The sequence below is a fragment of the Rhodococcus sp. NPDC060090 genome (assembly GCF_042729855.1).
GTDB lineage: Bacteria > Actinomycetota > Actinomycetes > Mycobacteriales > Mycobacteriaceae > Rhodococcus.
The window spans coordinates 1-218,498 of the sequence record NZ_JBHWXB010000011.1 but is presented as its reverse complement, the minus strand read 5'-3'; the positions used below and the strand labels follow the sequence as shown (position 1 = coordinate 218,498).

General features: G+C 65.8%; 218 protein-coding genes, 4 tRNA genes and 2 pseudogenes. 149 read left to right on the top strand and 75 right to left on the bottom strand.

Translation table 11 applies throughout. The features are described from left to right. Positions 1 to 77 precede the first annotated feature (77 nt). Both ACFWCF_RS17080 and ACFWCF_RS17075 read left to right on the top strand, forming a co-directional pair. Positions 78 to 1,064: an NAD-dependent epimerase/dehydratase family protein gene (locus ACFWCF_RS17080; protein ID WP_378563570.1), complete on the top strand. Its 987-nt coding sequence runs from the start codon at positions 78 to 80 to the stop codon at positions 1,062 to 1,064. A 60-nt stretch (positions 1,065 to 1,124) separates the two neighbouring features. Continuing rightward, complete coding sequence (locus ACFWCF_RS17075; protein ID WP_378563523.1) at positions 1,125 to 1,385, top strand: hypothetical protein; 261 nt, start codon at positions 1,125 to 1,127, stop codon at positions 1,383 to 1,385. 31 nt (positions 1,386 to 1,416) lie between these two features. On the opposite strand, the gene ACFWCF_RS17070 is transcribed toward ACFWCF_RS17075, so the two are convergent. From ACFWCF_RS17070 to ACFWCF_RS17060, 3 genes are read right to left on the bottom strand one after another with little or no spacing between them, the layout of a single operon-like run. Then, positions 1,417 to 2,439, bottom strand: coding sequence for an iron-containing redox enzyme family protein (locus tag ACFWCF_RS17070; RefSeq protein WP_378563520.1), 1,023 nt, complete (start codon positions 2,437 to 2,439; stop codon positions 1,417 to 1,419). Next, positions 2,436 to 3,605, bottom strand: coding sequence for an aromatic acid exporter family protein (locus tag ACFWCF_RS17065; protein ID WP_378563517.1), 1,170 nt, complete (start codon positions 3,603 to 3,605; stop codon positions 2,436 to 2,438). The genes ACFWCF_RS17070 and ACFWCF_RS17065 overlap by 4 nt, the downstream gene beginning before the upstream one ends. A 26-nt stretch (positions 3,606 to 3,631) precedes the next feature. Continuing rightward, the gene (locus ACFWCF_RS17060) at positions 3,632 to 4,246 is read right to left on the bottom strand and encodes a flavodoxin family protein (protein WP_378563514.1); all 615 of its coding nucleotides are present in this window, start codon (positions 4,244 to 4,246) and stop codon (positions 3,632 to 3,634) included. Positions 4,247 to 4,396: 150 nt separating this feature from the next. Here ACFWCF_RS17060 and ACFWCF_RS17055 point away from each other — a divergent pair, with 150 nt between their 5' ends. The 4 genes from ACFWCF_RS17055 to ACFWCF_RS17040 all read left to right on the top strand — a co-directional run bounded on the left by ACFWCF_RS17055 (position 4,397) and on the right by ACFWCF_RS17040 (position 6,691). Further along, positions 4,397 to 4,810, top strand: a complete 414-nt coding sequence (locus ACFWCF_RS17055) for a ChaB family protein (protein WP_378563511.1) — start codon at positions 4,397 to 4,399, stop codon at positions 4,808 to 4,810. 48 nt (positions 4,811 to 4,858) lie between these two features. After that, complete coding sequence (locus ACFWCF_RS17050; RefSeq protein WP_378563508.1) at positions 4,859 to 5,836, top strand: helix-turn-helix domain-containing protein; 978 nt, start codon at positions 4,859 to 4,861, stop codon at positions 5,834 to 5,836. Further along, positions 5,833 to 6,396, top strand: coding sequence for a dihydrofolate reductase family protein (locus ACFWCF_RS17045; protein ID WP_378563505.1), 564 nt, complete (start codon positions 5,833 to 5,835; stop codon positions 6,394 to 6,396). The genes ACFWCF_RS17050 and ACFWCF_RS17045 overlap by 4 nt, the downstream gene beginning before the upstream one ends. A 73-nt stretch (positions 6,397 to 6,469) precedes the next feature. After that, complete coding sequence (locus ACFWCF_RS17040) at positions 6,470 to 6,691, top strand: hypothetical protein (protein WP_378492365.1); 222 nt, start codon at positions 6,470 to 6,472, stop codon at positions 6,689 to 6,691. Positions 6,692 to 6,694: 3 nt separating this feature from the next. Here the strand turns inward: ACFWCF_RS17040 and ACFWCF_RS17035 are convergent, their stop codons facing one another. Genes ACFWCF_RS17035 through ACFWCF_RS17025 form a run of 3 tightly spaced genes read right to left on the bottom strand, consistent with a single transcriptional unit; the run spans position 6,695 to position 8,693 of the window. Next, positions 6,695 to 7,552, bottom strand: coding sequence for a polyphosphate kinase 2 family protein (locus ACFWCF_RS17035; protein ID WP_378563502.1), 858 nt, complete (start codon positions 7,550 to 7,552; stop codon positions 6,695 to 6,697). A 28-nt stretch (positions 7,553 to 7,580) separates the two neighbouring features. Next, on the bottom strand, positions 7,581 to 7,946 hold the full coding sequence (locus ACFWCF_RS17030; protein ID WP_378563499.1) for a DUF4873 domain-containing protein: 366 nt from the start codon (positions 7,944 to 7,946) through the stop codon (positions 7,581 to 7,583). A 39-nt stretch (positions 7,947 to 7,985) separates the two neighbouring features. Next, positions 7,986 to 8,693, bottom strand: a complete 708-nt coding sequence (locus ACFWCF_RS17025; protein WP_378563496.1) for a TetR/AcrR family transcriptional regulator — start codon at positions 8,691 to 8,693, stop codon at positions 7,986 to 7,988. 144 nt (positions 8,694 to 8,837) lie between these two features. Here ACFWCF_RS17025 and ACFWCF_RS17020 point away from each other — a divergent pair, with 144 nt between their 5' ends. Together ACFWCF_RS17020 and ACFWCF_RS17015 are read left to right on the top strand one after the other, a co-directional pair. After that, the gene (locus ACFWCF_RS17020; RefSeq protein ID WP_378563567.1) at positions 8,838 to 10,091 is read left to right on the top strand and encodes a DUF445 domain-containing protein; all 1,254 of its coding nucleotides are present in this window, start codon (positions 8,838 to 8,840) and stop codon (positions 10,089 to 10,091) included. A gap of 61 nt (positions 10,092 to 10,152) precedes the next feature. Further along, positions 10,153 to 10,662 (top strand): helix-turn-helix domain-containing protein, encoded by a 510-nt coding sequence (locus tag ACFWCF_RS17015; RefSeq protein WP_378563493.1) that lies wholly within the window; start codon positions 10,153 to 10,155, stop codon positions 10,660 to 10,662. Between the two features lie 615 nt (positions 10,663 to 11,277). On the opposite strand, the gene ACFWCF_RS17010 is transcribed toward ACFWCF_RS17015, so the two are convergent. Continuing rightward, the gene (locus tag ACFWCF_RS17010; protein ID WP_378563564.1) at positions 11,278 to 11,475 is read right to left on the bottom strand and encodes a hypothetical protein; all 198 of its coding nucleotides are present in this window, start codon (positions 11,473 to 11,475) and stop codon (positions 11,278 to 11,280) included. A gap of 198 nt (positions 11,476 to 11,673) precedes the next feature. Between ACFWCF_RS17010 and ACFWCF_RS17005 the strand changes: the two genes are divergently transcribed. The 3 genes from ACFWCF_RS17005 to ACFWCF_RS16995 all read left to right on the top strand — a co-directional run bounded on the left by ACFWCF_RS17005 (position 11,674) and on the right by ACFWCF_RS16995 (position 14,155). Continuing rightward, complete coding sequence (locus ACFWCF_RS17005) at positions 11,674 to 11,964, top strand: DUF2516 family protein (protein WP_378563490.1); 291 nt, start codon at positions 11,674 to 11,676, stop codon at positions 11,962 to 11,964. Positions 11,965 to 12,071: 107 nt separating this feature from the next. Next, a complete protein-coding gene (locus ACFWCF_RS17000) occupies positions 12,072 to 13,016 on the top strand; it encodes a diiron oxygenase (RefSeq protein WP_378563487.1) in 945 nt (314 codons plus the stop codon). A gap of 95 nt (positions 13,017 to 13,111) precedes the next feature. Further along, positions 13,112 to 14,155: an alpha/beta fold hydrolase gene (locus ACFWCF_RS16995; protein WP_378563484.1), complete on the top strand. Its 1,044-nt coding sequence runs from the start codon at positions 13,112 to 13,114 to the stop codon at positions 14,153 to 14,155. Here the strand turns inward: ACFWCF_RS16995 and purU are convergent. Both purU and ACFWCF_RS16985 read right to left on the bottom strand, forming a co-directional pair. Beyond that, the gene (gene purU, locus ACFWCF_RS16990; RefSeq protein WP_378492356.1) at positions 14,152 to 15,039 is read right to left on the bottom strand and encodes a formyltetrahydrofolate deformylase; all 888 of its coding nucleotides are present in this window, start codon (positions 15,037 to 15,039) and stop codon (positions 14,152 to 14,154) included. The genes ACFWCF_RS16995 and purU overlap by 4 nt on opposite strands. Further along, positions 15,036 to 15,914 (bottom strand): class I SAM-dependent methyltransferase, encoded by an 879-nt coding sequence (locus tag ACFWCF_RS16985; RefSeq protein ID WP_378563481.1) that lies wholly within the window; start codon positions 15,912 to 15,914, stop codon positions 15,036 to 15,038. The genes purU and ACFWCF_RS16985 overlap by 4 nt, the downstream gene beginning before the upstream one ends. A 206-nt stretch (positions 15,915 to 16,120) precedes the next feature. On the opposite strand from ACFWCF_RS16985, the gene ACFWCF_RS16980 reads away from it, so the two are divergent. Next, positions 16,121 to 16,975, top strand: coding sequence for a TetR/AcrR family transcriptional regulator (locus ACFWCF_RS16980; RefSeq protein ID WP_378563478.1), 855 nt, complete (start codon positions 16,121 to 16,123; stop codon positions 16,973 to 16,975). A 10-nt stretch (positions 16,976 to 16,985) separates the two neighbouring features. On the opposite strand, the gene ACFWCF_RS16975 is transcribed toward ACFWCF_RS16980, so the two are convergent. Next, positions 16,986 to 17,513, bottom strand: a complete 528-nt coding sequence (locus ACFWCF_RS16975; protein WP_378563475.1) for a GNAT family N-acetyltransferase — start codon at positions 17,511 to 17,513, stop codon at positions 16,986 to 16,988. A gap of 65 nt (positions 17,514 to 17,578) precedes the next feature. Between ACFWCF_RS16975 and deoC the strand changes: the two genes are divergently transcribed. Then, positions 17,579 to 18,262, top strand: coding sequence for a deoxyribose-phosphate aldolase (gene deoC / locus ACFWCF_RS16970; RefSeq protein ID WP_378563472.1), 684 nt, complete (start codon positions 17,579 to 17,581; stop codon positions 18,260 to 18,262). On the opposite strand, the gene ACFWCF_RS16965 is transcribed toward deoC, so the two are convergent. The 15 genes and pseudogenes from ACFWCF_RS16965 to ACFWCF_RS16895 all read right to left on the bottom strand — a co-directional run bounded on the left by ACFWCF_RS16965 (position 18,255) and on the right by ACFWCF_RS16895 (position 32,804). Continuing rightward, on the bottom strand, positions 18,255 to 19,775 hold the full coding sequence (locus tag ACFWCF_RS16965; RefSeq protein ID WP_378563469.1) for an ABC transporter substrate-binding protein: 1,521 nt from the start codon (positions 19,773 to 19,775) through the stop codon (positions 18,255 to 18,257). The two genes, deoC and ACFWCF_RS16965, sit on opposite strands and share 8 nt — an antisense overlap. A gap of 262 nt (positions 19,776 to 20,037) precedes the next feature. Further along, on the bottom strand, positions 20,038 to 20,637 hold the full coding sequence (locus tag ACFWCF_RS16960) for a TetR/AcrR family transcriptional regulator (protein ID WP_378492535.1): 600 nt from the start codon (positions 20,635 to 20,637) through the stop codon (positions 20,038 to 20,040). 63 nt (positions 20,638 to 20,700) lie between these two features. Next, on the bottom strand, positions 20,701 to 21,135 hold the full coding sequence (locus ACFWCF_RS16955) for a nitroreductase family deazaflavin-dependent oxidoreductase (protein ID WP_378563466.1): 435 nt from the start codon (positions 21,133 to 21,135) through the stop codon (positions 20,701 to 20,703). Between the two features lie 7 nt (positions 21,136 to 21,142). Further along, positions 21,143 to 22,399, bottom strand: a complete 1,257-nt coding sequence (locus ACFWCF_RS16950; RefSeq protein ID WP_378563463.1) for a cytochrome P450 — start codon at positions 22,397 to 22,399, stop codon at positions 21,143 to 21,145. Further along, positions 22,396 to 23,181, bottom strand: a complete 786-nt coding sequence (locus tag ACFWCF_RS16945; RefSeq protein ID WP_378563460.1) for an SDR family NAD(P)-dependent oxidoreductase — start codon at positions 23,179 to 23,181, stop codon at positions 22,396 to 22,398. Before ACFWCF_RS16945 ends, ACFWCF_RS16950 begins: the two co-directional genes overlap by 4 nt. 28 nt (positions 23,182 to 23,209) lie before the next feature. Further along, complete coding sequence (locus ACFWCF_RS16940) at positions 23,210 to 24,436, bottom strand: amidohydrolase family protein (protein WP_378563457.1); 1,227 nt, start codon at positions 24,434 to 24,436, stop codon at positions 23,210 to 23,212. Continuing rightward, positions 24,433 to 25,902 carry an aldehyde dehydrogenase family protein gene (locus ACFWCF_RS16935; RefSeq protein ID WP_378563454.1) on the bottom strand — a complete coding sequence of 490 codons (1,470 nt, stop codon included), beginning with the start codon at positions 25,900 to 25,902 and terminating at the stop codon, positions 24,433 to 24,435. The genes ACFWCF_RS16940 and ACFWCF_RS16935 overlap by 4 nt, the downstream gene beginning before the upstream one ends. Before the next feature lie 83 nt (positions 25,903 to 25,985). Then, positions 25,986 to 27,236, bottom strand: coding sequence for a thiolase family protein (locus ACFWCF_RS16930; protein ID WP_378563451.1), 1,251 nt, complete (start codon positions 27,234 to 27,236; stop codon positions 25,986 to 25,988). Beyond that, on the bottom strand, positions 27,233 to 27,475 hold the full coding sequence (locus ACFWCF_RS16925; protein WP_378492536.1) for a Zn-ribbon domain-containing OB-fold protein: 243 nt from the start codon (positions 27,473 to 27,475) through the stop codon (positions 27,233 to 27,235). Before ACFWCF_RS16925 ends, ACFWCF_RS16930 begins: the two co-directional genes overlap by 4 nt. 33 nt (positions 27,476 to 27,508) lie before the next feature. Further along, a pseudogene (locus tag ACFWCF_RS16920) lies at positions 27,509 to 27,664 on the bottom strand (zinc ribbon domain-containing protein); the annotation flags it as partial. Then, positions 27,664 to 28,893, bottom strand: coding sequence for a CaiB/BaiF CoA transferase family protein (locus ACFWCF_RS16915; protein WP_378563448.1), 1,230 nt, complete (start codon positions 28,891 to 28,893; stop codon positions 27,664 to 27,666). The gene ACFWCF_RS16915 and the pseudogene ACFWCF_RS16920, both read right to left, overlap by 1 nt. Beyond that, positions 28,883 to 29,113, bottom strand: a complete 231-nt coding sequence (locus ACFWCF_RS16910) for a ferredoxin (protein WP_378563445.1) — start codon at positions 29,111 to 29,113, stop codon at positions 28,883 to 28,885. The genes ACFWCF_RS16915 and ACFWCF_RS16910 overlap by 11 nt, the downstream gene beginning before the upstream one ends. Then, positions 29,106 to 30,707, bottom strand: a complete 1,602-nt coding sequence (locus ACFWCF_RS16905; protein WP_378563442.1) for an AMP-binding protein — start codon at positions 30,705 to 30,707, stop codon at positions 29,106 to 29,108. The genes ACFWCF_RS16910 and ACFWCF_RS16905 overlap by 8 nt, the downstream gene beginning before the upstream one ends. A 150-nt stretch (positions 30,708 to 30,857) precedes the next feature. Continuing rightward, complete coding sequence (locus ACFWCF_RS16900) at positions 30,858 to 31,937, bottom strand: phosphotransferase (protein ID WP_378563439.1); 1,080 nt, start codon at positions 31,935 to 31,937, stop codon at positions 30,858 to 30,860. A gap of 117 nt (positions 31,938 to 32,054) precedes the next feature. Then, positions 32,055 to 32,804, bottom strand: coding sequence for a DUF2993 domain-containing protein (locus tag ACFWCF_RS16895; RefSeq protein WP_378563436.1), 750 nt, complete (start codon positions 32,802 to 32,804; stop codon positions 32,055 to 32,057). Positions 32,805 to 32,907: 103 nt separating this feature from the next. Here ACFWCF_RS16895 and ACFWCF_RS16890 point away from each other — a divergent pair, with 103 nt between their 5' ends. Beyond that, entirely contained in the window at positions 32,908 to 33,525 is a 618-nt protein-coding gene (locus ACFWCF_RS16890; protein WP_378563433.1) for a hypothetical protein, read from the top strand. A 62-nt stretch (positions 33,526 to 33,587) separates the two neighbouring features. Here the strand turns inward: ACFWCF_RS16890 and ACFWCF_RS16885 are convergent, their stop codons facing one another. Genes ACFWCF_RS16885 through ACFWCF_RS16875 form a run of 3 tightly spaced genes read right to left on the bottom strand, consistent with a single transcriptional unit; the run spans position 33,588 to position 35,454 of the window. Beyond that, positions 33,588 to 34,388, bottom strand: a complete 801-nt coding sequence (locus tag ACFWCF_RS16885; RefSeq protein ID WP_378563430.1) for a class I SAM-dependent methyltransferase — start codon at positions 34,386 to 34,388, stop codon at positions 33,588 to 33,590. 4 nt (positions 34,389 to 34,392) lie between these two features. Then, positions 34,393 to 34,893, bottom strand: coding sequence for a DUF2505 domain-containing protein (locus tag ACFWCF_RS16880; protein WP_378563427.1), 501 nt, complete (start codon positions 34,891 to 34,893; stop codon positions 34,393 to 34,395). A 51-nt stretch (positions 34,894 to 34,944) separates the two neighbouring features. Further along, on the bottom strand, positions 34,945 to 35,454 hold the full coding sequence (locus tag ACFWCF_RS16875) for a DUF2505 domain-containing protein (protein ID WP_378563424.1): 510 nt from the start codon (positions 35,452 to 35,454) through the stop codon (positions 34,945 to 34,947). Between the two features lie 23 nt (positions 35,455 to 35,477). Between ACFWCF_RS16875 and ACFWCF_RS16870 the strand changes: the two genes are divergently transcribed. Beyond that, entirely contained in the window at positions 35,478 to 36,572 is a 1,095-nt protein-coding gene (locus ACFWCF_RS16870; protein ID WP_378563421.1) for a UDP-N-acetylmuramate dehydrogenase, read from the top strand. Positions 36,573 to 36,662: 90 nt separating this feature from the next. Here the strand turns inward: ACFWCF_RS16870 and ACFWCF_RS16865 are convergent, their stop codons facing one another. Together ACFWCF_RS16865 and ACFWCF_RS16860 are read right to left on the bottom strand one after the other, a co-directional pair. Further along, positions 36,663 to 37,697, bottom strand: a complete 1,035-nt coding sequence (locus ACFWCF_RS16865; protein WP_378563418.1) for a DUF2804 domain-containing protein — start codon at positions 37,695 to 37,697, stop codon at positions 36,663 to 36,665. Positions 37,698 to 37,728: 31 nt separating this feature from the next. Continuing rightward, positions 37,729 to 38,478 (bottom strand): SDR family NAD(P)-dependent oxidoreductase, encoded by a 750-nt coding sequence (locus tag ACFWCF_RS16860; RefSeq protein ID WP_378563415.1) that lies wholly within the window; start codon positions 38,476 to 38,478, stop codon positions 37,729 to 37,731. 113 nt (positions 38,479 to 38,591) lie between these two features. Here ACFWCF_RS16860 and ACFWCF_RS16855 point away from each other — a divergent pair, with 113 nt between their 5' ends. Both ACFWCF_RS16855 and ACFWCF_RS16850 read left to right on the top strand, forming a co-directional pair. Further along, positions 38,592 to 39,239 (top strand): TetR/AcrR family transcriptional regulator, encoded by a 648-nt coding sequence (locus ACFWCF_RS16855; protein WP_378563412.1) that lies wholly within the window; start codon positions 38,592 to 38,594, stop codon positions 39,237 to 39,239. Positions 39,240 to 39,614: 375 nt separating this feature from the next. Further along, positions 39,615 to 40,898, top strand: a complete 1,284-nt coding sequence (locus ACFWCF_RS16850) for an ROK family protein (RefSeq protein ID WP_378563409.1) — start codon at positions 39,615 to 39,617, stop codon at positions 40,896 to 40,898. A gap of 18 nt (positions 40,899 to 40,916) precedes the next feature. On the opposite strand, the gene ACFWCF_RS16845 is transcribed toward ACFWCF_RS16850, so the two are convergent. The 4 genes from ACFWCF_RS16845 to ACFWCF_RS16830 form a co-directional block, all read right to left on the bottom strand. Further along, the gene (locus ACFWCF_RS16845) at positions 40,917 to 41,543 is read right to left on the bottom strand and encodes an LppP/LprE family lipoprotein (RefSeq protein WP_378563406.1); all 627 of its coding nucleotides are present in this window, start codon (positions 41,541 to 41,543) and stop codon (positions 40,917 to 40,919) included. A gap of 89 nt (positions 41,544 to 41,632) precedes the next feature. Continuing rightward, positions 41,633 to 42,664: a tocopherol cyclase family protein gene (locus ACFWCF_RS16840; protein ID WP_378563403.1), complete on the bottom strand. Its 1,032-nt coding sequence runs from the start codon at positions 42,662 to 42,664 to the stop codon at positions 41,633 to 41,635. Positions 42,665 to 42,667: 3 nt separating this feature from the next. Then, positions 42,668 to 43,132 (bottom strand): SRPBCC family protein, encoded by a 465-nt coding sequence (locus ACFWCF_RS16835; protein ID WP_378563400.1) that lies wholly within the window; start codon positions 43,130 to 43,132, stop codon positions 42,668 to 42,670. Between the two features lie 41 nt (positions 43,133 to 43,173). Next, positions 43,174 to 43,947, bottom strand: coding sequence for a PIG-L deacetylase family protein (locus ACFWCF_RS16830; RefSeq protein ID WP_378563397.1), 774 nt, complete (start codon positions 43,945 to 43,947; stop codon positions 43,174 to 43,176). A 60-nt stretch (positions 43,948 to 44,007) separates the two neighbouring features. On the opposite strand from ACFWCF_RS16830, the gene ACFWCF_RS16825 reads away from it, so the two are divergent. The 5 genes and pseudogenes from ACFWCF_RS16825 to ACFWCF_RS16805 all read left to right on the top strand — a co-directional run. Beyond that, positions 44,008 to 45,201 carry an MFS transporter gene (locus ACFWCF_RS16825; protein ID WP_378563394.1) on the top strand — a complete coding sequence of 398 codons (1,194 nt, stop codon included), beginning with the start codon at positions 44,008 to 44,010 and terminating at the stop codon, positions 45,199 to 45,201. Between the two features lie 5 nt (positions 45,202 to 45,206). Further along, complete coding sequence (locus tag ACFWCF_RS16820) at positions 45,207 to 46,034, top strand: alpha/beta fold hydrolase (RefSeq protein ID WP_378563391.1); 828 nt, start codon at positions 45,207 to 45,209, stop codon at positions 46,032 to 46,034. Positions 46,035 to 46,098: 64 nt separating this feature from the next. Beyond that, a complete protein-coding gene (gene mshA, locus ACFWCF_RS16815; RefSeq protein ID WP_378563388.1) occupies positions 46,099 to 47,433 on the top strand; it encodes a D-inositol-3-phosphate glycosyltransferase in 1,335 nt (444 codons plus the stop codon). Beyond that, positions 47,430 to 47,957 (top strand): YbjN domain-containing protein, encoded by a 528-nt coding sequence (locus tag ACFWCF_RS16810; RefSeq protein ID WP_378563386.1) that lies wholly within the window; start codon positions 47,430 to 47,432, stop codon positions 47,955 to 47,957. The genes mshA and ACFWCF_RS16810 overlap by 4 nt, the downstream gene beginning before the upstream one ends. A 418-nt stretch (positions 47,958 to 48,375) precedes the next feature. After that, positions 48,376 to 48,702: pseudogene (locus tag ACFWCF_RS16805) on the top strand (transglycosylase family protein); the annotation flags it as partial. A gap of 90 nt (positions 48,703 to 48,792) precedes the next feature. Here the strand turns inward: ACFWCF_RS16805 and ACFWCF_RS16800 are convergent. Continuing rightward, the gene (locus ACFWCF_RS16800; RefSeq protein WP_378563383.1) at positions 48,793 to 50,562 is read right to left on the bottom strand and encodes an FAD-dependent oxidoreductase; all 1,770 of its coding nucleotides are present in this window, start codon (positions 50,560 to 50,562) and stop codon (positions 48,793 to 48,795) included. A 153-nt stretch (positions 50,563 to 50,715) separates the two neighbouring features. On the opposite strand from ACFWCF_RS16800, the gene ACFWCF_RS16795 reads away from it, so the two are divergent. The 3 genes from ACFWCF_RS16795 (at position 50,716) to ACFWCF_RS16785 (ending at position 53,550) form a co-directional block, all read left to right on the top strand. After that, complete coding sequence (locus ACFWCF_RS16795) at positions 50,716 to 51,462, top strand: phosphoglyceromutase (RefSeq protein WP_378563380.1); 747 nt, start codon at positions 50,716 to 50,718, stop codon at positions 51,460 to 51,462. Positions 51,463 to 51,622: 160 nt separating this feature from the next. Continuing rightward, positions 51,623 to 52,795, top strand: coding sequence for a sensor histidine kinase (locus ACFWCF_RS16790; RefSeq protein ID WP_378563377.1), 1,173 nt, complete (start codon positions 51,623 to 51,625; stop codon positions 52,793 to 52,795). Positions 52,796 to 52,860: 65 nt separating this feature from the next. Continuing rightward, positions 52,861 to 53,550, top strand: a complete 690-nt coding sequence (locus ACFWCF_RS16785; protein WP_378490345.1) for a winged helix-turn-helix domain-containing protein — start codon at positions 52,861 to 52,863, stop codon at positions 53,548 to 53,550. 84 nt (positions 53,551 to 53,634) lie between these two features. On the opposite strand, the gene ACFWCF_RS16780 is transcribed toward ACFWCF_RS16785, so the two are convergent. Next, the gene (locus ACFWCF_RS16780) at positions 53,635 to 54,435 is read right to left on the bottom strand and encodes a hypothetical protein (protein ID WP_378563562.1); all 801 of its coding nucleotides are present in this window, start codon (positions 54,433 to 54,435) and stop codon (positions 53,635 to 53,637) included. A 45-nt stretch (positions 54,436 to 54,480) separates the two neighbouring features. Here ACFWCF_RS16780 and ACFWCF_RS16775 point away from each other — a divergent pair, with 45 nt between their 5' ends. From ACFWCF_RS16775 to ACFWCF_RS16765, 3 genes are read left to right on the top strand one after another with little or no spacing between them, the layout of a single operon-like run. After that, positions 54,481 to 55,434, top strand: coding sequence for a hypothetical protein (locus tag ACFWCF_RS16775; RefSeq protein WP_378563374.1), 954 nt, complete (start codon positions 54,481 to 54,483; stop codon positions 55,432 to 55,434). After that, on the top strand, positions 55,431 to 56,726 hold the full coding sequence (locus ACFWCF_RS16770; protein WP_378563371.1) for a hypothetical protein: 1,296 nt from the start codon (positions 55,431 to 55,433) through the stop codon (positions 56,724 to 56,726). Before ACFWCF_RS16775 ends, ACFWCF_RS16770 begins: the two co-directional genes overlap by 4 nt. A 10-nt stretch (positions 56,727 to 56,736) precedes the next feature. Beyond that, positions 56,737 to 57,717, top strand: coding sequence for a sugar phosphate isomerase/epimerase family protein (locus ACFWCF_RS16765; protein WP_378563368.1), 981 nt, complete (start codon positions 56,737 to 56,739; stop codon positions 57,715 to 57,717). Here the strand turns inward: ACFWCF_RS16765 and ACFWCF_RS16760 are convergent. Next, entirely contained in the window at positions 57,676 to 58,092 is a 417-nt protein-coding gene (locus ACFWCF_RS16760; protein WP_378563365.1) for a hypothetical protein, read from the bottom strand. The genes ACFWCF_RS16765 and ACFWCF_RS16760 overlap by 42 nt on opposite strands. A gap of 89 nt (positions 58,093 to 58,181) precedes the next feature. Here ACFWCF_RS16760 and ACFWCF_RS16755 point away from each other — a divergent pair, with 89 nt between their 5' ends. The 7 genes from ACFWCF_RS16755 (at position 58,182) to ACFWCF_RS16725 (ending at position 63,739) form a co-directional block, all read left to right on the top strand. Beyond that, positions 58,182 to 58,868 carry a MerR family transcriptional regulator gene (locus ACFWCF_RS16755; RefSeq protein WP_378563362.1) on the top strand — a complete coding sequence of 229 codons (687 nt, stop codon included), beginning with the start codon at positions 58,182 to 58,184 and terminating at the stop codon, positions 58,866 to 58,868. Then, on the top strand, positions 58,865 to 59,701 hold the full coding sequence (locus ACFWCF_RS16750) for a thioesterase family protein (RefSeq protein ID WP_378563359.1): 837 nt from the start codon (positions 58,865 to 58,867) through the stop codon (positions 59,699 to 59,701). Before ACFWCF_RS16755 ends, ACFWCF_RS16750 begins: the two co-directional genes overlap by 4 nt. Before the next feature lie 145 nt (positions 59,702 to 59,846). Further along, positions 59,847 to 60,665: a pyrroline-5-carboxylate reductase gene (proC, locus tag ACFWCF_RS16745; protein ID WP_378563356.1), complete on the top strand. Its 819-nt coding sequence runs from the start codon at positions 59,847 to 59,849 to the stop codon at positions 60,663 to 60,665. 172 nt (positions 60,666 to 60,837) lie between these two features. Further along, the gene (locus ACFWCF_RS16740) at positions 60,838 to 61,074 is read left to right on the top strand and encodes a helix-turn-helix domain-containing protein (protein ID WP_054719598.1); all 237 of its coding nucleotides are present in this window, start codon (positions 60,838 to 60,840) and stop codon (positions 61,072 to 61,074) included. Positions 61,075 to 61,277: 203 nt separating this feature from the next. Beyond that, a complete protein-coding gene (locus ACFWCF_RS16735) occupies positions 61,278 to 61,379 on the top strand; it encodes a 30S ribosomal protein bS22 (RefSeq protein WP_003402602.1) in 102 nt (33 codons plus the stop codon). A gap of 246 nt (positions 61,380 to 61,625) precedes the next feature. Then, positions 61,626 to 62,720 (top strand): NAD-dependent epimerase/dehydratase family protein, encoded by a 1,095-nt coding sequence (locus tag ACFWCF_RS16730; protein ID WP_378563559.1) that lies wholly within the window; start codon positions 61,626 to 61,628, stop codon positions 62,718 to 62,720. Next, complete coding sequence (locus ACFWCF_RS16725) at positions 62,717 to 63,739, top strand: lysophospholipid acyltransferase family protein (protein ID WP_378563353.1); 1,023 nt, start codon at positions 62,717 to 62,719, stop codon at positions 63,737 to 63,739. Before ACFWCF_RS16730 ends, ACFWCF_RS16725 begins: the two co-directional genes overlap by 4 nt. Positions 63,740 to 63,778: 39 nt before the next feature. On the opposite strand, the gene ACFWCF_RS16720 is transcribed toward ACFWCF_RS16725, so the two are convergent. After that, entirely contained in the window at positions 63,779 to 64,744 is a 966-nt protein-coding gene (locus ACFWCF_RS16720) for an HAD family hydrolase (RefSeq protein ID WP_378563350.1), read from the bottom strand. A 196-nt stretch (positions 64,745 to 64,940) separates the two neighbouring features. Between ACFWCF_RS16720 and ACFWCF_RS16715 the strand changes: the two genes are divergently transcribed. From ACFWCF_RS16715 to ACFWCF_RS16680, 8 genes are all read left to right on the top strand, one after another. Next, on the top strand, positions 64,941 to 65,231 hold the full coding sequence (locus ACFWCF_RS16715; protein WP_378563347.1) for a glutaredoxin family protein: 291 nt from the start codon (positions 64,941 to 64,943) through the stop codon (positions 65,229 to 65,231). A gap of 156 nt (positions 65,232 to 65,387) precedes the next feature. Next, positions 65,388 to 66,278 carry a redox-sensing transcriptional repressor Rex gene (locus ACFWCF_RS16710; RefSeq protein WP_378563344.1) on the top strand — a complete coding sequence of 297 codons (891 nt, stop codon included), beginning with the start codon at positions 65,388 to 65,390 and terminating at the stop codon, positions 66,276 to 66,278. Then, a complete protein-coding gene (locus ACFWCF_RS16705) occupies positions 66,275 to 67,699 on the top strand; it encodes a glutamyl-tRNA reductase (protein ID WP_378490259.1) in 1,425 nt (474 codons plus the stop codon). The genes ACFWCF_RS16710 and ACFWCF_RS16705 overlap by 4 nt, the downstream gene beginning before the upstream one ends. Then, positions 67,696 to 68,685: a hydroxymethylbilane synthase gene (hemC, locus tag ACFWCF_RS16700; RefSeq protein ID WP_378490260.1), complete on the top strand. Its 990-nt coding sequence runs from the start codon at positions 67,696 to 67,698 to the stop codon at positions 68,683 to 68,685. The genes ACFWCF_RS16705 and hemC overlap by 4 nt, the downstream gene beginning before the upstream one ends. Before the next feature lie 60 nt (positions 68,686 to 68,745). After that, a complete protein-coding gene (locus tag ACFWCF_RS16695; RefSeq protein WP_378563341.1) occupies positions 68,746 to 70,311 on the top strand; it encodes a uroporphyrinogen-III synthase in 1,566 nt (521 codons plus the stop codon). Positions 70,312 to 70,392: 81 nt separating this feature from the next. Beyond that, a complete protein-coding gene (gene hemB, locus ACFWCF_RS16690) occupies positions 70,393 to 71,370 on the top strand; it encodes a porphobilinogen synthase (RefSeq protein ID WP_378490262.1) in 978 nt (325 codons plus the stop codon). Beyond that, on the top strand, positions 71,367 to 71,903 hold the full coding sequence (locus tag ACFWCF_RS16685; RefSeq protein ID WP_378563338.1) for a hypothetical protein: 537 nt from the start codon (positions 71,367 to 71,369) through the stop codon (positions 71,901 to 71,903). The genes hemB and ACFWCF_RS16685 overlap by 4 nt, the downstream gene beginning before the upstream one ends. A gap of 215 nt (positions 71,904 to 72,118) precedes the next feature. After that, positions 72,119 to 72,601, top strand: coding sequence for a hypothetical protein (locus ACFWCF_RS16680; RefSeq protein WP_378563335.1), 483 nt, complete (start codon positions 72,119 to 72,121; stop codon positions 72,599 to 72,601). 8 nt (positions 72,602 to 72,609) lie between these two features. On the opposite strand, the gene ACFWCF_RS16675 is transcribed toward ACFWCF_RS16680, so the two are convergent. Next, complete coding sequence (locus tag ACFWCF_RS16675) at positions 72,610 to 74,544, bottom strand: acyl-CoA dehydrogenase (protein ID WP_378563332.1); 1,935 nt, start codon at positions 74,542 to 74,544, stop codon at positions 72,610 to 72,612. 150 nt (positions 74,545 to 74,694) lie between these two features. Here ACFWCF_RS16675 and hemL point away from each other — a divergent pair, with 150 nt between their 5' ends. The 7 genes from hemL to ACFWCF_RS16640 all read left to right on the top strand — a co-directional run bounded on the left by hemL (position 74,695) and on the right by ACFWCF_RS16640 (position 82,065). Next, positions 74,695 to 76,020, top strand: a complete 1,326-nt coding sequence (gene hemL / locus ACFWCF_RS16670) for a glutamate-1-semialdehyde 2,1-aminomutase (protein WP_378563329.1) — start codon at positions 74,695 to 74,697, stop codon at positions 76,018 to 76,020. 52 nt (positions 76,021 to 76,072) lie between these two features. Continuing rightward, positions 76,073 to 76,723, top strand: a complete 651-nt coding sequence (locus tag ACFWCF_RS16665) for a histidine phosphatase family protein (RefSeq protein WP_378563326.1) — start codon at positions 76,073 to 76,075, stop codon at positions 76,721 to 76,723. After that, the gene (locus tag ACFWCF_RS16660) at positions 76,720 to 77,325 is read left to right on the top strand and encodes a TlpA disulfide reductase family protein (RefSeq protein WP_378563323.1); all 606 of its coding nucleotides are present in this window, start codon (positions 76,720 to 76,722) and stop codon (positions 77,323 to 77,325) included. The genes ACFWCF_RS16665 and ACFWCF_RS16660 overlap by 4 nt, the downstream gene beginning before the upstream one ends. A gap of 2 nt (positions 77,326 to 77,327) precedes the next feature. Next, positions 77,328 to 78,149, top strand: coding sequence for a cytochrome c biogenesis CcdA family protein (locus ACFWCF_RS16655; RefSeq protein WP_378490269.1), 822 nt, complete (start codon positions 77,328 to 77,330; stop codon positions 78,147 to 78,149). A gap of 211 nt (positions 78,150 to 78,360) precedes the next feature. Then, the gene (locus tag ACFWCF_RS16650; protein ID WP_378563320.1) at positions 78,361 to 80,058 is read left to right on the top strand and encodes a cytochrome c biogenesis protein ResB; all 1,698 of its coding nucleotides are present in this window, start codon (positions 78,361 to 78,363) and stop codon (positions 80,056 to 80,058) included. Next, positions 80,055 to 81,023, top strand: coding sequence for a c-type cytochrome biogenesis protein CcsB (gene ccsB / locus ACFWCF_RS16645; RefSeq protein WP_378490271.1), 969 nt, complete (start codon positions 80,055 to 80,057; stop codon positions 81,021 to 81,023). Before ACFWCF_RS16650 ends, ccsB begins: the two co-directional genes overlap by 4 nt. A 52-nt stretch (positions 81,024 to 81,075) precedes the next feature. Continuing rightward, the gene (locus tag ACFWCF_RS16640; protein ID WP_378490272.1) at positions 81,076 to 82,065 is read left to right on the top strand and encodes a MinD/ParA family protein; all 990 of its coding nucleotides are present in this window, start codon (positions 81,076 to 81,078) and stop codon (positions 82,063 to 82,065) included. 2 nt (positions 82,066 to 82,067) lie between these two features. Here the strand turns inward: ACFWCF_RS16640 and ACFWCF_RS16635 are convergent, their stop codons facing one another. Together ACFWCF_RS16635 and ACFWCF_RS16630 are read right to left on the bottom strand one after the other, a co-directional pair. Further along, positions 82,068 to 82,277 (bottom strand): hypothetical protein, encoded by a 210-nt coding sequence (locus ACFWCF_RS16635; protein ID WP_378490273.1) that lies wholly within the window; start codon positions 82,275 to 82,277, stop codon positions 82,068 to 82,070. Positions 82,278 to 82,480: 203 nt separating this feature from the next. Next, positions 82,481 to 82,690: a BldC family transcriptional regulator gene (locus tag ACFWCF_RS16630; RefSeq protein ID WP_378490274.1), complete on the bottom strand. Its 210-nt coding sequence runs from the start codon at positions 82,688 to 82,690 to the stop codon at positions 82,481 to 82,483. A 248-nt stretch (positions 82,691 to 82,938) separates the two neighbouring features. Here ACFWCF_RS16630 and ACFWCF_RS16625 point away from each other — a divergent pair, with 248 nt between their 5' ends. The 5 genes from ACFWCF_RS16625 to ACFWCF_RS16605 all read left to right on the top strand — a co-directional run bounded on the left by ACFWCF_RS16625 (position 82,939) and on the right by ACFWCF_RS16605 (position 85,740). Further along, on the top strand, positions 82,939 to 83,247 hold the full coding sequence (locus ACFWCF_RS16625; protein ID WP_378563556.1) for a DUF4229 domain-containing protein: 309 nt from the start codon (positions 82,939 to 82,941) through the stop codon (positions 83,245 to 83,247). Positions 83,248 to 83,342: 95 nt separating this feature from the next. Further along, positions 83,343 to 84,434 carry a PLP-dependent cysteine synthase family protein gene (locus ACFWCF_RS16620; protein ID WP_378563553.1) on the top strand — a complete coding sequence of 364 codons (1,092 nt, stop codon included), beginning with the start codon at positions 83,343 to 83,345 and terminating at the stop codon, positions 84,432 to 84,434. A gap of 78 nt (positions 84,435 to 84,512) precedes the next feature. Continuing rightward, positions 84,513 to 84,731, top strand: coding sequence for a helix-turn-helix domain-containing protein (locus ACFWCF_RS16615; RefSeq protein WP_378563317.1), 219 nt, complete (start codon positions 84,513 to 84,515; stop codon positions 84,729 to 84,731). 4 nt (positions 84,732 to 84,735) lie between these two features. Next, on the top strand, positions 84,736 to 85,308 hold the full coding sequence (locus ACFWCF_RS16610; protein ID WP_378563314.1) for a Clp protease N-terminal domain-containing protein: 573 nt from the start codon (positions 84,736 to 84,738) through the stop codon (positions 85,306 to 85,308). 42 nt (positions 85,309 to 85,350) lie between these two features. Continuing rightward, positions 85,351 to 85,740, top strand: coding sequence for a phage holin family protein (locus ACFWCF_RS16605; RefSeq protein WP_378563311.1), 390 nt, complete (start codon positions 85,351 to 85,353; stop codon positions 85,738 to 85,740). A 46-nt stretch (positions 85,741 to 85,786) separates the two neighbouring features. On the opposite strand, the gene ACFWCF_RS16600 is transcribed toward ACFWCF_RS16605, so the two are convergent. From ACFWCF_RS16600 to ACFWCF_RS16565, 8 genes are all read right to left on the bottom strand, one after another. Beyond that, entirely contained in the window at positions 85,787 to 86,656 is an 870-nt protein-coding gene (locus ACFWCF_RS16600; protein WP_378563308.1) for a 1,4-dihydroxy-2-naphthoate polyprenyltransferase, read from the bottom strand. A gap of 56 nt (positions 86,657 to 86,712) precedes the next feature. After that, positions 86,713 to 87,885: an o-succinylbenzoate--CoA ligase gene (gene menE / locus ACFWCF_RS16595; RefSeq protein WP_378563305.1), complete on the bottom strand. Its 1,173-nt coding sequence runs from the start codon at positions 87,883 to 87,885 to the stop codon at positions 86,713 to 86,715. Continuing rightward, positions 87,858 to 88,154, bottom strand: a complete 297-nt coding sequence (locus ACFWCF_RS16590; RefSeq protein ID WP_378563302.1) for a DUF3349 domain-containing protein — start codon at positions 88,152 to 88,154, stop codon at positions 87,858 to 87,860. Before ACFWCF_RS16590 ends, menE begins: the two co-directional genes overlap by 28 nt. A gap of 11 nt (positions 88,155 to 88,165) precedes the next feature. Continuing rightward, positions 88,166 to 88,534, bottom strand: a complete 369-nt coding sequence (locus ACFWCF_RS16585) for a DUF3349 domain-containing protein (protein WP_378563299.1) — start codon at positions 88,532 to 88,534, stop codon at positions 88,166 to 88,168. Between the two features lie 46 nt (positions 88,535 to 88,580). Further along, complete coding sequence (locus ACFWCF_RS16580) at positions 88,581 to 88,853, bottom strand: hypothetical protein (RefSeq protein WP_378490282.1); 273 nt, start codon at positions 88,851 to 88,853, stop codon at positions 88,581 to 88,583. Then, entirely contained in the window at positions 88,850 to 90,031 is a 1,182-nt protein-coding gene (locus ACFWCF_RS16575) for an anion permease (RefSeq protein WP_378563297.1), read from the bottom strand. Before ACFWCF_RS16575 ends, ACFWCF_RS16580 begins: the two co-directional genes overlap by 4 nt. Before the next feature lie 133 nt (positions 90,032 to 90,164). Beyond that, entirely contained in the window at positions 90,165 to 90,545 is a 381-nt protein-coding gene (locus ACFWCF_RS16570) for a VOC family protein (protein WP_378563295.1), read from the bottom strand. Positions 90,546 to 90,628: 83 nt separating this feature from the next. Beyond that, complete coding sequence (locus ACFWCF_RS16565) at positions 90,629 to 91,828, bottom strand: DUF418 domain-containing protein (RefSeq protein ID WP_378563293.1); 1,200 nt, start codon at positions 91,826 to 91,828, stop codon at positions 90,629 to 90,631. 72 nt (positions 91,829 to 91,900) lie between these two features. Between ACFWCF_RS16565 and ACFWCF_RS16560 the strand changes: the two genes are divergently transcribed. Then, entirely contained in the window at positions 91,901 to 92,083 is a 183-nt protein-coding gene (locus tag ACFWCF_RS16560) for a hypothetical protein (protein ID WP_378563291.1), read from the top strand. Positions 92,084 to 92,222: 139 nt separating this feature from the next. After that, entirely contained in the window at positions 92,223 to 92,507 is a 285-nt protein-coding gene (locus ACFWCF_RS16555; protein WP_378563289.1) for a DUF4193 domain-containing protein, read from the top strand. A 36-nt stretch (positions 92,508 to 92,543) separates the two neighbouring features. Here ACFWCF_RS16555 and ACFWCF_RS16550 read toward each other — a convergent pair whose 3' ends face one another. Then, the gene (locus tag ACFWCF_RS16550; RefSeq protein ID WP_378490288.1) at positions 92,544 to 93,437 is read right to left on the bottom strand and encodes a 1,4-dihydroxy-2-naphthoyl-CoA synthase; all 894 of its coding nucleotides are present in this window, start codon (positions 93,435 to 93,437) and stop codon (positions 92,544 to 92,546) included. A gap of 62 nt (positions 93,438 to 93,499) precedes the next feature. Between ACFWCF_RS16550 and ACFWCF_RS16545 the strand changes: the two genes are divergently transcribed. The 3 genes from ACFWCF_RS16545 to ACFWCF_RS16535 all read left to right on the top strand — a co-directional run bounded on the left by ACFWCF_RS16545 (position 93,500) and on the right by ACFWCF_RS16535 (position 95,666). After that, a complete protein-coding gene (locus ACFWCF_RS16545) occupies positions 93,500 to 94,138 on the top strand; it encodes a PaaI family thioesterase (RefSeq protein ID WP_378490289.1) in 639 nt (212 codons plus the stop codon). Then, positions 94,135 to 95,142 carry an o-succinylbenzoate synthase gene (locus tag ACFWCF_RS16540; protein WP_378490290.1) on the top strand — a complete coding sequence of 336 codons (1,008 nt, stop codon included), beginning with the start codon at positions 94,135 to 94,137 and terminating at the stop codon, positions 95,140 to 95,142. Before ACFWCF_RS16545 ends, ACFWCF_RS16540 begins: the two co-directional genes overlap by 4 nt. An 83-nt stretch (positions 95,143 to 95,225) precedes the next feature. Further along, complete coding sequence (locus tag ACFWCF_RS16535) at positions 95,226 to 95,666, top strand: DUF6918 family protein (protein WP_378490350.1); 441 nt, start codon at positions 95,226 to 95,228, stop codon at positions 95,664 to 95,666. A gap of 101 nt (positions 95,667 to 95,767) precedes the next feature. Here the strand turns inward: ACFWCF_RS16535 and ACFWCF_RS16530 are convergent, their stop codons facing one another. After that, positions 95,768 to 96,358 carry a flavin reductase family protein gene (locus ACFWCF_RS16530; protein ID WP_378563285.1) on the bottom strand — a complete coding sequence of 197 codons (591 nt, stop codon included), beginning with the start codon at positions 96,356 to 96,358 and terminating at the stop codon, positions 95,768 to 95,770. Between the two features lie 96 nt (positions 96,359 to 96,454). On the opposite strand from ACFWCF_RS16530, the gene menD reads away from it, so the two are divergent. The 4 genes from menD (at position 96,455) to ACFWCF_RS16510 (ending at position 100,660) form a co-directional block, all read left to right on the top strand. Then, positions 96,455 to 98,074: a 2-succinyl-5-enolpyruvyl-6-hydroxy-3-cyclohexene-1-carboxylic-acid synthase gene (menD, locus tag ACFWCF_RS16525; protein ID WP_378563283.1), complete on the top strand. Its 1,620-nt coding sequence runs from the start codon at positions 96,455 to 96,457 to the stop codon at positions 98,072 to 98,074. 149 nt (positions 98,075 to 98,223) lie between these two features. Continuing rightward, positions 98,224 to 98,667, top strand: coding sequence for a DUF3592 domain-containing protein (locus ACFWCF_RS16520; protein WP_378563280.1), 444 nt, complete (start codon positions 98,224 to 98,226; stop codon positions 98,665 to 98,667). A gap of 98 nt (positions 98,668 to 98,765) precedes the next feature. Then, entirely contained in the window at positions 98,766 to 99,908 is a 1,143-nt protein-coding gene (locus ACFWCF_RS16515) for a glycosyltransferase family 4 protein (protein WP_378563550.1), read from the top strand. Between the two features lie 53 nt (positions 99,909 to 99,961). Beyond that, the gene (locus tag ACFWCF_RS16510; protein WP_378563278.1) at positions 99,962 to 100,660 is read left to right on the top strand and encodes a demethylmenaquinone methyltransferase; all 699 of its coding nucleotides are present in this window, start codon (positions 99,962 to 99,964) and stop codon (positions 100,658 to 100,660) included. 11 nt (positions 100,661 to 100,671) lie between these two features. Here the strand turns inward: ACFWCF_RS16510 and ACFWCF_RS16505 are convergent, their stop codons facing one another. Continuing rightward, a complete protein-coding gene (locus ACFWCF_RS16505; protein ID WP_378563275.1) occupies positions 100,672 to 101,895 on the bottom strand; it encodes a geranylgeranyl reductase family protein in 1,224 nt (407 codons plus the stop codon). Positions 101,896 to 102,039: 144 nt separating this feature from the next. Here ACFWCF_RS16505 and ACFWCF_RS16500 point away from each other — a divergent pair, with 144 nt between their 5' ends. Both ACFWCF_RS16500 and htpX read left to right on the top strand, forming a co-directional pair. After that, positions 102,040 to 103,089: a polyprenyl synthetase family protein gene (locus ACFWCF_RS16500; protein WP_378563273.1), complete on the top strand. Its 1,050-nt coding sequence runs from the start codon at positions 102,040 to 102,042 to the stop codon at positions 103,087 to 103,089. Positions 103,090 to 103,211: 122 nt separating this feature from the next. Continuing rightward, the gene (htpX, locus tag ACFWCF_RS16495) at positions 103,212 to 104,075 is read left to right on the top strand and encodes a zinc metalloprotease HtpX (RefSeq protein ID WP_378563270.1); all 864 of its coding nucleotides are present in this window, start codon (positions 103,212 to 103,214) and stop codon (positions 104,073 to 104,075) included. A 91-nt stretch (positions 104,076 to 104,166) separates the two neighbouring features. Here the strand turns inward: htpX and ACFWCF_RS16490 are convergent, their stop codons facing one another. Then, positions 104,167 to 104,658: a YajQ family cyclic di-GMP-binding protein gene (locus ACFWCF_RS16490; RefSeq protein WP_378490299.1), complete on the bottom strand. Its 492-nt coding sequence runs from the start codon at positions 104,656 to 104,658 to the stop codon at positions 104,167 to 104,169. Between the two features lie 151 nt (positions 104,659 to 104,809). Here ACFWCF_RS16490 and ACFWCF_RS16485 point away from each other — a divergent pair. The 26 genes from ACFWCF_RS16485 to ACFWCF_RS16360 all read left to right on the top strand — a co-directional run bounded on the left by ACFWCF_RS16485 (position 104,810) and on the right by ACFWCF_RS16360 (position 130,900). After that, positions 104,810 to 104,892: transfer RNA gene (locus ACFWCF_RS16485), tRNA-Tyr, on the top strand. A gap of 180 nt (positions 104,893 to 105,072) precedes the next feature. Continuing rightward, positions 105,073 to 105,145, top strand: a tRNA-Thr gene (locus ACFWCF_RS16480). Between the two features lie 45 nt (positions 105,146 to 105,190). Beyond that, positions 105,191 to 105,263: transfer RNA gene (locus ACFWCF_RS16475), tRNA-Met, on the top strand. Between the two features lie 61 nt (positions 105,264 to 105,324). Next, a complete protein-coding gene (gene rpmG / locus ACFWCF_RS16470) occupies positions 105,325 to 105,492 on the top strand; it encodes a 50S ribosomal protein L33 (RefSeq protein ID WP_003941903.1) in 168 nt (55 codons plus the stop codon). Positions 105,493 to 105,579: 87 nt separating this feature from the next. Beyond that, positions 105,580 to 106,152, top strand: a complete 573-nt coding sequence (gene hadA, locus ACFWCF_RS16465) for a (3R)-hydroxyacyl-ACP dehydratase subunit HadA (protein ID WP_378563267.1) — start codon at positions 105,580 to 105,582, stop codon at positions 106,150 to 106,152. Beyond that, positions 106,139 to 106,564 (top strand): (3R)-hydroxyacyl-ACP dehydratase subunit HadB, encoded by a 426-nt coding sequence (gene hadB / locus ACFWCF_RS16460; protein WP_378563264.1) that lies wholly within the window; start codon positions 106,139 to 106,141, stop codon positions 106,562 to 106,564. Before hadA ends, hadB begins: the two co-directional genes overlap by 14 nt. A 178-nt stretch (positions 106,565 to 106,742) precedes the next feature. Next, a tRNA-Trp gene (locus tag ACFWCF_RS16455) sits at positions 106,743 to 106,815 on the top strand. Between the two features lie 33 nt (positions 106,816 to 106,848). Continuing rightward, positions 106,849 to 107,271 carry a preprotein translocase subunit SecE gene (gene secE, locus ACFWCF_RS16450; protein WP_378563261.1) on the top strand — a complete coding sequence of 141 codons (423 nt, stop codon included), beginning with the start codon at positions 106,849 to 106,851 and terminating at the stop codon, positions 107,269 to 107,271. Between the two features lie 48 nt (positions 107,272 to 107,319). Continuing rightward, on the top strand, positions 107,320 to 108,102 hold the full coding sequence (nusG, locus tag ACFWCF_RS16445; protein WP_378563258.1) for a transcription termination/antitermination protein NusG: 783 nt from the start codon (positions 107,320 to 107,322) through the stop codon (positions 108,100 to 108,102). Between the two features lie 79 nt (positions 108,103 to 108,181). After that, entirely contained in the window at positions 108,182 to 108,616 is a 435-nt protein-coding gene (rplK, locus tag ACFWCF_RS16440; protein ID WP_330151368.1) for a 50S ribosomal protein L11, read from the top strand. An 85-nt stretch (positions 108,617 to 108,701) separates the two neighbouring features. After that, positions 108,702 to 109,415, top strand: coding sequence for a 50S ribosomal protein L1 (gene rplA, locus ACFWCF_RS16435; protein WP_378563254.1), 714 nt, complete (start codon positions 108,702 to 108,704; stop codon positions 109,413 to 109,415). Between the two features lie 421 nt (positions 109,416 to 109,836). Beyond that, on the top strand, positions 109,837 to 110,364 hold the full coding sequence (gene rplJ / locus ACFWCF_RS16430) for a 50S ribosomal protein L10 (protein ID WP_378490305.1): 528 nt from the start codon (positions 109,837 to 109,839) through the stop codon (positions 110,362 to 110,364). A 126-nt stretch (positions 110,365 to 110,490) separates the two neighbouring features. After that, positions 110,491 to 110,877, top strand: a complete 387-nt coding sequence (rplL, locus tag ACFWCF_RS16425) for a 50S ribosomal protein L7/L12 (RefSeq protein ID WP_378563251.1) — start codon at positions 110,491 to 110,493, stop codon at positions 110,875 to 110,877. 334 nt (positions 110,878 to 111,211) lie between these two features. Beyond that, complete coding sequence (locus ACFWCF_RS16420) at positions 111,212 to 112,300, top strand: ABC transporter ATP-binding protein (protein WP_378563547.1); 1,089 nt, start codon at positions 111,212 to 111,214, stop codon at positions 112,298 to 112,300. Positions 112,301 to 112,312: 12 nt separating this feature from the next. After that, positions 112,313 to 113,104: an ABC transporter permease gene (locus ACFWCF_RS16415; RefSeq protein ID WP_132471730.1), complete on the top strand. Its 792-nt coding sequence runs from the start codon at positions 112,313 to 112,315 to the stop codon at positions 113,102 to 113,104. Positions 113,105 to 113,108: 4 nt separating this feature from the next. After that, complete coding sequence (locus tag ACFWCF_RS16410) at positions 113,109 to 113,969, top strand: MlaE family ABC transporter permease (protein WP_378563248.1); 861 nt, start codon at positions 113,109 to 113,111, stop codon at positions 113,967 to 113,969. Then, positions 113,966 to 115,336 (top strand): MCE family protein, encoded by a 1,371-nt coding sequence (locus ACFWCF_RS16405; RefSeq protein ID WP_378563245.1) that lies wholly within the window; start codon positions 113,966 to 113,968, stop codon positions 115,334 to 115,336. Before ACFWCF_RS16410 ends, ACFWCF_RS16405 begins: the two co-directional genes overlap by 4 nt. Then, complete coding sequence (locus tag ACFWCF_RS16400) at positions 115,333 to 116,412, top strand: MCE family protein (protein ID WP_378563242.1); 1,080 nt, start codon at positions 115,333 to 115,335, stop codon at positions 116,410 to 116,412. Before ACFWCF_RS16405 ends, ACFWCF_RS16400 begins: the two co-directional genes overlap by 4 nt. After that, entirely contained in the window at positions 116,409 to 117,407 is a 999-nt protein-coding gene (locus ACFWCF_RS16395) for an MCE family protein (RefSeq protein ID WP_378563239.1), read from the top strand. The genes ACFWCF_RS16400 and ACFWCF_RS16395 overlap by 4 nt, the downstream gene beginning before the upstream one ends. Then, on the top strand, positions 117,407 to 118,666 hold the full coding sequence (locus ACFWCF_RS16390) for an MCE family protein (RefSeq protein ID WP_378563236.1): 1,260 nt from the start codon (positions 117,407 to 117,409) through the stop codon (positions 118,664 to 118,666). Before ACFWCF_RS16395 ends, ACFWCF_RS16390 begins: the two co-directional genes overlap by 1 nt. A 74-nt stretch (positions 118,667 to 118,740) precedes the next feature. Next, the gene (locus tag ACFWCF_RS16385; protein ID WP_378563544.1) at positions 118,741 to 119,994 is read left to right on the top strand and encodes an MCE family protein; all 1,254 of its coding nucleotides are present in this window, start codon (positions 118,741 to 118,743) and stop codon (positions 119,992 to 119,994) included. After that, positions 119,991 to 121,238, top strand: a complete 1,248-nt coding sequence (locus ACFWCF_RS16380; RefSeq protein ID WP_378563233.1) for an MCE family protein — start codon at positions 119,991 to 119,993, stop codon at positions 121,236 to 121,238. The genes ACFWCF_RS16385 and ACFWCF_RS16380 overlap by 4 nt, the downstream gene beginning before the upstream one ends. 47 nt (positions 121,239 to 121,285) lie before the next feature. Next, positions 121,286 to 121,888 (top strand): hypothetical protein, encoded by a 603-nt coding sequence (locus ACFWCF_RS16375; RefSeq protein WP_378563541.1) that lies wholly within the window; start codon positions 121,286 to 121,288, stop codon positions 121,886 to 121,888. Between the two features lie 94 nt (positions 121,889 to 121,982). Continuing rightward, complete coding sequence (locus tag ACFWCF_RS16370; RefSeq protein ID WP_378563231.1) at positions 121,983 to 122,948, top strand: hypothetical protein; 966 nt, start codon at positions 121,983 to 121,985, stop codon at positions 122,946 to 122,948. Between the two features lie 358 nt (positions 122,949 to 123,306). Further along, the gene (gene rpoB, locus ACFWCF_RS16365) at positions 123,307 to 126,813 is read left to right on the top strand and encodes a DNA-directed RNA polymerase subunit beta (protein ID WP_378563228.1); all 3,507 of its coding nucleotides are present in this window, start codon (positions 123,307 to 123,309) and stop codon (positions 126,811 to 126,813) included. A 115-nt stretch (positions 126,814 to 126,928) separates the two neighbouring features. Then, positions 126,929 to 130,900 (top strand): DNA-directed RNA polymerase subunit beta', encoded by a 3,972-nt coding sequence (locus ACFWCF_RS16360; RefSeq protein WP_378563225.1) that lies wholly within the window; start codon positions 126,929 to 126,931, stop codon positions 130,898 to 130,900. A gap of 107 nt (positions 130,901 to 131,007) precedes the next feature. Here ACFWCF_RS16360 and ACFWCF_RS16355 read toward each other — a convergent pair whose 3' ends face one another. Then, positions 131,008 to 131,499 (bottom strand): SixA phosphatase family protein, encoded by a 492-nt coding sequence (locus tag ACFWCF_RS16355; RefSeq protein WP_378563222.1) that lies wholly within the window; start codon positions 131,497 to 131,499, stop codon positions 131,008 to 131,010. A 176-nt stretch (positions 131,500 to 131,675) separates the two neighbouring features. Between ACFWCF_RS16355 and ACFWCF_RS16350 the strand changes: the two genes are divergently transcribed. The 5 genes from ACFWCF_RS16350 to ACFWCF_RS16330 all read left to right on the top strand — a co-directional run bounded on the left by ACFWCF_RS16350 (position 131,676) and on the right by ACFWCF_RS16330 (position 136,335). Further along, positions 131,676 to 133,355, top strand: coding sequence for an FAD-dependent oxidoreductase (locus tag ACFWCF_RS16350; protein ID WP_378563219.1), 1,680 nt, complete (start codon positions 131,676 to 131,678; stop codon positions 133,353 to 133,355). Between the two features lie 154 nt (positions 133,356 to 133,509). Then, positions 133,510 to 135,033, top strand: coding sequence for a DHA2 family efflux MFS transporter permease subunit (locus ACFWCF_RS16345; RefSeq protein WP_378563216.1), 1,524 nt, complete (start codon positions 133,510 to 133,512; stop codon positions 135,031 to 135,033). 116 nt (positions 135,034 to 135,149) lie between these two features. After that, positions 135,150 to 135,590 (top strand): ubiquinol-cytochrome c reductase iron-sulfur subunit, encoded by a 441-nt coding sequence (locus ACFWCF_RS16340; RefSeq protein ID WP_378563213.1) that lies wholly within the window; start codon positions 135,150 to 135,152, stop codon positions 135,588 to 135,590. Between the two features lie 52 nt (positions 135,591 to 135,642). Further along, positions 135,643 to 136,011: a YidH family protein gene (locus tag ACFWCF_RS16335; RefSeq protein ID WP_378563211.1), complete on the top strand. Its 369-nt coding sequence runs from the start codon at positions 135,643 to 135,645 to the stop codon at positions 136,009 to 136,011. A gap of 6 nt (positions 136,012 to 136,017) precedes the next feature. Continuing rightward, a complete protein-coding gene (locus ACFWCF_RS16330; RefSeq protein ID WP_378563209.1) occupies positions 136,018 to 136,335 on the top strand; it encodes a DUF202 domain-containing protein in 318 nt (105 codons plus the stop codon). Here the strand turns inward: ACFWCF_RS16330 and ACFWCF_RS16325 are convergent. Next, positions 136,327 to 136,749, bottom strand: a complete 423-nt coding sequence (locus tag ACFWCF_RS16325; RefSeq protein ID WP_378563206.1) for a PaaI family thioesterase — start codon at positions 136,747 to 136,749, stop codon at positions 136,327 to 136,329. The genes ACFWCF_RS16330 and ACFWCF_RS16325 overlap by 9 nt on opposite strands. Positions 136,750 to 136,795: 46 nt before the next feature. On the opposite strand from ACFWCF_RS16325, the gene ACFWCF_RS16320 reads away from it, so the two are divergent. The 8 genes from ACFWCF_RS16320 (at position 136,796) to ACFWCF_RS16285 (ending at position 147,090) form a co-directional block, all read left to right on the top strand. Beyond that, the gene (locus tag ACFWCF_RS16320) at positions 136,796 to 137,689 is read left to right on the top strand and encodes a LysR family transcriptional regulator (RefSeq protein WP_378563204.1); all 894 of its coding nucleotides are present in this window, start codon (positions 136,796 to 136,798) and stop codon (positions 137,687 to 137,689) included. A 90-nt stretch (positions 137,690 to 137,779) separates the two neighbouring features. Then, on the top strand, positions 137,780 to 138,571 hold the full coding sequence (locus ACFWCF_RS16315) for a TIGR03084 family metal-binding protein (protein ID WP_378563202.1): 792 nt from the start codon (positions 137,780 to 137,782) through the stop codon (positions 138,569 to 138,571). Continuing rightward, the gene (locus ACFWCF_RS16310) at positions 138,568 to 140,295 is read left to right on the top strand and encodes an acyclic terpene utilization AtuA family protein (protein WP_378563199.1); all 1,728 of its coding nucleotides are present in this window, start codon (positions 138,568 to 138,570) and stop codon (positions 140,293 to 140,295) included. The genes ACFWCF_RS16315 and ACFWCF_RS16310 overlap by 4 nt, the downstream gene beginning before the upstream one ends. Then, positions 140,292 to 141,440, top strand: coding sequence for an acyl-CoA dehydrogenase family protein (locus ACFWCF_RS16305; protein WP_378563197.1), 1,149 nt, complete (start codon positions 140,292 to 140,294; stop codon positions 141,438 to 141,440). Before ACFWCF_RS16310 ends, ACFWCF_RS16305 begins: the two co-directional genes overlap by 4 nt. After that, positions 141,437 to 143,035 (top strand): acyl-CoA carboxylase subunit beta, encoded by a 1,599-nt coding sequence (locus ACFWCF_RS16300; protein WP_378563195.1) that lies wholly within the window; start codon positions 141,437 to 141,439, stop codon positions 143,033 to 143,035. Before ACFWCF_RS16305 ends, ACFWCF_RS16300 begins: the two co-directional genes overlap by 4 nt. Positions 143,036 to 143,043: 8 nt before the next feature. Next, entirely contained in the window at positions 143,044 to 145,119 is a 2,076-nt protein-coding gene (locus ACFWCF_RS16295) for a biotin carboxylase N-terminal domain-containing protein (RefSeq protein ID WP_378490327.1), read from the top strand. Next, positions 145,116 to 146,276: an acyl-CoA dehydrogenase family protein gene (locus ACFWCF_RS16290; RefSeq protein ID WP_378563191.1), complete on the top strand. Its 1,161-nt coding sequence runs from the start codon at positions 145,116 to 145,118 to the stop codon at positions 146,274 to 146,276. The genes ACFWCF_RS16295 and ACFWCF_RS16290 overlap by 4 nt, the downstream gene beginning before the upstream one ends. 13 nt (positions 146,277 to 146,289) lie before the next feature. After that, the gene (locus ACFWCF_RS16285) at positions 146,290 to 147,090 is read left to right on the top strand and encodes an enoyl-CoA hydratase family protein (RefSeq protein ID WP_378490329.1); all 801 of its coding nucleotides are present in this window, start codon (positions 146,290 to 146,292) and stop codon (positions 147,088 to 147,090) included. A 32-nt stretch (positions 147,091 to 147,122) separates the two neighbouring features. Here ACFWCF_RS16285 and ACFWCF_RS16280 read toward each other — a convergent pair whose 3' ends face one another. Beyond that, the gene (locus ACFWCF_RS16280) at positions 147,123 to 147,659 is read right to left on the bottom strand and encodes a TetR/AcrR family transcriptional regulator (protein WP_378563538.1); all 537 of its coding nucleotides are present in this window, start codon (positions 147,657 to 147,659) and stop codon (positions 147,123 to 147,125) included. 101 nt (positions 147,660 to 147,760) lie between these two features. On the opposite strand from ACFWCF_RS16280, the gene ACFWCF_RS16275 reads away from it, so the two are divergent. The 7 genes from ACFWCF_RS16275 to tuf all read left to right on the top strand — a co-directional run bounded on the left by ACFWCF_RS16275 (position 147,761) and on the right by tuf (position 154,240). Beyond that, on the top strand, positions 147,761 to 148,390 hold the full coding sequence (locus ACFWCF_RS16275) for a TetR/AcrR family transcriptional regulator (protein ID WP_378490330.1): 630 nt from the start codon (positions 147,761 to 147,763) through the stop codon (positions 148,388 to 148,390). 11 nt (positions 148,391 to 148,401) lie between these two features. Next, entirely contained in the window at positions 148,402 to 148,968 is a 567-nt protein-coding gene (locus tag ACFWCF_RS16270; protein ID WP_378563189.1) for a DUF3558 domain-containing protein, read from the top strand. Between the two features lie 83 nt (positions 148,969 to 149,051). Then, positions 149,052 to 149,537 (top strand): DUF3558 domain-containing protein, encoded by a 486-nt coding sequence (locus ACFWCF_RS16265; RefSeq protein ID WP_378563535.1) that lies wholly within the window; start codon positions 149,052 to 149,054, stop codon positions 149,535 to 149,537. 332 nt (positions 149,538 to 149,869) lie between these two features. Further along, a complete protein-coding gene (gene rpsL / locus ACFWCF_RS16260; RefSeq protein ID WP_378490332.1) occupies positions 149,870 to 150,244 on the top strand; it encodes a 30S ribosomal protein S12 in 375 nt (124 codons plus the stop codon). After that, positions 150,244 to 150,714: a 30S ribosomal protein S7 gene (rpsG, locus tag ACFWCF_RS16255; RefSeq protein ID WP_378490333.1), complete on the top strand. Its 471-nt coding sequence runs from the start codon at positions 150,244 to 150,246 to the stop codon at positions 150,712 to 150,714. Before rpsL ends, rpsG begins: the two co-directional genes overlap by 1 nt. A 140-nt stretch (positions 150,715 to 150,854) precedes the next feature. Further along, positions 150,855 to 152,957, top strand: coding sequence for an elongation factor G (fusA, locus tag ACFWCF_RS16250; protein WP_378490334.1), 2,103 nt, complete (start codon positions 150,855 to 150,857; stop codon positions 152,955 to 152,957). 92 nt (positions 152,958 to 153,049) lie between these two features. Further along, complete coding sequence (gene tuf / locus ACFWCF_RS16245; RefSeq protein ID WP_378490335.1) at positions 153,050 to 154,240, top strand: elongation factor Tu; 1,191 nt, start codon at positions 153,050 to 153,052, stop codon at positions 154,238 to 154,240. 112 nt (positions 154,241 to 154,352) lie between these two features. Here the strand turns inward: tuf and ACFWCF_RS16240 are convergent, their stop codons facing one another. Genes ACFWCF_RS16240 through ACFWCF_RS16220 form a run of 5 tightly spaced genes read right to left on the bottom strand, consistent with a single transcriptional unit; the run spans position 154,353 to position 156,954 of the window. Then, positions 154,353 to 154,916 carry a hypothetical protein gene (locus ACFWCF_RS16240; protein ID WP_378490336.1) on the bottom strand — a complete coding sequence of 188 codons (564 nt, stop codon included), beginning with the start codon at positions 154,914 to 154,916 and terminating at the stop codon, positions 154,353 to 154,355. Next, complete coding sequence (locus ACFWCF_RS16235) at positions 154,913 to 155,962, bottom strand: DUF6286 domain-containing Asp23/Gls24 family envelope stress response protein (protein ID WP_378490337.1); 1,050 nt, start codon at positions 155,960 to 155,962, stop codon at positions 154,913 to 154,915. Before ACFWCF_RS16235 ends, ACFWCF_RS16240 begins: the two co-directional genes overlap by 4 nt. Next, positions 155,955 to 156,149: a DUF2273 domain-containing protein gene (locus ACFWCF_RS16230; RefSeq protein ID WP_378490338.1), complete on the bottom strand. Its 195-nt coding sequence runs from the start codon at positions 156,147 to 156,149 to the stop codon at positions 155,955 to 155,957. The genes ACFWCF_RS16235 and ACFWCF_RS16230 overlap by 8 nt, the downstream gene beginning before the upstream one ends. Continuing rightward, positions 156,146 to 156,496, bottom strand: a complete 351-nt coding sequence (locus ACFWCF_RS16225; RefSeq protein WP_378490339.1) for a hypothetical protein — start codon at positions 156,494 to 156,496, stop codon at positions 156,146 to 156,148. The genes ACFWCF_RS16230 and ACFWCF_RS16225 overlap by 4 nt, the downstream gene beginning before the upstream one ends. After that, positions 156,493 to 156,954: an Asp23/Gls24 family envelope stress response protein gene (locus ACFWCF_RS16220; RefSeq protein WP_378490340.1), complete on the bottom strand. Its 462-nt coding sequence runs from the start codon at positions 156,952 to 156,954 to the stop codon at positions 156,493 to 156,495. The genes ACFWCF_RS16225 and ACFWCF_RS16220 overlap by 4 nt, the downstream gene beginning before the upstream one ends. Before the next feature lie 205 nt (positions 156,955 to 157,159). Between ACFWCF_RS16220 and ACFWCF_RS16215 the strand changes: the two genes are divergently transcribed. Together ACFWCF_RS16215 and ACFWCF_RS16210 are read left to right on the top strand one after the other, a co-directional pair. Beyond that, entirely contained in the window at positions 157,160 to 158,341 is a 1,182-nt protein-coding gene (locus ACFWCF_RS16215) for an NAD(P)/FAD-dependent oxidoreductase (protein WP_378563185.1), read from the top strand. Positions 158,342 to 158,373: 32 nt separating this feature from the next. After that, complete coding sequence (locus ACFWCF_RS16210; protein WP_378490342.1) at positions 158,374 to 159,150, top strand: glutamate racemase; 777 nt, start codon at positions 158,374 to 158,376, stop codon at positions 159,148 to 159,150. Positions 159,151 to 159,165: 15 nt separating this feature from the next. On the opposite strand, the gene ACFWCF_RS16205 is transcribed toward ACFWCF_RS16210, so the two are convergent. Together ACFWCF_RS16205 and ACFWCF_RS16200 are read right to left on the bottom strand one after the other, a co-directional pair. Continuing rightward, positions 159,166 to 159,831, bottom strand: a complete 666-nt coding sequence (locus ACFWCF_RS16205) for a TetR/AcrR family transcriptional regulator (protein WP_378490343.1) — start codon at positions 159,829 to 159,831, stop codon at positions 159,166 to 159,168. Between the two features lie 82 nt (positions 159,832 to 159,913). After that, on the bottom strand, positions 159,914 to 160,276 hold the full coding sequence (locus tag ACFWCF_RS16200; protein ID WP_378490344.1) for an SPW repeat protein: 363 nt from the start codon (positions 160,274 to 160,276) through the stop codon (positions 159,914 to 159,916). 264 nt (positions 160,277 to 160,540) lie between these two features. Here ACFWCF_RS16200 and ACFWCF_RS16195 point away from each other — a divergent pair, with 264 nt between their 5' ends. Continuing rightward, entirely contained in the window at positions 160,541 to 161,827 is a 1,287-nt protein-coding gene (locus tag ACFWCF_RS16195; protein ID WP_378563183.1) for an MFS transporter, read from the top strand. On the opposite strand, the gene ACFWCF_RS16190 is transcribed toward ACFWCF_RS16195, so the two are convergent. Further along, positions 161,811 to 162,866, bottom strand: a complete 1,056-nt coding sequence (locus tag ACFWCF_RS16190; protein ID WP_378492884.1) for a 2Fe-2S iron-sulfur cluster-binding protein — start codon at positions 162,864 to 162,866, stop codon at positions 161,811 to 161,813. The two genes, ACFWCF_RS16195 and ACFWCF_RS16190, sit on opposite strands and share 17 nt — an antisense overlap. A gap of 312 nt (positions 162,867 to 163,178) precedes the next feature. On the opposite strand from ACFWCF_RS16190, the gene mdo reads away from it, so the two are divergent. From mdo to ACFWCF_RS16175, 3 genes are all read left to right on the top strand, one after another. Next, positions 163,179 to 164,450, top strand: a complete 1,272-nt coding sequence (gene mdo / locus ACFWCF_RS16185; RefSeq protein ID WP_378563180.1) for an NDMA-dependent methanol dehydrogenase — start codon at positions 163,179 to 163,181, stop codon at positions 164,448 to 164,450. Positions 164,451 to 164,528: 78 nt separating this feature from the next. Continuing rightward, positions 164,529 to 165,587, top strand: a complete 1,059-nt coding sequence (locus ACFWCF_RS16180) for an AAA family ATPase (protein WP_378563177.1) — start codon at positions 164,529 to 164,531, stop codon at positions 165,585 to 165,587. Between the two features lie 16 nt (positions 165,588 to 165,603). Continuing rightward, positions 165,604 to 167,139 carry a VWA domain-containing protein gene (locus ACFWCF_RS16175; protein WP_378563532.1) on the top strand — a complete coding sequence of 512 codons (1,536 nt, stop codon included), beginning with the start codon at positions 165,604 to 165,606 and terminating at the stop codon, positions 167,137 to 167,139. A gap of 25 nt (positions 167,140 to 167,164) precedes the next feature. Here ACFWCF_RS16175 and ACFWCF_RS16170 read toward each other — a convergent pair whose 3' ends face one another. Further along, complete coding sequence (locus ACFWCF_RS16170; RefSeq protein WP_378563175.1) at positions 167,165 to 167,647, bottom strand: SRPBCC family protein; 483 nt, start codon at positions 167,645 to 167,647, stop codon at positions 167,165 to 167,167. 35 nt (positions 167,648 to 167,682) lie between these two features. Next, on the bottom strand, positions 167,683 to 168,024 hold the full coding sequence (locus ACFWCF_RS16165) for an ArsR/SmtB family transcription factor (RefSeq protein WP_378492880.1): 342 nt from the start codon (positions 168,022 to 168,024) through the stop codon (positions 167,683 to 167,685). A 136-nt stretch (positions 168,025 to 168,160) separates the two neighbouring features. Between ACFWCF_RS16165 and ggt the strand changes: the two genes are divergently transcribed. From ggt to ACFWCF_RS16145, 4 genes are all read left to right on the top strand, one after another. Next, complete coding sequence (gene ggt / locus ACFWCF_RS16160) at positions 168,161 to 170,140, top strand: gamma-glutamyltransferase (protein ID WP_378563172.1); 1,980 nt, start codon at positions 168,161 to 168,163, stop codon at positions 170,138 to 170,140. A gap of 142 nt (positions 170,141 to 170,282) precedes the next feature. Continuing rightward, positions 170,283 to 171,485: an iron-containing alcohol dehydrogenase gene (locus ACFWCF_RS16155; RefSeq protein ID WP_378563529.1), complete on the top strand. Its 1,203-nt coding sequence runs from the start codon at positions 170,283 to 170,285 to the stop codon at positions 171,483 to 171,485. Further along, positions 171,482 to 172,858, top strand: a complete 1,377-nt coding sequence (locus tag ACFWCF_RS16150) for a histidine kinase (RefSeq protein ID WP_378563170.1) — start codon at positions 171,482 to 171,484, stop codon at positions 172,856 to 172,858. Before ACFWCF_RS16155 ends, ACFWCF_RS16150 begins: the two co-directional genes overlap by 4 nt. Further along, entirely contained in the window at positions 172,855 to 173,529 is a 675-nt protein-coding gene (locus tag ACFWCF_RS16145) for a response regulator (protein WP_378563167.1), read from the top strand. Before ACFWCF_RS16150 ends, ACFWCF_RS16145 begins: the two co-directional genes overlap by 4 nt. A gap of 20 nt (positions 173,530 to 173,549) precedes the next feature. On the opposite strand, the gene mftM is transcribed toward ACFWCF_RS16145, so the two are convergent. Beyond that, entirely contained in the window at positions 173,550 to 174,359 is an 810-nt protein-coding gene (gene mftM, locus ACFWCF_RS16140; RefSeq protein ID WP_378563165.1) for a mycofactocin oligosaccharide methyltransferase MftM, read from the bottom strand. Then, positions 174,356 to 175,015: a mycofactocin system transcriptional regulator gene (gene mftR / locus ACFWCF_RS16135; RefSeq protein WP_378563162.1), complete on the bottom strand. Its 660-nt coding sequence runs from the start codon at positions 175,013 to 175,015 to the stop codon at positions 174,356 to 174,358. Before mftR ends, mftM begins: the two co-directional genes overlap by 4 nt. 133 nt (positions 175,016 to 175,148) lie before the next feature. Here mftR and mftA point away from each other — a divergent pair, with 133 nt between their 5' ends. From mftA to ACFWCF_RS16100, 7 genes are read left to right on the top strand one after another with little or no spacing between them, the layout of a single operon-like run. After that, a complete protein-coding gene (gene mftA / locus ACFWCF_RS16130; protein WP_006553546.1) occupies positions 175,149 to 175,244 on the top strand; it encodes a mycofactocin precursor MftA in 96 nt (31 codons plus the stop codon). A 40-nt stretch (positions 175,245 to 175,284) separates the two neighbouring features. Then, on the top strand, positions 175,285 to 175,560 hold the full coding sequence (gene mftB, locus ACFWCF_RS16125; protein ID WP_378563159.1) for a mycofactocin biosynthesis chaperone MftB: 276 nt from the start codon (positions 175,285 to 175,287) through the stop codon (positions 175,558 to 175,560). A 27-nt stretch (positions 175,561 to 175,587) separates the two neighbouring features. Further along, positions 175,588 to 176,832, top strand: coding sequence for a mycofactocin radical SAM maturase (mftC, locus tag ACFWCF_RS16120; protein ID WP_378563156.1), 1,245 nt, complete (start codon positions 175,588 to 175,590; stop codon positions 176,830 to 176,832). A gap of 21 nt (positions 176,833 to 176,853) precedes the next feature. Next, positions 176,854 to 178,062: a pre-mycofactocin synthase MftD gene (mftD, locus tag ACFWCF_RS16115; RefSeq protein WP_378492872.1), complete on the top strand. Its 1,209-nt coding sequence runs from the start codon at positions 176,854 to 176,856 to the stop codon at positions 178,060 to 178,062. A 22-nt stretch (positions 178,063 to 178,084) separates the two neighbouring features. Then, positions 178,085 to 179,986 carry a mycofactocin system FadH/OYE family oxidoreductase 1 gene (locus ACFWCF_RS16110; protein WP_378563526.1) on the top strand — a complete coding sequence of 634 codons (1,902 nt, stop codon included), beginning with the start codon at positions 178,085 to 178,087 and terminating at the stop codon, positions 179,984 to 179,986. A gap of 51 nt (positions 179,987 to 180,037) precedes the next feature. Next, positions 180,038 to 180,850: a mycofactocin-coupled SDR family oxidoreductase gene (locus ACFWCF_RS16105; RefSeq protein ID WP_378492871.1), complete on the top strand. Its 813-nt coding sequence runs from the start codon at positions 180,038 to 180,040 to the stop codon at positions 180,848 to 180,850. Positions 180,851 to 180,853: 3 nt separating this feature from the next. Then, positions 180,854 to 182,821 (top strand): mycofactocin system FadH/OYE family oxidoreductase 2, encoded by a 1,968-nt coding sequence (locus ACFWCF_RS16100; RefSeq protein ID WP_378563153.1) that lies wholly within the window; start codon positions 180,854 to 180,856, stop codon positions 182,819 to 182,821. 125 nt (positions 182,822 to 182,946) lie between these two features. Here the strand turns inward: ACFWCF_RS16100 and ACFWCF_RS16095 are convergent, their stop codons facing one another. From ACFWCF_RS16095 to ACFWCF_RS16070, 6 genes are all read right to left on the bottom strand, one after another. Further along, positions 182,947 to 184,569: a dipeptide ABC transporter ATP-binding protein gene (locus tag ACFWCF_RS16095; protein WP_378563150.1), complete on the bottom strand. Its 1,623-nt coding sequence runs from the start codon at positions 184,567 to 184,569 to the stop codon at positions 182,947 to 182,949. A 32-nt stretch (positions 184,570 to 184,601) separates the two neighbouring features. Then, positions 184,602 to 185,459 (bottom strand): ABC transporter permease, encoded by an 858-nt coding sequence (locus ACFWCF_RS16090; protein WP_378563147.1) that lies wholly within the window; start codon positions 185,457 to 185,459, stop codon positions 184,602 to 184,604. Between the two features lie 5 nt (positions 185,460 to 185,464). Then, a complete protein-coding gene (locus tag ACFWCF_RS16085; protein ID WP_378563144.1) occupies positions 185,465 to 186,424 on the bottom strand; it encodes an ABC transporter permease in 960 nt (319 codons plus the stop codon). 6 nt (positions 186,425 to 186,430) lie between these two features. Further along, a complete protein-coding gene (locus ACFWCF_RS16080) occupies positions 186,431 to 188,008 on the bottom strand; it encodes an ABC transporter substrate-binding protein (protein ID WP_378563141.1) in 1,578 nt (525 codons plus the stop codon). Between the two features lie 73 nt (positions 188,009 to 188,081). Next, on the bottom strand, positions 188,082 to 189,047 hold the full coding sequence (locus ACFWCF_RS16075) for a TauD/TfdA dioxygenase family protein (protein WP_378563138.1): 966 nt from the start codon (positions 189,045 to 189,047) through the stop codon (positions 188,082 to 188,084). Positions 189,048 to 189,073: 26 nt separating this feature from the next. Then, positions 189,074 to 189,880 (bottom strand): TauD/TfdA dioxygenase family protein, encoded by an 807-nt coding sequence (locus tag ACFWCF_RS16070; protein WP_378491385.1) that lies wholly within the window; start codon positions 189,878 to 189,880, stop codon positions 189,074 to 189,076. A 187-nt stretch (positions 189,881 to 190,067) separates the two neighbouring features. Between ACFWCF_RS16070 and ACFWCF_RS16065 the strand changes: the two genes are divergently transcribed. Next, positions 190,068 to 190,733 carry a TetR/AcrR family transcriptional regulator gene (locus ACFWCF_RS16065; protein WP_378563135.1) on the top strand — a complete coding sequence of 222 codons (666 nt, stop codon included), beginning with the start codon at positions 190,068 to 190,070 and terminating at the stop codon, positions 190,731 to 190,733. A 6-nt stretch (positions 190,734 to 190,739) separates the two neighbouring features. Here the strand turns inward: ACFWCF_RS16065 and ACFWCF_RS16060 are convergent, their stop codons facing one another. After that, positions 190,740 to 191,720: a GNAT family N-acetyltransferase gene (locus ACFWCF_RS16060; protein ID WP_378563132.1), complete on the bottom strand. Its 981-nt coding sequence runs from the start codon at positions 191,718 to 191,720 to the stop codon at positions 190,740 to 190,742. Positions 191,721 to 191,790: 70 nt separating this feature from the next. On the opposite strand from ACFWCF_RS16060, the gene ACFWCF_RS16055 reads away from it, so the two are divergent. The 19 genes from ACFWCF_RS16055 to ACFWCF_RS15965 all read left to right on the top strand — a co-directional run. Continuing rightward, positions 191,791 to 193,080, top strand: coding sequence for an acetyl-CoA carboxylase biotin carboxylase subunit family protein (locus tag ACFWCF_RS16055; RefSeq protein ID WP_378563129.1), 1,290 nt, complete (start codon positions 191,791 to 191,793; stop codon positions 193,078 to 193,080). Positions 193,081 to 193,091: 11 nt separating this feature from the next. Next, entirely contained in the window at positions 193,092 to 195,140 is a 2,049-nt protein-coding gene (locus ACFWCF_RS16050) for a CocE/NonD family hydrolase (protein WP_378563126.1), read from the top strand. Positions 195,141 to 195,238: 98 nt separating this feature from the next. Next, the gene (mftE, locus tag ACFWCF_RS16045) at positions 195,239 to 195,925 is read left to right on the top strand and encodes a mycofactocin biosynthesis peptidyl-dipeptidase MftE (RefSeq protein ID WP_378563123.1); all 687 of its coding nucleotides are present in this window, start codon (positions 195,239 to 195,241) and stop codon (positions 195,923 to 195,925) included. Then, positions 195,922 to 197,340, top strand: a complete 1,419-nt coding sequence (gene mftF, locus ACFWCF_RS16040) for a mycofactocin biosynthesis glycosyltransferase MftF (RefSeq protein ID WP_378491379.1) — start codon at positions 195,922 to 195,924, stop codon at positions 197,338 to 197,340. The genes mftE and mftF overlap by 4 nt, the downstream gene beginning before the upstream one ends. Position 197,341: 1 nt before the next feature. After that, on the top strand, positions 197,342 to 198,841 hold the full coding sequence (mftG, locus tag ACFWCF_RS16035; RefSeq protein ID WP_378563120.1) for a mycofactocin system GMC family oxidoreductase MftG: 1,500 nt from the start codon (positions 197,342 to 197,344) through the stop codon (positions 198,839 to 198,841). Between the two features lie 36 nt (positions 198,842 to 198,877). After that, on the top strand, positions 198,878 to 200,176 hold the full coding sequence (locus ACFWCF_RS16030; protein WP_378563118.1) for a GAF domain-containing protein: 1,299 nt from the start codon (positions 198,878 to 198,880) through the stop codon (positions 200,174 to 200,176). Between the two features lie 71 nt (positions 200,177 to 200,247). Further along, entirely contained in the window at positions 200,248 to 201,771 is a 1,524-nt protein-coding gene (gene adh / locus ACFWCF_RS16025) for an aldehyde dehydrogenase (protein WP_378563115.1), read from the top strand. Between the two features lie 104 nt (positions 201,772 to 201,875). Then, on the top strand, positions 201,876 to 202,409 hold the full coding sequence (locus tag ACFWCF_RS16020; RefSeq protein WP_378563113.1) for a DUF779 domain-containing protein: 534 nt from the start codon (positions 201,876 to 201,878) through the stop codon (positions 202,407 to 202,409). A gap of 94 nt (positions 202,410 to 202,503) precedes the next feature. Then, a complete protein-coding gene (locus ACFWCF_RS16015; protein WP_378563110.1) occupies positions 202,504 to 203,919 on the top strand; it encodes an ethanolamine ammonia-lyase subunit EutB in 1,416 nt (471 codons plus the stop codon). Further along, positions 203,916 to 204,701: an ethanolamine ammonia-lyase subunit EutC gene (gene eutC, locus ACFWCF_RS16010; protein WP_378563108.1), complete on the top strand. Its 786-nt coding sequence runs from the start codon at positions 203,916 to 203,918 to the stop codon at positions 204,699 to 204,701. Before ACFWCF_RS16015 ends, eutC begins: the two co-directional genes overlap by 4 nt. A gap of 88 nt (positions 204,702 to 204,789) precedes the next feature. Then, positions 204,790 to 205,338, top strand: coding sequence for a hypothetical protein (locus tag ACFWCF_RS16005; protein WP_378491372.1), 549 nt, complete (start codon positions 204,790 to 204,792; stop codon positions 205,336 to 205,338). Positions 205,339 to 205,491: 153 nt separating this feature from the next. After that, on the top strand, positions 205,492 to 206,874 hold the full coding sequence (locus tag ACFWCF_RS16000) for an MFS transporter (RefSeq protein ID WP_378563106.1): 1,383 nt from the start codon (positions 205,492 to 205,494) through the stop codon (positions 206,872 to 206,874). Between the two features lie 141 nt (positions 206,875 to 207,015). Beyond that, positions 207,016 to 208,674: an AMP-binding protein gene (locus tag ACFWCF_RS15995; RefSeq protein WP_378491370.1), complete on the top strand. Its 1,659-nt coding sequence runs from the start codon at positions 207,016 to 207,018 to the stop codon at positions 208,672 to 208,674. A 51-nt stretch (positions 208,675 to 208,725) separates the two neighbouring features. Further along, positions 208,726 to 209,838 carry an NDMA-dependent alcohol dehydrogenase gene (locus ACFWCF_RS15990; RefSeq protein ID WP_378491369.1) on the top strand — a complete coding sequence of 371 codons (1,113 nt, stop codon included), beginning with the start codon at positions 208,726 to 208,728 and terminating at the stop codon, positions 209,836 to 209,838. Positions 209,839 to 209,960: 122 nt separating this feature from the next. After that, positions 209,961 to 210,233, top strand: a complete 273-nt coding sequence (locus ACFWCF_RS15985) for a GlsB/YeaQ/YmgE family stress response membrane protein (RefSeq protein ID WP_378491368.1) — start codon at positions 209,961 to 209,963, stop codon at positions 210,231 to 210,233. A gap of 174 nt (positions 210,234 to 210,407) precedes the next feature. Continuing rightward, a complete protein-coding gene (locus tag ACFWCF_RS15980) occupies positions 210,408 to 211,268 on the top strand; it encodes an HpcH/HpaI aldolase/citrate lyase family protein (RefSeq protein WP_378563103.1) in 861 nt (286 codons plus the stop codon). A gap of 2 nt (positions 211,269 to 211,270) precedes the next feature. Then, complete coding sequence (locus ACFWCF_RS15975; protein ID WP_378563101.1) at positions 211,271 to 213,220, top strand: acetoacetate--CoA ligase; 1,950 nt, start codon at positions 211,271 to 211,273, stop codon at positions 213,218 to 213,220. Between the two features lie 65 nt (positions 213,221 to 213,285). Next, a complete protein-coding gene (locus ACFWCF_RS15970; RefSeq protein WP_378563099.1) occupies positions 213,286 to 213,633 on the top strand; it encodes a hypothetical protein in 348 nt (115 codons plus the stop codon). A 309-nt stretch (positions 213,634 to 213,942) separates the two neighbouring features. Beyond that, a partial coding sequence (locus tag ACFWCF_RS15965) for an amino acid adenylation domain-containing protein (protein ID WP_378563096.1) occupies positions 213,943 to 218,498 on the top strand: 4,556 nt, incomplete at its 3' end.

The window sequence follows — 218,498 nt, the reverse complement described above, 5'->3', positions numbered from 1 at the left end:
GCTCCCCGGGGGGGCCGCGTCTATGGGCGGCCCCGGGGGCCCCCCCCCGCTCCGCCCCCGGGTCGGCCCCCCCGTATCTGGTCCCCCCCCCCCGCCCCCCCCCCCCGCCCCGCGACGTGTATGCGACGGCTCGTTGGCACAGCCTCGATCTCGCAGAACCGGACTGCTATGACGAACTGCAGTCACTCGTTCGCGGTGCCGATGCGGTGGTGCATCTCGCATGGGGATTCCAGCCGTCGCACCGCCGCGACTACCTTCGTCGCACAGCGCTGAACGGCACCCGTGCGGTGTTCACCGCGGCCGCCGAAGCCGGGGTTCCCCACGTGGTGCACATGTCGTCGGGAGCGGTGTACGAGGCAGGAGCGAACGAACGCTTCGTCGACGAATCGTGGCCTGCGAACGGCGTGACGAACTGCGACTACAGCGCCGACAAAGTTCAGGTGGAGCGGTTGCTCGACGATCTGTCCGCCCGTGCCGATGCCCCGGCCCTCACACGTTTCAGGCCGGGATTCATCGGCCAATACGATGCGGGTACGGCGTTGCGACGGTACGTGTTTCCCGATTTCCTCCCGGGATGGGTCGTCCGGCATCTGCCCTTCATTCCCATCGACCGCAGTCTCCGAATTCCCGCGGTCCACGCGGACGATGTGGCAGCGGCAATCGAATCTGCACTCGAACGTCATGTCCCGGGGGTCTTCAACCTGGGCTCGCCGACCCCGGCGAACGCTGCAGACTTTCTCGCCCCTTTCGGAAGCCGAGCGCTGCCCGTCCCGAGGCATGTACTGGCAGCAGTCGCCGACGTCACTTGGAGGTTGCGCCTGCAACCGGTCCAAGGTGGGTGGATCGACCTCGCCTATGCGACCCCGATGCTGGACTGCCGCCGGGCGGCCACCATGCTGGATTGGGTTCCCCGTCACGCCGGTCCGCAGGTGTGGCGCGACACCGTGAACGGCATGCGGGCGGGCGCCGGAACATCGAGCCCGGTGCTGTGTGCGCGCACCGCCCGGCAGGTGGCGGCGGTCGTGCTCGAACGCGGGCCCATCGATCGGCGTATCCCTCCGTAGACGACTCCCTCTGGAAACACCGGGTTTTGCATACGTCGTGCGATGGGTATGTACGCAGGCATGACGAATACACCCGAAGACAAGCAACCCACCACGGTCAGCCGCCTCGCGGGGTGGGTCGGGTACGCCTGCGCCCTCGTCGGAGTCGTGATCATCGCGCTGGTACTCGTTGCTGCGGGTGGCGGATTCGAAGGCTGGGCGACACTCGGAATCGTTGCAGGTGTGATCGTGTTCCTGCTGGGAGCGGTGTTGATCACCATCAACTTCCGGGGCGGCAGACTGCGCGGTTCCGCCGGCACCCCGTCACACGAGCCGCGCTGATCTCGGCCGTTCTTCACTGCTCGGCCGTTCTTCACTGCATCGGCGGTACGGCCGGTGCAGTGAGGGACGACCGGTTCTCCGCCCACGCGGTCAGCAGATGTTGTGCAAGACGGCCGTCGAGAAATTCGGAGGCGTTCGCACCGAACGCGATGTCCGCAGCACAGCCCGGATCCTTTGCGAGCAGATCGCCGACAACATCATGCCGCAGGACCAGTTCGTGTACGGCGTCCGCCTCGACGTGCTCCGCATAGAAGGTGATGCATGCAGGCGGTGCGTCGAGACGCTCCAGAGCGGAGACCATCCGGCGGGAACCCGGTGACGAGGTGATCTCGACTGCCGCGAACATACCGACCAGCATCGGTATACGCGCCCTGTGCAGCCCGCACAGCGACATGAAGTTCACGGTCGCGAGGGTGTCCGCAGGCACGTATTCGAGATAGCCGAGATAGTCGTCGCGTAGACCGGCTGCGACCAGGAGATTCGCGAAGAGCCGAGAGTGCAGTCGCTCGGCATGTCCGCCGCCGTACTCGTCGAACTCGACCGCGACGAGTGCAGCTTTCGAACGTCCCGTGAGTCGTGGAATCGCCCACGCGTTCGGATCGGCTTCCTTGAGGTGGTAGATGGAACGGTGCACGAAGTACTCGCGGACCTGTTCCCACGTTCCGTAGGCAGCCAGCTGGTGCGAAAGCCCCCACGCGTCGCGTGCTTCATGGCACAGATCGTCGAGGACCGCGTCGGGATCGTCACATTCGGGGACATCGTGCCGCAACGCGCGCAGGAAGAGTTGTTCCAACTGGGCGCGCACGCCGAGCGGTCCGGGCATCCATTCCCACTCGGCGTCGACGCCGTCGAATCCGCGGTAGTGCATCTCGTACAACACAGCAAGCGCGAGCTGTACGTCCTCGCCGTAAGGTTCGCCGGACGCTACTTGGATCGGCCACGGCCCGATGTCGGCGGGTGAACGTAACCGCGAGATCACCTCGGCGGATATCGGCCCTCGCGATCGGGGCAGAGGTGCTGTGTGCACGTCAGAAGAACGGAGCTGCGAAGTCATGGAGTTCGAGTACCCGTTTCTGGCTGGGTGGAACCGTCGTCCGGATGTGATTCGTAGGTGTCCAGGGCGGCGAGTGCGCTCCACAGGCCTTCTCCCGCCACAGCGATCACAGACCACGACCCGGGCAACGGCCGACTGCTGCGGGCTGTCTTCTTGAATGACTCGAGACGAGCGCGTGCCTCGGGAAGTGCGTTGTTCACGACATGAAGGTAGGGCTGCCGATGGTGGGCCGGGTCCCAGGTGAGTTCGTCGAACGCAGTCGAGTACGTCTCGAGCAGTTCGGCTGCATTCTCACGTAGTTGTTCTGAGCCGGGCGTAGCGGGCTCTCCCGCCGGATCATCGGAGGCGGCAATCGTTTCGATCGCGACCTCCATCATCGAAACATGCAGCAGCGACTGGTCGAGGATCGTGGCGATCGGCTGGTACACCTGTGAGCCGCCGACCTTGGCCCACCTCGCGCTGCGAATGTTGCCTCGCAGGCTTTCTCGGCCTTCGCGTAGCGCAGCTCGGGCACCGGTCGACTTGTACAGCTCCCACACCCACTGCTGGTCGCGGTCGCCGTCGTGAGAGCCGTCCCGCAGCCCGTGCGCAAGCTCTGCAAGGAGAGTGGACAGTTCATAGGCACGCGCAAGGAGGAGGTCCCGGGCGGTGGACAGTCGATCGGGAGGCAGGATGAGAGCATTGACCAGGACACCGACGAGCACCCCCAGCGTGACATCGAGGACCCGATGGAACACCACGGTGGCATTGGTGGCCGTGCCGTACAGCAAGACCAGCAGTGCGGTGATTGCCACCCACATTCCATCCGGCGCCAACCATCGGCTTCGGCCCAGGACGGTGCCGGTCGCGACGGCAGCTGCCAGCGCCGCGAGTTCGGGCAGAGTGCTTGCCGCCAGCGCCGCTACGAGCACCCCCAGCACGACGACGGTGACCTGTCGTACGGCAGCGGTCACCGAGCTGCGGACCGTGGTGCCGATGATGAACAGGGCGGCGTAGGGGGCGAGGAAGGCTTCCGGGCTGTGCAGCCCTCGATCTGCCAGCAACCACGCGATCAGCACCGCGACAGTGCATTTGACGACGGACACCACGGCGGGGTGCAGGAGCATGCTGCGCAGCCGCACGTCGCGACCCGCAGCACGCAGTCGGCGTGGCACTTCGACACGCATCGGTGAGTTGTTCCTAGTGCGTACGGTCATTCCTGAACAGCGGGGTACGGCTGTGCTCGTAGTGTGCGGGCCAGATGTGCGGCTGTGCGGGCGACGGTGGCGTTGGTGGAGGCGACGGCGTCGGGTATGCCGTCGAGGTCGTTGTAGTCACCCGGTGTCATTGCCTCACCGTTCCAGTAGGTACATCCCTGTGCAGGAATGGTGAATCCGCAGTCGTTGAGCGCCTGGAACAGGGATGCAACGATGGCGTGCGCACCGTCTTCGTTACCGACAACCGCGGCGATCGCCACTTTGTCGAACAGGACAGGACGCCCGCGGTCGTCGGTTTCCGACAATTCGGCGTCGAGCCGTTCGAGGGCGCGTTTGGCGACGCTGGACATCTGACCGAGCCAGGTCGGGGTCGAGATCAGGAGGATGTCGGCTTCCGAGATGCGCGCACGGATCTGCGGCCATTGGTCGCCGTTGCCCATATCGGGTTCGACTCCGGGTCGGATGTCGAAGTCGACGAGGCGAATCTTGTCGCCGGTGACGTCATGTGTACGGAGTTCGGTGAGTACCTGGTCGGCGATCAGGTCGCTGCTCGAAGGAGCAGGCGATGGCTTGAGCGAGCAGGTCAGGGCCAGTGCAGTCAAGGATGTCATGCCGAATCGGATACCCGTCCTGTGCTCTCCCAATCCGTCGGCTACGCGTGTGCCTCGCCTTCGGACCGGGTACGCGGCCGTACACAGCGAGCAACACCCGGAGCATCGGGCCAGCGAATGCCGGACCCGGCCCGAGCGAAAGGAGCCGAGATGCCCAAAACCACGAAATCCGGAGCAGCGAAGCAGAGTGAATTGCCCAGCACACTGAGGCGTTCCCCCGCGAAAGCTCAGCGGACCTTCGCGGAAGCTCACGATGCAGCGCTCGAGCAGTACGACAGCGAGGAACGCGCACACCGAGTCGCGTACGCGGCCCTCAAACACAGCTACGAGAAGGTGGGTGACCACTGGGAGGCGAAGGACAAGCGAGGGCCCTCCGATCAACGCGCGAAAAGCGGTGGTCCCGACGCCCGCGGCGAAACCCACGAGGGGGTCAACGCGAACGCGACGAAGGAGCACCTTCTGGACGTTGCCCGTCGGCTCGACATCCCCGGGCGGTCCACCATGACCAAGCAGGAATTGATCGAGGCCCTGGAGAAGGAGAACCGGCGCGTCAGCAGGAGCTGAGCAAGAACGGTCAAGTATGTTTCCCGTCCACTGCGCGACACTGGATTCATGACCGGATCCGGACGTGACCGACTGCGCGAACTGCTCGACGCCGTCCTCGACGAGGACCATGCGAATCTCGACGACATGGCACGCGGCGCATTCTCGTCGCCGTGGCATTTCAGTCGTCAATTCTCGCTCGGTACAGGAGAATCCCCGGTTGCACTGCGGCGCCGGGTGATGCTCGAGCGTGCTGCGTGGCAATTGCGCGACGGCCGCGCTGTCACGGAGACGGCCTTCGCTGCGGGATACAGCTCGGTGGAAGGATTCAGTCGCGCGTTCTCCCGGGCGTACGGTTATCCACCGAGCACGACCGGGAGTCGGGCACTCGCACCGTCCGGATGCTCGCACTGGCTCCCTGCTCCCAACGGAGTACATTTCCATCCGCCCGTGCACCTGTGGGTGGAGGGTGACACCGGCGGATACGGTCGCGGCGCCGGAGCCGGCCAGGTGACCGCGCAGATGGTCCACCACGATCTCGACGACACCCGGGTCCTTATGGATGTCGCATCGGATCTGGACATCGGCGACTACGAGCGCGTCAGATTTCCGGGACTCGTGGTGCTCGAGTGGGACGGACCCGAAGGATCGATTGCGCAGGTGCTCGGCAATCTTGTGTGGTCGAAACAGATTTGGCTCGCATCGATGGTCGGCGCCGACGAACCTGTGCGTGCGGGTAGTGACGTGGCATCGCTGTGTAAGCAGTTCGACGTGATCGCACCGCAGTGGGCCGAAGCCGTACGCGATATCGATCGACGCAACGCCTGGGGTGATCGCCTGATCGACGCGTTGTGCGACCCACCCGAGAGCTTCGTGCTCGGCGGCGTCGTCTCGCATGTGCTCACATTCGCGGCGCACCGGCGACAGCTCGTGCGCCACATGCTGCGCTCCGCCGGCCGCAGCGTCGACAACGGGGACCCGCTCGAATGGCAGCGCGGCGCCTCGTCCCACATGCTCGGAGACGAGCCGGAAGGAAACCCGATATGAGCCGGATGATCTTCTTCACCGCGAGCACGCTCGACGGGTTCATCGCGACGGAGGACCACAGCCTGGACTGGTTGTTGTCGCGCGACATCGACCACGACGGACCCGGCGGGGGCGCAGCATTCATGTCCCGGATCGGCGCGGCCGCGATGGGCGCCTCGACGTATCAGTGGGTCCTGGACTATGCCGGGGCCGACAAGTGGGAGTACGAATTCCCGTGCTGGGTCTTCACACACCGCGACGGCATGCCGGTGGCGCATGGGCCGGACGGACCGGGTGATATCCGGTTCACGCAGGACGACGTACGCACTGTCTACGACGAGATGGCAGCCGCCGCCGGTGATCGAGACCTGTGGATGATCGGCGGGGGAGATCTCGCAGGGCAGTTCGCCGACGCGGGCCTCCTCGACGAGATGATCGTGTCGTTCGCCCCCGTCACGATCGGTGCGGGCAAGCCGCTGCTGCCGAGACACGTAGAGCTGGAACTCACCGACCTGGCGCGCAACGGGGAATTCGCGATCGCAACCTATCGGGTGAAACCGTCTGGTGCGCCAGAGCGCTGAGCTTGTGACGGGCATCACTCGCGGGTACCGTCGGGGTCAACCGAAACGCAGTCCTCGGGAAGGAGTCAAGGCTATGAAGCTCAACCTCTTCGTCGCGTGGTCGGCATTCGCACTCGCGCTCATCGGAGTGATCACGATTGCATTCACCCTGGTTGCCGCCGGATCCGGGCATGGTGGATTCGCGCTCGCCAGCGGGGTCGCCGCAGCCGTGGCCGTCATGCTCGCCTTCGGCATGGTGGCGGGTACCGTCCGGCGCGATCATCGCCGACATTTCGATACACCGCACCTGTTCTGACGATCAGGATTCCGCCAGCCGCTTCTTCTCGGCCTCGATGTCGAAATCGGGTTCCGGCCAGTCGAGGTCGAGACGTTCGAATGCGTCGATGAGTAGTTCCATCACGGCGAGGCGGCTGTACCACTTTCGGTCGCACGGTATGACGTACCACGGCGCGTGGTCAGTGTTCGTCTTGTCGAGCATGTCCTGATATGCCTGCTGGTACTCGGGCCACAGAGCGCGCTCGGAGACATCGCTCGGGTTGTATTTCCAGTGCTTGTCACGGCGCTCGAGCCGCTCGGCGAGACGCTCCTTCTGTTCGTCGAGGGAGACGAACATCGCGACCTTGACGATGGTCGTGCCGTTGTCGGCGAGGTCGCGTTCGAAACGGTTGATCTCGTCGTAGCGACGACGCCAGACGGAGTCGGGGACGAGCTTGCGCACGCGGGCGACCAGGACGTCCTCGTAGTGGGATCGGTCGAACACTCCGAGCTGGCCGTCGCGGGGCAGGGCCTTCTGGATGCGCCACAGGTAGTGGTGGCGCTTCTCTTCCGCTGTGGGCACGCCGAACGCCCTGTGGTCGACCCCCTGGGGATCCACGTGTCCGATGACGTTACGGACCATCCCGCCCTTACCTGCGGTGTCCATGCCCTGAAGGACCAGCAGCACCGATCGCTCGTCGCCGAGGCGGCCGTTGGCGAAGAGCATCTCCTGCAGGTCCGACAGCACAGCGCCGCGTTCCTCGATCAGCTTCGTCCCGAGTTCCTTGCCACCCTCGAATCCGGGCGTACCGCTCGCGTCGAGGTCGGCGACCATGTTGTGCGGCCCGGCCCGCAGAATCCGGACTGCCGGGGTGTGCCATCCGTCGCCGTCGTATTCCATGGAAGCGAGCGTGCCACACTGCGTCCGCTCAGTCGGTTTCTTCGGTCTGTGTCCGGTAGGTCTGTGTCCAGTAGGGCGGTGGCGAGGTGCCGTCGATCATATGGCTGCCCCACAGGTCGACCTCGGTGATGCGTCCGGTGGCAGTGGCGGTGCTTCCGCCACTCACGGGAATCCGGATCGTCACCTCGGTGCCTGCGCCCAGGGGTGTATCGGGCGCGAGCGCGACGCCGAGCCCGCGTAGCCGACCGCGCCACACGTGCCGACCCACGATCGGATCGAAGTGTCCGGACAGTTCGATGTCGACGGTGGCGGTTTGCGTTCCGACGGCGACCTCGGCCGGGCCCCTGTAGCCCTCGGGGTCTTCGTCGTGGTGTGGCGGCATCGCATCGGACATGCCCCGAGATTACACGTAACTCCGGGTTACGTGAATGGGTCAGGATTCGTCAGCGGGGAGCAATGGGTGCGGCTGCGACTTGAAACGTCCGGGCGACCCCCCGGCCTTGGCGATTCCGGCGATCCCGCCCCACACCATCATCGTCAGGTAGTCGACGAGGTCTTCCGCGGTCATGGACTTGTTCGAGATCCACCAGTGCGTCGCAAGCTGGATCGCGCCGACGATGCCGTACGCCCACGGCACCGACCCGCCGGAATCCATTTCGAGCAACCGCAGCCGCTCGCCGAGTACTGCCGACACCAATTCGGCGATCATCCGCTCGGAATCGGCGACGACGTCGCGGCTCGCCGACGAGCTGTTCGACATGATGTAGAGGTACACCTCGGGATCCTCGGCGACCGTCTCGACATACGTCGTGATCGCGACCCGGGTGAGGTCGTATTCGTCGAGATCCTCGGACACCGCCGAGTAGATGCGCGGCGCGAGAACCGTCTCGATGTATCGCATCATGGTCGCGGTCGTCAGATCGTTCTTGTCGGTGAAGTACCGGTACAACACGGTCTTGGACACGCCGATCTCGGCGGCGATCTCGTCCATCCCGATCTCGTGCCCGCGGGCGCGGATTGCCTTGATGGTGCCTTCGATGAGTTCTTCGCGGCGCGCGATCTTGTGCTCGTGCCAGCGACGTTTCCGGCCGTCCTGCTTCGTGGGCGGGGCGTCCGTCGCGTCGGGTGTAGAAGAAGGCATCTGTTCGGCACATCCATTCGGTCTCGATCGTCCGCTCAGTCTACGGGCGCCGGTTCCTCACACGATTCGGTGGTGTACCAGGTGGTGTCTACGCAGCGCTCGGTGGCGGCGGTCGAATTTCGGCACAATGGTCCGGTGCAGTACATGAATATCGAGGACGAGGCCAAGCGCCGGGATCTACGCCGGATGAAGGCCGTCGCGACAGGCTTTCTGATCGTGGCCGCCGTGGTGTACCTGTTCTGCAGGTGGCAGGAAACCCAGGGTGCGGGCGCGTGGGTCGGATACGTTCGTGCCGCGTCCGAGGCAGGCATGGTCGGCGCCCTCGCCGACTGGTTCGCCGTGACTGCGCTCTTCCGTCACCCGATGGGAATTCCGGTGCCCCACACCGCGATCATCAAGCGGAAGAAGGACCAGCTCGGCGCGAGTCTGAGCTCCTTCGTCGGAACCAACTTCCTCGCACCCGAGGTGGTGTCGGCGAAAGTCGAATCGGCACAGATTCCGCTGAGGCTGGGCGGCTGGATGGCGCAGCCGCGGAACGCCGAGCGGGTGGCGAAGGAAACCTCGACGATCCTGCGCGGTGTGGTGAGCATTCTCCGCGAGGACGACATCGCGCAGATCATCGACCAGACCATCGTCAAGCGGATTGCTGAACCAGAGTGGGGGCCGCCTCTCGGGCGCATTCTCGGTGAACTCCTCGCAGAGGGAAGGCAGCGGCCGCTGATCGACATGCTTGCCGAACGTGCACATCAGTGGGCGCTGGGAAGTCAGGAGACCATCGACCGAATCATCACGAAGGATTCGCCCTCGTGGTCTCCGAAGTTCGTCGACCTCCTGTTGGGCGAGAGGATCCATCGGGAGCTGGTCGACTTCACCTGGAAGGTCCGCTCCAACCCCGAGCACGAGGTTCGGCTCGCCGTGGAGAAATTCCTCGTCGACTACGCGCGGGATCTCCAGTACGACCCGGTGACCATCGCGAAGGCCGAGAAACTCAAGGCCGAGATCATGGGGCGTGAAGAGATCACGCAGTTGGCTTCCGCGACCTGGAGGGTCGCCAAACGCATGATCCTCGAGTCCGTCGACGACCCGGACAGCACGCTGCGCAGGAAGGTGGCCGAGAACGTCGAGCGCTTCGGTATCCGGCTGCGCGAGGACACCGAGATGCGCGGCAAGGTCGACGGATGGCTGCTCGCCGGTGTCCGGTTCATCGCCGCGAACTATGCGGACGAGATCACTTCGGTGATCCGGGAAACCGTCGAACGCTGGGATGCGGAGGAGGCCAGCCGCAAGATCGAGCTCGCCGTGGGGCGTGATCTGCAGTTCATTCGCATCAACGGCACGGTCGTGGGTGCCCTCGCCGGCCTTGCCATCTACACGGTCTCCGAGCTGTTGTTCGCATGATCTGCGTCACGCGCTAGCTGAGTGCTTGCTGTAGCTAGCACCCCTCCGTACGCTTGGTGTCGTGTCCACGAATCGAGAATCGGCCGAACCGGCCGGCGACCACCAGAGCGACAACGCTGGGCCCACCGATATCGCTGCACGGGTGGTGGGCAACGCCGCCCAGGACATCGGAAGCTTCATTCGGTCTCAGCGTGAAGCCGCTCAGGTCTCGCTGCGGCAGCTGTCGCAACTGGCAGGGGTGAGCAACCCGTACCTCAGTCAGATCGAGCGCGGACTGCGCAAGCCGTCCGCGGAAGTGCTTGCGCAGATTGCCAAAGGGCTGCGGCTGTCCGCCGAAGTCCTCTATGTGCGAGCCGGAATTCTCGAGGAACGGCCCCACAGCGCGCTTCGCGACGCGTTGCTTGCCGATACCGCACTGTCGGAACGGCAGAAGCAGGTCCTGCTCGACATCTACGACTCGTTCTGTCGCGAGAACGAGACGGTTCCGGCGGCATCGACGCCCGGAAGCGTCGCCGACCGCGTGATTCCAGCAGATCGCGTGAATCCCACAGACTCAGACGAGGAGAACTGACATGACCGATCCCAACGCTGCACTCCGAACATCCCTCTACGCAGCTGTCGGTGCGGGCGACGCCGTCGTCCAGGCCGTCGCCGACGTCGTCGTCCAGGTGCGTGAGCGCGCCGAGAATACCCAGTTCGACGTGAACGACCGCGTCGAGACTGCACGCGAGCGCATCGCGGCGGTCCCGGCCGATCTGACCGAGACCATCGAGTCCCTGCGGGCCCGCCTGGGTGATCTGCCCGCCGAGCTTCCCGAGGAGCTCGCTGAACTGCGGGAACGCTTCAGTGCCGAGGAGTTGCGTAAGGTCGCCGAGGCCTACCTGAAGGTCGCATCCGACCTCTACGCCGCATTCGCCGAGCGCGGCGAAGAGACCATCGACCGTTTGCGTCAGCAGCCGGCCGTCGAGGAACGCCTCGGTCGGGCCGAGGCCGCCTTCGGCGACGTCGTCGACCTCACCGAAGACGCGCTCGGTACCGTCGCTCGCCAGACGCGCGCTGTCGGTGAGCAGGCCGCCAAGTTCGCCGGACTGACTGCGGACCGCATCACCGACACGGCCACCGAGGTCGGCGATGCTATTGCCGAAGCCGGCGACGACGCTGCTCTTCGCGTCCTCGAACTCGGCGATCAGGCCGAGGAAGTCAGTGGTGAGGCGGCAACTCGCGTCGAGTCCGTCAAGGGCGATGTGGACGACGCTGCGCAGACTGTGACGGCGAAGGCCGACGCTGTGGTGGCTGCGACCCCTGAAGCCAAGGCTGTGACTCCTGAAGCCAAGGCTGTGACTCCTGAAGCCAAGGCTGCGACCCCTGAGGTCAAGACTTCCACCACTGTTGCGAAGCCGGCACCGGCCAAGGCTCCTGCGAAGAAGGCACCGGCCAAGACCGCTGCGAAGGCTCCCGCCAAGAAGGCTGCGCCCCGCAAGACTACCGGCGCCTGACCGAAGTCCCCGGTTCCGACCGGGGTGAACTCGATCGGCTCCCGCGCGCGAAGTTGCGCGGGAGCCGATTCTCGTAGACTGGTGCTGTGCCGAATGTTGATTCTCTTGCCGGTCTGATCATGCTCGCCCTACAGGTCATTGCGCTTGTAGGAGCGGGCTTCGCGTTGTTCCATGCGGTTCGTCAACCCGCCGAGGCATTTCCCGCGGTCGACAAGCTCACGAAACCCGTATGGCTCGGAATTCTCGCGGCCGCGTTGATCGTCCTTCTGCTCTTCGGGGCAGTGGGGATGCTCGGCATCATCGCCGTGGTTGCGGTCTGCGTGTACTTGGTGGATGTGCGCCCGCGCGTCGAGGAGGTCCAGAAACCGCGCTGGTAGCGCCGGCCTGCACCGATCGGCGATCGTCTCGGCCGGCCACTTGACAAGTGTGATCCAGATAATGACACTTCGAGTAACGGGTATCAATCGAGGCGAGGTGGTTCGCGATGTCCATCACTCGAGCCGACGGGTCGATCGAGAGTGCGCCCGGTCGAGTACGCGGGTCGTCCGCGATCGAGGGAAAAGAGGGCACAGCACAACGACTCCTCGACTCCTCGGCGCGTAAATCCTACGATCCCGCCTTCGAGATCGACTGGGATGCTCCGATCCCCGACGACAAATACGGCATGACTCCCGAGTGGTCCAGTCTGTACGGCACAGACCTGTGGGAACGGATGTCGGAACAGCAGCGGATCACGCTCACCACGCACGAAGCGGCGAGTATCGCGGGGACGGGCATCTGGTTCGAGATGATCCTCATGCAGATGCTCATCCGCGACCTCTACCAGCAAGATCCTTCCAGTGCGTACGTCCAGTTCGGTCTCACCGAGATCGCGGACGAATGCAGGCATTCGATCATGTTCGCGCGCTCGGCGAAGCGACTCGGTGTGCCGTCGTATCGGCCGAAGCGGTGGATCCGCCTGAGTGGACGAGGGTTCAAGGCGGTCGCGTCGGGGGCACTCGCGTTCGGTGCCACGCTGTTCGCCGAAGAGATCTTGGACATGATGCAGCGCGATTTCATGCGCGACGAGCGCGTCCAGCCGCTCACCCGGACGGTCAGTCACATTCACGTAGTCGAAGAGTCGCGACACATTCGGTACGCGCGCGAAGAAACCGAACGCAGGATGCGTAGGGCCACGCGGACTCAGCGCGCGTACATCCGTATGCACCTGGGTGTGTCCGGCTACCTGATAGTGACGAACCTGATCAACGACCAGGTGTATGCGGCGGCCGGCCTCGACGTCGCCGAAGCGAAGGCCGCAGCGCGTGCGAATACGCACTACCACGATAAATTGCGGCAGGGCACGCGGCGGACGGTCGAGTTTCTCGACTCGGTGGGACTGATCGGCGGTCCGTCGGCGCACCTGCTCCGCAGAGCGCACGTGCTGTGAGTCGTGCCCACAGCCAGAACTGATCCGGCTGCGAAGCCTGTCACCGACCGACAACCGATCGCCGGATGCACCGGCGTGCACTCAGGAGAACACACGTGAAGAAGCCCACCCGTCGTCAGACCGTGCTGCTCGCCGCAGGGGTGACCGCGTTCGCCTGCGCCATGGCGAGCGCGTTCGCCGCGCGTCGCGCCCGGTCCACGGTGGTGCGCACCAAGGATGTGGCTCCCCACGCACTGCTCTCCACTCCGAGCCTGGAGGCCGAGGAGATCGAGGTCCGGACCGCCGACGGCGCCAGGCTCCATGTGCTCGCCTACGGTGATCCGGATGCGCAGCCGCTCGTGTTCAGCCACGGGTGGACGTGCAGCGGGATGTACTGGACTCCGCAGATCAACGCGTTCGCCGACCGATACCGCGTCGTCGTCTACGACCAGCGCGGACACGGCGCCAGCGAGGTGGGGACACGTCGGCTGGGTCCTGACGTCCTCGCCGGCGACCTTGCCGCGGTCCTGGATGCAGTGGTCCCGGCCGGACGCAAGGCGGTGCTCGCCGGGCACAGCATGGGCGGGATGAGCATCATCGCGTGGGCCGAGAGGTACCCGGAGCAGGTCTCTGAGAAGGTCGCGGGTGTCCTCCTCGCCAGTACCGGAATGGACAACCTCATCGCGGACGCGGCATTGATCGCACTTCCCGAGCGGTTCCCGCGGGTGCCGGTGAAGGTGGCGCGTCCGCTTCTCGGTGCGAGGGTGCCGTTGGTCGAATCGAAGTTCACCACCAGGGCTCTCAAATACGTGGCGCTGTCACCGGCGGCGACCGCGGCCGAGGTCGATTTCTGTCAGAAGATCGTGCTCGGGTGCCCGCCGCGTACGCGCGGGGGCTGGGGCTTCGCGCTGAGCACTCTCGACATCCACGAGGGCCTCGAGAACCTCACCGTGCCCACGACAGTGCTCGTCGGCGCGGCCGACCGGCTCACACCTCCGGTACACGCGCGACGGCTCGCAGCCGGACTCGAGAAGGCCGGAAATCTCGAACGCCTGGTGGTGCTCGACGGCGTCGGACACATGAGCTCTGTCGAAGCCATCGACGCGTTCGACGACGAGCTTCTGCATCTCGTCGAGCGCGCGGGAGCGACCGTCTCCTAGTTGAAGACGACGGTCTTCTTACCGTGCACCAGCACCCGATCCTCGAGGTGCCACCGGAGACCGCGCGACAGGACGAGCTTCTCCACATCGCGACCCTGCCGCACCATGTCCGCGACGCTGTCGTTGTGGCTCACACGGATGACGTCCTGTTCGATGATCGGGCCCGCGTCGAGTTCCGCTGTCACGTAGTGGCAGGTCGCGCCGATGAGCTTCACGCCGCGGGTGAACGCCTGGTGGTACGGGCGGGCGCCGATGAACGACGGCAGGAAACTGTGGTGGATGTTGATGGCCCGCCCGGCCCAGTGCTCGCACAGCTCCGCGGGCAGGACCTGCATGAACCGTGCGAGCACCACGGCGTGCGGATCGTGTGCGTCGACGATCTTGCGGACCTGTTCGAACGCAGGTCCGCGTTCGGCGGGATCTGACGGGAACGAGACGTAGTGGTAGTCGATCCCGTGCCTGCGTGCGACCTGCTCGAGTTCGCGGTGATTGCCGACGACGGCGCACACATCGGCTTCGAGCTCGCCGGCGGCCACGCGGCCGAGAAGGTCGTGCAGGCAGTGGGCTTCCTTGCTGACGAGCAGCACCACGCGCTTGCGCTGACCGGTGTCGGAGAGTGTCCATTCCGTTTCCGCGCCGATCTCGTCCGCCACCACGGCGAACCTGTCCCGCAACTCGTCGATGCCGAACGGAATGGACGACGCCCGGACCGCCTGCCGGGTGAAGAACCAGCCGCCGTCCGGGTCGGCGTGATACGCGGCCTCGACTATCGAGCCGCCGACCTCCGCGAGAAACGTGGAGATCTTCGCGACGATCCCGGTGCTGTCGGGGCAGCCCAGGGTCAACACGTAACGGCGGTCGTCGGTCGAGGTGGAACGAGTCATGCCCGCGATTGTCTCAGGTGGCCGGAAGCTGCGGTCGGGGGCCGTCGCACGGTAGCGGTGCCCACGAGCGTGCTGAAGTCGATCGTGTGGATACCGCGCGCGGTCACCTCGTCGGCGATGCCACGTCGCACTGCTGCGATCTGCTCGTCGTCGAGGCCGTTCAACGCAGCCCGGTATCCGGTGCCGGTGACGAGATTCCAGCACAGATCGTCGGTCGCGGGAAGCCGGTTCGACAGGACACGCACATCGACGGAATGAGTGCCTGCGCCGGCGAGCCATGCCTCGAGCGTGTGTGGGGTGTCGATCTCGTGGAGGGGAGTCCGCGCACGCAGCGACCCGCGCTCGGCGAGTTCCGGATCGAAGCGCGACGCGACGTCGAACACGACCTGTCCGTATTCCTCCAGCGCTCCTCGCCTCCATACCGTCACACCGACCCGGCCGCCGTGTCGTACGAGGCCGACGAGCCGCGCGAACGCCCGATGCATATCGGGAAGGAAGAACACTCCGTAGGAGATCGCGAGTGCGTCGTATCCGTCGGCAGGAATATCCGAGGGCGCTTCCCATGCGGTTGCGTCGGCGCACACGAAGTCGACGTTCTGCAACGCTCGGTTCTCGGCGATCAGGCGGGCCTTCTCGAGGAGGTCGGCGGAGAGGTCGACGCCGTGCACACGCCCGGACGGACCCACCGCTGCCGCGGCCGGAAACGCTGATGCACCCGCGCCGCAGCACACGTCCAGGACCGTGTCGCCGGGGCCGAGTCCGAGTTGGAACGCCAGTGCCGTCCCGGCGGGGCCCCACACCGTGTCGGTGAGCAGATCGAAGGTGACGCTCGCGTCGTCGAAAGTGCGGGCGGTGTCTGCTGGGTTGTCGCTCATTTCGGTCAATCTACTGACTCGTGGGTCGATTTCGGCCGGGTCGAACGGTGTGCGAAACCCGCATCCGGAGATTGCGGCCCGGTACCGCCATGATATTTATATGACGACATGTCATCACAAAGGAGGATTCATGGAGCCGGTGGCAACACCGCCTGAAGGCGACGCCGATCGCGCCCGCCGTCTCGCCGACGCTGCTGTGCGCTGACGTGTACGCGAGCCCACCGGAGATCGTCCACCTCGTACAGCGAGAAGTGCGACGGACGATCACGGTCGAACTCGAGCGTCTCGCCCGACGCGCACAGCTCGGTGTTGCCGAGGTCGACACGGTTGCCGAATCCCTCGCCCGGTTGTCATCGGTGCTGGTCCTCGACCGTATTGCTGCGTGGCAAGGTGATTGCCGGGTGGTGGTCGATCTGTTCGACCTGCAGACGACGAGTGAGTGTGAGGTTGGTGCAATGCCGAAGTTGACCGGTGGTGCCACGGTGGCGGAACACAAGGCCGCTACGCGGGATGCGATGCTCGATGCATTCGCAGTCGAGTTCCACGGGAACGGCTGGGAAGGAGTCAAGTTGCAGACCATCGCCGAGAAGGCCGGTGTGGCACGGACTGCGGTGTACAACTACTTTCCCGACAAGACCGCACTGCTGATGGCCTGGTCCGAGCGGGAGATGACGCGGTTCATCGCGCTGGCACAGCGGGAACTGGCCGACCGCAGGGAGCCCCTCGATCGGTTGCAGGTGTTGATCAAACTGGTGCTCATCGAGTTCTCGCTGCAACGCGGTGTCGGCGAGTCGGTTGCGTCGGCATTATCGCCGAAGGATCGCGAACAGTTCTTCACCCACATCGCGCCACTGGTCGAGTTGGTGGAGGAACTTCTCCGTGACGGTATGGAGCACGGAGTGTTCGCCGAGGCCGACCCGGCCGATACGGGCCGCCTCGTCATGGCATGTCTGGAAGCGCAGCGCTCGGGGCTGATCGCAGGCGGTCGATCGGATGCTGCCGTGGCCCGTACCCTTCCGTTCATCCTCCGAGCTCTCGGGGCGGCGCCGGAGGATCGATGATCCACCAGCGCTAATCGAGCTCGTAGAACGGCGCGGGATATCGGAACGTGCCCGTCGTGGCCGGATCGTAGGAACTCAGTGGGCGTGCCTGGAAATGTGGTGTGGCCCAAGCCTCGACATCGGGCGTGATGCCGAGGTCGGTGGCGGGGACGAAGCCGAATCGAGGGTAGTAGTCGAGGTGGCCGAGCAGGACTACGACGCTCTCGCCGAGCGCGTCGGCCGCACCGAGGACCGCGTGCATCAGCGCGCCGCCCGCACCCGTGCCCTGCCGGTCCGGTCGTACCCCGATCGGGCCGAGCGCGAGTGCGGCGGCTCCGCTGATCTGTGCGCGGGTCACGCACACATGCCCGATGACGGTTCCGGTGGACTCTTCGGCGACAAGTGACAACTGTGGAATCCAGGCCGGGTCGGCGCGCAGTGCCGCAACCAGACCGGGTTCGACGGGCTCGTGACCTTCCGGCGTGGACGCCAGGAAGGCGTCGCGGTGGATCGCCTCGATGCTCTCGGCGTCGGATGGGCGTTCTCTACGGATCAGCACGCCCGTAGCGTGCGCCGCTGTCGCCGGGCCAGGCAAATGATTTTCACCTGTGGAAAGCTGACGGCATGCCGGATACCACCTTCTCCCGCTCACACGTCGCGTCGATGATCGACCACACCCTGCTCAAGCCCGAAGCGTCCGCGGTGGATGTGCAGGCACTCGTCGACGAAGCCCGGGAGCTCGGTGTGTACGCGGTGTGTGTCTCACCGTCGATGATGCCGTTGCGGGCGGAAGGCGTGGCCGTCGCGACGGTGGTGGGCTTCCCCTCGGGCAAGCATCATTCGCTCATCAAGGGTGCCGAGGCGCGCCTCGCCGTCGAGCAGGGTGCCCGTGAGGTGGACATGGTCATCGACGTCGGAGCTGCGGTGGCGGGGGACTACAACGCGGTGCTCGCCGACATCCTCACGGTCCGCGAGGCGATCGGGTTCGATGTGGTGCTCAAGGTGATCATCGAATCGGCTGTGCTCTCGGACGAGGCGATCGTCGAGGTGTGCCGGGTCGCGGAGAAGGCGGGCGCGAACTTCGTCAAGACCTCCACCGGGTTCCATCCTGCCGGAGGTGCCTCGGAACACGCGGTGCGGATCATGGCGGAAACGGTCGGCGGCAGGCTCGGGGTCAAGGCGAGCGGCGGCATCCGCACCGCGGAGGACGCGGCGCGGATGCTCGAGGCAGGAGCGACCCGGCTCGGTCTGTCCGGTAGTCGGGCGGTTCTCGACGGATTCCCGGACAGACCTTCTCGGATCAGTTGATCCAGATTTCCTCCACCAGAGGTGAACCGAGAGTGTAGAGCTCGACGCCGTGGACGTCCTTGCCATAGATGATGGCGGGTGTCGCTCTGGTGTAGAAAACGCCGACGGAAAGGTCCGCGAGCCGACTCTCGACTGTGTTGTAGGCCTCGACGCGTTCGTCATGTGACGTGGACTCGCGTCCACGGTCGAGCGCCTCGTCGAGTCCCGGGTCGCTGACGCCCATGAAGTTTCCGGGCGACGTGGAGTGGAAGGCCGACCAGAGGCCGTAGTCGGGATCCTGGACGATCGCGGACGTGATCGACATGTCGAAGTCGCGTGCTGCGGTGCGCGCCTGTGCGTTGGCGATGTCGTGGATCTCGACCTTCACGTCGACATTGTCGTAGGCACTGAGCTGTGCTTGGACGGCTTCGGCGAGCGTCTTGCTCTCACTGGCCGGGTAGGACATGAACGTGAACGACACGGGCTTGCCCTCGGCGGCCAGCTCGTCGAACAGCTTCTGCGCTTCCTCGGAGTTGGTGTCGGGGAAGGGCATGTCCTGGTAGTACGGGGATTCTTCGGAGAACAGGGTTTCCGGCACGTCGCCCTCGCCGTTGTAGACGATGAGGTTCAGGTTGTCGGTGTCCAACGCGAGCTGCACGGCTTGTCGGGCACGGATGTCATCGAACGGTGCCCGACGATGATTCATTGCGATGATCTGACCGCCGCCGGTCGGAACGACCTCGGTGTTCAGTCCCTGTGCCTCGGCCGCGATGATGTTGTTGGGGCTGGACTCGGACGCGAGATCCGCTGCGCCGGTGGTCATTGCGTTCATTCGTTGAGTGGCTTCGTGCGCCGTGCGGATGGTCAGGGTGTCGAGATGCGGCTTGGGTGCGTCCCAGTAGTCGGGGTTCTTCTCCATCTCGATCTCACCCTGGCGCGTCCAGCGCACCACCTTGAACGGTCCGGCCCCGGCCGGATTGTCGTCGAATGCTGTGGTGCCCTGCTCCAATGCGGTGGGGGAGGCGATCCAGTTCAACGACGTCGCAGCGATGCCCTGTGCGAATTGGGGATTCGGCGCCACCAGGGTGACACGGAGGGTCTCGGCATCGACTGCGTCGGTGTTCGCGATCGAACTGGCGACCCGGATCGCGGTGGAACCGGTCGCCGGGTCCTTCAAGCGGTCCCAGTTGTACTTCACGGCTGCGGCATCGAGGGGTGTGCCGTCCGTGAAGGTCAGCCCGGGCTGCAGCTTCAAATCGAAAGTGGTTCCGACGTCGGTCGTGGAGAAATCGGTGGCCATCTTGTATTCGATCTCGAAGTCTTCGGTACTGTTGATCATGAGCGTGCCGTAGAGGGCATTTCCCAAGGGCGCCATGTGGGCCCATGTGTTCGACAGCTTCGCCGGGTCGAGTGTAGGTGGTTCTGCGACTTCCAGGATCGTGGCGGAGCCGCCGGCCACGGGCTCACCGCCGTTGGCGGAGGAACCCGAGTCGGAGGTATCGCCGCCGCCGCACGCGGCGACGAAGGCGAACAAGGTGAGGGACAGTAATGCGGCCGGTAGCTTCCGTATTCGTCTGCGGCGGATCATCGACGACCTCTCGATCTGGTTGTGGGGTTGGGGAGTTCGGCGAGCGATGCTCGAGGGCCCTCGTGGCGACACGGCAGTGACACAGGCGAACTGCAGTGCCATGCTGTGGACGTGCGTGACGAGACGGTTCGAGCCAGAAAGGGTATGGCACGTGATGGGCCGAATCGGACTGGGCATCAGCCCTATCGAATTCGGTGAAGTAGTGAGGTCAGCGCACCGTGCTACCGAGAGCACGTAGGCAGAACTGCCACAGCTGCTCCTGGACCTCCGCGACGGTGCCTGCCGCGTACGCATAGTGGTGGTACACCGAGCGAGTGAGCTCGACGATGAACCAGGCGTCCTGCTCCGTGTCGGTGGACGTCACGAGACCCGCAGCTGCGGCGGCCCGGATCTCGGTGTGGATGAGGTCGACCAGAGGTCGGTCGGCCTCGGCCAGCTCCTTCGGGAAGACACGATGCAACCTCCAATGGGTCGCCACGATGAACTGGGCCAGCGTGTAGCGCTCGGGGTCCCTCGACCGGCCTCCCAGCGACGCGGTGATGAAGAACCGGAGCCGTTGCAGAGGGTCGACGAGATCGTCGGCAGCGGCGACCATCTGTCGGCACGCGTCGGTGAGCCCGTCGCTGATGACAGCGAGGAGCAATTCGTCCTTGCTCGCGAAATAGCGATAGAAGGTCTGGAGGGCCACCCCGGCTTCCTTCGCGAGTTCCTGAGTGGTGAACGCGTCGCCCTTTGCCTCGACGAGGCGGTGGGCCGCGTCGAGAATCGCACGGATCTGATTCTCGACGCGCGACCGCGACCGCTGCACGGCCACCGATCGTTCGACCGCTCGTTCTTCAGCCCGGGACATGGTGTCTGATTCTAGACATCGTCACGTCGGTGAGAGGACCACGACCGGGATGTCCCGGTCGGTTCGGGACTGGTAGAGGTCGTAGTTCGGCCACGCGTCCGTGACGATCCTCCAGAGCCGCGGCTTCTCCTCTGCGCTGGCAGTTCGCGCCACCACCGACATCGTCGTGTCCAGTACCTGCACCTCGGCGTGCGGATCGGCCTGCAGGTTCTCGTACCAGAGCGGATGCTTCGGTGCGCCACCCTTCGACGCAACGACGAGATAGTCCTCACCGTCCTGGGTGAAGATCAGCGCGGATGTCTTCGGCTCGCCCGAACGCCGGCCGGTCACGGTGAGGAGGAGTGTCGGCACACCGTTCCAGATGTATCCCTCCTTCCCCCCGCTTTCCCGATAGACGCGGATGTGCTCGTCGCCGCGGAGGCTGATGTCCGTCTGTGTGTACTCGGTTTCTGCCATGGTCACCTCACTTCGTATCGAAGAGGACGGGAATCGCGGTGGCTCCGCGCTCGTACATCCCGACGAGCCGCGGTGGCTCGGCGGCCGGATCGAGCCGAAGCCCGGGGAGTCGGTCGAGCAGGGCGTTGATGCCCACGGTCATCTCACCGCGTGCTACGTGCATGCCCAGGCAGATGTGAGCTCCCTGGCCGAATGCGAGCGTCGACTTCGTAGACCGGGTGATGTCGTACTCGTCGGGTCGTTCCCATCGCTCGGGATCACGGTTCGCGGCAGCGACGCACAGGTGAACGACCGAACCCTTCGGAATGTTCTGACCGTAGAACTCGATATCTTCGGTGACCCACCGCGAGAACATCGGGTCGGTGGGCATCCAGCGCAGGGTCTCCTCGATTGCCGCGCGCAACAGGGACCGGTCCTCGCGTACCTTGTCGAGCACATCCGGACGCTGAAGCAGTGCGGTGATCGTGGTTCCCATCTGCTTCCAGGTGGTGCCCGATCCCGCGGCGAGCAGCAACAGCGAGAAGGTGTAGATCTCCTCATCCGAAAGGCGCTGTGTGGTACCGGATTCGTCGGTCCGCTCGGCCTGCACCAGAACACTGATCAGGTCGTCCTGCGGTTCCTCTCGCCGTGCCGCGACGATCGGAGCGAGGATGTCGATGATCTTCTGTTTGTCGCGGATCAAGGCCTCACGAATGTCGAGCGCCTGCTCGATCGGCACACCGAAACTTCCTGTGATGGTGAGAATCGGTATGGCAGCGCAGAAGTCGACGTTGAGTTCGGCATGTCCGTCGTCGACGAACCCGTCGATCAGGAGGTGGACCGCTTCCTCGATCCAGTTCTGGATCCACCACTGTGCGTTCGACGGAAGGAACGACGGCTGGACCAGACTGCGGTACTGCCGGTGCTGCACTCCGCCCATCGACAACATGCTGTTGTGGACGAGTGAACCCGATTCGGGGTCGATGTCCACGGCTTCGGGAGACGACGCGAACACCCTCGGATTCCGGAAGGCTTCGTTGCAGGCCTCGAAACTGAACACCGAGAAGTGCTCGCGGTCGGGATACGGGAGCCCCTGGAACATCAGCGGCTCCGATATTCCGGTGAGCTCGTGCACCGTGCCCGGATGCACCGGCTTCTCACTGCGGAGCCGATGCCAGATCGGATACGGATCGTCCGAGTAGCCGCCGCCGGTCGCCACGTTGTACGAGCCGCGCAGATCGAACAGCTCCCGTACCCGCTCTCGATCGAGCGATGTCGTTTTCATCGTGCGACGTACCCTCCGTCGACGGGCAGGACCACACCGGTCACGTTCTTCGACATGTCGGATGCCAGGTACAGGATCGCTTCCGCGCAGTCCTCGGCCGTGATGAAACGGCCGAGGGGATGCTGGGTGGCGATGCGATCGGTGACTTCGGGTCGTGCACCCATCTCCGGATCCAGCCCGCCGGCGGTCATGAACCCGGTCAACGGCATCCCTGCGGGAGCGATGGCGTTGACCCGGATGCCGTGCGGTGCGCCCTCGATCGCCACCGCGCGTGTCAACTGGTGTACGGCACCCTTGGTGGCGCCGTACACCGAGCCGCCCCACGCGACGAGCCCCGCGACCGACCCGGTGTTGACGATCGCACCGCCCGAACCCTGCTTTTTGAACTGCAGGACGGCATGCTTGCTCCCGAAGAAGACGCCGCCCAGGTTCACCCCGACCAGCCGTTCGAAGTCTTCGCGGGTGTGTTCCTCGAAGGTTGCTCCCAATCGCGGGGTGGGGATTCCGACATTGTTGACGAGGATGTCGAGCTTGCCGTACTGCGCGACCGCCGCGTTCACCATCGCTTCGACCTGGTCTTCGTCGGACACATCCGTTGCGGCGGCCGTTGCGGCGCCACCGGCGGCCTCGACGAGGCGCACGGTCTCTTTCGCCTGATCCACATCAATGTCGGCGCACACGACCTGTGCACCTTCTTCGGCGAGGCGCAGGGCGGTCGCGCGGCCCACTCCTGAGCCCGCGCCCGTCACGATGGCGGACTTGTCTTCGAGCAATCGATTCATGACATATTCCTGTTCGGCCGCAGCAACGTCAGACACCGGCCAGGACCGGGGGCTGTGCCGGAGTGAAGCGGTACAGACGCTCGGCGTTGCCGCGCAGGATCTTGTACTGCTGTTCGGTCGTCAGGTGCTCGATCTGCTTCTTGACCACCGAGATGCAGTTGGGCCAGGTGGAATCCGAGTGCGGGTAGTCGGTCTCGCACATGATGTTGTCCTCGCCGATCTCGTCGATGCTGGCGATACCGTGGTGGTCCTCGATGAAGCAACCGAAGATGTGCTTGCGGAACACTTCCCGAACATCCAGTTCACCCAGATCCAGGTCGTTGTTGCCGTGGTCGCTCCACTGCGCACCGCGCTGGATCCAGTAGCGCTGCTTGTCGAGCACCTGCTCGGCACGTTCGAGGAAGTACGGCACCCAGCCGATCTCACCCTCGGACAATGCAATCTTGAGGTTGGGGTAGCGCTGGAACATGCTGCTGAACAGCCACGTCAGCATCGCCCCTGAGGTGCGTGTCGCGCCCCAGGCCAAGTTGGCCAAGAACGGCGAATCCTTCGAGATCCGCGGCACCGTCGACGACGAGCCGACGTGCATCGACACGACCATCTCGAGATCGTTCGCGGCGGCCATGACCGGATCCCAGTAGCGATCCTTGTCGTGGATGGTCGGCAGACCCAGCGGTTCGGGATTCTCCGAGAAGGCGAACGTCGTGGCGCCCTTCGCTGCGCAGCGTTCCATCTCCTTCGCCGCAAGGGCGGGATCCCACAGCGGGATGAGGATCAGCGGAATGAAGCGGCCCGGAGCGGCGCCCGCCCACTCTTCGAGATGCCAGTCGTTGTAGGCCTGCAGACAGGTGAATCCGAACTCGCGGTCGCTGGCCTCCATGAACATCTGTCCGCAGAAGCGAGTCACTGTCGGAAACGACAGTGAAGCAAGGATCCCGGCCTGGTTCATGTCTTCCACGCGAGCGAGCGGATCGTAGCAACCGGGGCGCATCTCGTCGTAGTTGAGGGGTTCGGGGCTGAACTCCTCCTTGGACTTGCCTGCGACGGCGCTCAGACCGCTGCTCGGGAACTTCTTGCCGTCGTAGACCCAGACGTCCATCCCGGTCTTGTCGTCCTTGATCATGTGGGGTGCACGATCTCGGTCCTTCTTCGCAACCCGATCGACCCACAGGTTGGGCGGTTCGAGGATGTGGTCGTCGACCGAGACGAGCCAGTCCAGGTCGAGGTTCGTGGTGTCGTTCGATGCAGCTGTCATTTCGGGAGTTCTCCAATCGACATGTGCTTGACTTCCTGGAATTCGCGGATGCCCTCGGGGCCGCGTTCGCGTCCGAGTCCGCTCTGCTTGTAGCCCCCGCTGGGTGCGAGTGCGCTGAACACGGTGGTGTTGACGTTGACGGCGCCCGCACGGATCCGGCGGGCCACCGCGACTGCAGCCGCGGCGTCGGCGCCGTAGACCTGCCCGGACAGCCCGTAGACGCTGTCGTTGGCGATCCGCACCGCATCGTCGACGTCGCGGTAGCCGATCACCCCGAGAACCGGTCCGAAGATCTCCTCCTGCGCGGCCGGGTTGGAGTTGTTCGGCAGATCGAGGACGGTCGGCTCGAAGTAGTAACCCCGATCGAGGCCTTCCGGACGCTTACCGCCGGCCCGGACCTTGGCGCCCTGCTCCTCCGCGAGTTGCACGAACCGCTCGCACTTGGATCGCTGTGCCGCGCTGATCACCGGACCCATCAGCGCGGTCGGATCGGTGGGAGACCCCACCTTGATCGAGTTGTACGCGGCGGCAACGCGTTCGAGTACCTCTTCCTTGTGCTCCTCAGGAACGAGCATGCGTGTCGCGGCGACGCAGGCCTGTCCTGCGGTGCGGGCCACGACGCCCATTGCGCCGATGCCGACCCGCTCGAGCGCGTCGGGCAGGTAGATCTGCGCCGATTTGCCGCCGAGCTCGAGAGACAGTCGTTTTACCGTCGGGGCCGCTTGCGCGATGATGTTGCGTCCGGCGACGGTGGATCCGGTGAACGAGACCATGTCGACCGCGGGATGGGTCGTCAGCAGCTGCGCGCCCTCGGTGCCTTCCTCGGCGACCACGCTCAGTACACCGGGCGGCAGGCCTGCGGCGTCGGCTGCATGCCCGAAGATCAACGATGACAGCGGGGTCAACGGACTCGGCCGCAGGATCACCGAGTTGCCCGCCATGAGTGCCGGAATCAGCTTCTGCAAGGCCATGATCAGAGCAGCGTTGTACGGAGTGATGGCGGTGACCACTCCGACCGGTTCATGTCGCAGGATGCTGAGCGCGACCCGCCCCCGTGTCAGATCGTCGACCGGGACCGGTGTGGCCTCCTCGTGTCGCATCGACAGGTAGAGGTCGATCGTCTGCCGGGCAATGGATATTCCCGTACGGCACTGGGTTTCGTCGGCGAACCGCACGGGCTGCCCGGCCTCGGCGACCAGGGTGTCGACCAGCGTCTCGTGATTCGCCTCGAGGTGGTCGATCAGTGTGTGGACCGCCTCGGCCCGGTCGCGGGGTGTGCGCTGCGCCCATATTCCGTCGTCGAAGGCGGTCCGAGCGGCGAGGATAGCGCGCTCGACTTCGGCAACGGGTGTCGCGCTGACGTCGGCCACGTGAGTTTCGTCGGCCGGGTTCTCGACTGCGATGACCTGGTCGCCGGTGACCCATTCGCCGGCCACATAGGTACGACGTTCGGTGAGGATACTCAAGACGCCCCCTTTTCCCTGCTAGTAGTAGAACATAGTTCTCGTTAGGGCAATAGTGAGATTGCGAGTTTCTGAAAAATGATGCGTCAGAAGCGATTGGCGGAGTACACCACGGCGCCGCCGTAGTGTGGCGACGAGTGACACGCCACCGCGGTGGTCAGGCCGGCACGCCCCCGGGTACCTGCGCGTCCGGAGAGTTGGAGATAACACTCGAGCATTTGTGGAACACCGTGCATCCGGCCGTTTCCGAGCGCGCCACCTCCGGACAGCGCCGGAATCGCCCCGGGCCGGTCGCTGTCGATTCCGCCTTCTTCGACGAACCGGTGCGCCTCGCCCGGTGGACACAGACCCAGGGATTCGAGCCAGAACCACACGAACGGGGAGAAACCGTCGTAGACCTGGGGGAGATCGATCTCGCGCATACCGATTCCGGAGGATTCCTCGAGTCGGCGAACCAGATCACCACCGGCTCCGAGGATGTCGTCGAGCGGCCAGTGCAGGGGGAGTCGTCGTCGCGTCGGTGTCGCGTTCGCGTACCCGGCGATGTACACCGGCGGGTGGGGGAGATCCTTCGCGCGCTCGGCGCTCGTGAGCACGAACGCGGCGACGCCGTCGACCGGGATATCGCAGTCGAACCTGCGCACTGGATCGAACAGTGCTGGTGCGGAAAGGTATTCGTCTCGATTCAGCGGGCGGTCGTACCAGAACGACCACGGGATCCGTGCACCGTTCTTACGGGCCTCGGTCACCACGGCCGCCATGGACTCGGGTTTGGCACCGTACCGCTGCAGGTACTCGTTGTACGGCAGGGCGATCATGGCCAGTGGACCGAAGAAACCCTGCGGCGCGGTCCACTGCTGTGGGCCGTGTACGGCTTGCATCGGATTACCGTGGTAGCTCCCCGTGGGATTGTGCAGCGCTCGATGCACGATGACGTAGTCGGCGGCGCCACTGGCAATCGCGTTGACCGCCATCGACACCGAGCCGGTCAGCTGGCCGATCCCGTCGAATCCTGCGACATAGCGCGGGGTACCGCCCAGTCGCCCGGCCAGCCACGCGGACGACACGGTGCTGACGCCGTCCTCCACGACCCGACCGCTCGCGCTCGGCATCAGGCTCGAACTGACGTAGCCGTCCACCTGCTCGAGTTCGAGGCCGGCGTCTGCGGCGGCTGCGCGGGCGACGTCGACGGTGAGGGCGCCGAGCGTGCGACCGGCAGTGCGTCGGATATCGCTCTGCGCGTAGCCCACGATCGCCACCTTGTTGCGAGCGAAGCTGCTGGTGTCACTGTTGCGAGCGAAGCTGCTGGTGTCACTGTTGCGAGCGAAGCTGCTCATGATGCGATCTCGAATGCCGGAACCGACAACTCGGAAGATAGCTGCTCGAACGCGGTGACGACCGGCGTACCGATCCGGAGTTCTGCGTCGGGCCCGTCGAGCAACCGGCCGATCAACCGCAGTTCGGACTGCTCGGCGAGTTCGACGTCGACCAGGACGAACGGAAGGAGGTCGTCGAATCCGGGGAGGAAGGATTGGCGGACGATCGTCCACGATCGCACGGTACCGCGCCCGCTCACGGGAACGAATTCGAAAGCGGGGTCGGTGGATCCACAGTTCGGGCACACGCTGTCGGGTGGGTGCGCGAAAGCGCTGCACTCTCGGCAGCGCGCCAATTCGAGTCGATGTGCCGCTGCCGCAGCCCAGTACGGTGCCGACGTCGTGTCGGGCACCGGCAGGGGTCGGTGTGTCGTCGTTTCGTGTGCCATCACGGGATGACGCCCTTGTCGGCGAGCGATCCGATCCGTTCCCAGTCGTAGCCGAGTTCGAGCAGCACGGCTTCGGTGTGCTCACCGTGCTCGGGGGCGCGTCGCAGGACGGGAGGTTCCTGATCCAATTGGACCGGTACGGCGGGCAGCCGGTAGGTGTGCCCGTCGTCGAGCCGGACCTCGCCGACGTACCCGTTGGCTGCGACCTGCGGGTCGTCGATCACATCGTGCACAGACTGCACCGGGGCCCAGGGCGCGTCGAGCTCCGCGAGGATCTGCTTCCACTCGTCCAACGTGTGCTTCGCGAAGATTCCGTCGAGTTCCTCGACGCACGCCACACTGTTCTCCCGACGAGCGGCCATATCCACGAACCGGGGGTCGTCGACGAGGTCGTCGCGCCCGATGAGGCGAGCGAAGGCGGGCCAGTAGCGATCCCCCTGCAGGAACATCAGCTGGATGTGCCGAAGATCGCGGGTCCGGTATGTGCCGGTGAGCGGATTGACCTGCGGCCCACGGCCCGTCACCGAGGCCACGTCGCCGCCGTTGAGTGCGACGAGTAGGTCGGACGACAGCATCCACATCGCGGTGGCGAGCAGCGACACGTCGACGACGGTTCCCGACCCGGTCTTCTCTCGTTCGAGGAGCGCGGTCGAGATTCCGAATGCCAGGGCCATCGCGCCGTTGCGGTCGCCCATCGCGCCGCGCTGACTGATGGGGTAGTCGCGTTCGGTGGGGGTGAGTGTGTGACCGACACCGCCGCGTGCCCAGAACGCTGAGCTGTCGTATCCGGGCTTGTCGGAGTCGGGTCCGCGGACACCGAACCCGTGTCCGCGCGCGTAGATCAGGCGCGGATAGCGCAGGCGCAGCGTCTCGGCGTCCAGGCCGAGTCTCTCGAGGGCACCCGGACGGAGGCTGGTGATGAACACGTCCGCAGAGGCGAGGAGTTCGTGCAGCACAGCGAGACCCTCGTCGCTCCGGACATCGAGCGCGATCGAACGTTTACCGCGGTTGGCCAGGGCCATCGAGAGGTTTGGGCCACCACGATCGGCGCCGATGCCCTGCGTCGCGAGGCCGCGATATGGATCACCCTCGGGCGGTTCGATGCGGACTACGTCGGCGCCCCAGTCGGCAAGGAGGGCTGCGGCGACGGGCACGAACACCCATTGCGCGAGTTCGACGACGCGTACCCCGCCGAACGCCTGCGGCTTCGTCGGCGGTTCACCGCTCATCTCGGTCGGCTCCTTCGACACTCCGCATCAGAGTGATGGCGCCCGTGGGGCATCCGGATGCTGCGACTTCGACGTCCGACATTTCCGTGACGATCGGCGTTCTCACCTCGGCTGTGGCGTCGCTTCCCATCGCGAAGGTGTCGGCGGCATACGAAACGCAGACGCCTGCGCCCATGCAGATCTCACGATCGAGTTCGACCAGGTACTGTTCGTCAGACATGCGATGCCTCCGGTGTGCGTTGTTGCGCTGCGTCGGCGACGAACTTCCGGATCCGATTCTTCTGCACCTTTCCTGATGCGGTGCGCGGGAAGTCGTCGACCTCGTGCACTTCCTCCGGCCACTTCTGCCTGGCCACTCCGGCCGCGGCGAAGTGGTCCCTGACTTCGGCCAGCGTGGGCATGGAGTGCCCTTCCACGAGTCGCAGTACCGCAGCCACGCGTTCGCCCAGTCGCGAGTCGGGCGCTGCGACGACGATGGCTTCCGCGACCGGTTCCATGGTGAGCAGCGTGTCTTCGACGGCTGCGGCGCCGATGTTCTCGCCGCCGCGGATGATGAGGTCGGACATTCGATCGGTGATGGTGAGATACCCGTCGTCGTCGATGGTCCCGACGTCGCCGGTGTGATACCAGCCGGCGTCGTCGAATGCGCGTGCGGTCAGGGCTTCGTCGGTGTAGCCGAGACACAGATCGGGCCCGCGGCTGACGATCTCGCCGTCCTCGGTCAGGCGGATCTCGACACCCGGCCGTGGGTAGCCGTCGGTGAGCAGCCGCTTGTCTTCGGGGGCAGTGGTGGCGGATCCGGTGATGGAAGGATGTTCGGTGCTCCCGTACGAGCGGGTGACGACGAGACCGAGATCGGCCAGCCTCCGCGGAACGGAGGCAGGCACGGTGGATCCACCGAGACCGATCGGCCCGAAGAAGCGCAGGTGCTCGGGTTCGAAATCGGGATGGTCGAGCAAGCTGGTGACGAAATACGGTGGTCCACCGCCGATCGCGACGCCGTCGGAGTCCATGAGCGCGATGACGCGGGTGGGATTCCACTCGTCGCACATGTCGGCGGGGATCGCGTCGAGGACGGGGAACAGGACCGCGCCCAGCATCCCGATGAAGTGCCCGACCGGCAGGGCGGTGAGCTGACGCCCGCGACCGGGTTCGTAGTTCGACATCAATTGCCGCGTCTCGCAGATGAGCGTTTGGTGGGTGTGGATGACGCCCTTCGGGTTTCGGGTAGTTCCCGAGGTGTATGCGACGATCGCGGGAGCGGCAGCGTCCACCTCGACGAGGCTGTGCAACGGCTCGTCGGCGAGTAGATCGTCGAAATCTTGTCCGACCACGCCGACGATCGGCACATGTGCACTCGCTTCCGGCGTGTACGTCATGCGGCCGAACTGTGCGGCCGTGATGAACACGTGCGGCTCGGAATCCTCGAGTATGAAGCCGAGTTCCTTCGGACCGTAGAAATGGACGATCGGAACCGTCACTGCGCCGAGAAGGGCGGATGCCCAGAAGGTTGCGGCGGCTTCCATCCAGTTCGGCAATTGCAGTGCGATGACATCGCCGGGGCCGACTCCCCGGGCTTTCAGGCCTGCGGCGAGTCTGCGTGCGACAAGTTCGACCTCGGCGAAGGTCCCCCTGTACGGGCGAACTGCGGAATGCACGTGAAATCCCATGCCGGGGTGTTTCTTCAGTCCGTCTGCGAGGATTTCCCCGAGTGTTTCGCGGGTCCACCACCCCTGCTCTTCGTAGTGGCTGCGCAGGGATGGGGGGACTTCGCGGACAATCGAGCTCAGTCGATTCGTAACCAACGTTTTCACAACACCTTTCGCAGATGCAAGTCGAGATCAGCGCGCGGCGTAGGGAAGGGCTGTTGCCGAGTGTGCGCAATAACTGCATGTCGAGGTAGAACGTGATTCTCGACCAGCCTGCCATGATTCCCGTACGGATTCAATACCCGGATCGGTGGGTCAGCAGGGGGCCGAGAACAACTCGGCGGAGAGGGCATCGTGATCGGCGACCGCGGTGCTGAGCCGGTGCAGCAGGATCTCGATCAGGCGCGGCTCCACTTTGACGGTGATGCCCCAGAGGTAGAGGCCGCGCACCATGCCGCGTCGAAGTGCGCGCCGTGCCGGGTCGATCTGCGGTGGCTCGATGCCGTGTGAGGCAAGGCAATCGAGATAGTGCGCGAGCAGGTCGTCCTCGGTGCGACGCCGTTCCTCGGGCGGCAACGCGGTCGCGATGTGGGTACCCACGTCCATGTACCACATGCCGCGTTGGACGAGTTGCCAATCGACGAGGCTCGGGCGGCCGTGGCCGTCGAGGTAGATGTTGCCGACGTGGGCGTCTCCGTGGATCACGCACCAGTCGGACGTCTCGTACTCGGACGCGAGGGCCTCGACCAGGCCCAGATAGGCGGAGACCAGCCGGGGTGCGTCCTTCAGTTCGTCGGGTACCCGTATGCCGTTCGGTCCGTGGAAGTTACGGTCGATACGTGCGGTGATCTCCTCGATGCCCATCGCGCGTATGGCGCCGGTGAGCCGCGGTGCCAGCCACCGCTGGTGATCCCACCGGGAATTACCCCACGTGGCGGCGTGCAGTTTCGCGTACTCGGCGAGACTCACCGCCACCTGGTCGGGGGTGTAGTCGCTGCCGGCGTCCAGGAAAGTGCAGTTCTGGGGGACGACGTCCTCGGTGATCACGACACCGTGGTGAGTGTCCGGATCGAAATCGGCGTACACGCTCCGGAGGGTCCGCGCTCCGATGTGGTCGCGGAGGTCGCGGTAGAACAGCGCTTCGGGCTCACCGGCGGCGCGGGTCGTCCGGCCTTCTTCGTTGAAGTAGCCCTTGATACAAAGGTCGGGGGACAGGCCCTCGGGAATGTCGCCTGCGCACTCGATCGTGAAGCGTGCATTGGTGGACACGCGGTCCACGACCGGTCCGAGCGTCGCTGCCGTCACGTCGATTCCGGGGAACCGGGGTTGCAGAGCAGACGTGAGCCATCCGGGCGATAGGGCTTCATTCAGGGTGTCCGGGACGGCCGCGGTCATGAAGCGCACCTCGGGCCATAGTCCCTGCAAAAGGTAGAATGTGATTTCACCATGGCAAGAATGTAGTACTTCTTATGGTGAGAGTCACACTCTTTTTTGAAATCCCAGCTCTGGGGGCTAGGCGAGCAGGCCGCAGCTTCCCTGCTGCTGCTGTTGCTGACCTTCCGGCGCCTCCGGCATCACGAAATGCCCGCCTTCGAGCGCCAACTGCACGCCGGACTCGGACACGCCCACCTCGGTGGCCTGCATGCCCAGCGGGTACTGCTGCAGACCGGACGTGAGGATCTCGACCACACCGTCGACGAGTGCGCTCGGCAGCCCGATCCCGAAGAGCGAGGCGTTGGTGGTCTCCACCGTCACCATGCCGTTGTTCACCACCGGCCGCGCGGTGAACTCGGCAAGTCCTTGTCCGCCGACCGTGAAGGTCAGCGTTCCTGTAGACGCGTCGGTGGTGACATCGGTGACGAGCGCGCCCACCGACTGGCTCTGAACCGTCGCGAGGATCCCGCTCGTGGGCCAGTCGATCTCGGCGCGCGAGCTGCCGATCGTCCCGGAGCCCTCGGCGGAGTCGCGCAGATCGACGTCCTGGACCTCTGCGTGCACCTGCATCTGCTGCGCGGGACCGAATGCGGTGTCGTCGCTGTCGAAGGTCACCGACGGTACCTGGCGATCGAGAAGTTGCAGCAGCACCGGCTTCCAGCTCAGGTCGACGTCGACTCCGGTGCCGAGTTCGCTTTCGAAGGACTGGGCGAGGCACGTCGTTGCGCGATTGCGAACGTAGGCCTCGGCGCCCACGAGGACCGCGACAAGCGCCGCGATGACGATGACGGCGATTGTGGTGAGGCGACTGCGCTTTGGTTGCGTCATGTGGCCGATTGTTCCGGACGAGTCTGAAAATCACATGAGCAGACACGTACCAAGTGGATGAATTATGTGAGCTTTGACACATTCTTTGGGTACTGTGGGCGCCATGACTGGGTGGACGGATTCAGAGTACGGAGCATCCGGGCGCGCGGATGCAGACGAGCTGCTTCGGCGCCTGGCGGTGACGCAGGCCGGCTTCTTCACCGCCCGCCAAGCCCTGGGGCACGGCATCACGAGCGAGCAGTTCCCCACACGGATCGAGTCAGGGCAGTGGCTGCGGGTGGAGAACGAACTGTTCCGGCTCTGCGACAGCCCGCCGACCAAGTTCGACGAGTTCGCGCAATGGTGCGCCTGGTACGAGGGGACCGCGGTGGTCTCGCACCAGAGCGCCGCCGACCTCCACGGAATGGGACACCTACAGCCCCGATTCCTGCACTTGTCGACGGTCGATCAGCGGACGGTTCCGAGCAATCGGCTGGCCTTGCATCACCGCGAACTCGCCGCTGTCGACTGCGAGTTGGTGGGGTGTTTCCGGGTCACCACGCCCGCCCGCACCGCAGTCGATCTCGCCGCGGGTGGAGTCTCGCAGGAAGTCCTCGACGAACTCATCGGAGATGCGATCGCACTCGGCCGGGCAGACGCAGATGGGCTGCACGCCGCGGTCGCGGGGCAGCCCACTGCCGTCGCCGATCGTATCGAACTGGCGTTGCTCTCGGCAGGTTGACGGAAACTCCGCTCACCGCGGTGCGACAGTGCTCCGCTCATCGCGGTGCGACAGTGCTCCGCTCATCGCGGTGCGACAGTGCTCCCTCGTCGCGGTGCGACAGTGCTCCACGGAACGGTGAGAATGCAGTCGCGCATACGTCGTCGCTGGCCCTGCACCTCGAACCCCTGACCCCGGAGTAGATCCAGGGTCGCGCGCCATCGGAGCCGGGGACCGAACGTCGAGTGCGGTGCCGAGGTCGCCCAGGCGCGATCTGCAGCCGTCAGCAATTCGTGGATCGGCTCACCAGGCACATTGTGGTGGATCAGCGCTTTGGGGAGCCGCTCCGCGAGATCCGACGGCCGGTCGGCGTGGAAGGGACTCCATGCCAGAGTCAGGGTGCGCGGACCGTGCTCGTCGAGCAGTACCCACGCGCAGCGGCGACCCAGTTCGTCACACGTGCCGTCGATGATCAATCCGCCCGGAGCCAACCCCGAACGTAGACGCTCCCACGCCGGTGCGACCGCTTCTTCCGGATACTGGCGCAGAACGTTGAACGCACGGATCAGCGTCGGCCGCAGGCCTGCCAGTTCGAAGCCGCCGCGGGCGAACTCCACCCGGTCGCGCCCCGGAACGACACGACCGGGGTCGATCTCGAGGCCGACCACCCGAAGATCCGGCCGTACCGTGCGCAGACGCGCAGCCCATTCGAGAGTGGTGACGGGCATCGCGCCGTAACCGAGGTCGACGGCCAGCGGGCTCGAGGTCTGCGTCAGTACACGTGTCGCGACGGGCTCGTGGACCGTCCAGCGGTCACTGCGGCGCAATCGGTTGATTCCGGTGGTGCCGCGGGTGGCGACGCCTTCCGGGTGCTGTCCACGCACCGCCCTACTGCCGTGCGAGCCAGTCGGCGGTGATCGCCGCCTCGGTGCGGAACACTTCGACGAGGTTGCTGAGGATCAGCTCTTCGAGCTTTCCGCCGATGAACGGCAGATTGACCTTCGCCTCCGACGAGGTCCGCAACGTACATCCGGGGGTGCTCGCGAACAGCTCCATGGTGCCGGAGAGACCTCCCGGACCAGCGGGTATCGATGCGTTGAAGCGGCCCGTCGTCGTGGAGCCGAACGGGCCGTACGACTCCGTGCGGGTGATGATCATGTCTTTCTTGATCACGGTCTGGGCGATCTCCGGCAATTCCGAGCGAGGAATCACATGGTGGAGGACGAGGTCGATACCGCTGTCGGTGACGGTGAATTCCTCGACGTGGTTCTCCGAGTACTTGCGCATCTCCGACATGCGGGCTTCCCAATGATCGGGGTCGGACAGCGCCGAATACACCCGCTCCGTTGAATACGGAAAGCGGGCGGAGAAGTTGCTACGCCGTGCCACGGCGGGCCAGCGTACCGGCCCGCATGCGGTCCGGAAAAATCGTCCGCTACCTCAGGAGGGGTTTGCGGCGGCCAGCCAGTCGGCGGTGAAGGTCTTCTCCGAGTCGAACAGCCCCACGAGCTCGTTGACGATCATGCCCTCGATCTTCGCGCCGAGAAACGGGATCTTCACTTCGACCGTGCCCTCGATGAGTACCAGCGATCCCGCATCGTCCGGGAGGAGCGCGAGGGTTCCTTCGACGGTGCCGGGCATCCCTTCGACACCGGCGGAGAACCGGCCCTGAGCGCGGTCACCGTCCAGGCGTTCCCACGCTTCATGGCGTCGGATGACGAGATCGCCCGGACGGATGTTCGTCACCATGACGGGGAGATGCTCGGCGGGAATCGATTGACGGAGGTCGAGCTCGATCGTGTTGTCACCGGTCTGGATGTTCTCGACCTCAGCGCCCGGACCACCGACCTCCGCGAGGCGGCTGTTCCAATACTGCGGGTCGACGAATGCCGCGTGCACTGCCGCAGGCGGAAACGAGTAGTGCGTCGAGTGGTCGATAGGGCTGCCCATATCCGGCACGCTACCGTTTGTAGGTGCTTGATCCACATATCAGGGCCCGGCTCGTCGACGCGGGAGCCGCAGTCACCGAATCCGTGCCGCTGTCGACGCTGACGACCTTGCGGCTCGGCGGCCCCGCCCACTACCTTGCCGACTGCGCCTCCACCGACACGTTGATCGAGGTCATGCGGTGTCTTGACGCCGAGAACATCCCCGTCCTCGTGCTCGCGGGCGGCTCGAATCTGGTGATCGGCGACGACGGATTCGACGGGGTCGTCGTCAAGGTCTCGAATACACGGGTCGACGTCGGCAGCGAAGTCGTCCGCGCCGAGGCGGGTGCGGAGTGGGACGACGTCGTGGCACGCACCGTTGCGGCCGGACTCGGCGGTCTCGAATGCATGTCCGGCATCCCCGGCTCTGCCGGTGCGACCCCCGTGCAGAACGTCGGAGCGTACGGCGTGGAGGTCGGGTCGGTGTTGCGGCGAGTGAGGCTGCTCGATCGCGGCAGCGGCGTCGATGAGTGGGTCGGCCCGGAGGCGCTCGGGCTCGGATACCGCACGAGTGTCCTCAAACATTCCGACGACGCGCTCGTCCTCGAGATCGAACTCGATGTGCGTGCAGACGGGGCCAGCGCAGCTCTCGGTTATCGCGAACTCGCGACCTCGCTCGGCGCGGAAGAAGGAGAGCGACTCCCCACTGCACGCGTGCGCGACAAGGTGCTCGCGCTGCGGCGGAGCAAGGGCATGGTGCTCGACCCCGTCGACCACGACACGTGGAGCGCCGGCTCGTTCTTCACCAACCCAGTGGTGCCCGACGACCGGGTGCCGGGCGTCCTCGCGGCGATCACGGAGCGTGTCGGCGTGGACGTGCGTATACCCCGGTACGACGCCGTCGGCGGGACGAAGCTGTCGGCGGGATGGCTCATCGAACGCGCAGGATTCGTCAAGGGATTCCCGGGAGACGAGGCGGCCGCGCGTCTGTCGACGAAACACACCTTGGCGTTGACCAACCGGGGGTCGGCGACGACCGCGGATCTCGTCGCGCTCGCCCGCGAGGTACGCGACGGTGTCGAGGACATGTTCGGTGTGCGACTGCATCCCGAACCCGTGACCGTCAACTGCGTGATCTGACCGCCGAACCCACCCCCCAGCTGAGCGAATGGCACACCCGGTAGGCCTGAGGAGACGAAGGATACATTCGCTCGGGGAGGGGGGTGGGCATCACCAGCGGTTGCGGACCTCTTCGGCGAATCCGAGAAGGTTCTCGACCTCGATGCGCGTGCCGTCGTCGAGCAACACGAATCCCGTGTAGCGGCCGAACACCTGATGCTGCGTCGAGCGGAGCGCAAGGGCGTTGACATCGGCGGCGCGGTCGAGGAGGGGATCGAATTCCATCTCCAGGCGATCGTCGCTGCTCGTGAACCGCCACGGTGCGCCGTCATAGGTGTCGGCGGGCCGATGGAAATGGACGCGGTCGAGCTTGTGGGCGACGCCGTCGTGGAACACCATGTTCTCGCTCGCCGCGGTGGTGTCACCGAAGCCGTAACCGAGGTTGAACCCGAACGGAACTGCGTCGACGAGTCCGGAGGCAGAACCCCAGTACCAGGTGTTGTCGTACGTCCACACCCCGCGACCCCAGTCGAAGACCCCGAATGCGCTGGTCGCGTCGAACTCGCGAGTGACGCCGTCGACCCTGATCGAACCCCACGCAGGCAGACAGTTGATCTTCTGGTTGTAGTAGAACGCCTTCGGCGCGTGCGGGAACGGCGTGGCGATCGCCACGCGGTCCATCGGCGGCTGCGACAACAACAACTCGCCCGACAGTCCGCGACCGCCGTCGAAGCCGGGGTGGTCGACGATCAGACGTCGTGCCTGCCCCTCGTTCCGGAACTCGATCCGCATCGCGCCGCGGTGGATCACGACATCGCCGGCGTCGGCGCTGCTCGGCATGCCCATGCGTCCGAGGGGGAACGGGACGAGCTTGTTCTCGGTGATCTCCGTGCGGCTCGCGAGATCGAGCCAGCTGATGCCGAGTAGGCCCATGTATCCGTTGTCGGCGACGGTCAATGCGATGCCGTAGGGGCCGGCATCGCCATCGGCCAGGACGCAGTAGTAGTCCCATTCCTTGATCCGCAGCTTCGACGCCGCGACACGTTTCCGGTCGTACGAGCGGACCTCGCTCGCAGCCCAACCGGCTTGTGCGAGGGTGCCGTTCTCGTTGAGTAGGGGACCGGGCGACAGGCGTTGTTGCTGCATACCTCGCGAGACTACTGCGGCGACGCGACCGTCAGTCTGCGGTGCGGTTGAACCGTCCCGCGCTTGCCTGATCGCGAGGCTTGACGATGATCTGGTCGAGGTTCACGTGCGACGGACGCGATGCGACGAACCCGATGATCTCCGCGATGTCCCGGGCAATGAGCGGGGTGATGCCGTCGTACACCTTGCCGGCGCGATCCTGATCGCCTTCGAAACGGACCAGCGAGAACTCCGTCTCGACCGCGCCGGGCGCGATCTCCGTCAAGCGGACGGGCTGGCCGAGCAGTTCCCCGCGCAGTGTGCGGTGCAGGACCGCCTGCGCATGCTTGGCCGTCGTGTACCCGGAGCCGTTGTCGTATGCCTCGAACGCGGCGACCGAGGTGATCGTGATGATCAGTCCGTCGCCCGAATCGATGAGCTTCGGCAGCAGAGCCTTGGTGACACGCAGGGTACCGATGACATTGGTCTCCCACATCCAGCGCCAGTCGTCTTCGACGGCGTCGAGCACCGTGGCGAGGCCCTTCGCGCCACCGGCGTTGTTGACCAGCACGTCCACACGCGGGATGACCGTCGTGAACGCGTCCACGGAATCCTCGTCGGTGACGTCCAATTCGAGGGCCGAGCCGCCGATCTCGTCGGCCAGTGTCTGCAGACGATCGAGGCGCCGCGCACCGACGACGACGTGGTATCCCTGCGCCGCGAGGGTGCGTGCAGCGGCTTCTCCGATGCCGGAGGAAGCTCCGGTGACGACGGCGATGCGAGACTCGACGGAAATGGTCATACGTCGAATCGTAGTGGCGACGGTGCTGACGCGCTCGGCCGATTCTCCGGTTGCCCGGCACGGAGGTGCGCTCGTCCTGCAGATCGCTGTCACCGGCGCTAACGTCGGCTTTCATGACGATGAATCGCGGGCGTTACAGCTCAGGAGAGCGCACCCGCATCCGTCTGATCGAAGTCGCCGAGAAACTGTTCGCGCGGCGCGGTTACGACGGTGTCACCCTCGCAGACATCCGGAAGGCAGCCGGTCAGCACAATTCCTCGGTCATCGGCTACTACTTCGGTACCAAGGACGGCTTGCTCGACGCGGTGGCCGATCATCGCTTCCCTGCGGTCGACGCCGAGCGTGGCGCACTCGTTCGACGGTTCCTCGAGGACGGGCATGCATTGTCCACCCGCGATGCCCTGTGGGCAGTCGCGGAGCCTCTCGCGAACACCCTCGGTCGCAGCAATCACTACGTTGCCATGCTCCACCGGCTCCTCGACGACGGTCGGCTCTCCGAACACGCTGCCGCTGCGATGTCGACGTCGAACGGCCGCGTCGCCGACCTGGCGTTGCGGGAATCCGCCGCGCATCTCCCACTCGATGTGGTCGATCAGCGTCTCGAGCTCGTGTACGAAAGCATCGTTCGAGCGCTGTCGCGGTGTGATGCCCAGGGCAGACATCCGTCGCATGCCGAGCTGTCCGCCTTGGTCGATGCGTGGGAAGCTGCGCTGGTGGCGCCGTTGTCCGCGGAGACGGAGGCGGCCCGAGCCGCGCGCTGACCGAGCCGCGCGCCAGGTGGGTCGTCCGTCCGGTCACGGGCGCATTTCCCTTCCAGTTGTGGAGAATCCGAACCGTGACATACCCTTCGTGGCATGTCGCCCGGTCGAGTCTCCGCCCCGCGCGTCACCTATGTGACCGCCGCACTGGGCTCCCGGCTTCCCCTGGCTCGCGAACTCTGTTGTCGCTGCTGCGGTAGGTAGATCCGCGCCGACCATCCCCGGGTTCTGCTCAGGAATCCTTCATCTGCGTGCCGTGTGCACGTCGAGGTCAGGCGCGTCGATGTCCGTATCGTGCCACTCCGGGTCAGTCCACTCGCGTTCGAGCATCGCGCTCTCGTCGAGACGCCCGGGACCGAGTCGCAAGGAACCTCGAACGTGTCAGCTCCCACCCTGCCCCGTCCTGCTACATCCCGCACCGATGTCTCCCGTCCGGCGTCGCTCGCTGCGACGTCCCGTCGCAGCCAGGCGCATGTGCGGATCGTCGTCCCCCACCTGCGGATCGCCGATGGCGCCGCGGGGTCGGTGCTCCGTGTCGCGGCCGATCGCGGCCCCGCTTCGCGTGACCTGATCGCCAAGGCCACCGGCCTGAGCATCGCCACCGTGAATCGGCAGGTGACCGCACTGCTTGCCGCAGGATTGCTGCGCGAACGCGCCGACCTCACCGAATCCGGCGCCATCGGCCGTCCGCGGATCCCGGTGGAGGTCGACCACGAGCAGTTCCTCACCGTCGGAATCCACATCGGCGCCGTCACCACCGGGATCGTCGCCGCAGACCTTCGCGGCCGAATCATCGGTGCGGTCGAGATTCCCACGCCCAGTGGAGACCAGGACAGCGCACTCGCCTCGATCACTGCCAGCGCGAAGGCCTTCGTTTCGCGGTGGCACCGTCGAACTGCGCTGTGGGCGGGTATCGCGATCGGTGGGCGTGTCGACTCCACGACCGGAATCGTCGACCATCCGAGGCTCGGCTGGTCGCAGGCTCGTGTGGGGGAGGCCGTGGGGCTCGGCCTGCGTTTGCCGGTGTCGGTGTCCGCGCACGTCGAGGCGATGGCCGCCGCAGAACTCCTTTTGACCCCGAACAAGAGTTCTGTCGGCACGACGGGTGCCGGTCTCTACATCTACGCACGCGAAACAGTCGGTATCGCCATCACATTCGACGGCAAGGTCCATACACCGACGACCGGACCCGGGTCGATCTCGCACCTGCCCACCGGTTCGTCGGCGCGGTGCGCCTGCGGTGGAACCGGGTGCCTCGAAGCGACGATCAGCGACCAGGCCGTGCTCGAACGTGCCCGCAGTGAAGGACTACTCACAGGCAGCGACCGGTCGATCCGCGCGCTGTACGGACTTGCGCGTGAAGGGTCGGAAGCGGCACGCACCATTCTCGTGGATCGGGCATCTGCCCTCGGCCGGACTGTCGCGATCCTCCGCGACCTGTTCAATCCCGACCGCGTGATTCTCGGCGGGCAGGCCTTCACCGAGTATCCCGAAGGGATCGCGTACGTGGCGAAAGCATTCGAGCGCGCATCCTCGTTGCCGCGAAAGGACGTTCACATCACCGGGTTCGGCAACGGGGTGCAGGCCCACGCTGCGGGGGTGGTGTCGCTGAGCGTGCTGTATTCCGATCCGCTCGGTGTCATGCGACGCGCAGCGGCCTGAGGACCGGCGCGGTGTCGGCTATCGCGGACCGTAGGAATCGAGCATCTGCTGCGGCAGCGGTGGCTGCATCACCACCTGCGACCCGTCCCACGTGTAGTCGATGACGGCGGGCCCGCCCGACGGGCAGCAGTTCGCGTCCTCCGGGTCAAGCCAGCGATACTGCACCGACACCGTCGAACCGTCGGCGCCCACCACCTGGGTGTACGAGTAGGAATCCGAGGTGGCGGTACCGAGGTAGGTGCCGTCGCGGAAGAACAGCACGTGCGACGGTGAACTTGCCGTCCCACCCGGTGTTTCCGCCATCAGCCACAGCAACTCCCCGCAGGAACCCGTGACGTCCGAGTAGGCGCCCGCGATCCAGGGGCTCCCGCCCGGCGCTGTAGTGCCCAGCGAGGCAAGCGCGTCCGTGACCATGGGCGAAGCCGGGTCGACGCAGGGGCCCGTGCTCTCTTGCGGCGCCGATGTTTCCGGGGCCGGTGTTCGCTCGGCGGGTTCGGGTTTCTGCAGTTGGTCGGCGCCGGCCGGGGTGGTGATCGGCGCGGCAGATGTCGTAGGAGTGGTCGCGGTGTCGCTGTCACCGCACGCGGTGAGCAGGGCTGCGGCGGCAACGAGCGCGATCGATGCGCTGATCCGGTGGTTCGTCATGGTCTCAACTTCCCTCGCAGTACGGCGCCGTGAACTCACGTGGATCGTCGTCGTCGGGCGTGTACCCGTTAGCAGCAGTTACGGATTCGTTACTGCCGAGAAGGAGATGCGTCTGTTGCGTCCGGTGCCGACCCGCGGCGACGGAGCTCGGTCTCCGCCCGGTCGAGCCCGCCGTGCTCGAGTGCGGCAAGCGAAGATTCGTCCTCCCACACCACGGTGCCCCGTTCCCGGACGGTCACCCGCAGCGCTCCGGCCAGGTGCTCGATCGAACCGGCCACATTGCGGCGCTGCGCGGGAAGCGGCACCGGCAGCACGTGCGCACGCCCGATCGGGGAGCTCCCTTCGATCTCGACGTTCCACCGCCGGTTGCCGCCGCGCAGCGACCACGATTCGTCGGTGACGTGGGCGCGGATCGGGGACACCACCGGATTGCCGAGTCGGATGACGCGCCCACCCGGCAGTGCCACCACGACCGCGGTCACGGTCGTGCGCAGGGGCCCGGTGTGGATCTCGCCACCGGCGAATGCGACGCACGCCGACGGATCCCGGAACCCCTGTGCTTGCCCCCACCACCAGGAATCGGGGAAACCGCCTCGACCCCAATTCTTCTCGCAGTAGACCTGCGCGCCGTCGAGTTCCCACACCTCGCCGCCCAGTACGGCGCGACCTTCCGCACGTCCGCCCAGTAACCACGGATGCCAGTACTGATTCAACGCGGGCACCGACTGGAACACGCTCGACCCGCCGAAGCGGCGCCGCGGCCACGGCAGGGTCGGGGCGACACGGACGTCGAGCTGTGCGTCGGGCCCGAGATCCATGCGGACACGATCGCTGCCTGCGCTGAACGCCGTCCCGGCGAGGGCACCGAGCCTGCTCGGATGCGCGGTGCCGTCCGGGTGGGCCTCGGTGCGCAGGAAGCCACCCGGATGCGCGGCCAGCCCGAGCGTCGCCCAGTTCCCGTCGGCCGCACGGTTGATACCGCACAATGCGATGACCACCCGCCCGGTGCCGGGTTGGGTGAATCGCCAGAAATAGCCTTCCATCGCGACGTCGTGCGCGCTGAGAAGATCGCCGAACGGCAGCGTCGCACCGCCTTCGCGGTACCGCGTGAGCAGAGACATCGCTTATTCCCTTCGTTCCGCCGCAGCGGCGATGTCGTCGAGATCCTGACGTAGCGCCTTCGTGGTCGCACGTTTCGCAAGTGGAGCGGCGAGCGTCATCAGCAGTTGCGCGGCAGCGCCGAGTGGACCGGAGTCGCCCGAGAACTCCATCGTCAGATCCGTCCCCGTCGAGGTCGGTGCCAGCTCGAAGACCGTCCGATAACGCGCGCGGCCGGATTGGGCTGTGACGACGGTGCGTTGTTCGGGCACGGCCTCCGTCACCTGCATCTCCTCGGTTGCGGATTTGCCGAACATCACCCGCGTCTCGCGCCACCGGGTGCCGATCCGGTACTCGCCTCCACCATCGAGGCGTTCGACGGCAGTGACGCCGCTGAGAGTGTCCGGAGCGGAGTCGAGGTCTGTCAGGACCGCCCACACCGCGCCCGGTGGCGCAGCGATCGATCGCGTGACGGCGATTCGTTGTTCCACAGGCACTCGCCTTTCCTAGGGAGCTCGGGGATGATCTCCGGTCACAATCGCAGCGAGGTCTCCTGCAGTCCCGGTGCGCCACCGCGCCGCCGGAACCATTCGATTCCGAATGCGGCCCGCAACTGTTCGTCGGTCATGCCGAGCATCGGGCCGAAGTCACCGATCTGAGATTCGTGTGCGCGCATGGCCGCGACCTTCGCGGCGATGGTGCCGGTGACGTCGACGGCAGTGGTCAGCTCGGACTCGGGTAAGCCGAACGTGTCGAGGTCGGGTGGGTGCGCATCGCTCGTCACCTCGGGGTTCGCGGCGAGTAGCCGTCTGAGATGATCGCGGTTCATCGCCGATTCGTACACCGCGTCGTGGCCGGTCGATTCTGCTGCGCGTACCCCGACGCGGTGGACCTGCACGTGATCGGGGTGTCCGTATCCGCCGTGGGCGTCGTAGATGGTGACCGCGTCGGCGCGTTCGGATTCGACGATGGCGGCCAACCGGGCGGCTGCAGAGTCCACGTCGACTCTCGCGAACGCCGCGGGGTTGTCGTTCTCCGGTGTTCCGGCCATTCCGGAATCGGGGTATCCGAGCGGCACGAGCCGCGCCACGCCGAGCGCTTCGGCGGATCGTTCGAGCTCCCGCATCCGTCGATCTGCGAGTGATTCACCTGGGCCGAGCAGCCCGGCCGGGTGTTCGCCGGCGGCGCCATCCGTTGCGACGACGAGCACCACCCGGTGCCCCGCGTCGGCAGCGAGGCGCATGACTCCGCCGGTCGCGAAGACCTCGTCGTCGGGGTGCGCGTGAAAGCAGACCAGAACGCCCATACGCTGCATGCTGGCACACGTACGGCCGTGCGCGGTGCCGAGAGAGGAAATCCCACCGAGGTGTCCCAGCAACCGGGCGGTTCTTACCGCGCTCTGTTCACCGCGCCGGGCTCCGTCGCGTTCTGCGCGGCGGGGTTCGTCGCGCGCCTGCCGATCGCCATGATCGGCATCGGCATCGTCACGATGTTCTCCCAGCTACGGGGCGACTACGCGCTCGGCGGTGCGCTGTCCGCAGTGTTCGCGCTGTCGTACGCAGTGATGACACCCCTGGTGTCGCGGGCCGTCGACCGGCTCGGTCAGCAGCGAGTCCTGCCCGCGGCCGCCGCGATCAGTGCAGCAGCCACACTCACGATGCTCCTGGGCGTACGGTTCGAATGGCCCGTGCCGCTGTTGTTCCTGTGCGCGATCCCCGCCGGCCTGATGCCGACGATCGGGGCGATGGTGCGGGCGCGCTGGACGGAGCTGTACGGCGGAACACCGCAACTACGCACCGCTTTCGCACTCGAAGCCGTGATCGACGAGATGTGCTTCATCGTCGGACCGGTGCTGTCCGTCGGACTCAGCATCGCCCTGTTCCCCGAGGCCGGACCCTTGCTGGGCGCGATTCTGCTTCTCGTGGGCACCCTCGTACTTGCCGGGCTACGCGGAACGCAGCCGGCGGTGCGGTCCCGCACGGCAGAGACGCCGAACGCCAACCTGTTGCGCTTGCCGGTGCTCGTCGCGCTGATCGCCGTCATGTTCGCGATGGGCGTGATCTTCGGGGTCATCGACGTCGTCGGGGTCGCGTTCACCGCAGAACACGGAGTTCCCGGCGCCGCGACGGTAGTGGTGGCGCTGTTCGCTTTCGCCTCGGCGATCAGCGGCATCCTCTTCGGTGCACGGGTGACGACGTCGTCGTTGACCCGACAGTTGCTGATCGCAACGGCCCTGGTCGCGATCATGCTGTGGCCGCTGCTGCTCGCCGGATCGGTGCCCATGCTTGCAGGGCTGTATCTGCTCGCCGGTCTGGCGATCTCGCCGACGATGATCGTCGCGACCTCGCTCACACAGCAGATCGTGCCGTCCGGTCAGCTCACGGAGGCCATCACCTGGACCGTCGCAGGTCTCGGCGTGGGCGTGGCCGCAGGGTCCGCCCTGGTCGGGCAGGTCATCGACCGGGTCGATGCAGGCGCGGGATACGGAGTGGGTGTCGCCGCAGGCGTGATCGCGGTGGCGTGCGCCGCCGGGATCCACCTCCGCGCGCGGCTACAGTGACCGCCATGACAGTGCGTGAGGTAGTCAGCAGCGACGGCACCCCGATCGTGTACCGCACATTCGGGCACGAATCCGCCCGTCCGCTCGTCCTCCTGCACGGCTGGGCACAGTCGTCGCGGTGCTGGGGCGACCGAGTCCTGGGCGATCTCGCTCGCACCTTCCGTGTGATTGCCGTGGACCTGCGCGGACACGGATACAGCGGGGCTCCGCAGGGCGGCTACGACAATTCGCAGAACTGGGCGGCCGACGTGCACGCGGTGCTGGACGCCGAACACGCCGACAACGCGGTACTGCTCGGATGGTCCTACGGCGGCCTGGTGATCTGCGACTATCTCGCGGTGCACGGGTCGGCGAAGGTGGCCGGTGTCGTGCTGGTCGGTGCCATCACGAGCATCGGACGCGGCGAGAAGGGCGGGAAGGTCGGTGCTGCGATGCGCGCCGCGATTCCCGCGGCCATGTCGGAGAAGCCGCGCGAGGCGATCGCGGCGCTCAGCTCGTTCGGTGCCGCATTGACCGGGCCGCCGGAAGGGAAGGGGGCAGTATCGCAGGCGCTGTTCGGGGCGTCCCTGAGCACTGCTCCGCACGTGCGGAGCGCCCTGTTCGACCGTGCTGCAGGCAACGACGACCTGCTTCGCGGCCTCGAGATCCCGGTCCTGCTCCTACACGGCACCGCGGATTCGGTGGTCGACATCTCCGCCGCGCGACACGCGGAGTCGCTGCTGCCCCACGCGTCGACTTCCTATTGGGACGGCGTCGACCACGGCCCGTTCGTCGAGGACCCTGCGCGGTTCGTTGCCGAGGTGACCGAGTTCGTCGAGTCGGTGGACACATAGGCGGTCGGGGCATAGGCGGGAGGTCGATTCCTCGCGAGAGGAACAGGCAAGGCAGTATGGAGGGGTGACGTCCCAGCCCAGCCGCCCACACCGCGTGGCCGTGATATCGGTCCACACCTCACCGCTGGCGCAGCCAGGCACGGGTGACGCCGGTGGCATGAATGTGTACGTCCTGCAGACCGCGATCCAACTGGCACGTCGCGGCGTGGAAGTGGAGATCTTCACGCGCGCGACCTCGTCGGCCGATCCGGCCGTGCAACACGCCGTTCCCGGCGTGCTGGTACGCAACATCGAAGCGGGACCGTTCGAAGGGCTCGACAAACACGACCTGCCCACGCAGCTGTGCGCCTTCGCGGCGGGTGTGCTGCGTGAGGAAGCTCGGCATCCGCAGGGTTACTACGACCTCGTGCACTCGCACTATTGGCTGTCGGGCCAGGTCGGGTGGCTTGCGCGCGACCGGTGGGGGGTGCCGCTGGTCCACACCGCGCACACGCTTGCCGCGGTGAAGAATGCGTCGCTCGCAGCAGGCGACAAGCCCGAACCCGCCGCGCGGCAGATCGGCGAACAACAGGTGGTCGCGGAGGCCGACCGGATGGTCGCGAACACCACCGATGAGGCTGCCGCGCTCGAACGTATCTACGGCGCCGATCCGTCACGGATCGACGTCGTCGCTCCGGGGGCCGATCTGTCGCGTTACCACCCGGGCGACCGGGACGCTGCGCGGGCCGAGCTGGGGCTCGATCCCCGAGAGACGATCGTGACGTTCGTCGGCCGGATCCAACCGTTGAAAGCGCCCGATGTGCTGCTGCGCGCTGCAGCGAAGGCGATTGCCGATGCACCCGACGTTCCGCTTCGGGTGCTCGTCGTCGGGGGTCCGTCGGGGAGCGGTCTCGAACGGCCGGATTCGCTGATCGAACTCACCCGTGAACTCGGGATCGCAGCACGGGTGACATTCATGCCCCCGCAGCCGTCCGACCGTCTCGCCCGAGTCTACCGAGCGTCGGATCTTGTTGCAGTGCCGAGCTATTCGGAGTCCTTCGGGCTCGTGGCGATCGAGGCGCAGGCATGCGGGACGCCGGTCATCGCGGCCGATGTCGGCGGGCTCGGCGTCGCGGTGCGCAGCGGTGAGACCGGAGTGCTCGTCGCCGGGCACCGCATCGATGATTGGGCCGCCGCATTGGGGTCGCTCGTCTCGGATCCGGGCAGGCTTTCCGCGTATGCGGAAGCTGCGCCCAAGCACGCCGAGAACTTCTCGTGGGAGCACACCGCGGAGGGGCTGCTCGAGAGCTATCGACGGGCGGGAATGCGCCGGAACCGCGCGTTCGGTTCGACAGAATATTCGCTGCGGAGGCAGCGTGGACTGTGGAAACTGCGTCGGACGAGTGGAGTGAAGGCGTGAGCGAACGGCTGAGCGAACTGATCGAGGCGACACTGCGCGATCGGGAGTTGGAGTTCTCACGCAAGGAGGGCGGCCACTTCGTGGTCGAACTGCCCGGCGAGAACAAGCTGAAGACCACCACACTGCTGACGGTCGGTACGCACGGCCTGCGCGTCGAAGCGTTCGTGTGCCGCAAGCCCGACGAAAACTTCGAGGGCGTCTACAAGTACCTGCTGCGGCGTAATCGCCGACTGTACGGAGTGGCGTACACACTCGACAAGGTCGGCGACATCTATCTCGTCGGCCGGATATCGGAGCAGTCCGTCACCGCCGACGAACTCGACGTCGTGCTCGGCCAAGTTCTCGAAGCCGCCGACTACGATTTCAACATCATCCTCGGAATCGGATTCATCACGTCGATCAAGCGTGAGTGGGAGTGGCGCGTGTCGCGCGGCGAATCGTTGCGCAATCTCGAGCCTTTCCGGCACCTCATCGAGCAGGAGAGCGGACTCGATTTCGAATCGTCGAGTGACGACGATCAATAACGTCACACTTCGGATTCGGCGCGATTCGGACGCATTTCTCTTGTCCGATTTGCGCGCCCTCTACCAGCTTGTTCTGTGACCCTCGGCACATTACATGCGTGTGATCCCACGTGCCGCCGAGTTCGATTTCCCTCTCGTCACCTGGCGAAATCCTTGTTGATCAAGGTTATTTCAGCACGAATGTGCCAATAACTCGGTCCGTGACCTTTTCGTGATTGGCCTTTAACGTTGTTATCGACCGACAACGAACAGGTCATTACCCCGGACCCGCAGCCGCTGAATCTGCCCCGCGGACAATCCGATAAACCACCCCCGAGGGGCAGTGCGAGACAAACGAGTCGCCGACTTTCCGGCGCTCGACATCCGACCGACATTCGGTCCCGGGTCCCGCAGAAGCAGCCGAGAGGATTCACCAGACATGGCACAGTTCAACATCAAGCGCACCCTGGGCACCGTCGCCACCGCGGCAGCCCTCGTCGTCACTCCCTTCGCCCTGGGCTCCGGCACCGCGAGCGCAGCATCCGGCAACTGGGATGCCGTCGCGCAGTGCGAGAGCGGCGGAAACTGGGCGATCAACACCGGTAACGGCTACTACGGTGGCCTCCAGTTCAGCCAGAGCACCTGGGAGGCGTACGGCGGTACCGGTGTCGCCAGCAATGCTTCCAAGGCCGAGCAGATTCGCGTCGCCGAGAATGTCCTTGCCGGCCAGGGTGTCGGTGCGTGGCCGACCTGCGGTCAGTACCTCTGACCCGACCGCGCCTGCGGAAGTCGTGACGTGTCCCGCGTGCACATCTGTGCACGCGGGACACGCGCATCGTGACGGTCTTCCGCCCGGCTACGCCAGCATGTGCGGTAGACCGGAACGAAATCGATCGGCGTCGATCTGCCTCAGCGGCTGCAACTCGGGTGGTTCGTGCAGGGTGAACATCGACGGAGCCGGCTCGGGGGAGTCGGCGGCCTCGAGCACTGCACTCACCGCTGCGCGGGCGGACTCGTTCGCCGACTCCATGGTCGCGAGATCGATGTCGGTCCGCACATAGTCTCCCGCCAGGAACAGGTTCGGGATCGAGGTGCGGGCATCGGGCCGATTCGCGTGTGATCCCATCGTGTTGATCAGCAGCGGAGTGTCGTTGGTGTTGCGACCTGTCGCGGCATTCCAGCGCACCCCGGGATCGAGGAACCACGACACGAGATCCTCCTCGCGGAGATTCTGATCGCCGGTGTCGTCGAGACACGCTTTCATCTGGGCCCACGTCTCGCGAGCGATCTCCGCAGCCGTGCAGTCCTTCGCGGTCTTGCCGTAGAGGATTCCGGGGGTGTCCCAATCGGAGATATCGACCGAGAGACAGTCGACCGCGCTGCCGTCGCCGTACCGGTCGGCGAACGATCCGCGCCAGAACTGTGCCTGGCTGATCGACGTGAGTGCCCACGGTGTTCCGAGATATGCCACGTGCCCGGCGGCGATTTCGGTGGGCCTGCGCATGAAGTACTGGATGCCCACCATCCAATCGGTGACGAGGTTGCGCATGAGATCCAAGCGTGGTTCGGCGTCGAGCATCTCGCGCGACCACAACGGCACTGCACGTTCGGCGGGCATCGCGGCGACGAACCAGTCGGCGTCGACCTGCGCGCGGTTGCCGGCCGTATCCACGACGCGGACGCCACTGATCTTCCCGCCGGACATATCGAAGGATTCTGCAGCCCAACCCATTTCGAATCGAACACCACGATCCCTCAGTAGCTGCGCCCACGGATCGATCCACGCTTCGTTGGTCGGTGCCGACAGCAGTCGATCGAGGTGTCCGTAGGACGGCACGACGCCCATCGCATTCCAGACGAAGGCCTGGCCCATGATGCCGATCGTGCGGGTCGAGACCCTGTCGGGACGTGCGGCGACGAGCTGCCGGGTCAATGCCGAGACCAGAATGTCGTGATATCCCTTGGACTTTCCGTCGGCTTCCAATGTTTGTGACCAGGTCTGATGTTCCCACTCGTTGTCTCGGCGCTCGATGCTGCTGGTCAGGAACATCGTGAGCTTCCGAAGAAAGACGGACAGTTCGTGAGGTGGGATGGCGCCTCCGAGAGAGAAAGCGGCGGCGAGCGATCGTTGCAGTGACTCGGCGTCGTACACGTCGAGTCGGTCGATCGAGCTCGGTGCCGTCAGGTCCGGTCCGTCCGGGATCGACATGCGGAACGCGGGCCCGGCAACCAGATTGTCGAACACTCCGTTCGGGTTGTGCGGGAAGGGGATTCGGCGCATCGTGTCCGGAATGTGCTGATAGAAGCCGGGGAAGAAGCGAAATCCGTGCTCGCCGGGAAGGTCGAGGCGACCACCGGCCGCGGTACCGGGCGACGGCATGCTGCGGGCCTTGCCGCCGAGTGCGGTCGGTTCGTACACCGTCACGTCGAACCCACGCTCGATGAGCTCGTGGGCAGCGGTGAGGCCGGCCATCCCGCCGCCGAGGACCGCGACGCTGCGGCCGTTCGAGCGCAGTGCCGGGGATCGCGGCGCCGAGTGGGGGTGTGGTCGGGCTCCGGCACTGCCGGGTAGTGCGGCTGCCGCACCGAGGGCGCCGAACGCGGTCAGGACGGTACGTCGGGTCATGCGGAATTCGGTCACTTCGTCCCCCGGTTCGCGATGGTTTCTTCGTGATGCCGGGCGACGCCCGGAATATATGGCAACACGTGTTGTCAGATATAGCGGACATTCGACGCGCCCGTGGGGGAATCGGCGACGCGATCGTGTCAGGATTGGAGCATGAGTATCGGAACACTGGTTCTGCTCCGCCACGGCGAGAGCGAATGGAACGCGATGAATCTGTTCACCGGCTGGGTGGACGTGCACCTCACCGACAAGGGCGTCGCCGAGGGCAAGCGCGCAGGCACCCTGCTCGCAGAGCAGAACGTCCTTCCCGATGTTCTCTACACCTCGCTGCTGCGGCGTGCGATCAGCACCGCGAACTTCGCCCTCGACGCCGCCGACCGCCACTGGATCCCGGTCGTGCGCGACTGGCGACTCAACGAACGTCACTACGGTGCCCTGCAAGGTAAGAACAAGGCCGAGATCAAAGACGAGTTCGGCGAGGAGCAGTTCATGCTCTGGCGTCGTAGCTACGACACCCCGCCGCCCCGGATCGAGGCAGGCACGAAGTACAGCCAGGATCAGGACGTGCGCTACGCGGACGTCGACGAGGTCCCGCTGACCGAGTGCCTGAAGGACGTCGTCGATCGCCTGATCCCGTATTGGGAAGACACCATCTCGAAGGATCTGTTGGCGGGTAAGACCGTGCTGGTCACCGCGCACGGCAACTCGCTGCGCGCGCTGGTCAAGCATCTCGACGGAATCTCCGACGACGATATCGCCGGCCTGAACATTCCGACGGGCATCCCGCTGCGGTACGACCTCGACGAGAACCTGCGCCCGCTGAACCCCGGCGGCACCTACCTCGACCCCGAGGCCGCTGCGGCAGGCGCCGCGGCCGTCGCGAACCAGGGCGCCAAGTAGCACGATCGGACAAACCGGACCCCGCGCGACAACTCGTCGCGCGGGGTTCGGCAAATTTCAGGTGAACACCGGGCCAACCACTGAAAAATGGCCCGTGACGTGCAGAGAGCGTTGGCCACCCGCTGTTGCTGCACGGCCAGGTGTCATTACGATTCGAATTGTGAATGTTCTGCAGGTCGTCCTGGTGGCCGTGGTCGCCGCAATCCTGGGCGCACTGCTCGCCGCCTCACTTTTGTGGTCGCGTCGTCGTCGAGACCGTCATGACGACGACGAACTCACGATGGCCGTCGTGCTGGATCGCGTCGTGTACGGCTCGTCCACCGGCATCGCCGTCGTCGACAAGTTCCACGACGTCATCCTCTTCAACCCGCGCGCCGAGGAGCTGGGCCTTGTCAGCCGCAGACTTCTCGACGACCGCGCATGGATCGCAGCAGGCCGGGTCCTCGAGGACGGGGACACCGTCGAACTCGACCTGAGCCGGAAGAACCCGCACGGCCGCGACCGTGTCGCGGTGCGCTGCGTCGCCAAGAAACTGCTCGACGACGATCCCCGGTTCGTGGTGCTCTACGCCTTCGACGACTCCGAACAGGTCCGGATGGAAGCGACCCGCCGCGACTTCGTCGCCAATGTCAGCCACGAACTGAAGACACCGGTCGGAGCGATGGCGTTGCTCGCGGAGGCCCTGCTCGAATCCATCGACGATCCCGAGAGTGTTCGGCACTTCGGGCAACGGGTCCAGAGCGAAGCAACGCGGCTCGGCAACATGGTGACCGAGTTGATCGCGTTGTCGCGGCTCCAGGGTGCGGAGAAGCTTCCGGATCTCGAGGAAGTCGACGTCGACACGGTGATCGAGGATGCTCTCGACCGCACTCGGCTCACCGCCGAGAACGCAAACATCGAGATCAACACCGATCGCGCGACCGGATACCAGATGCTCGGGGATCACCTCCTGCTGGTCACCGCGCTGACCAATCTCATCGAGAATGCGATCGCCTACTCCCCGCCGGGCAGCCCGGTGACGGTGAGCAGATCGCTTCGTGACGGGTGTGTCGCGGTCGCGGTCACCGATCGGGGAATCGGGATCGAGCGACAGGACCAGGAGCGTGTGTTCGAACGTTTCTTCCGCGTCGACAAGGCCCGGTCGCGGGCAACGGGAGGCACCGGTCTGGGTCTGGCGATCGTCAAGCACGTCGCCGCCAACCACTACGGCGACATCGTGCTGTGGAGCAAGCCGGGAACCGGCTCGACGTTCACCCTGCTCATCCCGGCTCATTTCGAGAAGGGCGACGATGAGCCCGCCGCATCGCGGCACGATACTGCGGTCGGACAATGAGTCCGACCGGAACCGCACCCGCACTCGGGTGGAATTCGATCCAGAAAGCAACGGAGGACGCAACGGTGACGCGTGTGCTGATCGTGGAGGACGAGGAGTCGCTGGCGGATCCGCTCGCATTCCTGCTACGCAAGGAGGGATTCGAGACCACCATCGCGGGCGACGGACCCACAGCGTTGGCAGAGTTCGACCGGGGCGGGGCGGACATCGTCCTCCTCGACCTGATGCTGCCGGGAATGAGCGGCACCGACGTGTGCAAACAGCTGCGGAGCCGTTCGGGGGTGCCGGTCATCATGGTGACCGCCCGCGACAGCGAGATCGACAAGGTCGTGGGACTCGAACTCGGTGCCGACGACTACGTCACCAAGCCGTACTCGGCGCGAGAACTCATCGCCCGGATCCGCGCGGTCCTGCGGCGCGGCGCCGACCCGGACGTCGAGATCGGTCAGGACGACGCCGTCCTCGCCGCCGGTCCGGTGCGCATGGATGTCGACCGGCACGTCGTGCAGGTCGACGGCGAGGATGTGGCACTACCGCTCAAGGAGTTCGATCTGCTCGAGTACCTGCTGCGCAACTCGGGCCGCGTGCTGACCCGAGGGCAGCTCATCGATCGAGTGTGGGGCGCCGACTATGTGGGCGACACGAAGACACTCGACGTCCATGTCAAGCGGCTGAGGTCGAAGATCGAGGCAGATCCGGCGAAGCCTCAGCACCTGGTGACGGTGCGGGGCCTGGGATACAAGCTGGAGGGCTGAGACAAGCTGGAGGGCTGAGACAAGCCGGAGGGACGACGCCCGGTGCGTGGTTCCGGTAGCGCACGCTACCGAAACCACGCACGGTCAGTGGTGGTGCTCGGCCGCTGTGGTCGCGGGATGGATGGCGATCAATCCCAGCCCCTCGCGACGCCTGCACAGGCGAGCGAGTTCGTCGTATGCGGGTTTCCCGAGGAGCTCGCGGAGTTCTGGCGCGTACGACTGCCACACCGGCTTCGCGCCGACATGCGCATCGGGGGAACCGGAGCAGTACCAGTCGAGGTCGTGACCGCCTTCACCCCAGCCGCGCCGGTCGTACTCGGTGACCGTGGTGCGCAGGATCTCGGTGCCGTCCGGTCGTTCCACCCAATCCTGGGTACGGCGGATCGGGAGTTGCCAGCACACGTCCGGCTTCATCTCGAGAGGCTCGATACCGCGACGCAACGCCATCTTGTGCAGCGCGCACCCCACACCGCCCTCGAAGCCGGGACGGTTCAGGAAGATGCATGCACCCTTGTATCGGCGGGTGCGCAGTGCGGGCTCGTCCTCGAGTTCGTCCTCCTCGAGAAACCCCTTCTTGCCGAGCCCCTTCTCCATGAATTGCCAGTCGTCGGAAGTGAGATGCTTCACTGCACCGGCCAGCTTCTTCCGGTCGTCGCTGTCGGTCAGGAAGGCACCGTGCGAGCAGCATCCGTCGTCGGGTCGCTCGGCGATGATGCCTTGGCACGCGGGTGTCCCGAACACGCAAGTCCACCGGGAGAGCAGCCAAGTCATGTCTGCGGCGATGATGTGTTCGTTGTTGTCGGGGTCGGTGAACTCGACCCACTCGCGTGGAAAGTCGAGAGGAACTTCTGGGGCCGGAACGATCTTGGGCTGAGCTCCGGACATACCTGCTGTCACAATCCTCGACGGTAGACCCAGTACCGTATCCATGTGCGCCTAGGGGTACTCGACGTCGGAAGCAACACAGTTCATCTGCTGGTGGTGGACGCCCATCGTGGCGGTCACCCCACACCCATGAGCTCGACCAAGGCAACGTTGCGGTTGTCCGAGAACATCGACGACGACGGCAACCTCACGGTGGCCGGTGCCGATCGACTCGTGGAGACGGCAGGGGAGTTCGCCGCCATCGCCTCGACCTCCGGGTGCGGTGAGCTCATGGCTTTCGCAACCTCGGCGGTCCGCGACGCCGGGAACTCGGAGGCGGTGCTCGCCCGGGTCAGGAACGAAGCCCGCGTGAACCTCGATGTTCTGTCGGGGGTCGACGAAGCGCGCCTGACCTTCCTGGCGGTGCGCCGCTGGTACGGGTGGAGCGCCGGACGCATCCTCAACGTCGACATCGGTGGTGGCTCGCTCGAGCTGACCTTCGGCGGCGACGAAGACCCCGACGTGGCGTACTCGCTGCAGCTCGGCGCAGGTCGCCTGACCCGCGACTGGTTCCGGGAGGACCCGCCCGGCAAGCGTCGTATCTCGGCGTTGCGCGACTGGCTCGATGCCGAACTGGTGGAGCCGACCAAGCATCTGCGTCGCGCCGGAGACCCGGATCTGTCCGTCGCTACTTCCAAGACTTTCCGCACACTGGCACGATTGACAGGTGCAGCACCGTCGTCCGCGGGAATCCGTGTACGACGCACCTTGACCGCGAGCGGCCTACGACAGCTGATCGCGTTCATCTCGCGGATGACGACATCGGACCGTGCGGAGCTCGAGGGCGTGAGCTCGGACCGGTCCCAGCAGCTCGTCGCGGGCGCATTGGTGGCCGAAGCGAGCATGCGGGCGCTCGGGGCGGAGACCCTGGAGATCTGCCCGTGGGCGCTGCGTGAGGGTTTGATTCTTCGGAAGCTCGACACTGAGATGGGCGGGGAATTGGTGGTGGCATCCAAGTGACCGACAGTAAGAGCACGGATACCGGACAGATTTCGGTAGCAGAACTGCTCGCGCGGAACGGCAAGAAGGTGGGGTCGCGCAGCAGCGGCGGTGGCCGCCGTCGCCGCGGCACTGCCGGCGGCATCTCCGTTGCCGAATTGACCGGCGAGATTCCGATCACCCGTGTGCCTGCAGACCCTGAGCCTGCCGTGGAGTCGGGGGCCGGCGAGGACATCAGTCCGCAGGTGCCCGCGGTGGCCACACCGAAGACGCCGAAGGTGGAGCCTGCTGTTCCCGAGACCCCCCGGGTCGAACCGGTCGTGCCGGAGACCCCGAAGGTCGCTGGGCCGACGCTGTCGACCCCTGCATCACCGTCGAGGACTGCATCACCGTCGAGGACTGCATCACCGTCGAGAACTGCGCCACCGTCTGCCGACGAACTGACCACGATCACTCCGCGAGCGGCCATCGTCGACGCGACGACAGTGACACCCGCGGTGCGAAAGCCCGCCGGCGGAAAATCGGCCATCGGCAAGGCTGCATTCGGTAAAGCTCCCGTGGAGGACCATCCCACCACGATCTCGGACGGCGCCAAGGTCGAGTCGCCTACCGAGATCATCCGTCCGGAGGCTCTGCCGCGTCGTGCGCGCGCACACCTGGACACTGTTGGCGTGCCGGTGACTGCGGCACCGTCACCGTCACCGCCGCCGCGGGCCTCCGGCGCTCCGGAGCCACGGTTGCTCTCGGGCCCCGCAAGTGACCTTCAGGGAACCGGCGCCGACGACGATGGCGACGACACCGACACCATCGGTGTGGCGAAGGGCGATGACGGCGGTAACGCGACGGGCAAGACATCGTCGAAGAGCAAGGCCACTTCGAAGAGCAAGGCCACCTCGAAGAGCAAGGCCGCGTCGAGTGGTAAAACCACCTCGAGAGGTAAGGCTGCGTCGAAGGATGATCCCGAGTCGTCGCGTGCATCCTCGGCGAAGAGTGAGCCCGGCAGGAGCAAGCCCGGCGCCACTGCGGACGACGGCGTCGACAAAGCCGACGGCGGCGTCAAACAGTGGGCTCTGCTCATCGGCGAGAGCATCGCCGCGATCGTCGTCGGCGGGCTGTTGTTCAAGGGCTTCGAGAAGCTGTGGGACATGATGCCGTGGGTGGCGTTCGGTCTTGCATTGTTGGTGATCGTCGGCCTCGTGGCTCTGGTGCGGGTCCTGCGCCGCACCGACGACATCACCAGCCAGCTCATCGCAGTCGGGGTGGGTGCGTTCGTGGCATTCGGTCCGCTGCTGTTCCTACTACCCAACAGATGAGGCCGCGTTCATGGTGACGGCGCGGCGCATTCCGGTGGGGCTGTCGACGGCCTCGGTGTATCCGGAGAACACCGAGGCGGCCTTCAGGTTCGCCGCAGACCTCGACTACGACGGGGTCGAACTCATGGTGTGGGGCGACCCGGTGAGCCAGGACCCCGGGGCGGTACAGCGGCTCGTGCGCAAGTACGGGGTTCCCGTGCTCGCGGTACACGTGCCGTGTCTGCTCATCTCTCAGCGCGTCTGGGGCGCGGATCCCGCGGTGAAGCTCCGACGGTCGGTCGAGGCAGCCGAGATCTTCGGTGCGTCGACGGTGGTCGTGCACCCGCCGTTCCGCTGGCAACGCCGATACGCCGAGGGCTTCGTCGATCAGGTGAAGACTCTCGAGCAGGGCAGCCACGTGTCGGTGTCGGTCGAGAACATGTATCCGATGCGTGCGGACGTGCTGTTCCGCGGCCGCGGCGCGAACCGTCTGCGTCGTCGAGGGGGCCCCGGTCCCGCAGTGTCGGCGTACAGTCCGTCGCTCGATCCCACCGACACCGGATTCGATCACTACACGCTGGACCTGTCGCACACCGCCACCGCCGGAATGGATGCACTCGCGCTCGCCGCACGGATGGGGGAGGGTCTCAACCATCTGCATCTCGCGGACGGTCGAGGGTCGTCGGTGGACGAACACATGATCCCGGGTGCAGGTGACCAGCCGTGCGCCGAGGTGTGCCGGCAACTCGCCGACAGTGATTTCTCCGGCCAGGTGGTGCTCGAAGTGAGTACGCAGAGCGCGCGTACCCGGGCCGAGCGGTCGGTGATGCTCGGCCGGGCGCTTTCGTTCGCCCGAAAGCATCTCGATCGTCCGGCGCAGAGCGCGATCACCACGCGTCCCGCGCATCCGCGCGCAGCGGAAGTTGCCCGGATTCCCGGCGCTGAGACGCCTGCAGTCGATGCGCCCGGATCAGATGGCGCTGATGCCGGCAGCGAGGACCGCGACACCTGAGATCACGACGCCGGCGGTCAGTGATGCGGCGCCGAGCCACACCGAGTGCATCATCCGGCCCGGCCGTGTGGGATTCGCGCCCAGTACCGAGAGGAAGAACCCGGCCGGGACGAGGATTGCGGAGGCCAGCACGGCGATGGAGCCGGTGGCCGACCATCCCGGTGATGCGCCGGTGACGTGGGTGACGACGGCCACGACAATCCCGAGCGTGACGAGGACTCCGGCGTGGGCATGTCCGGCCCGGAAGAAGGACTTCTGGAGGTCGTTGGTGGCTACGCCGCCGTTTGCGATGCGGAGCAGGAAAGTTCCCCCGAATGCGATACCTGCAACGGTCAGCAGGGTCGCTCCGAGAACGATGACGAGCAAGGGATGCATGGGGTGTCTCTGTCCCTAGATTGGATAGTTGGAATACCCAATACTGGATAGCTGTAGTATCCGATGTCAAGAGGAAATCGGAGGCGATCATGCGGATCTCGGAATTGGCGGCGCGCACCGGCGTGCCGCTGGCCACCGTGAAGTACTACCTGCGCGAAGAACTCCTGATGCCCGGGCGCGCAACGAGCGCGACGCAGGCGCAATACGACGACGCGCACGTACGACGACTCGGTCTGGTCCGTGCGCTCGCCGGTCAGGGGCTCCCGCTCGACAAGATCAAGGTGGTCGTCGCACTCGTCGAGGATCCGGGCGAGGATCTGTTCGTCGCACTCGGCAAGGCGGTCATGGCGCTCCCGCCGTACCCGGGCAGCCTTTCCGGGGCCGACGACTCGGCAGACGCCGAGTACCCGCGTACGCGCGCACTGCTCGAGCGACTCGGACAGTTGTACGACCCGAGATTCACTGCTGTCGCCCAACTCGAACGCGCGCTCGCGGCGCTCGACTCGGCCGGCCTGACCATGTCCGATCGACGCATCGACGTCTACGGCGAGCACATCCGTGGGATCGCGGACCTCGACGTGGATCTCCTTCCGACGACCTCTCGTCAGGAGACCGTCGAAGCCGCAGTCCTCGGCACAGCGCTGTACGAACCGGTGCTCGCGGCGATGCGTCGCCTCGCGCACCAGCATCGAGCCGCCCGGACTTTCTCTACAGCAGCCGACCCAGGCAGTTCCGGCTGCACCCAGCCCGATCGACACCCGCAGGAGACACAGTGACCCCCGACCATCCTTTCCGTGATCTGACCGCACTCACGGCCACCGGCGAGGGCGCGTGGTCGGCACACATCGCGCCCACCTGGACCATCGGACCCAAGGTTCACGGTGGATGCATGCTCGCGGTGAGCGCCGCCGCGGCCCGCCGCGCCGGAATCGAGGCCGGAGCCGACCCGGCGGCACAGCCCCTCGCGGTGAGCGCGTCCTTCATGTCCGCACCCGACCCCGGCGACGTCGAGATCACCACCGTGGTCCGCAAGCTGGGGAAGCAGGTCTCCGTGGTGGAGACCGAACTCGGGCAGGGCGGCCGGATCGCGGTGCGAGCAAACGTCACGTTGGGCGTTCCCGACAGTGGCCAACCGCGGTACGCCGTGCCGCATCCGGCAACCGCATTGCCCGCGCTGCCGACCGAGGACGCGGTGGTGATCACCCCCGATCACCCGATGGGGCAGATCGTGAACCTGTGCGGCTCCGTCGACATGCGCGTCGACGTGTCGACCGCAGGATTCCTGCGCGGCGACCAGAGCGATCCGCGCATCGCGATGTGGACCAAGCTCCGTCCCGCAGACGAGGCGCACCTCGACACGGTGGCACTGTTCGCCCTCATGGCGGGCGACATCTCGGCGCCCGTGACGATGAACCGCGGCATGTTCGGGTGGGCGCCCACCGTGCAGCTGACGGCGTACCTGCGCGCGCTTCCCGCACCGGGCTGGCTGCGCTTGACGAACGAGAGCATCGTGCTCGGGCAGACGTGGTTCGAGTCGGATCACACCGTGGTCGATTCGACGGGCACGGTCGTGGTGCAGTCCCGCCAGCTCGCGATGATTCCGCGTTGACGAGCCGGTCGGCCGACGTTGACGAGCCGGTCGGCCGACGTTGACGAGCCGGTCGGCCGACGCCGACGAGCCGGTCGGTCGACCGAAGATCGACTACGGGACTGCGATGCGTGCCACACAGGGGACCCGTGGCACGCTGTCACCCATGACGAGAATTGCGGTGATCGGTGGCGGCAGGATCGGTGAGGCACTGATCTCGGGGCTGTTGCAGAACAGCTACGCCACCAAGGACCTCGTGGTGGCCGAGAAGCTGTCCGAGCGAGCAGACGAACTGGCTCGCGCGTATGCGATTCGTGTCACCGACAGCACTGCCGATGCCGCCGAGGGCGCCGACGTCATCGTCGTCGCGGTCAAGCCGGGCGATGTCGATGCCGTGATCGCGGACGTGGCCTCGGCCGACCTCGACAGTGATTCCGAGCAGATCGTCGTCTCGCTCGTCGCGGGCATCGCGACCGCGCACTACGAGAACAAGCTCCCCGCGGGGTCTCCCGTCGTCCGAGTGATGCCCAACACCCCGATGCTCGTCGGGCAGGGCGCGAGCGTGCTTGCCGCAGGGCGTCACGCGAAGGGCGAGCACCTCGACATCGTGCGCGAGATGCTGGGGTCGGTGGGAGCCGTCTCTGTGGTCGCCGAATCGCAGATGGATGCGGTCACCGCGGTCTCGGGTTCCGGGCCCGCGTACTTCTTCCTCGTCGCTGAGGCGATGATCGACGCCGGTGTCGCGCTCGGGCTCGGCCGCACCGTCGCGACGGACCTCGTAGTGCAGACCATGACCGGATCGGCGGCGATGCTTGCGCAGTCCGGGGAGAACGCTGCGGATCTGCGTGCGGCCGTGACGTCGCCCGGGGGCACGACGGCCGCCGCGATCAAGGAACTCGAGCGGGGTGGGGTGCGGACTGCGTTCTACAACGCTCTCGAGGCTGCACGGCAGCGATCGGTGCAGCTCGGCGCCCGTTCCGAATAGTCGAACATGCCGGCGTTGCGCCCCGCGACACGCCGCAGTTGTGTGGCAGAAGTGAAATTGGTGACCGTCATCGTCGCACAGGAACCATTCGTCACGCTAAGCTCGAATGAGCACGTGCGTGTCTGTTCCGCCGGAGGGGAAGCCGGCGGCGCGGACGTGCCGGAGGTGTGTAATGGTTTCAGGAAATACACCGTCGAAGGGTCAACCCCAAGACGGACAGTCGGTCCTCGCAGGTACCCAATTCCTGACGGTCGCCGAAGTGGCGTCGTTGATGAGGGTGTCGAAGATGACCGTGTACAGGCTTGTACACAGCGGTGAACTGCCCGCTGTGCGCGTCGGACGTTCGTTCCGCGTGCACGCAAAGGCAGTTCACGACTATCTCGAGACATCATATTTCGACGTCGGATAAGCCGGCTCGGAAGGCTGTGGAAGCACGGAGCGGACCTCGATTTCATCCGGTCGTTCCTGCACCGGTACGATTGCAATTCGTCGTACCGGTCAGCCGGTGTCGTGAGGCACTGACCTCGTCACCACGAGGCCCAGCGTCCGACAGAAGAAGGCGTACGTCACCGGCGTGCGCAGGAACGCTATAAGAACGCGAGGGATGCCCACATGGGGTCTGTGATCAAGAAGCGCCGCAAGCGCATGTCGAAGAAGAAGCACCGCAAGCTGCTCCGCCGCACTCGCGTGCAGCGTAGGAAACTCGGCAAGTAGGCCACTGCCGGTTACGGCAATTGAGTCACTGCCGGTCACGGTAAGTGAGTCACTGCCGGTAGCAGTAAGTGAGTCACTGCCGGTAGCAGTACTGCCGAGCGAATGCCCGTCACTCATGGTGGCGGGCATTCGCCGTATCTGCACTAGCAACTCGACGGTTACCCAGGTGTCATGCGGTGTCGCCGATGTCACCGTATTGTTGGACCGCATACCGTCCTCGTGGCCGAGGTGGGGCCGACGACGGAGATGTTCTGCAAAGCAGGGGGTGCTGTGACTTCACGTGGCCGACAGGCCGAACCGCCGAGTGTCGTATTGGTGACGGGCGCGAGCCGGTTCCTCGGCGGCTACCTCGTCACGAGACTGGCGCAGAACCCCGACATCGAACGCGTCATCGCCGTCGACAACCAGTCGCCCACCAAAGACATGCACCGCCGCATGGGACGCGCCGAATTCGTCCTCGCCGACATCAGGAACCCGCTGATCGGCAAGGTCATCAGAAACATGAACGTCGATACCGTCGTGCACGCGTCGGCGGTCACCAAGGCGCCGAAATCCGGCGCGCGCGCCGCAATGAAGGACATGAATGTTCTCGGCGCGATGCAACTGTTCGCGGTGTGTCAGAAAGCGCCCTCGGTGCGCAGTGTGGTGTTGCGGTCGTCGTCGGTCGTCTACGGGTCGAGCGCCAAGGATCCCGCCAAATTCACGGAGGAGATGAGCGCTCGACGCCGTCCCACCGGGGCGTTCGCCCGCGACATGATCGAGATCGAGGGCTACCTGCGAGGTCTGGCACGGCGACGCAGCGACATCGCCACCACGATCCTGCGGCTCGCACCCACGGTCGGCAATCGCCTGCCCGGGTCGGTGTCGAACTATCTCACTTCCCCGCTGGTCCCCAATGTCCTCGGGCGTGATGCACGACTGCAGTTGCTGCACGAGGAGGACGCACTCGGCGCGCTCGAATGCGCGACGCTCGGCGGGCCGTCCGGCACCTACAACGTGGCAGGCGACGGCATCGTGATGATGTCGCAGGCGGTGCGTCGTGCCGGTGGTCTGACCGTGCCGATGCCCTACGGCCTGTTCCGAAATCTGGGCCATGCCCTCGTGGGATCGGTCATGAAGTCGTTCACGAAGGAAGAACTCGACTACTTCCACTTCGGTTGCGGACTCGACACGAGACGTATGCGTGAAGAACTCGTATTCGAACCGCGCTGGACCACCAAGGAAGCCCTCGACGACTTCGCGCGCGGAATCGGGATGTCCCGCATCGTGAAGTCCGAATGGGTCGACAAGGCCGAATCGATGTTGCTTTCCGCACTCGGGGAGCGGACGGAGGTGCGATGACTCAGGTTGCCAAGGTCATACCGCTGCATGCGGGGAGTCGACATGCAGGGGCTCGGCGTCCGGCTCATGGGCGGTCCGAGGAGTCCTTCGCCGCGCACCCGTCGCAGGGATCTGCGACCGGGAGTGCCGAACAGCTACCACCGCAGCACACGGCTGTCGACGGTCTCCTCGACGACCTGCGCACCGCCCTGATCGGGCACATCACGGGCGGAGCCGAATTCCTCAGGCGGCGGATCACCGGTGATTACGATGTCGACGACTTCGGCTTCGACCCGCATTTCAACGACAACATCCTCATCCCTGCGCTGCGTCCCCTGTTCGACAAGTGGTTCCGCGTCGAGGTCCGAGGGATCGAGAACATTCCGGCCGACGGTCGTGCACTCATCGTCGCGAATCACGCGGGCACCTTGCCCGTCGATGCCCTGATGACCTCGGTCGCCGTGCACGACCGCGCGCACCGGCCGCTGCGGATGCTCGCAGCCGATCTCGCGTTCGACATGCCGGTCGTCGGCACGGTGGCTCGCAAGGCAGGGCACACCCTGGCGTGCCATCCCGATGCCGAACGACTCCTTGCCCACGATCAGGTCGTCGCCGTCTTCCCGGAGGGGTACAAGGGGCTCGGTAAGCCGTTCAAGGAGCGCTACAAGCTGCAGCGTTTCGGACGCGGCGGGTTCGTCTCCGCGGCTCTGAAGACCCACGCACCGATCATTCCGTGCTCGATCGTCGGCTCAGAGGAGATCTATCCGAACATCGCCGACCTCACGTCGCTCGCGCGGTTGCTCGGTCTGCCCTACTTCCCGATCACGCCACTCTTTCCGGTGCTCGGCCCGCTCGGTGCGGTGCCGCTGCCGTCCAAGTGGTACATCGAGTTCGGTACGCCCATCGCCACGGATGTCCACGACGAGGCAGCGGCCGACGATCCGATGGTGTTGTTCGAGGTCACCGACCACGTCCGTGAAGTGATCCAGCAGACCCTCTACAAGCTGCTCACCCATCGCCGCAACGTGTTCCTCGGGTAGGAGAGCATCTCGAACCTGCGCGTTCAGGCCGGGGTGTGGTCAGGCAGCCCTGTCGCGGCGTCGCCCGAGGACGAAGGCGACCGCGCCGCCCGCCGCGCCGAGGCCGAGTGCCGTCGGCACACCGACCTTCGCGGCCTTGCGTGCCGTGCGGAAGTCCCGTACTTCCCAACCCCGGGTGCGCGCTACCTGTCGTAGATCGGGGTCGGGATTGATCGCGACCGGCGTGCCCACCAGCGACAACATCGGCACGTCGTTGTGGCTGTCGGAATACGCGGTGCAACGTTTGAGATTCAGACCCTCGCGGATCGCGAGGGCGCGCACGGCGTGGGCCTTGCCGAGTCCGTGCAGGATGTCGCCGACGAGACGGCCGGTGAACACACCGTCCTCGGACTCCGCAACGGTGCCCAATGCGCCCGTCAGACCCAGGCGTTTGGCAATGACGTCGGCGAGTTCGACTGGGGTCGCCGTGACGAGCCACACCTGCTGACCTGCGTCGAGATGCATCTGCGCGAGCATGCGGGTGCCCGGCCAGATCTTGTCGGCGATGATGTCGTCGTAGACCTCCTCGCCGAGCCGCCGGAGTTCCTCGGTGGATCTGCCCTGCACGAAGGAGAGGGCCTTGTCGCGGCCGCTCGCGACGTCGTCGCTGTTCTCCTTGCCGGTGGCCCGGAATTTCACCTGCTGCCACGCGAACTCGAAGAGGTCGGTCTTACGGAAGTAGTTTCGCGCGACGAGGCCGCGGGCGAAGTGGATGATCGACGCGCCTTGCACCATCGTGTTGTCGACGTCGAAGAACGCTGCTGCGGTCAGGTCGGTTGCGCCGCGGGTCTCGGTGTCGGAACGGGTGTCGATCGCGGGTTCGCTTCGGGCGCCGTGCAGGGCCAGAGCGGCGTCGGCGCTCGCCTCGCCGGCGAGATTCGCACGTACCTCTTCTTCGCTCGGGCCGAATTTTCGGGACAGAAGACGCCTGCCGGGGCGAATGATGCGCGCCCACGTCTCACCCATACCCCGCCCGTATGGAAACGAACGTTCAGGCACCCGCACCTCCCGTGTCGTGACGGTCGTGCAACCGCATCGTCACAGCCCAATGCACGACCCGCCGCAAGAGTAGCCCGTGGTGGATGCGTTATCAGGGTTCGACGTTCGGGCGATCCGTGGGTGTGACCTTCGTCTCCGGGGTCGATGTCGCAGAGTGGAGGCCATGACAGATCGACACTCCGGCGCGGCCGGGACCCCTGCATCCGCTCATGAGGTGACGCTCCTGGTTCGTGCCGGGTGCGGTAGTTGTGGGCCTGCGCGCACTCTCCTCGAGGCGTTGTGTGCCGAGTACGGGCTGCAGGTCACCTGCATCGATGTGGACGAAGCTGCTGCCACCGACCCTGAATTGCGGGCCGAGTTCGGAGACCGGCTACCCGTGGTGCTCCTCGACGGCAGGGAGCACAGCTACTGGGAGGTCGACGAGCCACGATTGCGCGCCGATCTCGCCCGATGACCCCGTAATACTCGGCCGTGACGCAGGTGGGAAGCACATTCGAGGGCCTTCGAGCAACTTTGTGCATGGCTTCACAAGCGGTTACCGTGGTGAGGACGAAATCCCGGATCACCGTGAGGCCGGACGTGTCCACCGGCCGGACGAGGAGCCACGAACGTGACGCAACCGCACCCACCGCAGGGCGACAATGCCCGCGGCACCGCCGGGACCGGCGAGGGTGCCACTCCCAGTGGCGAGCGTGTCGCTCCCAGTTCTCAATATCGGGATATTCCACAGGCTACTGTGACGCGTCTCGCGAACTATCTGCGGGTCCTCGGAAGCCTCTCCGAGGCCGGCACGCTCATCGTTTCGAGTGAGGAACTGGCGAGGGCGGCAGGAGTGGGTTCGGCGAAGCTCCGTAAGGACCTCTCCTTTCTCGGACCCAACGGAGTGCGCGGTGTCGGATACGACGTCCTGCGCCTCCAGACACGCATCGAGAATGCGCTCGGACTCGATCGCGGCCACCGCGTCGTCCTCGTCGGGGTGGGAAATCTCGGTCGCGCACTCGCCTGCTATCCGGGATTCGATCGCCGTGGCTTCACTCTCGCGGGGTTGTTCGACGCCGACCCTGCCCTGGTGGGGGAAACGGTGGGCGATCTCGTGGTCCGGGGCGTGGACCGGCTCGAATCCGACGCTCGTGAACTGGGCGCCACGATCGGGGTCGTGGCCACACCGGAGGATGCTGCACAGTCCGTCTGCGATCTTCTGGTGAGCTCCGGTGTTCGCAGTGTCCTGAGCTTCGCGCCGATCGAACTCGACGTGCCCGAGCAGGTAGAGGTGCGCCGCGTCGACCTCGCGGTCGAGATGCAGGTGCTCTCGTTCAACAGCGCACGAAACGACGAACTTCTCCGGGCAGCCGGGGGAGCACACGCGGCGGGTGTCCCGTCACCCTGCGGCCCACTCGGGTCCGCGGTGTCCACGCCGAGTCCGACTCGGCGATCCAGAACAGGCAAGGCGAACCCGCTGGGTTCGGCCGTGGCCAGAAACGGATCGGTGATTGCCCCGTGAGTGTTCTCCTCGTCGGCATTTCGCATCGAAGTGCCCCGGTGTCGATTCTCGAGAAGGTGGCCGTCGCCGACACCGACCGGCCGAAGCTGACCGACAAAATGATGGCGTCGGATCACATCTCCGAGGCGATGATCGTCTCGACCTGCAATCGCGTCGAGATCTACGCTGTTGTCGATGCCTTCCACGGTGCGCTCGCCGAAGTCAGCGAACTGCTGTCCGAACACGCCGGACTGAACCTCGCCGATCTGCACAAGCACGCGTACGTGCGCTACAGCGAAGCCGCTGCGGAACATCTCTTCTCGGTTGCCAGCGGCCTCGACTCCATGGTCGTCGGTGAGCAGCAGATCCTCGGGCAGATCCGCACGGCCTACGCGACCGCCGACGCCCAGCAGGCCGCAGGACGTGCGCTGCACGAACTCGCCCAGCAGGCGTTGCGCGTCGGTAAGCGGGTGCACTCGGAAACCGGGATCGATTCGGCCGGTGCGTCCGTCGTGTCGGTTGCACTCGACAAGGCCGGTGCACTGTTCGGTGGTGAAGGACTGCGCGGGCGAACTGCCGCGGTGATCGGTGCGGGCGCGATGGGCGGTCTTGCCGTGGCACACCTGACCAGGTCGGGCATCTCCAAGATCATCCTCACGAACCGCACCCGCGACCGTGCCGAGCGTCTCGCCGCGACGGCCCACGGAAACGGTGTCGACGCCGAGGTCGTCGATTTCGACGACCTGTCCGTAGCGCTGGCTCAGGCCGATGTCGCCGTCACCTGTACCGGAGCGGTCGGTACGGTCGTCACCCTCGCCGACGCCCACCGCGCCCTCGCGCAGTCGGATCGTGGCGAACGCCCGCTGGCGATCTGCGATCTCGGACTGCCGCGAGACGTCGAACCCGCGGTTGCAGGACTTCCCGGCGTGACCGTGTTCGACATGGAGGCACTGCAGAACGACCCGGCTGCCGGTGCCGCCTCCGACGATGCCGAGGCCGCCCGCGCGATCGTGGCATCGGAACTCGCCGGATACCTCACCACACAGCGGCTCGCGGAGGTGACACCCACCGTGACGGCGCTGCGTCAGCGTGCAGCGGAGGTCGTCGAGGGAGAACTCCTGCGTCTCGATTCGCGGCTGCCCGATCTCGAAGACGCTCAGCGCGACGAGGTCGCACGTACCGTGCGGCGGGTCGTCGACAAGTTGCTGCACGCACCGACCGTGCGGGTGAAGCAGCTCGCGTCGACGCCGGGTGGCGACCAGTACGCCGAGGCGTTGCGGGAATTGTTCGAACTGCGACCGGGGGCAGTCGAGGCTGTTGCGACCCCGACGAAAGAACTGGGGTCACTGACCGACCCGACCACGGCGGTGGATCTGTCCGCCGCACTGGATTCGGTCATCACGACGGAGCTTCGTGCTCCACGAAAGGACGGCAAGGTATGAGCGCCGAAGCCACCCGGATCGACGCACCGCGCGAGCAGCGCACATTGCGCATCGGTACTCGCGGCAGTGTGCTCGCCACCACCCAGGCAGGCACTGTTCGCGACGCCCTGATCTCGGCCGGACATCCGGCAGAACTCGTGATCATCACGACCAAGGGCGACGTCACGCCCGGGCCCGTACAGCGCATCGGTGTCGGTGTGTTCACCGCGGAACTACGCGAGGCCTTATTGGCCGGCGAAGTGGACCTGGCGGTGCATTCGTACAAGGACCTGCCCACGCAGCAGGATCCGCGCATGGTCATCGCGGCCGTTCCTCCTCGCGAGGATCCACGCGATGCCCTCGTCGCTCGCGACGGACTGGTACTCGGGGAACTGCCCCCCGGTTCGAAGGTCGGCACGTCCGCGCCACGTCGCCGCGCACAGCTGGCAGCGCTCGGCCTCGGTTTGCAGCTCGAGCCGCTGCGCGGCAACATCGACACCCGTATCGGCAAGGTCGATTCCGGTGAGCTCGACGCGATCGTCATCGCCCGCGCAGGGCTGTCGCGGATCGGGCGGCTCGATCGGGTCACCGAAGCCCTCGAACCGGTGCAGATGCTGCCGGCGCCGTCCCAGGGCGCACTCGCAGTCGAGTGCCGCGCCGAGGACACCGCCCTGATCGAGGTCCTCGCAGAACTCGACGATCCGTCGAGCCGCGCGGCGGTCGTCGCGGAGCGTGCCTTGCTCGCCGAACTCGAAGCCGGATGCACCGCGCCGGTCGGCGCGATCGCCGAGATCGTCGAGTCGCTCGACGACGACGGCCGTGTCTTCGAGGAGCTGTCCGTACGCGGGTGCGCGGCCGCACACGACGGGTCGGATGTGCTCCGCGCGAGCATCGTCGGCCCACCCGACCGCGCAGAGGAGCTCGGCAGGGCACTGGCCCGGGAACTCCTCGACCTCGGTGCGAAAGAACTGATCGTGGACAACGAACAGTGGGCCGCCGATGATTGACCATTTTGTTCAGCCCCGAATTTCCCTTACCGCAGATTTGATTGCACTGGAGAACAACCGATGAGCCGAGTCCGTAAGAACACTCCCGGACGGATCCTGTTCGTAGGGTCGGGTCCAGGCGACCCGGCGTTGCTCACCGTCCGAGCGCGCGACGTCCTGACGGGTGCCACGATCGCCTTCACCGATCCCGACGTCGACAGGGACGTCGTCGCTCTGGTCGGTACCGACCTCGGCACACACCCGGAGACGGGCGAGCCGATCGCCGACGTGCGCCCCGCACTGGGTGAACCCGCAGAAGTGGCCAGGACCCTGGTCGCGGAGGCGAAGAACGGCCACGACGTGGTTCGTCTCGTCGCGGGCGATCCACTGACCACCGATTCCGTGATCGCCGAGGTCAACGCTGTGGCGCGGACCCAGGTGGTGTTCGAGGTGCTGCCCGGGCTGCCTTCCGGTTCTGCGGTTCCCAGCTACGCGGGTATGGCGCTCGGTTCGTCCCACACCGAGGCCGACGTCCGCGGTGAGGTCGACTGGGCGGCGCTGGCTGCGGCCCCCGGCCCGCTGGTGCTGCACGCGACGTCCGGGCATCTCGCCGAGACCGCGAGCGCACTCGTCGAGCACGGCGTTGCTCCGCAGACCCCCGCCGCCATCACGGTGCGCGGCACGACGCGTCAGCAACGCACCGTCGAAGCGACCCTGGCGACCCTCAACGACGCCGGCTCCGAGTTCGTCGGACCGCTGGTCGTGACGGTAGGCAAGGTCGTAGCGCAGCGCAACAAGATGTCGTGGTGGGAATCGCGTGCCCTGTACGGCTGGACCGTGCTGGTGCCGCGGACGAAGGAGCAGGCGGGTGAGATGAGCGACCGTCTCGTCTCGCACGGAGCCATCCCGATGGAGGTGCCGACCATCTCCGTCGAGCCTCCGCGCAGCCCCGCCCAGATGGAGCGGGCCGTCAAGGGCCTGGTCGACGGTCGCTACCAGTGGGTGGTGTTCACCTCGACCAACGCGGTGCGCGCCGTGTGGGAGAAGTTCGAGGAGTTCGGTCTCGACGCTCGCGCATTCTCCGGCGTGAAGATCGCATGCGTCGGTCAGGCGACCGCCGAGAAGGTGCGCTCGTTCGGTATCACCCCCGAACTCGTTCCGACCGGTGAACAGTCGTCGGAGGGCCTGCTCGCCGAGTTCGCGCCGTACGACGATGTGTTCGATCCGGTCAACCGGGTGCTGTTGCCCCGCGCGGACATCGCGACCGAGACCCTCGCCGAAGGGTTGCGTGAGCGCGGCTGGGAGATCGACGACGTCACCGCCTACCGCACCGTCCGGGCCGCGCCGCCGCCGGCGGAGACCCGCGAGATGATCAAGACCGGTGGTTTCGACGCGGTGTGCTTCACCTCGTCGTCGACGGTCCGAAATCTCGTCGGTATCGCAGGCAAGCCGCATGCGCGCACCATCGTCGCGTGCATCGGTCCGAAGACCGCGGAGACCGCGATCGAATTCGGACTGCGGGTGGACGTGCGACCCGAGACCGCGCAGGTCGGGCCGCTGGTCGAGGCCCTCGCCGAGCACGCTGCGCGACTGCGTGCCGAGGGTGCTCTGCCCCCGCCGCGCAAGAAGTCCCGCGCCCGCCGCTGACCCACTCGTGCGCGGTTCCGGTAGTAGCCGCTACTGGAACCGCGCACGACCTGTATCCAGCTTCGAAAGGGTCCTGACGACATGTTCCCCGATATCCGTCCCCGCCGATTGCGTACCACTGCGGCGATGCGTCGCCTGGTCGGGGAGACCTCGCTCGAGCCTCGGCACCTGGTGCTTCCGATGTTCGTCGCCGACGGCCGCAGTGAGCCGTGGGAGATCCCGTCGATGCCCGGGGTGTACCAGCACACCGACGACTCATTGCTCGCCGCCGCGACCGCTGCCGTCGAGTCCGGTGTCGGTGGCCTCATGCTGTTCGGTGTCCCACGACCCGAAGACAAGGACGCGCGTGGTTCGGGCGCAACGGATCCCGACGGAGTGCTCAACCGTTCGCTCGCTGCTCTGCGCAGCGAACTCGGTGACTCGACGGTGATCATGGCCGATACGTGTCTCGACGAGTTCACCGATCACGGGCACTGCGGGGTGCTCGCGGCATCAGGCGTGGTCGACAACGATGCGACCCTCGAGCGGTACGCGGAAATGGCTGTGGCGCAGGCGGAAGCGGGCGCTCATGTGCTCGGCCCCAGCGGCATGATGGACGGGCAGGTCGCATCGATCCGGGCGGCGCTCGACGCAGCCGGTCACGTCGACGTCTCACAGATCGCGTACACCGCAAAGTACTCGTCCGCGTTCTACGGACCCTTCCGGGAGGCGGTCGGCTCGTCGCTCGAAGGCGATCGCCGCACATACCAACAGGATCCGGCGAATCGACGCGAGGCGCTGTACGAACTCGATCTCGATCTCGCCGAGGGTGCCGACATGGTGATGGTCAAGCCGGCCATGTCGTATCTGGACATTCTGCGGGAGGTTGCGGATCGGTCTCCGGTTCCTGTTGCCGCGTATCAGATTTCGGGTGAGTACTCGATGATCACGGCGGCGGCAGCGAACGGCTGGATCGATCGCGACGCCGCGATCGTCGAATCGCTGCTCGGAATCCGGCGTGCGGGTGCCGACATCGTGCTCACCTACTGGGCTGCCGAAGTGGCGGGGACGTTGTCGTGAGCTTTCCGTTGCCGCCGACCCCCGACCCGTCCACTCCTGTCGACCGGCCGACCCCGCAGGACATCGTCACCGCCTACCAATTGTGGTGCGGAGTCCTGCTTCTCACCGTGGTCACCCTGCTGTTCGGAGCTTTCGATCTCTGGAGCGGGCGGAGCGAACTCGTCGACATGATGGTCGAGATGACGGCAGACACGGGTACGCAGGAACTCTCCCGCGCGGATCTCGACGCCGTGGTGCCGATGGTGGTGATCCTCACGGTCGTGTTCGGGATGGCGATCGTCGGGTTGCTCTATCTCGCCGTCCGGAAGATGTGCAAGGGGAAGAACTGGGCCCGCATGGCATTGACCATGATCGGTGTGTTCATGACCCTCTCGACGCTACCGACGGTGTTCGGCGTGGGCGCAGGTGCCGGCGGATCGGGGCTCGCGCTCGGCATCATCTCCATCGTTCAGGCCGTGCTGACGGTGGGTGCGATCGTGCTCATGCATCGGCGCGAGTCCAACGCGTATTTTCTACGGCTGCCGGAGAACTGATCCCCACGCCACCCGGGTTTGCGCACCGGGGCGCACGGAGTACGGTGGGCTCACCCAGCGGCCGCGGCATCGGTCGTGCCCGTCGAGTGTGAGGACGTCATGCAGGTGGAACCCCGGCCCTATGGCCGTCGTCGCGAACTTGTGCTGATCGGTCTGATTGCCGTACTCGGTGTGGTGACGACGCTGCTGATCGTGATTCCCGGGGCGCTCACCGCTTGACCGAGGCAACCGAACCACGAGACGCGTCCGAGTTGCTGTTCCACGAGCCGGGTGCGAGGTGGCGCACGGTTGCGATCGGGCCCGTGTTCTGTGCAGTGGCGCTGATCGTCGAACTCGTGACGGGCCCAGTCGTGCACTGGATCGCGCTGCCTGTGCTCGCGATCGTGCTCGCAGGATTCGCCTATGTCATGGTAATTGCGGCGCGTCGCCACGTCAGTGTCGAACTCACCCGCACCGTGCTGCGCCAGGGCACCGAGGAACTCGACGTCAGCGATATCGAGGCGGTGCTTCCGCCGGCGATGGACACGTGGGACGAACCGCAACGCTGGGAGACCGCCCGCGTACTCGGAGAGCTGGCCAACACCCCGCGTGGGCGGACCGACATCGGGTTGCGGCTTCGTGGTGGGACGTTCGTGCGGGCGTGGGCCAAGGACGCCGACCGGCTCCGCACGAATCTCGGCGAGCTGGTCGGCGCCTGAAGCCCTGATCACACGGCCGGTTCAGCGGCTCCCTCGCGGTCGAGCATGGCCGATCCGAGCAGATACTCGGGCACACCGAGCCCCTCGACGAGAGTCGTCACGTGCGGCCGCAACGTACGGCAGCGCTCGTTGATCCCGCGCAGCACCGCCTTGGAGCGCTCGACCGACAGGTGCCGATGCTCCATGAACCACGCCTTGTCCTCGTCGATGACGGTCAGCGCGAACAGGTCGCACAGGTCGGAGAGCAGATCGCACGCGCTCTCGTCCCCACAGTCGTCGATGGCCGCGACGAACGCTTCCAGGACGACCCGGTCGATGTGTGCCCGTGCCGCGTGCAGCACGTGGTCCTGCACGAAGTTGAACGCGTCGAACGGATCGTCCTCGCGCTTGTTGGCGGCCTGCAGTCGCCGCGCGGCAGTCGAGAGCAGGTACTGCTCGCGGTCCTCGAACATCGTCAACTGGGTGCCGCGGTTGAAGAGGCTGCCGTCCTCCTCGTTGTCCTGGCGGGTGTCGAGGATCGTCTGGATGATCTGCTGTGCCGCGGTGCGCTTCTTCACGACATCGGAGATCGTGTCGGCGGCGAAGCGCATCCACTCCACCGGACTCATCCCTTGTACCTCGTCGGCATACGCCGTGAGAAGCTCCTTCGCGACGAGCTGCGTGAGCACGTGGTTGTCGCCCTCGAACGTCGTGAACACGTCGACATCGGCACGTAGCGCCGTCAGCCTGTTCTCGGCCATGTAGCCGGCGCCTCCGCATGCCTCGCGACACTCCTGGATCGCGCGCGCCGCGTGCCACGTGTTGACCACTTTGAGACCGGCAGCGCGCCCTTCGAGCTCGCGCTGCTCCTGCGGATCGACCTCTGTCGACGGCATCGACTGGATACGGTCCATGACGGAGATCAGCTCGTTCTGAGCGAACCCCAGCGCGTACGACTTCGCGATGTGCGGCAGCAGCCGTCGCTGGTGGACGAGGTAGTCCATCAGAAGCACCTCGTCGTCGCTGCCCGGGGCATCGAACTGACGACGCAGCAGCGCGTACCGCGTCGCGATCGACAGCGCGACGCGGGCAGCAGCGCCTGCCGATCCACCGACGGTGACCCGGCCACGAACGAGAGTGCCCACCATGGTGAAGAACCGGCGGCTCGAGCTCTCGATGTCGGAGGCGTAGGTGCCGTCGGCCTCGACGTCCGCGTACCGGTTGAGCAGGTTCTCGCGCGGGACCCGCACGTTGTCGAAGACGATCCGGCCGTTGTCGACCCCCGGCAGCCCGCCCTTGTGGCCGCAGTCGGAGGTGGTCACGCCGGGAAGGTCTCTGCCGTCGTCGTCGCGGATGGGAACGACGAAGCAGTGCACGCCGTACGACTCGCCCTTCGTCACGAGCTGAGCGAAGACCGCGGCGATCTTCGCGTGCTGCGCGGCGCCGCCGATGTAGTCCTTGCGCGCCGACACCGTGGGTGAGTGGATGACGAACTCGTCGGTGGCCGGGTCGAACGTCGCGGTCGTCTCGAGGGCCTGCACATCGCTGCCGTGACCGGTCTCCGTCATGGCGAAACAGCCGAGCAGATCCAGGTTGATCAGGGGCGAGATGTACTTGTCGTGGTGACGCTTCGTGCCGAGGTTCTCGATGGCTCCGCCGAACAACCCCCATTGCACACCGGCCTTGACCATCAAGGACAGGTCGGACATCGCCAGCATCTCGATCGAGGCGACGGCGCCGCCTACATCGCCGGTGCCACCGGACTCGACGGAGAAACCGGACGCGGCGTACCCGTGCTCTGCGAGCAGCCGCATCTGCCTCAGGGTGATCTCGCGGGCCTGTTCCAGGTCAGGGGTGTAGTGCGGTGCAAAAGCCGGATCGGCCATGTTCGTCCGGGCGCGGTCGCGTGCGCTGTGCCATGCACCGTCGAGGGCCTTGCTCAGATGTTCACCTGTAGTCGCCATGCTTTCGACCCTATGGCCGCGACGCCGTCCTGTGTGGCTTCATGACCGCTCGGTAAGGGCGGAATTTCGCCGTGAGACGCGCATCACAGCGGCTCATCGCACACCGATCGGCTTTTTGGCAAATCCGGGGAAACTGGGACACTGGACGTCGTGACTGCGACTCCCGCTGCTTCCTCCGTCCACGACGCCGCTTCGGCGGCATTGTTCACCCGGGCGTCGAAGGTGACACCCGGCGGGGTCAATTCCCCGGTCCGCGCGTTCGGTTCGGTCGGCGGAACGCCGCGCTTCATCGCCTCCGGATCCGGCTGCACCCTCACCGATGTCGACGGAAATTCCTACGTTGACCTGGTGTGTTCGTGGGGTCCGTTGATTCTCGGACATGCGCATCCTGCCGTCGTCGAGGCCGTACGCACCACCGCGACATCGGGTCTGTCCTTCGGTGCCCCGACCGCCGGTGAGGTCGAACTGGCCGAGGAGATCGTCGCCCGCATCGCCCCGGTCGAGCAGGTCCGGCTGGTCAACTCCGGCACCGAGGCCACGATGAGTGCGGTGCGCCTCGCGCGCGGATTCACCGGACGCACGAAGATCATCAAGTTCGCGGGTTGTTATCACGGTCACGTCGACGCGTTGCTCGCCGACGCCGGTTCCGGACTCGCGACATTCGGATTGCCCACCTCGCCCGGCGTGACCGGGGCACAGGCCGAGGACACCTTGGTCGTGCCCTACAACGATCTCGATGCCGTACGTGCCGCGTTCGACGCGCACCCCGGCGCGATCGCCGCGGTCATCACCGAAGCCGCCGCCGGCAATATGGGAACCGTCCCGCCGGCACCCGGATTCAACGAGGGCCTGCGTGCGCTGACCCGCGACCACGGCGCGCTGCTGATCATGGACGAGGTCATGACGGGTTTCCGTGCGAGCGCTACCGGTTGGCACGGCATCGACGGTGTCGCGGGCGACCTCATGACATTCGGAAAGGTCATGAGCGGTGGTCTGCCCGCTGCCGCGTTCGGTGGCCGCGCCGACGTCATGGCGCACCTCGCGCCGTCCGGTGCGGTCTACCAGGCCGGCACGTTGTCCGGTAACCCCGTCGCTGTCGCGGCCGGTCTCGCGAGTCTGCGCGCTGCCGACGCCGATGTGTACGCCGCGCTCGAGCGCAACGCCGCGACCCTCGGCGGGCTCCTCGGCGACGCACTGACCGCCGAGGGCGTCCCGAACCGCATCCAGAACGCAGGAACCATGCTCAGCGTGTTCTTCACCGAGGACCCCGTCACGAACTACGACGAGGCGAAGGCCGCACAGACATGGCGATTCCCCTCGTTCTTCCACGCCCTGCTCGAACACGGCGTCTACGCGCCTCCGAGCGCATTCGAGACGTGGTTCGTCTCAGCAGTTCTGGACGACACCGCGTTCTCCCGAATCGCCGATGCCCTCCCGCACGCAGCGAAGGCGGCTGCGGCCGCCACTGCACCCTGACCTGCGAGAGACACCGCCACCCACCCGCCTTCATCGACCTGAGGACACGCACGTGACCGAAGCCGCCCCGTCCGAGATCCGCACCATCGTGCACGTGCTGCGGCACGGTGAGGTGCACAACCCGTCCGGTGTCCTCTACGGCCGCCTGCCCGGTTTCCGGTTGTCGGTCACCGGCGAAGCACAGGCACGGGCCGTTGCGGCCGCACTCGCCGACCACGACATCGCGCACGTCGTCGCCTCGCCGCTCGAGCGTGCCCAGCAGACCGCGTCGCCGATCGCGCAGAAGCACGGCCTCGAGATCCGGACCGATGAGAACCTCATCGAGGCGGGCAACGATTTCGAGGGGCTCAAGGTCGCTGTCGGCGACGGTGCGCTCGGCCGCCCGCGTCACTGGTGGAAGCTGCGCGACCCGTTCACCCCGTCCTGGGGCGAGCCGTACCTGCAGATCGCGCATCGCATGCTGGCCGCAGTCAATACCGCGCGTGTCGCTGCGGCCGGTCGCGAGGCCGTGTGCGTGAGTCACCAGCTGCCGGTGTGGACGCTGCGCCGATTCCTAGAGGGCGAACGCCTGTGGCACGACCCGCGTCACCGGCAGTGCAGCCTCGCCTCTCTCACGTCGCTCGTCTACGAGGGCGACACCCTCGTCGACCTGGTCTACTCCGAGCCCGCCGGCGCGTCCGACCCGAACGTCCACGGCGCATGAAAAGAGCGGTCCACACGATCGTCGCACTGCTGTGCGGCGTCGTACTCCTGTCCTCCTGCGCGACGGGCACCGACGCGGTCGCGACCGGCGGCACCTTCGATTTCGTCTCACCCGGCGGCGAGACCCGTATCTTCTACGATCCGCCCGCGGACCGCGGCACCCTCGGCACGCTCACGGGTGAGGACCTCATGAACGAAGGGCAGACGATCTCCCTCGACGACTTCGAGGGCGAGGTCGTGGTGGTCAACGTGTGGGGTGCGTGGTGTGCGCCGTGCCGTAACGAGGCCGACGACCTCGAAGAGGTCTATCAGTCGACCAAGGACCTCGGGGTCGCGTTCCTGGGGATCAACGTCCGCGACAACCACCGCGACAAGGCACAGGACTTCGTGGTCGACCAGCAGGTCGGCTATCCGTCGATCTACGACCCGTCCATGCGATCATTGCTCGCCCTCGGTCGCAACTATCCGACATCGGTTGTGCCGACCACCGTTGTCCTCGATCGTGAGCACCGGGTCGCGGCGGTCTACCTGACCGAGCTCCTCGCGAGCGACCTGCAACCGGTCGTCGAGCGCCTCGCGGCCGAGCCGAGGCAGGAACAGTAGCAATGACACTCCTTGCATCGGGGGTCGGCGAGACCTTCCAGAACGTCGCAGCGTCCGGCCCGTTGCTTCTCGCGGTGGGTGTGTGCGTGCTCGCCGGCCTGGTGTCGTTCGCTTCGCCGTGCGTGGTTCCGCTCGTGCCCGGCTACCTGTCGTATCTGGCGGGTGTGGTCGGGGCAGAGACACCCGCGGTCACTGCCGCGCAGGCCGGCACGCGTACCACCAAGGTGCGCGACGACGGACGACTGCGTGTCGCGGGGGCGGCCGGGCTGTTCGTCGCGGGATTCACCGTGGTGTTCGTCCTGGCCACCGCGTCGGTGTTCGGTGCGATTTCCCTGTTGTCGGTCAACCGTGAGTTGCTGATGCGGATCGGCGGGGTGGTCACCATCGTCATGGGCATGGTGTTCATCGGCCTGATTCCTGCGTTGCAACGCGACACCCGCACGGCTCCGAAGCAGATCTCGAGTCTGGCCGGTGCGCCGCTGCTCGGTGCGGTGTTCGCGCTCGGCTGGACGCCGTGTCTCGGACCGACTCTCGCGGGTGTGATCTCGCTCGCTGCCGGCACAGAAGGGGCCACTGCAGCCCGAGGCGTGACGCTCATCGTGGCGTACTGCATCGGGCTCGGCCTCCCGTTCGTCGTCCTCGCGTTCGGCTCGGCACGGGCGCTGCGGGGTGTGGGATGGCTGAGGAACCATGCTCGGACCATCCAGTTGTTCGGCGGCATCATGCTGATCGCCGTCGGTATCGCTCTCGTCACCGGCGCGTGGGACCTGTTCGTGTCCTGGGTGCGTGACTCGTTCATCTCGGACGTGACTTTGCCGGTTTAACGTCTCCCCCTGCCTGAAGGGCAGGAGTTCCCAGTTCAGACGGCATCCGAACCACTCCCGAAGGAGGCGGACCCCAAGTGATCTACGTATCCGCACCTACCGACAGGTGTGCTCGGGCCGTTTCGGCTGCTCGGCGCAGCCCCACCCCTTCGGAAGGAGGTCGGCGTTTCCTCTCCCTCGTGAAGGAGGGAGTATCCGCGCCGAACAACAGATGACGGCCACCGACACGCAGACCTCCGCGCCACCGCCCGGCGCCCCGAAACAGAGCCCGGTCGGACGCGCCGTGGCGTTCGTACGCAACACGTGGCGCGGCCTGACATCGATGCGCACGGCGCTCGTGCTGCTGTTCCTCCTGGCGCTCGCCGCGATTCCCGGTGCACTGCTGCCGCAGCGCAACCTCAATGTCGGAAAGGTCGACGAATACATCGCCGCCCGACCGACTCTCGGACAGTTCATGGACCGGCTCGAGCTGTTCGACGTGTTCGGCAGCTTCTGGTTCACCGCGATCTACGCCTTGCTGTTCATCTCGCTCATCGGATGCATTCTGCCGCGCTGCGCCGAGTACTACCGCGCGTTGCGGGCCCGACCGGTCAAGGCGCCGCGCAACCTCTCCCGTCTGCCGCATCACGTCGAGACCACGGTCGACGACGAACCCGATGCGGTGATCGCGCGCGTGCGAGGCGAACTGCGCGGGTGGCGCGTCGAGCGTCGCGAGGGGGCCACGAAGGGCCGGGATGACGAGCTGACACTGTCGGCGGAGAAGGGATATCTTCGCGAGGCAGGGAACCTGGTCTTCCACATCTCGCTGGTCGCGTTGCTCGCCACCGTCGCCCTCGGCAAGCTCTTCGGCTACGAAGGTCAGCGCATCCTCGTCGCGAACGGTGAAGAGTTCTGCACCACATCGCCAGCCTCGTTCGACTCGTTCATTGCGGGTATCGAACTCGACGGCACGGGACTGACACCGATCTGTGTGCGGGTGAAAGACTTCACCGCCGACTATCTCGACAACGGTCAGGCCGAGATGTTCACCTCCAACATCGAATATCAGTACGGGAGCGACGTTGCGGCGAACATCTGGAGCGACGAGCAGTTGAAGGTCAACCATCCCCTCCGCGTGGGCGGCGACCGCGTCTACCTGCAGGGCCACGGATACGCGCCCACCTTCACGGTCACCTGGCCGAACGGCGAGACGCGTACCGAGACGTTGCAGTGGGCACCCGAGGACGCCACGAGCTTCCTGAGCAGCGGCGCGATGCGGTTCGATCCGCCCGGCGGGATGTTCCCCGACGCCGACGAACGGCGAAAGAACCAGATCGCGCTCGAAGGGCTCTTCGCGCCGACCGCGGCGTTCCACGGCACATTGTTGTCGTCGGCGTTCCCCGCGATGCTGGACCCGGCCGTCGCCATCGACATCTACAAGGGTGACTCCGGTCTCGACACCGGGAGCCCGCAGTCGTTGTTCTCGCTCAACACAGAACTCATCAACCAGGGCCGGCTGGTCAAGCAGGAGCGCGTCAACCTGAAGCCGGGGGAGAGCGTCTCGCTGGCGGACGGCACCGAGGTGCGGTTCGACGGCGCGGTCGATTTCGTCAATCTGCAGGTCTCGCACGACCCGTTCCAGTCGTGGGTGCTGGTGTCCGCGGTCGCGATGATGGCGGGCCTGCTGCTGTCCCTCCTGGTCAAACGACGAAGGGTATGGGTGCGCGTCTATCGGGCGGGTACAGTATCGGACGGTGAACGACGAACTGTAGTAGAACTCGGTGGCCTAGCTCGCACTGATCAGGCCGGGTGGGGCGACGAGTTCGACCGGTTGGTCTCCCGGCTTCTCGGTGAGAACCCAGTGCTTCTCGGTGGGAACACAGAAGGCAACCGTGTGCCCGGCACCGGGGCACAGGAGGAGAAGGCATGACGTTGAACGACACCCTCGCGAAGTACAGCGACTGGAGCTTCGAAGCGGCGTTCGCCGTGGTGGTGCTGGCCATGCTCCTGATCGTGACCGAGTATGCGAGCTACCGCTCGAAGGTCGTCGCCGAACGTGAGCTCGTCTCGGCCGGTGGCGCCGGATCGTCCGTCCGGTCGGGGCCGGGGCGCGTGCAGAACACCACCGGGCGAACGCTCTCGGAGCGACTCGGCAACATGGGCCGGGCCCTCGTCGTGGTGGCCGCGGGGTTGATGATCGCGTCGATCGTGCTCCGCGGCGTGGCGACCGAACGGTTCCCGCTCGGCAACATGTACGAGTTCGTGGCGATGGCGTGTGCGGCCGCGACCGTGTTCGGTCTGGTGATGCTGCGCAAGCCCGCCTACCGCATGCTGTGGGTGTACGTGCTCGCCCCCGTGGCGGTGCTGATGTTCCTGGCCGCGACCGTGCTCTACGCGGATGCCGCGCCTGTCGTGCCTGCCCTGCGTTCGTTCTGGCTGCCGATCCACGTGACGATCATCAGCGTGGGTAGCGGCATCTTCCTGCTCGCCGGTGCGGCGAGCCTGCTGTTCCTGCTGCGGATCCGGCATCCGGAGGGCTCCGAGAAGGGCGTGCTGGGCGCGATCGCAGCGCGGCTGCCCGACGCCCAGATCCTCGACCGTCTCGCCTACCGGAGCACGATCATCGGCTTCCCGCTGTTCGGCATCGGCATCATTCTCGGCGCCATCTGGGCGGAGGCCGCCTGGGGGCGATTCTGGGGATGGGATCCCAAGGAAACGGTCTCGTTCATCACCTGGGTGATCTACGCCGCGTATCTCCACGCCCGCGCGACGTCGGGATGGCGCAATACGCGCGCTGCATGGATCAACATCGCGGGTTTTGTGGCGATGCTGTTCAACCTGTTCATCATCAACATGGTGGTGTCCGGACTGCACTCGTACGCCGGTCTGAACTGACCACTGCTATCGTCCTCGGCGATGTGAGGAACTGCGATCGGGGGGAACGCGGATGGTGGAAGGATCCGGCCGGACAGCTGAGACGAGCCTGTCGGACCGAGATACCGGGAGTCTGTCGGCCCGGGATCTCGACTCGTCGCTACTCGTCCGCAGGGCCACGCCCGCGCCCGAACGAGGATGGCGTCGGGCGCTCTTCCACGCGTCCGGTGGACGGATCGACGTGGGCGACAGCGCGCGAGACCAACGGCGCAGGGAACTCGCCGACCAGGTCTCGCAACCACTGCGCGGGTGCTATCGCATCGCGTTGCTCAGCCTCAAGGGTGGTGTCGGCAAGACGACCACGACGGTGACCCTGGGTTCGACGTTCGCGGAATTGCGGGGCGATCGGGTGGTCGCGGTGGATGCGAATCCCGACCGCGGCACGCTGAGCCAGAAGGTGCCGACAGAGACGGCTGCCACCGTGCGGACTCTCCTGCGCGACGAGGCGCATATCGAGCGATACAGCGACGCCAGGGCTTATACCTCGCAGAATGTGCATCGTCTCGAAGTGTTGGCTTCCGACAGCGACCCTGCGGTCTCCGAAGCCTTCAGCGCGCAGGACTACGAACGGACACTGGCGCTGCTCGAGCGCTACTACAGCATCGTGCTCACCGATTGCGGCACAGGACTCATGCATTCTGCGATGCGCGCGATCCTGGAGAACACCGATGCATTGGTGGTGATCAGTTCGGGTTCGGTGGACGGTGCGCGTAGTGCGTCGGCGACCCTCGACTGGCTCGACGCACACGGCTACCGCGATCTGGTGAGTGGGTCGGTCGCGGTGGTCAATTCTGTTCGCCCGAAATCGGGCAAGGTCGACCTCGACCGTGTGGTGGGGCATTTCGAGCAGCGGTGCCGTGCGGTGCACCTGTTGCCGTTCGACCCACATCTGGAAGAGGGCGCCGAAGTGGACCTCGAGCGATTGCTACCCGGTACGCGCCGCGCTCTACTCCGGCTCGCCGCCGAAGTGGCATCGGGTTTCGGACGGCCGGCAGGGGCCTGACCTCAGTCGTTGCCTTCCTGAGGGTTGCCATCGGCCCGACCGGTTTCGTCGGTGTGCCGTCGGCGGACCTCGCGATCGACCTTCCAGAGGAATTCCGGATCATCGTCCGGGCCGAGGCCCCGCGACGGGGTGTGGGTCAGATCCGGTCCGAAGGCTTTCCACAACAGGAAGGCGAGCGTCACCGCACCTATGAGTGCCAGCAGGTAGAGCACGATGCACCTCCTTGCGTGGTTCGACGCCGCGCTGCCTCCGGCGTCGTACTGTCCGATTCACACCAGTCTATGCCGCTCGACCGAGTGCGGCATCGGCGCGGGTACATAGACGTAACGATCGTGATTGTCGTGTTCGTCCGAATATCGCACACATGCAGAATCGGAGACCGCCCGGCCTCGCGCGCGAAGCCGGGCGGTCTCCGTCAGCGGGTGGCTTCGGTGGTGAGGGACCGCAGCAGTGCAAGGACCTCGGATTCGCGGAATCGGCGATGGCCACCGGGCGTGCGCAGTGAGCCGAGTCGGCCGGCGTGTGCCCAGCGGGTCACGGTCTTGGGGTCCACATGGAAGAGGCCGGCGACCTGGCCGGGGGTCAGCAGGGATTCTTTGGCGCCATTGAAGGTGGGTGCGCTCATTGCGAATGTCCTCCCGGTTGTTTTGTCTTGATCGGGTTGTTCGATCGGGTTGTCCCAAGCCATGTTGACACCGAGACCCCTGGTTGCTCGAACGGTCAGTGGTTGGTAAAGCGGAAGTAATGGACAAAACGGACGCATGTCCGACTTCAGTCATGGCTTCCGGAAGCGGCTGGATCGATACCGACGGCTACCCTGGTGGCGTGACCGACGAAGACCGCACCGACTCAGCGAATACCCCGAACGACCCCATCCGAAACACACCGAATGCGAGTAATTCGGGCACCGGCTCCCTAGTGCGCGATATTGCACTGTATTCGCTGGCCAGGCTTGCGCTCGTCGTGGTTCTCGCGGCGGTCATCGTCTACGTCCCTCAGGCGTTCGGTGTGGAAATTCCCCTGCTCGTCGCGGCATTGTTCGCGGTGCTCATCGCGTTGCCGCTGTCCCTGGTCCTGTTCGCGCGCCTGCGTCGCCGGGTGAACGAGGGCATCGCCGCAGTGGACGAGCGTCGTCGCACCACCCGCGCCGACCTCGAGAATCGTCTGCGCGGCGAGGGCTAGACGTGACGGATGTCGCTCCGGGTGCCGGCGATCGCCGTGAGTCTCGCATCGTCGATCAGCATGCGTCTCGCATCGTCGATCAGAATGCGTCTCGCATCGTCGATCACAGCGCGTCCCGCATCTGGGTGGACAACGCGATCCGGTTGATCGAGGCCGACGCGCAGCGCAGCGCCGATACGCACCTCCTGAGATATCCGCTGCCTGCGGAGTGGGGGATCGACCTCTACATCAAGGACGAATCGACGCACGTCACCGGCAGTCTCAAGCATCGGCTCGCCCGGTCGCTGTTCCTGTACGGACTGTGCAACGGGTCGATCGGTGAGGACACGCCCATCATCGAGGCGTCCTCCGGTTCGACGGCGGTGAGTGAGGCGTACTTCGCGCAACTGCTGGGACTCGACTTCGTCGCGGTGGTACCGCGGCGGACCTCACCGGCCAAAGTTGCCTTGATCGAGGCGCAGGGCGGGCGGTGTCACTACGTCGACCGTCCCCCGGAGATCTACACCGAGGCCCAACGGCTGGCCGACGAGCTCGATGGTTGTTATCTCGATCAGTTCACCAATGCGGAGCGGGCCACGGATTGGCGTGGCAACAACAACATCGCCGAATCGATCTTCGAGCAGATGCAGCTCGAACGGCATCCGGTACCGGACTGGATCGTCGTGGGTGCCGGTACCGGTGGAACCAGCGCGACGATCGGCCGCTACATCCGGTATCGCCGCCACCGCACCCGGCTCGCGGTCGTCGATCCGGAGAACTCGGCGTTCTTCGGCGCGTACGAGACCGGTGTCGCCGGCTATGCGACGGGCATGCCGTCGCGCATCGAGGGAATCGGCCGGCCGCGCGTCGAACCCTCGTTCGTGCCGCAGGTCGTCGATCGGATGGCCAGGGTGCCCGATGCCGCCTCGATCGCGGCGATGCGCCACGGTAGTGCTGCGCTGGGCAGGCGCGTGGGTGGATCGACGGGAACCAATCTGTGGGGCGCGTTCGGTCTGATCGGCGAGATGCTGGCCGCTGGTCGGACGGGCAGCGTGGTCACGCTGCTGTGCGACGGCGGTGAGCGTTACGCCGATACGTACTACTCGGACGAGTGGCTGGCCGCGGAAGGGCTCGCGGCGTCGGAGTGGGTCGGGGTGCTGGAGAAGTTTTCCGCGACCGGCCGCTGGGAGCCGCGCGACGACGGTTGACCAGGTGCTGGGGACGTCCTGATGGCTCGGTTGTCAATTTCCGTTGACACCCTCAAGATGTCAACCTATATTGACATCATGAGTGACGAAGCCACCGCACTCGCCGCATCTGCTGCGAGTCCTGATCCCGCCGAAGGGCTGCGCGCTGTCGTTGCTCTGCGACGTCTGCTCGAACGGCTCGAATCCATCCAGGTCGAGAGCGCGCGTCGGCAGGGTTGGTCGTGGCAGGCGATCGCCGACTCACTCGAAGTGAGCCGACAGGCCGTCCACCAGAAGTACAACCGGAAGCGCAGGTAGAACAATGTTCGAACGTTTCACCGACAGCGCACGTTCGGCGGTCGTCGCGGCACAGGCCGAAGCGCGCCGCCTGCACGCGGATCGGATCGCTACAGCACATGTGTTGCTGGGCGTGCTCGTCACCGCCGACGAACACCTACGCACGTCGCTTGCGGATGTCGGCCTGACCATCGACGGAGCTCGCACTGATCTGGCCGCAATGAACCGGGACCATCCGCTGGGACCCGACGACGCGGCTGCGCTCGAAGCGATCGGTATCGACCTCGACGCCGTCCGAGCCCGGGTCGAGGACACCTTCGGAGAAGGCGTGCTGGACCGGCCTGCACCGAAGGAGCGCCGCGGGAGATTCTCGGATCTGTTCGGCGACCACATCCCGTTCGAACGCAATGCCGAGAAGACGCTCGAACTGGCGTTGCGCGAGGCGATCGCACACCGCGACCGCTCGATCGGCTCCGAACACATCATGCTGGGACTGCTGCGGAGCGACGACACAGCAACCAGGTCACTGATCGAGGCACACGTACCCCGGAACCGTCTCCGGCAGATTCTGACCGCCCGTCTCGACGCCGCGACATGAGCCACACCGAGCTGTCGAGAGAACATGTGTCACAGTGTCTGCATGATTTCACTGATCCTGCGGTTGATCATCAACGCGGTCGGGCTGTGGCTGGCGGCACGACTCGTTACCGGCGTCGACATCGTCGGAGTCGACGGAGGTGAGTTCACGGTCGAAACAGCGGTAAAGCTGCTGATCCTCGCCGCGATCTTCACCGTGGTCAATGCCCTGGTGAAGCCGCTCGTGAAGCTGCTGTCACTACCGTTGGTCATCCTGAGCCTCGGGCTCTTCCTGCTCGTCATCAATGCCCTGATGCTGTGGCTGACCTCGTGGGTGGCCGAATTCTTCGACGGCGGACTCACGATCTCGGGATTCTGGGCGGCGTTCTGGGGCGGCCTGATCATCGCCCTCGTCAACTTCGTCCTCGGACTGATCGTTCCCGACAGGGACTGAGATTCTCGGCCGGACGACGAGCGCGATCCCCGTCGCGCCGAGCGCATCAGCCGAAGGCGAGTGCGATACCCGTCGCTACCGCCCACACCAGCATCGCGAGTGCGGTGTCGCGCAACGCAGGCAGGAGCTCGAGGCCGAGCCCTCCTGAGCGCACCGGCGCGTGTGCGCGCACCGCGAGCGGAGCTGCGAGCAGACCGACCAACGCCCACGGTGTTACCGCGACCAGTGCGAGCGACATGGCGAACGGCGTCGTGAGCAATCCGAGATGCAGCATGCGGGTACGTGGGTCGCCCAATCGGACGGCCAGCGTGCGCTTACCGCTCTCGGTGTCGGTGGGGATGTCGCGCAGGTTGTTCGTCACCATCACCGCGCTCGAGAAGCAGCCCATCGCCACGGCGCCCGCCAACCCGGCGAGGGTGATCTGCTCGGCCTGCACGAATTGTGTTCCGAGCACCGCGACCAAACCGAAGAAGACGAAGACGGCCACTTCACCGAGACCGCTGTAGCCGTACGGGGTACGGCCACCGGTGTAGTACCACGCGCCCACGATGCACACGAGGCCCACCAGGACCAGCCACCACGCGCTCGTCAGGGCAAGTACGAGACCCGCGACCGCAGCGACTCCGAAACATGCGAAGGCGGCGCGTTTGACTGCGCCCGGGGATGCCGCACCCGAACCGACCAGCCGCATCGGTCCGACCCGCTCGTCGTCGGTGCCGCGGATGCCGTCGGAGTAGTCGTTGGCGAGGTTCACCCCGATATTGAGGGCGAGCGAGACCACCAGTGCCAGCAGCGCCTTCCACCACACCGCATCATCGAGTACCGCGGCGGCACCCGTACCCACGATGACGGGGGAGATCGCGTTCGGGAGGGTGCGGGGACGAGCTCCTTCGAGCCATTGACCAGCGGTTGCCATTCGTCGATCTTCGCACTTCGGCGGCCGCCCGTCCGGGGCGGGACCCGGCTCGTCGCTCAGGAAAACCTGGTGACCAGAGCGCGACGATCGATCTTGCCCGGCCCGCGCAGGGGCAGTGCGTCCAGCAGATGCAGCTCGCGGGGTGCCGCGGTCGAATCCAGGGTCGCTGTCGTCCACTCGCGTAGTTCGCCGAGCGTGGGAGAGAAACCCTCCTCCGGGACGACGACCGCCACCACCCGCTGGCCGAGTCGGTCGTCGGGCAGTCCGATCACCGCGACCTCCCGGACTGCGGGGTGCTCGACGAGGACGGCTTCGACGACCTGGGGAACCACGGTCAGCCCGCCGGACGAGATGGCCTCGTCCAGCCGGCCGAGGATGCGAAGGACACCGTCGTCGACCAGCCCGGCGTCGTCGGTGCGGAACCAGCCCGGCGCGGTGAACGCCGGATGGTGGGGGAGCCCGCGGTACCCGGATGCGAGCACCGAACCGCCGAGCCATACGCGGGTGTCCGCATCGATACGGACGTCGACGCCCGTCAGCGGGACGCCGTCGTAGACGCACCCGCCACACGTCTCACTCATGCCGTACGTGCGCACGACGTTCACACCGGCCTCGCGTGCCCGACGCAGCACCGGTTCCGGGGTGGCCGCACCGCCGAGCAGGATCGCGTCGAGGTCCGCGAGCGCGCCGAGCGCATCCGGATGGTCGAGGGCCTTGATGAGCTGGGTCGGCACCATCGACGAGTAGCGTCGCGGTCCGCGCATCGCTGCGACCGCAGCGGGCAGAGTGGCGGGATCGAACCCGCCGGAGACATCCACGATCACGGGTTCGGTACCCGACAGGATGCTCCGCAGCAGCACCTGCATCCCCGCGATGTGGTGCGCAGGTAATGCAAGCAACCACGAACCGGTGCCGCCGATCCGCTCGTGGGTGGCGTCTCCGCTGGCTCGCAACGCCCCCGCGGTGAGCTGAGCGCCCTTGGGGATTCCGGTGGTACCCGAGGTCGCGACGACGAGGCCGACTGCATCGTCGATCGGTTCGCCGGGGTGCAGCGCGTCGGTGAGGCGGCGGATCTCCCGGTCGTCGTCGGCGGGAATCGGCAGCAGGGGAGGGCTCTGGCCGTCGAGCATGCGCTGCAGCGCGGGCACGACGTCGTGGACCCTGTCTCCGGTCGGGACACGGAGGACGGTGAGGGCCCGGCTCACCGGTCGCGCCCGGTCAGTGGCCATCCGCCGGCCTCGAGGTGCACGCGGACACGGTCGATGTCGTGTCCGAGTGGCATCTCGTTGGTGACCTTGGTGATGAGGACGGCGATGTCGGTTTTGGTGATCGGCAGATCGCCTTCGTCGATGAGGGCGTCGGCAACCTGATCGACCTCCTCGTCGGACAGTCGGCGCTTCAGGAGCGCGAACAGTGGCACGTAGTCCTGCTCGGGTACGCCCTCCGGATACCCGGCACGCAACCATTCGATGATCGAAGCGAGGAAGGGAGGAAGCATCGGCGTGTTCCTCAGAGAGTCCCTGTGCGCGGCTCGTCGCCGGGCTCGTCGCCGGGCTCGTCGCCGTCGGGGTCGTCGTCGGCCGAGACCACAGGCCAGCCCCCTGCGACGAGCTGTTCTGTGACCCGTTCGAGGTCTTCGTCGGTCGGTTGTTCCTGCAGCACCCCAGCGATGATCTGCCGCAGTGTGTCGTAGTCGACGTGCCGCTGCGGATGCTCGTGGGCGGTCGCGACCGACAGCTCGAGAATCTCGGAGATGTCCTCGTCCGTCAACTTCCGCCGGAGGACGGACAGGAGCGCGAAGTGATCCTTGGGAGGGATTCCTTCGGGATAACCGGCACGTAGCCAGTCCAGTACCGAGCGAAGGGAATGCCGAGGCAAGGTGATCGTTGGTCCTTCTCTTCGGTGATGATCTCTTCGGTGATGATCAGAACAGGTGAATACCGAAGCTGCTGGACAGGAAGTCCGCAGTCAACAGCAGTATCCCAGCAATGATCGCGACGACGACAACGGTGAAACACGCGATCGCACCGATACGGCCCAGCGTTCGGCGACCGGGATCAACCGCGCCTGCGCCGTCATTTCCGAGCGACAGTGACCGCATCCCGAGTGCGAAGACCGCGGGCAGGCCTGCTCCCAGAACGACGCCGACCACCACAACCTGCCACAGTGAATCGAGTGTGGAGACCAGCAGGTTCACGCGCGCCCCTCCTGAACGACGGGATCGGTGTTCTGGGCTTCGGCTTCGGAGACGCCCTCCCACGAGGCGTTCACGTTGGACGCATCGACCGGCTGCAGCCGCGACCGCAGGTACATGACACCCGCGAGTGCACACAGAATTGCGAACACGACGAGGACACCGGCCAGACCGCCGATCAGATGGGCGATGAGCCAGCACACGGCACCGACCACACCCGCGCACGGCAGGGTGATCAGCCACGCCACGGCCATTCGGCCGGCGATACCCCAGCGCACCTCGGCGCCCTTCGTGCCGAGTCCGGTGCCGAGGATCGAGCCGGTGGCCACGTGCGTGGTCGACAACGGCAGTCCGAAATGGCTGGACGTGAGGATGATCGCGGCCGACGAGGATTCCGCCGCCATGCCCTGAGGAGGCGTGATCTCGACCAGGCCCTTGCCGAGTGTGCGGATGATCCGCCAGCCGCCGAGATACGTGCCCAGCGCAATGGCGACGGCGCAGGTGAACTTCACCCAGAACGGCATCTCGGTGTCGGGAGTGATGGTTCCGTACGCGACGAGCGCCAGGAAGATCACGCCCATCGTCTTCTGCGCATCGTTGGTGCCGTGCGCGAGCGACACCAGCGACGCCGTGCCGATCTGACCGATCCGGAAGCCCTTGCCGCGCGTCTCTTCGGGAATGTCGTGAGTCAGGCGATGTACCGACCATGTGCCTACCATCGCGACCAGTGCGGCGACGACGGGTGCGAGCAGGGCCGGGATGATCACCTTGCCCAGTACTCCGTCCCACACGACACCGCTCGTGCCGAGCGCGGCGAGGGCGGCGCCGATCAGCCCGCCGAACAATGCGTGCGACGAACTCGACGGCAGGCCGAACAGCCACGTCGCGAGATTCCAGAGGATGCCGCCGACGAGCCCGGCGAACACGATCACCAACAGCGATGAACCTCCGGTGCTGTCGAGATTCACCACACCCTTGGCGACGGTCGCGGCGACCTCGACGGACAGGAAGGCGCCGACGAGGTTGAGCACGGCCGACAAGCCGACAGCGGTTTTCGGTTTCAACGCTCCGGTGGCGATGGATGTGGCCATCGCGTTGCCCGTGTCGTGGAAGCCGTTCGTGAAATCGAATGCGAGGGCAGTGACGACCACTACCAGTAGGACAACGAACTCTGCGGTCACGTCTTCCGATTGTGGGGTAAACGGGCGGTGAATGTACAGCTACTGGGAGGTTGCCCACGGCTCTCTTCGGGAGGATTCGCACTCGAACGGGAGGTGGCAGGTGCGGACCGTGTGCAATGTCACCGCGGCGGGTTCAGCGGAGGTCGCGCCGGATCGGATGATCCGGCGGAATCTGCACCAGAACCAGGGGGATCCCGTCCGGGTCGTCGATCCACATCTCGTGCAGCCCCCACGGCTCCTGCCTGGCTGCCCGGGTGATCGGGATACCTGCCTCGGCGAGCTCGTTCTGCGCGGCGTACACGTCCCGTACCTGTAACCACAGTGCTCCGTGGAAGCTCTGCGCGTTGTCGCGTCCGCCGTGCGCAGCGATCTCGATCAGTCCCTGGCCTGCGAAGAACACGGTGCCACCCGGATACTCCCGGGCGACGGCAAGCCCCAGTGTCCGTCCGTAGAACTGCAGTGTGGCGTCGTAGTCGCGGGGGCGAAGGATCGTCCGGCTGCTCAGGATCTCCATGGCCTCATCTTCATGGCCTCATCTTCGCTGTGTCTATCCGTCCTGCGGTCCGGTGTGCGAGAAATCGGGCCGCTCGCGATCGGTCACGCATGGAGTGTGCCCGACCCGGCGCGCTGAGGGTCCGTCTCCGGCCGGTCGGAACCGCCACGGGTGAGCAGGTCGAACGACGCCTTCCACAGCCACTCGACCGGCCCCTGCCGGAACCTCCGTAGCCACAGCCGGCTCGCGGCGACGAGGATCGCGCACACCGCGAGGTACACCGCGACGGTGAACTGGGTCCGGTACGTGGGGTCGATCCGCGCGGCAAGGCCGAATCCCCAGCCGTAGCAGATCACCGACGCGATGACGTTCTGCAGGATGTAGCAGCTCAGCGCGGTCTTGCCGATGCCCTGCAGCCATCCGCCGAGGGTGCCGACGCGGTCGCGAGTCGAATACCACTGCGCGATCAGCGCCAACAGTCCGACGGCCACGAACGGCGCCATTGCGTAGCGGGACGCGAACAGACCTGCGCTGCCACCGAATAGACCCACAGCGATGTCGACGGGTGCGGCGATGCCTCCGACCACCATGAGCTTGCGGCGTAGGCGAGCGCCGCGTTCATCGAAGACGCCCGCATCGAACAGGGCGGCACCGGCGAGGAACATCACGATGGTCAGCGGCACCACGATGATCATCTCGGCACGGAAGGCAAGCAGGTTCTCGGTACGGAACACCACCAGGTCCCACCAGCTACCGGTCGCGAAGATGTCCGTCGGCTCGCTGGAGGAGCCCTCCGAGGCTGGGGTTGCTGCGAGCGCGACCACGACTGTGGTCACGAGCAGCATGTGCACGACGGCAGCGGTGCCTGCAATCCACATCCGGGTGCGATGTGAGGACACCACCACGCCGCACACGAGCATCGACACCACCGCGTAGCCCATCAGCACGTCGAACTCGGCGACGAGGAAGAAGTGCACGAGCCCGTCGACGAACAGCAGGAACGCCCGCGTCCGGTAGTTCCCGGGCCATGCCCGCCCCGCTCGTCGCGCCGATGCGGCCTGGATCGCGAGGCCCACCCCGAACATCAAACTGAGAAGCCCCAGGAACTTGCCCTGCGCGAGCTGCATCAGGATGCGCTGCGGCCACGGATCCGATCCCGCCGTCTCGAGATAGCCGACGATCCCGGCGGGATCGGTGAAGATCCAGATGTTCGTACCGAGTGTGCCCAGAATCGCGATTCCGCGCGCGACGTCGAGCGCAGCGATCCGAGCGCGGGACGGTGCAGCAGTGTGGGTGGTGGCCATGTCGTCGACCCTCGCGCAGGACACCGTGTGCGCGCGTCGGGCAGGGGGAGGACGCGGAGGTCATCACATCGGATGACGCGAACCCGCAGCGACATCGGTCCGGTCCCGTCCGGTACGGCATCCGATCTTGTCGGCAGCGCATCCCGCCGGGTTCCGGACGCGGATCCCGAGCAGCAGGCCCGACACCTGCTCGCTACCACCGGGCAAGAGCCGGTCTGTCCGTGGAGCGCATTCGAAAAGCGTCGCGAGGTTTGAAAGTGCACGAGGTTTGAAAGTGCACGAGGTTTGGAAGTGCGCGAGACGGGACACCCCTGCACACAGGTGCCGTACGTGCACCGACACGCCCCGGCCTCGGGGCGGGACAACAATGCCCCGCACGGACCAGGAGACTGTGATGGCCACCGATTATGACGTCCGCCGCACCAACGAACTCGGCGGCTCCGGCACAGCGCTCGACGAACTCGCACTGAAGCCGACGGGCCTCCCCGACGCCGACGAAGCCGAGGTCACCGAATCGCCGGATCTGCCGGGCGCCGACCTGTCCGACGAAGAACTCGCTGTGCCCGTGGTGCCGAAGCAGGCGGACGAATTCACCTGCACCCGCTGCTTTCTCGTGCACCACGACCATCGGAGAGCATCGTCGTCGGGGGAGGCCCCGTACTGCTACGACTGTGCGTGAACTTCGCGTGCGCAGACTGTCAGCGCACGCGTTCGATCAGTAGTAGTGCGGGTACGGCGACCAGTCGGGGTCACGCTTCTCGAGAAAGGCGTCGCGACCCTCGACCGCTTCGTCGGTCATGTATGCCAGGCGGGTGGCTTCGCCCGCGAACAACTGCTGGCCGACGAGACCGTCGTCCTGCAGGTTGAATGCGTACTTGAGCATCCGCTGCGCCTGCGGCGACTTCCCGTTGATCTTCTCGGACCACTCGATAGCGACGTTCTCCAGCTCGTCGTGGTCGACGACCCGGTTGACCGCGCCCATGTGGTGCATGTCCTCGGCGGTGTACGTGTCGCCGAGGAAGAAGATCTCGCGGGCGAACTTCTGGCCGACCATCTTGGCGAGGTATGCACTTCCGTAGCCGCCGTCGAAGCTGCCCACGTCGGCGTCGGTCTGCTTGAAACGGGCATGCTCGCGCGACGCCAGCGTGAGGTCGCACGTCACGTGCAGGCTGTGCCCGCCGCCTGCGGCCCAGCCGTTGACGAGCGCGATCACCACCTTCGGCATCATCCGGATGAGACGCTGCACCTCGAGGATGTGCAACCGGCCCGCGCGGGCCTTGTCGACGGTGTCGGCGGTCTCGCCGGTGGCGTACTGGTAGCCGCTACGTCCGCGAATGCGCTGGTCGCCGCCCGAGCAGAACGCCCAGCCGCCGTCCTTGGCGCTCGGGCCGTTGCCGGTCAGCAGCACCACACCCACGTCGGATGTGGTGCGTGCGTGGTCGAGCACGGCATACAGTTCGTCGACGGTGTGCGGACGGAACGCATTGCGCACCTCAGGCCGATCGAATGCGACGCGGACAGTGCCCTGCGTGACATGACGGTGGTAGGTGATGTCGGTGAGGTTCTCGAACCCCGCAACGGGGCGCCACAGTTCAGGAGTGAAGGTCACGTCGTCACCTTAAGGCCGGGTCGGCTCCCGGCGCGCACGTCGGCCGGATAACGTGCAGGATCATGAGCGAGCTGAACGACCGCACCGGCGACGACACGCACGAGCATCACGGCGGTTTCCCCGTCTACGAGCCGGTGAAGGCGGGACCGAACTTCGGCCGCTTCGTCGACGCGTTCCGTCGCCTGCAGGATCTGGCGGTCTCCACGCACGCACCCGACGAAGTCGTCGACCAGGCGATTGCGCAGGCCGAAGCGCTCGGTGACATGCTCGAGTCCTACAAGGTGGGAGAAGGGAAGTCGCCCGCCGGATTCAACGTGGACCTCCCCGGACGCGGCAGCCTGCTGTTGCCACCGTGGACCATCGAGAAGTTCGATGCCGACGGTGTACGCGAACGAGGCCACTTCCGCCGCTACCACCTCGGAGGTAACGGAGCTGTGCACGGTGGCACCCTTCCGTTGCTGTTCGACGACCTTTTCGGGATGGTCATCCACGCGTCCGGACGGCCGATCGCCCGCACCGGCTACCTGCACGTCAACTACCGCAAGATCACGCCGCTGTGGGACGAGCTCGTCGTCGAGGGGCGCGTGGACAGCGTCGACGGACGGAAGGCGTTCTGCAGCGCCGAACTGCAGGATCTGGACGGCACGGTTCTCGCCGACTCCGAAGCGTTGATGATCGAATTGCTTCCGGGACAGCCGTGACCTCGTACGGGACCGAGGAGATCCCACCGCTCGACGAGGTGCTGGCCACCGCGGTGGTCGTCTCGCTCCCGATGCGGGTGCGGTTCCGGGGCATCACCGAGCGGGAGGTCGTCCTCGTCGAGGGCCCGGCCGGATGGGGAGAGTTCGGACCGTTCCCCGAATACGCCGACGCCGAGGCTGCCGAATGGCTCCGCTCCGCGCTCGAATCGGCGTGGCTCGAGGACCCCGAACCCCTGCGTTCGCATATACCCGTCAACGCGACGGTGCCGGCCGTGGACCCGGAGCAGGTCCCGGGAGTTCTGGCGAGGTTTCCGGGAGCGCGCACGGCGAAAGTGAAGGTCGCGGAACGCGGTCAGGATCTTGCGCAGGATCTCGCACGGGTGCGTGCCGTGCGCGAACTGGTGCCCCACGTGCGGGTCGACGCCAACGGCGGGTGGAGCGTCGACGATGCGGTGACGGCCCTGACCGCACTGGCCGCCGAGGCCCCCCTCGAATACGCCGAACAACCCTGCGCGACGGTGCCCGAACTCGTCGAGGTCCGGCGCAGGCTACAGAACAGGATTCCGGGTGGTGTCCGGATAGCGGCCGACGAGAGCATCAGGCGGGCCGAGGATCCGATGCGTGTCGTTCGCGCCGGTGGGGCAGACGTGGCGATCGTCAAGGTTGCCCCGCTCGGAGGCATACGCCGCCTGCTCACACTGGCCGGAGAGCTTGCCGAGCACGACGTTCCGGTGGTCGTGTCGAGCGCCCTCGATTCGTCCGTGGGGATGGGTGCCGGACTCGCGGCGGCGGCTGCGCTGCCCGACCTTCCGTTCGCGTGTGGACTCGGTACGGGCGGCTTCTTCACTGCGGATGTGGCGGCTGCGCGGGGCATGTCGAACGGCACTCTGCCGGTCGGTAGGGTGGCGCCGAGCCGGCCAGGACTCGATGCCGTGCGCGTCGACGAGGAACGGGAACGGTGGTGGCTCGATCGAGTGCGCCGATGCCATGCGCTCCTTACGTGACTGCGGAATAGGCATGGTGTGCGTCGTCGTATATCGTTCGGGCGTCCCAACAGTCACATTCTTCACAAAACGGAGGCATGGAAGTGGTTGCAGCTCTCGGTGATGCCCTGCTCGGCGCCGATAAACTCCCGGCGGTCCAGAGCGACGTCCTCGCACTCATCGACGCTGAGGTGTCGGACAAGAAGGGCGCGTCGGGCCTCGCACTCAAGGGCGGATACGCCACGGTGAAGAAGGTCGGCCCGTCGATCGTGCCGGGCGCGGTCGAAGGCCTGCTGCCCGACTTCGTCGAGCGGCTTCAGCCCTTCTGGGCCGACTTCGCAGGCAACGGTTCGTTCGCCGAATACCTCACCGCACGCGGCGACGAGGTCGCCAACGCGCTGCTCGGCGTGACCGACGACAAGATCGCGGGCTCCGACAAGGCCGCCGTCAAGAAGGTCTACGAGTCGCTCCGCGGTTCAGCTCAGAAGCACGTCGTCGAGGCTCTGCCGCGTCTGGGTGCCCTCATCCAGAAGCACGCAGCCTAGGACGAACAGCTCTTCGGCCCGGTGCCGTGGCAGATCCTCGGATCCGCCACGGCACCGGTTCGTTTCCGGGCCGACAACTTCGGGAGTCCGGCAACTTCGGGTCAGGAACCGGGCCTGTCGATGTTCCGAACCTCGGGCGTGAGGCCCCACTCGATCCGTCCGAGCCTGCTCGCGGGTGCGAGGAGCGCGAAATCTGGTGCACCGTCCTCGGCGAGCACCTCCGGTCGAGCGGTCACCGCGACCACATCACCCATGACGACGAACGAATCGCCCACCTCGATCACCCGATGAAGAGTGCATTCGATCGACGCGGGCGACTGCGCGACCCGTGGCGGACGCACCCGCTCGCTCGCCTCCGCGTGAAGCCCCACCGCTGCGAACTCGTCGACATCGTGCGCAAATGCAGCAGACGACGCGTTCGCCTCGTCCATCAACGGCACCGACACGACGTTGATGACGAATTCGCCGGTCTCCTCGATGTTTCGAAGACTGTCCTTCCTCCCCACCGAGGTGAACTGCACGACCGGAGGTGAGGTGCTCGCCACAGTGAAGAAGCTGTAGGGAGCCACATTCGCGATGCCGTCCGCGGACACCGTCGACACCCACGCGATAGGACGAGGCACGATTGTGGCGGTGAGCAGGCGATAAAACCGTCCGGCGCTGAGGTCGGAAGGGTCGAAGACAGTGCGCATCACACCATTCTCGGTTGCACGCTTCGGGATGTCCCCACGGTGTCCCGGCCCGGGTTGCGCCCGGGTCGCCGCGCGGCCCGCACTACCCTGGAGATCGTGAATCCGTCCACCGCTCAGGCCACCGCTGTCGTCGACGAACTTGCCCGGGGCGGCGTCCGGGACGTGGTGTTGTGTCCGGGTTCGCGCAATGCACCGCTCGCCTTTGCACTTCAGGCCGCCGACAACGCCGGCCGCGTGCGGCTGCACATGCGCATCGACGAGCGGACCGCGGGTTTCCTCGCGCTCGGTCTGTCGCTCGCATCCGGACGTCCGGTACCGGTCGTCATGACCTCCGGTACCGCCGTGGCGAACCTCGGCCCCGCTGTCCTCGAAGCGAACTACGCCCGGATTCCGCTCGTCGTGCTCTCTGCCAATCGGCCCTACGAGATGCTCGGATCGGGCGCGAACCAGACCGTCGAGCAACTCGGACTGTTCGGCAGTCAGGTCCGGGCGACGATCAGCCTCGGCCTCGCCGAGGGGATCGAGCAGAACAGTCAGTGGCGCTCGGCGGTCAGCCGTGTCCTGGCGGCTGCTCGCGGCACCCGGTCCGGCAACGCGGGCCCCGTGCACTTCGACATCCCTCTGCGGGAACCGCTGGTGCCCGATGCCGGACCACAAGGCGCGGTGCCGGAGGGGCGGGGCCACGGCGAGGCCTGGACCACGACCGCGTACGCGACACTCGATGTGCCCGTGGAGATCGACATCACCCCCGACACCGTCGTGGTGTCCGGGCACGGCTCGGCCTTCAGGCCCGAACTCGCCGGGCTGCCGACCGTCGCAGAGCCGACCGCACCGTTGCACGGGCTTCCGCTCCACCCCCTGGCACTGACACATATTGCACCGAAGCAGGCCATCATCACGGGCAGGCCCACCCTGCACAGACCGGTGTCGCGGCTGCTCGCCGACCCGAACGTCGCGGTATACGCGCTGACCACCGGCCCACGTTGGCCCGACGTCTCAGGAAACGTTCTCGCCACGGGTACCCGCGCGGTGGTTTCCGGCGTACCGGACGAGGCGTGGCTCGAGCGGTGCCGCCAGTTGTCCGCACACACCGACAAAGCGGTGCGGGCCCAGCTCGACGCGCACCCCGTCGCGACCGGTCTGCATGTCGCGGCGGTGGTGACGGACGCGCTGCGTGAGGGCGACCAGATGTTGTTCGGCGCCTCCAACCCGGTACGCGACGCAGCACTCGTGAGTTATCCGAAGCCGGGCGTGAAAGTGCTGTCCAATCGCGGTGTCGCAGGTATCGACGGGACGGTGTCGACGGCGGTGGGCGCAGCGCTCGCCTACGAGGAGGGACGCACCATCGCGCTGATGGGCGACCTGACCTTCCTGCACGATGCTTCGGGCCTGTTGGTCGGTACACCGGAACCACGACCACGCGACCTCACGATCATCGTCGCCAACGACGACGGCGGTGGAATCTTCGAACTCCTCGAGCAGGGTGATCCTCAGTACGCGGGTGTGTTCGAGCGCGTGTTCGGCACCCCTCACGGGATGGACCTGGCAGCGTTGTGCGCGGCATATCGAGTTCCGCACAGCCGTGTGGACCTCCACGGCTTGGCGATTGCACTGGCGGATGTCAGGCCGCCCTCCGGTGGAATCCGGGTCGTCGAGGTCACCACCGATCGTGCCGGGCTGCGAGAGCTGCACGCTGCGGTGCGGTCGCAGCTGTGAAGTCCGATTCCGAGTTTCCGGGTCGGAGCGCAGCGGGCGGGAGCGCAGCGGGTGGGAACGTGACGGGTGGGAATGTGACGGGTGGGAGCGTAGCGGGTGGGAGCGTAGCGGCTGGGAATGTGACCGCTGGGAATGTGACCGCTGGGAATGTGACCGCTGGGAATGTGACGCTGGCGCGTGCGCGGTGGATCGTTCTGGCCATCGCAATCGGAATCTCCGCGCTGGCGTTGGTCCTGGTGCTCGGTGCGTGGCGCAACGACCACACGATCCGATCCGACATGGGCACCGCCACAGCCGAAGTGTTGTCGGCGGGGTCACTCCGATCTGCGGTGAGTTTCGTCACTCCGGATGGTGTGACCCACAATCCTGAACTCGGTGTGCTCTACCCCACGGGTCTCACCGCCGGGCAGCGCATTGCCGTCGAGTACGCGCGCAGCGATCCGGATCTGGTGCGGGTGACCGGACGGGATGCGCGTATCGCACTCGTGCCTGCCGGCTCGGTGATCGTCGCAACCTGGGTGATCGCCGGTGGGCTTCTCGTATACCTGCGGCGGTTCTCTCGCACGGAGACGGAGCCGTTGCCCTTCATCTGAGCGCTGAAGCCGTCCGAGTGTGAAACGTTCGCTTCGTCTTCGCCGGCTTGTCGACTGCAGCGCACCTCATCGACCGATGGACCCTCCATGGTGGCGTGGTGCGAGTAGCCATCGTCGCGGAATCCTTCCTCCCGAACGTCAACGGCGTCACCAACTCGGTGTTGCGAGTCCTCGAGCACCTCGATCGGACAGGACACGACGCGATCGTCGTCGCACCGGACACCGTTGCGGGATGTGCTCCTGCCCCGACCGAGTATCTCGGTGTGGCCGTGCATCGGGTCCCCGCGGTGAGAGTGCCGAAGATCAGTTCACTGCCGGTCGGGGTGCCCCAGTTCGACATGGTCGCCACGTTGCGGGCCTTCGGTCCCGATGTGGTCCACCTTGCGTCACCGTTCTTTCTCGGTGCCGGTGGCCTCGCGGCGGCGAAGAGGATGCTCGTGCCGACCGTTGCGATCTACCAGACCGACGTCGCGGGGTTTGCGGAGAGTTACGGACTCGGGGTCGTGGCTCGCGCGTCGTGGCGGTGGACGAGACGCCTCCACAGGGGGTGTGACCGAACTCTTGCCCCGTCGTCGTCGGCCGTCGATGCTCTCGTGTCCCACGGTGTTCCTCGTGTCCACCGGTGGGGACGCGGTGTCGACATCGATCGGTTTGCACCGTCGAAGAGGGATGACGCGCTTCGTGCGCAGTGGTCGCCGGACGGGCGGCCCATCATCGGGTTCGTGGGTCGACTCGCACCGGAGAAGCACGTCGAGCGACTTGCTTCCGTCGCGCAGGGCGGCGTATTCCGTCTTGTCGTGGTGGGGGACGGACCCGAACGAGCACGACTCGAGGCATTGATGCCGCAGGCGGTGTTCACCGGGCAGTTGGACGGGGACGACCTGGCTCGCGCCTATGCCTGTCTCGATGTCTTCGTCCATCCGGGCGAGCACGAGACTTTCTGTCAGGCGGTGCAGGAGGCGCAGGCCAGCGGCCTGCCGACCGTGGTGCCCGACGCGGGTGGGCCCCGGGATCTGGTCGCGCATTGCCGTAACGGGTACCGGCTGGCCACCGACCGATTCGCCGAACTACTGCCCGGTGCACTCAGTGCGCTCGCCGATGCGCGACTGCGGTCGGAGTTCGGCCGTGCAGCACGTCGAAGCGTGCTCGGTCGTACCTGGCCGGTGATCTGTGACGAACTCCTCGGTCATTACGAGGATGTGCAAGGCGGTACTCCTGTCCGGCTTCCTCACACCGCGTAGTGGTGGACGGTCTCAGGGAAGGGCGCGCTCGTCGGGAAGGTAACGTTTCGGCCGTGGCAAAAACTCACGGTTTGCGCGCATTTCTCGACAAGGAGCCGCGCGAGGTCGCGTCCATGTTCGATGGCGTCGCAGCGCGTTACGACCTGACCAATACGGTGCTGACGTTCGGGCTGGACCGGGAGTGGCGTCGGGCCACCCGCTCGGCGCTCGATCTCGAACCGGGGGAGCGGGTGCTCGACCTCGCTGCCGGAACCGGGGTCTCGACGGTCGAACTCGGGCGGTCCGGTGCGTGGGTCGTCGCGACGGACTTCTCCAAGGGCATGCTCCACGCCGGTGAGTTCCGGAAGGTGCCCATGGTCGCGGGCGATGCGATGAGCCTGCCGTTCGCCGACGCCGTGTTCGACGCGGCCACGATCTCATTCGGCTTGCGCAACGTCGCCGACACCGATGCGGCGCTGCGCGAGATCGCGCGTGTGACGAAGCCCGGTGGTCGACTCGTGGTCTGCGAGTTCTCCACGCCCGTGCACGAGCCCTTGAGCACGATCTACATGGAAGTGGTCATGCGGGCGCTTCCTGGCGTTGCGCGGCTGGTGAGTAGCAACCCCGACGCATATGTCTACCTGGCCGAATCGATCCGGGCGTGGCCCGCGCAGGAAGATCTCGCCGAGCGCATCGAGGCTGCGGGATGGCGCGATGTACGGTGGCGCAACCTCACCGGCGGCATCACCGTGCTGCATCACGCAGTCCGCTAGCGGCAGGCGTCTCAGGAGAACAGAGGCTGTCGATCCCATCGCATCGACATGCGTCCACTGGTCCGCCACACGCGGGCGACGAGGTCGTCGTCCTCGTCGGTGACCAGGTTCCCCATCACCCGCACCGCGACCGTCATCAGCGTGCGTGAGCGCATCCCCACCGGCCCGGTCGACGGAAGGAACTTCGGTCGGGTGAGCAGGCCCGCGAGTCGGCGGGCCGTGGAGAACGCCCGGCCGTAGTGCTCGCGCAGTAATGCCGGCCACATTTCGGTGAGGTCGTCGCTGTCGAGGATCTCGGCAACCAACCGGCCGCCTTCGAGCCCGTAGTCGATCCCTTCGCCGTTGAGAGGATTCACACAGGCAGCGGCGTCCCCGACCAGTGCCCAGTTGCGTCCGGCGACACCGGAGACGGCACCACCCATCGGAAGCAATGCGGATGCGACACGTGTCACCTCGCCGAGTTCCCATTCGGAGCGTCGTTTCGTGGCGTACAGCTCGATCAGCGGACGCAGCGAGCCGTTTGCGGGACGCGCGGCGGTCGCCAGGGTGCCGACGCCGAGGTTCACCTCGCCGGTGCCGAGCGGGAACACCCACCCGTATCCGGCCTGCAGGGTCCCGGCATCGTCCCGAAGTTCGAGGTGAGAGGTGATCCAGGGATCGTCGCTGCGCGGCGAGGTGGCATAGGCGCGGGCCGCAACGCCGTAGACGGTGTCGCGATGCCACTGCCTGCCGAGCACCTTACCGATCGGGGAGCGGACTCCGTCGGCGACGACGAGGCGTCGGCATGCGACAGTGCGCGGACCGTCGGCCGTGCGGAAGGCCACAGCGGTCACCCGATCGCCGTCGCGCTCCACGTCGACCGCTTTCGCGCCCTCGACCATGCGTGCGCCTGCCTCCACCGCGGTGCGGCGGATCCGATCGTCGAGTTCGGTGCGGGGGACCGCGCTGCCCGACGACGGGAACGCTCCGGACGGCCATGGAAGTTCGAATCTGCCTCCGAACCCTTCCAGCCGCAGTCCACGGTTGACGGTGCGCGTGCGCACCCACTCGCCCAGACCGAGCAGCTCGAGTTCGGTGATCGCCCGCGGTGTCAGACCGTCGCCGCATGTCTTGTCGCGCGGGAATGTAGCCGCGTCGACAAGAAGCACTTCGCGTCCGGATCGGGCCGCCCACGCCGCGGCGGATGACCCGGCAGGGCCAGCGCCGATGACCAGCACGTCGGTACTGTCGGGCATGTAGGACAAGGATCGGTGCGGTTCTCCCGCGGAATTGTCGGCCACCACGCGTCCATCATCTCAGGCGCGGATCGGCGCCTCGGCGAGGTGGGTGACGAAACGAGCGGCTAGGTTCACTACCGTGGAGCCGAGCCGACAGACAGGATGGGTACTTCTGTGAGCACTGAGGGGGCGGCGTCGGCCGCCGGCACGGTGTCGAACACCGTGGTCGCAGGTGTGGAGCTCGGCGACCCGGCCCTGGCCGACAACGTGCGCGACGGGTTGGCCGCGGTCGAGACGCTGATGGTCGAGGAATTGTCCGACGGTGAGGATTTTCTGACCGAAGCGGCACTGCACCTCGCGAAGGCCGGAGGGAAGCGGTTCCGGCCACTGTTCGCGGTGCTCACCGGGCAGTTGGGCCCCAGGCCGAACGATCCGTCGATCGTGACGGCCGCAACAGTGGTGGAGCTCGTCCACCTCGCCACGCTCTACCACGACGACGTCATGGACGAGGCGACCGTGCGGCGCGGAGCGCCCAGCGCGAACGTGCGGTGGGGCAACAGCGTGGCGATCCTTGCCGGCGACTACCTGTTCGCCCACGCGTCGCGGCTCACGTCCACACTCGGACCCTCCGCGGTGGAGGTCATCGCGAAGACCTTTGCCGAGCTGGTCACCGGCCAGATGCGCGAAACCATCGGCGTCAGCGCGAAGAAGGACCCGATCGACCATTACCTGCGTGTGGTGTGGGAGAAGACCGGGTCGTTGATCGCCGCTGCGGGCCGGTTCGGAGGCACATTCTCGGGCGCAGACGAGGAGCAGATCGCGCGGCTGGAGCGGCTCGGAGACGCGGTGGGTGTCGCATTTCAGATCGTCGACGACATCATCGACATCGCGTCGGATACGACGGACTCGGGCAAGACTCCCGGTACCGACCTACGTGAGGGCGTGCACACCCTGCCCGTGCTGTACGCACTGCAGGGCGAGGGAGCGGACGCCGACAGGCTCCGCGAACTCCTCGTCGGTCCTCTCGAAGACGAGGCGCTGGTCGCAGAGGCACTCGAACTGCTCAAGCGGTCGTCGGGGATGGACGCCGCCAGGAAGACCCTGCAGACCTACGTCGATCAGGCGCACACCGAGCTCGCTGCGCTGCCGCAGGGCCCCGCCAACGAGGCGCTCCGGCGCTTGGTCGATTTCACTGTGGCTCGCGTCGGGTAGGCGCCACGGGGAACCTCCGGATCTCCTTGTCCGTTGAGCGGACAGTAGATGGGACAGATATCGTCGGGTCGGGCAGCGGAAACGTCGTCCCGCCCGAGCGATGTTCGGGGAAGAGGCGTGACGTGCACGGAAATGCCAACCGCCTGAAGACGGCAGCGTTGCTGATCGGGATGTCCGCACTGATCGTGTTCATAGGCGCTCTGTTCCAGAACACGACGATCCTGGTGATCTCCGTGGTCGTGGCCGTCGGTATGAACGGCTACGCGTATTTCAACAGCGACAAGCTCGCACTGCGGGCGATGCACGCCCAGCCGATCACAGAGGTGCAGGCGCCGCAGATGTACCGGATCGTGCGCGAACTCGCGACGACCGCGCACCAGCCCATGCCGCGTCTGTACGTAAGCCCCACCAACGCACCCAACGCGTTCGCGACCGGACGGAATCCTCGAAATGCGGCTGTGTGCTGCACGTCCGGGATTCTGCAGATCCTCGACGAACGAGAACTACGGGCGGTGCTCGGTCACGAACTGTCGCACGTCTACAACCGGGACATCCTGATCTCGTCGGTGGCGGGTGCGATGGCCGCGGTGATCTCTGGTCTGGCGAACTTCGCGTTCTTTGCCGGCGCGTTCGGCGGAAACCGTGCTGGTGGTGCCAACCCCCTCGCATTGCTGCTCGTGTCGCTGCTCGGGCCCATCGCGGCCTCGGTCGTCAAGCTGGCCGTGTCGCGCTCACGGGAGTATCAGGCGGATAAATCGGGGGCCGAGCTCACCGGCGACCCGCTGGCGCTGGCATCGGCCCTGCGCAAGCTCGAACGCGGGACGCAGGCGGCGCCGCTGCCTCCGGAACCCAAGCTGGCCGCTCAGTCGCACATGATGATCGCGAACCCCTTCCGGGCCGGCGAGAAGGTGAACCGGTTGTTCTCGACCCATCCGCCCATGGCCGATCGGATCGAGCGGCTCGAGCGCATGGCGGGCCTGTACTGATCCCGCCGACCGAACAAGGGTGCCTTCCGTGAGCTTTCACGGAAGGCACCCTTGTTCGTACGAAAGCCGGAATCGGTTCCGGGTCGACGGCCTAGCGGTAGTTCACGAACTGCAGTGCGATGTCGAGGTCTGCGTTCTTGAGCAGCGAGATCACTGCCTGCAGATCGTCCCGCTTCTTACTGCTCACCCGCAGTTCCTCGCCCTGGATCTGGGCCTTGACACCCTTGGGGGCCTCGTCTCGGATCAGCTTGGAGATCTTCTTCGCGTTCTCCTGTGAGATACCTTCCACCAGCGAACCGGTGAGCTTGTACGACTTTCCGGACTGGGCCGGCTCACCTGCGTCGAAGGCCTTGAGCGACAGGTCGCGTCGGATCAGCTTTTCCTTGAACACCTCGAGTGCTGCGAGGACGCGGTCTTCGGTATCTGCGGTGATGGTGATGGATTCCTCGCCTGCCCACACGATGGATGCGCCGGTGTTCCGGAAGTCGAAGCGATTCGAGATCTCCTTCGCCGCCTGGTTCAGGGCGTTGTCCACCTCCTGACGATCAACCTTGCTCACCACATCGAATGACGAATCAGCCACGTTTGTTGTCTCCACTTCGGATCGGTCGGTAGGGGGTCGTGTCCAGCCGACGGTATCGCTTCGCGCAGGCCCGTAACCACCCGGTTTGCAATCGAGGGGGGTGTGCGTTGTATTCTTCCAATCGCATCGAGGAGCTGATCCCGACGCACCCGGCAGATTGCCCGAGCGGCCAATGGGAGCGGACTGTAAATCCGTCGGCTTATGCCTACGTAGGTTCGAATCCTACATCTGCCACACAGAACAGCCCCGGTTCCGCGGAACCGGGGCTGTTCTGCATCTCGGGTGGTTTCAAGGGGTGTCCGTGTCGGGGCACTCGGGTGCGTTTACATGCTCCGACCTGCAGATTTTGTACTGACGGCGAGTGTGTGTAATCTTTTGGAGGCCGCAGCGAGCAGAGATGCTCACGGTGGCCGCGCCCCCTTAGCTCAGTCGGCAGAGCGTTTCCATGGTAAGGAAAAGGTCGACGGTTCGATTCCGTCAGGGGGCTCGCTGGATTGGAGTGGCGCCCTTTATCTGCGACACTCGACACCGAGGCGGTGTAGCTCAGTTGGTAGAGCAAACGACTCATAATCGTTGCGTCGCCGGTTCAAGTCCGGTCACCGCTACCGAAGTAGAACGAACCACCCTGATCCGAAGTGGTCAGATTTACGCGAAAGAAGGCATCCCGTGGCCTCCTCCACCGACGTTCGGCCGAAGATCACTCTGGCCTGCGAGGTGTGCAAGCACCGCAACTACATCACCAAGAAGAACCGTCGTAACGATCCAGACCGCCTCGAGCTGAAGAAATTCTGCCCGAACTGCGGCACCCATCAGTCGCATCGCGAGTCGAAGTAGCCTGTTCGGGATCGACGTCGACGCGTGAGCTCTCCGCAGTACCGCCCACGCCGTTAGGCGTTGAGCGGAATTGCGGAGGTTTTGCGTATGACAGACATTCTTGTGAACGATGAACCCGTGGACGTGACCGAACGGGCCGGGATCCCGTTCGATGCCGCCGCCCACGCCGCCTCCATGGTCGGACATCACTACCGAGTGGACGACTTCTACGAGGTCGGCCGTGAGAAGGTGCGTGAGTACGCCCGCGCCGTACTCGATTCTCACCCGGCGCATCACGATGAAGAAGCAGCGAAAGGCCTCGGATACGACGGCCTGATCGCTCCGCTGACCTTCGTCTCGATCATCGGGATGATCGCACAGCGGAAGCTGTTCGAGGAGATCGTCACCGGATACGATCTCAGCCAGATCATGCAGACCGATCAGCGCTTGGTGTTGCACCGGCCGATCCAGGTCGGCGATCGGTTGTTCTGCGACGTGTACCTCGACGATTTCCGTCAGGTTGCCGGCAGCGACATCATCACCACCAAGAACGTGATCACGGATCAGTACGACAATCTCGTGTTGACCACGTGGACCACGCTCGTCGGTCGTACGGGTGGTGAGGTCGACGCGAACATCGCGGAGGCGGTCAAGGATGTGATGATGCATGACGCTCCGTAGCTTCGTCGACGTGACGGTGGGCGAGAAACTTCCCTCGCGTGTCGTGACGCTCACGCGTGGAAACCTGGTCAATTACGCCGGTGTGTCGGGTGATCCCAACCCGATCCACTGGAGCGACAAGGTTGCCGAACTTGCCGGTTTGCGCAACGTGGTCGGGCACGGCATGCTCTCCATGGGCATTGCTGCCGGCTTCGTCACCGACTGGCTCGGCGATCCGGGCGCTGTGAACGAATACAATGTTCGCTTCACGAGCCCGGTGTTCGTGGAGGCCGACAAGGCCGCCGCAATCGAGTTCACCGGCAAGGTCAAGTCGGTGGACCCGGAAAGCAGGACGGCAGTGGTCGCGATCGTGGCGAAGTCCGAAGGACGCAAGATCTTCGGTCGGGCCACGGCAACGGTCCGCTTGGCTTGACGGTCGAGCGGATTGGGTAGTCCCGGGGCAATGCAGTACACTAGGGCTTCTGGGATCGCATAGCGCAGCGCGCTGCCCTTCGGTACTTGGATGTACCGGTGGGGTGGCGCGCGTGTCATGTGATCGCAGATCGGCCGATCTGCGAGGTGTCGAAGTGTCGACGCCGATGATCGGCCAAAGGGGCGTAGCTCAATTGGCAGAGCAGCGGTCTCCAAAACCGCAGGTTGCAGGTTCAAGTCCTGTCGCCCCTGCACCCGGACTGCCCAGCGACCGAGAGGAACGATGTGAGCGAGGAGCGCGGTAGGCGCGACGGCGACACCGGAGGGTTTGCACCCGGTGATGCCGGAACGGAAACCGGCGCAACCCCCGACGCTCCCTCTTCGGCTGCGCGTCCGAGTGGTAAGCGCGCAGTTCGCCGTTCCGGCGCACAGACATCGCCTTCTGTAGATGCCGAGGGCCCGCGTACCCGCCGATCCGCGGTCGAGGCGGCAGACCGGTCGGGTCAGCAGAAACCCGAGAACATCTTCAAGCGCCTGCGTCGATTCCTCCGCGAGGTCATCGCGGAACTCCGCAAGGTGATCTGGCCGAATCGTAAGCAGCTGACGACCTATTCGATTGTCGTTGTTGTATTCGTGGCCGTCATGACCGCGTTCATCTTCGGATTGGACCTGGCATTCGGTCAGGGCGTCAACTGGTTGTTCGGCTAGCGCGTACGCGCGCCGGCAAATTGTGATCGACGAGAGGAAAGTGCCCCGGTGAGCACCCCCGAGAACGACTCCTACGAGCCCTCGCCCGACGAGCGTGTTTCGGACGAGGTCGTTGTCGACGAGGCAATCGTCGACCAGGAGGTCGTCGACGACCCCGCGACCGAAGAATCGGTGGAGGCGGGCGCAGCAGCCGATGCCGAGACCGCCGACGAGGTCGATCCTGCTGAGGCGCTCGAGAAGCAGCTGCGCCTCGAGCCGGGCGACTGGTACGTGATCCACTCGTACGCCGGCTACGAGAACAAGGTGAAGACCAACCTCGAGACCCGTGTCCTGAACCTCGACCTGAGCGAGTACATCTTCCAGGTCGAGGTGCCGACCGAAGAAGTCACCGAGATCAAGAATGGTCAGCGTAAGCAGGTCAACCGCAAGGTGCTGCCCGGTTACATCCTGGTGCGCATGGAGCTGAACGATGAATCGTGGGGCGCCGTGCGCAACACGCCCGGAGTGACCGGATTCGTCGGCGCCACGTCTCGGCCGTCGCCGCTGACGATCAAGGAGGTCGTGAAGTTCCTCCTTCCGCAGCAGGCGAAGAAGAAGCCCGCCGCCGGTGCTTCCGCGGGAGGCGAGCAGACATCCGCCGCCAGCAAGCCGGCCATCGAGGTCGACTTCGAGGTCGGCGAGTCGGTCACCGTCATGGACGGTCCGTTCGCCACGCTGCCCGCGTCGATCAGCGAGGTCAACGCCGAGCAGCAGAAGCTCAAGGTCCTGGTGTCGATCTTCGGTCGCGAAACTCCCGTGGAGTTGTCCTTCACGCAGGTCTCGAAGCTCTGATCTGCCGATCCTTTCGACACACGAAAGCTTGCAGTAGGAATACGCAAGAACCACACCGAGCAAGAAACTAGGAATAGAGATGCCCCCCAAGAAGAAGAAGATCGCCGGGCTCATCAAGCTCCAGATCCAGGCCGGCGCGGCCAACCCGGCTCCGCCGGTCGGCCCCGCGCTGGGTCAGCACGGCGTCAACATCATGGAGTTCTGCAAGGCCTACAACGCGGCGACCGAGTCGCAGCGCGGCAATGTGGTGCCGGTCGAGATCACGGTCTACGAAGACCGCTCGTTCGACTTCAAGCTGAAGACCCCTCCGGCTGCCAAGCTGCTGCTCAAAGCTGCTGGTGTGCAGAAGGGCTCCGGCGAGCCGCACAAGACCAAGGTCGCCAAGGTGACCATGGATCAGGTCCGCGAGATCGCGAAGACCAAGCAGGAAGACCTCAACGCCAACGACGTCGAGGCCGCCGCGAAGATCATCGCGGGCACGGCACGCTCGATGGGCATCACCGTCGAGGGCTGACCTCCACCAGGCAAGTGTGGGAGGGCCGGCCAGGCCCGCACCACTCCCGAACCATTCACCTACCGGTGAGAAGTTAGGAAACAACATGGCAAAGCGCAGCAAGGCTTACCTCGCCGCCGCCGAGAAGATCAATCCGGACACCCTCTACAGCCCGCTCGATGCAGCGAAGCTGGTCGAGGAGACGACGTCCAAGAACTACGACGCCACGGTCGAGGTCGCAATGCGCCTCGGTGTGGATCCGCGCAAGGCGGACCAGATGGTCCGCGGCACGGTGAACCTGCCGCACGGCACGGGTAAGACCGCGCGCGTCGTCGTCTTCGCTGTCGGCGAGAAGGCCGCTGAGGCCGAGGCTGCCGGCGCGGATGTCGTCGGTGCCGAGGACCTGATCGAGCGGATCCAGGGTGGCTGGACGGATTTCGACGCCGCCATCGCGACCCCGGATCAGATGACCAAGGTCGGCCGCATCGCTCGTGTTCTGGGCCCGCGTGGTCTCATGCCGAACCCGAAGACCGGTACGGTCACCCCGGACGTCGCGAAGGCTGTGACGGACATCAAGGGCGGCAAGATCAACTTCCGCGTCGACAAGAACTCGAACCTGCACTTCGTGATCGGCAAGGCGTCGTTCGGCGAGACGAAGCTGATCGAGAACTACGCTGCTGCCCTCGACGAGGTGCTTCGTGTGAAGCCGTCGAGCGCGAAGGGTCGCTACATCAAGAAGGTCACGATCGCGACGACCTCCGGACCGGGCATCCCGGTGGATCCGGCGCGTACGCGTAACCTCCTCGAGCTCGCCGAATAGGCTTCGGTAGCACCTTCGGTCGTTCTACGAACGCAACGAGCGGTCGGCACGGATCACCTCCGTGCCGACCGTTTTGCATTCCCGCCGGTTCATCGGCTATTGTTCAGCGTGTAGTTCGGCATTGTGCCGATCTTCACCCCGATCATGTTCTACCCAAGACCGTTGGTCACCTTTTCCGCATGCGGAAAAGGTTGAAGGTCCGGATTTGTCCGGCGGCCCACGCAGGAGGACGAGGTTAGGGAGATGCGAGAGAATTCGCGCGTCGAGCCTTCGGGTAAGAAGCCGATTCACCGCCTTTTCCTTCTACGCCCCGTGTGCCCTGCGCCGGGGCGTTCGTCGTTTCTCGGCCCAACGCCTGTCGCAGGTGGGACGTCCCGTTCGGGACGCCGGGAAAACGACTGTAACTGAGAGGAGGCGAAGTATGGCAAAGCCCGAGAAGGTCTCCGCAGTTGAGGAGATCACCGAGCAGTTCAAGACCTCGACGGCCGCTGTGGTCACGGAATACCGTGGTCTGTCGGTGGGAAGTCTGACCGAGCTGCGTCGCGCGCTCGGAGGGGGTGCGACCTACTCCGTCGCCAAGAACACCCTGGTCAAGCGTGCCGCCGCTGAGGCGGGCGTCGAGGGTCTTGACGATCTGTTCGTCGGTCCGACCGCCATCGCGTTCGTCAAGGGCGAGCCGGTGGACGCTGCGAAGGCTCTCAAGGCCTTCGCAAAGGACAACAAGGCACTCGTCATCAAGGGCGGGTACATGGACGGCGACGTGCTGTCCGTGGACCAGGTCAACAAGATCGCGGACCTCGAGTCCCGCGAGGTTCTGTTGGCCAAGCTCGCCGGCGCGATGAAGGGCAACTTGGCAAAGGCCGCCGGCCTGTTCAATGCTCCCGCTTCCCAGGTGGCTCGCCTCGCGGCCGCTCTGCAGGAGAAGAAGGCGGCCGAAGAAGCCGCCTGACGCTGATCCGCATCACCGCGAATCTGCATCACCGCGAAAACAGATACATCCACGCATGCTTCGGCGTGCACCCTCCCAATCGGTCGCGGATCAGCGACATGGGACTTATCAGGAAGGACCGCCACCATGGCGAAGCTCACCACAGAAGAGCTGCTCGACGCTTTCAAGGAACTGACCCTGCTCGAGCTCTCGGAGTTCGTGAAGGCGTTCGAGGAGACCTTCGAGGTCACCGCTGCTGCTCCGGTTGCCGTCGCTGCTGCCGGTGCTCCGGCCGCTGCTGCCGAGGCTGCTGAAGAGCAGGACGAGTTCGACGTCGTTCTCGAAGGTGCCGGCGAGAAGAAGATCCAGGTCATCAAGGTCGTGCGCGAGCTCGTCTCCGGCCTGGGCCTGAAGGAAGCCAAGGACCTCGTCGAGAGTGCTCCGAAGGCTATCCTCGAGAAGGTTGCCAAGGATGCTGCCGAGGCTGCAAAGGCCAAGCTCGAAGAGGCCGGCGCCAAGGTCACCGTCAAGTAGGACGGTTCCTCATTCGCGCGGGAGTTGCTCTCGCGTGGTGGCGTGAACGCAAAAGCCGCCCCCACGGATTTCGAATCCGTGGGGGCGGCTTTCGCGTGTGTGCCGAGAATATCCCCGAATCGGAATTGCCCGCGTGTTCCCTGCGCATTCCGGAGGCTTGTCGAATACCGTACTGACTGTGTATCGGCGCAGGTCATGGCGTAAGTGCTCCTATGTGCAAAGTGTCGATTTGCCAACTTACTCATAAGTAGTATTCCCTGTCACAGGCACCACTTCGATGCGATAGAGTGGCCCAACCCACAGGGGTGGACGGCGTCGAAACAGTGTGGAGGTAATCGTGGGCGTAGAGGTTTCCGTCGAGGGGCTGACCAAGTCGTTCGGCTCGCAGCGAATCTGGCAGGACGTGTCGTTGACGCTTCCCGCGGGTGAAGTGAGTGCGCTGCTCGGTCCGTCCGGTACGGGCAAGTCGGTGTTCCTCAAGTCGCTGATCGGTCTGCTGCGGCCGGAGCAGGGCACGATCGTCATCGACGGCACCGACATCCTGCAGTGCTCGAGCAAGGATCTCTACGAGATCCGAAAGCTGTTCGGAGTGCTGTTCCAGGACGGCGCACTGTTCGGTTCGATGAACCTGTACGACAACGTGGCTTTCCCATTGCGTGAGCACACCAAGAAGTCCGAGTCGGACATCCGCAAGGTCGTGATGAGCAAGCTCGAGCTCGTGGGTCTGCTCGGTGCGGAAGACAAGCTTCCCGGTGAGATCTCCGGTGGTATGCGCAAGCGTGCGGGGCTGGCCCGCGCGTTGGTGCTCGATCCCGAGATCATCCTGGTGGACGAGCCGGACTCGGGTCTCGATCCGGTGCGTACGACGTACATTTCGCAGACGTTGATCGATATCAACGCGGAGATCGATGCGACGATCCTGATCGTGTCGCACAACATCAATCTGGCTCGCACGGTGCCCGACAACATCGGCATGCTGTTCCGTCGGCAGTTGGTGATGTTCGGTCCGCGTGAGGTGCTGCTCACCTCGGATGAGCCGGTGGTCAAGCAGTTCCTCAACGGCACGATGATCGGTCCGATCGGGATGTCGGAGGAGAAGGACGAGGCGCAGATGGCTCACGAGCAGGCGCTCGTGGACGCCGGGCACCACGCTGGCGGTGTCGAAGATGTGGAGGGCATCGTTCCGCAGATGCATGCCACGCCGGGGATGCCGGTGCGTCAGGCGGTGGGGCGGCGTCAGGCACGTGTGCGTCGGATCCTGCACACGCTTCCGCCGGCGGCGCAGGCCGCGATCGTCGAATCGCTCGACGGTGAAGACACAGCGTCTGCCTACCCTCAGCACGACTACCGCGACGACGACACCCAGGTGATTCCCGCGTACTCGCCCGAAGGATACAACCAGCCTCACGGCATCAAGCATTAAGTAGGAGAACAGATGGGGGGAAGTACCTCGCTCGTGCGCCCGGTGCACGGCGCTCTCACCCAAGCCGGGAACATCTTCGAACTGTTCGTCGACGTCGTACGCAACACCTTCCGGCGTCCGTTCCAGTTCCGGGAATTCATCGAGCAGGCCTGGTTCATCGCCAGCGTCACGATCCTCCCCACAGCGCTGGTGGCGATCCCGTTCGGTGCTGTCGTGTCGCTGCAGACCGGGTCGCTGATCAAGCAGCTCGGTGCGGAATCGTTCACCGGCGCAGCGAGCGTGCTCGCAGTGATCCAGCAGGGCAGCCCGATCGTGACCGCATTGCTGATCGCGGGCGCGGCAGGTTCCGCGGTCACGGCCGATCTCGGATCTCGCACCATCCGCGAGGAGATCGACGCGATGAAGGTGCTGGGCATCGACCCGATCCAGCGACTGGTGGTGCCGCGTGTGCTCGCGATGGTGTTGGTGGCCCTGCTCCTCAACGGACTGGTCTCGGTCGTCGGTATCGCGGGTGGATACTTCTTCAACGTCATCCTCCAGGACGGGACCCCGGGGGCGTACCTCGCATCGTTCTCGGCCTTGGCGCAGCTTCCCGACCTCTATGTAGCGGAGCTCAAAGCGGCGGTTTTCGGTGTCATCGCCGGCGTCGTCGCGTCGTACAAGGGACTGAACCCGGGTCCCGGCCCGAAGGGCGTCGGCGAAGCGGTGAACCAGACCGTCGTCATTACATTCCTGTTGCTTTTCTTTGCGAATCTCATCCTGACGATGGTGTATTTGCAGGTCGTTCCGGCGAAGGGGTCCTGAACCGATGACAATCGCCAAGGGCCGCGGAGATCTCTTCCTGATCCGCGGCCGGAGAGTGCTGCGCGCACCGCTGAACATTCTCGACCGCGCGGGCGAGCAGATGTCGTTCTACGCGCGGGCGGTCGCGTGGATTCCGCGAACGATCACGCATTACCGCAAGGAAGTTCTTCGGCTCCTCGCCGAGGTGACCTTCGGCAGTGGTGCCCTCGCTGTGATCGGCGGCACCATCGGCGTCATCGCGATGATGTCCGGGTTCACCGGCGTCGTCGTAGGCCTGCAGGGCTACGCGGCGCTCGAACAGCTCGGATCGTCGGTGCTCACAGGCTTTCTGTCCGCCTACGTCAACACCCGTGAGCTCGCGCCGGTCGTCGCCGCGCTCGCGTTGTCGGCCACTGTCGGCTGTGGTTTCACCGCACAGCTCGGCGCGATGCGGATCAGTGAGGAGATCGATGCCCTCGAGGTGATGGCGGTTCCGTCGGTGCCGTTCCTCGTGACCACGCGCATGATCGCCGGCTTCGTTGCGGTCATCCCGCTGTACATCGTCGGCCTGCTCGCCGCGTACCTGATGACACGGGTGATCAGCACCATGTTCAACGGGCAGTCGGCAGGGTCGTACGACCACTATTTCAATCTGTTCCTCCCACCGGAGGATGTGCTCTATTCGTTCGCGAAAGTACTGATATTCGCGTTCGTGCTGATCCTCATCCACTGCTACTACGGGTACCACGCGAGTGGCGGTCCCGCAGGCGTCGGTGTGGCCGTGGGGCGTGCGGTGCGGACCGCGATCGTCACCATCGCGGTGCTCGACTTCTTCCTCAGTCTCGCGATCTGGGGGACCAGCACGACGGTGAGGGTGGCGGGATGAGCGACACATCGACGCTGCGGCGGCGCATGCTCGGTCTGGTGTTCTTCCTCGTCTTGGCACTGTTCATCGCCGGCACCATCGCGATGTACAACAAGACGTTCAAGAAGGTGGTGGAGGTCGAACTCCTCACCGACAGCATCGGCAACGCGCTCCCCAAGAACGCCGATGTGAAGGTGCGCGGTGTGATCGTGGGGGAGGTGCGATCGACGAGCGCCTCGGGTGATCAGGTCACTGCGCACCTCGCGATCGACCCGAACCAGGCCGACCTCATTCCCGCCGATTCGACAGGGCAGCTGCTGCCGAAGACGCTTTTCGGTGAGCGGTACGTGTCGCTGATCATCCCGGACGATCCCGGCCGTTCGCTGCAGGCAGGCGACGTCCTGGTGCAGGACACCAGCGAGAAGACCGCCGAACTCGGCGAGGTGCTCGACGGACTGCTCCCCCTGCTGCAGGCGATTCCTCCGCAGGACCTCGCGAACACCCTCGGTGCACTCGCACAGGGACTCAGCGGCCGAGGCGAGACGCTCGGCCGGACCGTCGACAACCTCGAACAGATATTCCGAGAGGTCAACGTGGAACTGCCGACCCTGCAGGAAGACTTGCGCGGCCTCGCCGATTTCACTCAGACCTACTCCGAGGCTGCCCCCGACCTCATCAATGCACTCGACAACCTCCGGACCACCGGCGGCACCGTCGTCGAGCAGCAGAACCAGATCCAGACCCTGCTGGCCAGCGCGACCGGCGCCTCCGCGTCGACCGCAGATTTTCTGCAGACCAACGCGAACTCGCTGATCAGCATCGCTGCGGACTCCAAGGAAGCCTTGCAGTTGCTCGCCCGGTACTCGCCGTCGTTCCAATGCACGTTCCGGGGCTTCGCCGAAGCCAAGCCCGCCGCGGTGGAACTGCTCGCCGCCGACGATCCTTTCCCCGGCGCGCGCGCGAACATCCAGTTCACCAACCCCAAGGGCCGCTACCTGCCCAACCAGGACGAACCGCGTCTGCTCGACACTCGAGGACCCGCCTGCTACGACCAGGTCACCGAACCGGGCCGGCATTTCCCCCAGTACCCCGGTGGCTCGGTCAACGACGGCTCCTACCAGGTGCCCTCCCGTAACCCGGGACCCGCGTCGATCCCGATGTTTCCGGCACCCGAAGGATCTGGTGTGCCCGACGACGTGAGCACCATCATCGGGCTGTCCGGGCCGGACGCCGCGACCCCGGTCTCGTACGAGGGGTCCCGTGCAGAACAGGACACCCTCGACGTGATCTACGGCCAGGCCACCGGTATCGCACCGCAGGACGTCCCGGGGTGGACGACACGGCTGGGCGCACCCGCACTTCGTGGTACGGAGGTGAGCTTCCAGTGAGAGGCCTTGCTGCACCACTGATCAAGTTGATCGTCTTTGCTGTCGTCACCATCTTCGCCACCGGTGTCCTCGCAGCCACCATCGCGACCGTCGGAGGTAGCGGAGGGACGAAGTTCCATGCCGTGTTCTCCGACGTGACCTCACTCAACGAGGGCGACGACGTGCGCATCGCAGGTGTCAAGGTGGGGCAGGTCGACGACATCGCGATCGTCAACGAACGCCAGGCCCGCGTGACGTTCTCACTCCAGCAACGCGATTGGCTTCCTGCGACGTCGACCGCGGCCCTGCGTTTCCGGAATCTGGTCGGCCAGCGCTACATCGCGCTGGGACAGGGCGAAGGCGACCAGGGGCTGCGCATGACCGAAGGGGAGACCATCCCCATCGAACGGACTCGGCCGGCAGTCAACCTCACGACGTTGTTCGACGGATTCCGCCCGCTGTTCCAAACGCTCAGCGCCGACGACGTCAACAAGCTGTCCTTCCAGATCATCCAGGTCTTCCAAGGCGAAGCTGGCACCATCGGCGATCTCGTGCGCAGCACCGCAAGCCTGACCAACACGATCGCCGACAAGGACGCCGTGATCGGTGCCGTGATCGACAACCTCAACACCGTCCTCACGACGATCGACGAGCGCGACGAACAACTCGACTCGCTCCTGGTCAACACCCAAGCGCTCGTCAGCGGTCTCGCAGCGGACCGCGGCACGGTGGGTTCGTCGGTGCAGTCACTCGCGGGCCTGACCGACGCGGTGGCGGACGTGCTGGAACCGACCCGCCCGTCGGTCACCCAGTCGATCACCGCGCTGAACGAGCTGACCGCGAACCTCAATGCGAACAGCGGTGAAGTGAACGACGTGCTCGCGAACCTGCCCGTCAAACTCGAGAAACTCGGCCGTGTCGCCAGCTACGGGTCGTGGTTCCAGTTCTACCTGTGCGGTATCGACATCATCGCCGGCCCCGGTTCGGTGCCGTACCTGAACCTCCCCACAGGGCTACCCACCGTGAATCAGCCCATCTACACGAATGCGGCGCAGCGATGCTCGCAGGACGGGATGCAGGAGTTGCAGGGACGATGAGTACACGCCGCAGTCCGGCAGCCGCCGGTGCCCTGGGCATCGTCGTGATTCTGCTGGCAACACTGTCCGCATTCTTTCTCGACTCGTTGCCGATCGTCGGCGCCGGGGCGACCTACAAAGCCGAGTTCAGTGAGGCGGCAGGGCTCAAGGCCACCAACGAGGTCCGCATCGCCGGCGTCAAGGTCGGTACGGTCAGCGCCGTCGAACTCGAAGGTGATCGCGTCATCGTGTCCTTCCGAGTGCAGGACGCCTGGGTCGGCGACAACACCTCGGCATCGATCCAGATCAAGACGATCCTGGGGCAGAAGTACCTCGCGCTGAACCCGAGCGGTGCCGAGGTCCTCGACCCGGACGACCGGATTCCGTTGGACCGCACGGTCTCGCCGTACGACGTGATCGAGGCATTCTCGTCCGCGGCCACGACACTCGGCGACATCGACTCCGACCAGCTCGCAACGAGTTTCGAGACCTTGGCCGGCGCGTTCTCGGAGACTCCCGACGACATCCGCGCGTCTCTCGACGGCGTGAGCAGGCTGTCGGAGACGATCGCGAGTCGCGACAAGGAACTCAAGCGGCTCCTCGAAGCCACGGGCAATGTGTCGCAGATCCTCGCCGACCGGAATACCGAGTTCAACCGTCTGCTCAGCGACGGAGCCCTGCTCATCACCGAGCTCAACAATCGGCAACAGGCCATCTCGCAGCTGCTCGACGGAACCAAGCGGCTCTCCACGGAGCTCTCGGCGCTGGTGGTGGAGAACCAGGAACAGATCGGTCCTGCTCTCGAGAACCTGCGCGGCGTCGTGCAGATCCTGCAGGACAACAACGACAACCTCGACAGGGCCATGAAGCTGTACGAGCCGTTCGTGCGTCTGTACTCCAATGTGGTCGGCAACGGCCGCTGGTTCGATCAGGTCGTCGTGAACCTCACGCCGCCGGGTCTGCCCGAGATTCCGGGATACCGAGAGCCGGGTCGCACCTTGGGAGAGGGGAACTGATGGCACACGCCGACAACACCGATTCCCCGGAGCGGAGCGGCCGCGGACGCATTGCGCTGATCGCGCTCGCAGTGGCCGCGGCGCTCGTGGTCGCGGGTGGCCTGTGGTGGGTGTTCGCCCGCGCCGGAACGACGACGATCACCGCGTACTTCGACAAGGCCGTCGGCATCTACGAAGGATCCGACGTACGGGTTCTCGGCGTCGAGGTCGGCAGTGTCACCTCCGTCGAACCGCAAGGGGAGATCGTCGAGGTCTCCATGCGCATCGCTCGCGGAGTGGACATCCCGGCCGACGCCAGGGCCGTGCAGATCACGCCCTCCGTGGTCGCCGACCGCTACGTCCAGCTCACCCCTGCCTACTCGGGTGGCGAGACGATGAGCGACGGCGCCGTCATCGACCGCGAACACACCGCTACTCCCGTCGAGGTCGACGAGCTGTACGCGAGCATCGACGAGCTGGCGCGGGCCCTCGGACCGGAGGGGGCGAACGCCGACGGTGCGCTGACCGAGTTCGTGGAGGTCGGTGCCGAGAACCTCGAAGGCAACGGCGCGGCGCTCGGCCAGAGCATCGACCAGCTCTCGGCTGCTGCCCGCACGCTCAACGAATCGCGCGGTGATCTCTACGGAACCATCGAGAACCTGCAGATCTTCGTGAGCGCGCTCGCGGCCAACGACCAGCAGGTGCGGCAGTTCAACACTCAACTTGCCGATCTGTCGGGATTTCTCGCCGGGGAACGCCAGAACCTCGGTGAAGCTCTCGAACAGCTTTCGATGACACTCGGGGACGTCACGACGTTCGTGCGCGACAACCAGGAAGCGGTCAAGGACAACGTCGATGCCTTGGTTCCCGTCACGGAGAATCTGGCGAACAATCGTCAGTCTCTCGTGGACTCCCTGACGCTGCTGCCGCTCGCGGTGAGCAACCTCGTCAACTCGTACGACGCAGAATCGGGTTCGTTGTCGTCGCGTCTGGTCCTGCCGGATCTGGAGGATCCGGCAGGGGCCATCTGCAAGCTCATCGACGTGGGCAAGCTGATGCCCGGCGATCCCGAGTTCGAAGCGCTGGGACGGCAGATGCAGCCCTTGATCGACCGCTGCGGCGACGTCATGGGGCAGATCACCGAGGACACGAGGTCCCCGGACCTGATCCTGCCGTTCGGCATCATGAGCGGCGAGAACATCCAGCGGCAGGTCGTCCCGGGTACGGTGCCGGGTGTCGTGTCGCCGCGGCTGGACCTGAGCGAAGAGGGGGGCCAGTGAGGCGCACGGTGACACATGGAAGCACGAGCCTGCCGCGTTCGACGCTCGTCGGTGTGGGGGCGTGCGTCGTCGCGATGACGGTCGCGGGTTGCGGTGGCATCTACGATATTCCGCTTCCCGGCGGCGCCGATCTCGGCGACGATCCGATCCGGGTCAACATCGAATTCGACGATGTCCTCGATCTGGTGCCGCAGTCGACCGTCAAGGTCGACGGCGTGCCGATGGGGCGGGTCCAATCGATCGGCGTGGCAGGGGACGGATGGACTGCCGACGTCGAGATCGTCCTCAACTCCGAAGCCGACCTACCCGCCAACACGTTCGCCGTGGTCGAGCAGAGCAGTCTGCTGGGCGAGAAGTTCGTGCAGCTTGCTCCGCCGGCGGACGAGCCCGCGTCGGGTGAACTAGTGGACGGCGCCACCATCCCGCTCGAACGGACACGTCACGCGACCGAGATCGAACCCGTCCTCGGGGCACTGTCATTGCTGCTCAACGGTGGAGGTGTCGGTCAACTCGCCCCCGTGATCGAAGAGCTGTCGACGGCATTCGAGGGGCGGGAAGGCACGACACGCAGCCTCATCGAAGAGGCAGAATCCCTGATCACCGGACTCGACCAGCAGCGAGACGACATCACCCGCGCGATCGACGGCCTCGACGCGTTGTCCGAGCGGGTCGCAGCGCAGAACGATCAGGTCGCCGCGATCCTCGACGACCTCCCGGTGGCGACGGAGGTGCTCGAACAGCAGCGACCCGAGCTCACACAACTCCTCGTGCAGCTCGACCGGCTCGGAACGGTCGGCACCGATATCCTCGATCAGTCCAAGGACGACCTCATCGCTGATCTGCTCGCGCTGCGCCCGACTCTCCAGGCGCTGGCTGCGTCGGGCGACGATCTCGTGCAGTCCTTGTCGTTCATCCCGACGGTGCCGTTCCCGGACAGCGTCGAAGACATCATCGTCGGCGGTTCCATGAACCTGTTCCTCCTCGTCGACCTGCAGATCGGCGACGCACTCGCCTCACTCGGTGTGGGGCAGGGCGACCCCGTCTATCGAGAGCCGAAGTTCGGGAACCCGAAGCCGCTCGTCGACCCGTCCAACCCGTACTACAACGGAAACGGACCGCATGTGGGGTGGCCGACGGTCTCGTTGGTACCGCTACTGCCCGCACCGACATTGCCCGACCTCCTGACCCTTCCCGAAGGTGTCACGTTGCCTGAGGGTGTCGAGATCCCCGGGGTCGCTGAGGCCGGCGACAGCCGTGCGCCCGCACCGCCTCCGCCCAATCCGCTGGAGGGCCTGATGGATCAGCTCGGAATCGGGGGTGGCAGATGAGATCGCGGCTGGTGAGGATTCAGCTCGTGGCATTCGTCGTCATCGCGCTGCTGGGCGTGGTGTACGTGGGCGCCCGTTACGTTCGGCTCGACAATCTCATGGGCTTCGGCCAGTACACCGTCAACGCCCAATTCCCGAGTTCGGGCGGTGTGTTCGAGAATGCGGAGGTCACCTACCGAGGCGTTCCGGTCGGGCGGGTGGGCGCTCTCTCGCTCACCGCCGACGGTATCGATGTCGAGTTGAATCTCGACGACGGCGGGCCGCAGATCCCGGCATCGGCTCGGGCCGTGGTCGCGAACCGATCCGCGATCGGTGAGCAGTACGTCGATCTACGACCACCCACCGACCAAGGCCCGTACCTGGTCGAGGGATCGGTCATCGAATCGACGGCCGACGATCTTCCTGTGCCCGTCGAAGACCTGCTGGTGAGTACGAACGAGCTGACGCGTTCGGTGCCGAAGGAGGCACTGCACACCGTCGTCACCGAACTCGGCGCGGCGTTCGACGGTCGAGGCGACGAGCTGCAGATTCTCGTCGACTCGCTCGCCCAGCTCAGTGAATCGGGTGTCGAATACCTGCCGCAGACCGTCACGTTGATTCGGGACAGCCTGACCGTGCTCGAAACCCAGTCCGAGCAGTCGTCCGCAATCGAGCAGTTCAGCTCCGATCTCGACCTGATCACCGCTCAACTGCGCGACAGCGACCCCGACATCCGCAGGCTCATCGAGACAGGAACCTCTGCGAGCGATGAGCTGGGCCGACTGATCGCGGATTCAGGTCCGGGACTGACCGCTGACCTGACCAACCTCGCTGCGCTCGGTGAGACTCTTGCGCCGCAGGCGATCGCACTGCAGCCACTGCTCGCGTTTCTTCCGGCTGTGGCGGCCAGCGCCGGTACCGTCGCCCCCGGCGACGGTACGGTGAGGCAGGGCATCGTGCTGGAGACGAACAACCCGCCGTCGTGCACCCTGGGATACGAGGGAACGTACGAAATCATCGAGCAGATGCGCGCGGAGAATCCGAACTTCGACGATCACCAGCAGGACTTCCCGTTCAACACGGAAGCGTCGTGTGAGGCGCCGCAAGGCAGCGTGACGGGTGTGCGCAGTGCGAACCGGATCGTGTTCGCCGATCCCGCGACCATCCAGCCGTGGGATTTCATCCCGAAGAAGGACCCCGACAAGCTGAACCTGAATCCGATAGCGACGCAGTTGGCGCCGCTTCTCGGAGTCACCCCGAAATGAGCAGTGAGTAGGTTATTGGAGTGAGAGCAAGAACTGTCGCCCTGTCGATCGTGAGCGCTCTGGCGGTGGTCGCCCTCGTGGCCGTCGTGTGGTTCGGGTTCGGGTGGGCGAAGGCACTGATCGTCGATCGTTCGGAGGCCGAAACGCGCGATGCCGCGTTGGCCGGGGCGTTCCAGGCAACGATCAACCTCAACAGTGTCGATGCGCAGGATGTGGATGCGTCGCTCGACAACATGCGCTCGTCGATCACCGGCGACGCGCTGCTGGGCGATCTCGCCGCGACCGAACAACAGATCCGCGACCAGGTCACTGCGACCGGCACCAGCATGTCGGCGGAGGTGCTCTTCGGATCCTTGACCGAACTGAATACCGACGACGACGTGGCAAAGGCACTCGTCGTGCTCGCGGTGCGCACGACCACTCCCGAGAACTACGTGGTCAACAAGGTCTCGGTGAACGCGTCGATGGCGAAGGACGGCGACGTCTGGAAAGCGGTGACGATCGAGCCGCTCGGGTCGGTCGCGATGGAGGAGGGCCCGACCGCGGGCACACAGCCTGCTCCCTCTGAGCCTGTACCGGGTGAGCCTGTACCGGGAGAGCCGGCGCCGGCAGAGCCCGCTCCGGTACCCGAGGGTGCCGCAACGCCGTGACCTGCAACAACGTCCCCATCTGCAGCAACGGCTCGACCAGCAGTGACGGCTCGACGAGCAGTGACAGCAGCGAGCCGACGAAGGAGAACGTGTAGTGCCACCGCAGCGACGCAACCCCGGGCCGCCGCGCCGTCGACCGAAGATCGCCGGCGCGTCCCGTACCAGGCCTGAGCCGAGTACCGACCCGGTCACCCCGAGCCTGGATTCTTCGAGCCTGGATTCTTCGAGCCTGGATTCTTCGAGTCGCGAAGCCGATCGCGTCGAGCAGGCCGACGTGTCCGCCTCGACCGGTCCGGCCACCGGCAGCTCCGATAGCGCGGTCGGCTCGGCCCGGCCGGACGGCGCCGACATGAAGGCTGGGCCGGATGCGAAGGCTGGGCCGGATGCGAAGGCTGGGCCGGACGGGAAGGCTGGGTCGGACGGGAAGGCTGGGCCGGACGAGACGGTCGATCCTGAAGAGATTTCCGCCCCGAGTGCGGGCGAGACTCCGCTGCAGACCTATGACCGGCTGCATGCCGACGCCTCCCAGCAGATGTACCCACCGGACCAGCCCGATGACCGGCAAAGATCGGCACCGAGCTGGATGCCGGTGCTCGCCGTGGCGGTGGTCGCCGTCCTGCTGGGTGCGCTCGCGGTGGTCGCGGCCTTCCGGCCCGGAACGTCGGATGGAAATATTGCGTGGGCCGACCGGGCGGAGACCACCGCGGTGACCGAGGCCGCCGCGCACGCGATCGAGGCGATGCACGGGTACAACTTCGAGACGATCGACGAGGATTTCGCCGAGATCCGCGAACTGCTCACCGACGAACGCCGCGAGGAATTCGACTCGACTGCCCAGGTCACCAAGGAGGCCGCCGTGCAGACCCGGACCGTGACGGAGGTGACCGTGGCGCACATCGGAGCACGGATGATCGACGAGTCCAAGGCCGAGGTCGCTGCGTACATCAACGTGAGCGCGACCGGTGACGGGGTGGCGCAGGGGAGTGCGGCAGCGCCGTTGCTGGTGCGGATGGAGAAGGCGGATGGTCGCTGGTTGGTCTCCGAGATCCGTGATCAGTAGACCCGGCGCACCCGGTCGGTAGGCCTGTTGCGGGTGGGACACCGGTGACCGATGGCTCTTGACGTGAACGACGTGAGACGTCACTCTATCGGTACGCCTGTGCGATACCGACTCCTTACGTCGCCTCCAGGTTTCTTTGACGCACCCGTGGACATTTTCGTGTGTTCAGTGTAAGTTGGTTCTTTGCGCTGGCTGCCTCCTGTCCACACCTCGACCTGTGAGCCCGTGAATCGTTCCCTGAGAGCGATTTCATCGGATTCTTCGGCGGGGTTTCAGTTCGGGTTGTGACCAGCCGAAACGCCCCACATGAAGAAGCAGGTACAGCGGCGGTCGCACCGGTTGGAGCGACCCGCGTGAGGTGCTGGAAGGACGCATCTTGGCAGTCTCTAGCCAGACCAAGGCAGTAGCCGGAATCCCCGGAGCCCCGAAGAGGGTCTCATTCGCGAAAATTCGCGAACCCCTCGAAGTTCCCGGGCTCCTCGATGTACAGACAGATTCCTTCGAATGGTTGATCGGGTCGGAGCGCTGGCGCGCGAAGGCTGCTGAGCGCCGCGACGGCAGTCTTGCCGGTGGTCTCGAAGAGATCCTCGCCGAGCTTTCGCCGATCGAAGATTTCTCGGGTTCGATGTCCCTCTCCTTCTCCGACCCGCGCTTCGACGAGGTCAAGGCCTCGGTCGAGGAGTGCAAGGACAAAGACATGACGTACGCGGCTCCGCTGTTCGTCACTGCCGAGTTCATCAACAACAACACCGGTGAAATCAAGAGCCAGACGGTCTTCATGGGTGACTTCCCGATGATGACCGGCAAGGGCACCTTCGTCATCAACGGCACCGAGCGTGTCGTCGTGTCGCAGCTCGTGCGTTCGCCCGGTGTGTACTTCGACAAGTCCGTCGACAAGAGCACCGAGAAGGACCTGCACAGCGTCAAGGTCATCCCCGGTCGCGGTGCATGGCTCGAGTTCGACGTCGACAAGCGCGACACCGTCGGTGTGCGCATCGACCGTAAGCGTCGCCAGCCCGTCACGGTGCTGCTCAAGGCTCTCGGTTGGTCCACCGAGCAGATCGTGGAGCGCTTCGGCTTCTCCGAGATCATGATGTCCACGCTCGAGAAGGACAACACCGCAGGTACCGACGAGGCGCTCCTCGACATCTACCGCAAGCTTCGTCCGGGCGAGCCGCCGACGAAGGAGAGCGCACAGACGCTCCTCGAGAACCTGTTCTTCAAGGACAAGCGCTACGATCTGGCGCGCGTGGGCCGTTACAAGATCAACAAGAAGCTGGGCCTGAACACCGGCCAGCCGATCGAGGCATCGACCCTCACCGAAGAAGACATCGTCGCGACCATCGAGTACCTGGTGCGTCTGCATGCGGGCGAGAACTGGATGACCGCTCCGGACGGCGTCGAGGTTCCGGTCGAGGTCGACGACATCGATCACTTCGGCAACCGTCGTCTGCGTACCGTCGGCGAGCTCATCCAGAACCAGATCCGCGTGGGCCTGTCCCGCATGGAGCGCGTCGTTCGTGAGCGCATGACGACCCAGGACGTCGAGGCGATCACGCCGCAGACCCTGATCAACATCCGTCCGGTCGTGGCCGCGATCAAGGAGTTCTTCGGAACTTCACAGCTGTCGCAGTTCATGGACCAGAACAACCCGCTGTCGGGCCTGACGCACAAGCGTCGCCTGTCGGCTCTCGGCCCCGGTGGTCTGTCGCGTGAGCGTGCCGGCCTCGAGGTCCGTGACGTCCACCCGTCGCACTACGGCCGCATGTGCCCGATCGAGACCCCTGAAGGCCCGAACATCGGCCTGATCGGTTCGCTGTCGGTGTACGCGCGGGTCAACCCGTTCGGGTTCATCGAGACCCCGTACCGCAAGGTCGTCGACGGTATCGTCACCGACGAGGTCGACTACCTCACAGCAGACGAAGAGGACCGCTTCCTCATCGCGCAGGCGAACTCGCCGATCGCAACGGACAACACGTTCGCCGATGATCGCGTGCTCGTCCGTAAGAAGGGCGCGGAGATCGAGTACGTCGGTGCCGACGCAGTCGAGTACATGGACGTCTCGCCGCGCCAGATGGTGTCCGTCGCGACGGCCATGATCCCGTTCCTCGAGCACGACGATGCCAACCGTGCCCTCATGGGCGCGAACATGCAGCGTCAGGCCGTGCCGCTGATCCGTAGCGAGGCTCCGGTCGTCGGTACCGGCATGGAGCTGCGTGCTGCAGTGGATGCCGGCGACGTCATCGTCACCGAGAAGCCCGGCGTGGTCGAGGAGGTGTCGGCCGATTTCATCACGGTGATGGCCGACGACGGCACCCGCCGCACCTACCGTCTGCGCAAGTTCGACCGATCGAACCAGGGCACGTGCTCCAACCAGCGTCCGATCATCGACGAGGGGCAGCGTGTCGAGGCCGGCCAGGTTCTGGCCGACGGCCCCTGCACCGAGAACGGTGAGATGGCGCTGGGCAAGAACCTGCTCCTCGCGATCATGCCGTGGGAAGGCCACAACTACGAGGACGCGATCATCCTGTCGCAGCGCCTCGTGGAAGAGGACGTCCTGACCTCGATCCACATCGAGGAGCACGAGATCGATGCCCGCGACACCAAGCTCGGTGCCGAGGAGATCACTCGCGACATCCCGAACGTCTCCGACGAGGTCCTTGCCGACCTCGACGAGCGCGGCATCGTCCGCATCGGTGCCGAGGTCCGCGACGGCGACATCCTGGTCGGCAAGGTCACCCCGAAGGGCGAGACCGAGCTCACCCCGGAGGAGCGCCTGCTCCGCGCGATCTTCGGTGAGAAGGCCCGCGAGGTGCGCGACACGTCGCTCAAGGTTCCTCACGGCGAGACCGGCAAGGTCATCGGCGTCCGCGTGTTCTCCCGCGAGGACGACGACGATCTGCCTCCGGGCGTCAATGAGCTCGTCCGCGTGTACGTGGCGCAGAAGCGCAAGATCCAGGACGGCGACAAGCTCGCCGGACGCCACGGCAACAAGGGCGTCATCGGCAAGATCCTCCCGCAGGAGGACATGCCTTTCCTGCCCGACGGCACGCCTGTCGACATCATTCTGAACACCCACGGTGTTCCGCGTCGTATGAATATCGGCCAGATCCTCGAGACTCACCTCGGCTGGATCGGCAAGGCCGGTTGGAACGTGCAGGTCGCCGACGACGGGTCGCGCCCCGAGTGGGCACAGAATCTGCCCGCGGAGATGCTCGCCGCCGAGCCCGACTCGAATATCGCAACGCCGGTGTTCGACGGTGCTCGCGAGGAGGAGCTCACGGGTCTGCTGTCGTCGACGCTGCCGAACCGCGACGGCGAGGTCATGGTCGGCCCCGACGGCAAGGCGACGCTGTTCGACGGTCGTTCCGGCGAGCCGTTCCCGTACCCGGTGGCGGTCGGCTACATGTACATCATCAAGCTGCACCACTTGGTCGACGACAAGATCCACGCGCGTTCGACCGGTCCGTACTCGATGATCACGCAGCAGCCGCTCGGTGGTAAGGCCCAGTTCGGTGGTCAGCGCTTCGGTGAGATGGAGTGCTGGGCCATGCAGGCCTACGGTGCCGCATACACCCTGCAGGAGCTGCTCACCATCAAGTCCGACGACGTGGTGGGTCGCGTGAAGGTGTACGAGGCGATCGTCAAGGGCGAGAACATCCCCGAGCCCGGTATTCCGGAGTCGTTCAAGGTGCTCCTCAAGGAACTTCAGTCGCTCTGCCTCAACGTGGAGGTGCTGTCCAGCGACGGCGCTGCCATCGCAATGGCCGACAGCGACGACGAGGACCTGGAGCGGGCAGCAGCCAACCTGGGCATCAACCTTTCCCGCAACGAGTCGGCCACGGTCGACGACCTCGCGAACTAGGAGCCGAACCGATGCGGTACGCCACCGAGTCACACCGGGCGCGTACCGCATCGGGCCCCGGCAGCGATAGCGACAACTAGCAGCAACAAGGCCCGCACAGGGGAAAGGAAGTTACGTGCTCGACGTCAACTTCTTCGATGAACTCCGGATCGGTCTGGCCACCGCGGCCGACATCCGTAACTGGTCGTACGGCGAGGTCAAGAAGCCGGAGACCATCAACTACCGCACGCTCAAGCCCGAGAAGGACGGCCTCTTCTGCGAGAAGATCTTCGGCCCCACCCGGGACTGGGAGTGCTACTGCGGTAAGTACAAGCGTGTCCGCTTCAAGGGCATCATCTGCGAGCGCTGCGGCGTCGAGGTGACCCGCGCCAAGGTGCGCCGTGAGCGGATGGGCCACATCGAACTGGCCGCACCCGTCACGCACATCTGGTACTTCAAGGGTGTGCCGAGCCGTCTCGGTTACCTGCTCGACCTCGCTCCGAAGGATCTCGAGAAGATCATCTACTTCGCTGCGTACGTCATCACCTCGGTCGACGACGAGCTCCGTCACAACGAGCTCTCGACGCTCGAGGCGGAGATGGAGGTCGAGAAGAAGGGTGTCGCCGATCAGCGCGACGCCGACCTCGAAGCTCGCGCACAGAAGCTCGAAGCCGATCTGGCGGAGCTCGAGGCAGAAGGCGCGAAGTCGGACGTCCGCCGCAAGGTGAAGGACGGCGGCGAGCGCGAGATGCGTCAGCTGCGCGACCGTGCTCAGCGCGAGCTCGATCGCCTCGACGAGATCTGGACGACGTTCACGAAGCTCGCTACCAAGCAGCTCATCGTGGACGAGCTGATCTACCGCGAGCTGCAGGACCGCTACGGCGAGTACTTCACCGGCGCGATGGGTGCAGAGGCGATCCAGAAGCTCATCGAGACCTTCGACATCATCGCCGAGGCCGAGAACCTGCGCGAGATCATCCGCAGTGGCAAGGGCCAGAAGAAGCTCCGCGCGCTCAAGCGTCTCAAGGTCGTGGCGGCGTTCGCGCAGTCCGGCAACTCGCCGATGGGCATGGTTCTCGACGCTGTTCCGGTGATCCCGCCGGAGCTGCGTCCCATGGTGCAGCTCGACGGTGGCCGCTTCGCGACCTCCGACCTCAACGACCTGTACCGGCGTGTCATCAACCGGAACAACCGCCTCAAGCGACTGATCGACCTCGGAGCTCCCGAGATCATCGTCAACAACGAGAAGCGGATGCTCCAGGAGTCCGTCGACGCGCTGTTCGACAACGGTCGTCGTGGCCGGCCGGTGACGGGTCCGGGCAACCGCCCGCTCAAGTCGCTGTCCGATCTGCTCAAGGGCAAGCAGGGTCGTTTCCGTCAGAACCTGCTCGGTAAGCGTGTCGACTACTCGGGCCGTTCGGTCATCGTCGTCGGCCCGCAGCTCAAGCTGCACCAGTGCGGCCTGCCGAAGCTCATGGCTCTCGAGCTGTTCAAGCCGTTCGTGATGAAGCGCCTCGTGGACCTGAACCACGCGCAGAACATCAAGTCGGCCAAGCGCATGGTCGAGCGTCAGCGCCCGCAGGTGTGGGACGTCCTCGAAGAGGTCATCAACGAGCACCCGGTTCTGCTGAACCGTGCGCCTACGCTGCACCGCCTCGGCATCCAGGCGTTCGAGCCTCAGCTCGTCGAGGGTAAGGCCATCCAGCTGCACCCGCTCGTGTGTGAGGCCTTCAACGCCGACTTCGACGGTGACCAGATGGCCGTGCACCTGCCGCTGTCGGCAGAGGCTCAGGCCGAAGCGCGCATCCTGATGCTGTCGTCGAACAACATCCTGTCGCCGGCATCGGGCCGCCCGCTCGCTATGCCGCGTCTGGACATGGTGACGGGTCTGTACCACCTGACCCGTCTCGTCGAGGACGCCGTGGGTGCGTACAAGCCTGCCTCGGCCGACGAGGCGGAGCAGGGCGTGTACTCGTCGCCTGCAGAGGCCATCATGGCCGTCGACCGCGGTGTGCTGTCGGTGCAGTCTCCGATCCGGGTGCGTCTGGCCCACCAGCGTCCGCCGCGCGAGATCGAGAACGAGCTGTTCCCCGAAGGCTGGCGTTACGGCGAGAGTTGGCTCGCCGATACCACCCTCGGTCGCGTGATGTTCAACGAGTTGCTGCCGATCAACTACGGCTTCGTCAACGACATCATGCCGAAGAAGCGCCAGGCCGGGATCATCAACGACCTCGCCGAGCGTTATCCGATGATCGTGGTCGCGCAGACCGTCGACAAGCTCAAGGATGCGGGCTTCTACTGGGCCACGCGTTCGGGTGTCACCATCGCGATGTCGGACGTGCTGGTTCCGCCGGAGAAGAAGGAGATCCTCGAGCGTTACGAGGGTCAGGCCGACTCGATCCAGCGGCAGTACGACCGCGGCAAGCTGTCGGAGGACGAGCGTCGCGATTCGCTCGTCAAGCTGTGGCAGGAAGCGACCGAAGAGGTCGGCCAGGTCATGGAGGCGCACTACCCGGACGACAACCCGATCCCGACGATCGTGAAGTCCGGCGCTGCGGGCAACATGACCCAGATCCGCTCGCTGGCGGGTATGAAGGGCCTGGTGACGAACCCGAAGGGCGAGTTCATTCCTCGTCCGATCAAGTCCTCGTTCCGTGAGGGCCTGACCGTCGCCGAGTACTTCATCAACACGCACGGTGCGCGTAAGGGTCTGGCCGATACCGCTCTGCGTACCGCCGACTCGGGTTACCTGACGCGTCGTCTGGTGGACGTCTCGCAGGACGTCATCGTCCGCGAGGTCGACTGCGGCACGCCGCGCGGCATCGAGATGGTCATCGCCGAGCCCGAGCGTGACGCACAGGGCAACGAGACCGGCAAGCTGGTTCGCGACGCTCACATCGAGACGAGCACGTACGCCCGCACGCTGGCGACGGAAGCAATCGACGCCGCCGGAAACGTCGTCGTCGAGCGCGGCTCCGACCTCGGCGATCCCGCGATCGAGGCTCTCCTCGAGGCCGGTATCCAGAAGGTCAAGGTCCGCTCGGTCCTCACCTGCGACACCGGTACCGGGGTCTGCGCGACCTGCTACGGCCGCTCCATGGCGACGGGCAAGCTCGTCGACATCGGCGAGGCTGTCGGTATCGTCGCCGCTCAGTCGATCGGTGAGCCCGGTACACAGCTGACGATGCGTACGTTCCACCAGGGTGGTGTCGGTGAGGACATCACCGGCGGTCTGCCGCGTGTCCAGGAGTTGTTCGAGGCCCGTGTCCCCAAGGGCAAGGCTCCGATCGCCGACGTGTCCGGCCGCGTCCGCCTCGAGGACGACGATCGTTTCTACAAGATCACGATCATCCCCGACGACGGTGGCGAGGAGGTCGTGTACGACAAGCTGTCCAAGCGTCAGCGTCTGCACGTCATCCGTAAGGCAGACGGCACCGAAGGTGTCCTCGGCGACGGCGACCACGTGGATGTCGGTCAGCAGCTCCTCGAAGGTGCTGCCGATCCGCACGAGGTGCTGCGCGTGATGGGCCCCCGTCAGGTTCAGATCCACTTGGTCCATGAGGTCCAGGAGGTCTACCGGAGCCAGGGTGTGTCGATCCACGACAAGCACATCGAGACGATCGTTCGTCAGATGCTGCGTCGCGTGACGATCATCGATTCGGGTGCGACGGAGTTCCTGCCCGGTTCACTGGTCGAGCGCAGCGAGTTCGAGGCTGCGAACCGTCGTGTGGTCCAGGAAGGTGGCGAGCCGGCAGCGGGTCGTCCCGTCCTGATGGGCATCACGAAGGCCTCGCTGGCCACCGACTCGTGGCTGTCGGCGGCATCGTTCCAGGAGACCACTCGTGTGCTGACCGACGCGGCGATCAACTGCCGTTCGGACAAGCTGATCGGTCTCAAGGAGAACGTGATCATCGGCAAGCTGATTCCTGCGGGTACCGGCATCAACAAGTACCGGAACATCCAGGTTCAGCCGACCGAGGAAGCGCGTGCTGCCGCGTACGCCATCCCGGCGTACGACGACCAGTACTACTCGCCGGACGGCTTCGGCCAGAACACCGGTGCTGCAGTGCCTCTGGATGACTACGGTTACTCCAACGACTACCGGTAGTTCGCTGCCGTAGTCACAAAGGTCCCGCCCTCTCTCTTCAGGGCGGGACCTTTGTGGTTGCTGGGTGCTGTGCGGAAACGCTGCTCGACGCGTCGTGCGGGTGCGGCTCAGCGCGCGATGTGGAAGTTCGTCAGTTCTGCACGGCCCGGCTCGAGGTCGGCCCAGCTGCCTCGAACGGTGAGAACCGCGAGTGCTGAGGTCGGGAACTTCTCGGAGAGTTGCTGCGCGATGTCGCTGCTGTGGTCGGTGGCCAGGATCAGCGCCGTCTCGGACAGTGACGGCTCGTGCCCGATCACGAGCAGGGTGTGAATATCCGGGTCCACCGACCGGATCTCTGCGATGACGCCCTCGGGTGTGGCCCCGTAGAGCGCCGCGCGGTAGTCGACGGGTGCGTCGATGGTCGCCTCGGCGAGGGTTTTGCGTGTGCGTGTTGCATCGGAGCACAGCACTGCGTCGATATCCGGCAGGTCGGCTCGTATCCATCGACCGGCGAGACCTGCCTCTCGTCGGCCGCGTGGAGAGAGGGGGCGCTCGTGATCGTCCACGTCGTCCGGATATGCGGACTTCCCGTGGCGCAGCAGGATCAGGGTGCGGGTCATCGTTCCACCGTAGGGGCTGTGTGTTCGGATCGGAACGCCGACGTCGACTTCCTGCTGCCGGTGTGGCCGGTCGCGTCTTGCGGAGCGCGCGGATGCGCGGCTAGAGTTCCAGTTAACTGTTACCATGTGTTACATGAAACTGGCGGTCGTTCCGCCCCGCTTCCGAGGACATCTACATGGCCTACGTCATCACCCAGACGTGCTGCAACGACGCGAGCTGCGTTGCCGTCTGCCCGGTCAACTGCATCCATCCCACTCCCGACGAGCCTCAGTTCGGGTCGGCGGAGATGCTGCACATCGACCCGCAGACCTGCATCGACTGCGGTGCGTGCGCCGACGCCTGCCCGGTCGAAGCGATCCTCCCGGACGACAAGCTCGAACCGTCCCAGGCCCGATTCGCCGAGATCAACGCCGACTACTACCGGACGCACCCCATGCCGGACGGCTGGAATCCACTCGCTCCGGCACCGGCCGCCCCGCGTGATCGCGGAACCCTGCGGGTCGCTGTGGTCGGCGCCGGGCCCGCAGCTTGCTACGCCGCGCAGGAACTGCTCGAACGATCCGATGTCGAGGTCGAGATGTTCGACCGGCTACCGACGCCCTTCGGTCTGGTCCGTGCAGGTGTCGCGCCCGATCACCCCGGCACGAAGTCCGTCACCGAGTCGTTCGAATGGTCCTTCCGCCGCGAGGCCTTCGCCCTGCACCTCGACACCGAGATCGGTCGCGACCTCACTCACGCGGAACTGCTCGTACACCACCACGCGGTGGTGTACGCGGTGGGTGCCTCCGCCGATCGTCGTCTCGGTATCCCCGGTGAAGACCTCGCAGGCAGTCACGCCGCCACCGAATTCGTCGCCTGGTACAACGGCCACCCCGACTACGCAGACCGCACCTTCGATCTGTCGGGGGAGCGCGCCGTCATCGTCGGCAACGGCAACGTCGCGATCGACGTCGCTCGCATCCTCACGATGGACGTCGACGAACTCGCCCGCACCGACATCGCCGATCACGCACTCGAGGCGCTGCGGCACAGCAATGTTCGCGAAGTCGTCCTCCTCGGGCGCCGCGGACCGGTGCAGGCCGCATACAGTAATCCCGAATTCCTCGCGCTCGGTGATCTGAACGGCGTGGATATCGTCATCGACGAGTCCGATCTCGTTCTCGACGCGGCCGGCGAACGTGCCGTGGCACATGATCCTGCTGTGGCGATGCGGGTGCAGCTCGCACGTGAGTACGCAGCGCGCACACCGCAGGACGGGAATCGGCGCATCGTCTTCCGCTATTTCACCGCTCCCGAGGAGCTGTCCGGCACCGGCCGCGTGGACAGTGTCCGTATCGCGCACACCGAGTTGGTCGAGAGCTCCGAGGGCGCGCTCGTTGCGCGGGCGACCGACGACGTGGAGGTGATCGACGCCGGCCTCGTGCTCCGATCGATCGGGTACCGAGGTGTGCCCGTTCCCGATCTGCCGTTCGACGACCAGCGGGCCGTGGTGCCCAACATCGGCGGCCGCGTCGAGACCGGCGTCTACGTCACGGGATGGATCAAACGCGGGCCCAGCGGCGTGATCGGCACCAACAAGGGCTGCGCCAAGGAGACCGTGGCGGCACTGTTCGCCGATTTCGACGCGGGCAGACTGACCCGGCCGGAGGGTGATCGTCGAAGTCTCGGCAAGCTTCTGGCCGAGCGGCGTCCCGACCGCGTCGAGCTCGACGGGTGGCGGGCCATCGACGCTGCGGAACGCGCCGCGGGCCGTGTGGACGGGCGTCCACGCATCAAGATCACGGATCGCGCGGCGCTCGTCGACCTCGGTCGGCGCCGCCGCAGGCTGCCGTTCATCGGATCCATTCCGCGATAAAACCATTGGGCGTGCTGGCGGCATCGTCGTTAAGATCGACGAGCGGTGCGCACATGCCGTCGGTATCGAACGCGGATGCCGATGAGTCGATCGGGTGCGGCCCGTCTTCTCATGATCTCGCGGGCCGACGCCTGCGCACCGACTGGAGTGACCCATGACAGCGCCACCTGCGGATTCTTCTTCCGAGCCGAGTACGAAACTGGACGCTGCAGTCCTGAAGATCGCCTCGGTGGTGGTACTCGGTGCCATCATGTCGATCCTCGATGTCACCGTCGTCTCCGTCGCCCTTCCGACCTTCATGTCGGAATTCCAGGCCTCCTACGCGACGGTCGCGTGGACGATGACCGGCTACACCCTGGCGCTGGCCAGTGTGATTCCCCTCACCGGATGGGCGGCCGACCGCTTCGGCACCAAGCGGCTGTATCTCACCGCGCTCGTGCTGTTCGTCGCAGGCTCCGTACTGTGCAGTTTTGCGTGGGACATCACCTCGCTGATCGCCTTCCGTGTGGTTCAGGGCTTCGGCGGCGGCATGCTCATGCCGCTCGGCATGACGATCATGACCCGAGCTGCGGGCCCGCAGCGGGTCGGGCGCGTCATGGCGGTCCTGGGCATCCCGATGCTCCTCGGTCCCATCGGCGGCCCCATCCTCGGCGGCTGGCTCATCGACGTGGCGAGCTGGCACTGGATCTTCCTCATCAACCTGCCGATCGGTGCCATCGCCCTGATCACGGCATTCGTCGTGCTGCCGAAGGACTCGCCACACAAATCCGAAGCGTTCGACTTCGTCGGCATGCTCCTGCTGTCGCCGGGCCTCGCGCTGTTCCTGTTCGGTGTGTCGTCACTGCCGGAGACCGGCACGATCGCGTCGGCACGGGTACTCATTCCCGGCATCGTCGGAATCGCGCTGATCATCGCATTCGTGTTCCATGCCTTGCGGGCAGTCCACCCGCTCATCGACCTGAAGTTGTTCCAGAACCGGCAGCTCACCTTCGCGGTACTGACCATGACCGTGTTCGCGATCGGCTTCTTCGGCGCCGGACTTCTGTTCCCGAGCTACTTCCTGCAGGTGCACGGTGAATCGACACTGATGGCGGGTCTGTTGCTGGCCCCGCAGGGCCTCGGCGCGATGCTCACCATGCCTATCGCCGGGCAGCTCGTCGACCGCATCGGACCGGGCAAAATCGTGCTGGTCGGCCTCGTGCTCATCATCGCGGGCATGTCTGTGTTCACCCAGGTCGGTGTCGACACCGGCTACCCGCTGCTGCTCGGAGCGCTGTTCGTGATGGGTATGGGCATGGGCTGCACCATGATGCCCACGATGACCGCGGCATTGCAGACCCTCACCGATCAGAGCATCGCGCGGGGATCGACGTTGATGAACATCGTTCAGCAGGCGTCGGGGTCCATCGGTACCGCGACGATGTCGGTGATCCTCACCAGCCGCATCATCGCCCCCGAAGGTGCGCCGGAAGGGACGACCGGTCAGCCCGACGCCGAGATGCTCGCGCAGCTTCCTCCCGAGGCGCAGCAGAGTGTCCTCGGGTCCCTCGCCGATGCCTTCGGCGACACATTCCTGGTGGCGACGCTCGTCATGGTGCTGGCCCTGATTCCAGCAGCTTTTCTGCCGCGGACGAAGTCCACGCAGCCGATCGAGGCGGGTTCGGTCCCGATGCACTGAGTCGCTCGATGTCGCGGGTCGTCCAGGTGAGGTGGGTGGTGACCGAGGTCGCGGCCTCCATCCGCGTTCCGGGACTACCCTGAGCGGGATGTGTCAGCGATCGAAACGGAATGTCGATGAGTAGCAATCTCCCCCCGATGACCCGGCGAGCAGTGCTTACGAGCGCGGGTACCGCTGTGGCGGCGGGAGGGCTGACCGCGTGCGGCGCGCCGCCGTCGCCGGAACCGGCGGCCCCGCCCGCTGCGACCACCACCGCACCGCCGGGACCGGACGCCGAGGTTGTTGCCGCAGTTGCCGACGTGCCCGTCGGCAGTGGCGTGTTCCTGGAAGGTAAGCGACTCGTCGTCACCCAGCCGACTGCGGGTGACTTCCACGCGTTCATTGCGATCTGCACCCATCAGGGATGCAACATCACCGACGTGGAGGACGACCTGATCGTGTGCCGATGCCACGGCAGCAAGTTCGCGCTCGACGGGGTGCCCGTCGACGGGCCCGCGAAGAAACCGTTGAAGTCGCGTCCCGCGGAGGCGCGAGGAACAGACCTGGTCGTCGGCTGAAGCATCGCGGGAGAACCGGTGAATGGGAACCGACCGGACTAGAGTCCGCCCTGTGAGTTCAACGCGACGAGACCGACGGCCACGGGTGCTGCGCGAGGGCACTGAGCCGGATCCGCGGTTCACCCTTGCCAACGAACGCACATTTCTCGCATGGATTCGCACCGCCCTGGGTCTCATCGCCGCAGCGGTGGCGCTCGAGACCTTCGCCGGTGACGTCATCGAACCGGTGGTGCGAACGGTGCTGTCGTGCGTCCTGCTCGGGTTCGCCGTCGTGTTCGTGGTCATCGCAGTGATGCGATGGATCACCGTCGAGAAGGCCATGCGCTCGGGTCTGCCGTTGCCGTTCCCGTGGGCCGCGTACCTGCTCGCGGGACTGCTGGCGGTGGCGGGGATCGTTCTGGCCGTGGCCCTCGCGGTGTGATCGCCCATGCGGCACGACGATCCCGGTCTGCAACCCGAGCGTACTTCGCTCGCGTGGTTGCGCACCGAAGCCGTGCTCGGCGCGATTGTGCTGGGCTTCATGCGGTTCGTTCCTGGGCCCGGCCCGGTCGTCGCGTCGATCGGACTTCTGTGCCTCGTGCCCGTGCTGGTGCTGCTGTTCAGCTCGAGGGAAAGCCACCGCGCGCGAGTGCGCGGGCTCGACGCGGGTGGCGGCACCTACTTCCTGTGGCGCAATCTGCTGCTCGCAGGCACCGTTGCAGCACTCGGGGGCTGCGCGCTGGTCCTGATACTGCTCTCAGCGTGAGAGTTCGATCAGTCGGGCGCTGCCCTGCGCAGCGGCGCAGACCTTTTCGGAGCCGCCCTCGGCGACCACGACGATTTCGCACCGGCACAGTGCCTGACGTGTCGTGGCTTCGACGACGTGAGCGTCGGCGCGCACATGGGTTCCCTGCGCGGGACGCAGATAGTCGATGGTGAAGCCCGTCGTGACGATCGAGGGTCCGAGCGCGGTGCCCGCAGCGAAGGTGATCGCGTTGTCTGCCGCATACGACAGGACGCCGCCGTGTGCGAACCCGAACTGCTGGAGAAGTTCGGGTCGTAGCGGAATCTCGAGCGACACGCCGTCCGGGCCGTAGGCGGACAGGTGTGCGCCGACCAGGATGCTGAACGGTTGCGCGGCGAGGACGTCCCGGGCCCGCTCGATATCGAATGTCGACATGCTCGCATTCTGCCTCACAGGTGGTGGCCTGACATATCGTCCCTGCATGACCGAATGGCCGGATCTCTCAGCATTGGAGCTACTCGTCGGCATCGACGATCACGGCGGGCTCGGTGCCGCGGCACGCGTGGTGGGGATTGCTCAGCCCAACGCCACGCGGTCGGTCCGGCGCCTCGAAAAGCAGCTCGGTGCAGTTCTCGTGAAGCGCGGTCGATCCGGATCGGTGCTCACTCCGGAGGGCACCGTGGTGGCGCACTGGGCCAGGGAGGTTCTTGCCGATGCGCACCGACTTCTCGACGCAGCTGCGGCGTTGAGCGCCGAACATCATCCCGAGCTCGTCGTCGCGTCATCGATGACGGTCGCGGAACACCTGATTCCACGATGGCTCGGTGTATTCCGTGCGGTGCACGACGACGTCCAGATCCAATTGCAGGTGCACAACTCGATGCAGGTGTGTGACATCGCGGCGACCGGCGGATGCGACGTCGGGTTCGTCGAGGGGCCCAGCGTCCCCCCAGGTCTGCACAGTGTGGACGTGGCGCGTGACGAGCTGGTCGTCGTGGTGGCGCCGGGGCATCCGTGGGCGCGTCGTCGTCGACCGCTCACCGTGGCCGAACTCGCCGCGACACCCTTGGTGGTTCGTGAGGAGGGATCAGGCACGCGCCGCACGCTCGATCTCGCACTGCAGGAGTACGCACGGCCGGCCCCACTTCTCGAACTCGGCAGCGGCGCAGCGGTGCGGACCAGTGCGCTCGGTGGCGTCGGGCCCGCAGTGCTCAGCACCCTTGCCGTCGCCGAACATGTGGAGTCCGGGCAGCTGCGGGTCGTGGAGGTCGACGAACTGGACCTGTCCCGGGTGCTGCGCGCCGTATGGCGGCCTCCGCGCGTGCTCGAGGGGCTCGCCGGTGAACTCCTGCGCATGATCGTCGGATCGCGCTGATGTGCGCGATGTCCGGCTGCGAGCGGTCTCCGGCAGAGAAAACAATCATCGCTGCTTGATTTCAGGGCGGTGAGGTGTGATGCTGAGCGCATGGCTGAGCTGCCCTCGCTCCTCGACGACCTGCGCGCCGAAGGCGACACTCTCGACGCACTCGTCGCGGACCTGGCCGATGACGAATGGCGTCGTCCGACTCCCGCGACCGGGTGGACGGTGGCGCACCAGATCGGTCACCTGTTGTGGACCGATCGCGCTGCGCTCACCGCGATCACAGATCCGGACGCATTCATCGCCGAAATCGAAAACCTCACTGATATCGACACATTCGTCGACCGGGGAGCTTCGGAGTGCGCGGCGCTCGCGCCTGACGAACTACTCGCAACCTGGCGCACCGTACGCCGGGATCTTGCGCTCGCACTCGCCGAGGTCCCCACGGGAACGAAAATCCTGTGGTACGGACCGCCGATGTCCGCAGCCTCGATGGCGACCGCGCGACTCATGGAGACCTGGGCGCACGGAGGTGACGTCGCGTCTGCCCTCGGGGTGACTGTCCCGCCGACGTCGCGCCTGCAGCATGTCGCGCACATCGGCGTCCGCACCCGCGACTTCGCGTTCGTCATCCACGACCGTGCAGTACCCACCGAACCGTTCCGGGTGGAACTCACTGCACCCGACGGACACACCTGGGAGTGGGGACCGCGCGACGCCGCGCAATCGGTGACCGGGCCGGCTCTCGACTTCTGCCTGCTCGTCACGCAACGTGTCCACCGTGCCGACACCGCGCTCGTCGCCTACGGACCCGAGGCCGAGGCCTGGCTCGGCATCGCGCAGGCCTTCGCGGGCCCGCCGGGATCCGGACGTGAACAGGGCCGGGCAACACAGTGAGCCGGCAGCTACGCGCAGTGGTGCGGATCGGCAACTGCTCCGGCTTCTACGGAGACCGGTTGTCGGCGATGCGCGAAATGCTCGAGGGCGGCGAGCTCGACTACCTCACCGGCGATTACCTCGCAGAACTGACCATGCTGATTCTCGGGCGCGACCGCATGAAGGATCCCACCGCAGGCTATGCCAAGACCTTCCTGCGCCAGGCGGAGGATTGCATGGGCCTCGCACTGGACAACGGGGTGCGCATCGTCGCGAATGCCGGTGGCCTCAACCCCGCAGGCCTCGCAGACGCACTGCGAGATCTCGCCGGCACCCTCGGCCTCGCTCCACGTATCGCTCACGTCGAGGGCGACGACCTCATCGCCCGCGTCGACGAGCTCGACCTGACCACAGATCCTCCGCCACTCACCGCGAACGCGTATCTCGGTGCGTGGGGGATCGTGGACTGCCTGAACGCGGGAGCCGACATCGTCGTCACCGGGCGCGTCACCGACGCCTCCGTCATCGTCGGTCCCGCGGCGGCCCACTTCGGCTGGGACCGAACCGAGTTCGATGCGCTGGCGGGAGCCGTCGCCGCGGGTCACGTCATCGAATGCGGCACCCAGGCGACCGGTGGCAACTATGCGTTCTTCACCGAACTGAACAACCTCGACCGTCCCGGGTTCCCGATCGCCGAGATCGAGGCCGACGGCTCGTCGATCATCACCACACACCCGGGTACGGGTGGCGCCGTCACCGTGGGAACAGTGACCGCACAGCTGTTGTACGAGGTGACGGGTGGACGCTATGCGGGTCCGGATGTCACGACGCGCATCGACACCATCCACCTCGACCAGGTCGGTCCCGACCGCGTCAAGCTCACCGGAGCGCGCGGAGAGGCACCGCCGCCGACCCTCAAGGTCTGTCTCAACGCGCTGGCCGGATTCCACAACCAGGCCGAGTTCGTCCTCACCGGACTCGACATCGAAGCCAAAGCGCGCCTCGTGCGACGTCAGATCGAAGCGAACCTGCCCGCGCGACCCGCCGAGCTGGAATGGAACCTTGCCCGCACCGATCACCCCGACGCCGACACCGAGGAAGCTGCGAGTGCGCTGCTGCGCTGCACCGTGCGCGACCCCGACCCGAAGGTTGCCGGGCGCGGATTCACCTCCACCGCCGTAGAGTTCGCACTCGCGGGATATCCCGGTCTTTTCCTCACCGCGCCACCCGGAGCCGGCAGTGCCTACGGCGTGTACACCGCGGGCTACGTCGACGCCGTGCAGGTCCCCCACGTGGCCGTGCTCCCCGACGGCGCCCGCGTCGAGGTCCCCCCTGTAGAGCAAACCCGGACGCTCGACCCGCTCGACGCTCCCGAGTTGCCTGTGCCGTACCCCGACGGACCCACCCGTCGTGTGCCGCTCGGCGCGGTGGCCGGTGCGCGCAGCGGCGACAAGGGAGGCGACGCCAACATCGGCGTATGGGTTCGTAGCGACGATGAGTGGCGATGGCTCGCACACACTCTCACTGTCGCTGCCGTCAAGTCGCTCCTTCCCGAAACTGCGCCACTCACCGTCACCCGCCACATGCTCCCGAACCTACGGGCCGTCAACTTCGTGATCGAAGGAATCCTCGGTCGCGGTGTCGCCTCCCGCGCGAGATTCGACCCGCAGGCCAAGGGGCTCGGTGAATGGTTGCGAGCCCGGCACCTCGATATTCCGACCACCTTCCTGGAGGACCACACGTGAGCATCTGGAACACCCCCGAACGACGTGCACTGCGCGAGACCGTCACCGGTTTCGTCGACCGCGATGTCCTGCCGTACCTCGACGAGTGGGAACGCGACGGCGAACTTCCTCGTGAACTCCACAAGAAGGCGGCAGCACTCGGGTTACTCGGCGTGGGTTTCCCCGACGAGGTCGGCGGCTCCGGGGGCGACGGCGCCGACACCCTCACCGTGTGCGAGGCATTTCACGAGGCCGGTGCTTCCGGTGGCGCGTTCGCGTCGCTGTTCACCTGCGGCATCGCCCTGCCCCACCTGATCGCCGCGGGCGACCCCGATCAGATCGACCGATGGGTGAAGCCCACACTTGCGGGTGAGCTCATCGGGTCGCTCGCGATCACCGAGCCAGGCGGCGGATCCGACGTCGGCAACCTGACCACCACCGCGGTGCGCGACGGCGACCACTACATCGTCAACGGCGCCAAGACGTACATCACCTCCGGCTGCCGCGCCGATTTCGTGGTCACCGCCGTCCGTACCGGCGGATCGGGCGCGGGTGGTGTCTCGTTACTCGTGATAGAAAAGGGCACAACGGGTTTCACGGTGTCTCGCAAGCTCGACAAGATGGGCTGGCGCGCCTCCGACACTGCCGAGTTGTCGTTCGTCGACGTCCGCGTCCCGGCCACCAACCTGGTGGGCGCGGAGAACACCGGCTTCTTCCAGATTGCCCAGGGCTTCGTGTCCGAACGCATCGCCCTCGCTGCCCAGGCGTACTCGGGTGCGCAGCGCTGCCTCGACCTGACCATCGCCTGGTGCCGCGACCGGGAAACGTTCGGCCGCCCGCTGATCAGCAGGCAGGCGGTCCAGCGCACCCTCGCCGACATGACACGGCGGATCGACGTCGCCCGCGTCTACTCGCGGGCCCTCGTAGAACGGGCAGTCGGCGGCGACCTGGACCTCATCGCCGAGGTGTGCTTCGCGAAGAACAGCTCGGTCGAAGCCGGGGAATGGGTGGCCCACCAGGCGGTGCAGCTGTTCGGCGGGCTCGGCTACATGGCCGAGTCCGAAGTGGAACGTCAGTACCGCGACATGCGTATTCTCGGCATCGGGGGTGGCACGAGCGAGATTCTGATCGAACTCGCCGCGAAGCGATTGGGGTACCACGGGTGAGCACGCTGGCGTCGGCCCTCGATACCGGATCCGCCGAGTACGACGCTGCCGCCGAGGCGATGAATTCTCGACTCGCCGAACTCGACACCGAGCACTCCAAGGCGCTCGGCGGTGGTGGCGAAAAATACGTGCGCCGACACCACGAGCGGGGCAAACTGCTGGCCCGAGAGCGGATCGAGTTGCTGATCGACCCCGACTCGCCGTTCCTCGAACTCTCACCTCTCGCCGCCTGGGGAACCGAATTCCCCGTGGGCGCCGGCGTGGTCACGGGCATCGGTGTCGTCGAAGGTGTCGAATGCGTGATCGTCGCGAACGATCCGACCGTCCGGGGCGGCACCAGCAACCCGTGGACTCTCCGGAAGAATCTGCGTGCCAACGATATAGCGATGCAGAACCGGATGCCGCTGATCTCGCTGGTGGAGTCGGGTGGCGCCGACCTCCCCACGCAGAAGGAGGTGTTCATTCCCGGCGGCCGGCTCTTTCGCGACCTCACACGCCTGTCTGCCGCAGGCATCCCGACCATCGCCCTCGTGTTCGGCAACTCCACCGCCGGTGGTGCCTATATCCCGGGCATGTCCGATCACGTCGTCATGATCAAGGAACGGTCCAAGGTGTTCCTCGCCGGGCCGCCGCTCGTGAAGATGGCCACGGGCGAGGAATCCGACGACGAGACACTCGGCGGCGCCGAGATGCACGCCCGCACCTCGGGTCTGGCCGACTACCTGGCGGTCGACGAACACGACGCCCTGCGAATCGGGCGCAGCATCGTGCGGCGGCTCAACTACCGCAAGCAGGGCCCCGCGGCCGTGCAGAACGCGCTCGAACCCCGCTACGACGCCGAAGAACTGATCGGGATCGTCCCCGACGACCTCAGGCGGCCCTTCGATCCGCGCGAGGTGATCGCCCGGATCGTCGACGACTCCGACTTCGACGAGTTCAAACCCCTGTACGGATCGTCGCTGGTCACGGGGTGGGCGCAGCTGCACGGATTCCCGGTCGGGATTCTCGCCAATTCCCGCGGCGTCCTGTTCAGCGAGGAATCGCAGAAGGCCGCCCAGTTCATCCAACTCGCCAATCGCGCGAACACACCACTGTTGTTCCTCCACAACACCACCGGATACATGGTGGGCCGCGAGTACGAGGAACGCGGCATGATCAAACACGGCGCGATGATGATCAACGCGGTCTCCAACTCGACGGTGCCGCACATCTCGATCCTGCTCGGCGCCTCGTACGGTGCGGGACACTACGGAATGTGCGGTCGCGCCTTCGACCCACGTTTCCTCTTCGCCTGGCCGAGTGCGCGCTCCGCGGTGATGGGCGGCGCACAACTCGCGGGGGTCATCTCGATCGTCGGCCGCGCCGCAGCCGAAGCCCGAGGCCAGGCGTTCGACGAGGCTGCAGACGAGGCGATGCGCGCCGCGATCGAGAATCAGATCGAGGCCGAGTCACTGCCGATGTTCCTGTCCGGTCGCTTGTACGACGACGGGATCATCGATCCCCGCGACACCCGCACCGTGGTGGGTATGTGCCTGTCGGCCATCGCCACCGCACCGATCGAAGGCGCCGAGGGCTTCGGCGTCTTCCGGATGTGAGGTCCACAGTGAACGACACAGTCAGCAACTCGGCGTTCCACGCCGGCTTCGACACCGTGCTCGTCGCCAACCGCGGAGAGATCGCCCGCCGGGTCTTCGCCTCGTGCCGTCGCGGTGGCCTCGGCACCGTCGCAGTGTTCTCCGACGCAGACTCCGGTAGCCCGCACGTCGCCGATGCCGACGCCGCGGTCCGGCTCCCGGGCGTCGCACCGGCCGACACGTATCTGCGGGCCGACGCCGTCATCGCGGCCGCGCACGCAGCGGACGCGGATGCGATACATCCCGGATACGGATTTCTCTCCGAGAACGCCGAGTTCGCGCAGTCGGTCCTCGACGCAGGTCTCGTCTGGATCGGTCCACAACCCGACTCGATCTCTCGGATGGGTTCGAAGGTCGAGGCGAAGAAACTCATGGAGGATGCGGGGGTTCCGGTCCTCCCGGAACTCGATCCCGCCCAGGTCACCGACGCCGACCTGCCGGTGCTCGTCAAAGCGTCTGCCGGCGGAGGCGGACGAGGCATGCGGATCGTGCGGTCGGTGGACGACCTGCCCGCTCAGCTCGAGGCCGCCCGCCACGAAGCGGAATCGGCGTTCGGCGATCCGACGGTGTTCTGCGAGCGCTACCTCGAAACCGGTCGGCACATCGAGGTACAGGTCCTCGCCGATCGGCACGGCACCGTGTGGGCCGTCGGTGAGCGAGAATGCTCCATCCAGCGCAGGCACCAGAAGGTCGTCGAGGAAGCACCGTCCCCGCTCGTCGATTCGATCCCCGGCATGCGCGAGAAGTTGTTCGACGCTGCGCGCCGCGCCGCCGAAGCCATCGGTTACGAAGGTGCGGGCACCGTCGAATTCCTCGCCTCCGGTGAATCGGGGGAGTTCTACTTCCTCGAGATGAACACCCGGCTGCAGGTCGAGCATCCCGTCACCGAATGCGTGACCGGCCTCGACCTGGTCGATCTGCAACTGCACATCGCCGCAGGCGGCCGACTCGACCCCGAACCGCCGCCGGTCCGCGGACATTCGATCGAGGTCCGGCTCTACGCCGAGGACCCCGCCCGCGATTGGCAGCCGCAGACGGGCGTCGTGCACAGGATCGCGGTACCGGGAGCGGAAACCGAATTCGGGATACTGCGCAGCACCGGGATCCGCCTGGACTCGGGAGTCGTCGCCGGATCGCACGTGGGAACTCACTACGACGCGATGCTCGCGAAGGTGATCTCCTACGCACCGACGCGGATGCAGGCCGCACGGCTGCTTGCGAAAGCGCTCGTGGGAGCGGAGATCCACGGCATCCGCACGAATCGCGATCTGCTGGTCAACGTTCTCCGGCACCCCGCATTCCTCGCGGGTGAGACCGATACCGCGTTCTTCACCACGCATGATCTCGCCGTGTTATCGGAACCGGTCGCAACGCTGGAGGCAGAAGCGATCTCGGCTCTGGCCGCCGCACTGGCGGAGTCCGAGCACAATCGCGCCGCTGCAACCGTCGATTCGGGACTCCCTGCCGGATGGAGGAACCTGGTGTCGGCGCCGCAGACCAAGACATACACCGGGATCCACGGTGAACACGAAATTCGGTATCGGCACAGCAGGAGCGGACCGGTCGTCGATGGTTCGGCCGACGTCGTCGTCGAGTGCACTCCCGAACGCGTCGTCCTCGACCGCGGCGGGGTGCACCGTAGATTCACCATCGCCCGATACGGCGGCACCGCCCAAGGCAGTACCGTCCACGGCGACACCGTGTACGTCGATTCAGCGCTCGGACCGGTCCGACTCGAGGTGGTGCCTCGTTTCGCCGACCCTGCGTCGCACCGCGCAGTGGGCTCGCTGCTCGCTCCCATGCCGGGATCGGTGCTCCGGCTCGGCGCGGCCCTCGGCGACACCGTGGCCGCGGGGCAGCCGATCCTGTGGCTCGAGGCGATGAAGATGGAGCACACCGTCACCGCGCCGGGGACAGGGATACTCACCGAACTCAATGTCGATGTCGGCTCGCAGGTCGACGTCGGCGCAGTGCTGGCCGTGGTGTCCGCCGAAGGCCCGCTATCGGACGAAGAACAATCCGCAACGTCAGGAGCACCGGAATGATCGTCACCGAAACCGAAGAACAACAGGAACTTCGATCGGCCGTAGCGTCTCTGGCGCAGCGCTACAACTATATGGATTACGTGCTGCCGAAATCGCGCAGGAACGAGCCGCTCACCGAACTATGGGCGGAGGCATCGAAACTCGGGTTTCTCGGCGTGAACCTCCCCGAGGAGTACGGCGGCGGTGGTGCCGGAATCTACGAGTTGGCGCTGGTACAGGAGGAACTCGCGGCGCACGGATGCGGTCTGTTGCTCGTGGTCGTCTCGCCGGCGATCTGCGGAACCATCATCTCCAAGTACGGAACGGCGGACCAGAAGCAGCAGTGGTTGCCCGGACTCGCCGACGGCACGAAGATCATGGCATTCGGAATCACCGAAGCCGACGCAGGTTCGAACTCCCACAAGATCGGTACCGTCGCCAAGCGTGACGGCGACGACTGGATCCTGTCGGGCAACAAGGTGTTCATCTCCGGCGTCGATCAGGCGGACGCGGTACTGATCGTCGCCCGCACCGAGGATGCGGTCAGCGGAAAGCTCCGTCCCGCACTGTTCATCGTGCCCACCGGGACCGACGGGTTCGTCAAGACCCCGATGGAGATGGACATCATCGAACCCGATCGACAGTTCTCGCTTTTCCTCGATGACGTCCGTCTTCCCGCGGACGCACTCGTGGGTGAACCGGATGCGGCGCTCGCGCAGTTGTTCGCCGGGCTCAACCCCGAACGTATCCTCGGTGCCGCCATGGCGGTCGGAATGGGTCGCTACGCGCTCGATGCCGCGGTGAAGTACGCGAACGAACGCACAGTGTGGGAGCAACCGATCGGTGCACACCAGGGCATCGCACATCCCCTGGCGCAGCGCAAGATCGAGGTCGACCTCGCCAAACTGATGATGCAGAAGGCCGCGTCGCTCTACGACAGCGGCGACGATTTCGGTGCCGCCGAAGCCGCAAACATGGCCAAGTACGCCGCGGGGGAGGCTGCCATCGCCAGCCTGGACCAGGCAATCCAGACACACGGCGGGGGAGGGCTCACCAAAGAGTACGGACTCGCCGCGATGCTCGGCGCCGCCAGGATCGCACGGGTGGCCCCGGTCAGCCGCGAGATGATCCTCAATTTCGTGTCGCAGCACTCGCTGGGACTGCCGCGCTCCTACTAGGGCAGGGAACATCATGACGCACACCGAATCCGCCGATCCGCTCGTACGCTACGACGTCGCGCACGGTGTCGCGACACTGACATTGGACTCGCCGCACAACCGCAACGCTTTGTCGTCGACCCTGCTGCATCAGCTGAGGCGGGGACTCGACGACGCGGCTGCGGACCCGCACGTGCGCTCGGTCGTGCTCACGCATACCGGTGGAACATTCTGTGCCGGAGCGGATCTGCGTGAGGCCGGCGGGGCCGATTCGGCAGGCACGCCGCAGAAGGCGGCCGCGCAGCGCACCCTCGAAATGTCCGACCTGCTGCGGCAGATCCTCGACACGCCCAAACCTGTTGTCGGGCAGATCGACGGTCATGTGCGGGCAGGCGGAATGGGAATCGTCGGTGCCTGCGATGTCGTCGTAGCGGGTCCGCGAACGACCTTCGCGCTCACCGAAGCGCGCCTAGGGCTGGCCGCCTCGATCATCTCCCTCACGGTGTTGCCGAGGTTGTCACCACGGGCGGCCTCGCGGTACTTCCTCACCGGTGAGCGATTCGGTCCGGAAGAAGCCCTCGCGTACGGGCTGGTGACGATCACCGCCGACGACCCCGCAGGCACCGTTGCGGAACTGCTCGCCGAGTTCCGCGAGTGCTCACCGCAGGGCCTCGCAGAATCGAAGCAGCTGCTGACACGGGGGATGCTCGAGGATTTCGATCGGTACGGCGCAGATCTCGCCGCACAATCGGCACGGTTGTTCGGTTCGGCCGACGCGGTAGAGGGGATGGCGGCGTTCCTGCAGAAACGACCGCCCTCGTGGGCCCGGAGATGACGCACCGGCCGCCTCGACCCGGGCCGTTCGATTCAGCGATCCACGGTGGCCAGCAGTTCGCGCAGGATGCATTCGAGCCCCCACCGCAGCGTGTCCGGTGCGGGCAGTGGAACGGTCTGCTGATAACCGACGAGGCAGTAGAGGGAGGTGCGGGCGAAGCCTTCGGCAGCCTCGCCGACGCCCAGGATCGCGGACGTCGCTTCCACGACAACCAGATACCGCTGGTAATCGACGGTGGCCTGCACGGACCGGACTTCCGCGTCGGTGTGCGCCCAGCCGCGGATCGAGGACTCAGCGCTGTGGGGGAGACCGCACGCGAAATCGATCAGCATCTCGAGGCGTCGGATCGGGGACGCTTCGAGGCGCGCGGTCGCGGCGAGCCGGATCGTCTGCCGTTCGAGCCAGTTCTCGAGGAATTCCTTACGGAACTGGGCCCAGCTGGCGAAGTAGTTGTAGAACGACCCCGTGGTGACATCGAGGTGCGAACACAATTGCGCCTGCTTGAGCGCCCCGTAATCGTTCGACGAGAGGAGTTCGATCGCCGCATCGAAATAGTCCTCGCGTCTCACCAATGTCGACACAGTGAAACTGCCCTTCTGTTTCGTCCCGAAGTACGAGTGTACGGAGCCGCGATTTGTGCGTACGGTCTCGGGACCGGAGGAAGGCACAGATGACGCGCGAACCGAAGCAGGACCGCAGCAGAGCGACACGTCGACGTCTGCTCGAAGCCACCATCGACACCCTTGCCGAATCCGGCTGGGCTGCGACCACGGTCGGCGTCGTCGCACAGCGTGCCGGTGTCTCGCGCGGTGCGACGCAACACCACTTCCCGACCCGGGAGGACCTCATCACCGCGGCCCTCGAGTTCATGTTCGACAGCCGTATGGATCAGGTCCGCGACGAGAACCTCGAGCTCGTATCCGGCGACGCGCACACCGAGCGGGTCGTCGCCGGCATCATCGAGCAGTACTCCGGAACCTTGTTCAAGGCGGCGCTGCAGGTCTGGACGGCGGCTGCAGCCGATCCTGCCCTGCGTGAACGCATCGTGCCTCTCGAGGAGCGGTTCGGACGGGTCGCGCATCGCGCCGCGATCGAACAACTCGGCGCCGACGATTCCGACCCCGTCGTCCACCGCATGGTCCAGGCGACCCTCGACCTCGCGCGGGGACTGGGCCTAGCAGATGTCCTGACCGACGATTCGCGTCGCCGCGCCGAGATCGTGAGGCACTGGGCCGCTCAGCTCGACACGGTCCTGGTCGATGCGCGCAGTCGACAAGCGAGCGCGCGTACGGCTGGGTAGTGTCTGTGCACATGCCTGTCGAGGGGACCGGGCGCACCGGGAGGATATCGGGGATCGTGGCGATGGCCGCGCTCGCCGGAGTGTTCGTGGCGGGATGTGGATCATCCGCCGACGATCAGGGCGGCAGCGGCCCGGAAACGACCGGGCTGCAGGTCACCGAACCCGGGCCGTTCTTCGGCGAATGCGGTTCGATCTCGGACGACGAGGTCCAGGCGGCCTTTGCGCTGGGGGAGTTCTCCGCGGTCACCCGGAACTCGGTGGGATGCGAATGGGAAACCTACGTCGGTGGTCCGAGCGTGAGTTTCTCGTGGTATCGAGGCAGCCCGATCGGCCGTGAACGTGCGGGATCGGATCTGATCGGACGGCCCGCGGTCGATGTCGAGATCGGCGGTCATCCCGGATTCATGGGGTCGGCTCAGAACGAACTCGGCCAGACCGTGCTGTGCGAGATCGGTGTGGATTTCGGTGGCGATTTCATCCACTGGTCGGTGACGTACGCGAACTTCACACCGACGGCCGATTCGTGCGCCGTTGCGCGGGACCTCGCCGAGCTGAGCGTGGAGAGGTCGCAGTCATGAACGTGGGCACGCACCCGACCGGCACGCACTTCAGGCTTCGTCGCATCATCGTGAGCGTCGTTGCGCTAGGGGCGGCCCTGCTGATGGTCGCCGGATGTGCGCGCAGCATCGAAGGCCACGCGGTGCCGCAGGGCGCAGGTGGCTGGCCGGGACTGTCAGCGGAGTTCACGAAACTGCTCACCGAATGCGACGCCGTCGCCGACGACAAGATCGCGGAGACGGTGGGTGCGACGGCGGTGTACCGGGGGTTCTTCGGCGCGATCTGCCGGTGGGAGGGGGACAGTCCGGCAGGAGTAGTGAAGGTCACGTTCAACTGGTTCGAGACCGGATCGCTCGATCATGAGCGCAATGCAGGTGAAGAGCTCGGCTACTCGGTCGAGAACACCACCGTCGAAGGCAGGCGGGCCCTGCAGATGCGCCGGCCGAACGACCCGTTGTCCTGTGGTGTTTCCGCCGGTGCCGCGACCACGGGGATCTTCGGATGGTGGGTCCAATACGCGACCGGTGGTGCCGACCCGTGTGAGGCTGCTGCTACGTTGGCACGGCTCACCCTCAACCTCAGCAGTTGACTTCTCGCTCATGCCGCGCCGACGTGCGCGGTCATTCGTCGCGTCTCGCTTTGACCGCATGCGCCGCCGCCGGGTATCGTTGTGGGTCGTGTCCGGCCTGACCGGACCGATCTGTGTGCCTATGCGAGGCGATGCCGTACGCGCGGTCTGTAGATATCTGCAGGTGCGAGTCCCCGGCTGCCTGTGTGGGGGTACGCGACACACCCGACCTCGTGTACGCACGGGGTGCGAGTGCGGGGCAGTTGCTTTTTTGTCCCAACCGATGGATCCCTAATTTCAGAACAGCCAGTGTTGCTCGCCTGAGCAGCTTCAGACAACGAGAAAGCCGATAGATGCCAACTATCAATCAGCTGGTCCGTAAGGGTCGCCGCGACAAGACCGCCAAGGTCAAGAGCGCGGCACTCAAGGGCAGCCCGCAGCGTCGTGGCGTGTGCACCCGCGTGTACACCACCACCCCGAAGAAGCCGAACTCCGCGCTTCGTAAGGTTGCTCGTGTGCGCCTGACCACGTCGATCGAGGTCACCGCGTACATCCCGGGTGAGGGCCACAACCTCCAGGAGCACTCGATGGTGCTCGTGCGCGGCGGTCGTGTGAAGGACCTCCCCGGTGTGCGTTACAAGATCATCCGTGGCTCGCTCGACACCCAGGGTGTCAAGGGCCGCAAGCAGGCACGTAGCCGCTACGGAGCGAAGAAGGAGAAGGGCTGATGCCACGTAAAGGTCCCGCTCCGAAGCGTCCCCTCATCGCCGACCCGGTCTACGGTTCGCCGCTGGTCACCCAGCTCGTGAACAAGATCCTCGTGGACGGCAAGAAGTCCACTGCCGAGCGCATCGTCTACCAGGCGCTCGAACAGGCTCGCGAGAAGACCGGCACCGATCCGGTCGTCACGCTCAAGCGCGCGCTCGACAACGTCAAGCCCGCACTCGAGGTGCGTAGCCGTCGTGTCGGTGGCGCCACCTACCAGGTGCCGGTCGAGGTTCGCCCCGGTCGTTCCACCACGCTGGCGCTGCGCTGGCTCGTCACCTTCTCGCGTCAGCGTCGTGAGAAGACCATGGTCGAGCGTCTCGCCAACGAGCTTCTCGATGCCAGCAACGGCCTCGGTGCCGCTGTGAAGCGTCGCGAGGACACGCACAAGATGGCTGAAGCCAACAAGGCGTTCGCGCACTACCGCTGGTGAGTCGACGCCGGTCGGGTGGATCTCGGATGATCCCCCGATCGGCTGCTCGCACATCTGTGTCGGTCCGTAAAGGCCGGCTGACATCATAAGAAATGTGGTCCGCACCAAGGACCGACACGAGCTACGAGCGGGGTTTACCTGTGGCACAGGAAGTGCTGACCGACCTGAACAAGGTCCGCAACATCGGCATCATGGCGCACATCGATGCCGGTAAGACCACCACCACCGAGCGCATCCTCTTCTACACCGGTCGCAACTACAAGATCGGCGAGACCCACGACGGTGCTTCGACCACCGACTGGATGGAGCAGGAGAAGGAGCGGGGTATCACCATCACCTCCGCTGCGGTCACCTGTTTCTGGAACAACAACCAGATCAACATCATCGACACCCCCGGCCACGTCGACTTCACGGTCGAGGTCGAGCGGTCGCTGCGCGTCCTCGACGGCGCCGTTGCCGTGTTCGACGGCAAGGAGGGCGTCGAGCCCCAGTCCGAGCAGGTCTGGCGCCAGGCTGCCAAGTACGACGTCCCGCGCATCTGCTTCGTCAACAAGATGGACAAGATGGGCGCGGACTTCTTCTTCACCGTGCAGACCATCATCGACCGTCTCGGCGCGAAGCCGCTGGTCCTGCAGATCCCGATCGGTGCCGAGGACGACTTCGACGGTGTCGTCGACCTCGTCGAGATGAAGGCGCTCACCTGGCGCGGCGTCACCCCGATCGGCACGGAGGCCACGGTCGAGGAGATCCCCGCAGATCTCGCCGACCTGGCCGCCGAATACCGCGAGAAGCTGCTCGAGACCGTCGCCGAGTCCGACGAAGTGCTCATGGAGAAGTACTTCGGCGGTGAGGAGCTCACGGTCGCCGAGATCAAGGGCGCCATCCGTAAGCTGACCGTCAACTCCGAGCTGTACCCGGTCATCTGTGGCACCGCGTTCAAGAACAAGGGCGTCCAGCCCATGCTCGACGCGGTCATCGACTACCTGCCGACTCCGCTCGACATCGGTGAGGTCCACGGCCACAAGCTGAACGACGAGGAAACCGACCTCACGCGTAAGCCGAGCAAGGAAGAGCCGTTCTCGGCGCTCGCCTTCAAGATCGCTGCGCACCCGTTCTTCGGCAAGCTCACCTTCGTGCGCGTGTACTCCGGCCGTCTCGATCCCGGCCAGCAGGTGCTCAATGCCACCAAGGGCAAGAAAGAGCGCATCGGCAAGCTCTTCCAGATGCACGCCAACAAGGAGAACCCGGTCGACGAGGCCGTCGCGGGCCACATCTACGCGATGATCGGCCTGAAGGACACCACCACGGGCGATACCCTGTGCGACCAGACGAACCCGATCGTTCTCGAGTCGATGAGCTTCCCGGACCCGGTCATCCAGGTCTCCATCGAGCCGAAGACCAAGTCCGACCAGGAGAAGCTGGGCACCGCGATCCAGAAGCTCGCCGAAGAGGACCCGACGTTCTCCGTCGAGCTCGACGAGGAGACCGGCCAGACCGTCATCGGCGGTATGGGCGAGCTCCACCTCGACATCCTCGTCGACCGCATGCGTCGCGAGTTCAAGGTCGAGGCCAATGTCGGCAAGCCGCAGGTCGCGTACCGCGAGACCATCACCAAGGCTGTCGAGAAGCACGACTACACGCACAAGAAGCAGACCGGTGGCTCCGGCCAGTTCGCGAAGGTCATCATCGCTCTCGCACCCTTCAAGGGCGAGGACGGCGCGACCTACGAGTTCGAGAACAAGGTCTCCGGTGGTCGCGTCCCGCGCGAGTACATCCCGTCGGTGGATGCCGGTGCCCAGGATGCCCTGCAGTACGGCGTCCTCGCGGGATACCCGCTGGTCAATGTCAAGGTCACGCTCCTCGACGGTGCGTACCACGATGTCGACTCGTCCGAAATGGCGTTCAAGATCGCCGGCTCCCAGGCGCTGAAGGAAGCGGCACGCAAGGCCGCCCCGGTGATCCTCGAGCCGCTGATGGCTGTCGAGGTCACGACACCCGAGGAGTACATGGGTGACGTGATCGGCGACCTCAACTCCCGCCGTGGCCAGATCCAGGCCATGGAGGAACGCAGTGGTGCCCGTGTCGTGAAGGCGCTGGTTCCGCTCTCGGAGATGTTCGGTTACATCGGGGACCTGCGGTCGAAGACCCAGGGCCGCGCGAACTTCTCCATGGTGTTCGATTCCTACGCAGAGGTTCCGTCGAACGTCTCGAAGGAAATCATCGCCAAGGCCACCGGCGAGTAACCTTCGGGTTGGGACCGGTCGTCTGCACGACCAAGTAATACAAACCGCACTGCTGCATACTGCACGCAACAACAGTCCAGGAGGACATTCCAGTGGCGAAGGCGAAGTTCGAGCGGACCAAGCCGCACGTGAACATCGGCACCATCGGTCACGTCGACCATGGCAAGACGACGACCACGGCTGCGATCACCAAGGTGCTGGCCGACAAGTTTCCGGATCTCAACGAGAGCTTCGCGTTCGACCAGATCGACAAGGCTCCCGAGGAGAAGGCTCGTGGCATCACGATCAACATCTCCCACGTCGAGTACCAGACCGACAAGCGCCACTACGCGCACGTCGATGCTCCCGGTCACGCGGACTACATCAAGAACATGATCACCGGTGCTGCTCAGATGGACGGCGCGATTCTCGTTGTCGCCGCCACTGACGGCCCGATGCCGCAGACGCGCGAGCACGTGCTGCTCGCTCGCCAGGTCGGCGTGCCCTACATCCTCGTTGCCCTGAACAAGGCCGACATGGTCGACGACGAGGAAATCCTCGAGCTCGTCGAGATGGAGGTCCGCGAGCTCCTCGCTTCGCAGGAGTTCGACGAGGACGCTCCGGTCATCCCGATCTCTGCTCTCAAGGCTCTCGAGGGCGACGAGAAGTGGGTCCAGTCGGTCGTCGACCTCATGCAGGCCGTCGATGACTCGATCCCGGACCCGGTCCGCGAGACCGAGAAGCCGTTCCTCATGCCCGTCGAGGACGTCTTCACGATCACGGGTCGCGGCACGGTCGTCACCGGCCGTATCGAGCGTGGCGTGGTCAACGTGAACGAAGAGGTCGAGATCGTCGGCATCAAGGAAACGTCGACCAAGACCACGGTCACCGGCATCGAGATGTTCCGCAAGCTGCTCGACCAGGGCCAGGCCGGCGACAACGTCGGTCTCCTCGTCCGCGGCATCAAGCGTGAGGACGTCGAGCGCGGCCAGGTCGTCATCAAGCCGGGCACCACGACTCCCCACAAGGAGTTCGAGGGCCAGGCCTACATCCTCAACAAGGAAGAGGGCGGCCGTCACACGCCGTTCTTCAACAACTACCGTCCGCAGTTCTACTTCCGTACCACGGACGTGACGGGCGTTGTGACCCTTCCCGAGGGCACCGAGATGGTCATGCCCGGTGACAACACCGAGATGTCCGTCAAGCTGATCCAGCCGGTCGCCATGGACGAGGGCCTCCGCTTCGCGATCCGCGAGGGTGGCCGTACCGTCGGCGCCGGTCGCGTCACGAAGATCATCGCGTGAGCTGATACTCACTGACGCTCGAACGGCGTCCACCCTTCGGGGTGGACGCCGTTCGGCGTTTCTGAGCAGAGACAGAGTTGTTGCGCAGTGGGCGGTCGGCCCGGACGACAGCTCAGCGGCCTTCGCCCGCCGGATCCAGATGCAGCAGCACCTGCGTTGCGACACGTGCACCACCGACCGCGGCAGCGGCCCGACGCGCGGCGTCCTCGGCGGCGGCCGTGAACTCGGAGATATCGATGCCGGGCTCGGCGTGGACGGTCACCGACAGCGTCGGCAGGTGCCGTTCCACCACCGCACGACCACGCACGGAGCGGACGCCATGGAAGGTTTCCAGTTCTCGCGCCACACCGGTTGCGACCGGACCGAGATCGACACCGAGCGTCGCGTCGGTCACCTCGTCGTACAGCTCCACGGTCGAGGTACGTCGCCGCGACAGATTCACCACCAGCAGTACTATCCCGATCGTGCATCCCGCGGCCAGGACGGTCCACAGGGCGGGCGTCCACCACGGCTGGTCGGGCAGGTCCATGATGAGTGGCCGATCCAGCTCGGCGAGTCGCTCGCGTGCGAACGGCACCCGCCACACCCATGCCAGCGCGAACGCGCCGGCGCCGAGGAGCGCGCAGCCCACCGCGAACGCGAAGAAGCGGTTGACGAGTACGGTGCGGAGTTTCACGGCAGGGTTCCCGTTTCGGTGGGGGCGTGCGCCTCGTGGCGCGACACCTTCAGAACCAGCGGAATCGGATCTGCGAGCAGAGCGAGTCGCGGTTCCAATTCTGCGCGAAGGGTGGCGCTGAGATCGTCGGTCGTGCTGTCGGACGCTGCGACCACACGGATCAGCGCGCGCCTGCGGTCGACGACGGTCCGTGCGTTGAGCACACCGGGCAGGGCGGACGCACGTGCACTGCACATCCGGGCGATGTCGGTCCGCCGCATCCAGACGGTCGGAACCTCGCCGGACAGCCTCAGTGGCAGATGGGTGCGCCTGCGCGGCTTCAGTGCCACCACGATCGCAGCGAGTCCGAGAAGCGCGAGCAGCACGGCAACGGGCGCGATCCACGGATGCCAGTGCAACCGCCCGAACCATTCGAACGAGTTCCTGATCCAGGGTGCGCCGCCGTAGGTGCCGCGGACGATGAGCAGTTCCCGTGCCGCGACGAATGCGAGACCGAGCGCTCCGATCGCGATCAGTGCCGCGGCGGGTGCTGCGGCCGGTGTCGCGAGCGGCGGAAGCGGCGACACCAAGGGGATGTCGGAGCGAGGCCCGGGGTGCCCGGCGACGATGTCGGATTCCAGATATTCGACGGGCACCGACTGTTCGGACGGCTCGTCCTCGACCGCGCGCGCGGTCGAGACGATCAGCACGTTGAGTTCGTGCACCACCAGACCGGTGTACTCGTGAAGATGCCACGCGACGGCGTCGTGGACGCGACGTGTGAGCGCAGCGGCGTCGTAGGGCCATTCTGCCGCGATGTACAGGTTCACTGCCACGGCACTTCCCGCGGTGATCACCTCGGCGCGTGGCAGCTCTCTGCCCGTGAGCAGGCTCAGATTGCTGCTCTGCCGGACGACGTGCGGGACCTGCAGCGCGGCTGCCGCGGCAATCCGCTCGATGGCGCGGTCTTTGATGGTGAGGCTGCCGCGCGATCCGGCGAGATCGACCGACTCCTGTTCGGACGGCGCGGCCGGTGCGGCAGAAGTCGGTGTTGCAGGATCAGCCACGGCCACGACTTCGCAACAGCGCACCCAGGTCGAGGATGCCGTCGCGGTGCGCGCCGATGGACGCACCGAGGGCGCCCAGCAGTACTGCGAACAACAGTCCGCTGAATCCGCCCAGAATTCCGGCGAGTGCCAGCAGGAGACCTGCGATGAGTCCGACGACGGTGTTGGTCGTTGGGGTGTGGTTCACGATGTCACCTGTTTCTCTGCGGAGGCCTGTTCGGCGAGGGGCTCGCGGATGTCCTGGAACACCACGCTCACCGGCCCGCCGACGACGGGTTCGACATATCGCCGCACTGCCTCTCCGAGCGCGGGAAGATCGGCGGGGTAGAGGGCTGTCACGTGGATCTCGCACCCACGTGGGCCCAGCCGGATTCCGGCGACCCGCCGGCCCGGCAGATACGTGGCGATCTCACCGAACTCACCACTGTGCAGACCGGCGATCCCGGCGATGCCCAGCACCGTGTTCGCGACATCGTCGACGAGATCTGCCTCGTGGCGGCAGGCAGGGTTGGGGGCATCGCGGTTCGAATTCACTGCACGCGCGGTTTCTGTTCTGCCGCGGCGTTTGCCGCCTCGTCCGGAAGGACGACGTCGAACACGGTGATGTTGACTTCGGTGACTTCGAGTCCGGTCATGCGCTCGACCGCCATGATCACGTTGTGACGGATGGCGACGGCCAGTTCGTGGAGCGCGACGCCGTACTCGGCGACGATGCCGATGTCGATCGCGGCCTGTGTCTCGCCGACCTCGACTGCGACCCCTTGACCGTGGTTGATCCGAGCTCCCGGAATCCGGTCGCGCAGGGCCCCGACAACGCGTGCGGTACCGGCGCCGACGTCGAACACCCCGCTGATCTCGCGGGTTGCGAGTCCGGCGATCTTCGCGACGACGGCGTCGGCGATGATCGTCCGCCCCTGGGTGTCGACCGGGCCCGGAGACGAACCCGTCCCGAATTGCACGCGGCTGATACCTGCGCCGCTGTCGCTCGTCATGAAAGCTCCTCGGTAGTTCGTCGGTGGGGCTGTGCCGGTCGCGTGTGCAGATCTGCGTTGTACGGTCGACTCTAATTATCCGCCCGGCCGGAGGTGATGTGCCGCGCAGAGACGATCGACGCTCTGTTCACCGTCACTTGTATTTGGTATGAAGACCCGAAGCATTCACGTGGCATACGTCACGACCTCAGAAGGATGGACTCAGGTGGCAGTTGATCGGATCGTCGTTGTCGGAGCGGGACTCGCCGGTGTGCGAACCGCGGAGGAATTGCGCCGCGCAGGGTTCGAGGGCGAACTGGTCCTGGTGGGCGACGAGGAGCACCTCCCGTACGACCGCCCGCCGCTGTCGAAGGACGTCCTTCGCGGCGACCGCGACGACACCACCCTGCGCCCGCAGGAGTTCTTCGAGGAGCAGAAGATCGATCTGCGGCTCGGCAGCCCGGCCGCGTCCGTGGACACCGCCGCCCAGACCCTCACGTTCGCGGACGGAACCGAACTGAGCTACGACGAGCTGGTCATCGCCACAGGCCTGCGCCCACGCAGGATCCCGGGCTTGAAGGAACTCGCCGGCGTGCACGTCTTACGATCGATGGACGACAGCCGCGCTCTGCGGGGCGAGGTCGTATCGGGCGCCCGTGCTCTCGTGGTCGGGGCCGGGTTCATCGGGTGCGAGGTGGCCGCGAGTCTGCGGGCCAAGGGCGTCGAGGTCGTGCTCGTCGAGCCACAGGAGACTCCGCTGGCGTCCGTTCTCGGCACCGAAGTCGGTTCGCTGGTCGCGCGGCTGCACACCGACGAGGGTGTCGATGTACGGGCAGGAGTAGGCCTGACCGAACTCCGCGGCGACGAGCGCGTCACCTCCGCGGTACTCGGCGACGGGTCCGAGATCGACGTCGACCTGGTGGTGCTCGGTATCGGATCGATACCGGTCACCGAGTGGCTCGACGGTTCGGGTATCGAACTCGACAACGGTGTGGTGTGCGACGAGGTGGGTCGCGCGTCGGCTCCCCACGTGTGGGCGGTCGGCGACGTCGCATCCTGGCAGCTACCGGAAGGCGGCCGCAAGCGCATCGAACACTGGACCAACGCGGGTGAGCAGGCCACGGTACTCGTCAAGGCCCTCGTCTCGGGCGACGTGGGTGTCGCGTCTGCGGTGCCCTACTTCTGGAGCGACCAGTACGAGATCAAGATCCAGGGGCTCGGCGCGGTACGCGGCGACGACACCGTGCACGTCGTGCGCGACGACGGCCGCAAGTTCCTGGCCTTCTACGAACGCGACGGCCGACTCGTCGGTGTGGTCGGCGGTGGAATGCCGGCTCAGGTGATGAAGAACCGGATGAAGATCGCAGCGGGCGCGCCCATCGAGGAGTTGCTCGCCACCATGGCGTGAGCCCGGTGGCCCGGACCCGATAGATTCGTAGGGTGATCGTTGCTCTCATCGACTCGGGTTTCGGGCTGCTGCCGACGTCCGCGTGGTTGCGACGCCTGCGTCCCGACCTCGACCTGATGTTGTCGATGGACCCCGCAGGCGCACCATGGGGTCCCAAGCCGTCCGACTGGGTGATCGAACGTGTGGTCACGACGGCGCGGCGGGCAGTGGACCGGGGAGCCCACGTCGTGGTGCTGCCGTGCAACACCGCATCCGTGACGGCTCTCGAACACGTGCGCGCCGACCTCGGCGACGGTGTGCCCGTCGTGGGCACGGTTCCCGCGATCAAGCCGGCAGCCGCCGCGTGCGGGTCGGTTGCGATCTGGGCGACCGCGGCGACCACCGCGAGCCGATACCAGGCAGATCTGATCGCACAGTTCGCGAACGGCAGCGACGTTGTCGGGGTCGCGTGCCACGGTCTCGCCGATGCGATCGACCGCGGCGACCGGGCCGGGGCAGCCGCCGCGATCGCCTCTGCCGTCGAGCGGACCCCCACCGACGTCGAGGGCGTCGTGCTCGGGTGCACGCACTATCCGCTCGTCTCGGACACGATCACGGCGCAACTGCCGCTCGGGGTTCGCCTGTTCGACAGCGCCGAGGCCGTCGCACTGCAGACACTCCGACGAATCGACACGCTCGGTCGGACGTCGAGGGGCTCCGGGCGCGTCGAGGTGTTCCTCAGCGGTGAGTCCGGAACACTTCCCGCGGGCGCCGGCGCATTCGCGGCGGGCCGCGAGTTGCTCGAGGCGTCCTCGAACCCGATCGGCTGACGTGCGCTCGGCCCGTCAGTGTAGAGCTGTTGTCGGGCCCAAGGCTGTTGTCGGACCCAAGCGGGCCAGCATCCTCGGTAACGGCGTCATCCCCGACATTCCGGCCGCAATCAGGCGTGCCACGTTCTGCAGTTCCTCGTGGGCTCGCGGTAGACCGTCGCGTCCGAACAGCCGGTCCGTCGTAGCGGCCGAGAGCATCGCCGAGACCCATGTCGTCGCCGCTGTGCGCACGGCGTTCACCGACACCGGTGCCGGTGTACTGGCCTGGAGCACGCGCATCGTCGTGTCGTGGAGATAGGCGCGGAGGGTCCGCAGGTGGCTGCGCACATCGGTGTGTGTTTCGGCCTCCCGCCAGACGATCACGCGGAGCACCGAGGAGTCGTTGTGTCCGAGGTTGAGGGCCGTGTCGAGATTGACCAGGCTTGTTGCAGGATCGCCCGGCGCAACCAGCGCGAGGACATCGGAGATCGGTTCGGTGGGGAGACGTTCGGCGATCAACGCATCGAGGACGGCTTCCTTGGAAGGGAAATAGTAGAAGATCAGGCCCTTCGGTACGCGGGCTGCCGTCGCGATGGCGGTGGTGGCGGTCGCGTCGAAGCCCTGCTCGGCGAACAAGGTCTCGGCGGCGTCGAGGATGCGAGTGCGGGTGGTGGGGTTCGCGTTCGCGCGGTAGGCGTTCACTGATCACCTCCGGGGGAGAAGGCCACTGCGACGCCGGTGGCGCCGGGAGCAACCGGCCCCACCGGCGGGACAGTGATCGGATTCAGTGATGCGTGGCCAAGCGGCCTCCATGCATGCGGGTGTTCATGGCGGGCAGCGCAGCGACCGCGACGACCACGGTCAGCACACCGACGATCCACGCGGTCCACGACGCCCCGCCGAAGGCGGTGTACGACATGACCCACGGGGAGATGAACAGCAGTGCGCCGAAGATTCCCATCGCATAGTCGATCGATGCCATCGTGGGGCGCATGATCTGCGCGATACCGCACAGGGCGACGAGTGCACCGAGGACGACGAGCGACCACGTGGCGTTGGTATTCGTGTCCAACCAGAGCGGTGACAGGGCGGCGAATACGCCGAGAACGACGGCTACATAGTCCTGCAGCCGGCTGTCGGAGAACATGGTGAGCCTCCTTCGGGTGATGGTTCGTGAGAATGTGTCCCCACTCCTCGGTATAGGCCTGATCGACCGGTCGGTCAATGTTGAGGAGAGTTGCTAAGTGATAAATCTTTCTGCAGGTGGAGTGACCTTTTCGGTGTTGATCGTGACGTAGGCGAAATATTCTCTCCGCGGAGGATGTTCCACAAGCAGCAGCGCCGCGACGCGGCGCTGCTGCTTGCACTCGTAGCTTTGTTTCCTATTCGCTGTTTCCCTGCTGGAGGTTCGATGGTCTCGCCCGCCCCATCCGCTGACGGGTCTCGTGTGTTCGGATTCGCGGTGATGGGGGTGGGGGCGTTCACCCTCACCGGATCGTCGTCGGTGCCGTCGCCTCTGTATCCCGTCTACCAGGAGATGTGGGGATTCTCGGCGGCGGTGCTCACCGTGGTCTTCGCGATCTACGTCGTTTCTCTCCTCGCGACGCTGCTCACCGTCGGTGCGTTGTCCGACCGCATCGGTCGTCGTCCGATCATCGGGGCAGCGATGGTGATTCTCGCGATCTCGATGGTCGTGTTCATCTTCGCCGACAATGTCGGGTGGTTGATCGCGGCGCGCATCATCCAAGGGTTGGCGGTGGGCACTGCCACGGGAGCAGTTGCCGCGGGGATGATCGATCTGCAACCCAACCCTCGGGTCGGTCCGCTGATCAACAGCATCGCGCCGTCGTTGGGGCTCGGCCTGGGCGCGGCGGGCGCCGGTCTGCTGGTTCAGTTCGCGCCGTTCCCGACGGTGTCGAGCTATGCGCTCATCGTGGTCCTCGCGATCGGAATCGTCATCGCTCTCCTGTTCGTGCCGGAGAATTCGCAGCCCACAGGGTTCTCCTCTCGGGGAGACGCACTGCGTGCACTGAAACCGAGCGTGGCGTTACCCCAGGAGGTGCGTGCGCAGTTCTTCTTGGTATTGCCGTGTTTGATGTCGGCATGGGCGCTCGGGGGCCTGTACATGTCGCTGGGAACGTCGATCGTCGACGTGGTGTTCGGTATCGACGACAGGTTGGTTGCAGGTCTTGCGGTCGCGACGTTGTTCACGTCGGGCTCGGTCGCGGCGGTGCTCATGCGGCGCTTCCCGGAACTTCGGGTCGTGGTCACAGGTGTGGTCCTGCTCGCGACCGGCGTCGTCGTGGTGGTGGGTGGTCTGCTGTCCGGCGTGGTGGCCGTGTATTTCGTGGGCACGGCGATCGCAGGGTTCGGGTGGGGATCGACGTTCCTGGGCGCCATGGGCATCGTCGGCAGGCTGGGTCGCTCCAATCAGCGAGCACAGATCTTCGCGACCACCTTCGTGGTCTGCTATCTCGCGTTCTCGGTTCCCGCGATTGCCGCCGGGGTGGCCACGGGCATGTTCGGGCTCACCGCCACCGCGGTCGGATACAGCGCCATCGTCGCGACGCTCGCGCTCACGTCCGGGGTCGTGCTGGTGCTGCGTCGGCCGAAGCCGCAGCCGGTTCGCCTCGAGGAGGTCGCGCCGGTGCCGGCCGAGCCGCACACCGGCCCGGTGGTCGTCAGAACTCGATCTTGAGGGTGTCGGTGACGGGGCGCGCCTGGCAGCCCAGGATGTAGCCGGCCTCGATGTCCTCTGGATCGAGGACATCGCAGTGTTCCATCTCGACCTTGCCCTCGAGGACAGTGCACGCGCATGAGCCGCACTCACCCTCCTGGCACGAGTACGGCACGTCGATGCCCTTGGCCAGCATGATGTCGACGAGCGTCTGCTTGCGGGGCCACGACAGGGTGTGGACTTCCCCGTCGAGTTCGACCTCGACGGTTGCGGCGTCGGCGGCCTCCTCGTCGCTGATCTCGACGGGCTCGTGGTCGGCGAACGGATCGCCGGCGAGCGAGTTGAACACCTCGGCATGCACGCTGGTGCGCGGCATGCCCGCATCCTGGAGCGCATGATGCACGGCGTCCATGAAGGGGCCCGGGCCGCACATGAACGCCTCACGATCGGCGAACGGGGCTGCGATGGTGGCGAGCTGTGCTGCAGTGGGCAGACCCTGCACCGATTCGAGCCAGTGCACGATCGTGAGCCGATCGGCGTGCTTCTCGCCGAGTGCGCGCAGTTCGTCGGCGAAGATGACCGACTTCTCGTCGCGGTTGGCGTAGACGAGCGTGACCTTGCCGGACCCCTGGGTCAGCGCGGACTTGAGGATCGAGATCACCGGGGTGATGCCGCTGCCTGCCGCGAAGAGCAGGAAATCGTGGTCGAAGGACTTCGGCGTGAACACCCCGGACGGGGGAAGGACCTCGATGTTGTCGCCCGCGGAGATGCGGTCGCACAGCCAGTTGGAGCCGTACCCGTCGGACGTGCGCTTGATCGTCACCTTGGGGGCGTCGTCGGTGAACGGTGAACTTGCCAGGGAGTAGCAGCGCGCGACCGAGCCGGTCCGGTCGCTCGGGATGCGCAGCGTCAGGAACTGGCCGGGCTTGTACTCGAATTTCTCACGCAGGTCCTCGGGCACAGCGAAGACGATCGAGCGGCTGTCGGGCGTTTCCTCGATGACGGCAGACACGGTGAGAACCACCGATCGCGACCCGTGCGGCACCTCGACTGTCGTCATGGGAAATGTCACCTCTCGTGCGAGCGTGGGGCGGCGGTGTGCTGCTCACCACAATTCTAGAACGTGTTCTAGTTTGAAGAATACCAGCCGAACGGCGGCACCGACACGCTACCGGGAACGAGTCCGGTAGCGCTGCCCGTCCCGTTCGCCGCCGGTCCACCTGCCCGATCGGGCAGTCCTGCCGCCGCGACCGGACGGTTTTCGCGCGCAGGGCTTCTCCCGGAGAATCCTCTGGTCGATCGTTGGTCGGGCATGAGGCGTACATCACACCCCTCCGCTCATCACGCCCCCCGATTCTCGAGGAGAACCACGATGGCAATCGAGCTCAACCAGATCTGGGATTTCCCCATCAAGGAATTCCACCCCTTCCCGCGCGCACTCATGGGAGTCGGAGCCCACGACATCATTGGTGTCGAGGCCAAGAATCTCGGGTTCAAGCGCACTCTGTTGATGACCACCGGCCTGCGTGGCTCCGGAATCATCGAGGAACTGATCGGCAAGATCGAGTACCAGGGTGTCGAGGTCGTCCTGTACGACAAGGTCGAGTCCAACCCCAAGGACTACAACGTCATGGAAGCGGCAGCGACCTACCAGAAGGAGAAGTGCGACTCGATCATCTCCGTCGGCGGCGGCTCGAGCCACGACGCCGCGAAGGGCGCGCGCGTCGTCATCGCGCACGATGGTCGCAACATCAACGAGTTCGAGGGCTTCGCGAAGTCCACGAACAAGGAGAACCCGCCCCACATCGCTGTGTCCACGACGGCAGGCACCGGCTCGGAAACGTCCTGGGCGTACGTCATCACCGACACCTCCGACATGGATCATCCACACAAGTGGGTCGGCTTCGACGAGGCAACGATCGTCACTCTGGCCATCGACGATCCGCTGCTCTACTACACCTGCCCGCAACACTTCACGGCGTACTGCGGATTCGACGTCCTCGCTCATGGTTCGGAGCCGTACGTCTCGCGCCTGGACTTCGCGCCGTCGCTCGGTAACGCCCTGTATTCGATCGAACTCGTCTCGAAGCATCTGCGGGAAGCCGTGTTCGAGCCGCGGAATCTGAAGGCGCGCGAGGGCATGATGAATGCCCAGTACATCGCAGCGCAGGCATTCAACTCCGGTGGTCTCGGCATCGTGCACTCCATCTCGCACGCGACATCGGCGTTCTTCGACAGCCACCACGGCCTCAACAACGCCATCGCGCTTCCTCGGGTGTGGGAGTACAACCTGCCGTCCCGGTACGAGCACTACGCCCGCATTGCGACCGCGATGGGCGTCGACACCCGCAACATGACCACCGTGCAGGCTGCCGATGCCGCAGTCGAGGCGGCGATCCGGCTCGCACAGGACGTCGGGATTCCCGACAACTTCGGGCAGGTCCGCACCGACTCGTACGACAAGAACCGGATGAACACCGGCAAGTACGTCGGCCGCGGCGAGACCATCCCGGGCGACGAGAAGACGGTACGGGCGATCTCCGAGCACATCCAGGGCGACTGGTGCACCCCGGGTAATCCCCGTGAGGTCACCGTCGAGTCGATGATCCCCGTCGTCGATCACTGCATCAACGGCACGTACTGACCGATCCTGTCTTCCCGGGCGCGTGGGCGTACTCCGCGTCCGGGAAGACACTCCAGCATTGCGACAGGGAGCTCCACGATGACATCGTTCGCCACCGGCGCCGAACTGAAGGACGCGCTTCGCCGGCACGACTACATCGCCGACGACGAATTCGCGACGGTCGTACATCTCGCGACCGCACTCGAACGACCGCTGCTGCTCGAAGGTCCGGCCGGTGTCGGCAAGACCGAACTCGCCAAGGCACTTGCCGCGGCCGGAGGCCGCACACTGGTGCGACTCCAGTGCTACGAGGGACTCGACGACAGCCGCGCGCTCTACGAATGGGACTACGCCAAACAGCTGTTGCACGTGCAGATGCTGCGCGACCGCGTCGGCGAAATCCTCTCGGAACATCCCGATCTCGCCGATGCCTCCCGATTCCTCGCAGACCAGGACTTCGGGCTCTATTCCGAGAAATTCCTGTCGGTGCGGCCCCTGCTCGAAGCGGTGCTCTCACCTGAGCCGGTGGTACTGCTCGTCGACGAGGTGGACCGTACCGAAGAATCGATGGAGGCGTTGCTGCTCGAGGTGCTCGCCGAGCGGCAGGTCACCATCCCCGAGGTCGGCACATTCACGGCACGCTCGATTCCGTGGGTCATCCTCACCTCCAACGACACCCGTGAATTGTCGCCCGCGCTCAAGCGTCGCTGCCTCCACTATCACGTCGGATATCCGACGCCCGAGCGGGAACGCGAGATCGTCACCGCCCGAGCTCCCGAAGTGTGCGCCGAGACGGCGGGCCGGATCGTGGAACTGTCCCGCACCCTGCGGGAGTTCCCCCTGCGCAAGAGTCCGTCCGTCGCCGAGGTCATCGACGCGGCCCGCGCCGCGACGGTGTTGAAAGCCACGGGACACGAGGCGGAGTCGAGTCCGGGCTCATGGGACGGCATGCGCGACATCCTGCTCTCGACGCTGCTCAAGTACACCGGCGACGTCGAACTTGCCAAGAGTCGACTGGACGGACCCGGCCAGGCGACCACGGTGGACTCGAACGACAGCCCCGCGGAACGGGTCACCGTTGCGTCGCGTCCGGCCGACACCACGACGTCGGTGTTCAGGGGACGCGGCGGCAGTGCCGGTGTCCGCGCGCGGAGGTGAGCCGGCCGTGCACTCGATGACCGTCGGTGTCGACGCACACGGCACGACCGGCAATCCGAGCCTGGCGCTGGATGTGGTGTCCGCGGTGTTCGCTCTGCTGTTGCGGCGACACGGGGTGGCCGCATCACCCGCGGAGACCATCGAGATCCGTCGGGTCCTCGGTTTCGTCGGTGGTCGCGACCGCGACACACTGCGTGCATGCCTGCGCGCGGTGTGCGCGAAGTACCCACACGAGCGTTTGGGGTTCGAACGTGCCTTCGACATCCTGTTCGGGGCCGTCGATGCCGCGACGCACGAACCCGGCCGCGACGAGCCCCGCGCGGTGTTCGCCGACACGCTGCCCACGGCGCTCGACCTCGACGACGACCCGAGCCTGGCTCGGTACGCCGAATACAACGAACGTGCCGCAGAGGTGGGCGATCACTTCGACACTCCGGATGCAGAGAAGGGATTCAACCCGCACAAGGACGACGACGATGTGTCGATGACATCGTCGGATGCCGAGTTGTCCGTGGACACCGGCTCCGACTCGGGCAGGCGCGGCGTCACCTACACGGTCTCGGTCGACCGTGCCGGGACCGCCACGGTCGGTGAGCTGTCCGCGGATCCGGGCGCCGTCGTGGCGGGTTCGCTGTCGTGGGATGACCCGGCGTCGATCCTGGCGTGGCTCGACGCCTACGACCCGCACCGCAGCTACGGGGGCGAGTCGTCCGACGAGCCACTCACGGAGGCCCAGCTGAGCCGACTCGTCGACGCGGTCGAGGCGTTCGTGGCGTCCCTCGCCGGGGCGGCGTTGCCGGGCGAAGACGGCTTCGACGCACCGGAGGCGCGCGATCCCGCAGGCATCGACCGGGCCGAGATCGAACTCGCGTGTCATGAGGTGTTGCGGCGGATGCGTGGTCCCGCGCGGCCTCGTCCCCGCGAACTGGCCCGTGGCAGACTCGACATGCGCCGTACCGCTCGCGCCGGAATGCGCACCGACGGAGTGCCGTTCCACCTCGTTGTCCGTGCGCCACGCCCGGATCGCGTGCGGCTGCTCGTGCTCGCCGACGTGTCGCTGTCGGTCCGTCCGATCACCGCGTTCACGCTGCGCCTCGCGCAGGCGATGCACGGTCGCGCGCATCGCTGTCGGGTGGTCGCGTTCGTGGATCGCCCGGTGGACGTGACGCAGCAGTTGCTCGCTGCCGACGGAGACGGTGCGCTGGCTGCGGTGCTTGCGCACCCCGGCGTGGATCTCGAGGCAAGCAGCGATTACGGCAGGACGTTCGACGAACTGCTCGCCGAACACGCGGGCTCGATCGACAACCGAACCTCGGTTCTGGTCGTGGGGGACGGGCGGTGCAACGGGTTGCCGGCGCGGGTCGATCAGCTCGAAGAGCTGCGGCGACGGGTTCACCGTCTGGCGTGGATCACGCCCGAGCCTGAGCGGTACTGGTCCCAGGCGACGTGCGCGATGCCCGACTACGCGGATGTGTGCGATCACGTCGTCGTTGCGCATGACGGGGCACAATTACTCTCGCGCGCAGCGGAACTCGGCCACGCACTTCGGTGATCGGTGCGTGGCCGAGCTCAGCTGTTCACGACGCCGACACGCGTGCCAGTACTTTTTCGAGCTGGTCGTAGCCCTGGCTCATGCCGGTCTCCATGCCGGTCGATGCCATCCCGTCGCGTGCTTCCATGCTCGGGTACACAGCGTGGCCGCTGAGCGTGCAGCGCCCACCGCCGAGATCGGTGAAGGTGAGGAATTCGATGCTCACCACATCGGCGAAGCCGTCGAATTCGAATGTCTGAACGGCGAATTCGTTCTCACGTACGGTGTGGAAGACTCCCGTGAACGTGTAGGAGCCATCGTTGTCGGTGTGGGTGTACCGGTAGCTGCCACCGGTGCGGAAATCGTAGTGGTCGATCGTCATCTCCATCCCGCGCGGGCCGAGCCACTGCGCGATGAGATCGGGGTCTTTGTGGGCACGGAACACGTCGGCGACAGGAAAGTCGAATTCGCGTTCGTAGTCGATAAAGGGGACGCCGTCGGGGACGGTGACGTTCAGGGCGTTGCTCATGACGAACCTTTCCCAGGGGGTTCCTCGGGAACCCTCTATGGTGTCGGGTCGGCCGATTCCCCGGCCAGCACGGCGTCGAGATCGCGGAACTGCTGTTCCTTGACCAACCGGTAGCGGTCGATCCAGGCGGTCAGCATCTCCAGCCGTGCGGGATTCAGATGGACGGGACGCCGCTGGGCGTCGCGTGTGCGCGTGACGAGCCCGGCGTGCTCGAGCATCCGAATGTGCTTCGAGATCGCTTGTGTGGTGATCGCGAAGGGTTCCGCGAGTTCTGTCACGGTGGCAGGGCCCCGGCTGAGCTGGGCGACGATGCGGCGGCGGACGGGATCGGCCAGGGCGGTGAATGCCCGATCGAGCAGGTCGTCGTCCTCGTTCATGGTTTCCTGCCTTCCTCAACCTTCAGGTTTATCAACCATCTGGTTGAATAAAGGATGGACTCGTACGCGCGGATCTGTCAAGGCCGGGAAGTGTGAATGCCGGACGGATCCGCCGCTGCCCGGTTACCGTCGGGGAATGATCTCGGGGGCGAGAATTCGGTCAGGAATCAGGGTCACTGCTGCAGCAGCGGTGTCGCTCGCGCTTGTCGGCGCGTGCGCATCGGGAGCCGACGACAGCGGAAGCGGAGGCGCGCAGGAGGCCGCCGCTACCTGTACCGCGGGGCCCAACGGCACGCCGCTCACGGGCGCACCACCGTCGCCGGAGACGGGTGAACGCGACATCTCGACCAATCCCGAGATCGCTACCGGCTATCGCACGGGCATGACCGCGGTTACCACCGGTTCGTTCGCGGTGTCGACGGCGAATCCGATCTCGACCGAAGCAGCGTGCGAGGTTCTCCGGGACGGCGGCACCGCGGCCGACGCACTGGTGGCCGCACAGATGGTGCTCGGGCTCGTCGAACCCCAATCGTCCGGCATCGGCGGCGGCGCATTCCTGATGTACTACGACGCCGAATCCGGCGAGGTCCAGGCATACGACGGTCGTGAGACGGCTCCGATGTCCGCGACCGAGAACTACCTGCGCTGGATCAGCGACACCGACCGCACCGAACCGACACCCGACGCGCGCGCAAGCGGCCGGTCGATCGGGGTTCCGGGCGTACTGCGCATGCTCGAGATGGTGCATGGCGAACACGGCTCGGCAGAGTGGGCCGGGCTGTTCGACCCCGCAATCGAACTCGCCGATCAGGGCGTCGTGATCAGCGACCGGATGGCCGACTCGATCGCCGATGCCGCGGCGCAACTCGCTGTCGACGACAACTCCCGTGCGTACTTCCTGCAGCCGGACGGCAGCCCGAAACCCGCCGGGGAGACGTTGACCAATCCCGCGATGGCCAAAACCCTCGGGGCGATCGCCACCGACGGACCCGACGCGTTCTACACCGGTAGCATCGCCCAGGCCGTCGTCGACGCCACCGCGACCGACTCCGGTGGGCGCACACCCGGCACGATGACGCTCGACGATCTCGCAGGATATGAAGCGAAAGTGCGTACACCCCTGTGCACCCCGTATCGCGACTACGAGATCTGCGGCATGCCGAACCCGTCGTCCGGCGGCGTGACCGTGGCCGCGACCCTCGGCATCCTCGAGAACTTCGACCTTGCAGCGTTGCCGCCCAGCGACATCGACGCCGATGGGGGTGTGCCGAATGCCGATGCCGTGCATTTGATCTCGGAAGCCGAACGGCTCGCCTACGCAGACCGCGACAAGTACGTCGCCGACTCCGATTTCGTCCCGCTGCCCGGAGGTTCGCTCGATACCCTCGTCGACCCCGACTACCTCGCCGAGCGCGCAGGCCTGATCGATCCGGGCAAGAGCATGGGCGAAGCGCAGCCCGGCGATTTCGGCCCGGTTCCACTCGGTGTCCCCGCGCCGAGCCCGGAACACGGAACCAGCCACATCTCGGTTGCCGACAGCTACGGCAACGTCGCGTCGATGACGACGACGATCGAGTCGGCGTTCGGCTCGTTCCACATGAGTGAGGGATTTCTTCTGAATAATCAGCTCACCGACTTCTCCGCCGAACCCGTCGACGAAGAGGGTCTGCCCGTCGCCAACCGGGTCGAACCCGGCAAGCGGCCGCGCAGTTCGATGGCCCCGACGCTCGTGTTCGACCGCACCCCCGAGGGTGAACGCGGCGATCTGCAGATGGTCGTCGGATCCCCGGGCGGCTCGGTGATCATCCAGTTCGTCGTCAAAACCCTGGTCAACTCGTTCGACTGGGGGCTCGACCCGCAGCAGGCCGTGTCGGCCGTGTCGTTCGGTGCCGCGAACACCCCGGTCACCGGAGTGGGGGGCGAGCATCCGGCAGTCGACGCGTCCGACGACGGAACCCACGACCGGCTCGTCATGCAACTCCGTGAGATGGGGCATGAGGTGTCCGTCGCGCCGCAGTCCAGTGGACTCAGCGCACTGCAGCGTGACGGCGACGGATGGATCGGCGGCGCCGACCCGCGCCGCGAAGGAGCCGTCATGGGCGACACCGGGCAGTGAGAACCACCTACCCGATCGGGTAGTTCATGACCCCTCCGCCGGCCCGGTGTGCGCCTGCCCGCGGCAGCCTAGGGTGGGGAGGCGCACGTAAGCTGGATCACACACATGCGCCGACCGTCAGGAGTGAGCAGTGGCCGTCGTCATTCCGGAGCCCGGGTATGCGGGGTCGCGCCACCACCACGATGCGGGGAGCCGTCCTGGGGTCGTGAAGTTCCATGCCCCGGAGATCGTCTTCGGGGAAGGGTCGCTGGTCGAGGCGGCCCATGCGACCGCGCGACTCGGCGGGGTCCGGCCCATGCTCGTCACCGATCCTGGACTGGAGGCGGCCGGGTGGGCCGACGAAATGCGCCGCCACCTCCTCGACCGCGGTTTGAGTCCCACCGTCTGGTCGGACCTGACACCCAACCCCAAGGACTACGAGGTCGCGGCCGGTCACGAGGTGTACCGCGCGGCCGGCTGCGATGTGCTCGTCGCGCTCGGCGGCGGTTCGGTGATCGACGCTGCGAAGGGTATCGCGATCCTCGCCGCGAATGGTGGCAGCATCCTCGATTACGAGGGAGTCGACCGCGCGAGCATTCCCATTCCGCCGATGGTGATGGTGCCGTCGACGTCCGGTACCGGCGCCGATGTGTCTCAGTTCTGCGTCGTCACCGACACCGCACGCGGCAGCAAGATCACCATCATCGGGCGGTCCCTGGTACCTGATCTCACGGTGATCGACCCGCGCCTGCTCACCACCATGCCCGACGACCTCAACGCAGCAACCGGACTCGACGCACTGACACACGGCATCGAGGCATTCGTCTCCCTCGCGCACAACCCGCTCACCGACCACCACGCTCTGCGAGCGATCGATATGGTCACCGACACGCTGGTCCGCACCATCGACGACCCACTCCACATGGAGGCGCGAGCAGTCATGGCGCAGGCGAGCCTGGAGGCCGGACTGGCCTTCACCAACGCGATCCTGGGCGCCACACACGCGATGAGCCACCAGGTCGGTGGTCTCCTCGACCAGCCGCACGGCGTCATCAATGGGGTGCTGCTTCCGCATGTCATCCGCTTCAACGGCGCGTCCGACCCTGCCCCGTACGTCACCATCGCCGCGACACTCGGACTCGAGGAGTCACGCGGCCCCGCCGCCGACGCGGTCGACGCGGTGGCCGCCCGCATCGACGACCTCGCCCGAGAGGTGGGCGTGCCGCGAGGCCTGCGGCAACTCGGAGTCACCGAAGGCGACCTCGCGCGGCTCGCCGAAGGCGCACTCCGCGACGCCTGCATGTCCACCAATCCGCGCACCGCGACACATGAGCAGATGGTCGAACTGTTCAGGACGGCACTGTGAGCGCACCGGACCTCTCGGCGCTCACCGGCCTGCGGTCGGGCAAACCGACGTTCTATCCCCAATACCGTGGTGCAGCAGAACGTCTCGAACGTGTCGTATATGCGCTCGAACTGATCTCCCGCGCACTGGTTCGCACCGTCGAGGGACCCGAAACCCTGATCTGCGCGGTAGCCGAGGCCGCACGCGCACACTTGAGTGCACGCTGGGTGGCGTTCGCCCTCACCGACGGCACCCTGCCCGATGCGGGTCCGCGCAGACTCGTGCTCGGGCCCGACGCCACCCCGTTCCTCGTCGACGACGTCGAAGGACCGCCGCTTCCCGGCGAAGTGGTCTCCGTCCTCGAGGACATCCGCCGCGGATCGATCGGACAGTCCGCCGAGATTGCGCCGCACCGTGCATTCGTGCCGATCGTTCTGGACGGGGGAGTGGCCGGAGCGATCGCGGCGTGGACACCCGAGCACCGCGTCCTCGACAGCACGGATCGGGCGGTGCTGTCGATCCTGGCGAGCCAGACCGCGGTCGCGCTCCAGAACTCGGCGCTGTATCAGCGAGGACAATTGCTCCTGCATCGCGCCGAGCAGGCATACCAGGAGGCCAATCGGTTCGCGGCAGATCTGCAGGCGCGCAACGAAGAAACCGAGGCGACACTGCGTGAACTGGCGCTCACCCAACGCAGACTCGGTGCCGCGCATCGACATCAGGCGCTCGACGAGGAACGGCACCGTATCGCGCGTGAACTCCACGACAGCGTCGCCCAGGCCGTGTTGTCGGCAGGCATGCAGATAGAGGTGTGCCGCAGTGAGATTCCCGCAGAGGAACGTAGCGAGCGGCTCGATCTGGCCAAGGAGCTGACCCGCCGCGCCGTCGAACAACTCCGGTCCGCCATCTACGCACTCAACCGCACCTCCGACGCCGACCGCTCGTCGCTCCCCGAGATGCTCGAGCAACTGCGGGTCGCGCACACGCCTGCCGAACTGGACATCGCGGTACGGGTGGGTGGCACCCCGGTCGAACTGTCCGGCGATGCCGAGCACTCTCTCCTCCGGATCGCGGGCGAAGCCCTGTTCAATACCGCCGTGCACGCCAACGCGACCCGCGCGATCCTGCGCCTGACCTACAGTCCCGAGTCGGTGCTGTTGTCCGTCGCCGACGACGGTGACGGTGACCCCGCGCGCATGCGGCTGATGTTGAAACTGGCGGCGGGCAACGATCTCGACGGCCACCATCGCGGGTTGGCCAACATGAAGGCCCGCGCACACGAACTCGGCGGCACTCTCGAGGTACGCCGAGCCAGGATCGGCGGGGTTCGCGTCGCCGTCCGAATTCCGGTGCAGCACTCGGCTGCGCCGGCCACGACGGGAGAAGCGTCATGACTGTGCCGCAACAGCAATCGCCGCGTGCGCCCTCTGCAACGATCCGGATCGCACTCGTCGACGACCACGCGATCCTCCGTCAAGGGCTGCGCTCGATCCTCGATCGAGAGCCCGATCTCGAAGTGGTGGGCGAGGCATCGACCGATGTGGAGGCGGTCGCGCTCGTCGAACGGATGCGCCCGGACATCGTCCTGCTCGACCTGAAACTCTCGGCGGGCTCCGACTTCGAAGGCCTTGCGCTGTGCGGACGACTGTCCGCGTCTCACCCGGGTATCGGCTTGCTGGTGCTCACCACATTCCTCGACGAGCAGATCGTCGTCCGCGCCGTGCATGCCGGTGCGCGCGGCTATGTCGTCAAGGATGTCGACACCACCGAACTGGTCCGCGCCATTCGCGCGGTGTCGAGTGGGGAGAGCGCCTTCGATTCGCGCAGTGCGGCGGCCGTGGTGCGGTCCCTCAACGGGCAGGGTGTCTCGGCCGAACAACTCACCGGGCGCGAACTCGAGGTCCTCCGGCTGCTTGCGGGTGGCCTCTCGAACGTGAAGATCGGTGAGCAGCTGTTCATCTCGGCGACCACTGTGAAGTTCCACGTCAGTAACATCATGCGCAAGCTCGGGGTGAGCCGCCGCGCCGAGGCGGTGTATGCGGCGAGCAAGCAGGGCCTGATCTGACAGAAGCGCGGGAGGAAACTTCAGCGTGCGTCGATCACCAGCCAGCCACCGTGGTGCTCGAACGCTTCGTAGGATAGTCCGGTGCTCCGACCCAGGGCATGCAGCGCGTCGAGGTCGAACGTCCGGATGTGCCCATGGCACGCGGTGGCCTCGTCCTCGAACGGCACGGCAATCACGACGCGGTCGCGGGCGATCCTCAGTGCCTCGTGCAGTACGGCGTCGCCGATCTCGGCATCGACATGTTCGAGGAGATGGACGGCGGTGACGGTGTCGGCGCTGTTGTCGGGGACGGGTACGTGCGCGGCGTCGCACACGATCGTGTCGAGTTCGATTCCGAGTTCGGGCGCCACGGCGTCGAGCAGCCGCATGGTGCCGGGGAGGATGTCGGTGGCCGTCACGTGCGTACCCGCGCGTGCCAGTCGGAGGGGAAGGAATCCGAAGCACGACCCGAGGTCGAGCACGTCGCCCCTGACGAGTTCTTCGGCCTTGTCGTGGATCGGTGCGAACTCTGCTGTGCCATCCAGGAGTTCGTTCAGCGAGTTGCGATAGTAGGTGACCCACGCGTCGAGCGCTCCGGGAACCGTGGAGCGGACGAGCCCCACCATGGTCAGCTCGAACTCCTCCTGCCCGAATGCAGCGTCCTGCACCGACGCGGTGACACCGGCGACGAGCCGTTCGCTGAGTTGGTCGGCGGTGAGCGAGTGCGTCACATGCAACCGGTCGTTACCGCGATGAAGGGTGAGATCGCCGGACGGAACGTGCTCGACCGTGACGTGGTCGTGTGTCCAGCGGCCGGGAGGGCAGGGGGCGAGGGAATCGAGCACGGTCATGGCAGGCCAACCTCGGTGGAGTGCGGAGCGACGGTGGGATCAGCGATGGCGGGACTACTGTAGTCGAGACCTGCTGTGAGGGGCTGCATTCCGGTATCGAGAAGCTCTCGGAGATCGGCCGTGGGGTTGTCGAGCCACTCCTCGTACGCGGCGAGGGCCACGCCGAGCAGCAGGTATCCGTGGGTGCGGGGCATGTGGTCGTCCGGAGATTCGCCGGTGCGACGCGCGGTGAACTCGGCGACGACGCGTCGCCACCCGTCGTACATCACCGACGAGTACCCCTGGAGTGCCGGCGTGCGCAGGATCAGGCCCATCCGCGCGCGATGTCGATCGGCTTCCGAGTCGGGGAAGGTGTTGAAGTCGAGTATCGCGGTGGTGAGTGCTTCGGCGAGCGGGACGTCATCGGGGATCGCCGCGAGGAGGTCGCGCATGTGATCGAGGTGCGCATCGAAGTCGCCCCATGCCAGGGCATTTTTCGAAGGGAAGTACCGGAAGAAGGTGCGGCGCGCGATGCCGGCCTCCTCGGCGATGTCGTCGACGCTGGTCTCGTCGAATCCGGCCTTCTGGAACAGTTCGATGCCGATCGCGGAGAGGCCTTCCTTCGTGGTGGACGGGCGTCGTCCTACCCGAGCGGACGGTTTTCGTCGGCTTCGCATCCTGGTTCCCCTCCCTGCGTGACATTCTGCACTCAATGCCATTAGAGTGGTTAACCGGGTCACAGTGCAAGTGCAGTGTGACACCGAGCTCCAGGCCCGGAGTGAAGAAGTGCTGAGAAACAGAGGAGGAAGCATGTCCGATCGTGACAACGCCGTGATCGAATCCGATCTGATCGAGGAGTCCCTCGTCGAAGAGGTGTCCATCGACGGTATGTGCGGCGTGTACTGACATGACCGCGCCCGGAGCCACCGACGTGTCCCCCGAAAAAATGAGTACCGAAACGTTCGACCCGGGTGCCACCTGGCGGCTCCACCCGCAGGTAGCGCTTCGCCCCGAACCTTTCGGGGCGTTGCTCTACCACTTCGGCACCCGCAAACTGTCGTTCCTGAAGAACACCGTCATCGTCGAGGTCGTCAAATCGCTCGACGAGCACGAGTCGGTGCGAGAGGCGTTGCGCGCCCACGGGATCGACGACAGCGCCGAGCGGCCCTATGTGCGTGCCCTCAGCACGCTGGCCACCTCGCACATGATCGTTCCCGCCTGACGTTTCCGACCCAAGCAAGGATCCGCCATGACGTCTCTGCTCGAGCCCCCCGTCACCACCGCACCCCCGAAAGTGGGTCGCCTCGTCGACCAGTTCGAGAAGGGCCTCGACGCCCCGATCTGCCTGACGTGGGAGCTGACCTACGCCTGCAACCTGTCGTGCGTGCACTGCCTGTCGTCGTCCGGCAAGCGCGACCCGCGCGAACTGAGTACCGAACAGTGCAAGTCGATCATCGACGAACTCCAGCGCATGCAGGTGTTCTACGTCAACATCGGCGGTGGCGAGCCCACCGTGCGCTCCGATTTCTGGGAGCTCGTCGACTACGCCACCGAGCACCAGGTCGGCGTGAAGTTCTCCACCAACGGTGTGCGCATCGACAAGAAGGTCGCCGCGCGACTCGCTGCCTCCGACTACGTCGACGTGCAGATCTCCCTCGACGGCGCGACCGCGGAGGTCAACGACGCGGTGCGCGGCCCGGGTTCGTTCGCGATGGCCGTGCGTGCACTCGAGAACCTGTCCGAGGCCGGCTTCCGCGACGCGAAGATCTCCGTCGTCGTCACTCGCCAGAACGTCGATCAGCTCGACGAGTTCAAGGCCCTCGCCGACAAGTACGGCGCGACGCTGCGCATCACGCGTCTGCGTCCGTCCGGCCGTGCCGTGGACGTGTGGGACGACCTCCATCCCACCCACGAGCAGCAGCGCCAGCTCTACGACTGGCTCGTCGCGCACGGCGAAGGGGTGCTGACCGGCGACTCGTTCTTCCACCTGTCCGCCTTCGGCGGCTCCGACGGAGGGGGCGGACTGCCGGGGCTTAACCTGTGTGGCGCGGGGCGTGTGGTGTGCCTGATCGATCCGATCGGTGACGTGTACGCATGCCCGTTTGCGATCCACGACAACTTCCTGGCAGGCAACATCCTCACCGACGGTGGTTTCTCGCAGGTGTGGAAGACATCCGAGCTGTTCCGCTCGCTGCGTGAACCGCAGTCGGCCGGTGCGTGCGCGTCGTGCAACTTCTACGATTCGTGCCGCGGCGGCTGCATGGCCGCGAAGTTCTTCACCGGTCTGCCGATGGACGGTCCGGACCCCGAATGTGTTCAGGGATACGGACAGTCGGCGCTCGAGGGCGAACGTACGGTGCCGCAATCGAGTGTCGACCATTCGCGCACCGGTAAGCGTGCCGAGCGTCGTACTCCGGCGGCGCCGGTGCCTCTGACCTTGCTCACCAAACCCCCCGCCAAGTTCTGCGACGAGAATCCGCTCGCAGGCCTGTAGATCCCGAGGAGACCACTTCAGATGGCCAAGCCTTCCTGGCTGAAGAACCCGTGGGCCCAGGACCCCTGGTTCGAAACGGTCGCGATCGCGCAGGAACGCGCGCGCAAGAAACTGCCCAAGTCCGTCTACGGCGCGCTGGTTGCCGGGTCGGAAGCAGGGCTCACGGTGGACGACAACACGGCCGCGTTCCGCCAGCTCGGGTTCGCCCCGCACGTTGCCGGGCTGTCCGACAAGCGTGAGATGGGCACCCGTCTTCTGGGGCAGGACGTCTCGATGCCGGTGATGATCTCTCCGACCGGTGTGCAGGCGGTGCATCCCGACGGAGAAGTCGCGGTGGCGCGAGCCGCAGCCGCCCGAGGCGTCGCGATGGGGTTGAGCTCGTTCGCGAGCAAATCCATCGAGGACGTCGCGGCAGCCAACGACAAGACGTTCTTCCAGATGTACTGGGTGGGCAGCCGCGAGGTGCTCGTCCAGCGTATGGAACGTGCGCGTGCCGCCGGTGCCAAGGGCCTGATCATGACCCTGGATTGGTCGTTCTCCAACGGCCGCGACTGGGGCAGCCCCGCCATCCCCGAGAAGATGAACCTCGGCGCGATGGTCAAGTTCGGGCCGGAGGGCGTCCTGCGCCCCAAGTGGCTGCTCGAGTGGGCCAAGACGGGCGGTGTCCCCGACCTGACCACACCCAACCTCACCCTCCCCGGCGGAGAGGCGCCGACGTTCTTCGGTGCGTACGGCGAATGGATGTCCACTCCGCTGCCTACGTGGGAAGACGTTGCGTGGCTGCGTGAGCAGTGGGGTGACGGTCCGTTCGTGCTCAAGGGTGTCATGCGCGTCGACGACGCCAAGCGCGCGGTCGATGCCGGAGTCACCGCGATCTCGGTGTCGAACCACGGCGGCAACAACCTCGACGGCACCCCCGCACCGATCCGTGCGTTGCCTGCCATCGCCGAGGCCGTGGGCAAGGACGTCGAAGTTTTGCTCGACGGCGGTATCCGCCGCGGCAGCGACGTCGTCAAGGCGCTCGCGCTGGGCGCCAAGGGCGTTCTCATCGGACGCGCCTACCTGTGGGGTCTCGCCGCGAACGGACAGGCGGGTGTGGAGAACGTCCTCGACATTCTCGGTGGCGGAATCGGTTCGGCCCTGATGGGACTCGGAAAGAACTCGATCCACGAGCTCACCCCCGACGATGTGTTCGTGCCCGCAGGCTTCCGTCGGGATCTCGGTATCTGAGACGAACCTCGGGCAGATGCAGATGAGCCGTGCGCTCACCGATCCGATCACCCTCGCCGGATGCACCGCTCCGGCGAGGGTGATCTTCGGTCCGCACGAGACGAATCTCGGTGAGGGGCGGAGGTTCTCGCCCCGGCACGTCGCATACTACGAGCGGCGGGCACGGGGTGGGGCAGGTGTCGTCGTCACCGAGGTCGCGTCGGTGCACGGGCTCGATCACCCATACGAACGTGCTCCCCTGGCGGAGGTCAACGGCGAGGGATGGGCTCGGATCGTCGCTGCGTGCCGACCGCATGGAACCCTTGTCCTCGCCGGCCTCGGGCATTGCGGACTGCAGGGCTCGAGCGCATGGACACAGTCGGCGTTGTGGGCGCCGTCCCGAGTTCCCGATCCGGCGACCCGAGAACTCCCGGCCGAAATGTCCACCACCGACGTCGATTCGGTCATCGAGGGCTACCGGCGTGCCGCGGCGATCGCTGCGGCTGCGGATGTCGACGGCGTCGAACTCGATGCCGGGCCGACCGCATTGTTACGTCAGTTCCTGTCGGGGCTCACCAACCGCCGTGAGGACTCCTACGGTGCCGACAGGCTGCGACTCCTCCGCGAGGTGCTCACAGCCGTGCGCGACGAACTGGGGCCGACCCGGATAGTAGCCCTGCGCCTGTCGTGCGACGAGAACGCTCCCTGGGCGGGCATCGTTCCGGACACTGCGGCGGCATGGGCACGCGACCTCGCCCCACTCCTCGACCTGCTCACCGTCGTACGCGGAGGCCTGTTCACGCCCGAGACCTATCGGCCCGACGCCCACACCCCCGAAGGCTTCAATGACGATCTGTGTCGCGGGATTCGTGACGCCGTCGACGGCGCGGTGCCGGTGGTTCTGCAGGGCAGTGTCGTCGACCCCGCTCATGCGGCGCGCGCGCTCGACGGGATCTGCGACATGGTCGAGATGACGCGCGCCCAGATCGCCGATCCCGACCTCGTGCGCTCGATCCGCACCGGGCGAGCGCCCAGGCCGTGTGTGCGCTGCAACCAGGCATGTCTCGTCCGGGATTTCCGCAACCCGACCGTCGGGTGCATCGGAAACGCAGAGGCGGGCCGAGAGACACAACCGCCGGTTCGGCCTGCAAGCGTCGCCCGCGACGTGCTGGTCGTGGGTGGGGGACCGGCGGGTCTCGAGGCTGCGCGCGTGCTCGCCGAACGGGGACACCGCGTCGTGATGACCGAACGCGACGAGGATATCGGGGGCCTGGCACTCGTCATCTCCGCCGGGCGGGGGCGTGCCGATTTCGCCGCACTCACGACCTGGCTCGAGAGGCGTTGCCGTGCACTCGAAGTCGACATTCGGACCGGCACCGAGACCCTCGGCACCGACATCGAGTCGGCAGTCGCAGGCGGCGTCGCGGTGGTACTGGCAACCGGCGGCGAACCCCGGCCCCCCACGTTTCCTGTCGTCGACGGGAATCGGTATGTCACTGCCGTCGAGGCGCTGACCCACCCCGACCGGCTGTCGGGCCGGATCGTCGTGTGGGATCCGGTGGGAGGGCCGGTCGCCGTCGCGGTGGCCGAGCATCTCGCCGAGAGCGGCGCGGAAGTGCACTATGCGACCGTCGACCCGATCGCCGGGTCGCGGCTGGCGCCTACCGGCGATCTCGTCGCGGCAAACGCTCGGATCACGCAGGCAGGTATCACCCGGCACCTCGGTGTCACGGTGTGCGCAGTCGACGGTGGAGGTGTTCATCTCGAGGATCGCCTCACGGGCGAGTCCACCCTGGTGGTGGGCGCGACGGTCGTCGACTGCACGCCGCCACGTCCGGGCACAGCACTCGCAAGAGAAGGAGTGGCCCGCATCGGTGACTGTGTTGCGCCGCGAAGTGTCCGCTCAGCGGTCGACGAAGGGCACGCGCTGGCACGCGAGCTGTAATCTGAGAAAACTGAAACAGGTTCTACTCGACGATCGAAGGGAACGGCTGCAATGGGCGAATTCGACGGCAAGGTCGTCTTCATCACCGGTATCGCACGGGGGCAGGGCCGCAACCACGCCCTGCGGTTCGCACGCGAAGGCGCATCGATCATCGGAATCGACGTCGCGAAACCGGTCACGGAATACGCCACCTACGGGCAGGCGACCGAAGACGATTTCCACGAGACGGTCCGGGCGGTCGAGGAAGCCGGCGGCAAGATCGTGGCCCGGATAGGCGACGTTCGCGACAGTGCAGCCTTGAAGGCCGTCGTCGACGAGGGCGTGGCGCAGTTCGGCCGCCTCGACGTCGTGGTCGCCAACGCCGGCATCTGCACGTGGAACCGCTTCTGGGAGATGCCCGACGACCAGTTCGAAGAACTCATCGACATCAACCTGACGGGCGTGTTCAAAACCCTCAAGGCCGCGGCACCCGCGATGATCGAGGCGGGCAACGGCGGGTCCATCATCGTCGTCAGCTCGGTCGCCGGGCTCAAGGCCATGCCCGGTCAGATCAACTACGCGGCAGCAAAATTCGGGCTCGTCGGCATCACTCAAGCGGCTGCCAAGGAACTCGGCGAGTTCAACATCCGCGTCAACTCCATCCACCCGTACGGTGTGAACACCCCCATGGGTACCGACGTTGCCGTCCTGCAGTTGTTCGAGAAGCACCCCGCATGGGGACCGAATTTCGTCCCGATCCTCACCGAGAAGCCCATCGCCGATCCCGACGACATCTCCGACTCCGTGCTCTTCCTCGCAAGCGACCGCGCGAAGACCATCACCGGTAGTCAGATGGCGCTCGATCAGGGCAACTCGAAGGTCTGACCGATGTCGCGCACCGTGGGCGGGGCCGATCCGCAGGACACCCTGCGGATCGGCCCCTTCACGCTGCGCAACCGGATGATCTTCCCCGCGCACCTGACCAACTTCTCGGACGGCGGCACGATCACCGACCAGCACATCGCCTACTACGAGGCGCGTGCGCGCGGCGGCGTATCCATGATCATCACCGAGGAGCACACCGTGCACCCCTCGGACCGGCCCTACGAGAAACTGATCCGCGGGTGGGATCCGGCGGTGCTTCCCGGATACCGGCGACTCACCGACACGGTGCATCGCTACGACACTCGAATCCTCGCGCAGCTCAATCACAACGGCGCGCAGGGCAGTTCGATGTACACCGGCCGTGCCTTGTGGTCGCCCGGAACCGATCCCGACCCGCTGTTCCGCGAAGTGCCGATGGAGATCGGCGAACCCGAGATCACCGAACTCGTCGACGGATACTCCGACGTCGCGCGCAGATGCATCGACGGCGGATTCGACGGCGTCGAGATCCAGTGTTCACAGGCCTCGATCCTGCGAGCTTTCCTCGCTCCCGGCACCAATTCGCGCACCGACCGGTACGGAGGCGACCTGCAGGGGCGGGCACGGTTGCTGCTCGACGTGGTGGCGGGTGTTCGGGCGGCGATCGGGCCGGGCCATGTGGTGGGGGTGCGGCTGAGCGGGCACGATGGTGTCGACGGCGGCATCGACATCGACGACGCCGTGCGAGTGGCGCGCATGCTCGAGGAAAGCGGCGACGTCGACTATCTCAACACCTCCGTGGGGGTCGCGACCGAAACCCTGCACCTCATCGAGGCGCCCATGGCGACGCCGCACGGCTATTCTCTGTTCGTGCCCGACGCGATCCGCGCTTCCGTGGAATTGCCCGTCGTGGGTGTCGGGCGCTTCACCAGACCGGACCAGGTGCGTGCAGCCCTTTCCGGTGGTATCTGCGACCTCGTCGGCGCGGTGCGGGCCCAGATCGCCGATCCGGACTTCGCCGACAAGACGCTGTCCTTCCGCGACGACGAGGTGCGCCCGTGCATCGGCTGCAACCAGGAATGTATCGGCCGCGTCGGGCTGGGCAGGTGGATCGGCTGCACTGTGAATCCGCGTGCGGGCCGGGAATCGGAGCCGCTGCCCGCACCGCGGATGCCGGGACGCCGGGTGCTCGTGGTGGGCGGGGGGCCGGCCGGACTTCAGGCCGCGGCCACAGCTGCAGGTCGGGGCCACATCGTCACCCTGTGCGAGCGGGAGGCCGTGGTGGGTGGCCAGATTCGAGGCGCGGCGACGGCGCCCTATCGCGGTGAACTCCTCGGGATCGTGACAATCCTCGAAGCAGAATGCGTGCGGGCAGGTGTCGAGATTCGTACGGGGGTCGAGGCCGACGTCGATGTGGTTCACGAACTCCGACCCGAGGTGGTGATCGTGGCGACGGGCGCGCGTCCTGCCCGCCCGGCCTGGGCGGGCGCGTCGCCGCAGGTCGTCGATGTGCGCGACGTGCTGGAGGGTCGCGCCGAGCCGAGCGGTCGCGTACTCGTCGTCGACGATCTCGGATTCCACGAGGCGACGTCGGTCGCCGAGCTACTCGTCGATCGGGGCTGCTCCGTCACGGTGTGCACGCCCGGAATGATCGTCGGGCAGGATCTCGGTCTCACCCTCGATATGGACGGCTGGATGCGCCGTGCACACGAGAAGGGCATCGACCGGATCACCGATGTGACGATCGCCGGCCTGACGGTTCGCGACGACCGGCTCGACGTGTCGCTGGGACATCACCCCACCGGAGAGACCCGTGTGCTCACGGTCGACGGCGTGGTGGTGGCGACCCACCAGGAACCCGTCGACGAGCTGTGGACAGCGCTGTCGGAGATCGGGATCCAGGTGTCGCGAGTGGGTGATGCAGTGACCCCGCGCCGCGCCCACGCTGCAATCTTCGAAGGTGACCGCGCGGCGCTGGAATTGGGGGTCTGACGTAGGCGCCGCGAATACTTGCATTGGATTCGGCGGGGAGGCCACGAGCCGGGTGGAGGAAGGCGGGTCGTGATTGAGTGGCTCGGAGCCTACGTGGGGGGTAGCGTGGCCGTGCTGAGCCGACGTCAGACAGACAGTGCAATATCGTCCCGGCGTCGCGCCGGATCCGGAACCGGTACCGCATCGATCAGTGCGCGGGTATACGGCTCCCGCGGGTTCGTGAAGACCGTATCGACAGGTCCGGTTTCGACGACCGACCCCGACTGCAACACCACGACGCGATCGGCGACCTGGTGCACCACAGCCAGGTCGTGGCTGATGAACAAGCACGCGAACCCGAGTTCGCGCTGGATCTCGGCGAACAGGTCGAGCACCTCGGCTTGCACCGACACGTCGAGCGCACTGGTGGGCTCGTCCGCGATGAGCAGCCGCGGCGCCAGAGCCAGCGCTCGGGCCAGCGCGACACGTTGCCGCTGTCCGCCGGAGAGCTGATGTGGGAAACGGTCGGTGAGGGCCGCAGGCAGGCGCACAGCATCGAACAGGTCGAGAACCCGCCTCCGTCGCTCCGCCGGGGTGCCGACGGAATGCACGTCCAACGGCTCCCGGACGCTGGCGCCGACGGAGAGTCGGGGATCGAGTGAGGTTGCCGGATCCTGCTGCACGAACGCCACATCGCGACGCAATGTGCGGAGCTGGGCAGCGGAGATCGTGGCAAGGTCATGGCCCTCGACCGACACCCGCCCCGATGTTGCCTGCACCAACCCGATCGCGACGCGACCGAGAGTGGACTTGCCGGAACCGGATTCGCCGACGAGTCCGACCACTTCGCCGGCGTGCACGACCAGGTCGACGGCGTCGACCGCCCGGAATGCCTCGGTGCCGCGGCGCCCGGGGTAGGTGACGCCCACCGAGTCGAGTTCGAGGACGACTTCGGATTCGGCTTTCGCCGGGACAGGCGCACTCGCGTGCTCGGGCATCCGGGGCACCGCGTCGAGCAGCGCCCGGGTGTACGGATGTTCGGGTGCATCGAAGAGTGAATGCGTGGTATCGGTCTCGACGACGGTCCCGTTGCGCAGGACCACCACGCGATCGGCATGCTGGGCGACGACGCCCATGTTGTGGGTGATGAGCAGAATCCCCATGCCGGTGCGTTCACGAATGCGACCGAGCAGTGCAAGGATCTCCGCTTGCACAGTGACGTCGAGCGCAGTGGTCGGCTCGTCGGCGACGAGCAGATCGGGATCATTCGCCAGAGCGAGCGCAATCGCGACACGCTGTTTCTGCCCGCCGGAGAGCTGATGTGGATAGTGGTCGATCCGCTTCGCGGGCTCGGGGATCTCGACCTGTTCGAGAAGCGAGATCGCGAGCTTTCTCGCTTCGGCCTTCGAAACCTTCCGGTGTGCACGGATGGCCTCGCGCAGTTGCCAGCCGATGCGGCGCACAGGGTTCAACGCGCTCTGCGGTTCCTGGAAGATCAAGGCGACGTCGGAGCCCCGATAGCGCGCGAGGTCGCTCTCGTCGGCGCCGATAATTTCGTTTCCGCCCAGGAGGATCGAGCCCGCTGCGGACGCCGTCTCGGGGAGGAGGCCGAGGATCGCCCGCGCGGTCATGGACTTGCCGGATCCGGATTCGCCGACCAGCGCCACGACCTCGCCGCGCTCGACCTGGAGTGAGACGTTGTCGACGGCGGGGAGTCCGGTTCCGAAGTCGATGGTGAGGCCGGAGACGGTGAGCAGTGGAGTGGTCACGGGGAGGTCCTTGCTGGTGAGTGCGGCGGGGGTCACCGGCGACGCGAACGGGCGGCCAGTGCTTGGGAGATCAGGAGCAGGCCGAGGACGAGAACGACCACCACGACCAGCGGACCTACGACGAACAACGGCGAGTGATAGGCGTTCTGGGTGCCCTCCTTGATGAGCGAGCCCAGGGACGGCGTGGGTGGTGTGATTCCGAGGCCGAGGAAGCTCATTGCACCTTCGATGAACACTCCGACAGACATCGCGAGCGCGAGCTGCACCGTGAGCGGTTCGAGGCAGTTCGGGAGGATGTGCCGGCGCATGATCCATCCCTCATCGGCGCCCACGGATCGTGCTGCTTCGACGTACGGTGCCTGGCGCACCGTGAGGACCGAGGTCCGCATCAGGCGTCCGAATACCGGGATCTCAGCGAGCACGATCACCGTGGCGATCGTCCATACACCCGGGCCGATCACCATCGCCAGAGCGATGGCCAGCACGATGGTCGGGAACGCGAGGATCAGATCGAACGCGCGCTGGACGAGCGTGTCGAGCCAGTCGTACCGGGTCGCGGCCAGTCCGAGTAGTGAGCCGAGCGCCGCGCCCACGGGGACCGCGAGGAATACGACGGCCAGGTCGATACGGATGCCGTACAGAGTGCGGGAGAGGACGTCGCGGCCGACGGAGTCCGTACCGAGGAGATGGTCGCCGCCCGGCGGCTGGAGGGTGGCACCGGGGATCTGCTGGTCGGGGGCGAACGGGGCGAGCCACGGCGCGAGCAGTCCTGCCAGGACCACGATCCCGACCAGGATCAGACCGGCCAGTCCGCGGCCGCGGCGAAGTGCGCTCCAGGCGCTGTCGCGGTCCGCGCCGACCGAGGAGATCGGGTCAACGGTGACGGTCATCGTGCTCATGCTTTGTCTCCCAGCCGAATTCGGGGGTCGAGTGCCGCATTGATCAGGTCGGTGACCAACTGGATGATCACGAACAGTGCCACCGAGAAGAGCAGCATCACCTGCACCACCGGATAGTCCCGGCTCGAGATGGCGCGCTCGATGAGATGGCCGAGCCCGGGCCACGCGAAGATCGCTTCCACCAGCACGGCACCTCCGAGCAGATGGCCGATCTGGATGCCGAGGACGGTGATCGATGCAGGAAGAGCATTCGGGAGGGCCTGGGTCAGCACGATCCGCCGCCGGGAGATGCCCAGAGCCCGTGCGGTCGTGACGTAGGGCTCCTCGAGTTGGGTGCGCAGCGATTCGGTGAGGAACCGCGTCAGCGAGGCCGCGATCGGCAACGCCAGGCACACCGCGGGCAGGATCAGGTACTGCGCCGAGATGCCGATGTCGTCGAGAAACCCCCTGCGGGGTGTGCCACCGGCCGGTAGGACGGCCCACACGACACCGAAGAACACCACCAAGGCCGCACCGGTGACGAAGTTCGGAATGGCCACGGCGACAGTGCCGAAAGTGGTCACAATGCTGCCCAGCCACTTGCGGTCCACGATCACCGATACGGTGCTCAGAGTCAGCGCGACGGCAACAGCGAGGACCAGAGCGGACACTGCGAGGATGAGGGTGTTGCCCAGTGCGTCGAGTAGAAGTGAACTGATCTCGCCGCCGAGGATCAGTGATCTGCCTGGATCCAACGTGATGATCCCGGATATCCACGAGAAGTACTGTGCAATGGGAGATCCGGTGAGTCCGAGTTCGGCGCGTAGGGCGTCGATCGCTTGCGGGGGTGCGTCCGGTCCCGCGAGGACCATGGCGGGATCACCGGGAACCAGGCGGAGCAGCGCGAAGACCAGAACCGATCCGACGGCGAGGACGATGAGCGCGGAGGGAATCCGTCGCAGAGCGTAATTCAGCATATTCGGTCACTCACTCAGATAGGTGTCGCTGAGGTCGAGCTCGGCCTTCTTCGACCAGTCGACACCGTGGACGTTTCCTGACATGGCGAGCCAGTTCTCGGAGGCGAACAACTCGATGAGGAACGCGTTGTCGAGCAACTCGGTGTTGAGGACCTTGTATGCGGCCTCGGCCTCTGCGCTGGTCGGATCGACGATCTGCCACGCGTTCGCGACGGCTGCCTGATAGTCCGGATCGATGAAGTTCGAGGTGTTCTTCTGCGCGTTGAACGGGTAGGCGCTGGTCGGCAGCGTCGCGGGCGTGTACTGCGTGTAGGTGTGGCCCGTGATCCAGAGCCCGCCGTAGGTTCCGCCGATCAAGTGTTTGAGATTGGTTGCCTGGTCCACCGGCTCGAGCTCGGTCTCGATCCCGGCTGCTGCGAGGTCCGCCTGGATGATCTGCGCAACGGCCTCGGACTCGCTCGCGCCCGTCGTGTAGGTGATCGGGATGACCGGGATGGCGCCGACTTCCGCAACCAGCGCCTTGGCCTTGTCGACGTCCTGGGCGTAGGTGTCGTTGAGGTCTGCGTCGTATGCGGGGGAGTAGTCCGGCCAGGGCAGACTGCCGACGGTCCCGTATCCCTGGTAGGCGTCGGCGAGGATGCGATCGTTGTCCACCGCGTAGGCGATGGCCTGACGAACCCGGACGTCGCTGATCCCGGGTGCCTGGACATTAGCGCCGATGTACCAGTTACGTTCCACGCCTACCTGGTCGACCAGCCGGTAGCGGGTGTCACTCTTCAGCTGTTCGGCATCGCGTGGAGCTATCGCGAGCAGAAGGTCGAGCTGCCCGGAGCGCAGTTGGGAGACTCGGGTCTGGGCGTCGGGAATGACGAGGTATTCGACGCCGTCGAGGTGAGGCGCGCCGTCCCAGTAGTCCTCGTTGGCTTCGAATGTCATCGACGTACCAGGTTTCCACTCCACGAAGCGGAACGCTCCGGTGCCGGTGTATCCGGAACCCGCGTCGAAGTCGGTCATGGAGTTCTCGTCGATGATCGGCACGATGTCGAGCAGATCGAGGATGTTGCTCGCCGGCTGCGAGAGCGTCAGGGCGAGGGCGTGCGGGTCGGAGGTGTCGTATTCGGTGATCAGGGCAGCAGTACTTGCGAGCTGACCGGCGCGCATGGGGTCCGCGTACGTGCGAAGACTGAACTCGACGTCCTCGGAGGTGAAAGGCCTCCCGTCGTGGAAGGTCACGTCGGGTCGCAGCGCGAGAGTCACCGACCTGCCGTCGGGCGAGATCTCCCACGACTGCGCCAGCGCGGGTTCCGGTTCCAATCCTTCGGGGGGATAGCTGATCAGGGTGTCGTACACCAAACCGGTGAGGGTCGCCTGCGCCATGGCTCCCGAGTAGAGCGATGCCGGGGTCAGGTCGCCGGCGTCGCCGATCCGCAGCACACCACCCTCGGTGACCTCCGCGCTGCCGGCCTCCGCCGCGGCCTGGTCGACCGCCGAGGTACATCCCGCAACGGCGAGGACACCGGCGAAGGACAGGGCGATTGCTCCGAGCATGGAGCGGCGCCGAAGGTGTGCGGGGCGGCTGAACACGGAAGGTTCCTTTCGGGAGCGGATCCGGTCACCCATGAGGGGGAGTGACCGGATCCGAAGGGGGCGAGCTGAATCAGGATTCGAAACCGGGGAAGCGGTCGGGAGTGTCGACGACGGAGAAGTGCGAGGCGTCGCCGGTGATGATGCGGCTGGTTTCGCCGTCGACCGAGACGGGGACATCGCCGGCCACGGTCACTCGGTGGACGCTGCGCTTGTTGTCGCCGTAGTCCGCGATGCCGTAGTGCTGGGTCGCGCGGTTGTCCCAGATCACGAGGTCACCCGGGGTCCAGGACCAGCGCAGGGTGTTCTCCAGCTTGATGATCCGCTCCTGCAGGAGCTGGTAGAGCGCCGTCGACTCGGAGCTTTTGAGCCCGACGAAGTTCTTGACGAAATGGCCGAGCAGGAGCGACTTCTCGCCGGTCTCAGGATGGATGCGAACCACCGGGTGTTCGGTCTCGAAAACGGTGCGGGTGAAGTTCTGCATCGTCTCCTTCGTGCGAGCAGCGATACCACCCTTGTCGGCATGGACGGAGGCGTAGTCGTACTCGTTGCTGTGCACGGCCCACAGGTTCTCCACGAGCGCTTTCAACGGGGCCGGCAGCTGCGCGTACGCCGCGGTAGTCGAGGCCCACGTGGTGGCACCGCCGTAGGGCGGGATCTCGACGGCACGAAGGATCGATGCTTTCGGGATCCGGTCGATGAAGGTGACATCGGTGTGCCAGCTGTTGGCGGCGCCCTCGAGAATCAGAGTGCGGTTGTCCTCGGAGGTGAGCGTCGGATGGGTGGTGGTCGGCGTACCGAGCGCCCCGGCGAACTCGTACTGGATGTCGTCGGTGAGGTGGTGCTGGCCACGGAAGACGACCACCTTGTTGGCGGCGAGCGCGTAGCGGATGGCGTAAGCGGTGTCGGACGAGATATCACCGGAGATGTGCACGCCTTCGATGAGCGCACCGATGTTCTCACCGAGTTTGCTGACGGTGATCCCGCCGGCAGCGTAGATGTCGTGTGCCGTGCTGGGGCGAGTTTCGACGGTAGTCAATTTTCCTTCTCCTCTGGTGAGAGTGGTCAGCGGGCAGGTACGGGTGCTTCGGGGGCCACCTCGATGCGATGGATGCGGCGCGGCTCGTCGCCGTAGTCGTAGATGGCGTTGTGCTGGACGAAATGGTTGTCCCAGATCGCGATGTCGCCGACCTGCCAGCGGCGGCGGACGGTGAATTCCGGTCGGATCGAGACCGACACGAGCAGTCGAAGAAGTGCTTCGCTCTCGTCTGTGGACAACTCGTTGATGTGCGAGGTGAACAGATCGTTGACGAACAAGGCCTCGCGGCCGGTCTCCGGATGACGGATCACCAGGGGATGCGTTGCTTCGGTCGCATCCGGCCGGGGGGAGATCCGATGTGTTGCGGTCAGGCCGTACAGAGCTTCGCGGATCGGAGCGGACAGTGCGTCGAGCGCGGCGTACTGGTTCGACCACAACGTGTCACCACCTGCCGAGGGCAGCACCTGCATGTGCAGGATGGAGAACCGCGACGGTGCCGGTCGCCATGCGACATCGCAATGCCAGCGGTTCGCCTGGTAGGCGCTGCCGTTGTCGGTGCCGATGACGCTGATCTCGCGGTAACCCTCGGACTCGAGATTCGCCAGATGTTGGTGCGGATACACGATTTCACCGAAATGCTGCGAGAAGGCGCGGTGAACGGCCGGGTCGTCTCCCTGGCCCGGGAAGAACAGCACGCAGTGCCGAGTGAGCGCGTCCTTGACTGTGCGGACGTCTGCGTCCGTCAGCGAGTTCAGACGCAGTCCGTGGATCTCGGCGCCGATGGCCCCGGCGAGGGGTACTACGGTCACTGTGGGTTGTTCGAGCGTGGTCATCGACCGGGCCTTCCGACGCATGGCGGGTGGTTCAACGATCGTCAAAGTAATCCCGAAAAATTAAGTTGGGTACGCATACGATCGGTGTGCGTTGAAGGGTTTACATCGGGCGAGGAGTCCGGTAGAGCTACGAATCCGACAGGACCGTTCCGCGGCGCATCGCCGCACGACTACAGACTCGGGGTGGATGCTCGTGACGAGCCGACGGGGCCGGTACAGCTCGGGGCGAGACACACGACTGTTGCTCGTCGAGACGGCGGAACGCCTGTTCGCAATGCGGGGATATCACGCGGTGACACTGGCAGACGTCAGGGCCGCCGCGGGGCAGAACAACGCATCGGTCGTCAGGTACTACTTCGGTTCGAAGGAGGGTTTGCTCACCGCGATTCTGGATCATCGCCTCCCGCGGATCAGCGTCTATCGGGGCGAGTTGATCCGTGAGTGGGTTGCGGTCGGCGCGACATTCACTGCCCGGGATGCATTGTGGTGTCTCGTCGAGCCTCTGGCAGACAGCGTCCGTCGTGGCGAGCACTACGTGGCCCTGCTCGACAGGCTCCTCGAGGCGGAGATCATCGCTGAGACCTTCACCGCGGCAGACCCCGGTGGCACCGCGAGTGGATTCGAGATCGACCGCGCACTGCGCAGCGTACTCACCGAATTTCCGGAAGACACACGGAGGCAACGGATTATCATGGTGTACACGAGTGTGCTCGGAACACTCGCGCAGTACGCCCGCACAGGGACCGAACTGGCGCCGACCGAGTTGCCCGCCCTTGTCGATGCGTGGGAGGGATTGCTCTGTGCGCCGACCTCCGAGGAGACCCGCGAAGTTCAGGCCCTGGCGGGGCGGTAGCGCAGATCAGTCGAGCGCGCGCACCATCGCGATACGTGGCCACTGCCCGATGCCACGTGCCCGCTCGTCGGCGAGAATCGCCCCCAACTCTGGTGTGACACGGGTGTCGTCCACGTTCTCGAAGCCGAGTCGCTCGTAGTACGGCGCGTTCCACGGGACGTCGCGGAATGTGGTGAGTGTCAATGCGGCGCAACCGCGATCGCGTGCTCCCGCCGCGGCATGGTCGATGAGTGCTCGACCCACTCCGCGTCGCGCGGCATCCGGGTGCACCGACACCTGTTCGATGTGGAGTCCGTCGTCGACATCTATAGCGACGAGATATCCTATCGGGTAGTTCTTTTCGTCGACATACACCCAGCATCGGGCGGCATCGAGGTAGGTTCGGAGCTCAGCGATCGTGGGCGGTTCGTCGTCCGCCACCAACGACATCCCGATGTCGGCGAACGGTTGCCCGGCAGCACGTTCGATGTCCTGCAGGGCGGGCAGTTCGTGCTCGGTTGCACGGCGGATCGGCGGCAGGTTCTTGCAGAAGTACAACGCGGCCTCTGTGTCGGCATAGTGACCGTAGCGCTCGGGCATCGGGTCGTATCCGGCCGACGCGTACATCGCGATGGCTTCGGGCTGCTCGCTGCCGGTTTCCAAGATCACACGTCGTCGGCCGGCGTCGGCGGCGGTGCGTTCGAGCGCGTCGAGAACACGCCGTGCGATGCCTCGCCGACGAGCGTCCGTGCGCACGTACATCCGTTTGAGCTCTGCGTCGCCGTCAAGGAGACCGGCGTGCGTCGAATCCTTGGCCCGCCAGCCGCCGATCCCCACCGGCGTCCCGTGCTCGTGTGCGAGCAGGAAGAGGCCGTGTGGTGCCAGGAACTCGTTCGGGTGCAGTTCGGTGTCGTCGTAGCTGCCGTAGCGGCGAACGTATTCGAGCTGGACCTCGTCGATGAGTTCCTGCACATCCGGGTCGTCGAGTGGTCGAGGTTCGATCTGCACGTCAGGGAGCGTACTCACCCGTCGTGACGGGCCGATGTTTGCACTCGCGCGGAGCGGGCATCCGTTCTGGATGGCAAAGAATGTATTCGTCCTCGGCGTGACCGACCAGCAACGCGAAGAACTCGGCACGGTCAGCGACGCCGATGAACTGGAATTTCACGGACTGCTCGACTACCACTCCCTCGTCGACCCCGACACGTACAAGTTTCGTGAGTTGCTCGACAGGGCGCGGCAGCAACTCGACGAATTCGACGGAAGCGTCGACGCGATCATCGCTCACTGGGACTTCCCGACGAGTGTTCTTGCCCCGATCCTGGCAGCCGAACGCGGACTGCCTGCACCGAGCCTGCGCAGTGTCCTGAAGTGCGAACACAAGGCGTGGAGCCGGCTCACCCAGCGGGAGGTCATCCCCGAGTGCGTTCCGGGCTTCTCGATGTTCGATCCGTTCGACGACAACCCCCTCGACACGATCGAGCTCGACTTTCCCTTCTGGATCAAGCCTGTGAAGTCGCACTCCTCCCAGATGGGCTTCGAGATCCACGACGCGGAGCAGTTCGCATCGGCCCTCGAGGAGATCCGCGCCAACATCGGACTGGTGGGAGATGCGTTCGACGAAGTGTTGGCGACCGTCGAACTCCCCGATGCGTTGGGCGGCAGCGGCGGCACGTCGTGCCTTGCCGAGCAGATCATCACCGGCAGGCAGGTCGCTCCCGAAGGGACGATGTTCCGAGGCGAGTACAAGATCCACGGAGTATTCGACATGCGGACGGACGCGGAGGGGCACAGCTTCGACCGCCTCGACTATCCCGCTTCCTCCGTTCCTGACGAGGTGCAGCAGCGCATGATCGACCTCACCGAGCGCTACCTGCGGCACATCGAATTCGACAACGGCTGCTTCAACAGCGAATTCATGTGGGACGAGGAGACCGACACTCTTTCTCTCATCGAGGTCAATACGCGGATCTCGCAGTCGCACAGCGACCTGTTCATCAAGGTCGACGGAACCTCCAACCATGAAGTGGCGATCGACGTGGCCCTCGGCAGACCACCGCGCATCGTCCCCCGCCAGGGCAAGTTCGCGGTGGCCTCCCAGTGCCACATCGGGTACTACTCCGACGGAATCGTGCGAGGTGTTCCCGGCGGCGACGACTTCTCGCGGCTCCGTGAACAGGTGCCGGAGACCGTCGTCGCGATCAAGGTGGCGCCCGGGGATCGGCTGTCCGAACTGCCGAACCAGGACGGATACCGAACGAATTTGGCGACGCTGTCCATCGGTGCAGGCTCCACGGATGAACTTGCGCGGTCGTTCGAACGTGCCACCGAGTTGCTGCCCTTCGACATCGAACCGGTCCAGGAATAGGAGCGGCCTGTATGCACACCGTGACGTCCTTTCCCCACCAGGTGCGTGTCATCGAGAACACCTTCATCGACATGCCGGACGGGGTCCGGCTGTCCGCCCGAATCTGGCTGCCGGAGGATGCAGAGAGCAATCCCGTTCCGGCTGTGCTGGAGTACATTCCTTATCGCCACCGCGACACCACACGTGCACGCGACGACCTCAACCACCCCTATATCGCAGGCCATGGATACGCGAGCGTCCGAGTGGACCTTCGGGGGAGCGGCAACTCCGGCGGTGTGCTCGAAGACGAATACCTCGAGTCCGAGCAGGACGACGCGTGCGTGGTGATCGACTGGATCTCGAAACAGCCGTGGTGCGACGGCAACGTCGGCATGATGGGAATCTCCTGGGGCGGGTTCAACAGCCTGCATGTCGCTGCCAAACGTCCGCCTGCGCTCAAAGCGATCATCAGTGCATCGGCCACCGACGACCTGTACGTCGACAACATGCACTACATGGGGGGCTGTCTGCTGTCCGACAATCTGTCGGAGGCAACCGTGATGTTTGCGTTCAACAGCATGCCGCCGGATCCGGCCATCGTCGGCGACGCATGGCGCGACATGTGGCTCGATCGTGTGCAGAACAGCGGTCTGTGGGTGGAGAAGTGGCTCTCCCACCAGCACCGCGACGACTACTGGAAGCGTGCTTCCGTCAACGAGAACTACGCCGACGTCGCATGTCCGGTTTTCGCGGTCGGTGGCTGGGCCGACGGCTACACCAACGCCATCTTCCGCTTGATGGAGAATCTCGACGTGCCGCGGAAGGGGCTCATCGGCCCATGGGGACACAAGTATCCACATCAGGGTGTACCCGGGCCCGCGATCGGGTTCCTGCAGGAAGTCGTGCGGTGGTGGGACTACTGGCTCAAGGGCATCGACAACGGGGTCATGGACGAGCCCATGCTTCGCATGTGGCGCCAGGACAGCGTCCCACCCAACCCGTCTTATCCGGAACGCCCCGGCAGATGGATCAGTGAGCCGTCCTGGCCGTCCCCCCACCTCGACACCCGGGAGTACACCCTCACCCGGTTCGCTCTCGACCCCGAGGCCACGTCCGACACCGCGGTGCGCCGCGACCTCACCGTGCGGTCTCCGATGAGTTCGGGTATGGCGGGCGGAAAGTGGGCATCGTATGCCGCAACCCCCGACCTGCCGTCCGACCAGCGTGAAGAGGACGGTGGCGCGCTGGTGTTCGAGACGGAACCCCTCGGTGAGTCCTTGGAGGTAGTGGGTCTGCCGAAGGTCGACCTGACGGTCGCCGCAGACAAGCCGGTCGCGATGGTCGCGGTCCGGCTGAGCGACGTCGCACCCGATGGGCAGGCGACGCGGGTCACCTACGGACTGCTCAACCTCACACACCGCGACGGAAGCGCCGACCCGCAGCCCCTCGAACCCGGCCGTCGGTACGAGGTGCGGGTGAAGCTCAACGGCATGGCCCACGAGTTTCCGATCGGGCATCGGATTCGACTGTCCATCTCGACCTCGTACTTCCCGCTCGTGTGGCCGTCACCGGAAGCGACGACACTCACGGTGACGACCGGCAGCAGTCGCGTGATGCTCCCGGTCCGGCCCCGCCGCGACGCCGACGACGCGGGGCTTCGCCCCTTCGGTGAACCCGAGGCCGCGGAGCCGTTGAGCGTCACCCAGATCGAGACGGGCGAACACCACTGGCGCACCACACGCGATCTCGAAACCGCAGTCACAACCTTGGAAATCAAGGACGACCAGGGCGAGTTCGTCATCGACGAAACAGGAACCGTACTGAGGCGGGCCACGACCGAATGGTTCAGTTTCCAGGGCAACGACGTCGAGTCCGCTCGTGGTGAGACCCAGACGGTCCGCTATATAGGACGTGGCGACTGGCAAACCGAGGTCCGCACCCGCACGGTGCTCACCTCGACTCCCGAGGACTTCGTGATCACCGCACAGTTGGACGCGTACGAGTTCGATCGCTTCCACGACACCAGCAGACGCATCCACTCCGAGAACTGGAACCGCACGATTCCTCGCCGATTGGTCTGACGACCGCCGCGCCGACCCGGCGACTGCCGCACGGTCTCATCGCTGCGGTAGTCGACCGGGTGACGGCGGCGCTCCCGCCACCCCCTAGCATCGGAGCGGTGACACGGGAGCTTGCCAACGCCTACTGGCCGGACGTCGAATCCGGAGTAGTGACGGTCGCCGTTCCCGTAGGTGCGTTCGAGCAGCACGGCCCCCACCTGCCTCTCGACACGGACACACGAATCGCCACGGCCGTCGCCGAGGCGCTGCCCGACGTCGCGATCATGCCTGCCGTCGCCTACGGGGCGAGCGGGGAACACGAAGCGTTCGCGGGCACCGTGTCCATCGGCGCCGAGGCGCTGAAGACACTCATCGTCGAATACGGCCGATCGGTGTGCCGATGGGCGCATCGGGTGGTGTTCGTCAACGGGCACGGTGGCAACGCATATCCGCTGGCGGAGGCGGTGACCCTGCTGCGATACGAAGGTCGCGACGCCGCGTGGCTCGCCTGCGCGGTCCCGGGTGCCGACGCACACGCCGGTGAATCCGAGACCAGCCTCATGCTGCATCTCGCTCCGCACACGGTGGACATGAACCGTGCAGCTGCCGGCGCGACAGATCCGATCAGCACTTTGATGCCACGACTGCGTGAAGCCGGTATCGTTTCGGTGTCCGCGAACGGGGTCCTCGGAGACCCGACATCCGCTTCCTCGGACCGGGGCGCGGTCCTGTTCGCGGCGCTCATGGACAGGGCGACTGCACAGGTCGCCGAGTGGCAGCCAGGTAAGGAGGGGAGACTGCGGTGAGTCGGTCGACGTCACCACGCGTAGCGCAGACCCGACTGGCCAGGCTTCCCGACGGCTTCGGGGTGCGTATCGATCCGCGCGTGCGCAAGTTCGCTGCGGGCCGTGTCCTGATCGGTGGTTCACCCACCCGCATGCTCAAGCTGGCTCCCGTTGCCGCAGCCATGATCGACGGAGATTTCCTCGAAGTCGTCGATTCGCAAACCGCGGTCGTCGCGAGGCGACTGCTCGACTCCGGGGTCGGAAACCCTCGTCCCACCGTGTTGCCGTCGACGTCCACCGTCACCGTGGTGATCCCCACCAAGAACAACGACGCGGGCCTGCGACGGCTGTTGCAGGCGTTGCAGGGGCACGAGGTCATCGTCGTCGACGACGGCTCCGACATTCCCATCAAGACGCCCGAGAAGGGCAAGGTTCGTGTGCTTCGGCACGATGTGTCGCGGGGGCCTGCCGCTGCACGGAACACCGGATTACGCGACGCATCAACGGAGTTCGTGGCGTTTCTCGACTCCGACGTCGTACCCCGGCTCGGGTGGCTCGAAGCGAGCCTCGGGCACTTCAGCGACCCGGCGGTCGCTCTCGTGGCCCCGCGCATCGTCGCGCTCGATCCGGACAACAGTGTGCTCGCCCGGTACGAGCACTCGAGGTCGTCGCTGGACCTGGGGCGGCGCGAGTCCGCGGTGGTAGCGGGCGGCCCCGTCTCCTATGTGCCGAGTGCGGCTCTGCTCGTGCGCCGTCATGCACTGGAGGCGTGCGGGGGATTCGACGAGTCGATGCAGGTGGCGGAGGATGTCGACCTGTGCTGGCGACTGCAGACCGAGGGTTGGCGGCTACGGTACGAACCCATCGCCCGTGTCGCACACGATCATCGGACCAAGTTCCGGAACTGGATCACCCGCAAAGCATTTTACGGAACGGGCGCTGCCCCGCTGGCCGCTCGCCACCCGGGATCGGTGCCGCCGATGGTGATGTCGATCTGGACTCTCCTCGCGTGTCTCGCGCTTGCGACCTTCACCCGGGTCGGTGCGGTGGGCGCACTGCTCACCCAAGTGGTGACGCTCGTGCGGCTGCGTCGGATGTTCGCCGAACTCGACCAGCCGACCCGGATCGCAGCCGTACTCACCGCCCAAGGGTTCGCCGGAGGTCTGTGGCAGGTCGCGTCGGCGGTGTGCCGACATTATTGGCCGGTGACCGTGGTCGCGTCGCTGTTCTCCTCGAAGGTTCGGCGCGCTGTTCTGGCTTTCGCTGTGGCCGAGGGGATCTGGGATTGGGCCGGCCACCGCGAGGAGGGCGGTGTCGATCCGATCAGGTACGTGCTCTACAAACGACTCGACGACCTCGCGTACGGCGCAGGCCTGTGGAAAGGCGCGATCGACGCCCGCGATCCGTCGGCACTGATCCCTGACATCCGGAACTGACATGCTCCCGCAGCATGCCGACATTGTGGTGATCGGCGGGGGCAGTTGTGGCAGCGTGGTCGCCGCGAGACTCAGCGACGATCCGGACCGTTCGGTGTTGCTGCTCGAAGCGGGCCGAGGATACGACGCGGGACCCACCCTTCCGTCGGAGCTGCGTGACGCTGCGCTACTCCCGGTCGGGCCCGAGAGTGGTTGGATCGCAGCCTATTCCGCTCACCTGGCGGAAGGACGCGACGCGACCGTCGTGCGCGGCCGCGGACTCGGTGGTTCCGGCGCGGTCAACGGTGCGTACTTCATCCGTGCGCGCCCGGATGATCTCGGGCATTGGCCACGATCCTGGTCGCACGACGAGGTGCTTCCGTACTTCCGGGCCATCGAATCGGATGCCGACTTCGCCGATTCGGTGCACGGCGGCGACGGCCCGATTCCGGTGATGCGTACACCGCCCGACCGTCTCCATCCCGTCTCCGCCGCGTTCCATTCCGCTGCGGTGGCGGCAGGGCACCGCTCGGTCGATGATCTCAACGCGCCAGGGCCGGTGGGAGTCGGCCGTGTGCCTATGAACGTCCGCGACGGCGTGCGACACGGTCCCGGCCTCGCCTATCTCCTGCCCGCGATGGGCCGACCCAATCTGTCGGTGCAGACCGGCACCCAGGTCGTCCGGATCGTCGTGTCGGAGGGGCGCGCGACCGGGGTCGAGATCGCCGACGGGACGAACATCCGCCGGATCGAGGCCGGGCACGTCGTCGTGTGTGCCGGTGCGGTGTGCTCACCGCAGTTGCTGATGCTGTCCGGAATCGGACCGGCGTCGCAACTGCGCGGTCTGGGACTCGGGGTCGTCCACCACCTCGCCGGGATAGGCGACGGCTTCAGTGATCATCCGGAAATTGCTGTGCCGTACCGATATCGAGACAACGTTCCCCTGCGCGCGCCGCTCCTCGAATCCGTGCTGCACACCGATGCCCTCGAATTCCGTCCGTACACGGTGCCGTTCGGTGCGGCGATACCCGGGAGCGGTGTCGCCGACCCGATTCTCGGCGTCGTGCTCACGCGCCCCCGCAGTCGCGGAAGCGTGATGTTGAATCCGAACGATCCGTCGGCGCCGCCCGTCCTCGACTACCGCTATCTCCTCCATCACGACGACCGCGACACGTTGCGTGACGGTGTCCGCGCGGCAGCCGATCTTCTCGCAGACATGCGCGATGTCGTCGCGCCCGGCAGTGCGGACGTCGGATCCGGGCGGCGCGGACCGAGCGACGCGTGGCTCGCGTCCCACCTCGGGACGTCGCTGCACTTGTCCGGTACGTGTCGCATGGGGGACGGCGAGAACTCCGTGGTCGACGAGAACTGCCGAGTCCACGGCATCGACGGGCTGAGCGTCGTCGACACCTCCGTCTTTCCCGAGGTGCCGAGCCGAGGCCCCCATGCGACCGCGGTGATGCTCGCTCACCGCTTCGCCGCCGGATCGAGCCGAGTCACCGGCAGCACACACCTGTTGTGATCCGGACTACAGTGTCGGCAAGGAGGGCGCCGGCAGATGACTGATCGTGGGACCGCGACGACCAACCCTTGGGTGGCGCTGCGCCCGGGTGAAGACGCAGTTGCGCATGCGCGAGCGGTGCTCCGTGCGCACGGCACGGTCGTCGGCGCATCGGGGCGAGAGCGACCCGACGGTGTGCGTTCGATCGTGCACGACTCCTGGCTCCGGAGCCTGCAGCGGGGCATCGACCCCGACCTGGTCGAGCAACCCGGACTCCTCGCAGGCCACGATCTCGAGCAGCACCGAGCCGATCATCCGATGGCCCTGATCCGGCCGGTCGTGCGCAAGCTCCTCGTCGAGGATGCTGCCGACAGCGGTCTGCTCGTCGCCATCAGCGACGAACAAGCCCGGCTGTTGTGGGTGGAGGGTGATCACAGCGCGCGCGACCGCGCGCAGACCATGAGCTTCGTCGAAGGAGCGGACTGGAGCGAAGACTGCGTGGGCACCAATGCCCCGGGAACCGCTCTGGCACTCGATCATTCGGTGCAGATTTTCGCGGCCGAGCACTTCAACCGGACGGTGCACGACTGGAGTTGTTCGGCAGCCCCGGTTCACGACCCGACCAGCGGACGGATTCTCGGGGTCATCGACATTACGGGCGGGTCGCGGGTGGCGGTGCCGGAGGTCTTGCAGCTCGTCCGCGCAACCGTGGCCGCAGCCGAAGCCGAGCTTCGGCTGCACATGTTGACCTCGCCGCACCTGTTCGGTTCGCCCTCGCCTCGTCTCGGGACGTTCGGATCGGGTCGGCCCATGCTCCACCGCGGGGGTACCCGAGTGCCGCTGTCGCAGCGGCACGCCGAGATCCTGCTGATTCTCGCCGATCATCCCGAGGGACTGAGCTCGGACCGGCTGGCCGTGCTACTCGACGAGAGTGAACTCGATTCCGTCACCATCAGGGCCGAGATGTCGCGTCTGCGGAAAGTGCTCGGGTCGGAGCATCTCGGATCGCGGCCGTATCGGCTGCTCACCGTGCTCGACACGGACGTTGCAGATGTGCGCCGCGCGCTCGATCGCGGTGACACCGCATCGGCCGTCCGTCTCTACAGCGGCCCGGTGCTGCCGGGTTCCGGTGCGCCGGGGGTCGAGGAGATCAGGGACGACCTGCGCACGCGGGTGCAGGCGGCATTGCTGCGCGGCGGTGACGGAGACCTACTCGCCCGGTGGACGGCCTCGATCCACGGGCGCGACGATCTGGCGGCGTGGTCGGCGTATCTGACCACCCTCGCCCCGACTTCGCCGCAGTACGTGCAGGTGAAGGCGAAGATCGACCGGTTGGACAGGCAGCTCGCAACGTAGTTGCAACCTTCGCGTTCGTAGTGTTCCGAATCACACAAGCTTCGAACCTTCGATGCAACAGGAGACGCACCATGACCGTGTACGCCCGTCCCGGTTCACCCGACGCCCTCATGTCCTTCCAGTCCCGGTACGACAACTGGATCGGTGGCCAGTGGGTCGCGCCGGTGAAGGGGGAGTACTTCGAGAACGTCACCCCCGTGACCGGCCAGGCGTTCACCGAGGTCGCCCGCGGCACCGAAGAGGACATCGAACTCGCACTCGACGCCGCCCATGCCGCCGCACCGGCGTGGGGCAAGACCTCACCCGCCGAACGTGCCGTGATCCTCAACAAGATCGCCGACCGCATCGAGCAGAATCTCGAATCCATCGCGCTCGCCGAGTCGTGGGACAACGGCAAGCCGATCCGCGAAACGCTCAACGCCGACATTCCGCTTGCGATCGACCACTTCCGCTACTTCGCGGGTGCCATTCGCGCGCAGGAAGGTTCGATCTCGGAAATCAACTCCGACACGGTCGCCTACCACTTCCATGAACCGCTCGGCGTCGTCGGCCAGATCATTCCCTGGAACTTCCCGATCCTCATGGCCGTATGGAAGCTCGCTCCGGCGCTGGCCGCGGGTAACGCGATCGTCCTCAAGCCTGCCGAGCAGACCCCTGCGTCGATCCTCCACCTGATCTCGATCATCGGCGATCTGCTGCCTCCGGGCGTGCTCAACATCGTCAACGGGTTCGGTGTCGAGGCAGGCAAGCCGCTCGCGTCGAGCCCCCGGATCCGCAAGATCGCGTTCACCGGCGAAACCACCACCGGACGCCTCATCATGCAGTACGCGTCGCAGAACCTGATCCCCGTCACCCTCGAACTCGGTGGCAAGAGCCCCAACATCTTCTTCTCCGACGTCCTGTCCGCGAACGACGACTACCAGGACAAGGCGCTCGAAGGCTTCACAATGTTCGCGCTCAATCAGGGTGAGGTGTGCACGTGCCCGTCGCGTGCCCTCATTCAGCAGGACATCTTCGACGACTTCCTGTCTCTCGCCGCGGTCCGCACGAAGGCAGTCAAGCAGGGCAATCCGCTCGACACCGACACGATGATCGGTGCGCAGGCGTCCAACGATCAGCTCGAGAAGATCCTGTCGTACATCGAGATCGGCAAGAGTGAGGGCGCCAAGGTGATCACCGGTGGTGAGCGCGCCGACCTCGGTGGCGATCTGTCGGGCGGATACTACGTGCAGCCCACGATCTTCCAGGGCGACAACTCGATGCGCATCTTCCAGGAGGAGATCTTCGGACCGGTCGTGTCGGTCACGTCGTTCGGTGACTTCGACGACGCGATCAAGATTGCCAACGACACGCTCTACGGCCTCGGCGCCGGTGTGTGGTCGCGTGACGGCGGCGTCGCCTACCGTGCCGGTCGCGAGATCCAGGCCGGACGGGTGTGGACGAACACCTATCACCAGTATCCGGCGCACGCCGCGTTCGGTGGCTACAAGCAGTCGGGCATCGGCCGCGAGAACCACCACATGATGCTCGACCACTACCAGCAGACGAAGAACCTCTTGGTGTCCTACGCCCCCAAGGCCCAGGGATTCTTCTGATCTCGTTCGAATAACCGCCGGCCGAGTCCGAGCGAATGTATCCTTCGTCTCGATCAATCGAGCCAGGGGTACATTCGCTCGGTGACGGGAAGGTCCACCACCTCATGTCCTCACCGCTTCGTGTCGTTGCGACCGAAGGTGCCGTCGATCTGCTCCGGCGCCTGTCGGACCGGCACGGCCCGCTCATGATGCATCAGTCCGGTGGCTGCTGCGACGGCTCTGCCCCGATGTGTTATCCCGACGGGGATTTTATCGTCGGCGACCGCGATGTGCTGCTCGGGCTTCTCGACCTGCGCCTCGCGGTGGGGGAGACCGCACCGGATCTTCCGTCGGGGAAAAGTGCAGTGCCCGTGTGGATCTCGGGATCGCAGTTCGAGGTGTGGAAGCACACGCAGCTGGTCCTCGATGTGGTTCCGGGCCGCGGTTCCGGATTCAGCCTCGAAACACCGGAAGGGTTGCGGTTCCTGAGCCGAGGTCGCGCCTTCACACCCGAGGAACACGCGTCGTTCGACGACGAGCAACCCCTGCTCGGCAAGAATTGGGATGCCGGCTCGCGTCCCGGACCGGCAGTCGAACCACTCGTCGTAGCGACCGCCTCGGATGCGTGTCCGGTGCCGGGGGTAGTGCCGCCCGCGTAGCGCGTACGTATCGGACACCACACCGTTGCTCCTGCCGCCGACGAAGAAATGCGCGACGATGTGGGTCCGTAGTGCAGACGAGCGGGAGGTGTCGATGACGACGTACCGGCAACAGCTCACCGGGACCACGTACGAGTTCCACGGCATCGTCGACCTGCTGGCGAAGGCAACCCCGCGCAGATCCGGGGACGAACTCGCCGGGTGCGCCGCCGGGACGGAAGCCGAACGGGTCGCCGCGCAATGGGCGCTCGCCGAGGTTCCCCTCGATACGTTCCTCACCGAGACCGTCGTGCCGTACGACAGCGACGAGGTCACCCGGTTGATCCTCGACCGGCACGACGCCGACGCGTACCGACCGGTTGCGCACCTCACCGTCGGCGGCCTCCGCGACTGGCTGCTCGACACCGTCTCCCGCCCCAGCGCCGCCGCCACTCTCGCGTCGCTGTCGCCAGGGCTGACTCCCGAAATGGTCGCGGCCGTAAGTAAACTCATGTCGAATCAGGATCTCGTCGCCATCTCCCGCGCGGTCGAGGTCACGTCGTCGTTCCGCACAACTGTCGGGTTGCCCGGTCGTCTCGCGACCCGCCTGCAACCCAACCATCCCACCGACGACCCCCGGGGAATCGCCGCGGCAGTTCTCGACGGGCTGTTGCTCGGGTGCGGCGACGCGGTCATCGGCATCAACCCCGCCACCGACTCACCCCACGCGACGTCGGAGCTGCTGCACCTGCTCGACGACATCCGGACGCGGTTCGACATCCCGGTGCAGTCGTGTGTGCTCTCGCACGTCACCACCACGCTCGGCCTGATCGAGGCGGGTGCCCCCGTCGACCTGGTGTTCCAGTCGATCGCTGGCACCCAGGGCGCAAACGAGGGCTTCGGGGTGAACTTGGGGCTGCTGGGGGAAGCGAACGACGCGGGTAGGTCGCTTTCGCGCGGGACCGTCGGCGACAACGTCATGTATTTCGAAACCGGACAGGGCTCGGCGCTGTCGGCGGGTGCGCACCTCGGCACCGACGGCCGTCCCGTCGACCAGCAAACCCTCGAAGCCCGCGCGTATGCGGTGGCACGCGAGTTCGATCCGCTGCTCGTCAACACCGTGGTCGGCTTCATCGGCCCGGAGTATCTCTACGACGGCAAACAGATCATCCGAGCCGGATTGGAAGATCACTTCTGCGGGAAGCTGCTGGGCCTGCCCATGGGTGTCGACGTCTGTTACACGAACCACGCCGAGGCAGATCAGGACGACATGGATACTCTCCTCACGCTGCTCGGCGTCGCCGGAGTGTCGTTCGTGATCACGGTGCCCGGTGCGGACGACGTGATGCTCGGATACCAGTCCCTGTCGTTCCACGACGCGCTGTATGCGCGGCGCGCCCTCGGGCTCCGCGCGGCGCCGGAGTTCGAATCGTGGCTGCAGAGCCTCGGCATGGCCGACGATGTCGGTCGCATCCTTCCCGTCGACGTCGAGTCGTCACCGCTGCGTGCACTTACCGGGGAGGGGGCGTGAACGCGCTCGATCACGGCAGTAGCGAAGGTGACCTCTGGACGACCCTGCGCACCTCGACGCGGGCACGCATCGGACTCGGACGTGCAGGCGACGCGCTCCCCACCTCAAGGCTCCTCGAATTCCGTGCCGCGCACGCCGCGGCTCGCGACGCGGTGCACCGCGAACTCGACGTCGCCGCGCTCACACAGCAGATGGAGCACGCGAACCTGGGCTCCCCGCTGATCGTGCAGAGTCGAGCGTGCGACCGCGGCGAGTATCTTCGCCGACCCGATCTCGGGCGGCTCCCCACCGGTCTCGCGCATCTGCTCGCCTCCGCATCGGACATCGGAATCGTTCTCGCCGATGGTCTTTCGGCGCATGCGCTCGAAGAGCACGGTGTACCCGCCGCGAGGGCGATCGTGGATGCGCTGCCGCGTCACCTGTCGGTCGCACAGCCGGTCATCGCGACCTCGGCGCGCGTCGCGCTCGGCGACCACATCGGTGCGGCGCTCGACGTGCAGACCGTGGTCGTGCTCATCGGAGAGCGGCCGGGACTGTCGTTCGCCGACAGCCTCGGGCTCTACGTGACGCACCATCCGAGGCCCGGCCGCTCCGATTCCGAGCGCAACTGCGTCTCGAACGTGCACCCACCGGACGGCCTCGGGTACGCGCAGGCGGCGCGGGTGGTGACGAGTCTGGTCGACGGCGCGCGACGGTTGGGGCGCTCGGGAGTCGAGCTCAAGGACACCAGCGAGAGGGTCGCAGTGGAGGGCGCCGACACCGGCCGTGGGTCCGGTGGGTGAGAATCGAGGCCGAACCGATCCCGGTTCGTACGTGATGCGGGCTCGACCCGCCCGGCCAGAGCCCCGATGGGGTGACGAGGAGTGAGAAATGGCCTTCGCGGGCAACGTGGACGAGTTGGCACTGCTGCAGACGGTGCGGTTGAAGAAGCAGGTCACGGCGGAGGTGCTGGCGGCTCACCTGGGGGTGTCGGTCTCGTCCGGGCAGGCCGCGCTCGCGGTGCTCGTCGAACAGGGTAAGGCTGCGTCGTCGGACGGCGGTGTCGCGCTGACCGACAAGGGGTTTGCGGAACTGTCCGACCAGCTCGACGCAGAGCGTGTATCCATCGACGAGGACTCCATTGCGGATCTGTTCGAGCAGTTCGGCCCGCTCGACGAGTCGCTCTCGACGCTCCTCGAAGACCCGGATGCGGACGGGTTTCTCGACGCACTGATCGATGTCGATCGGAAGGCTCAGAACCTGTTCGACGACGTGTCCGCGTTCGTTCCGCGACTGTCGCGGTACCAGGATCTGTTCGCGGAGGCACTCGAGAAGATCAAGGGCGGCTCGCTCGCATGGGCGACGGCCGGGAGCATCGACTCGTACGCGACGGTGTGGCGGGAGATGCGCGCGGAGCTCGCAGGCGCGTCCGGAAACTGACACCGTCAAAGTAGTTCGTTCGGCGCACTATGTGACCCCCCTCACTGACACCCCCTTTCGGGGGTGGTGAGGGGGTGAGTCGGATCACTAGTTTTCATCCAACCCGCGGCGACGTTTCCCGGCCGCGGTTCGGACGGACAACGGAGGACCGACGTGACCACTGTGTCGACACCCGGGGCGGGTAAGCCGCCGACAGGGCAGGCGGCGGCCGGGGATTCCGGCCCCGCCGCCGGGACAGGACCCGGACAGACCGGAGGCCCCGGTATACGACGTGTCGCGATCGCGAGCTGCATCGGCACGACGATCGAGTTCTACGACTTCTTCATCTACGGCACGGCTGCGGCACTCGTGTTTCCCACGGTGTTCTTCCCGGCGCTCGGTGCTACCGCGGGCACGGTCGCGTCGTTTGCTACGTTCGCTGTCGCGTTCATCGCCCGCCCCGTCGGGGCCATGCTCTTCGGCCACTTCGGCGACCGCATCGGCCGCAAGAAGACCCTCGTCTCGACCCTTCTCCTCATGGGCATCTCGACCCTGCTCATCGGTCTGTTACCCGGGGCAGGCACTATCGGAATCGCAGCCCCGATCATCCTGGTGTTACTACGGTTCGCGCAGGGCTTCGCGGTCGGCGGTGAATGGGCCGGTGCCACACTGCTCACGGCCGAATACGCCCCGCCGGGCAAACGGGGGCTCTATGCGATGTTCCCGCAGCTCGGCCCGGCCATCGCATTCGCGCTCTCGAGCGCAACGTTCCTGTTCACAGGGCTCGCGCTCGGCGATACCAACGAGGCATTCCTCACCTACGGCTGGCGAATCCCGTTCCTGTTCAGCATCGTTCTCGTCGGCATCGGCCTCTACATGCGCCTGGCGATCGAGGAGACACCGGTCTTCCGTGCCGAATCTGCATCCCGCGCAGCAGAACCCGAGGAGAAGCGTTCCCTGCCGTTCCTCGACGCTCTGCGGTATCAGTCCAAGGAGATCTTCCTCGCGGCCGGCGCGCTGTCGATCATGTTCGCGTTCTTCTACCTGGGTACTGCATATCTCACGAGCTATGCGACGACGACCCTCGGCTTCGACCGGCCGTTCGTGCTGATGGTGGGTATCGCGTCGTCGCTGGTCTTCGGCGCGGCGATCGTGCTGTCCGCCCTCTACTCCGACCGGTTCGGCCGTCGACGCGTGATCATGGTGTCGTGCGCGTTCTCCGTCGTCTGGGCGCTGGCACTGTTCCCCTTGCTCGACACGGGTTCCCCCGCCGCGTTCATCGTCGGCATGATGGTCACCCTCGCGATCTTCGGTATCGCGTACGGACCGTGCGGTGCGCTGCTGCCCGAGATGTTCCACACCCGGTACCGCTACACCGGCGCCGGACTCGGCTACAACCTTGCCGGTGTGCTCGGCGGGGCCATCCCGCCGATGCTCGCCGCGCCTCTCGCTGCGGCGTACGGCGGTATCGCGATCGGCATCATGCTCGTCGTGATCGGCCTCGTGAGCCTCGTCTGCACCGCGGCCCTCGTCGAAACCCGCGATCGCGCACTGTAGGAACGGGCGCCTTCCCCGACATCCGGGGGAGGCGCCTTTCTACCGTCGGCAGCTGTCCAGAATCCGCACACCTGCGGCCTCGAAAAGACGAGGATGGTGGGAGAGCCCCCGTCCTGTCCGGCCGCCACCTCAGGAGTCGAGATGACCGGTATCACCGCCCCCGCACTTCCCAGTTACGACTCGGGCGCGTGGAATGTTCCGCTGTTGGGCGACACCATCGGCGACAACCTCGACCGCACCGTCGCACGCCACGGCGCTCGCGACGCACTCGTCGAGCGCGCCACCGGACGACGCTGGACGTACACCGAACTCGCCGCCGAGATCGACGCACTCGCACTGGGCCTGCTGAACGCGGGTATCCGCAAGGGCGACCGCGTGGGAATCTGGGCACCCAACTGCGCGGAATGGACGTTCGTGCAGTACGCCACCGCCAAGATCGGCGCGATTCTCGTCAACATCAACCCCGCGTACCGCTCCCACGAACTGCAGTACGTGCTCGCGCAGGCGGGCATCCGGATGCTGATCTCCGCACCGGAATTCAAGACCTCCGACTACGCCGCAATGATCGGTGAGGTCCGCGGCGAGTGCCCCGAGCTCGAACAGGTGGTCCTGATCGGCCGCCCCGAGTGGGACGAGCTCGTGGCCTCGGGACGCTCGGCGCTCGGCACCGGGCGGGGCGCACTCGATGCTGCCGCGCGCGACCTGTCGCCGGACGACGCCATCAACATCCAGTACACCTCGGGAACCACCGGATTCCCCAAGGGCGCCACCCTGAGTCACCACAACATCCTCAACAACGGGTTCTTCGTCGGCGAACTGTGCCATTACACCGAGCAGGACAAGGTGTGCATCCCGGTTCCCTTCTATCACTGCTTCGGCATGGTCATGGGCAATCTCGCATGCACGAGTCACGGTGCCACCATGGTCATCCCCGCGCCGGCCTTCGAAGCTGCCGCCACCCTCGCAGCTGTCGCCGAGGAGCGCTGCACCTCCCTGTACGGAGTCCCGACGATGTTCATCGCCGAGCTCGCCGACCCGTCCTTCGACACCGTCGATCTGTCCTCCCTGCGCACCGGCATCATGGCGGGCTCCCCGTGTCCGGTGGAGGTGATGAAGCAGGTCATCGAGCGTATGGGCATGAGCGAGGTGTCCATCTGCTACGGGATGACCGAGACCTCCCCGGTGTCGCTGCAGACCCGCAGCGACGACACCATCGAGCAGCGGGTGTCGACCGTCGGGAGGGTCGGGCCTCACATCGAGGTCAAGATCGTCGATCCGAGCACCGGACTCACCGTGCCGCGAGGTGAGACGGGGGAGCTGTGCACTCGTGGCTATTCGGTGATGCTCGGCTACTGGAACGACCACGAAAAGACGGCCGACGCGATCGATGCGGCCCGGTGGATGCACACCGGCGATATCGGCGTGATGGACGCCGAGGGATACGTCTCGGTCACGGGCCGGATCAAGGACATGGTCATCCGCGGCGGTGAGAACATCTATCCGCGTGAGATCGAGGAATTCCTCTACACCCACCCCGACATCGTCGACGCCCAGGTCGTAGGTGTTCCGGATGCGAAATACGGCGAGGAGTTGATGGTGTGGGTGCGCCTGCGTGCGGACGCCGACGAACTCGACGCACAGTCACTGCGCGCATTCTGCACCGGCAAGCTCGCGCACTACAAGATCCCGCGCTATGTCCATGTCGTCGACGAGTTCCCCATGACGGTCACCGGCAAGATCCGCAAGGTCGAGATGCGTGAAGCGTCGGTGCTTCTTCTCCAGGAGGTCGATCAGTCCTGATCCACACGTAGCGGTACCCGTACGAAACGACAGTCGGACACGGAGGACGAGATGAAAACCAAAGCCGCAGTTCTGCTCGAAGCCGGCAAACCGTTCGAACTCATGGAACTCGAACTCGACGGACCCGGCCCGGGAGAGGTGCTGATCAAGTACACCGCTGCCGGTCTGTGTCATTCGGATCTGCACCTGACCGACGGCGATCTGCCGCCCCGCTATCCGATCGTCGGCGGCCACGAAGGCTCCGGGATCATCGAGGAGATCGGGCCCGGCGTCACCAAGGTCAAGCCCGGAGATCACGTCGTGTGCAGCTTCATCCCCAACTGCGGGACGTGCCGGTACTGCTCGACCGGCCGGCAGAACCTGTGCGACATGGGGGCAACGATCCTCGAAGGGTCGATGCCCGACGGTTCCTTTCGCTTCCATTCGGGCAGCACTGATTTCGGTGCCATGTGCATGTTGGGAACCTTCTCCGAGCGAGCCACGATCTCTCAGCATTCGGTGGTCAAGGTCGACGACTGGCTGCCCCTCGAGACGGCGGTGCTCGTCGGTTGCGGTGTGCCGTCCGGGTGGGGAACGGCGGTGTACTCCGGTGATGTGCGCGCGGGCGACATCGTGGTGATCTACGGCATCGGCGGTCTCGGCATCAATGCCGTTCAAGGTGCCGTCCACGCCGGCGCGAAGTACGTGGTGACAGTCGATCCCGTCGAGATGAAACGCGATGCTGCCCTGAAGTTCGGGGCCACCCACGCCTTCGCGACCGCAGCCGAGGCCGCGGAGAAGGTCAACGAACTGAGCTGGGGCCAGGGCGCCGATGCTGCGTTGATTCTGGTGGGCACGGTCGACGAGGAGGTCGTCTCTGCGGCAACCGCGGTCATCGGAAAGGGTGGCACCGTGGTGATCACCGGACTGGCCAACCCCGAAAAACTGACGGTTCACGTGTCGGGCACCGACCTGACGCTGTTCCAGAAGACCATCAAGGGCTCGCTGTTCGGATCGGCCAACCCGCAGTACGACATCGTGCGTCTCCTGCGCCTCTACGACGCCGGGCAGCTGAAGCTCGACGAGTTGGTCACCACCCGCTACACCTTGGACGAGGTCAACCAGGGTTATCAGGATCTCCGGGACGGTAAGAATCTCCGCGGAGTGATCGTTCACACATCGTGAACGGGTTGCCACAACGCAACGTTCGGTGATCGATCTTCGGAATTTGCCCCGCAGACAGCACAGGGACGTACACACTGGAGTGCAGTTCGTCGCGGCAAGATCGTCTACGAGAGGAGCTCGGGATGTTCTGGGAAATCGTCGGCACAATCATCTTCGGTGCGGTCATCGGTGTCTTGGCCCGGCTCGTGATCCCGGGGAAGCAGTCGATGGGCATGCTCATCACGGTGATCATCGGCATCGTCGGTGCTCTCATCGGTTACTGGGTCTGGGGCGCGATCTCGTCGGAAGGAAACGCGGATACCGGTGGCATCGACTGGATCCGGTGGATCATCAGTATCGCGGCCGCAGTGATCCTGACGTTGCTCTACACATCGATGACCAGAGAGAAGCGTTGATGTACGACGCTCCCTGAAGACAACGAGCAGCCGATGGCCTCGCCCGGATCAACCGGGCGAGGCCATCGTCGTCTGCGATCACAGGTGTGTCGCAGGTTGTGACCGGACGTGTGCGGAACGGCATCATCGACATGTGCGCTACCGGCACAATGGACGGACAGGAAGGTCGACGACATGAGTGTGATCCCGGGGCCGGCATGGCTGTTCTGCCCGGCCGATCGACCCGAGCGCTACGGCAAGGCCGCCGCTACCGCCGATGTCGTCGTGCTCGATCTCGACGATAGTGTCGCGCCGGCCGACAAGGAGTACGCCCGCCGCACTCTTCTGGACCGGTCTCTCGACCCGGCGCGCACCGTGGTCCGGATCAATCCGGCAGGCACCGAAGACCACTACCTGGACCTGCGGGCTCTGGCGAACTCGCCGTACACCCGGCTGATGCTCGCACGATGCGAATCTCCGGAGCAGGTGACGGCTCTCGCCCCACGCGAGGTCATTGCGCTCGTCGAGTCACCGCGTGGAGCGCTCGCGGTCGCCGACATCGCGCTGGCCATGGGCACGATCGGTGTCATGTGGGGCGCGGAGGGCCTCGCCGTGGGGCTCGGCGGACAGAGCATCCGGCACGCGGACGGCACCTACCGCGACGTCGCGAAACACGTCAGGTCGTCGGTGCTGCTCGCCGCGAAGGCGTACGGCCGCTGGGCTCTCGACGCCGCCTGTCTCGACATCGGCGACCACGCCGGATTGCGCAGCGAGGCACTCGACGCGGTCGCGGTCGGGTTCGATGTGAAGGTGGCGATCCACCCCGATCAAGTGGGGGTCATCCGTGAGGCCTACACGCCGAGCGAGGAATCGGTCGAATGGGCTCGCAGGGTCCTTGCGGCAGTGCCCGAGTCACGGGGCGCGTTCCGGTTCGAGGGACAGATGGTGGATGCGCCGGTGCTGCGACACGCCGAACAGATCCTGCACCGATCGGTGGAAGCGCGCGCCAACGGGTTCCGATCGGGGCGCGTGGAGGTCGAGCCGGAACGGAGGTGACGATGATGGTGCGTCCACAGTGGGTTCCCAGCGAAGTGGACCTCGCCGAAGCGAGGGTGACGGCGTTCGGCCGTTTCGTCGAGCAACGCCACGCCGTGGAACTACCGCAGTACGAGGCACTCTGGCAGTGGTCGATCGAGCATCCCTCGGAATTCTGGCAGGCAGTGTGGGATTGGTTCGAGATCCGCGGCGGCACCGATCCCGGGCCCGCACTCGCCCACTCCGCCATGCCCGGGGCCGTGTGGTTCCCCGGTGCCCGGCTGAACTACGCGTCGCACGTCTTCCGGAACGCTCGTGCCGATCGCCCGGCGATCATCCACGTCGACGAGGACGGACAGCGCCGAGAGACATCGTGGACGCAACTGCACGGCCGGGCCGCGGCCCTCGCGGCCACGCTCCGCGAGTACGGGGTGAAACCGGGCGACCGAGTCGTCGGGTATCTGCCCAACATTCCCGAAGCGATCGTCGCGCTGCTCGCCACCGCCGGCGTCGGAGCGGTGTGGTCGGCGTGCGGGCAGGATTACGCAGCCCCCGCCGCGCTCGACCGCCTCGGACAGCTGGATCCCAAAATTCTCGTCACCGCGGACGGCTACCGGTACAACGGGTGCCGGCACGACAGACTTGCCGAGGTCGCCTGGTTGCGCGAGCGGATGCCGGGGCTCGAAGCCACGGTGCTCGTGACCGGCGGTGCTGCCTCCGGCGACACCCTGCTCGACCCCGGCCTGCTCACATGGGAGGAGGCCACTGCCGGTGAGCACGAGTTCGAGCCCGTCCCGGTGCCGTTCGACCACCCGCTGTGGACGGTGTTCTCGTCCGGCACCACCGGCCTACCCAAGGGCATCGTGCACGGACATGGTGGAGTGCTGCTCGAGCATCTCAAGGCGCTGTCGCTGCACCTCGACATCGGCCCCCGCGACACATACTTCTGGTATACGAGCCCGAGCTGGATGATGTGGAATTTTCTCGCTGCCGGGCTGCTCGTCGGCGCCACGATCGTCAGTTACGACGGTGCTCCCTCGTACCCGGACGTCGACCGGCTGTGGCGGATCGCGGCGGACGAACACGTCACTGTGTTCGGGACGAGTCCCGGATATGTCCTCGCGTGTATCAAAGCCGACGTCGTTCCGCGCCGCGACCACGACCTGTCCGCTCTCCGTGGTGTCGGGGTCACCGGCTCGGCGCTGCCGCCCACGTCGTCGTTGTGGCTCGGAGAGAATGTGGGCGAGCGGGTCCAGGTCATGTCGATCACCGGCGGCACCGACGTGGTGTCGGCGTTCATCGGGTCGGTCAGGACCATGCCGGTGTGGCCGGGGGAGTTGTCGGTGCCGTGTCTCGGCGTCGCAGTCGATGCATTCGATGCCGCGGGCCGTCCGGTGCGCGGCGAGGTGGGCGAGCTCGTGGTTACCGCGCCGATGCCGTCGATGCCGGTGCGCTTCTGGAACGACCCCGACGGCACCCGCCTCCACGACGCCTACTTCTCCGCTTATCCCGGCGTATGGAGGCACGGCGACTGGATCTCCATCACAGAGCGTGGCTCCGTCCAGATGCACGGGCGTTCCGACGCGACGTTGAACCGGCACGGGATCCGGATGGGCACGGCCGACATCTACCAGGTGGTCGAAGATCTGCCCGAGGTGGTCGAGGCCCTCGCGCTCGGTGTCGAGCGACCCGACGGCCGGTACTGGATGCCGCTGTTCGTCGTTCTCGCCGACGGTGTGACCCTCGACGAGGCTCTCCGTGAGCGGATCCGCACAGAACTTCGGACGCGGATCTCACCTCGGCACGTGCCCGACGACATCATCGCCGCACCCGGGATCCCGCACACCCGCACCGGCAAGAAACTCGAGGTCCCCATCAAACGGATTTTGCAGGGAACCGAGGCCGCGGTGACTGTCGAGCGAACGGCGCTCGACGTTCCGGAACTCATCGAGTGGTACCGCGAGCAGTCGTGACGCCCATCATCTGCTGAGTGCTGCCTTACTGGACAGAGCACGCCCGGAATGTTCGGATTGCGGACATGGACGTTGCCATCAAGATTTTTCTGATCCTGCACTTCATCGGCCTCGCCGGAATCATCGGCTCGTGGCTCGCGGTCATCAAGGACCCGCGTGTCGTCATGGGCATGCTGCACGGCGCGATCCTTCAGGTGGTGACCGGTCTCGCGCTCGTGGGGCTCAACGAGGCCGATGATGCCGACGTCAACCACATGAAGATCGGCATCAAACTCGTCATCGCGTTGATCATCCTCGCTGTCGCGATCGTCGGTCTGAAGAAGGAGAAGCAGAACCCGGGTTCGACCGCTGCGCTCGCTCACGTTGCCGGCGGACTCGGCATCCTCAACGTGATCATCGCAGTGATGTGGTGATCCTCCTCTCATCATCGCGACGGTGACGCCTTGTCCTGCCCACGACGATTCGAGCGCTGGTCCTCACCCTGTAGATTGGGCCGGTGTGTATGCGAAGGGCACCTGACATGACCGGCGAGTAACCTGTCTCGAACGGTTGTTGCCGGTCGGTAGGGTTTGTGGCTGCGTCGTCAGGTCAGTGGGATCCCGCTGCCGGGCTCGCCGTAACGATCCTCACCTGATCTGCAGATATACGCGGGGTACGGTGATGTGCTCCGCAGGTCGGTGCGCAGGTCGGTCGTCGTCCGACGGTGAGAGGAAGGTTGGGGTTTGGACTCGCTGGGTATCGGCGGCTCGGAAACGAAGAAGACGAGTGCGGCAGCGGTGCCGCCCGGTGCGTTTCCTCTCTCGCCGGCACAACTGGGCATGTGGTTCGCCCAGCACGTCGACCCGACGGTGCCAGCCAACATCGCCCAGTACGTCGAACTCGACGGCGATCTCGATCTCGACGTACTTCGCGAATCCAGTGCCCGCGCGGCCCTCGAGACGGGATCGGGGTTCCTCCGCTTCATCGAAGTGGACGCGCACCCCTATCAGCTCGTCGACCCCACCCTCGAGGCCCCGCTCGGATATGTGGATCTGCGCGACGAACAGGACCCCCGCCAGGCCGCGCTCGAGTGGATGAGCGAGGACCGGAGCCGACCCGTGGACGTGCTCCGCGACAGGCTCATCGCCGCGACGGTGCTTCGCATCGGTGAGAGCCGTTACTTCTGGTACAACCGCGTCCACCACCTCGCGCTCGACGGGTTCGCCGCCGCGACCTTCATGACCCGGATCGCGGAGCTGTACACCGCGGCCGTGGAAGGGATCGAGGCCAGCCCGAACCGCGCCTCGGACCTGCGCAAGGTCTACGACGTCGAGATGGACTACCGCGATTCGAAACGGTTCGCCGACGATCGCGAGTACTGGGCGGGGCAGATCGAGGGCATCGAGGAACCGTCGAGCCTGGCCGACCGCACGGCAGCGCCTGCGCCCGTCAGCCGTATCGACAGCGCCGCGCTGACCGACGACATCGAACATCACGTCGACGTGCTCGCCGAGCGCGAAGGCGCAAGTCTCGCGACGGCCGTCGTGGCGGCCTTCGCCGCGTATGTCGCGCAGATGACCGGCCGCACCGACGTCGTGCTGAGCCTGCCCGTCGCCGCGCGGACGACCGCGGTGTTGCGCCGCTCCGGCAGCATGGTGTCGAACGTCGTGCCGCTGCGCCTGGACGTCACCGACGACACCACCGTGCACGACCTGATCGCCGCATCGGGCGCCGCCGTGTCCGGGGCCCTGAGACACCAGCGCTACCGGCACGAGGACATCGTCCGCGACCGCGACACGTCGGTCGGGGCACAGTCCACGTTCTTCGGACCGTGGGTCAACATCATGCTGTTCGAGAACGAAATTCGTCTCGGCGACATGGTCGGACACATCAACATCCTGTCGACAGGTCTCATCGAGGACCTCGGTGTCAACGTCTACAAGAGCGGTGGCACCCGCGTCCACATCGACTTCGAGTCCAACCCCAACCTCTACCCGGCCGAACAGGCACGTGCCAACCACGCACGGTTCGTCGAGTTCTTCGACCGGTTCGTCGCGTCCGACGCCGACCGGCTCGTCTGGGACATCCCACTCGCTGCGAACGTCGAACTCGACCGCGCCGTGGTCGACTGGAACCGCACCGAGCACCCGGTGGAGCAACGCGCACTGCTCGCCGACTTCCGGGCGCAGGCCGCCGCGACACCCGATGCGACGGCACTGGTCTACGAGGGGGAGTCGCTCACCTACGGTGAGTTCGCTACGCGCGTCAACTCCCTCGCCCGGGAACTCGTCGACCGCGGGGTCGGTCCCGAGTCTCTCGTCGGCCTGTGTGTCCGCCGCTCCTGCGAGCTCCTCGTCGGCATGTACGCGATCCTCGAGGCCGGCGGTGCATGGGTGCCGATCGACCCGGACCACCCTGCCGACCGCACCGGATACATCCTGGACACCGCGAAACCGGTCGTGGTGCTCACCACCTCGCGCGACCGCGCCGAACTCCCCGACGTAGCGCCGGTCGTCGAGATCGACACATTCGACCACTCGTCACGCGATGGTGGGCCGCTCACCGACGCGGAGCGACTCGGGCCGGTGCGGCCCGACACCACCGCGTACGTGATCTTCACGTCCGGATCCACGGGCCGACCCAAGGGCGTCGCGGTGGGTCACGCTGCGATCGACAACCAGATCCAGTGGATGAACGACCAGTACGACGTGGCATCCACCGACGTCTATCTGCAGAAGACCGCCACCACGTTCGACGTGTCGCTGTGGGGCTTCTTCATGCCGTTGCGGGTGGGTGCGACGCTCGTCATCGCGACACCGGACGGGCACCGCGACCCGGTCTACGTCGCGAACAAGATCGCCGAGCACCGGGTGACGCTCACCGACTTCGTGCCGTCGATGCTCACCGTGTTCGTGGCCAATGCACCCGAGGGTAGCTGCGACACACTGCGTCACGTCTTCGTCATCGGCGAAGCGTTGCCCTCCGAGACGGCCGCCGACTTCGCGCAGCTGTGCTCCGCCGGTCTGCACAACCTCTACGGGCCCACCGAGGCCGCGGTGTCGATCACCTATCACCGCGCCGGACCGGGCGACGTCCACAGCGTTCCGATCGGCATCCCGCAGTGGAACAGCCGCGCGTACGTGCTCGACCGTCGTCTCCGCCCCGTTCCGGTGGGGCGCCCGGGAGAGCTCTACCTCACCGGCGTCCAGCTTGCTCGCGGGTACCTCGACCGGCCCGACCTGACCTCCGATCGGTTCCTCGCCGACCCGTTCGGCGCTCCGGGCGACCGGATGTACCGCACCGGCGACCTCGTCCGCTGGGTGTCGCCCGACGGTGAACACGGCATCCTCGACTACATCGGGCGCACCGACTTCCAGGTGAAGTTCCGAGGTCAGCGCATCGAACTCGGTGAGATCGAAGCGGTCCTGCTCTCGCACCACACCGTCTCGCAGGCCGTCGTGCTCGTGGTGCAGACCTCCACCGGCGACCAGCTGGTGGGCTTCGTCGTGCCCACCCCGGCAGCGACGATCGACGTCGCGGACCTGACGGATCACGCCGAGCGTGCGTTGCCGTCGTACATGGTCCCGGCATCGCTCATGGTGCTCGAGGAACTCCCGCTGAACACCAGTGGCAAGCTCGACCGCAAGGCGCTTCCGCAGCCGATCTTCAGCAGTACCCGAACCTTCCGCGAACCCCGTACCCCAGCGGAGCGGGCGGTGTCCACCGCGTTCGGTGAGGTTCTCGGAGTCGAGCGGGTGGGTCTCGACGACGACTTCTTCGAACTGGGTGGCAACTCTCTGGTCGCCACCCAGGTCGTCTCCCGCATCGGTGCCGCGCTCGACACCCAGATTCCGGTGCGTGCGCTGTTCGAGGCGCCCACCGTGGTGGGTCTCGCAACGCGAGTGGCGAAGCAGGTCGGATCGGGTGCCCGGCGTGCCCTGGTGGCGCGGCCGCGACCCGACGTCTTGCCCTTGTCGACTGCGCAGTTGCGCCTGTGGTTCCTGAACCGGTTTGATTCCGCAAGCGCGGTCTACAACCTTCCCTTCGCGGTGCGAATGCGCGGAGCCTTCAATGACGAAGCCCTCCGTGCGGCGTTGTTCGACCTCGTCGTGCGGCATGAGATTCTCCGTACGATCTTCGTCGAGGTCGACGGTTCGCCAGAGCAGCGTGTAGTACCGGCATCCGAGGTAGCCCTCGAGCTCGAGCTCCATGACGTCGATGCGCACGATGTCGATGCTCAGCTGATTTCGTTTGCGTCGGTCGGGTTCGATCTGGCAACGGAGTTTCCCTTCAGGGCTGTGTTGTACAGGGTTGCTCCTGAGCACCACGTCGTGGCGATCGTTCTGCATCACATCGCAGCTGACGGCGCATCCTTCGCTCCATTGGGTCGTGATCTTCTGGCGGCGTACGATGCAAGGTCGCGTGCGAGCGCCCCGGACTTCGAGCCGTTACCCGTCCAGTACGTTGATTTCGCACTCTGGCAACGCGAGATTCTCGGGTCTGATGAAGATGAACAGTCAGTTGCCCACCGCGAGTTGAACTTTTGGAAGAAGGAACTCGCCGACCTTCCTGAACAGCTCGATCTTCCTACTGATCGCGCTCGGCCTGAGGTTTCGTCCAACAAGGGCGATAGGTTGAGCTTCGATCTCGAGCCGCGTCTTCTACGAGATGTCGTTGCGCTCGCCCGCGAACGAAGCGTGACGCCGTTCATGGTCATGCACGCAGCGTTCGCCGTGCTGCTGTCGAGGCTGTCGGGTACCCGTGACATCGCAATCGGCACACCTGTCTCTGGTCGGGACGATGATCAGCTCGACGACATGGTCGGAATGTTTGTCAATACTCTCGTCCTCCGGTCCGATGTGGATGGCGGCGAGTCTTTCGAGTCCTTCTTGGGGCGTATCCGTTCGATCGATGGTAATGCTTACGCACACGCGAACATCCCGTTCGAGCGATTGGTCGAAGTCCTCAGCCCTGTTCGCTCGGCCGCACGACACCCGTTGTTTCAGGTGATCCTGGCGATGGATCTCACTCCTGAGCTAGGGAAGGTCCGTGTCGGAGATGTCGATGTCGACGCCACGGAGATCGATGCCCACACAGCGAAATTCGATTTACAGCTGACGGTGCCCGACTTCGGTGATGCGGATTCGGTCGACCCCGGTGTTGCAGTTTTCGAGTATTCGACAGATCTCTTCGACAAGTCCACCGTCGCGGCGTTTGCGGAGCAGTTGCTGCGGATTCTGCGTGCGGTGGTGGATGATCCGGCGGTTGTGGTCGGTGATATCGGGATCCTCGATGATTT

What these genes read in the sequence shown, in the direction of transcription:
- ACFWCF_RS17075 (WP_378563523.1), top strand. Translation starts at nt 1,125, where the DNA reads ATGACGAATACACCCGAAGACAAGCAACCCACCACGGTCAGCCGCCTC.
- ACFWCF_RS17070 (WP_378563520.1), bottom strand. Translation starts at nt 2,439, where the DNA reads ATGACTTCGCAGCTCCGTTCTTCTGACGTGCACACAGCACCTCTGCCC.
- ACFWCF_RS17065 (WP_378563517.1), bottom strand. Translation starts at nt 3,605, where the DNA reads ATGCGTGTCGAAGTGCCACGCCGACTGCGTGCTGCGGGTCGCGACGTG.
- ACFWCF_RS17060 (WP_378563514.1), bottom strand. Translation starts at nt 4,246, where the DNA reads ATGACATCCTTGACTGCACTGGCCCTGACCTGCTCGCTCAAGCCATCG.
- ACFWCF_RS17055 (WP_378563511.1), top strand. Translation starts at nt 4,397, where the DNA reads ATGCCCAAAACCACGAAATCCGGAGCAGCGAAGCAGAGTGAATTGCCC.
- ACFWCF_RS17050 (WP_378563508.1), top strand. Translation starts at nt 4,859, where the DNA reads ATGACCGGATCCGGACGTGACCGACTGCGCGAACTGCTCGACGCCGTC.
- ACFWCF_RS17045 (WP_378563505.1), top strand. Translation starts at nt 5,833, where the DNA reads ATGAGCCGGATGATCTTCTTCACCGCGAGCACGCTCGACGGGTTCATC.
- ACFWCF_RS17040 (WP_378492365.1), top strand. Translation starts at nt 6,470, where the DNA reads ATGAAGCTCAACCTCTTCGTCGCGTGGTCGGCATTCGCACTCGCGCTC.
- ACFWCF_RS17035 (WP_378563502.1), bottom strand. Translation starts at nt 7,552, where the DNA reads ATGGAATACGACGGCGACGGATGGCACACCCCGGCAGTCCGGATTCTG.
- ACFWCF_RS17030 (WP_378563499.1), bottom strand. Translation starts at nt 7,946, where the DNA reads ATGTCCGATGCGATGCCGCCACACCACGACGAAGACCCCGAGGGCTAC.
- ACFWCF_RS17025 (WP_378563496.1), bottom strand. Translation starts at nt 8,693, where the DNA reads ATGCCTTCTTCTACACCCGACGCGACGGACGCCCCGCCCACGAAGCAG.
- ACFWCF_RS17020 (WP_378563567.1), top strand. Translation starts at nt 8,838, where the DNA reads ATGAATATCGAGGACGAGGCCAAGCGCCGGGATCTACGCCGGATGAAG.
- ACFWCF_RS17000 (WP_378563487.1), top strand. Translation starts at nt 12,072, where the DNA reads ATGTCCATCACTCGAGCCGACGGGTCGATCGAGAGTGCGCCCGGTCGA.
- purU (WP_378492356.1), bottom strand. Translation starts at nt 15,039, where the DNA reads ATGACTCGTTCCACCTCGACCGACGACCGCCGTTACGTGTTGACCCTG.
- ACFWCF_RS16985 (WP_378563481.1), bottom strand. Translation starts at nt 15,914, where the DNA reads ATGAGCGACAACCCAGCAGACACCGCCCGCACTTTCGACGACGCGAGC.
- deoC (WP_378563472.1), top strand. Translation starts at nt 17,579, where the DNA reads ATGCCGGATACCACCTTCTCCCGCTCACACGTCGCGTCGATGATCGAC.
- ACFWCF_RS16955 (WP_378563466.1), bottom strand. Translation starts at nt 21,135, where the DNA reads ATGGCAGAAACCGAGTACACACAGACGGACATCAGCCTCCGCGGCGAC.
- ACFWCF_RS16950 (WP_378563463.1), bottom strand. Translation starts at nt 22,399, where the DNA reads ATGAAAACGACATCGCTCGATCGAGAGCGGGTACGGGAGCTGTTCGAT.
- ACFWCF_RS16945 (WP_378563460.1), bottom strand. Translation starts at nt 23,181, where the DNA reads ATGAATCGATTGCTCGAAGACAAGTCCGCCATCGTGACGGGCGCGGGC.
- ACFWCF_RS16940 (WP_378563457.1), bottom strand. Translation starts at nt 24,436, where the DNA reads ATGACAGCTGCATCGAACGACACCACGAACCTCGACCTGGACTGGCTC.
- ACFWCF_RS16930 (WP_378563451.1), bottom strand. Translation starts at nt 27,236, where the DNA reads ATGAGCAGCTTCGCTCGCAACAGTGACACCAGCAGCTTCGCTCGCAAC.
- ACFWCF_RS16915 (WP_378563448.1), bottom strand. Translation starts at nt 28,893, where the DNA reads ATGAGCGGTGAACCGCCGACGAAGCCGCAGGCGTTCGGCGGGGTACGC.
- ACFWCF_RS16910 (WP_378563445.1), bottom strand. Translation starts at nt 29,113, where the DNA reads ATGTCTGACGAACAGTACCTGGTCGAACTCGATCGTGAGATCTGCATG.
- ACFWCF_RS16900 (WP_378563439.1), bottom strand. Translation starts at nt 31,937, where the DNA reads ATGACCGCGGCCGTCCCGGACACCCTGAATGAAGCCCTATCGCCCGGA.
- ACFWCF_RS16895 (WP_378563436.1), bottom strand. Translation starts at nt 32,804, where the DNA reads ATGACGCAACCAAAGCGCAGTCGCCTCACCACAATCGCCGTCATCGTC.
- ACFWCF_RS16890 (WP_378563433.1), top strand. Translation starts at nt 32,908, where the DNA reads ATGACTGGGTGGACGGATTCAGAGTACGGAGCATCCGGGCGCGCGGAT.
- ACFWCF_RS16875 (WP_378563424.1), bottom strand. Translation starts at nt 35,454, where the DNA reads ATGGGCAGCCCTATCGACCACTCGACGCACTACTCGTTTCCGCCTGCG.
- ACFWCF_RS16865 (WP_378563418.1), bottom strand. Translation starts at nt 37,697, where the DNA reads ATGCAGCAACAACGCCTGTCGCCCGGTCCCCTACTCAACGAGAACGGC.
- ACFWCF_RS16860 (WP_378563415.1), bottom strand. Translation starts at nt 38,478, where the DNA reads ATGACCATTTCCGTCGAGTCTCGCATCGCCGTCGTCACCGGAGCTTCC.
- ACFWCF_RS16855 (WP_378563412.1), top strand. Translation starts at nt 38,592, where the DNA reads ATGACGATGAATCGCGGGCGTTACAGCTCAGGAGAGCGCACCCGCATC.
- ACFWCF_RS16845 (WP_378563406.1), bottom strand. Translation starts at nt 41,543, where the DNA reads ATGACGAACCACCGGATCAGCGCATCGATCGCGCTCGTTGCCGCCGCA.
- ACFWCF_RS16840 (WP_378563403.1), bottom strand. Translation starts at nt 42,664, where the DNA reads ATGTCTCTGCTCACGCGGTACCGCGAAGGCGGTGCGACGCTGCCGTTC.
- ACFWCF_RS16830 (WP_378563397.1), bottom strand. Translation starts at nt 43,947, where the DNA reads ATGGGCGTTCTGGTCTGCTTTCACGCGCACCCCGACGACGAGGTCTTC.
- ACFWCF_RS16820 (WP_378563391.1), top strand. Translation starts at nt 45,207, where the DNA reads ATGACAGTGCGTGAGGTAGTCAGCAGCGACGGCACCCCGATCGTGTAC.
- ACFWCF_RS16800 (WP_378563383.1), bottom strand. Translation starts at nt 50,562, where the DNA reads ATGACCCGACGTACCGTCCTGACCGCGTTCGGCGCCCTCGGTGCGGCA.
- ACFWCF_RS16795 (WP_378563380.1), top strand. Translation starts at nt 50,716, where the DNA reads ATGAGTATCGGAACACTGGTTCTGCTCCGCCACGGCGAGAGCGAATGG.
- ACFWCF_RS16780 (WP_378563562.1), bottom strand. Translation starts at nt 54,435, where the DNA reads ATGTCCGGAGCTCAGCCCAAGATCGTTCCGGCCCCAGAAGTTCCTCTC.
- ACFWCF_RS16765 (WP_378563368.1), top strand. Translation starts at nt 56,737, where the DNA reads ATGGTGACGGCGCGGCGCATTCCGGTGGGGCTGTCGACGGCCTCGGTG.
- ACFWCF_RS16760 (WP_378563365.1), bottom strand. Translation starts at nt 58,092, where the DNA reads ATGCATCCCTTGCTCGTCATCGTTCTCGGAGCGACCCTGCTGACCGTT.
- ACFWCF_RS16755 (WP_378563362.1), top strand. Translation starts at nt 58,182, where the DNA reads ATGCGGATCTCGGAATTGGCGGCGCGCACCGGCGTGCCGCTGGCCACC.
- proC (WP_378563356.1), top strand. Translation starts at nt 59,847, where the DNA reads ATGACGAGAATTGCGGTGATCGGTGGCGGCAGGATCGGTGAGGCACTG.
- ACFWCF_RS16740 (WP_054719598.1), top strand. Translation starts at nt 60,838, where the DNA reads ATGGTTTCAGGAAATACACCGTCGAAGGGTCAACCCCAAGACGGACAG.
- ACFWCF_RS16735 (WP_003402602.1), top strand. Translation starts at nt 61,278, where the DNA reads ATGGGGTCTGTGATCAAGAAGCGCCGCAAGCGCATGTCGAAGAAGAAG.
- ACFWCF_RS16730 (WP_378563559.1), top strand. Translation starts at nt 61,626, where the DNA reads ATGTTCTGCAAAGCAGGGGGTGCTGTGACTTCACGTGGCCGACAGGCC.
- ACFWCF_RS16725 (WP_378563353.1), top strand. Translation starts at nt 62,717, where the DNA reads ATGACTCAGGTTGCCAAGGTCATACCGCTGCATGCGGGGAGTCGACAT.
- ACFWCF_RS16720 (WP_378563350.1), bottom strand. Translation starts at nt 64,744, where the DNA reads ATGGGTGAGACGTGGGCGCGCATCATTCGCCCCGGCAGGCGTCTTCTG.
- ACFWCF_RS16715 (WP_378563347.1), top strand. Translation starts at nt 64,941, where the DNA reads ATGACAGATCGACACTCCGGCGCGGCCGGGACCCCTGCATCCGCTCAT.
- hemC (WP_378490260.1), top strand. Translation starts at nt 67,696, where the DNA reads ATGAGCGCCGAAGCCACCCGGATCGACGCACCGCGCGAGCAGCGCACA.
- ACFWCF_RS16695 (WP_378563341.1), top strand. Translation starts at nt 68,746, where the DNA reads ATGAGCCGAGTCCGTAAGAACACTCCCGGACGGATCCTGTTCGTAGGG.
- hemB (WP_378490262.1), top strand. Translation starts at nt 70,393, where the DNA reads ATGTTCCCCGATATCCGTCCCCGCCGATTGCGTACCACTGCGGCGATG.
- ACFWCF_RS16675 (WP_378563332.1), bottom strand. Translation starts at nt 74,544, where the DNA reads ATGGCGACTACAGGTGAACATCTGAGCAAGGCCCTCGACGGTGCATGG.
- ACFWCF_RS16660 (WP_378563323.1), top strand. Translation starts at nt 76,720, where the DNA reads ATGAAAAGAGCGGTCCACACGATCGTCGCACTGCTGTGCGGCGTCGTA.
- ACFWCF_RS16655 (WP_378490269.1), top strand. Translation starts at nt 77,328, where the DNA reads ATGACACTCCTTGCATCGGGGGTCGGCGAGACCTTCCAGAACGTCGCA.
- ACFWCF_RS16650 (WP_378563320.1), top strand. Translation starts at nt 78,361, where the DNA reads ATGACGGCCACCGACACGCAGACCTCCGCGCCACCGCCCGGCGCCCCG.
- ccsB (WP_378490271.1), top strand. Translation starts at nt 80,055, where the DNA reads ATGACGTTGAACGACACCCTCGCGAAGTACAGCGACTGGAGCTTCGAA.
- ACFWCF_RS16640 (WP_378490272.1), top strand. Translation starts at nt 81,076, where the DNA reads ATGGTGGAAGGATCCGGCCGGACAGCTGAGACGAGCCTGTCGGACCGA.
- ACFWCF_RS16630 (WP_378490274.1), bottom strand. Translation starts at nt 82,690, where the DNA reads ATGAGCGCACCCACCTTCAATGGCGCCAAAGAATCCCTGCTGACCCCC.
- ACFWCF_RS16615 (WP_378563317.1), top strand. Translation starts at nt 84,513, where the DNA reads ATGAGTGACGAAGCCACCGCACTCGCCGCATCTGCTGCGAGTCCTGAT.
- ACFWCF_RS16610 (WP_378563314.1), top strand. Translation starts at nt 84,736, where the DNA reads ATGTTCGAACGTTTCACCGACAGCGCACGTTCGGCGGTCGTCGCGGCA.
- ACFWCF_RS16605 (WP_378563311.1), top strand. Translation starts at nt 85,351, where the DNA reads ATGATTTCACTGATCCTGCGGTTGATCATCAACGCGGTCGGGCTGTGG.
- ACFWCF_RS16600 (WP_378563308.1), bottom strand. Translation starts at nt 86,656, where the DNA reads ATGGCAACCGCTGGTCAATGGCTCGAAGGAGCTCGTCCCCGCACCCTC.
- menE (WP_378563305.1), bottom strand. Translation starts at nt 87,885, where the DNA reads ATGGCCACTGACCGGGCGCGACCGGTGAGCCGGGCCCTCACCGTCCTC.
- ACFWCF_RS16590 (WP_378563302.1), bottom strand. Translation starts at nt 88,154, where the DNA reads ATGCTTCCTCCCTTCCTCGCTTCGATCATCGAATGGTTGCGTGCCGGG.
- ACFWCF_RS16570 (WP_378563295.1), bottom strand. Translation starts at nt 90,545, where the DNA reads ATGGAGATCCTGAGCAGCCGGACGATCCTTCGCCCCCGCGACTACGAC.
- ACFWCF_RS16565 (WP_378563293.1), bottom strand. Translation starts at nt 91,828, where the DNA reads ATGGCCACCACCCACACTGCTGCACCGTCCCGCGCTCGGATCGCTGCG.
- ACFWCF_RS16560 (WP_378563291.1), top strand. Translation starts at nt 91,901, where the DNA reads ATGACGCGAACCCGCAGCGACATCGGTCCGGTCCCGTCCGGTACGGCA.
- ACFWCF_RS16555 (WP_378563289.1), top strand. Translation starts at nt 92,223, where the DNA reads ATGGCCACCGATTATGACGTCCGCCGCACCAACGAACTCGGCGGCTCC.
- ACFWCF_RS16545 (WP_378490289.1), top strand. Translation starts at nt 93,500, where the DNA reads ATGAGCGAGCTGAACGACCGCACCGGCGACGACACGCACGAGCATCAC.
- ACFWCF_RS16530 (WP_378563285.1), bottom strand. Translation starts at nt 96,358, where the DNA reads ATGCGCACTGTCTTCGACCCTTCCGACCTCAGCGCCGGACGGTTTTAT.
- ACFWCF_RS16505 (WP_378563275.1), bottom strand. Translation starts at nt 101,895, where the DNA reads ATGCCCGACAGTACCGACGTGCTGGTCATCGGCGCTGGCCCTGCCGGG.
- ACFWCF_RS16500 (WP_378563273.1), top strand. Translation starts at nt 102,040, where the DNA reads ATGGGTACTTCTGTGAGCACTGAGGGGGCGGCGTCGGCCGCCGGCACG.
- hadA (WP_378563267.1), top strand. Translation starts at nt 105,580, where the DNA reads ATGACAGACATTCTTGTGAACGATGAACCCGTGGACGTGACCGAACGG.
- hadB (WP_378563264.1), top strand. Translation starts at nt 106,139, where the DNA reads ATGACGCTCCGTAGCTTCGTCGACGTGACGGTGGGCGAGAAACTTCCC.
- rplK (WP_330151368.1), top strand. Translation starts at nt 108,182, where the DNA reads ATGCCCCCCAAGAAGAAGAAGATCGCCGGGCTCATCAAGCTCCAGATC.
- rplA (WP_378563254.1), top strand. Translation starts at nt 108,702, where the DNA reads ATGGCAAAGCGCAGCAAGGCTTACCTCGCCGCCGCCGAGAAGATCAAT.
- rplJ (WP_378490305.1), top strand. Translation starts at nt 109,837, where the DNA reads ATGGCAAAGCCCGAGAAGGTCTCCGCAGTTGAGGAGATCACCGAGCAG.
- rplL (WP_378563251.1), top strand. Translation starts at nt 110,491, where the DNA reads ATGGCGAAGCTCACCACAGAAGAGCTGCTCGACGCTTTCAAGGAACTG.
- ACFWCF_RS16415 (WP_132471730.1), top strand. Translation starts at nt 112,313, where the DNA reads ATGGGGGGAAGTACCTCGCTCGTGCGCCCGGTGCACGGCGCTCTCACC.
- ACFWCF_RS16410 (WP_378563248.1), top strand. Translation starts at nt 113,109, where the DNA reads ATGACAATCGCCAAGGGCCGCGGAGATCTCTTCCTGATCCGCGGCCGG.
- ACFWCF_RS16405 (WP_378563245.1), top strand. Translation starts at nt 113,966, where the DNA reads ATGAGCGACACATCGACGCTGCGGCGGCGCATGCTCGGTCTGGTGTTC.
- ACFWCF_RS16395 (WP_378563239.1), top strand. Translation starts at nt 116,409, where the DNA reads ATGAGTACACGCCGCAGTCCGGCAGCCGCCGGTGCCCTGGGCATCGTC.
- ACFWCF_RS16390 (WP_378563236.1), top strand. Translation starts at nt 117,407, where the DNA reads ATGGCACACGCCGACAACACCGATTCCCCGGAGCGGAGCGGCCGCGGA.
- ACFWCF_RS16385 (WP_378563544.1), top strand. Translation starts at nt 118,741, where the DNA reads ATGACGGTCGCGGGTTGCGGTGGCATCTACGATATTCCGCTTCCCGGC.
- ACFWCF_RS16380 (WP_378563233.1), top strand. Translation starts at nt 119,991, where the DNA reads ATGAGATCGCGGCTGGTGAGGATTCAGCTCGTGGCATTCGTCGTCATC.
- ACFWCF_RS16355 (WP_378563222.1), bottom strand. Translation starts at nt 131,499, where the DNA reads ATGACCCGCACCCTGATCCTGCTGCGCCACGGGAAGTCCGCATATCCG.
- ACFWCF_RS16350 (WP_378563219.1), top strand. Translation starts at nt 131,676, where the DNA reads ATGGCCTACGTCATCACCCAGACGTGCTGCAACGACGCGAGCTGCGTT.
- ACFWCF_RS16345 (WP_378563216.1), top strand. Translation starts at nt 133,510, where the DNA reads ATGACAGCGCCACCTGCGGATTCTTCTTCCGAGCCGAGTACGAAACTG.
- ACFWCF_RS16340 (WP_378563213.1), top strand. Translation starts at nt 135,150, where the DNA reads ATGAGTAGCAATCTCCCCCCGATGACCCGGCGAGCAGTGCTTACGAGC.
- ACFWCF_RS16330 (WP_378563209.1), top strand. Translation starts at nt 136,018, where the DNA reads ATGCGGCACGACGATCCCGGTCTGCAACCCGAGCGTACTTCGCTCGCG.
- ACFWCF_RS16325 (WP_378563206.1), bottom strand. Translation starts at nt 136,749, where the DNA reads ATGTCGACATTCGATATCGAGCGGGCCCGGGACGTCCTCGCCGCGCAA.
- ACFWCF_RS16320 (WP_378563204.1), top strand. Translation starts at nt 136,796, where the DNA reads ATGACCGAATGGCCGGATCTCTCAGCATTGGAGCTACTCGTCGGCATC.
- ACFWCF_RS16315 (WP_378563202.1), top strand. Translation starts at nt 137,780, where the DNA reads ATGGCTGAGCTGCCCTCGCTCCTCGACGACCTGCGCGCCGAAGGCGAC.
- ACFWCF_RS16290 (WP_378563191.1), top strand. Translation starts at nt 145,116, where the DNA reads ATGATCGTCACCGAAACCGAAGAACAACAGGAACTTCGATCGGCCGTA.
- ACFWCF_RS16285 (WP_378490329.1), top strand. Translation starts at nt 146,290, where the DNA reads ATGACGCACACCGAATCCGCCGATCCGCTCGTACGCTACGACGTCGCG.
- ACFWCF_RS16275 (WP_378490330.1), top strand. Translation starts at nt 147,761, where the DNA reads ATGACGCGCGAACCGAAGCAGGACCGCAGCAGAGCGACACGTCGACGT.
- ACFWCF_RS16270 (WP_378563189.1), top strand. Translation starts at nt 148,402, where the DNA reads ATGCCTGTCGAGGGGACCGGGCGCACCGGGAGGATATCGGGGATCGTG.
- ACFWCF_RS16265 (WP_378563535.1), top strand. Translation starts at nt 149,052, where the DNA reads ATGGTCGCCGGATGTGCGCGCAGCATCGAAGGCCACGCGGTGCCGCAG.
- rpsL (WP_378490332.1), top strand. Translation starts at nt 149,870, where the DNA reads ATGCCAACTATCAATCAGCTGGTCCGTAAGGGTCGCCGCGACAAGACC.
- rpsG (WP_378490333.1), top strand. Translation starts at nt 150,244, where the DNA reads ATGCCACGTAAAGGTCCCGCTCCGAAGCGTCCCCTCATCGCCGACCCG.
- ACFWCF_RS16220 (WP_378490340.1), bottom strand. Translation starts at nt 156,954, where the DNA reads ATGACGAGCGACAGCGGCGCAGGTATCAGCCGCGTGCAATTCGGGACG.
- ACFWCF_RS16200 (WP_378490344.1), bottom strand. Translation starts at nt 160,276, where the DNA reads ATGTTCTCCGACAGCCGGCTGCAGGACTATGTAGCCGTCGTTCTCGGC.
- ACFWCF_RS16195 (WP_378563183.1), top strand. Translation starts at nt 160,541, where the DNA reads ATGGTCTCGCCCGCCCCATCCGCTGACGGGTCTCGTGTGTTCGGATTC.
- ACFWCF_RS16190 (WP_378492884.1), bottom strand. Translation starts at nt 162,866, where the DNA reads ATGACGACAGTCGAGGTGCCGCACGGGTCGCGATCGGTGGTTCTCACC.
- mdo (WP_378563180.1), top strand. Translation starts at nt 163,179, where the DNA reads ATGGCAATCGAGCTCAACCAGATCTGGGATTTCCCCATCAAGGAATTC.
- ACFWCF_RS16180 (WP_378563177.1), top strand. Translation starts at nt 164,529, where the DNA reads ATGACATCGTTCGCCACCGGCGCCGAACTGAAGGACGCGCTTCGCCGG.
- ACFWCF_RS16175 (WP_378563532.1), top strand. Translation starts at nt 165,604, where the DNA reads ATGACCGTCGGTGTCGACGCACACGGCACGACCGGCAATCCGAGCCTG.
- ACFWCF_RS16170 (WP_378563175.1), bottom strand. Translation starts at nt 167,647, where the DNA reads ATGAGCAACGCCCTGAACGTCACCGTCCCCGACGGCGTCCCCTTTATC.
- ACFWCF_RS16165 (WP_378492880.1), bottom strand. Translation starts at nt 168,024, where the DNA reads ATGAACGAGGACGACGACCTGCTCGATCGGGCATTCACCGCCCTGGCC.
- ggt (WP_378563172.1), top strand. Translation starts at nt 168,161, where the DNA reads ATGATCTCGGGGGCGAGAATTCGGTCAGGAATCAGGGTCACTGCTGCA.
- ACFWCF_RS16145 (WP_378563167.1), top strand. Translation starts at nt 172,855, where the DNA reads ATGACTGTGCCGCAACAGCAATCGCCGCGTGCGCCCTCTGCAACGATC.
- mftM (WP_378563165.1), bottom strand. Translation starts at nt 174,359, where the DNA reads ATGACCGTGCTCGATTCCCTCGCCCCCTGCCCTCCCGGCCGCTGGACA.
- mftR (WP_378563162.1), bottom strand. Translation starts at nt 175,015, where the DNA reads ATGCGAAGCCGACGAAAACCGTCCGCTCGGGTAGGACGACGCCCGTCC.
- mftA (WP_006553546.1), top strand. Translation starts at nt 175,149, where the DNA reads ATGTCCGATCGTGACAACGCCGTGATCGAATCCGATCTGATCGAGGAG.
- mftB (WP_378563159.1), top strand. Translation starts at nt 175,285, where the DNA reads ATGAGTACCGAAACGTTCGACCCGGGTGCCACCTGGCGGCTCCACCCG.
- mftC (WP_378563156.1), top strand. Translation starts at nt 175,588, where the DNA reads ATGACGTCTCTGCTCGAGCCCCCCGTCACCACCGCACCCCCGAAAGTG.
- mftD (WP_378492872.1), top strand. Translation starts at nt 176,854, where the DNA reads ATGGCCAAGCCTTCCTGGCTGAAGAACCCGTGGGCCCAGGACCCCTGG.
- ACFWCF_RS16110 (WP_378563526.1), top strand. Translation starts at nt 178,085, where the DNA reads ATGAGCCGTGCGCTCACCGATCCGATCACCCTCGCCGGATGCACCGCT.
- ACFWCF_RS16105 (WP_378492871.1), top strand. Translation starts at nt 180,038, where the DNA reads ATGGGCGAATTCGACGGCAAGGTCGTCTTCATCACCGGTATCGCACGG.
- ACFWCF_RS16100 (WP_378563153.1), top strand. Translation starts at nt 180,854, where the DNA reads ATGTCGCGCACCGTGGGCGGGGCCGATCCGCAGGACACCCTGCGGATC.
- ACFWCF_RS16090 (WP_378563147.1), bottom strand. Translation starts at nt 185,459, where the DNA reads ATGACCGTCACCGTTGACCCGATCTCCTCGGTCGGCGCGGACCGCGAC.
- ACFWCF_RS16085 (WP_378563144.1), bottom strand. Translation starts at nt 186,424, where the DNA reads ATGCTGAATTACGCTCTGCGACGGATTCCCTCCGCGCTCATCGTCCTC.
- ACFWCF_RS16070 (WP_378491385.1), bottom strand. Translation starts at nt 189,880, where the DNA reads ATGACCACGCTCGAACAACCCACAGTGACCGTAGTACCCCTCGCCGGG.
- ACFWCF_RS16065 (WP_378563135.1), top strand. Translation starts at nt 190,068, where the DNA reads ATGCTCGTGACGAGCCGACGGGGCCGGTACAGCTCGGGGCGAGACACA.
- ACFWCF_RS16055 (WP_378563129.1), top strand. Translation starts at nt 191,791, where the DNA reads ATGGCAAAGAATGTATTCGTCCTCGGCGTGACCGACCAGCAACGCGAA.
- ACFWCF_RS16050 (WP_378563126.1), top strand. Translation starts at nt 193,092, where the DNA reads ATGCACACCGTGACGTCCTTTCCCCACCAGGTGCGTGTCATCGAGAAC.
- mftG (WP_378563120.1), top strand. Translation starts at nt 197,342, where the DNA reads ATGCTCCCGCAGCATGCCGACATTGTGGTGATCGGCGGGGGCAGTTGT.
- ACFWCF_RS16030 (WP_378563118.1), top strand. Translation starts at nt 198,878, where the DNA reads ATGACTGATCGTGGGACCGCGACGACCAACCCTTGGGTGGCGCTGCGC.
- adh (WP_378563115.1), top strand. Translation starts at nt 200,248, where the DNA reads ATGACCGTGTACGCCCGTCCCGGTTCACCCGACGCCCTCATGTCCTTC.
- ACFWCF_RS16020 (WP_378563113.1), top strand. Translation starts at nt 201,876, where the DNA reads ATGTCCTCACCGCTTCGTGTCGTTGCGACCGAAGGTGCCGTCGATCTG.
- ACFWCF_RS16015 (WP_378563110.1), top strand. Translation starts at nt 202,504, where the DNA reads ATGACGACGTACCGGCAACAGCTCACCGGGACCACGTACGAGTTCCAC.
- ACFWCF_RS16005 (WP_378491372.1), top strand. Translation starts at nt 204,790, where the DNA reads ATGGCCTTCGCGGGCAACGTGGACGAGTTGGCACTGCTGCAGACGGTG.
- ACFWCF_RS15995 (WP_378491370.1), top strand. Translation starts at nt 207,016, where the DNA reads ATGACCGGTATCACCGCCCCCGCACTTCCCAGTTACGACTCGGGCGCG.
- ACFWCF_RS15990 (WP_378491369.1), top strand. Translation starts at nt 208,726, where the DNA reads ATGAAAACCAAAGCCGCAGTTCTGCTCGAAGCCGGCAAACCGTTCGAA.
- ACFWCF_RS15985 (WP_378491368.1), top strand. Translation starts at nt 209,961, where the DNA reads ATGTTCTGGGAAATCGTCGGCACAATCATCTTCGGTGCGGTCATCGGT.
- ACFWCF_RS15980 (WP_378563103.1), top strand. Translation starts at nt 210,408, where the DNA reads ATGAGTGTGATCCCGGGGCCGGCATGGCTGTTCTGCCCGGCCGATCGA.
- ACFWCF_RS15975 (WP_378563101.1), top strand. Translation starts at nt 211,271, where the DNA reads ATGATGGTGCGTCCACAGTGGGTTCCCAGCGAAGTGGACCTCGCCGAA.
- ACFWCF_RS15970 (WP_378563099.1), top strand. Translation starts at nt 213,286, where the DNA reads ATGGACGTTGCCATCAAGATTTTTCTGATCCTGCACTTCATCGGCCTC.